Consider the following 222,509-nt stretch of genomic DNA (forward strand, 5'->3'; position numbering starts at 1 on the left):
GCGCTCTTCACCGCCGACGGCGGCGTGCAGGGGAACGTGGAGAAGGGCGTCTCCGTCCGTCTATCCAGTTCACATCGCGATCTGCTCGTCGACGTTCAGCGCCTCCTGCTCAATTTCGGCATTGCGAGTAAGCTGTACGACGACCGCCGCGAGGCCGGTACGACGGAGCTACCGGACGGTAACGGTGGTACGAAGGAGTACGAGACTCGCGCCCAGCACGACCTCGTCGTCGCGAAGGACAACCTCGGTCGGTTCGTGGAGGAGGTCGGGTTCCTCCTCGATTCGAAGAACGAGGCGCTATGCCAGCGCCTCGACGCCTATGAGCGTGGTCCGTACGCCGAACGGTTCGAAATTACCGTTGAATCCGTCGAACACGACGGCCACGAGACCGTCTACGACCTGACCGAGCCCGACACGCACTCGTTCGTCGCGAACGGTTTCGTCGTCCACAACTGCGGCGAACAACCCTTGGAGGAGTACGAGGCGTGCAACCTCGGGCACATCAACCTCTCGACGATCGCCGCGACTGACGCCCCCGACTGGCGCGTCTGGTCGGCCGAGCACGCCGATGAGTACGACTCGCACGCGGCCGCCGTCGAGGCGTTCCTGGAGGAGGCCATCGACGTCGAGGAGTTCGACCGGCGGATCGAACTCGGCACGCGCTTCCTCGAGAACGTCGTCACGATGAGCGACTTCCCCGTGCCGGAGATCGAGCGGAAGGTCCGCGAGATGCGCAAGATCGGGCTCGGGATCATGGGCCTCGCGCAGCTCTACATCCAGCTCGGCATCCGCTACGGGAGCGACGAGGGCAACGAGGTCGCCCGCCAGCTCATGACCCACATCAACCACGGGTCGAAGTGGACCTCCCACGAACTGGCGCTCGAACGCGGGTCGTTCGAGGACTGGGACGACTCGAAGTACGCGACCCCCACGGAGTACCGCGAGTGGTTCGAGCACCACACCGGTCTCGACGCCGACGAGTGGGCGGACGGCTTCCCCATCCGCAATCACAACACGACGACCATCGCCCCGACGGGGACGACCTCGATGGTGGGCAACACCACGGGCGGCTGCGAGCCGATCTACAACGTCGCCTACTACAAGAACGTCTCAGACGACGTGCAGGGCGACGAGATGCTCGTCGAGTTCGACGACTACTTCCTGCGCGTGCTCGAGGCGAACGACATCGACGTCGAGGAGGTAAAGCGGGAGGCCCAGGAGCAGATGGCGAACAACGAGTTCGAGGGCGTCTCCAGCCTCTCGACGGTGCCGGACGCCATCTCGGAGCTGTTCGTCGTCACCGCCGACCTGACTGGCAAGGACCACGCCGCCGTGCAGTGCGCCTGTCAGGCGGGGGTCGACTCGGCTATCTCGAAGACCTGTAACTTCCCCAACTCCGCGACGAAGGAGGACATGGACGAGGTCTACCGGTACATCTACGACCACGGCGGGAAGGGCGTCACCGTCTACCGCGACGGGACGCGCTCGAAGCAGGTGCTCACGACCCGCGCCGACAACGCGGAGTTCGCCGACGAGGAGGAGGCCGCGGCGGTCATCGTCGAGCAGATCCGGGAGATCTTCGGCGGTCTCGAGGGCTTCCTCGACAGCGAGGAGGTCCGCGCGGCCCTCGGCGACGACCTCGAGACGCTGGTCGAGGGCGCAGACCTCGGCGTCGGCGGGGCCTACGCGAAGGAGCGCCCGCGGCCGGACGTCCTCTACGGCGTCACCCAGCGCATCAACACCGGGTACGGGAAGATGTACGTCAACATCAACGAGGACGAGGAGGGCGAGCCGTTCGAGCTGTTCGCCACCATCGGCAACTCCGGCGGCTTCACCGGCTCGTTCACGGAGGCGCTGGCGAAGGTGATCAGCTACTCGCTGCGCTCCGGCGTCGATCCCTACGAGATCGCCGACGACCTCCGGGGCATCCGCAGCCCGAAGGTCGCCTGGGACAAGGGCGAGCAGATCAACTCCATCCCGGACGCCATCGGCACGGCGATGCGGCGCTACCTCGACGGCGACATCGACAAACCGTACCCGCGCCAGCAGAGCCTCACCGAACTCGGTGACGCGGAGGCCGGCTCCGCCGGCGGTGAGGTGACCGACGCGACTGACGCGATCGACGCGGCGGCGACGGACGCCGACCCCAACCGCGACGTGTCGCAGTCGAACGGCGCGTCGGACGCCGACGCCACCCAGTCGCTCATCGACGCGGGCGAGAGCCCCGAGTGCCCCGACTGCGGGTCCATGACGCTCTACTTCAGCGAGGGGTGCAAGACCTGCGAGTCCTGCGGCTGGTCGGAGTGCTCCTGAGGTAGGCGACGCCCCGATCGACTCGACCGACTTCTTCACTCTTCTCTTCTCTTCTCTTCACTCCTCGCTCGCGCTCTTCTCTCGCACCGTTCGTCCCTTCCCGCCTCACTCGCTCGGATCGCTCGTCGGGAGGTCGAGCACCGCGAAGTAGTAGATAGCCGCTCCGAGCAGGAGCAGGCTCCCCGCCGAGAACGCGGTGGCGACCTTCTCCGGGGGTCTCATGCCCGCGACGGCGACGAGGTCCTCGCCGACGAACAGGACCGCCGCCGCAAGGACGCAGCCGATGCCGCGGTTGCGCGCCGCCGACCGCTCGTCGCGGTTGCGCGCGAAGAAGAGTGCCGCGGCCGCGACGGCCGCGAGGACGGCGAGCGAGAGGGGATCGACCATGCCCGTCGCTGTCGGCGCGGGCGGGCATCAACGTACCGCCGGCGTCAGGGGGTGACCGTCCGGCTCACCCAGCCGGTCGCCCCGCTCGGGAAGGCGGGCCGGCGCTTCTTCGGCTGGCGCGTCCCGTCGGCGTCGTAGGCGCGGACGACGACCTCGTGCTCCTCGCCCGGCGGGTCGTACTCGTAGGCCCACTGCCGCCAGACGTCCTCGCCCGGGAGCGGCTCGGAGAGGCGGGCGTCGTTCCACGAGCTTCCGCCGTCGGTCGACACCTCGACGCGACCGATCCCGCGCGTCCCGGCGTAGGCGTGGCCCGCGACCTGGACGCGCCCGTCGTCGAGGCGGTTGACGACGTGGAGCTTCGCGACGGTGGAGACGGGTCCGGTGCCGTGCCACCCGCGCTTCTCCCAGTAGCCGTCGACCTCCCGCTCCAGCACCTCGATCTCCGTGAGCCACTTGACGTTGATCTCCCCCCAGTGGCCGGGGATGAGCGCGCGGACGGGGTGGCCGTGCGCCCGGGGGAGCCGGCGGCCGTTCATGCCGTAGGCGAGGTACCCCCGCTTCAGTGCCTCGGCGGGGAACTCCTCGTAGTAGTCGTCGGCCGCCCGGAGCATCACGCAGCACTGCTCGAGTTCGAGGCCCGCCCGGTCGAGCACGTCGGCGATCGGGACGACCTCCCAGAGGGCGTTGTCCATCTTCTTCCCGTTGAGCCCCTCGCCGACGCATCGCAGGGTGACGAACCTCGGCTCCGAGGGCATCGACGTGAGGTCGTCGTAGGAGAGTTCGATCTCCTCCTCGACCGCGCCGGTGACGCGCAGCGACCACTCCTCGGCGCTCACCTGCGGGTCGACGCTGTTGATGTCCACCTCGTAGAACGCCTCGCTGACGAGCGGTTCGAGACCGGCCACGTCGAGGGACTGCGTCCGGGCTTCCGAGAGGAGCCGTTCGGTCGTCGTGCGCCCCTCCCGCGTCCCCTCCAGTTCGCCCCCACCGCTCTCCCCGCCCCGGCCGCCGACGAGGTACGAGAGCACCCCGAAACCGACCGCGCCCGCGAGCGCGCCGAGCGCGGTTCGCCGGCCGCCGTCGACGCTCCCCGCACCGGTACCGCTTCCGCTCCCGCCGACGCGCGCGACGACCTCGGGGAGGGCGACGACGGCGGCGGTCGGAACGGCCGCGCCGAGCGCGAGCACGGGGTCGCGCGTCAGCGCCGTCGCGACGGCCCAGACGGCCGCGCCCGCGACGGCCGGCCCGACGACGGGCGCGGCGACCTGGCGACCGATGGCGCTCGCGAGCCACGCGACGAGGGCGAACAGCGCGATCGTGATCGCGACGGCCGCGAGCAGGTTGAGCTGTTGTCCGAGGCTCCCGAGGACGAGGATCGCGTACGTCACGACGGCTCCGGGCATCGCCCGCGAGAGCGCGGACTCGACGGGGGCGACGACGAAGCCCGGCGCGAACCCCGCGACCAGGTACGATCCCGCGACGCCCGCGACGCCCGCGGCCAGGGCGAGCGCGACGCCCGCGCTCGCCGCTCGCAACCGAGAGCCGACTGTTGCCATGGTTGACAGTAGGCGCGCACCTCACATACCCGTTGTCCGGTTGTGCGCGGGGGCGTAGTGGAACGGACCGGGAGGCGAGGCGAGCGGAGAGCGTCCGCGTCGAGCGCCCCCTCGCGCCGCGAGGGGAAGGCCCATGTCGGTGGCGCGTCACGCTTCGACCATGAGCGAGGTGCGGGGCGGTCGGCCGTGTCCGATCTGCGAGGCCCCGATGTACCGCAGACACTGCAAGTACGTCTGCCCGCAGCACGGCGTGATCTTCGACTGCGCCGACCCGTTCAACTAATCGGCGGGCGACGGTTCGTCGAGCGCCCACCGGAGCGTCGGCCCGGCCAGTAGCGCCCCCGCGACGGCGACGCCCGCGACGACCAGCGGCCACCCGGCGTGGAACCCGCTCGCGGTGAGCGCCTCCATCGACCGACCCGCGAGGACGCTGGCGACGACCCACGGGACCTCGCCGACGGCGGTCCCGATCACGAACGCGCGGGCGTCCACCCGAGCGACTCCCGCCGCGGCGGATACCACGTCCGTCGGGATGGGCGCGAGGCGCGCCGCGAGGACGCCGCGCGTCCCGCCGGTCGTCTCGAAGAGGTCGGCGCTCGACGCGCCGATCCGCGCGAACGGCCCGCTCGACGGGCGGTACCGACGGGCGAGGACGTACGGCGGGAGCGTCGTGAGGACGGCCCCGACGAGCGCGACCGGGATACCGGCGACGCCGTAGACGAACCCCACCAGCGCTGAGACGAGACTGATCGGCCACGCGACGAGCGGCCGACAGAGGTAGAGGAGACAGAGCGCGAGCGCGAACGCCGCCGGTCGAGCGGCGAGTCGCTGGAGCACCTCGAGCACGCGCGTCGGCGGGACCAGGATCGAGGCGGCGGTCACGCCACAGACCAGGAGGAGCGCCCCGGCCAGCCGGCGACGCGAGTCGCGGTCCATGTCCCCCGCTTTCCGCGGGTCGGCAAACCCTTTCCGGTCGCAAAGGATTATTCGCCCGGACCCTGTACCCTCCGGCGTGACCGACGAGACGGTCGAACTCGGGGTGCAGTTGCTCGAACGCCTCGAACACGAGGAGCTGTCGCTCGCGGCGGCCGTGGACCGCCTCGAGACCATCACCACCGATCCGACGACGACGCGGACGATCCTCGACGAGGCGGAGAAGCGGGGCGTCATCCGACGCGAGGAGGGGATCATCCGACCGACGGGCGGTCGGTTCCTGCGCTTTCAGAGCGAGGTGATCTCGAAGGAGGGCGAGTTCACCTGCAAGCGCTGCGGCGCGGGCGTGACGACGGGCTACTTCATGCGCCTCGAAGCGGGCGAGCACGGTCCGTTCGGGTCGTCGTGCATTCGGAAGGTGACGGGGCGGGAGTGACCGCGCCGCGTCCAGTGCGCGGCGTCCGTCGGGCGGACGCCCGACGCCGTCCGCGAGCCGAGCGCCGCGTCCGAAACCACCCGTTGGCGGCGCGATCCGGCGGCGACATATGAGAAGAGTCAAGTGCCGCACGCCGAAACGAGTGACTGAGCCCGGGTGGCTTAGCTGGACATAGCGCCGCACTCATAGGGTTTCACCTTCGCGGCATTCGCCGCACCCATCGAGGCACGCCTCGCCTCGGACCTGGGACATGCGGAGATCGTGGGTTCGGAGCCCACCCCGGGCACTCCTTGTTTGGACGACGAATCCGTAGCGTCGCCTCCCCCTCCGCCGTGAGCCGGACCGCTCGGGGGACGCTCCCGCCGAACGAACCGCCGGGCAACACATTCGGGGGATCACTGAAGGTCGCTCCTGGCGCATACGTCGCATGACCGGTGACAGTCCTCTCGGGGCGACTCGGGAACTCGACGTCGACGGAACGACCTACCGGATCGCCGACCTCACCGCGCTCGAGGACGCGGGGATCTGCGAACTCGATCGACTTCCCGTGAGCATCCGGATCCTCCTCGAGTCCGTGCTCCGGAACGTCGACGGCGACGAGATCACCGAGGCGGACGTTCGGAACGTCGCGTCGTGGGAGCCGGACGTGCCCGACGTGGAGCTTCCGTTCACCCCCTCGCGCGTCGTCCTGCAGGACCTGACGGGCGTTCCGGCCGTCGTCGACCTCGCCGCGCTCCGGTCCGCCGCCGCGCGCGCCGGCGAGGACCCGACCGTCGTCGAGCCGGAGATCCCCGCGGACCTCGTCGTCGACCACAGCGTTCAGGTGGACTACTACGGCTCCGAGGACGCCTACGAGCGGAACGTCGAACTCGAATACGAGCGCAACGCGGAGCGCTACCGGGCGCTGAAGTGGGCGCAGAACGCCTTCGACGACTTCCGGGTGGTGCCGCCGGGGACGGGCATCGTCCACCAGGTGAACCTGGAGCACCTCGGTCGGGTCGTCCACGACCGCGTGATCGACGGCGAGCGGTGGCTCCTGCCCGACACGCTCGTGGGGACGGACAGCCACACGCCCATGATCGGCGGCATCGGCGTCGTCGGGTGGGGCGTCGGCGGCATCGAGGCCGAGGCCGCGATGCTCGGCCAGCCCGTCACGATGACGCTCCCCGAGGTCGTCGGCGTCCGCCTCACCGGCGAACTCCCGGAGGGTGCCACGGCGACGGACCTGGTCCTCCACGTCACGGAGTCCCTGCGCGAAGTCGGCGTCGTGGATCGATTCGTCGAGTTCTTCGGCCCCGGCGTCGGGACCCTCACGGTCCCCGACCGGGCGACCCTCTCGAACATGGCACCCGAGCAGGGATCGACGATCAGCGTCTTCCCCGTCGACGAGGCGACGCTCGACTACCTCGAACTGACGGGACGGGACCCCGCGCACGTCGACCTCGTCCGCGAGTACCTCGACGCGCAGGGTCTCTTCGGCGAGCAGGAACCGGAGTACACCGAGGTCGTGGAGGTCGATCTCTCGACCGTCACGCCCAGCCTCGCCGGTCCCAGACGCCCGCAGGACCGCGTCGAGGTGAGCGACATGCGGCGGCACTTCCGCGAACTCCTCGCCGACGAGTTCGACGGACGCGCCGACGACGTCGACGAGGACGCACTCGCCCGCTGGATCGGCGAGGGGGGACGGGACTCCGGGGTCTCGACCGACGGCGGGTCGACCGCCGGGCAGGCGACCCAGCCTGCCGGGGGCCCGGACCTCGGCGAGTTCACGAAGCGCGTCCCGGTGACGATGCCGGACGGGTCGGAGACGGAGCTGGGGCACGGCTCCGTGGTGGTGAGCGCCATCACGAGCTGTACGAACACCTCGAACCCGTCGGTGATGATCGCCGCGGGCTTGCTCGCCAGGAACGCCGTCGAGCGCGGACTCGACGTGCCGGCGCACGTCAAGACGAGCCTCGCCCCGGGCAGCCGGGTCGTCACCGAGTACCTGGAGGCGTCCGGCCTGTCGACCTACCTCGACGACCTGGGGTACGACGTCGTCGGCTACGGCTGTACGACCTGCATCGGGAACGCCGGTCCGCTGCCCGAACCCGTCGAGGCGGCCATCGACGAACACGACCTCTGGACGACGAGCGTCCTCTCGGGCAACCGGAACTTCGAGGCGCGCATCCACCCGAAGATCCGGGCGAACTACCTCGGGAGCCCGCCGCTCGTCGTCGCGTACGGCCTCGCGGGGCGCATGGACGTCGACCTGGCGTCGGAGCCGCTGGGGACCGACGAGGAGGGAGAGCCGGTCTACCTCGCGGACCTCTGGCCGGACGCCGACGAGATCCGGGCGACGATGCGCGACAGCGTCGATCCGTCGATGTTCTCGGAGAGGTACGCCTCGGTGTTCGAGGGCGACGAGCGCTGGACCGCCCTCGACGCCCCGACCGGTGACGTCTACGACTGGGACGAGGCGTCCACCTACATCCGCGAGCCGCCGTTCTTCGAGGACTTCCCGCTCTCTGAGCCGGGGGTCGCGGACGTCGACGGCGCGCGCTGTCTCGCGCTCCTCGGTGACACCGTGACGACGGACCACATCAGTCCCGCCGGGCCGTTCGGCGCGGACCTCCCCGCCGGGCGGTGGCTCGAGGCGCACGGCGTCGAGCCCCACGAGTTCAACACCTACGGTGCCCGCCGCGGGAACCACGAGGTGATGATGCGCGGGACGTTCGCGAACGTCCGCATCGAGAACGAGATGCTCGACGGCGTCGAGGGCGGTTACACGATCCACCACCCGACCGGCGAGGAGACGACCGTCTTCGAGGCGTCGGAGCGCTACCGCGAGGAGGACGTCCCGCTCGTGGTGCTCGCCGGCGAGGAGTTCGGCACCGGATCGAGCCGCGACTGGGCCGCGAAGGGGACCGCCCTGCTCGGCGTGCGGGCGACGATCGCCGAGAGCTACGAGCGGATCTACCGCGACAACCTGGTCGGGATGGGCGTCCTGCCGCTCCAGTTCGACGGAGGCTCCCGGAAGTCGCTCGGCCTGACCGGATCCGAGGTGTACCACGTCCGGGGGCTGGACGACGGCCTGGCGGTGAACGACGAACTCACGGTCGTCGCGGAGCGCGAGGACGGCTCGACGGTCGAGTTCCCCGTGACCGCGCAGGTGGGGACCCCGGCCGCGGTACGCTACGTCGAACACGGCGGCATCCTCCACTACGTGCTCCGACGGCTGTTGACCGACGAGGAGTGAACGCCGATCGGGGGGCCGACCGGCGAGAGCGCCGATCGCCCGGTCGACGTGACCCCCGATCGGTTCGGCGACGCCGATCCCCCCACCCTGACGCCGCTTCCGACCTGTCCGTTATTTGCTCGTACGTATCTTAAAAAAGGTTAAGATATATTTATTGTATCAGTTGCCGATGTGTAAGTTGTCATGTCGGAACACGGCATCAAGCGGTACCTGGCAGAGAACCCGAAGAAGACCGGCGTCCTGTTCGCGATCCTGGTCCTGCTCTCGCAGGCGGGGAACGTATCGGCCATCGGATGCACTATCGGCGGGCCGTAACTACTCCAGCACGTCGTCGGCACTCAATTCGTCGCTCCACCTGAGTTCGCCGCGGGTGCGCACCGGGAACCGTTCGCTGTCGAAAACGCGGTCCAGTTCTTCGCGTCCGACCGTGAACTCGCCGATCTCCCCGACGTTCAGACATCCCCTGTCGTTGTCTTCGATCGTCGGGACGTACAACGCCCCCATGCCCGACCAGCCGGTGGTCGGGTAGCCGTACAGGCGAACCGAACATCGGTCCTCCGTGACGCTCTCTATCTCGGTAAACATCGGCGTTCCGCCCTTCCCCTCCGCCAGCACCACCTGTCCGTCGCCGACCACGGTGTACTGCCGTCCGGTGATCGTGTCGGTGCCGAGGATGTCGAGCGCGCCGGCAAGGGAGAACCCGGCGTTGAGCAGGCGGGCGAGGGTCCGCCCGACGCGCGTCGCGGGTTCGTTGCCGACGTTGACGAGCGTGACGACGCCGGCGATCGCGCCCGCCCGAACGAGGTGCATCCCCTGCGCGTAGGAGCGACAGGCGTTCAGGACGAACGCGCGCGTCCCGACGGCGTCGAGGGTCGCCGCGTCGAGCCAACCGTCGGCGCACTGCATCCCCCGCTCGTCGACGTGGCCGACGTAGTGGACGAAGTCGCGCTCCTCCGCGAGGACGTCGCGCAACTCGGCGCGGGTGAGGTCTTCGTACATCTCCACGTCGAAGGCGACGAACTCGCGAAGCCCGTAGAGGTCAGTCACGTCCGTCTCGGCGCGCATCTCCGGGGAGTTGCTGACGACCGCCACTCCGATCGGACCGCTCGGCTGCGCATCGAGGCGGCGCTTGCACGCCGCCAGCGTGGGCTTCGACGCGCCCACGGGGACGCCCTCGCCGATCCACGTCTGTTCGATGCTGTCGGTCGGATCGAGCCGGACGACGGGCCCTTCTTCGCCGGTCACCGGCCGCTCGCGGGCGTCCCCGGCGTTCCTGGATCCCACTCCCTGCCCCCCGGACCGACAGAATTCGTCGATAGTGGGGCTGCGAGGCCTGACGGCGACGGCCCGCGCGCTCGGACAGCGCACCTGCGCCAGGTCGGCGGCCGCGAAGGGGAGGTGCGCGACGTTCGCCGCCGCGGGAACCACGTCGACGGTCTGCTTCCAGGTCGGAACCGCCGGCTCGACGGCCGCGTAGGGGACCTCGAGGTACGCGGCGAGTCGCTCCGCGAGCGGCCGGTCGTAGAGGTCGGCGAGGTCGAGGTCGAGCCGCCCGGCCACCGCCTCCCGCTCGTGACACCGCACCGAGTAGAGCCCCTCCGTGCGCACGACGCAGTCGAGGGTGAACACCTGCGCGAGCGTCCGGTGGACCCGTCGCTCGAACTCGCGTTGACTCCCCCGGCCCGCCGGTTCGACGAGCGGGACCGTCGTCCCGGCGGTGACGAGGCGGGGAGTCGGTCCCGGCCGGACGGTCGCGTCCAGGTAGTGCGCGAGCGACGCCACGGGGAACACGTACCGCAACGCGGGAGGGACCTCGATGCGGACCTCGTCGCCCCGGCGTTCGAACCCCTCGGGGGCCGCGAACCGCTCGCCGAGTTCGACGAGCGGCGGGTGCCCGCGGAGGGTCGGCCACGCCCGCTCCGGCGAGGTCGTCTTCAGCGACGACCCGAGACAGGAGAGCGCACGCATCACGTCGCGCGGGTCGTCGGTAGTCGTGATCGTCGCCGCGGGGTACTCGTGGCGGGATCGCACGCCGAGGCGGACGTGGTCGGTGTCGGTCGCGACGATGCGCCGGCCGACGTCGTCGGTCGTCGTCTCGACGGCCCCCTCGACGGCGACGTAGACCTTCACCGCCAGGGAGGCGACCTCCACGACGTACGTTCCGGGGGGCACCCGCGCCGCGGCCCGGTTCGTCCCCTCGGCGACGGTCCGCCCGTCGGCGTTCCGGACGATGACGTTGACGTACTGCGGGATCCGGATCTCGGTGACGCCGAGTCGGACGGCGGCGTCGACCGGGAAGACGAACCCGTCGGTGTCCGTCGGCGTCGGCTCGACGGGGCCGTCCGTCCGAAGTACCGTGGTCACTCCCTGGATGTCGTCGGTGATCTCGACGCCGACGGGGTCGTCCGTTCCGCGTATCGTCAGAGTGCGTACGTTCACGATCCTACAGGAGCATCCACTCCGTGGTCCGATCGGTCGAGGTGAGCCGCCAGCGTTGCTCCGGCGGCCGTCCGTCGCGGTGGCGCAGGTCGACGCGGACGTCGAACGCGGACTGGAGCGCCCGCGTCTCGGCGGCGTCGTACTCGAGCGGGAGCTGACAGTGGCCCAGGCCGCTCGCCGCCCGTATCGACCGACCGAGCGCCGCGGCGAACGCCCGGGTTCGCTCGACGCCGTACGTGTCGAGCAAGATCCCGAGCGTGAGGACGCCGACGCGAAGGCGGCCGGGGACCCGCCCGACCGTCGAGAGGCCGTCCGCGATCTCCCGATCGAGCGCCGTTCGGAGCGCGAACAGTTCGTCGCCCGGCGCGTGCACGCCCTCCCCCGGCGTCTGGACGGCCGCGGGGGCCGCCGCTGCGCCCGATCGAACCGGCGTCGCGAAGTCGAGCACGGACACGTTCGGGGCGTCCCGGTCGAGGTTCCCCGGCAGATAGGTCCTCGCCTCGGCGAGTTCGCCGTCGACGAGCGCGAGGATGCGGTATCGGGGTAGCCGCGGCGAACCCAGCAGGTTGCGCGTCTGCCGGGCTCGAACCGCGTCCCCGACGCGACCCGCCACCAGCACGTGACACCCGCGTCGCTTGAGATCCCTCAGTTCGGCCGCGAACCGCGCCGCTCCGTCGTCCGCTCCCGCGTCACGACCCGTACGAGCGTCCATTCGTCTCATGTGTAACCACGAGAATAGATACGCCTTTCGACTATTCTCTGTCCGGTGTAATTCTCGATAGTTGCCTCTTCCCCTCTCGGTCGCCCGGGCGACCGACGGCCGTCTCAGCGCCCCTCGAACGTCGGCTCTCTCCCCTCGATGCGCGCGTCGAACCCCTCGATCCGATCCCGCGTCCCGTAGAGGTCGAGCGCCAGCGTCCGCTCGTACTCGAGGCCCGCGTCGAGGGGCACGTCGAGCGCCCGGTTGAGGGCGCGCTTCGCCCGTCGGAGTCCGAGCGGTGCCTTCCGGGTCAGGTCGTCCGCGAGCGCGCGGGCGCGGTCGTCGACGGCCTCGTCGGGGCAGACCTCGCTCACCAGTCCGAGACGGAGCGCCTCCTCCGGGTCCACGTACTCGGCCGTGAGGACCAGTTCCTTCGCCTTCGCCAGCCCCACGAGCCGCGGCAGCCGCTGGGTCGTCCCGCCGTGGGGGAACACGCCGAGTTCCACCTCGACGACGCCGTACGCCGCCTCGCGCCCGAGCACCCGGAGGTCGGCGGGGAGGGTTAGCTCGAACGCCCCGGCGACGGCCGCGCGCTTGACGCCGACCACGACCGGCTGGGGAAGCGCCTCGACGGCGTCCAGCAACTCGTGAAGGCGCTTCCCGATGACGGCGTGCTCCTCGCGGGTCGCGTCACGCATCATCTCGAGGTCCATCCCCGCGGAGAACACCGGTCCCTCGCCGAGGAGCGTCGCCGCCCACACGTCGTCGTCGTCGGCGACCCGACGGAACGCCTCGGTGAGGTCGTCGATCATCGCCTCGTCGATCGCGTTGCGCTTCTCCGGTCGATTCAGGACGACGTCGGCGCGCCGTCCGTCGCGTTCGACGCGCGCCAGGCCCGTGCCGACTTCTACCATGCGACTGCTCTCGGCGCGATCGACTTAGCCGTTCGCGCCAGGCCCGGGCGAGTCGTCACTCGAACGCGACGCGCTCGCGGCCGGGATCGACGACGACGCGCCCGCCGACGGGCACCGGTGCGTTCGGGTTCGTGTGGCCGAGGTCGAGATCGAAGACGACGGGCGCGTCGGGGTTGTACCGCTCCAGTTGTTCGCGTATCGCCCGACGCTGCTCCCGACGGTACCGAATTCGCGCCTCGGCCCCCGGGTCCTCGCGGTAGCTGCGAGCCTGCGCCCGGCCGACGAGCACGGCGTCGAATCGTTCGAGCAGGCCCCGCTCGCCCATGCACATGAGCGTCCACTTCACCTGCTCGGCGCTCGGTAGATCTTCCGCCGTTTCGAGGAAGAGTACGCACCCGTCGAGGCGCTCGGGGGCGGGCAGGTAGCGATCGGTCGCGAGGTGCCACCCGACGACGGGGAGGCAGCCGCCCCACAGCCGGCCGTCGACGCGCTCGCGCCCGCCGCGCCAGCGGAAGCCCTGCCCGCGCTCGTACGCCGGTTCGGCGTCGGCGTAGTCGCGTCGCGCCCAGTCGATCGTGTCGTCGGTCCACCGCTCGGCGGGGCGGAGTTCGCCGAAGGCGTCCCCGAAGAACGCTCGTCGGACGTGTCGCTCGGTGTACGCGGGGAGGTGTCCCGGCGCGGCGATCTGGTTCAGTAGCTGCGCGCCGTAGAACGAGACGATCCTCTCACGCCAGAGGTAGAGCGCGAGGTTCGTGTTGTCCGACATTCCGTAGAAGCGGGTCGGGTGCGCGCGTAGCACCTCGGGGTCGAGGTGCGGGAGGACGCGTAACTGGTCGTCGCCCCCGATGGTCGCGATCACGCCCGCGATCTCGGGATCGCGGAAGGCCGCGTGGAGGTCCGCGGCGCGCGCCTCGGGGTGGGCGGCGAGGAACTCGTCGCCCTGTCGCGCCGTCGGGTAGACGACGGGCTCGAGTTCGAACGTCTCACGGAGGCGTCGCAGCCCGAGTTCGAACACGTGGGGCGCGCGGGCGGCCCCGCCGCTGGACGGGCCGACGACGGCGACCCGATCTCCTGACGAGAGTGCGGGTGGGAGAGTGAACTGCACACTCCGCCCGTGACCGAGCCGTCAGTTACGCGTTTCGCTACCGCGTCACCCCCCGTCGTGCTCCTCGCGCCAGCGCGCGGCGACGGCGAGCGCGTCCGCCCGCGTCGGGACCGTCTCGCGCTCGTAGCCCGGGCCCTCGGGTGCCTGTTCGAGTCGGTCGAGCGTCACGGCCCAGCGGGTGTCGGCCGTCTCGCGCAGCGCGACGACGACGGTGCCGTCCTCGCGCGTCCACCGCGTCGTCCCGCGGTCGGTCGTCTCCGTCCAGTCCATGCGACCGAGAGCGGCGGCGGGGTTAAGTCGATCCCGGCCCGTGGCTGGATCGTGAGCGAGGACCCGACGGTCGTCCGGTCGCTCGCCGTCACGGTGGACGACCTGGTGGCCGCCTACGAGAGCAACCGCGCGGGCCGCCGGACGGTGCTCCGCGTCACGCCGCCGTACCACGCCCGGATGCGCGCCCGACTGCACGTCGAGCAGCGCGGCGACCCCGACGCGCTCCACCTCGATCCCGCCCGCCTCGTGGACGACGACGCGCCCGCCTACCCGACGCCCGAGGAGACCGAGGAACGCCTCCGCGAATCCGGGCGTGAGTACACCACCGAGGCGCACCACGACCTGCACGTCGAGGCGGTCGCGGCGTGGCGCGAGGCGGTCCGCGAGCACGTCGTCGACGAGGTGGAACTGGAGACGCCGGAGGGGCCCCACCGCGTGACCGTCAAACCGCTCGGCGTCGGGGGATCACAGCCGCCACGTTGATACGCCTCCCGCCGGTTGCTGTGGTATGCGCTCCATCCTCAGCTCCGGCGAACGCGAGGTCGCCCGCCGCCTCGCGGACGGGGACAGCTCCGAGGAGATCGCGGCCGACCGCGGGACGTCCGTCGAGGCGGTCGAGAAGGCGATCGACCGCATCGAAGAGAAGACCGAACGGGCGTTCGCCACGCTCGCGGAGAGCCCCGTCGCGGCCGACGTGGCGGCGACGCTCGACGAGGAGACGCGCGCGACGCTGCGCGACCGACTGGGAGACGTCCTGTAGCTGTTCCCCCTTCCCTCCCTCCTCCATTCTCCTCCCCACCTTCCTCTCCCCTTCTCTTCTCCACCTTCCTTTTCTCCTCCCTACCTTCCTCTTCTCCTCCCCACCTTCCTCTCCCCTTCTCCTCCCCACCCTCCTCTTCCCTTCCTCTCCGTCTCGGCGACGCTCGCCTCCTCGCCCTCCGCGGTGGTGCACGAACGGGGACGTGACGGGTCGAACGACGACCGGCGCGTCCGGCGATCGCCGTGAACGCCGACCGCGCACCTTCGGCCGAATCGACGATACAACGTTAGCGCGTTCGATGAAAGGTCTGCGGCGTTCTGCGACCGTCCCGTCGATATTCACGACCCGGATTACGTCGCCGGTGAAACGTCCGAATGGGGTCGAAAGTTCTCACGGATATATGATACTACACGTCCTCGACACTGTCGACGAACGCCCATGTCGACCAACACCCCGCTCTCGACGGATCGCCCTGCCGCCGATCAGTCGGGCCTGCCCTCCCTCGCCGCGCAGGTCCACACGGCCGTCCTCGGGTCGGTTCGCGCCCTCGCGTTCTGGCTCGCCGTCCTCCTCCCGCTGTGTTACGTCCCGCTGCTCGTGTTCGCGTTCGACGTCCCGTCGACGCGTACGGCGAGCGCGCTCCTCGTCGCGCTCAACGGCCTCGCGCTGATCGTCGGGCACGGACATCGCCGCGCCTAAGCCCTCCCCGGGCGACGGCCCGCACATGCCTCTGAGCACCGTTCCGCTCGGACGAACCGGTACGACGGTGAGCAGCATCGCCTTCGGGACGTGGCGGTTCGGCCGCGAGACCGACACCGGCGAGGTGGAGGTCGACCGCGACCGCGCCCACGAACTCCTCGACGCCTACGCCGCGGCGGGCGGGAACTTCGTCGACACCGCCGACATGTACGGCGACGGACTGAGCGAGGAGTGGATCGGCGACTGGCTCGCGGAGCGCGACCGCGAGGACTTCGTGATCGCCTCGAAGGTGTACTGGCCGACCCGCGAGGACGACCCCAACGGGCGGGGCATCGGGCGAAAACACCTCCGCCGGCAGATCGGCGTCGTCCTCGACCGCCTCGGCACCGACTACCTCGATCTCCTCTACTGCCACCGCTTCGACGACCAGACGCCCCCCGAGGAGTTCATGCGCACGCTCGACGGCTTCGTCGACGACGGGAGGGCGAACTACCTCGGTGCCTCGACCTTCGAGCCGAACGCCTGGGAGGTCGCCCGCGCGAACGAGATCGCCGACAGGCGAAACTACGAGCCGTTCACGATCGCACAGCCGCGCTACAACCTCGTCAACCGTGAGGTCGAGGGCAACTACGCGGACATGTGCGAGGCCTACGGGATGGGGATCTGCCCATGGTCGCCGCTCGCCGGCGGCTTCCTCACCGGGAAGTACGAGCGCGACCGCGACATGCCCGAGGGGACGCGCGGCGCGGAGAGCGATCGGTTCGCCGACCGCTACCTCTCCGAGGCGAACTTCGACGCCCTCGACGTGGTCCGCGCGGTCGCCGACGAAGTCGGCGCGAGCCCCGCGCAGGTGTCGATCGCCTGGCTCATGCACCACCCGCAGGTCACCGCGCCGATCGTCGGCGCGCGGACCGTCGAGCAACTGGAGGAGAACCTGGCCGCGGACGAGGTGTCGCTGTCCGACGAGCAGTTCCGGCGGCTGGCGGAGGCGAAGGAGTACTCGCCGATGGGCTGATACCGTCTGCCGTACGCCCGTCGAGCAGTTCGCCGCCCCGGGGTGGCGAGTCGCGTCACGACGGGACGGCGGACAGTGTGGGCCGGAACGACGCCCCTTTTTATCCGTCGGATGGTACTGCGAGTCGATGAGAGTCGGCATCGTCGCGCAGAAGGACAACGCCCGGGCCGCGGGGCTCGCGAGCGACATCCACGACGCGGTACCCGCCGAGGTCGTGCTCGATTCGGCGACGGCGGCCGCGACCGGGCTCGACGGGATCCCGGTCGACGAGATGGACGCGTGCGATCTCGTGGTGAGCATCGGCGGCGACGGTACCTTCCTCTTCGCGGCCCGCGGCGCGCGCGACACCCCGATCATGGGCGTGAACCTCGGCGAGGTGGGCTTTCTGAACGCCACTGCGCCCGAGGAGAGCGTCGAGACGGTCGCCGCCGTCGTCGACGCGTACGAGTCGGGGACGATGGACGTGCTGACGATGCCGCGCGTGCAGGCGACCGGCGAGGGCTGGACGCTCCCGCCGTCGCTCAACGAGGTGGTCGTGATGGGACGACAGCGCGGCCACGGCAACGGGATCGACGTCGAGACGCGCGTCGACGGCGCGCGCTACGCGGACGGGCGCGCCGACGGCGTCCTCGTCGCGACGCCCACGGGGAGCACCGCCTACAACCTCAGCGAGGGCGGCCCGCTCGTCCACTCGGCGACGGACGCGCTCGTCGTCACCGAGATGTGCGCCCGCGGGGGGATGCCGCCGCTCGTCGTGGACGCCGGGCGGACGGTGACCCTCCGGATCGAGGGCGGGAACGGAGCCGTCGTCGTCGGGGACGGCCGACTCACCCGCGAGATCGAACCGCCGGCCGAGGTGACGATTCGGCGCGCGGAGACGCCGCTTCGCATCGCCGGGCCGGACCTGGAATTCTTCGCCGCGCTCGGGAAACTCGACTGAGCGTCCGGGGACCGGGGTGCGCTGCCAACCCTTATGCCGACGCGTCCTCTCCGCTCAGGGGAGCACATGGGGATCTTCAGGGAACTCGGGCGGCAGGTCGAACAGTTCAAGGCGAGCGCGCGAACTGCGGCCGGAGGGAGCGCCGACTACCGGTGCGCGGCGTGCGACGCCCGCTTCGAGGGGCAGCGCGAACGGTGCCCGGAGTGCGGATCGACGGACGTCGAACCGACGAGCACGAGCGAGTAGCGTACGATCACGCGCCTAACGCGCGGATGGACGACGAACTGTACAACCGCCACTGGATGAGTGAGACGTGTTTCTCGGTGGTGAAACACTCATGTATGGTCGCGCCGTGCGAGCGTAGACATGGTACCGTGAGTTCAGAGAACCCGTCTCGATGTTCACTGTTTATACCATCGAACGCACCTCCTCACCACTATGATCCCGACGCCGTACCCCTATTCAACAAAGCAGAGGCAGTGATGGGGTTGACCCACTGGTGGTTAAACCGCAGAAGTACAGAGAAGAGCGACCTCTGATAACCGAGAATTCACTGAGCTGTTATCGTATTACCGTGGGTATTAACCGAATACGAATGGTCGGGTGACGTACACGGTTCGGCCTGTCGGACCGGGATTACCCCACGGTAATAGATCTCGTAACTAGGATGAACGTGAGACCTGAAATAACTCCGACAGCGACCGCTGTCGTCAAATTGAAGTCCAGTAGCAGCGCGAAGATGAACCACACGAGACCAGGACCGAGTCCCAGCAGTACGTACCTGAGAAAGTCCGGTGGGGTCCTCACGGTCGCAGTCATCACGTGTAAGCACGGTGGGAAGACACAAAAGATTTCTCTAACTAGTTGTGGAACGTAATATATGTATCAGCAGGATCCGGTGATCTTGCACACGTTCTGGGGGTTCGTTCTCTCCAGTCGACTACGATAATCCTTATGAGTCAATCTCGTCTATCGAATCGCTCCACGTTTTTCTGCCCAGGGATGAGACTCTTCGTTCGGGAGCAGTGAAGCATCATCTAAGCCCGTGGGTTGTATCACCAAGTTCGTGGGTCTCAGCGCTCCGCGTTCGCTAGTTCGGCGGGCCCGAAAGTTCCGCCTTGGTTCGCACATCGCGCAGCACTTTCCTGTTTTGTGATGACTTCGGTATCACTTCTCCCGGAAAGGTCTCTTCCGGTGTCGTTCGACGAACACCGACGGCGCTTTGCGTTCTTCGACGGGGATCCCCTCGGCAAGTTCCTGTTCGAGATCAGCCTCGGAAAGCGCGATAGGGTTCTCCTCGCTGAAGTCCTCTACCAGGTCCGTCGGTGACTCGTTGGATGAGTAGCGTCTCGATTGGCTCCTTTCGGAACGCATAACCGGTGCGCGTCCAATATTTAAGCGATGAGCAAGCAGCTGCCGGACGTCCAGGCGTCCAGCCCGGAGGTGACCGTCGGGCTGAACCGGGTGGGCGTCACCGGCGTGGAGAAGCTCGTTAAAATCGATCGCGAGGAGCGCCGTCCGATCGTGCTGATGGCGGAGTTCGAGGTGTACGTCGATCTCCCGGCGTGGCGCAAGGGGGCGGACATGAGCCGCAACATGGAGGTCATCGACGAGACGCTGGAGGCGGCCGTCAGCCAGACCGCCTACCGCGTCGAGGACGTCTGCGGCGACGCGGCCGAGCGCCTCCTGGCGAAACACGAGTACACCACGGAGGCGGAGGTACGCATGGAGGCGACGTACGTCGTCCACGACCGCACGCCCGCGTCGAACCGCCCCACGCAGTCGACGGCCGACATCATCGCCAGCGCGACCGCGACCGACGAGGGGACGCGGGAGGCCATCGGCGCGCGCGTCGTCGGCATGACGGTCTGTCCCTGCTCGCAGGGGATGTCCGCCGCCCGCGCCCGCGAGACGCTGCGCGAACTCGGCGTCGACGACGACACGGTCGAGACGTTCCTCGAACGCGTCCCCCAGCCGGGACACTCCCAGCGCGGCCACGCGACGCTCACCGTCGAGAGCGAGGGGTCGCCCGACGTGGACCTCCACGACGTGATCGACGTGGCGCGCGACTCGATGAGCGCCCGCATCTACAACCTCGCAAAGCGCCCCGACGAGGACCACATGACGTACGACTCCCACGCCGACGCGAAGTTCGTCGAGGACTGCGTCCGCGCCATGGCCGAGGGTGTCGTCGAGCGCTTCCCGGACCTCCCGGACGACGCCGTCGTGACGATGCGGCAGTCGAACGACGAGTCCATCCACCAGCACAACGCCCACGCCGAGCGCGTCGCCGAGATGGAGACGCTCCGGGCGGAACTGAACGGCGACCACGACCTTTTACGACGAGGAGACGCCTGACGGCGTCACCTCTGTAAAAGCTCGAGCAAAAGCACCGTCGGAGCGGCGCTCCGACGAGGTCTCGTTCATTCGCCCTGCTCATTCACGAGACCACTTCTCCCTCACTTCAGGCCGCTTCGCGACCTTCCGCTCCCTCGCTCACTGCGTTCGCTCGGTCGTCAGCCCGCTCCCTCGCTCACTGCGTTCGCTCGGTCGTCAGCCCGCTCCCTCGCTCACTGCGTTCGCTCGGTCGTCAGCCCGCTCCCTCGCTCACTGCGTTCGCTCGGTCGTCAGCCCGCTCCCTCGCTCACTGCGTTCGCTCGGTCGCGGTGGAAAATCGGAGTGAGACGGTGAAAAAGCAAGTCAGTCGTCGAAGTGTGAGCTTTTCCCCGTTATCGCCAGCGCACTCACCGCGAGCGACCGCAGGGAGCGAGCGGGCCAAGGAACCCCCCGAGCGCAGCGAGGGGGTGACGCTGTGCTTTTGCTCCAGCTTTTGCCAGGGAGTCGGCGGCGACCGCGGAGCGTGTCGCCGCCACACGACCGCAGCAAAAGGTGGTTGTTCTAGAAGGAAAGCGGGGTCGCCTCCTCCCACCGCGGGGCGAACTCCTCGCGCACGTCGCCGGCGAACTCCCTGTCCTTGAGATCGATCATCGCCAGCGAGTCGGCCTCGCGGAGGGGGTGTGCCACCTCGATGACGACCTCGTGATCGTCGATGATCGTGAAGCTCCCGCTCACGTCGTCGCTGGTGCGACAGTCGAAGCGGTCGTGCGGCGAGAGGACCGTCCGATAGCGGCGGCCGACGGAGGCGGGGAGGTCGTCGACCAGTCGCGGGCGCATCAGGAGGGAGATCTCGACGCCGCGGTCGAGCGCGCGTTCGAGTTCGGCCGCGACGCGCTCGCCGAGGTCGTCCACGTCGAACTGCTGGGAGAGCGTGGAGGCGACCATCTCGATGCGCGCGTCGGCGGCGGCGATGCGCTCGACGAGGAGGTCAGCCGTCTCGCCCGGCCCGACTGCGGCGGTCCAGAACCGCTCGTCGACCGGTTCGGTGGCGTCGAGTTCGCCGACGAGTTCGGAGACGATGGTCTCGTACTGCGATTCCTTCTCGGTGAGTTCGCGCTTCTTGTCCTCGAGCAGGCGGTTGAGTGCCGTCTCCGGTTCGACGGCCACGTACTTCTTCGGGCGCGAGGCGCTCTGAGAGCGCACGAGGTTGTACTGCTCGATGCTGTTCAGCACGTCGTAGATGCGTCCCATCGGGACGTCGCTGACCCCGGACAACTCCTTCGCGGTTGTCGGTCCGGTCGTCAGCAGGGCCCGGTACGCCCGCGCCTCGTACTCGGACAGCCCGAGGTCTCGGAGACTTGCCATTGCGTACTCGTCACACGCACGGAGTAAAAACGCATCGGGGGTTTACGAAACCTGGGAGACGCGACGGCCGAGTTCGTCGGGCGTCGCGGCGGGGGCGGAGCGCTCGCCGTCCGCGAGCACGCGCGCGGTGCCCGCCTCGCCGTCGGCGTTCGGGACGACCACCTTCTCGTGGTCGGCGACGCGCCACGCCGCCCGGTGGAGGTCGCTGCCGGGTTCGTCGGCCACCTCGATCACGAGCGGCGGGCGGACGAGCCGCGACGCGGCGGTCGCGTAGGCGGCCACTTCCACGCCCATGCGGTGGCGCGCGCCCGCGAACGCGGAGAGCGCCTCCCGCGCGACGGTTCGGTACCCCTCCTCGCCGGTCACGAGCGACAGGTCGACCAGCGCGTCGGCGAGTTCGACCGTCGTCTCCAGAGGACGGAGCGGCCGGGAGAGCAGCCCGGGACCGTCGGTCGGCCCGTCGAGGAAGGTGCCGTCGTCGAGTCGTCGCTCGATCGTCCGGTCGGCCACCGCGCGCGCGTCGTCGAGGTACGACTGGCCGAGCACCTGCGCGGCGGTCGCGAGCGCGCGGAGGAGTCGCGCCTCGTCGGACAGCAGCCCCGTCGCGCCGCCGTCGTAGTGCGCGACCTGGCCGCCGTCGAGGAGCGTCCCCCGGACGTGGTCGAGGGCGCGCTCGGCGTAGCGGCGGGCCGCCTCGTCGTCGGTGTAGGCGTGCAGGCGCAGGAGGGCGTCGATCGCGAGGGCGTTGCGGTCGGCGAAGACCGTCCCGTCGACGCGCGGCGGGTCGGCCGACTCGCGCGCCGCCGGTTCGAGCGTGTAGTAGTCGCCGCCCGCCTGACTTCCGGCGAAGGCGTCGCCCGTCCAGAGCGTCGTGGTGAGGTAGTCGCGCGTGCCGAGCGCGGGGTCGCGGTAGGCCCCCTCGCCGGTGTAGAGGTAGGCGTTCGCGAACGCGCGCAGGACGGCCGCGTTCTCGTCGAGCAGCTTCTCGCGGTGGGGGTCGCCCCAGTCGCGCTCGGTCGCGTAGCGGTAGAAGCCGCCGCCGTACGTGTCGTAGAGGTGGGTGTAGACGGCGTCGAGCGTCCGGGTGGCGCGGTCGCGGTCGCGCTTGAGCGCGAACTCGACGGCGTTCGGGAGGGGGAACTTCGCGTCGACGCCCCAGCCGCCGTACTCCTCGTCGAAGGCGTCGCGCACCTGTTCGAGCATGTGCCCCTCGACCTCGCCGTCGAGGCTCCCCCGCGGGGGGTCGGGATCCTGCAGCGCACGGGGGACGCGCCCCGCCGCCTCGCCGCGCTCGTCCCACGTCTCGCGGACGCGGTCCAACACCCGCCGGAGGCTCTCGGTGCTCATGTACGTCGCGCCGGTGATGACGTCGCCGTCCGGGGTGAGAAAGACCGTGGAGGGGAAGCCGCCCATCTGGTAGCGCTCGCGGATCCGCGGATGGCGGTCGACGTCCACCCGGACGGGGAGGAAGTCGTCGTGGACGTTGGCGGCGACGCTCGGGTTGGCGTACGCCTCCTCGTCCATCCGATCGCACCAGTGACACCACGGCGCGGTGAGAGAGAGCAACACGGGGCGGTCCGCGGCCCGGGCCTCCTCGAAGGGGGCCGGGCCCCACTCGCGCCACTCGACCAGCGTCTCGTCGTCCATGGTGGTGGGTGGGGCGACGGGTGAAAGCGTGTTACGACTCGTCGGGCGTGCGAAGCCGGAACACGTTTCCCGTCCGATCGTGTAGGTGAGGCATGCTCCGGGTCATCGGGCTGCTGTTGCTCATCCCCCTCCTCGACATCCTGGTGCTCGTCGCGCTCGCGACGCGGATCGGGGCGGTGGCGACCGTCGCGCTCGTCGTGCTGACGGCGCTCGTCGGCCTCCTGCTCGTCCGGGCGGAGGGTCGCCACACGCTCCGGAAGATCCAGGAGAAGCTCACCCGGGGGGAGGTCCCCGACGACGAGGTCGTGGACGGCGGGTTGCTCGTCGCGTCGGGTGCCTTCCTGCTCACGCCGGGGATCGTGACGGACCTCGTCGGCCTCCTGCTCGTGCTCCCGCCGACGCGCTATTCGATCCGCCTGGCGGTGAAGAAGTTCGTCGTCACCCCCTACGTGGACGCGAAGACTGGCGGGATCTACACGGGCGGGGTCTACACGGCCGGCTTCCCCCGGGACGATCCCGACGACTACGACACCTACGACAACGACACCTACGACATGGGCGACGACGAGTACAGCGTCGATCGCGGCTCCGGCAGCGACAACTGACGCACCTGACGCTATCGGTTCGACGCGCCCCGATGCCGAAGAGAAACCCTTAATTGTGCAACGGCAGTACGCAGAGATGCGTCCGATGGGTCGATAGCTCAGCCAGGTATGAGCGCTCGGCTGATAACCGGGAGGTCCGCGGTTCAAATCCGCGTCGACCCATCCACCGATCGGTCGGCCCTCGGCCGGCCGAAACCACACGGACGCGACCTCCCCAGCCACCTATTCCCGATCTCTCTCGACGAGCGTCTGCGCTACGGTGCGGTCCCCGGGCCGTCGCGCCGATCACCGTCGCACGTCGTCCGAATCCTCGTCGCTCTCGTCGATCTCGGCGTCGGATCAGTGTCGTGAACAATACTTTTCACCCGATTCGCCGATGGACATCCCATGGCGTCAGCCAGCGTGATCGTTCCCGCCTACCGGCCGGATTCCCGTCGACTCGCGGGGTACGTCCGCAAGTTGGACGCGAGGCTGGATCTCGCGGAGATCCGTATCGAACTCGACGTCCCGCGGCGCGGGACGCTCGACCGGCTCGCGGACCTCCCGGTGACGAGTAACGCCGTCGCCGAGCGCCGCGGGAAGGGCGCGGCGATCACCGCGGGCTTCGACGCGCTCGACGCGGAGGTGCTCGCGTTCGTCGACGCCGACGGGAGCACGCCCGTCGACGAGATCGCCGCGATCCTCGATCCGGTGACGACCGGGAGCGCCGACCTGGCGGTCGGCTCGCGCCGCCACCCCGACGCGGTCGTCGAGAGCCACCAGACCCACGCCCGCCGGCACCTCGGCGACGCGTTCGCCTGGCTGGCGCGGCGCGTGCTCGACGTGCCGCTGTACGACTACCAGTGCGGCGCGAAGGCCATCACGGCGGACGCGTGGGACGCCGTCCGGGAGCACGTCCGCGAACCGGGATTCGCCTGGGACATCGAACTCGTGACGCTGGTCGGCGCGCTCGGACGGCACGTCGAGGAGGTGCCGATCCGCTGGCGCGACCATCCGAAGTCGACGGTCGCGCCCGTAGGGACCTCGCTGTCGATGGCTCGCGGGCTGTTCGCGGCGCGCCGTCGCGCCCGCCGCCTCCGGGACGACCGGGTCGCGGACGCGCTCGCGGGCGACGCGACCACCCGCGCCGATCCGCACCGATGAGCGCGGGCCTCGGCGCGCGGATCGAGTCGCTGCTGTCCTGGGTCCGAGTCGGCCGGTTCCTCTCCGTCGGCGCGGTGGGTGCGGTGTGCGACAACGCCGTCCTCGCGCTGTTGTCCCTCGGGTTCGACGTGACGCCCGAGGTGGCGAAGCTCGTCGGCGCGGAGACGGCCATCCTCCTCATGTTCGTCCTCAACGAGCGCTGGACGTTCGCCGGCGCGGGTGACGCCACTACCACGGCGGTCCTGCGTCGCCTGCTCACGTCGAACCTGGTGCGGCTCGGCGGCGTCCTCGTCGCGGTCGCCGTCTTCTCGCTGGTGCTGCGGTCGGTCCCCATCCAGCTGCTCGTTTTCGGGGTCGACGTCTGGCTCATCGTCGCCAACGGGGTCGGTATCCTCGTCGGGATGGTCGTCAACTACGTGCTCGAGAGTACGCTCACCTGGCGCGTGACGGGCGCTGACGGGTGACCCCGTTCGGGAGCCCGACCGTCGCAGCCGGTCCCCCGCCCGCGGCCGTTCCCGTCGACCACCGACTCGATCCCCGTCACCGTCCGTTCGACCGAACGACCTCGACTTCGTGTCCGGACGTTGACTGGTGTGCGTCCGCGAGCCGACCGGCCAGTTCCTTCGTCGGGGCGCGTCCGCGAAATTCGCACGCTGTACATCGAACCTCCCACCGAACTCCTCCGCTCATGCGGCGGTCGTTATTCGCCCGGTCGCTTAAGTCCACCCAATTATTTTATATGATCCGGATACCTGTAATTCAACCGACGATCGATATCTCGACCGCGTACCTATTACCGGACTTATATTTGTTACGTTGGTTTTACTGTGGTGGGGCGAAGAACAGGGCGTATGCCCGACGGTACGGATTCGGGGACGGACGGCGGACCGCCGGACCGGGAGGTGTTGAGCCGGGGGCGGTACGACGTGGACGACGCCGAGTCCCTCCTGGGGACGGTCACCGCCGTGATCGGCGATGTACTCGGCGAGGACCCGATGCGCCTCGAACCGCCGCTCGCGAGCGTCGCCGAGTGGGACGCCCTGGAGACGTTGCTCACGACGCAGTCGGACGGAACGCCGGCGATCGACTACGTCGCCTTCTCGTACCGCGGACTCGAGATCTTCATCTACGGCGATGGGGAGGTCTTCATCTGCGCCGAGACGTGACACGGCACGGTTCGGGACACAGGTCAGCGACGAGCGCGTTTCGCCGACCGGAACGTTCTCGGAGTCGTATCACTCGGCGTACTACTTTCCTCCTCGGTGGCGTGCCGTCCGTATGGTCACGACAACCGAACTCGCGACGTTCGTCCGGGAAGTCGAGTACGAGGCGCTATCCGAGGACGCGATCGAGGAGTTGAAGAAACGCGTCCTCGACTCGGTCGGCATCGCCGTCGGCGCGATGGACGCGGAGCCGCCCGAGCGCGTCCGCGACACCGTCGAGGAACTGAACGCCGACGGCCCGTGTCGCTTCTGGGGGTCGGACCGGCGCGGATCGCCGCCGGACGCCGCCATGCTGAACACGACGCTGACCCGCTACCTCGACTTCATGGATTCCTTCCTCGCCCCCGGCGAGACGCCCCACCCCAGCGACAACATCGCGGGGATCGTCGCCTGCGGCGAGGCGCGAGGCGCGAGCGGACGCGACCTCGTCGAGGCCGTCGGGGTGGCCTACGAGGTGCAGGGCGAACTCGCCTGGAACGCCCCCGTCCGGGACAGGGGCTGGGACCACGTCACCCACACCGTCATCTCGGCCGCGTGCGGCGCGGGCGCGATCGCCGGCCTCGACGAGGAGCAACTGCGCAACGCGGTCGGCATCGCCGGGACGGCGCACAACGCCCTCCGGGTGACGCGGACCGGCGGGATCAACGAGTGGAAGGGCGTCGCCAGCGCCAACGCCGCCCGCAACGCCGTCTACTCGGTCTACCTCGCGAAGCACGGCATGGAGGGGCCGACCGACCTCTTCGAGGGGCAGAAGGGCTGGAAGCAGACCGTCTCGGGCGACTTCGAGGTGGACCTCGATCCGGCCTGTTCGCGCGTCTTCGACACGATGACGAAGCGCTACGTGGCCGAGACGTACGCCCAGTCGGCCGTCGAGGGCATCATCGAACTCGCGGTGGGACACGACATCGACCCCGAGACCGTCGACTCGATCCACCTCGACACGTTCGCGGGCGCGAAGCTCATCATCGGCGGCGGCGAGGGCTCGCGCTACGAGGTGGAGACGAAGGCCCAGGCCGACCACTCCCTGCCGTACATGCTCGCGGCGGCGCTCATCGACCGCGAGATGACGAACGAGGCCTACGAACCCGAACGTATCCAGAGCGACGACGTACAGACGCTCCTGCGCGCCGTCGAGGTCGAGGAGGATCCGGAACTCACCGAGCGCTTCGAGCACGGCGAGATGCCCGCCGTCATCGACGTCGAACTCGAGGACGGCACGACCTACCACGTCGAGAAGGCCGACTTCAACGGCCACCCGAACAACCCCATGTCGTGGGAGCAGATCGAGGAGAAGTTCGAGGCGACGACCCGCGGGCGCTACGACGAGGACCGCCGGCGCGAGATCGTGGAGACCGTGCGCTCGCTCGAAGAGCACGACGTCGCCGACCTGGTCGCGCTGATCGATTGAGCGTCGAACGAGCGCCGACCGAGCGTCCGCGGGTCATCGATCGGCGATACTTTCACGACCCGCCCACCTACCGCATGTCGTGACAAAGGATTAACCGGTTCCCCGGTGATGCGACGAACATGGCCGACCGAGCCTTCGACTTTCTGCGCGTGAACGATCGACCGGAGAAACCCCGCGAGCGGGGGATCACCGAGATCCGTGGGCCGTACTACGATCCCATGGGGCCGCGCGAACTCCGCGACATTCTCGAGACGATGGGGCGGTACGTGGACATATACAAGTTCTCGGGCGGTTCGTTCGCCCTGATGCCCGAGGAGGCCGTCCGGGAGCTGATCGACACCTGCCACGAGTTCGACGTGCAGGTCTCGACGGGGGGATTCATCGAGCACGTTCTGATCGCGGACCGCGACAAGGTGGAGGACTACGTCGAGGAGGCGGGCGAACTCGGCTTCGACATCGTCGAGGTGTCCTCGGGCTTCCTCGCCATCGACATCGACGACATGGTTGCGCTCACCGAGATGGTCCAGGACCACGGTCTGAAGGCGAAGCCCGAGATCAACGTCCAGTTCGGCGCGGGCGGGGCGTCGAGCGTCGAGGAACTGGAGAGCGAGGCCGCGATCGACCCCGCGAGCGCCATCGAGGAGGCCCACCGGCACCTGGAGGCCGGCGCGTACAAGATCATGGTCGAGTCCGAGGGCATCACCGAGCGCGTCCGGGAGTGGCGCACGGACGTTGCGTTCGCGATCGCGAACGAGGTCGGCGTCGAGAACTGCGTCTTCGAGGCCGCCGACCCGGAGGTGTTCGAGTGGTACATCAAGAACTTCGGCCCGAACGTGAACCTGTTCGTCGACAACTCCCAGATCGTCGAGTGTGAGTGCATGCGCTCGGGACTGTGGGGCAAGAAGTCCACGTGGGGGCGCATCGCCAGCTACTCGCGGGACTGACGGGCGATTCCGGGAGACAGACTACCACAGTAATTACGCCGCCCCCCGTAGTGAGGTCCATGGACCCCACGTCGCGAGCGACCTACGAGGCGCTCCCCGACGCGCTCGACGCGAACAGCCCGGTCGGCGTCACGGCGTTCCCGGACGGGAGCGTCGACAGGCGCTGTCGGGTGCGCGTCGGTGCCGACACCGCGATCGACGACCGCGCCACCTTCGGCGGGCGCATCGAGGCGGGCGCGTCGAAGGCGTTCCGCCTCGAACCGGGCGAGGGCGAACCCGGCGGCCAGGCGGTCAACATGGCCGTACAGGCCCACGCGCTCTCCGACGACGTGACGCTCTACGGCCACCTCGATCACCCGACGCTCTCTGACTTCCCGTTCGACGCGGTCTCCATGGGCGATCCCGCCCGCGTCTCCGTCTGCGAGTTCGAGGAGGGCGACGTCGTCCTCACCGAGGAGTCGCGCGACCTCACCGGCTGGACGCTCGACGACCTGCGCGACGTCGCGGACCTCGACGCCGCGTTCGGCGCGGACGTGGTCTGCTGTGGCAACTGGGTGTCGGTCCCGGGGATGGACGACGCGCTGCGCGCCGCCGCCGACCACCTCGTCGCCGACGTGTTCGTGCTCGACCCGGGGGACGTCACCGGGAGCAGCGAGGGCGCGCTCCTCGACCTGCTCGACGCGCTCGCGTCGCTCGCGTCGGGGTGGACGCGAACCGTCCTCTGCGCCAACCGAGCGGAGACGGACGCCCTCGCCGCGGCGGTCGGGGCGCGGGAGGTCGACCTCGGCGAGGGACTCGCCGCCGTGCGCGAGCGCGCCGACCTCGCGGGCGTCGTCTGCCACGACGTCGCGGCGGCGACGGCGGCGACGCCCGACGAGGTGGTCCACGTCGCCAACCTCGACACGGACGAGACCGTGCGAGAGACCGGCGGCGGCGACCGGTTCACCGCCGGGTTCGCCCACGGGCTGGCGGTCGGGTGGGACTGGCGGTCGGCGCTCGCGCTCGGCAACGCCTGCGCCTCCTACTACGTCGAGCGCGGCGAGACGATCCGGCGCGGCGAGGTCCGCCCCTACCTCAGGGAGTACCTCTGACGCCGAGGTCGGACCGACCCATCGACAACCCCTTTCGTCCCGCCGTCGATCGTCACGCATGATCACCGCGGAGGGGTCCCCGTGAGTTTCGAGCTACTCAGCCACCCGGCGGACGTCCGGTTCCGGGCGACCGGTCCGACCCTCGAGGCGGCGTTCGCCGAGGCGACCCGCGCGTTCGCCGCCATTTCGGAGGGGGGCGGCGACGACTCCCGGCGGTTCGAGGTGGAGGTCGAGGCGGAGGACCGCCAGGCGCTCCTGTTCGACTTCCTCGCGGAACTCGTCCTCCTGCAGGAACTGGAGGAGGTGGCGGTGTCGCGCGCCGAGCGCGTCGAGATCGAGGAGCGCGGGGACGGCTACGCGCTCAGGGCGACGGTCCTCGCGGGTCCCATCGGCGAACCGCTGTTCGACATCAAGAGCCCGACGTACAGCGAGATGCGCGTGGAGCACGTCGAGCGCGTTCCGACGCGCTCGACGGAACGAGCGAGCGACGCGTCGCGGGACGCCGATCCGGAAGCCGAGGGAGAGTGGGTCCTCGAAGCCACCCTCGACATCTGACCTGTCTCGCGGCGTTTTTTGCCTCTCGGCCGGCTACTAGTCGTATGGAACTCACCGAAGTCGCGGAAAACGTCTACGAGATCCCGCGATCCGGCGACATGCGCGTCCCGGCGCGCGTGTACGCCTCCGAGCCGCTGCTCGAGAAGATGCGCGAGGAGGGACAGACCCTGGAGCAGGTGCGCAACGTCGCCACCCTGCCCGGCATCCAGAAGTACTCGGTCGTCCTCCCGGACGGTCACCTCGGCTACGGCTTCCCCATCGGCGGGGTCGCCGCCGTCGACATGGACGGGGGGGCTATCTCCCCCGGCGGGATCGGCTTCGACATCAACTGCGGCGTCCGCGTCCTCCGAACGCCGCTCGACTACGGGGACGTGCGAGGCAGCGAGGAGGACCTCGTCGAGCGCCTCTACGACCTCGTCCCCTGCGGCCTCGGGAAGGGCGGGTACGTCCGGACCGACCGCGACGACGTCGAGGGCATCCTCGAACGCGGCATGGAGTGGATGCTCGAGGAGGGCCACGCGACCGAGGCCGACCTCGAGCACTGCGAGGAGGGGGGCCGCCTCCCGGGCGACCCCGACGCCGTCCCCGAGAACGCGAAGAAGCGCGGCGTGAAGCAGGTCGGCTCGCTCGGCTCCGGCAACCACTTCCTCGAGGTCCAGCGCGTCACCGACGTCTACGACGACGCCACCGCCGACGCCTACGGCCTCCGCGAGGACGGGGTCGTCGTGATGATCCACTCGGGGTCCCGCGGGCTCGGCCACCAGGTCTGCCAGGAGTACATCCGCCGGTTCGAGCGGGAGTACCCCGACCTCGTCGACTCCCTGCCGGACCGTCAGCTCGTCTACGCGCCCATCGGGGACGACGCGGCGGAGGACTACCGCCGGGCGATGTACGGCGCGGCCAACTTCGCGTGGGCCAACCGCCAGGCGATGACCCAGGCCGTCCGACGGACGTTCCGCGAGCTGTTCGGGGTCGACGAGGACGAGGTCGAACTCGTCTACGACGTCTGTCACAACATCGCCAAGGAGGAGACTCACGAGGTCGACGGCGAGCGGAAGGACCTGCTCGTCCACCGCAAGGGCGCGACGCGGGCCTTCCCCGCCGGACACCCGCAGGTCCCCGCCGCCTACCGCGACGCGGGCCAGCCCGTCCTCCTCCCGGGGAGCATGGGCACGCACTCCTACGTCCTCGCGGGCGGCGAGCGCTCGATGGAACTCTCCTTCGGCTCGACCGCCCACGGCGCGGGCCGCCTGAAGTCGCGCACCCAGGCGAAGAAGGACTACACGGCGGGCGACCTCAAACAGCGCCTCCGCGGCGAGGGCGTCTACGTCAAGGCCCGCTCCGGCGCGACCGTCGCCGAGGAGGCCCCCGGCGCGTACAAGGACGTGGACGAGGTCGTCCGCGTCAGCGACCGCCTCGGCATCGGGACGAAGGTCGCGCGGATGCGCCCCGTGGCGAACATCAAGGGGTGACGGCTCGCCTCCGTCGGACGGACGCCTACGACGTCGAGACGCCTCGCGCCGCCTCCTCGCGCAGGAACGACTCGTACAGCGCGCCGCCGTCGGGTACGCCGCGCAGGCTCACCGCGGGGTTCACGTCGACGACGTAGGGCGGCCCCCGCTCGACCCGGAGGACGTCCACCTCGCAGAGGGCGAGCCCCAGCGCGTCGCTCACCCGGCGGACGAGGTCGACCGTCCCAGGGGGCGGGTCGACGGGTCGCGGGTCCGCTTCGTCGTCGGCCGAGACGACGCACGTCGCCTCGCCGATCCGGTAGCACTTGTACGGCACCCCGTCAGAGACGAGCGCCTCGACGAACCGTTCGCCCGCGAAGTCGATCGGCCCGCCGTCGATCACGCGGTGGTCGTGGTCGGCGTCGACGAACTCGTACCGCCGCTTCGCGATCACGGGGAGATCGAGCGAGATCGCCCCTGCGGGCCCCCACTCGAACCGGGGGACGCGGACCCCGAGATCGCGGAGGAGCCGTCCGCGCGCGAGGCGGTCGCAGGCGAGTCGCGCCCCGTCGGCCGCGTTGACGGTTCGGACGCCCGCGAGGTCGGCGCGGCGCATGTCCGCGAGCGAGGCGGGCGTGCACCGCGCGACGTGGAGGCAGTCGAGGTCGTACCGCCAGAGGTCGGGGTGGGCCTCGAACGCGTCCAGGCGCACCACGTCGGCCCACGCCTCCATCGCGCGGAAGAGCCGCCGCTTTACGGGATTCGCGCGCGCGTCGAACCGGTAGGAGACGCCGACTCGCGGGCGGTTCATCCCGTACACTATCGTCGGCCGTCGACTTCAGCCTCCCGACCGTGGGCCTTTATCCGCCGAGCGCCTACTGTCACCTATGTCCGAACCCGAGACGCACGACCTGCCGCGGAGCGACGAGGAGTGGCGCGAGGTGCTGACCGACGAGGAGTACCGCGTGCTGCGAGAGCAGGGGACGGAGCCGAAGTTCACCGGCGAGTTCATCGGCAAGGGCGACGAGGGGACCTACGTCTGCGCCGGTTGCGGGGCCGAGCTGTTCGACTCGGAGACGAAGTTCGACCGCGAGGGCTCCGGCTGGCCCTCCTTCTACGACGCGGACGAGGACGCGATCGAACTCCGCCGCGACACGAGCCACGGGATGGTCCGCACGGAGGTCGTCTGCGCGAACTGCGGCGGCCACCTCGGGCACGTCTTCGACGACGGGCCCGACCCCACGGGTAAGCGCTTCTGCATCAACTCCGTCGCGCTGGACTTCGAGGGCGAAGGGGAGCGCGACAGTGCCGGGAACGGGGCCGGCGACGCGTGAACGGAGCGGGCACCTACACCCTCCTCGTCCGCCTGCCGACGGCCGCCCGCGTCGCGTTCGGCGCGGCGGGCGAGCGGGCGCTCTCGGCGGGCTGGTACGCCTACACGGGGAGCGCCCTCGGCCCCGGCGGGTTCTCGCGGGTCGACCGGCACCGCGAACTCGCCCGCGGCGAGCGCGACGGTCGCCACTGGCACGTCGATTACCTCCTCGGGCACCCCGCGGCGTCGATCGAGGCGGCCGTCACGACCGACGGCGAGGATCGGGAGTGCGCCGTCGCGCGGGCGCTCGCGGACGGCGATACCGCCGCACCCGTGCCCGGCCTCGGCGCGTCGGACTGCGACTGCGACACTCATCTCGTCTTCGCGCCGGAGCGCGCCCCGCTGGAGCGCTCGGTGCGCGCCGCCCACCGGTCGGCGCGAGCGTGAGATCACCGCGACTGCGAGCGGTGTCGGAGCGCGAGGACGACGCCGACCGTTGCGATCGCGAGGTAGATCGCCGGGCCGTTTGTTTTCGGAACGTAGAGCGCGACTGCCGCCGCCGCGAGTGCACCGAGCGCCGCGACGGCGCTCGCGACGTGCCTCGCCTCCGGTCCACTGACGTACCGGACCGCTACGGCGGCGGTACCTCCTAGCATGAATGTTCCCAGCGGAATCGTGTAGAGGACGAGCGAACCGACCCCGCCGAGCAACAGCAGGAGGCCGATCGCCGGGAGCAGGCGACGCCGGATCGTACGCGGGGAGACGCGCCTCGACGAGAGCAGGACGGTTAGCACCAACAGGACGGACGCGAGGACGACGGCGACGGTCCCCAGTTCGAAGACGACTATCAGAGCGAGAACAGCGACTGCGACGGGTATCCCCAACGCTTGCGGATACCGGATTTCGTCGCCGATGCTCATGGGCGATGGGCGGACTGAGTCACGATAAATGTGAGGACGGATTCCGGTCGTCTCGCCCCGGCAGCGTGGGCCTGGCGAGGGCGTTCTGCTCACGTCCCGCCGCTAGTCGTACGTGTACCCCTCGAACCCGCGGACGGCGACGCGAACGCCGACGGCCGCCGCGACGCACCCGAGGACGGCCGCGAGCGCCAGCCCCGCCGCGAGGATCGCGGTCGATCCGACGCCGAGGAGTTCCGAGAGGACGGCGCGCGCGACGGGGGCGCTCGCGACCAGCGCCGGGAGGCCGGCGAGCGAGAGGACGAGCGAGTAGGCGGCGAAGGCGAACAGGCTCGGGACGACCGCCTCGCGGCTCCGGCTCAGCCGGACCGTCCCGAGGCGGGGAAAGAGCGTCCCCGCGCCCGTCGCGATGCCCGTCGCCGCGAGCGGGAGGACGACGGCCGTGACCGCGACCGCGAGGAGGCCGACCGCCCCCAGCCCGCCCGCGACGCCCAGGCCGACCGCGAGCAGGGCCGTAAGCGGGACGCCGACGAGCGCGCCCGCCAGGCAGACGCCGGCGACGAACGTCCGCCCGGTCACGGGCGTCGTGAGCGTCACCGGCAGCACCGGTCCCTCGTCGCCGACCGGGTTGAGCGAGAAGGCCGCGCCGGTCGCCCACGCGCCGTAGAACGCGACGATCGCGGCGAGTTCCGGCGGCACCTCGCCGGACGTGAGCCCCTGCGAGAGGGGTGCCCAGAGGAAGAACAGCGGGTAGACGACGTACTGCAGTCGCAGGGGGTTGCGCCTGGCGCGGAGCCAGCTCTTTCGCGCGATGCGCGCCACGGGCCGCGGGATCCCCGCCACGTCGCCCATCCCGGAGGACCCCTCGCTCCGCGTCTCGGGCTGGACGGGGTCGTCGTACCACAGCGCTTCGGCGAGGCGACCGCAGGCCCAGCCGAGCGTCGGCACCGCGAGGGCGGTCGCGGCGACGGCACCCCCCGCCCGGAGCGCGCTCGCCCCGGCGACCGTCCCGTAGAAACCGAGGTCGGCGAACCAGCCCAGCGGCGTCGCGGCCACGACGTCGAGGATCGGCTCGAACGCCGACGCCGAGTCGCCGCTCGTGACGGTCGCGAAGTAGGCGAGAAACAGCGCCACGGCGACGGGCGTGCGATAGCGCGAGAGCGTCTCGGAGCGCGCGATCGCGAGGCGCACGAGGAGGCCGAGGGCGAACCCGACGAGCACGCCGAGGGCGACGAGCGCGACGACCGTCGCCAGCAGGAGCGCCGCGGCCAGGGGTGCGCTCGCCCCGACGCCGAAGGCGACGGCCATCCCGAACGCGGGCAGGCCGGGCAGCAGCAGCGCGACCAGGAACTCCACGAGAAGGGTCCCGGCGACGACCTCTCGGTGCGGGACGGCCGTCAGCAACCCGTCGAGGTTCGGCGGGTTCGCCGTCTGTTGCACGGCGCGGAGCGCGGTGATGAACGCGGCGAACCCGAACAGCCCTGTGACGACGAACCGGACGATCCGCATCGGGACCTCCGCCTCGCCCGCCGCGACCGCCCCGGCGAAGACGTACACCCCAGCGACCCCGCCGACGAACACGAGCCCCCCGAACAGCGCGGCGACGGCGAGCGCGAGGAGTTGCCCCCTCCGCCCCCGCATCGATCGCGTCCGTCGGACGATCTCGGTACGGACGAGCAGCCGAACGCGCCGAACGCGCGCGGCCCGGGGGTCGGAGCCACCCGTCTCGCCCGCCGCGCTCGCCGCGCTCATCGCGCCCGCTCCGCCCCGTCGGGGCGGACGAGGTCGGCGTCCTGGGTGACCTCCAGGAAGACGTCCTCCAGGGTTCGTCCCTCCCCTTCGCCATCGCCCTCACCGTCGCGAGCGTCGCCGTCGACGCTCTCCGCCGCCCGCCGCTTGAGCACCTCGGGCGGTCCCTCGGCGACGAGGTCGCCGTCGAACAGCACGCCCACCGTGTCGGCGAGTTCGTCGACGACCGGGAGGACGTGCGTCGAGAGAAACACCGTCGCGTCGCCCGCGGCGAGGTCGGCGATCGTGTCGCGGACGGTGCGCGCCGCGCGCGGATCCAGCCCCGCGGTCGGCTCGTCGAGGAAGATCACGGCGGGGCGGTGGAGGATCGCCTGGATGATGCCCGCCTTCTGCTTCATCCCCTTCGAGTACGTCGAGATGCGCTTGTCGGCGTCCTCGTCGAGGGAGAACCGCTCCAGGAGTTCCCCGATCCGCGCACTCGCCTCCTCGTTCGGGATGTCGCGCAGTCCGGCGACGTACTCGAGTTGCTCGCGCCCGGTGAGTTCGTCGTACAGCGGCGGGGCGTCGGGGAGGTAGCCGATCCGCCGGGTGACCGCCCGGCGGTCGGCGATCGGCTGACCGTCGATGCGGGCCTCCCCCGCCGTCGGGCGCAGGAGGGTGGTCAACATGCGGATCGTCGTCGTCTTCCCGGCTCCGTTCGGGCCGAGAAAGCCGTAGACGGTGCCGTGGGGGACGGCGAGGTCGAGGCCCTCGACGGCGATCTCGTCGCCGTACCGCTTCGAGAGCCCCGTCGCCTCGATCGCGAACGGGGACATGCGTCCGCGTGGTGATCCGCCGGCGGCAAATACCTGCCCATTCAGTGAGTGTGCGACTACTCACAGTCGGGGGCGACGGCTCGCGGGCGGGGCGGCCGGAACCGCCGACTTCCGCACGCGACCGCAATCGCAATGGGTCAGCGCCCCTCGATGCCGCCATGGACGACAGCGACGCCGACGCCGACGCCGACGACTTCCCCTTCACGACCGAGATTCCGGTCCGCTACCGTGACCTCGACACGCTGAACCACGTGAACAACTCCGTCTACAGCACGTACCTCGAACAGGGGCGCATCGAGTACCTCCAGGAGGTGGTCGGCATCGACGCCGGGCCCCAGATGGTGCTCGTGCACGTGGAGGCCGACTACCGCGCGCCGATCCACCTCGGGCAGACGGCCCGCGTCGACGTCCGCGTGAGCGACCTCGGGACGTCGAGCTTCACCTTCGACTACCGGGTGCGCACCGACGAGGGCGTCGCGCTCACGGGCGAGACGGTGCAGGTGAGCGTCGACCCCGAGACCGGGGAGCCGCGGCCGCTGCCCGACGACTGGCGGGCGGCGATTCAGGAGTTCGAGTCCCAGAACTGATCCAGTCCGAGGTCGAGCATGTCGGGGCTCACCCGGGCGAACTCGGCGCGCTCGGCCTCGCCCAGCAGGTCGTTCACCGACCGCGGCGCGTCGGGGAGGTAGCGGCGGTCGAGCAGGACGCGCACGCCCGTCTCGTCGTGACCGCGGAGGACGCGCCCGAACGCCTGGCGCGCCTTGCGGACGGCGGGCACCTGCACGGCGGTCTCGAACCCGTCTGCGAAGGTCCGGTCGTAGGCGTTGGTCACCGCCCGCATCCGGGGCGCGGCGGTGTTGGCGTAGGGGACGCCGACGGTCGCGGCGCAGTGGAGGCGGCGACCGCGGTAGTCGACGCCCTCGGTGACGGTGCCGCGTGCGCTCGTGACCAGCACGCGGTGGATGCCGTCGTCCTGGAAGAACCGCGAGAGCATGGCGTCGGTCTCGGAACTGTCAGACGACCGGTCCCGGAGGACGGGCTTCGAGACGCGCTCGCGGAGGTACTCGACCGCCCACTCCGCCTCGCGGTAGGAGGGCAGACAGAGCAGGACGTTGCCGTGACCGCGCGCGAGGCTGACGAGCGCGCTCGCGTACGCCCGACGGGTGGGCGTCATCTCGTCGTAGTCGGCGACCGGCGGGCCGCGCTCGCGGTAGGTGAAGGGCGGCAGGTCCACGACCCAGCTCGCCCGGTTCGACGCGGGGAAGGCGAGGTCGTAGCTCGCGGTCTCGACGCGCCGGGGGTCGCGCTCCTCGGATCCCTCGGCGAGCAGGTCGAGGCCGCTGACCCGACGGTAGACGTCGAAGGGTTCGAGCGTCGCGGACATGAGCACGCCCCCGGCGAGGTCGTCGAAGGTCCGGGCCAGGGGCTCCTGGGGGATGCAGTTGTAGAGCGAGAGCGAGGCGTTGTACGCGCTCGCCCAGTCGGGGAGGGTGGTGTCCTCGACTGCCTTCTCCGCGTACTCCAGTTCGATCTCCCGGAAGTACGTCGCGTGCCCGGCGGTCCCCCAGCGCCACAGGAGGGTGCCGACGGCGTCGCAGACGGGGGTCCGGTCCGTCTGCCCGTCGTTCTCGTGGACGGCGGCGGCGACGTGCCCGACGTCGCGCAGCCGTAACCAGACGTCGTCGGAAAACTCCCCGCTCGCGGCCTCGGTCAGCCGGTCCACCTCGACCGTCTCGGGGTCGCGCAGGGGGAGTTCGTGGTCGTCATCGGGGAGCGACCCCTCGCGGAACGCGCGCTGCCAGTCGCCGTACTCCTCGCTGAGGTAGTCGGAGACCTCGTCGTCGATGGCCGCCGCGAGCCACTCCAGGAACGACTGGGCGGTCCGGAGGTCCCGCTCGTCGACGCCGGAGAACTCCGACAGCGTCCGCCGGGCGTGTCGCCGGTGGGCCTCGGGGTCCGCGCCCGGCGCGCCGCCCGTCCCGGAGAGGTACTCGCGGACGAGCGCGACGTCGCGGTGGGCGGTGCGGATCGCGTGCAGCGAGAGCGTCTCCGAGAGGAGGTCGCGCACGCGCTCCTCGAGCATGTGCGCCTCGTCGACCACGAGGAGCGTCCCGTCGTCGAGGACGCCCGCCTTCTCGCGGGTCAGGCGGCGCGTCTTCGGGTCGAACGCGTGGTTGTAGTTGCCGATCAGCACGTCCGCGTCGCCCATCAGCGCCGCCATCGCCTCGTGGGGGCAGACGCCTCGATCGACGGCGGCGCGCACGGTCGCCTCCGCATCGAGGACGTTCCGCTCGCCCGCCGAGAAGTCGAAGCCGACCCACCCCTCGTCGGCGAAGAACCGCGCGTAGAACGGATCGAAGCGACCGGACTCGTCTGTGAGGGGGTCGGCCTCGTCGGCGTCGGCGAGCACGTCGCGGGTGTGCGGCGGCTCCGCCGGGTAGGGGGCGGTCGCGCCCGCCGTCTCCAGGCGCTCGCCGGGGAGGTCCTCGACCAGCCGACAGAGCGCCTCGGCGCGCAGCGGGTCGTACCAGGGGGTCTCCTCGTCGCGCTCGCCGCGGTGCTCGGGACAGCGCGCCTCGGAGTAGGAGAGCCGATCGCAGCCGTCGGCCCCGCAGACCTCGATGCGGCCGTCGAGCGCCCCCGGCGACACGTCGAGGGACGCCTCTGACTCCCGGCTCACGAGCCGCGCCGTCAGCTCGCGCATGTCCGAGGAGGCGTCGTGGACGCCGCGGTCGGCCGGGAGGGCGTCCGCGCGGGCGTAGGGGAGGAGATCGCGCTTGCCCACGAGGACGAGGCCGTCGAACGGCTCGTCGCGCTCGGCGTTGAGCGTGCGCACCTCGGTGACGAACTGCCTGAGTTGCTGCTTGACGGGCGTGACGGCGAACACGCGCTCGCCGACGCCGTCGCGCACCGCCTGGAGCCCCGCGACGAGCGCGATGAGCGTCTTGCCCGTGCCGCAGGCCCCCTCGAGCAGGAGGTACCCGCCGTCGCCCATCACCTCGCGCGCCCGCTCGACGCCGTCGACCTGCTGGGGGTAGGGGTCGAACGGGAACAGGTCGCGCCAGGCGGCGTCGAGGTCGGCGCGCGGGACCGTCCGCTGGTCGGCGTCGTACCGGGTCTCGGCGGAGTCGCTCACGCTGGTGGGTTTACCCCCTCGATCGCATATAAACCGTCGGACCGCGGCGGGCGCGCCGACCGCCCGTCGACCGCCCGTCGATCGTCCGTCGACGCTCGTCGCCGATCACTCGTGCGCGACGACGCGGGCGGGCGCGCCGTCGGTGTCCGCGAGCGGGAGCGGGAGCGCGTAGACGACGACGCGATCCGGGAGCGCGCCCAGGTTGGTCAGGTTCTCGATGATGAGGCAGTCGGCGCGGAACAGTTCGTGGTGGGCGATGAGGTCCGCCCCCATCGGGTCGACGCTCGGTGCGTCGATGCCGACGTCGTAGCCGAGCTCGGCGCAGCGTTCGGCCGCGCCGGCGGAGAGGTACGGGTAGTCGTAGTAGGCGTCGTCGCCCCAGTAGTCGCTCCAGTCGGTGCGAAACAGGAGGAGGTCGGCGTCCGTCTCGGGGACGTACCCCTCGCCGATCGACTCCTCGGGACCGACGGCGCAGTCGACGAGGCGCGCGTCGAAGCGGAAGCGATCGATCGGGTAGGTCGAGAGCGCCCGCCCGCCGGGTTCGACGTGACGCGGGGCGTCGATGTGCGTCCCCGTGTGGGTGCTCATCCCGAAGGCGGTCACGCTGTAGCCGTCGTCGTCGACCGTCGCGTTCGGCCAGGCCTCGACGATGGGATCGCCGGGGTACGTCGGCATGCCCGGTTCGACCGGGTGCGTCAGGTCGTACATCACGCGCGTCGCCCCGGCCGCCTCCCTGCGCTCGTGCTCGCCGGCGCTGGCCGGACGGACGGGCGGTGGCGTCTCGCTCGGGGCGCGTCCGCCGCCCGCCTCGACGCGCGTGCGGCGCAGGTAGCACTCGCATCCAGCCGGCAGCGACCCCGCACCGAACTATCTGCACTTTTCGTTGACATAATCGAACCTATACCCGGCGGGGAACATATATCTAGGCGGCCGTACTCCGGTCGCCTCCCCCGATTTCGATCGAACGCGACGGGTTCCTGTCGTCCGTCCGTCGCTCGCGGACGTTCGCGTGACGTTCGGCGCGTCAGGCGAGCGCGACGAGGGCGACGCCCGTCATCGCGAGGACGCTCGCGGCGAGGCGTTGCGGGAGCGCACCCTCGTCGAGGAACACGCCGCCGAGGACGACGGCGACGACGGCCTGGGCGTTGATGATGGGCGATGCGACGCTCGCGGGTACCGTCTGGAACGCGAGCGCGGTGACGTGGTTCACGACGGCGACGAGCAGCCCCATCGCGACGATTCCGGGGTACGCCCGTCGCGGGAGCGCGTCGAGTCGCCGTCGACCGAGCGACAGCGAGACGACGAGGATGCCGAGCAGGCCGATCCAGACGACCAGCGGGACGGGGAGCGCGAGTTCCTGCAGGAGGACCCGCTTCGTCACGTCGACGAGGCCGAACAGCGCCGCGCCGAACAGGGCTAGCTGTGCCGGGCGGTACGTGAGCGCGCGGCGAAACGGCGCGAGGAGCGCGCCGGCGCGGTAGTTCGCCAGGTAGACGCCCGCGGTGGCGACGAGGACGCCGACGACCTGGAGCGGACCGAGGTGCTGGCCGAGCGCGAGCACCTCGATGGGGAGGACGAACAGGGGGACGAGTTTGTTCAGCGGGGCGACGTAGGAGACCTCGCCGCGGTTGACGGCGAGCAGGGAGACCGCGCCGGCCGCGCCGGTGAGCAGCGCCGCCGCGACGAGCGCCCCGAGGTCGACGAACGCCGTCACCGCGCCGCCGAGCGTCCGCCCGTCCGGCCACGCGAGCACTCCGATCGGCAGGTACCAGGCCAGCGCCGACGCGTACGCGCCCGCCATGTACGGCATCGTCGGGTACGAGCCGAAGTAGCGCTTGTAGAGGACGAGGTACGCGCCGAACAGGAGGGCGGCGGCGACGGCGTAGAGGTGTCCGACGTTCACGTGGTGTGCTTCGCGAGGAGCGCCAAAGGCCGGTCGGTTCGGGTTCGATCGGGCTCGGTTCGAATCGGATCGGTCGGTCGGAGCAGTTCGAATCGGATCGATCCGGTCGGTTCGGATCGAGGGGTTCAGGAGCGCGCACTCCGTAGGCCCGAATATGGCCGACCCCGACCCCGACCGCGCCGCCGCCGCGACCGACGGGGAGTCCGGAGAGGGATCGAGCATGGTCTCGGACCGCGTGAAGCTCGGAGCCGCCATCGCCCTCCTCGGCGTCGTCACGCCGGGGCTCCTCGACTTCGCCCTCACGACCCTCGGCGCGCCCGGCCTCGGGCGGATCGTCTGGGCGCTGGGCTACGGAACGACCGTCGTCGTCCTGTTCGTCCTCTTCGTCCGCCCGCTCGACATCGGCGCGGCCGAGTAACGGAAGGTTGAAATTCGCCTCGAAACGAGTGGTACGTACGAATGCTCACGCTCCCACTGCAGGTCATCGACAACTTCCTGCTACAGTTCAACCTGGGGCAGGTGTTCCTCTTCCTGTTCGCCGTCGGACTGCTGGCGACCTTGCCCCTCAAGAGCAAGACCGTCGTCGGAGCGCACATCGTGCTGTTCGGCCTCCTGCTCGTGCTCACGCCGTTCAGCCTGATGGGCAGCGACTTCGTCTACCGCGCCATCGGCATCGCGTTCGTGTTCATCGGTCCGATGGTCATGGTCGTCGGTCGATAGCCCCGTGACGCCCCCCGCTCGCTGACCCGTGTCCCTCCTGCAGAACCCCCGCGAAGGTCGCCTCCGCGCCCCGTGGCGACTCCTCCTCCAGTCTGCGCTCCTCCTCGCGATCGCCGTCGTCGGGTTCGTCGCCGTCTCGCCGCTCGCCGGTCGGACGACGCCGCTCGCGCTCAACACGCTCGTGATGGCGTTCGCGGTCGGCGTCTCGGTCCCCGTCGCGGCGCGCCTGTTCGACCACCGACCGCTCGACGACCTCGGCCTGCACGTCGACCGCCAGTGGTGGCTCGACTGCGGCTTCGGTCTCGCGCTCGGCGCGGGCCTCCAGACGCTCGTCTTCGCCGCGCAGGTCGCCGCCGGCCTCGTCGTCGTCACCGACGTCGCGCGCCTCTCCCCGTCGCTGCTCTCCGGGCTGGCGTCGTCGCTCGCGATGTTCGTCGCCGTCGGCGTCTACGAGGAGGTGCTCTCGCGGGGCTACCAGCTGACGAACGCCGCGGAGGGACTGCGCGGCTACCTCGGCCACCGCGGGGCCGTCGCCGCCGCCGTCCTCCTCACGTCGGGGCTGTTCGGCGCGCTCCACGCCGCCAACCCCGGCGCGACGGCCGTGAGCGTCCTCGGCGTCTCGCTCGCGGGCGTCTGGCTCGCCCTCGGCTACGTCCTCACCGGCGAACTCGCGATCCCCGTCGGGGCGCACGTCTCCTGGAACTTCTTTCTCGGGGCGGTCTACGGCTTCCCGGTGAGCGGCAACCGCATCTCGCCGTCGCTCGTCCGCATCCAGGAGATCGGTCCCGACGCGCTAACCGGGGGACAGTTCGGTCCCGAGGCCGGCCTGGTCGGCATCGCGGCGATCCTCCTCGGGAGCGTCGCGGTCGTCGGCTACGTCGCGGCGCGCGACGGACGGCTCTCGATCGCCGCCTCGGTGACCGTCCCGGACATCCTCCCCGAGAGGTGAGCGCTATCCCTAGACCAGTTCCTCGTACTGCGCGCCCGTCTGCTTCAGCGTCGCAGTCGAGTAGAGCCGCTCGTGGTCGAAGGGGAGGTGGTCGGCGGCGAGTTCGTCGATCTTCTCGTCCACCGTCCCGGGGTCGCGCCCGTGGATCATCGTGAAGAGGTTGTACGGCCAGCCGTGCTCGGGGCGGCGCGGGCGGTGGTAGCAGAGCGTGACGTACGGCAGGCCGCCGACGCGCCCGCCGCGGGCGTCGAGTTCGTCGTCGGGCACGTCCCAGACGACCATGCAGTTGGCGTCGAAGCCGGTGACGACGTGGTTGACGACGCAGCCGACGCGCTTGATGCAGCCGGCCTCGAGCAGGCGGCGGACGGCCGCGACGACCTCGTCAGCGTCGGCGTCGATGGCGTCGGCGACGTCCGCGTACGGCGTGAGCGAGAGCGGGAAGCCCTCCTGGATCGCGAGCAACAGCCGCCGGTCGAGGTCGGTGAGGTCGGCGGTCGCCTCCTCGGAGATGCGCGTCGCGGTCACCGTCGTCCCCTCCGACGCTCGCGTCTCCCTGGCGAACCGGTCCTCGTTGACGACCGGGAACTCGAGGTCGATGTAGTAGTCGGTGAGCATGGGGAGGTTCAGCACCGCACAGCCGGTCCGCTCCTCGATCTCCGCGAGGATGCGGTCGCGCGTCGCCCGCGACCCGGCGGTGACGACGAACCACACGTTCCACTCGTGGTCCCGGCGGTAGTTGTGGTTCACCTGGCGGTAGCCGTTGATCACCTCGGCGATCTCCTCGAAGCGGTCCGCCGGCGCTCGCACGGCGGCGAGCGTCGAACTCCCGATGACCGGCGGGTTGAGGACCGCGCCGAACCGGCGGAAGATCCCGCGCTCGTGGAGGCGTTCGACGCGGGCGAGCGCCTCCGTCTCGCTCACGCCGAGCGCCTCGCCGACGGCGCGGAAGGGACGCCGTTCGACGGGGAACCCGCTCTGGAAGTCGTCGACGAGTCGCGCGTCGACGGCGTCGAGGTCGGCGCGCCAGTCGTCCTCCAGTGCGCTCATTGGTCGGGATACGGAGGCCGGGACTTACACGCTGTCGGTTTCCGGGAGGGAAGCACGACACGGTTTTCCGAATGGCGCGCGTGGAGCGGACCGTGACCGAGCCTCTCGCGGACGGATCGCCCGCCGAGATGACCGGACGGGTCGTCCTCCTGACGGGCGCGACGAGCGGTATCGGTCGCGCCGCGGCGCGTCGCCTCGGCGGCCTCGGGGCGACGGTCGTCCTGACCGGGCGGGATCGCGAGCGCGGGCGGGCGGCGCTCTCGGCGGTGCGCGAGGCGGGCGGCGACGGGGCGTTCGTCCGCGCGGACTTCGCCGACCTCGACGCCGTCAGGGCGCTCGCCGCCGAGGTGCGCGGGCGCTACGGTCGCCTCGACGTGCTCGCGCACAACGCCGCGCTCTCGCTGTCCTCGCGCCGGGCGGTCGACCTCGACGGACGCGAGGTCGAGACCGTCTTCCTCGTGAACCACCTCGCGCCGTTCCTCCTGACTCACGAGCTGGCGGACCTGCTGGTCGCCTCCGCGCCCGCTCGAGCGGTCGTCACCGCGAGCGCGGTCCACCGGCGGGGGGTCCTCGACCTCGACGACCTCGCGCTCGCCGAGTACGACCCGCTCTCCGCCTACGCCCGCTCGAAGCTGGCGAACGTGCTGTTCGCGGTCGAACTCGCCGACCGCCTCGCCGGGACGGGCGTCACGGCGAACGCCTACCACCCGGGGTTCGTCCCCGGGAGCGGACTCTACCGGGAGGCGGGCGGCGCGTTCGGGGTCGCCGTTCGGATCGCCGCACGCCTCCCGTTCGTCGGCAGGACCGTCGAGGAGGGGGCGGACGGCCTCGTCCACCTCGCCGCCTCGCCGGACGCGGCGGATACGACCGGCGAGTACTTCGACGGGCGCGATCCCGCGGAGCCCGACCCCCGCGTCCGGGACGCCGCGCTGCGCGAGCGGCTGTGGACGACGAGCGCCGCCCTCGTGGACGCCCCCGAGACGCCGGCGCTCTCCGTCGGTCGGTGAGGGGGATGGGATGGGAGGGGAGCGGACGGGGGTGAGTACGAATCGGACGGGGCGGACGACGGATCGGGGGGTAGATGGATATGCGTCGGGGACGTACCTCCCGGCGAGCATGTCATCCGCACGTGACGTCCCCGACTGGGTCGCGCTCGGTCCGAACGAGCGGGTGGTCTGGAACGATCACCCGAGTCTCTACCCCGCGGCGGCGTCGCTGGCCGCCGGGATCGTGCTCTTCCTGCTCGGTCCCCTCTCGCTCGCGCTCCTTCCCGAACCGTGGTCCCTGATCGGGGTCGTCCTGCTCCTCGCCGGTCTCGCCGTCGCCCTCGGCACGTACCTCCGCCACCGGAGCACGCAGTACGTCATCACGAGCAACGAGGTGTACGAGAAGCGCGGGTTCCTCTCGCGACAGGTCACCAGCCTCCGCATGGACCGCGTCCAGAACACGACCTACGAGCAGTCGCTCCTCCAGCGCCTGCTCTCCTACGGCGACGTCCACGTCGACACCGCCGGCTCCGGCGGGACGGAGATCGTCTTCCGCGACGTCACCGATCCGCAGGAGGTGAGTCGGCTGATCTCGCGACAGCTCGACGCCCAGGCCTCGGGGTCGCGGGCCGCCGATCGGGACCGGAGTCAGAGTCGCGGCCGAGGCCGGGGGCGAGGCCGCGGCCGGAACCGAGATCGGGATCGGAGCCAGGAGCAGGGCGGCGGTGGCGGTGGCAGTGACAGCCCCTGACGTCGCGGCGTCGTCTCCGCCGTCGTCTCCGCCGTCGTCTCCGCCCGCGGATCGCTAACGGGCTCGCGGCGACTCGAACGGGACGTTTTTCCCCGGCGCGGTCCGATCCCCTCGCATGGCGAAAGCGACGCGATCCTTCGGCGACTGGCCGCTGAAGCGGCTCATGACGGAGGTCGTCGGCAGCGGGCACAAGTCCGCGGACGACATGACCCGCGACCAGGCCCGGGAGGCGTTCCGGCGCATCCTCGCGCTCGAACCCGACCCGACCACCCTCGGGGCGTTCTGGCTGGCGAACCGCTGGAAGCGCAACACGCCCGAGGAGCTGGCGGCGTACGTCGACGTGATGGCAGAGGAGTCAGTCGAGTTCGCCGAACCGGACTGCGATCCGGTGGACTGCGGCGCGAACTACGACGGCAAGCACACCTCCGCGCTGCTCGGCGTCGGGGCGGGCCTCGTCGCGGCCGCCGCCGGCACCCCGGTCGTCGCCCACTCGGGCGACCGCGTCCCGACGCAGAAGGCGACGGCGTACAGGCACGTCCTCGACGAACTCGGCGTCGAGACGGATCTCTCCCCGGCGGAATCCGCCGACATGACCGACGAGGTGGGGTTCGGCTTCTACTACCAGCCGAACTTCAACCCCGGCGTCGCCGGCCTGGAGGACCGCCGCGACCAGATGGGCGTGCGCACGTTCGTCAACACCATCGAGACGCTGGCGAACCCCGCGCGCGCCGACGTCCACCTCGGGAGCTTCTACCACCTGCCCTACGCCAAGCGGATCATCGACACGTTCGAGGCGAGCGAGCGCTACGACCCCTCGCGGGTCGTCATGTTCCAGGGGATGGAGGGCTACGACGACATCCGGCCCGGCTCGACCAAGGTCGCCGTGTGGGACGGCGGGGAGTTGAGCGACTTCGACATCCGGACCGAAGAGTACGGCATGGACTTCGCGGGCGAGGACCTGGCCGTGGACGACGTGGCCGCGGACTCCGCGCGCATCACCGAGGCGGTGCTCGCCGGCGAGCGGACGGACCGCTTCGCGGACGCGATCGCCGTCAACGCCGCCGTGCGGATCTTCGCCCGGCGGGACGCGGAGACGCTGGATGAGGGACTGGCGGCGGCGCGCGGGGCCATCGAGGACGGGAGCGCCGAGGAGCGACTCGAAGCGCTGCGCGCGTTCTGAGTCCCGTCCCGCTCAGTCGTCGGTCGCGCCGGACGCCCGCGCCGCGCCGACGCCCGCCCGATACTCGTCGTGCCACGTGAAGAGGCTCGCCAGCGCCGGGCCGGTGACGTTGTGCCAGACGGAGAACAGCGCGGGGACGAGCGCCGCCTCGGCCCCGAAGAACGTCGCCGCGAGCGCCGCGGCGAGCCCGCTGTTCTGTAGCCCCACCTCGAAGGCGCAGGTTCGGACGCGCTCGGTCGGCATCCGCGCGACCCGACCGGCGGCGTAGCCCCCGCCGAGGCCGATCGCGTTGTGCGCGACCACCGCGAGGACGACGAGGCCGCCCGCCGCGAGGATCGTCTCGACGTTCGCGCCCACCAGCCCGGCGACGATGGCGACGATGACGGCCACGCTCACCGCCGGGAACACGTCGAGGCCGACCTCGGCCGCGCGGGGTGCGAACCGATCGAGGAGCCAGCGGATCGCGAACCCGAGCAGCACGGGCACGAGCACGATCTGGACGATGCTCAGGAACATGTCGAGGAACGTCACCTGCAACCGCTCGCCGAGCAGGAGGACGACCCAGGCGGGCATGACCAGCGGCGCGGCGAGCGTCGTGACGGTGGTGATGGCGACCGAGAGCGCCACGTCGCCGTCGCCGAGGTAGGCCATCACGTTCGACGCGGTGCCGCCCGGCGCGGCTCCCACGAGGATCAGCCCGACGCCCACCGCCGGCGGGAGGTCGAGAGCCAGGTAGAGGCCGTAGGCGGCGGCCGGCATGATCAGCCACTGGGCGAGCGCGCCGACCGCCACGTCCCGCGGGCGCTCGACGAGTCGCCGGAAGTCCGCGGGCTGGAGCGTCAGCCCCATCCCGAGCATGATGACGCCGAGCAGCGGCGCGATGTACCGAAGCACCGGCGTGAACGGCGACGGTTCGAGGACGGCGACGCCGGAGAACAGGAGCACCCAGAGGACGAAGTACGTGCTCGCGAACCGACTGATCCGACGGAGGAGTCCGGTGAGCGACATGGGATCGTCCGTCACTCTCGACCGCACGTATTTGAGCGTGTCTCCATCGGCGGAGCCGCCGAGAGGGGGACCGCCGTACGCGACCGCCATCGTCTCCCGCCCGTCGTCCAGTAGGGTTTTGCCCCCGGGGGCACTCTCGGGCGTATGCACGAGAAGGAGAACGACGACAACCCCGAGGCAGTTCTCGAGACGAACCGCGGCGACGTCCGCCTGGAGCTGTTCGAGGAGCGCGCGCCGCGAACCGTCGAGAACTTCGTCGGCCTCGCCACCGGGTCGCGGGAGTGGGAGGACCCGGAGACGGGCGAGACGCGGACCGACCCGCTCTATCAGGACGTGCCGTTCCACCGCGTCATCGAGGGCTTCATGATCCAGGGCGGCGACCCGACCGGGACCGGCCGCGGCGGCCCGGGCTACCAGTTCGACGACGAGTTCCACGACGAACTGACCCACGACGCGCCGGGGAAACTCTCCATGGCCAACGCCGGGCCGAACACCAACGGGTCGCAGTTCTTCATCACGCTCGACGCCACGCCGCACCTCGACGGCAAGCACTCGGTGTTCGGGCAGGTGATCGACGGCATGGACGTGGTCCGCGAGATCGGCTCGCTCCCGACCGACGCGCAGGACCGCCCGCAGGAGGAGGCCGTCATCGAGTCCGTCAAGGTCTTCCGGTAGGCGACGATCCGCTCGGGGCGTATCCAGCCCCGCCCCGAGCCTTCCGACGCGCCCGACGCGCCCCCACACCTCTAGCGGACGCTATTGAGAAGACTTATATTCTATAGATCTAGCTTCTCAATTAGGAGGCGCGTTCCGTCGCGTCCCGCTCACCATGTCCCGGAACGACTTCGCCGACGGTGATGCGCCGAGCATCGTCGAGGAGTTGCGCGCCCGTCGCGGCGAGCGCACGATGCTCCACCGCGTCGAGCACCGCGACGACGCCCCCGACGAGTGTACGCTCTACCCGGCCGACGCGACCCCCGAGGAGATCGTCACCACGTGGATGACCGCGGGCGAGGGGTCGTTCGTCTCGCTGGCGGACGCGCGCTGACTGCCTTCACCGCGCTCGCGCGGACACCGACAACCCCAATGTCCGGCGCGCGCAACGTCGGACAATGGCCGAGGACGGACCCGTCGACCCGAGCGAGATCGGGGAGCGAGACGCCCCGCCCGTCGAGGAGAAGCCCTACAAGATCGTCTTCGAGGCCAACAAGTGCATCGCCGCGGGGCGGTGCGCCGAGGTCTCCGCCAACTGGGAGATGGACCTGCTGAGCGGCATCGCCAAACCGCTGACCTACTTCTTCGGCGAGGACGAACTCGAGCACAACGTCCGCGCGGCCGAGGTCTGCCCGGCGAAGAAGGACCGCGGCGTCATCCACGTCGTCGATCGCCGGACGAACGAGGAGATCGCGCCGGACCCGAACGGCGACGGGACGCTCAGCGTCGACTGGTGAGCGAGTCGGACGGTTCGGCGTGCAGGAGTCGGATGCGGCCGGCCCCGATCCCGAGCAGGAGGCCGACGAAGTGTGCGACGATCGCGACGTTCGGGCTCGCGCCAGCAACGACGATCACGCCCGAGAGGGAGAGAAAGCCCATCGTCTCGATCTTCGGATCGATGTCTAGTCCAACGATCATTCGGTAGGTCACCGGGTTGGCGACCATCGCGTACCCGAAGAGGGCCAGCATCCCGCCGCTCGCCCCGAGAACCGGAACCCCCGTCCCGAGGAACGCTCGCACGGTGATCTCGGAGAGGCCGGACAGGACGCCGGTGGCGTAGAAGAAGGCGTGGAACCGTTTCGGCGTCGTTATCCGCTCAACGCCGACGCCGAGGATGAGTACGCCGACGGTGTTCCCGAGGAGGTGCCAGAGGGACGCATGGGTATAGACGCTCGTGACCAGCGTCCACGGAGCCCGTGACAACGGAAACGCGAGCGCGGTCGGAACCGACGTGCCGAGGCGAACGAGATACAGGAGCGCGAAGAGCGCGATCACCTCGACGGTCGGGCTACGGTACCCTCCCGATCGATCGAATATGGTCGCGTTACCGAACGTCGTGTGAATCTTCATCCGTTCAATCGGGTCGTGTGTGGGCAGAAGCCGATAGGGACGCCACCGCAACGGAGGACCGTCTCTCAGGTCCCGCCCTTGGTGTTGGGGCTCTCGCCGTACTTCAGCAGGTAGAACGTGAAGACGAGCGTCGAGAGCATCATCATGATCGTGGCGACCCCGACGAAGTGCGGCTGGAGAGGCACGCCCATCTCGTGGGGATCGATCGGTTCCGCGGCCGCGGCGGTGGCCGACTTCCGTGGGACGTTGCTGCCGACGGCGATGGCTCCCTTCATTCCCTGGCTGGCGTGAGGGTCACACTGGTAGGTGACGATGGGCCCGCCCGTCGCCTTCCACTCGAAGGTGCCCGACGACTGGATGTCGCTACTAAAACTCGCGCCCTGTTTGGCGTGGACGTTGTGCGCTCCACCTTGTCCGGTCCACTCCCAGACGACGGTCGCGCCCTCGTCGACGTGGATGGCGACCGGATCGAACGCGTATCCGTCCCCTGCACCAACTTTGATGGTCACTTTCTTTTTGCCGCGGGCGTCGACGGTGCTCCCTTCGGACCAGCCGTTCGCGCCGTCGAGCCACCCGCCGTAGTCGATCGGCCCGCTCCCGCCGCCACCACTGCCACCGCCGCCACCGCCGCCGGCGGAGGCGTTCCCACCGGAGGCGTTGCCCCCTGTAGCATTGCCCCCGGTGGCGTTTCCGCCGCCGGTCGTGTTGTTCCCGCCCGCCTGGGCGGCGGCTGACCCGGCGGCAGCCGTGACGACACCGGCGGTCCCGCCGGCCGTCATGAGAAATTCCCGTCTATTCATGCACGACTGAACGTCGGAATACTACGTACATAAATCCTACTGTGTCCGTGACATTGTCATGAATGCTCCGTTCGTAGTACCGGCGGTCTGAATCTTCGGGAGGGTGGCTCCCAGGGGGCGGCAGGTGGAGAAGTAAAGCGGGTCCCTCGGGGGGGAAGTCGATGGCTGTTATTCGTAGTCGCCGCCGTACTTCATGAAGAAGTACCCGAGTCCGAGGGTCGACATCAGCGCGATCATCGTCGCCACGCCGACCGTCCTCGCCTGGCCTGAGACTGCGGGCTTGACGGGGCCGGCGGGTGCCTTTCGCGGGACGTTATCACCGATTGCGAGGGCGCCCTTCATTCCCTGACCGGCGTGTGGATCGCATTGGTAAGGAACGACTGGCCCACCAGTCGCTTTCCACTTGAAGGTACCAGACGATTGAATGTCACTTTTGAAGGCGCCGCTCTCGGGCGCGTGGACGTTGTGTGCCCCGCCCTGCCCCGTCCACTCCCAGACGATCGTTGCGCCCTTATCCACGTGGACGGCAACGGGGTCGAATGCGTATCCATCTCCGGCACCCACCTTGATCGTCACCTTCTTTTTCCCGCGAGCGTCTACTGTTCCTCCTTCGGACCAGCCGTTGGCACCGTCCAACCAGCCGCCGTAGTCGATCGGCCCGCCCCCACCGCCACTGCTGCCACCGCTCGAACCATTACCGCCGCCGCTGGAGTTTCCTTCCTGTGCGCTCGCGGCACCGGTCGTACTGACCGCTGTCGCCGCTCCACCCGCGCCGAGCAGGAACTCGCGTCGTCGCATGTCATACTCTCTGACTGTCGGTTACATAATCTTCTCGGTGACGGTCTGGATTCCGTCTACTATCGCTCCGTGCGATAGTGGAGCGTTTCGGACATTCGACCCACGTAAGTATCGTCCTTCCGGGGTGTTGATGGTGAGCGGGCGGGACCGCAACGCGCTTTTAGCAGGAACGTCGATGTGTCGGTGGGCGGGAGTGGCTGAGTTTGGCCAAAGGCGGCGGACTTAAGATCCGTTCCCGTAGGGGTTCGGGGGTTCAAATCCTCCCTCCCGCATCCGCGCCGCGAGAACGGTCACGAGCGGCGCGGATGGATCGATGTAGGTTTGAACCCTGCCGGTCGCAGCGCCCGAACGGAGTGAGGGCGACCGTCCGGTTTCGGTTCAAATCCTCCCTCCCGCACTGCGTGTCGCGAGCGACGGCGAGCGACCGTGGTAGGTAAGGGAGATTTGCATCAGGGAGCACGCAGTCCGAGCGAAGCGAGGAACCGTGCGACCGCGGTTCAAATCCTCCCTCCCGCACTGCGTGTCGCGAGCGACGGCGAGCGACCGCAGCAGTCGAGATGGATTTGCATCAGGGAGCGAGCGCGAGCGAGCGACCGCGGTTCAAATCCTCCCTCCCGCATTCGCGCCGCGAGAACGGTCACGAGCGGCGCGGATGGATCGACCCGTGACGTGATAAGGGTGCGAGGGAAGACGCCTCGAAAGCCCCGCCGCGACCGAGCAGTCGGTAACCGCTTGTTCGAACGCTAACCTGTCGCAATGGGTAGCGTTCAGATACGTCAGTAGTCGTTCCAGTATCCAGGTTGCAGCTTCAGCAACGGCCGGTCGAATCACTGAGGTGGGTGGGATTGAAACTGACGGGCCGCTGGCGTCGAGGGGCTAGTGAGGTCTCTGGTTTCGCCGCTTCCTGCTCGCTCCGTTCGCGGGAATCCCAGACCGGATATCGGATCACCGCTCCGGCGTCACCGGACACGAGTCGCCGCGCCGACGCGGTGCCCTTTTCCCGTCGCTTCGCCTATCCGGGATAATGACCGAGGAGCTACCGGAGCGGGCGCGGCGGGCGTTCGACGCCCACGACGCCTACGCCGCGGCGGACGGGGAGTACGTGCTCGAGACGATCGCCTTCGACGGGCGCGTCACCGTCGAGGACGCCGGGGCGGGCGATCGAGGGCTGCGGTACGCGCTCACGGTGCGCGCGCCGACGCTCGACGCCGCCGCGGAGGAGGCCGTCGGGCCGAACCTGCTGGAAGGGTGGTTCGAGACCTACGAGGTCCGCCTGGAGGACGCCCCCGGGGCGGTGCGGGCGGACGTCGAACTGGAGGCGTTGGCCGTCGAGGCGGTGGGGGAGGAGGCGGCGGCGACGTTCGTCTTCGAGTTCGAGGACGCCGAGCGCGCGCCCGACGTGGCGAAGGCACTCGCCGAGTACGCCGAAGGGACCTACGCGGAGGGGATCGTCCCGGGCTACACCTACCGCCCGCCGGTCTCGGAGTTACTCTCGCGGGCGCGGCAGTCGGGCGGGGACGGCGGGGGCGGCGGGGACGGCGACGCCGGACGCGGGCCGATGCCGCTCTGACGACCGTTCCCGTTCGGTTCCCCTCTGGCCCTCAGGCGGCCGCAGTCGGCGCGTCGCCGACGATGAGGTGGCGCACGTCCGCGAGCGAGTCGAAGTCGGCGATGACGACGACGCGGTCGCCGAGTTCGAGCGAGTCGTCGGCGTCGGGGAGGCCCACCGACTCGCCCTCCTTGCCGAACCCGAGCAGGCGCGCGTTCGCGGGGAGTTCGAGTTCTGAGAGGCTGTACCCGCGCATCGGGGCGTCCTCGCTGACGGTGAGTTCGAGGAGCTGGACGTTCTGGGCCACGTCGGCGATGGCGCGGACGCTCCCGCCCATGAGGGCGTTCTTGGCCGCGATGGCCCCGAGGCGTTCGGGGTAGATCACCTCGTCCACGTCCGAGGCGTACTTGCCGAGGACGTACTCGCGGTAGTCGCCGTCCACGCGCAGCACGGTTCGACAGCCGTGCGCCTTCGCGATCATGCAGGCGATCAGGTTGACCGTCACGTCGCCCGAGAGCGCGCCGAGGGCGTCCACGTCCTCCAGGCCGACCGACAGCAGGTCGTCCTCGTTCGACCCGTCGCCCTCGACGACGTCGAACCCCTCCGACCGGACGCGCTCTCTGGCCGCGGGATCCACCTCGATGACCGTCACGTCGTGGCCCTCCTCCTCTACGACGCGGGCGGTCCGGCGACCGACTCGCCCGGCACCTACGATAACAAACCGCATGGGTGCGTGTATGTGAAGCCGCTACAATAACCTTACCCATCCCGGTGGGTCCTGCCGGCCGGCGGCGAACGGTGACGACCGGCGACAGGTTCAGGGACCGCGCGGGGGTACGGATCGGCATGGTCGCAGACGTGGGCGAGAACGAGGCGGACGGCGGGGGCGACGAGGGCGACGAGTGCGAGGAAGGCGATAGAAACGAGGGGGACGGACGAAACGGGGGAAACGACGGGGACGCCGTCCGGGTGTGGCTGGTCGAGCGGACCTACTCCGACGACGAGCAGAACCTTATCATCCTCACCTACGCGACGCCGGACGGGTCGCGCGAGTTCCGCAAGGAGCGCGCGCTGACGAGTTTCACCGGCGACCACCGCGAGACGCGCGCCGCCCTCGAGGTGGCGCTCGACGACACCGCGCGGATCGACGACCCGGAGACGCGCGAGCGCTACGCCGCGGAGGCGGGACGGACGGCGGACCGGTACGCCCCGACCGACGCCGTTTGACCGACGCCGCCCGAACGGCGCACCGTGGAGGATAAGCCGACGGGGCATGTGTGATGGTCATGGACCAGCAGGCGGCCGTCGAGGCGTTGGAGCGCCTCGGCCTCTCCACGTACGAGGCGAAGGTGTTCATCGCGCTCGTCTCGCTCGGCGTCGGTTCGGCGAGCGACGTCGCTCGCGTCGTGGACGTCCCGCGCTCGCAGGTGTACGGCGCTGCCGACCGCCTCGAAGGGCGCGGCCTGGTCGCGAGCCGTCAGTCCTCGCCGATCCAGTACCGCGCGGTCGACCTCGAGGAGGCGCGCGCCCAGCTGCGCGGTCGATTCGAGCGCGACCTCGACACGGCGTTCGACCACCTCGACCGCGTCCGCGAGGAGGTCGAACCGACCGAGGAACGCGACGGCGTCTGGACGGTCGAGGGGTTCGACACCGTCTCGACGCGCATCGAGCGACTCGTCGCGGAGGCGCGGTCGTCCGTGCTCCTCGCGACCGGCGATCCCTCGTTCGTGGACGAGCGACTCGTCGGGGCGTTCGCCGAGGCGGCCGACCGGGGCGTCGCCGTCTCCGCCGTCAGCGCCTCGCGGGACGTGCTCGATCGGTTCGACGAGTCGGTCACCACCGCCCACGTGCCCGACCTGCGGGAGTGGGAGGGACAGGGCGGTCGCCTGCTCATCGTCGACGGGCGGGCGATCCTGCTCAGCGTCGGCGGGACGGGCGGGACGAGCGCGCCCGAGGAGATGGCGATCTGGAGCGCCGACACGGCGTTCGCCGCCGTCCTGATACAGATCATCCAGGGGCGACTCGGCGCGTTCGTCGAGTGACGATCGCTCGATCGGGTCCGCGGTGCGCCACTCGGGGAGGTCGGGACGCTCGTCGAACCGCGTGGCGGAACGCCCGCGCTCGCCGATGGCCCGGTGCATGCACGCCGTGTAGCGGGTGGTCAGGAAAGTCGTTGCGGGGGCTCGCGTCGCGGAGCGACACCACAAAGGGGTTGCCCTCCCTAGACGAGGTATGGTCTCTGTCATCGACGTGGTCGGCCTGCTGCTCGTCCTGGGGGTGAACACGGCAGTCGCCGCCCTCGCGACGCGCTTCTTCCGCGTCCGACTCGACACGCAGTGGGGTCCCGTCGTCTTCACGCTCCTCATCACCCCGGTCGTCCTGGTCCTCCTGACGCTCTTTCTCAGCGGGATCCTCGGCTTCGGGTTCGACCTCGGCTCGGCCAACGCCGTCCTCGGCGTCGCCGTCGTCCTCCCGCTCGCGCTGGGGACCGCCTTCGACTACTTCTGGATGCCGGCCCCCGACGAGGTCGAACTCCCGGCCAAGTACGCCCGGGAGAACAGCCCGCGACGGTGACGGCCGCGCGTCGCGCGCACTCCCGCCTCCGACGACCGGCGACCCGTCCCGCTCTTCGTCGGCCCTCGCTACCGAACACCGTGGTGGACGAATGCACAGTGACGGCCGATTCGAACGACACAAGTTCGGCCGTGGCCTGGTTCTAGACGGTAGATATTCGATGATTCGAACGCATTTCCTCGAGATCGTGGAGGTGACGCTCCTGTCGTTTCTCCTCTCCGGCGTGCTGTGGAACGTCGCCGTCGGCTTCGGAGCGATCACGCCCCCCGACGCCGCCGTCGCCGTCGCGCTGACGACGGTGCTCGGGGCCGCGGCGTTCACCGCCGACAACGCCCGCACGCCGCGGACGATCGGTCCCCGCTAGTCCGCGCTAGTTCTCCCGGACGCCATCTCCCGCCGAGTCGAGGAGCCGCTCGACGGCCGCCTCGACGCTCTCTACGACCGCCTCGGGCGACCGCTCGCCGTCGACGCGGACGAACCGCTCCGGCTCGTACCCGATGAGCCGCTCGTAGTTCTCCCGCACCGCGGCGAGGTAGCCCGCTCGTTCGAACTTGTCGTTCGTCCCCGCCCGCTCCGCGCCGACCTGCGGGTCCACGTCGAGGTAGATCGTCGCGTCGGGTGGCCGGGTGAACGGCACGTGGATCCCGCGGACGTACTCGACGGGCCGATCGACGACGCCCGAGAGCGCCGCGCCCTGGTAAGCGTAGCGCGAGTCGGAGTAGCGGTCCGAGACGACGAGCTTCCCCGCGTCGAGCGCCGGCCGGACGACGCGAGAGAGGTGATCGGCGTGGTCGGCCGTGAAGAGGAACAGGTCGGCGAGGGGGTCCGCGTCGTCGTCGGCCAGCGAGCGGCGGACGGCCTCCCCGTACCACGAGGTCGTCGGCTCGCGGGTGAACACCGCGTCCGGGTAGGTGTCGTGTAAGGCCTCCCACGCGGTCGTCTTGCCGGAGCCGTCGATCCCCTCCAGCGTGATGAGCATACCCCGAGTTCCCGTCGAGGGGTCTTGAGTTACCGGACTCGACGCCGGCGTCGCGCACGTAGCTTTACGTTCTCGCGGGACGACACGTAGGGTATGGACGTTCTCGTCATCGGCGGAACCGGCTTCATCGGGACGGCGCTCTGTCGCGAACTCGCGGAACGCGGCCACGACGTCACCACGCTCTCGCGCTCGCCCGACGATCCCGACCTCCCCGCGGGGGTCGAGACGTACGCCGGCGACGTCACCGACTACGACTCGATCGAGGGGGCCTTCGAGGGGCGGGACGCGGTCGTCTACCTCGTCGCGCTCTCGCCGCTGTTCCGGCCCGACGGGGGGAACGACAGGCACTTCGAGGTCCACCTCGGCGGCGCGGAGAACGTGGTCGAGGCGATGCGGGCGCACGACGTCCCCCGGCTCGTACACGTGAGCGCGCTCGACGCCGATCCGGAGGCGGAGACGGCGTACCTGCGGGCGAAGGGGCGGGCGGAGGAGGTCGTCCGCGGCTCGGGGCTCGACTACGTGATCTTCCGCCCCTCGGTCGTCTTCGGCGACGGCGGCGAGTTCGTCCCGTTCACGAAGAAGCTCGCGCCGCGCCCGGCCGCGCCGCTGCCCGGCGGGGGCAAGACGCGCTTCCAGCCGATCTGGGTGGGCGACATCGTCCCGATGCTGGCGGACGCCGTCGAGAACGACGAGCGCGCCGGGGAGACCTACGAGGTGGGCGGTCCGGAGGTGCTCACGCTGCGGGAGGTGGCCGAACTCGCCCACCGCGCCGACGGCCACTCGTTCACCGCGATCCCGATCCCGATGGCGCTCGCGGACGTCGGCCTCTCCGTGCTCGGGGCCGTCGGCGGGCCGATGGGTCCCGACCAGGCGCGCTCGCTGCGCGTGGACAACACCGTCGCGGACAACGACGTGACCGCCTTCGGCGTGCGGGAGGCCGACCTCACCACCCTCGCGGAGTACCTGGACGTTACGGGGCGCGACGCCGCGTAACCGGCCGGATCGTTCACGAGGCCGATTCATTCTCCGGAGCAAGACTTATAATTCCTGTGTGGTTCTCTTCGATGATATGAAACTGGCGATGGTGGGCTTCGGGCAGGCCGGGGGGAAGATCCTCGACAAATTCCTGGAGTACGATCGACGAACCGGCTCGGACGTGGTCCGGGCGGCGCTGGCGGTCAACACGGCGAAGGCTGACCTGATGGGGCTAGAGTACGTCCCCGAGGAGAACCGCGTGCTCATCGGGCAGTCCCGGGTGAAGGGCCACGGCGTCGGGGCCGACAACGAACTCGGTTCGGCCGTCGCCGAGGAAGACATCGACGAACTCGTCGCCGCGATGGACGACGTTCCCGCCCACGAGGTGGACGCCTTCCTGATCGTCGCGGGTCTCGGCGGCGGGAGCGGCTCCGGCGGCGGGCCCGTCCTCGCGCGCCACCTCAAGCGCATCTACACCGAACCCGTGTACGCCCTCGGCGTCCTCCCGAGCGAGGACGAGGGGGGCATCTACACGCTCAACGCGGCGCGCTCGTTCCAGACGTACGTCCGGGAGTGCGACCACCTGCTCGTCTTCGACAACGACGCCTGGCGGCGCTCCGGTGAGTCGGTCCAGACGGGGTACGACGGCATCAACGAGGAGATCGTCAGGCGCTTCGGCCTGCTGTTCGGCGCGGGCGAGGTCGAGCGCGGTGGCGAGGTGGCGGAGTCCGTAGTGGATTCGAGCGAGATCATCAACACGCTCGCTGGCGGCGGCGTCTCCACCGTCGGCTACGCCTCGGAGACGATCGAGCGCCGAGACGCCGGCCTGCTCTCGCGACTGCGCGGGAACGGCGTGGACGACGACCTCGACGCCGCGACGACGACGAACCGCGTCACCAGCCTCGTTCGAAAGGCGGCGCTCGGCCGGCTCACGCTCCCCTGCGAGATCGAGGGCGCAGAGCGCGCCCTGCTCGTCCTGAGCGGCCCCGCGCGCTATCTCGACCGGAAGGGCATCGAGCGCGGCCGGAAGTGGCTCGAGGAGCAGACCGGGAGCATGGAGGTCCGCGGCGGGGACTACCCCATCCGTGACGCCGACTTCGTCGCCGCGGTGGTCCTGCTCGCGGGCGTGACGACGATCCCGCGGGTCAAGGAACTCCAGCGCGTCGCCATCGAAGCCCAGGAGAACATCGAGGAGATCCGCGCGCGGAGCGACGCCAACCTCCGGGACCTCGTCGCCGACGAGGCGGACGAACTCGAACCGCTCTTCTGACTCCGGCGCGACGCTCCTCCCGAATGCGCGTCGTCGTCCCGTACCGAGTCAGCGATCCGAAGACCCGCCTCGCGCCCGTCCTCGACGCCGAGGAGCGCGTCGCCTTCAGCCGCGCCATGCTCGACGACGTGCTCGCGGCCGTCCGCGGAACCGACCACGCCCCCGAGGTCCTCGCCACCGAGCCCCTCGACGCCGAACTCCCCGACCCCGTCGCCGTCGACGCCCGCCCGCTCACCGACGCCGTGAACGCCGTCCTCGCCGCCGCGAAGGAACCCGTGGCCGTCGTAGCGGCCGACCTCGCGCTGGCGACGCCCGCCGCCCTCGAACGCCTGTTCGACGCCGACGGGGAGGTGGTCCTCGCCCCCGGTCGCGGCGGGGGGACCAACGCCCTCCTCGCCCGGCACCCCGAGTTCCGCGTCGACTACCACGGCGCGTCCTACCGCGACCACCGCTCCGCCTGCGAGGCCGTCGGCGCACGGGCCGCGACGGTCGACTCCTACCGGCTCGGCACGGACGTGGACGAACCCGCGGACCTCGTGGAGGTGCTCCTGCACGGCGAGGGGGCCGCGAGCGAGTGGCTCCGCGACCGCGGGTTCACGCTCGCCGTGAACGGTGGGCGCGTCGGCGTGCGCCGCGAGGGCGAGTGACAGGCTTTTTGCCGTCTGCGGCCGAGGTCCGGCCGTGATCCCCGACGCGGACGAGTACGGCATCGACCTCACCGTCGACGACGACGCAGTGGAGCGCCTGCGCTCCGCGACGTCCGACGACGTCGACCCCGCCCCCGAACTCTCGTTCGCGCGGAACGTCTTCCTCCCGCTCACCACCGCCTGCCGGTACACCTGCACCTACTGCACCTACTACGATCCGCCGGGGCGTGCCTCGCTCATGAGCCCCGAGGAGGTCCGGGAGGTCTGCCGGACGGGCGCGGACGCGGGCTGTACGGAGGCCCTCTTCACGTTCGGCGACGACCCCGACGACCGGTACGAAGAGATACACGACCAGCTGGCGGCGTGGGGTCACGAGTCGATCCACTCCTACCTCCGCGAGGCGTGCGAGATCGCCCTGGAGGAGGGGCTCCTCCCGCACTCGAACCCCGGCGACCAGACGCGCGAGGAGATGGAACTCGTCGCGGACGTGAACGCGAGCATGGGCGTCATGCTCGAGACCACCGCCGAGGTGCGTGCCCACGCCGGCCCGCGGGGGAAGTCCCCCGGCCAGCGGCTCAACACCATCCGCGTCGCGGGCGAACTCGGGGTGCCGTTCACCACGGGTATCCTGGTCGGCATCGGCGAGACGTGGCGCGACCGCGCCGAGTCGCTGCTCGCGATCCGCGCGATGCACGAGCGCTACGGCCACGTACAGGAGATCATCGTCCAGCCCGTCGTCCGGAACGAGCGCTGGCGCGGCGACACGCCCGCCCTCGACGCGCTCCGCCGCGTCGTCGCGATGGCCCGCGTCGCGCTTCCCGAGGAGGTCAGCGTGCAGGTTCCGCCGAACCTCGCGCCCGTCCGCGACCTGCTCGACTGCGGGATCGACGACCTCGGCGGGGTGTCGCCGGTCACCGACGACTACGTCAACCCCGAGTACGCCTGGCCCGCCCTCCGGGAACTCGAGTCGATCGCCGAGGCGGGGGGCGTCCCCCTCCGGGAGCGCCTCCCCGTCTACGGGCGGTTCGTCCCGGAGTGGCTCTCGCCGCGGATCGAGGCGGCGATCGCGGACGACGACGAGGCGGGCGCGCGGTACCGGGCGGTGCTCGACGGCCGGGCGGTGGCGGGCGACTAGGTCAGTCGTCCGCGGGCGCGGGCCGACCCGCCGTGAGCGGCGTCCCGTCGGCCTTCGGGCCGAGCATCGGGCCGAGCGGTCCCCCGTCGGGATCGACGACCCGCCGCTCGCGGTAGTCGGTCGAGCGCTCGACGGGAATCCGGCCGATGGCCGTGATCATCTCCACGTAGTCGCGCACGGAGCGGAACTCGCCGTACTCGCCGCCCGCGCGCTTCGTGATCTCCTCCGAGAGGATCGTCCCCATGAAGTCGTTCGCGCCGCAGGAGAGGAGTTTCAGCCCGAACGCGTCGCCGTACTTCACCCACGATGACTGGACGTTCTCGACGTTGTCGAGGTAGAGCCGCGAGACCGCGATCATCAGTTCGTCCTCCTCGCGGGTCGCGCCGTCCGTCACCATCCCCTTCTCCGCGAGCGGCGTGTTCCGGTGGACGAACGAGAGCGGGACGAACTCGGTGATCGCGCCGGTGCGCTCCTGCAGGTCGCGAACCCGATCGAGGTGCACGACGCGGTGCATCTCGTTCTCGACGTGGCCGTACATGATCGTCGCGGTCACGTCCAGACCCACCGAGGCGGCGGCCTCCATCGCCGCCTCCCACTCCGCGGAGTCGATCTTCTGGGGGCAGATGACGTCGCGAACCTCGTCGACGAGGATCTCCGCGGCCGTCCCCGGAACGGACGCCAGGCCGACGTCCATCAGCTCGCGGTAGACCGACTCGTAGGACCAGTCGGTGCCCCGGCGCGCGTGGGCGGCCTCCTCCGGCGTCATCGAGTGGACGTGGACGCCGTCGACGTTCATCGCCTCGATCTGCTCGACGTAGGTCCCGGGATCGACCCGGTAGGCGCTCGCCGGCTTGTAGTTCGGGCCGCCGTTCGCCGCGAGGATCTCCAGGTGCTCGTCGTTCAGCGCGAGCGCCGGGTGGAGCCCCGAGACGGACGTCACCTCGTAGACGCCGCGGGCGACGGCGTCCCGCACGATGCGGCGGGACTCCCCGGGCGTCTTGGAGAAGCCCCTGGTCTCGTTACCCCGTTCGAACTCGCCCGCCGGGTCCTTGAAGTTGCAGAACAGACAGCCCGTGTTGCAGGCGGTGGTGACGTTGTTGTTGAGGTTGACGACGAACGTCACCTCCTCGCCGACGACCTCGGCGCGGCGGCGGTCCGCGGCCTCGAGCACCCGCTCCTTCCGCGCGGGGTCGATCCCCTCGAACTCGGTGCCGGTCGTGAGCAGTTCGACCCCGTCGGCGACGGTCAGCCGCTCGCCCGAGCGCGCCTTCGCCAGCGCGTTCTCGAACGACTGGTCCGTCTCCGGCAGGTGCTCGAAGTCGAAGCGACCGCGCGGGACGTTCGTCGGGAGGCGGTTCATTGGCGGTAGGTGCGCGCCGATCGCTATAATGGCTGTGGGTGACGACCTCGTGGTATCGACGGTGCTGGAACGAGGGAGTACCACATCCCGTGAGGAACCATTATGTTCTCGTGACGCCTCCCGGCCGGTCGACCATGGCTGCCGAGAGCCTCCCCGACGAGACGGCGGTGGCGGCGTTCAGAGACGGGTTCCGGGGGCTGGTGCTTCGCCCGGACGACCCGGGGTACGACGAGGCGCGGGCCGTCTGGAACGGGATGATCGACCGGCGTCCGGCGCTCGTCGCGCAGTGCGCGGGCGTGGCCGACGTGATCGACGCGGTGACCTTCGCGCGCGAGCAGGACCTGCTCGTCGCGATCAAGGGCGCGGGGCACAACATCGCCGGCAACGCCGTCTGCGACGACGGCCTGGTGATCGACCTCTCGGGGATGCGGTCGGTCAGAGTGGACCCGGAGGCGCGGACGGCGCGCGTCGAACCGGGGACCACGCTCGGGATGCTCGACCGGGAGACCCAGGCGTTCGGCCTGGCGGTGCCGACGGGCATCAACTCCACCACGGGGGTCGCCGGGCTCACGCTGGGCGGCGGCTTCGGCTGGCTCTCGCGGAGGGACGGACTGACGGTCGACAACCTGCGCTCGGTCGACGTGGTGACGGCCGACGGGGAACTGCGCCGTGCGAGCGAGCGCGAGAACCCCGACCTCTTCTGGGGCATCCGCGGCGGCGGGGGCAACTTCGGCGTCGTCACCTCATTCGAGTTCGACCTCCATCCGGTCGGGCCGGCGGTGCTCGCGGGCCTGGTCGTCCATCCCCTCGCTGACGCCCCCGAACTCCTCCGGGCCTACCGCGAGTTCGTCGCGGACTCGCCCAGGGAACTCACGGTCTGGTTCGTACTGCGACACGCGCCGCCCCTCCCGTTCCTTCCCGAGGAGGTCCACGGGAGCAAGATACTGGTCTTCGCGGCGTGCTACGCCGGCGACCCGGACGAGGGCGAACGACTCGTCCGGCCGCTCCGCGACCTCGGCGACCCCATCGCCGACGTCGTCGCCCCTCAGCCGTTCGTCGAGTGGCAGCGGGCGTTCGATCCGCTGCTCACGGAGGGCGCGCGCAACTACTGGAAGTCGCACAACTTCACCGACCTCACCGACGGGATGCTCGACGTCTTCGTCGAGTACGCGGAGACGATGCCCGCCGTCGAGTCGGAGGTGTTCGTCGGCCAACTGGGCGGTGCCGTGAACGACGTCCCCGCCGACGCGACGGCGTACCCCCACCGCGACGCGGCGTTCGCGACGAACGTCCACACGCGCTGGACCGATCCGGCGATGGACGACGAGTGCATCGCCTGGGCGCGCGACCTCCACGGCGCGCTGGCCCCCCACGCGACCGGCGGGGCGTACGTGAACTTCATCAGCGAGCGCACGGGCGAGGAGCACGTCGCCTACGGGGCGAACTACGACCGGCTGGTCGAGATCAAGAACGAGTACGACCCGGACAACCTGTTCCGGACGAACCAGAACGTCGAGCCGACGCTATAAACTACTCCACTCTACTTGTTCATGGCTTCTTCTCGCGGGTTGAAGGTCCACTTGAATGGTTCGCGGAACGACGTTTCGCACTATCGCCGTTTGCCTCATTGTGGGGGCTTTCACGTATACTCACGTTCTGGCCGCCGGTAGCAGACTGGTACTTGTCCTTCATGTTCAATGTCCCTCGATCCAGGCGTACGTTCACAGCCGTGTCTCTACCTAACAACGTTTACGTCGAACGGAGATACTTCAGACCGATGTTCTTCGCTACGTTGTTGTCCAAGTGAACTTCGAAACTGTAATTTTGGCGACAGTAATGTTTCTATACTTGACGATTCTCATGAAGCGTCGTTCCGCGCTTGGAACATCGTTGGGGTGTAGACAGAATTCACCTGTTCAACCGAGATATTGGCCACTTTGTATTTGACGTACTTGAACAGAAAACCGATTGCCATACATGGTCTGTGACGCTGTTAATGGCCCACAGAAACTCGGAGATACTTCCGTGGAGATGGTTAGCGTCGGTGCCAACCACGCCGAGTTTGACGGGGATTGTGCGATGTACCTCTATGATGGTTAATATCTCAATTATAGATATAGTGATAACGATTACATGGGGGTGTTGGCTGGCGGACGCTCGGCAGTTGATACGCCCCAGGTTGGCTTCTGTTCATGGCGAAAGCCGTCAGTCGTTGGCCGCGAGGTAAATCAATTCCATCTCTCGGAGGCGTGTGCGGCCGGTCGGATCGTCCTCGTTGAGAAGTTCGTCAACCACATTCGCAATCAGTTCCTCGGGGTCTTCGTCTCCGGTCCCGTAGACCAACTTACGCACCGAGTACGAGGTGTTGCTGATCTTCACGGTGTCGCCTACGTACTCGGCGACTCGATGATGGATCGCCTGGTTGCATTTCTCCTCGAACCTGCTTGCCTCCGAACTGTAGTACTTGCTACCGTATGTGTCGTTGATCTCCTGCAAGTAGGAACGCTTACCGAGAATGAGTAGGATGCGCTCCAACGGACATATAGTTGTGCCGTCGACATCCTCGGCGATGACCCTCTCAAGTAATTCGTCAATGTTTCGTTCGTAGTGCGTAAGCCAGTATGTCCCGTGCATATAATTCCGGAGGCTAGCACGGACGAGGAACTCGATCTTTTGCTCTCCCTCATTATCGAGGTCGATGCTATCCCGCTGAGCGAGGAACTCGTACAATCCGCGACGCTGGTACTCGAAACCACCAGAGCCTTTAGACCCCTTCACGGCTGTCTTCAGCTCCTCGTCGATGGATTTCGGCGCATCCATCGTTACAAGTTCTCTGACCGGGACACCGTCGTCGGACTGGGTGACGTTTAGGTCGAGATTAGCGAGTTGGTCGTCCGGGATACCGACAACCTGCGAGAGGCCTTGTGTCAGTTCCTGGATCTTCCCAGTAATCAGCTCTTCGCGGTAGCGCATCATGCCGGCGAAGTCGTCGCTGTCCATCCGAGTTGTTCGTGATCCGTCTCGGATGTACGCCTGCCCTTCGTAGATGAACGCCGACCCGTCGTTCTTGCGGAGGGTCTTCTCTATGACGAGGGGAACCTGTTCGCCTTGTCGGATGACGATGACCCCACCACGGTCCCCATCTCTCTCCAATTCGAAGACCTCAAAGTTTGGAGAGGGAGACACCTTATCGGCAAACACGTCCCGGAGGTGTGCGTCGTCTACGTTGAGGATTTGGTCGCCGCCCATCGGCTCCCGATGCTGCATCCCGGTGAACTGACCGTCGTCATCGAAACCAACGAAGAGGTACCGGAATCGGGCCGGAGTGCGGACGTTCGCAAGTGCCGAGAAGTGCTTCATCAGCGTCGCCTGCCGTTTCTTGTCGTGGTAAGGTGGGTCAGCCGAGATGTAGAGATCTTGTTTGAAGTCTAGAATCATTCCTTCATCAGGGATTTCCTCTTCGATGAAGCTGATAACTGACTCATCTGACCGCCCCGAAGCCTCAAGTCTTGCATAGAGAACCTCGTGCCACGCCGATTCGCCTTCTTCCTCGGTCATTAATGTCGAGATGCAGTTGAGACTACAAAAACCATCTTGTATGGAATGTTCGTGGAGGCAATCTATGTATTCGGGGGATCATGGACTGATGCCAAGTCCTCCCCCTAACCGTCTTGCCTGTAACATTGAGCGAGTCCGGAATTGGTGAAACGACGACCACAGGTATACGTCCGGGTTGAACTCTGACGTTGGCGAAAAAGCGAACCGGTATCCTACGATGAGTATGTCCGGATGGTGTATACCGAGAAACGAATCACGGAGTAAGAGATGGAGTGGAGATTTGGACTCGTCTACACCGACAATTCAAACCGCGAAACTGAACAGATGATCCGCCGATGGATGCCGATATGCTCGATCCCTATGTGGATGAGACCGGGATTCTCACGTGCTATCACTGTCGATACGAAATCGGTGGCGGTCACGCCAGCGACTGCCCCAAGCCATGTCGTGATCTGAATCCCCCGGATGAGTAGTCACGTTCGCAGTACCTACCATCGTCATTGTGGCGGAGGGCCCCATCTACGCCATTTGCCGGCGGGTGATGCGCTAGTGATGACGCTGACTACAGTCAGCGTAAAGGCGCTCGTTTTCCTCGTCCTCCCAACTTTTTGCTTGTTTCGTAAAACTGATGATTATTGGTCCCGCTTTTTCTGCTTCTCCAACTCATTGAGCTGTTGCCGCACCCGTAGTAGCTCCTCGTCGCTCAACCGTTCGACAGGGTTTCTCTTCCTACCTTCGTCCTGTTCAAGTGATTTCTCCACGAACTGCTTAACGAACTCACCGCGTTGGAGTGCGTAGCTGCTAATAAGGCCTACTAAGTCGAAGAGCGCAAACAACATATAGACGAAGAGCGCGATGAGGCATATCATCGCGAACGGGTGGTAAACCACCTGTAGCGTCAGCGTGAATAACAAGACGGCTATGGGGAGGACGAGGTTGTACTGGAAGATCGTGAGGACATTCTCGAACTCGCCAATGTCCTGCCAAGCGTAGAGGAAGAGCCGGTCGGTGAACGACGTAATGATCGTGAGCCCGGTGAGGACGATTGCGAATAGCGTCGCCGAGACCGTGGCGAATGACGAGAGGATACCGATGGCCTCTGACTCGGCAACACTGCCGTCCATCACGATGAAGACCGCAAAGAATGCGACTACACCGGCTAGCGTGTCCCAACTCAGGACAAGCCGCTGTGGCCCCAGTTTGATGAGGCGCTTGATGAGGCTTGGTTCGTACAGGTCGCCTTCTTGTTCATTCATCATATCAATCTTCCAACTTGTCTAACGCATCGCGAACCTCGGCCAGCAAGGTCCGCCTGTTGAACTCATCATCGTCGGCCATATCGACTTCGGATTCTATTGGCTTCTCGTCCGTCGTTACCCGCTTCTCCTCTCCCAGCTCGTCCTCGCCCTCGATAGTCGCCGATCCGTATCCTTCCTCCGCAAGATTCAGGCCGCCGTCGAGGAGGGCGTCGCCCTCAAGGTTAATACCCTCGTCCTCGTCACCATCACTCTCGCCATCAAATAGGAGCCGGTCGATACCGCTGTCGGCGAGGAACTCATGCATCGGCCTCGAACTGTTTGTACTATCAGGGTTCGGGGGGGTGAGGCTGGAAAATCGGACACGGGTGATCTTTTTTAGTTTAGCGATCTCCTCGCGTACCTCCTCTTTGTCCACCAACGGCGAGGCGGAGATTTCCTCTTCCCTGTTGTAGTAGGAGTTGAATGCGGCCCGCAGTATGCGGAACGGTGCCTTCCTCCCAATATCTCGCCGGAATTGGAAGGCCATCACGGAGCTTCTGAGATCAATGACGAAGAACGAGACGACCGTGTCGTCACGCCTGACTTGTCGGAACCCCCTGATATCTTCGTCGGGCTCCCGACCGGTTTCCTCTGTCTGCTTGCCGAGACGTGCAGCGATGTAGTCCTCGCCCTCCTGCACATCGCCAAAGTACCATGTGCCCTTGTTGGTCTTCTCCGCCATGTCTGTACCCTGCAGGAGCGCATTGACGTTGGTCGAAAAGTCGATTACCTCGCGGAGAGCTGCCCTCCGGCGCTCAATGGCATCCCGCTGATCGACGTAATGCGAGAGTTTTCGCTCGAAGCTCAACCGAGCGAACCGGATTGTACTCATATAACGAGACATGGTATAACTATCTATATGATATTTTTGCTTATTGATGGGGTTTTGAATAGGTACTAAATGCTCACTTCACATCGAGACTGGAGTCAATACCGGTCACTGTAAATACCGGTGTGGTCCGCCTTCCCCTTGACTGCAGACATGGCGACGTCTCGTAAGATGCGATGTGTACCGTCTACCGACACAAAATAGGGCAAACGTCACCTTATTTACTGTGACTCTGTCCGTGGAGCGAAAGTTGGAGTGCAACCTCCCTGCCGCTCTTACATTCTCGTGAGTTTCGTCCCAAAGTCCGGACGCACTAGAACGTTGAACCGACGGTCTGACCCCCGAACGCCCCTCTGTCCGATTCCAGTCTCTCGGTCTCGCCGCCGGTCGTCGGTGTTCGATGCACGTTTTCGATGATACCGAACCGACCGGCGATAGAGATATACACGAAAATGCTCAAAATCTGCGGTCGGGGCGGGTCGGCATGGAAACCGCTTTGTACCGCCCGTCGGGACCCCCACCTGATGACGAGCGTCAAGGAGTTCCGGGTGGAGGAGGCGGCGACCCCGGAGCGGCTCGGCCGCGGCGCGTTCCGGTTCACCGACGACTACTCCGTGTTCGACTGGGGGAAGATGCCCGACGAGATCCCGGGCAAGGGCGCGGCGCTCTGCGCGATGGGCGCGGCCAACTTCGAACTGCTGGAGGAAGACGGGCTCCCCACGCACTACCGGGGCGTGGTGGTCGAGGGTGAGGTCGTCCCGCTCGAGGAGGCCGCGCGACCGCCCCGCGAGATGGCGATCGACCTCACGCAGGTCCCGGCCCTCCCTCACGAGGGCCGGGACTACGACTACGACGCCTTCCACGCCGCGGCGGGCGGGAACTACCTGATCCCGCTGGAGATCGTCTTCCGCAACACGGTCCCCGTCGGCTCTAGCCTCCGCTCGCGGGGCGACCCGGCGGACTTCGGCCTCGACCGCGAGGCGTGGCCCGACGAGCCGGTGGCCCTCCCCGAGCCGGTCGTGGAGTTCTCGACGAAGTACGAGGAGTCGGACCGCTACCTCTCCCGGGAGGAGGCCGACCGCATCGCCGGGCGGGCGAGCGTCGCCGACCTCGAATCGATCGCGCGGGAGGTGAACGCGCTCGTGACCGAGCGCGCCGCGGCGGCGGGGCTGACCCACGAGGACGGCAAGATCGAGTGTCTCTACTTCGACGGCGAGGTGCGCGTCGCCGACGTGGTCGGTACGTTCGACGAGAACCGCTTCTCCTACGACGGCCAGCAGGTCTCGAAGGAGGTCGTCCGCCAGTATCACAAACGGGAGCAACCCGAGTGGGTCGAGGCGGTGGCCCGCGCGAAGGAGGAGGCGGAGGCCCGGGACGTCGCCGACTGGCGGACGCTCTGTGCGCGCGACCCCGAACCGCTCCCCGAGGGCGTCCTCCGTGCGGCGAGCGACCTCTACCGCGCCGGCGCGAACGCCTACCTCGGGCGCGACCTGTTCGACGCGCCGCCGCTTTCCGAGGCGGTCGAGGCGGCGCGGGAGCTGTAGCGGTTCTCACCCCGTCGCGACTCAGTCGTCGTCCGATCCGGCCTCGACGCCGGCGGTCGCCCCCTCGCCCTCCCGGTCGCGCTTGTTCGCGTCCACCGGCGTCTCGGGGTTGGCCGCCTGCGCCTCCTCGGGGAGGCCGAGCTGGTAGTCCCCGTCGGCCTCCTCGCGGAGGTGGGTGCGACCGTGGTAGACGGCGAGCGCCCCGTCGAGGTGGAGCTTCACGGCCTCGACCAGCGCCTCGGCTTCGAGGGGCTGTCCGCGGGCTTCGAGTTCCTCGACGGTCGCGCCGTCGGGGACGTCGAAGGCGCGCTGGGCGACGACCGGTCCCTGGTCGAGGTCGGTCGTGACGTAGTGGGCGGTGACGCCCGCGATGCGGACGCCCTCCTCGCGGGCCTGCCGGTACGCCTCCGCGCCGGGGAAGGCGGGCAGGAGCGAGGGATGGACGTTGATGATGCGCCCCTCGTAGCGGAAGACGACGTTCGGTCCCAGGATGCGCATGTAGCGCGCGAGCACCACGAGGTCCACGTCGTGCTCGTCGAGCACGTCGATGAGCCACTCCTCGTCGGGCACGCCCGCCCCGTCGCCGACGTCGTAGAAGGGAATGTCCGCCGCCTCGGCGACCGGCGCGAGGTCGTCGTGGTTGCCGACGACGACGCTCAGTTCGGCGTCGATCTCTCCGGCGTCGCGGGCCGCGATCAGCGCCTCCAGACAGTGGGACTCCTTCGTGACGAGCACGGCGATGCGGCGCGTCTCGCGGTCGCTCGGGAAACGCACGCGGATCTCCTGTCCCAGCTCCTCCCCGAGGTCGTGCAGCGCCTCGCGGAGCGTCTCGGGTTTGACGACCATGTCGCTCGTGTCGACGTGGAGGGTCATCCGGAAGACCCCGTCCTGGACCGCCTGGTCCAGGTCCTCGACGTTGACGCCGCGCTCGAACAGCAGCGTCGTCACCCGCGCGATGATGCCCTTCTTGTCGCTCCCGATGACCGTGACCTCCGTGAGGTCGCTCGTCATCGGGGTACCTCCGTCGCTCGGCCGGCGGACTCGCTCATGTTCCCCCGAACGCTCCCGGACGATGAAAAACGCGACGTTCCGCGCAAACTCGGCGGCGGGCACGGATGGACACGTTCGTGCACACCAGTGCGACAACACAAGCGTTTTGATGCACGACCGCGGTCATTCGACCGATGACCGCCTACACGGCGACCGTCACGGTCAGGCTGAAGCGGGGCGTCCTCGACCCGGAGGCCGAGACGACGAAGCGCGCGCTCTCCCGCCTCGGGTTCGAACTGGAGGGGCTCCGGTCGACCGATCGCTACGAGGTCGACCTCGACGCCGAGAGCGCGGACGCGGCCGCCGCCCGCGCCGAGGAGATGGCCGAGCGCCTGCTCGCGAACCCGACCATCCACGACTACGAGGTCAGCGTCGAGGAGCGATGACGACGGTCTCGATCCTCCAGTTCGGCGGGTCGAACTGCGACCGCGACGCCGAGCGCGCGCTCGAGTACCTCGGGATCGACGCCGAGCGCGTCTGGTACGAGGACGGCCTGCCCGAGGACGCCGACGGGATCCTCCTGCCCGGCGGTTTCTCCTACGGCGACTACCTCCGAGCCGGGGCGATGGCCGCCCGCGCGCCGGTGATGGAGGCGGTGCGCGCCCGCGTCGAGGCGGGCGTCCCCGTCCTCGGGGTCTGCAACGGCGCGCAGATCGGCTGCGAGGCGGGGTTGACCCCCGGCGCGTTCACCACCAACGCCAGCGCGCGCTTCCAGTGCGAGCGCGTCCGCCTCCGCGTCGAGAACGCCGACACGCCCTGGACCCGCGCCTACGACGAGGGCGAGGTGCTCTCGATCCCCATCGCCCACGGCGAGGGTCGCTTCGAGATCGACGAGGCGGCGTACGACCGTCTCGTCGAGGAGGACCGCGTCCTGTTTCGCTACTGCGACGCCGACGGCGAGGTCACCGACGCGGCGAACCCCAACGGCTCCAGGGGCAACGTCGCGGGCGTCCTCGGCGAGCGCGACACCGTCGCCGTGCTGATGCCCCACCCCGAGCGCGCCACGCTCCCCGACCTCGGCGGGACCGACGGCCAGGGGATCCTGCGCGGGTTCGAGAACGGCGCGTAGGTCCGTCGGGCCTCTCCGATCCCACCCCGTACCCTCAATCCCTCACGCCCCGTATCCCCACCCTGCACGCCCCTCCCCGTATCACGCTGCGCCGCCCGCACCCTCCGCGTCGCAGTCACCGCCGGAGCCGCGAGGGGTCCGCCGTCGCGGCGACGACGGCCAGCAGGACGCTGACGACGCTCGCGAGGCCGACCGCGATGGGCAAGAACGACCCCGCGACGACTATTCTGGCGGTAACGCCGTCGACGTTCGTTCCATCCATCAATAATTCTATCGTGGTGACGTAAATCGGGCCGCGTGGCGGACTACGCGCCCGCTCGATCGCCGCAGTCGTCGGTCACCGTTCGCTCGAAGCGCTGACGGGCGGCCGGCCGCCGGCGAACTCGACCGGATCGACCGTCCGTCGGGCAGGTGTCTGCGGTAGTGCGGTGCGCCGGGGCGATCGGAGACGTCGTCTCTGATACCCGGACCGTCGTCGTCCGCGGCGTCGGCAGTCTCGGCGTCCTCGTCGCCGGATCGGTCACCCCCCCTCGCGGACGCACGGCGCGATCGCCTCGCGTTCGGCGACCGCCTCCGACGCGTCGCGGAGCCGATACCGATCAGTAAGAACAATCCTGCGGTGATGATTCGCGAGGTCACGTTATCAGTGTCTGTTCTATCCCTCGGACAACACTATCGTAGTGCGGTGAGCGGCTCGTGTCGGGACTATACACCCGCCCGATCGCGCGCTGGCTGCCGCTCGGGACGGTTCAGCGGCAGGTCGACCTCGATTCGGTCGTACCAGACGGTCGGGCGCTTCGACCGGCCCACTTGCTCGAAGTCGAGCAGACCGAGCGCTTCGAGTTCTTCGAGGTTGCGATGGACCTGTCGGACGTCGCGGTCGACCAGCCGGGCCGTCTCGCGGATGCTGTCCGGTCGTTCGGCGACGAGCACCCGTAGCAATTCGAGCGTCTTCGGCCGAGTGACGCGGTGGACGTCTTCGGCGTCGCGATAGACGCACTCGAAGTGCGGGTCGGGTGTCTCGCCGCGGTCGACGGCCTCGAGTGCGTCGAGTAGCCCCTCCTCGTCACCCTCGCGGTAGCGGATGTACATCACGCGGTCACCGTCGGAGCGGTCGGTGTCGGTGGCATCTGTGTCGGAGTTAGTCCCATGGTTCGTCATAGTCGTCGGTCACCTCTCGCTTGAAGCGCCGATAGAGCGGTCGGACGCCGGTGAACTCGACCGGATCGACCGTCCCATCGGGCTGGTGTTTGTGGTGGTGCGGTGCGCCGGGATGATCGGGAAAGTTATCGTACCGGATAACCGTGCCGTCGTCGTTTGCGACCTCGGCAGCCTCGGCGTCCCTGTAACCGTACTGCATCCCGTATTTCACCCCGTCAGGGTACCGCGTAGACGCAGGGACGGACCACACGCGAACGTCGGCGAACGTCTCGCCGAAGTCTTCACGGCGCTTGATCAACAACGTCGCCGCGCCGTCCTCCGCCATCGTCTGTCGCTATGGGCCATACCGTGTTAACTGTTGTTGTCGATAACAACACCGGCGGCGTTCACCCCTCCTCGCGGACGCACGGCGCGATCGCCTCGCGTTCGGCGATCGCCTCCGACGCGTCGAGGCCGTTGCGCTCGGCCAGCGTGATCGCCTCCTCGCACTGGGCGAGCGCCTCTGGCGCGTCGCCGAGTTCGGCGAGTGCGTCGGCGAGGTGGAGGTGGGTATCGACGACGTCCGGAACCGCGCCGATGGCGGTGAACGCGGCGAGGGCCGCCTCGTGGCGCTCGCGGGCGACCTCGTGCTCGCCGCGGGCGGCAGCGAGCAGTCCCAGTTCGACGAGCGTCCGGGCCTCGCCGTACCGGTGGCCGCCGTCGCGACACCGCGCGAGGCTCGCCCGGAGGCGCTCGCGGGCGGTCTCGAACGCGCCGCGCTCGCGGGCGAGCCGACCCAGCAGGCGGAGGGCCTCCGCCTCGCCGCGGACCTCGCCGCTCTCGCGGTAGCGCGCGAGGCCGCGCTCGGCGTACTCGGTCGCGGCTTCGTCGTCCCCCCGGCGGTGGGCGACCCGGCCGAGGTTGACGAGGCTCTGGGCCTCGCCGATGCCGTCGCCGATGTCGCGGCGGTGTTCCAGACTCCGCCGGTAGCGCGACTCGGCGGACGAGAGGTCGCCGCGCCGCCGGTCCACGTCGCCGAGTTTGTTCAGGCAGTGGGCGATCCCCTGCGTGTCGCCGACGTCGCGGTAGGCGTCTAGCCCGCGCTCGTGGTACTCGACGCTCGCGTCGAACTCGCCGCGGAGCTGGGCGACGTGGCCCAGGTTGTGCAGGCAGTTGGCCTCCCCGAGTCGGTCGCCGATGTCGCGGTACGTGTCGAGCGCCTGCGTGAGGGAGCGTTCCGAGGCGTCGAGGTCGCCGCGCGTCCGCCAGAGGTTCCCCAGGTTGTTCAGCGTGTCCGCCTCCGTCCGTCGGTCGCCGGCGGCGCGGTAGTGATCGAGGCAGGACCGGTAGTGGTCGACGGCGGACGCGAGGTCGCCCAGCGAGTCGAGGATGGTGGCGAGGTTGAACTGCGCGTCCGCCTCCGCGCGGCGGTCGTCCATTGCGCGGTAGCGCTCCAGGCAGTCCCGGAGGTACGCCTCGGCCACGTCGAGGTCGCCGCGCGACCACGCGACGATGCCGAGGTTGTTTGTCACGTCGGCCTCGCCCTGCTCGTCGCCCGCCGCGCGGTAGGCGGCCAGGCTCCGCTCGTAGAACGACTCGGCGTCGTCGAACTCGCTGCGCCGGAGCGCGACGGTCCCGCGAAACTTCAGGCTGCGGGCGTGGAGGATCGCCGCCTCGGCGTCGTCCGCGCCGTCGGCGAGCGAGGCGAGGTACTCGAACTCGCGCTCGGCGGCGTCGAGGCGGCCGGCGCGCAGCGACATCTCCCCCCGCCACTGCGTGCAGCGCACCGCCAGTTCGGGCGAGCACGCCGCCGGGAGGTCGATGCGCGAGTAGGCGCTCGACCCGTACAGCGGCGCGAGTCCCGGCCGCGAGAGGCCGAGTGCGAACACCCGCTCGACGGTCGCGTCCGCCCACTCGCCCGGATCGGCGGAGATCCCCCTGATCGCGGGTGCCGCGCCGTGGAACTCCCACTCGATGCGCGCCCGGCGCGTCTCGTCGTCGGCGAGCGACAGCAGGGCGGTCACGACGCGACCGAACCGGCGTTCCGCGGCGTGCTCTCCCTCCTGCTCGGTCAGGTGGCGGAGGAACAGCGCCGACCACGATTCGTGGACCGAGCGGTACGGCGCGTCTCCCCCGTCGTCGACGCGCCCGAAGATGACCCGTCCGTCCAGCAGGTCGAGCGCGTCGGCGACGGCGTCGTGATCGTCGTCCGCCGCGAGCGCGTGGACGAGGTCGGGAGAGACGCCCACGTCCGCGGCGTTGAGGAGGTTGACGAGCGTGCCGACGTCGAGCGCGCGGTCGCCCGCATCGCGGAGGCGGTCGTACGTCCGGCCGACGTCCTCGGTGAGCGTCGTCGGCGTCGCGCTCCCGTAGGAGGCGAGCGGGTCGACCGACAGCGCGAGGCGGTGGAGCACGACGAGCAGGTCGGCGGGGTCCCCGTCGTCGCCCCCGTCGAGGCCGTCGAGCAGGTCGTCTACCGCGAGGTCGACGCGCCGCCCCGTCGTCGCCTCGAAGTGCCGGACGAACCGCTCGCACTCGGTGGCGGTGAGACCGGGGATGCGGACGCGCTCGACCGCCTCGCTCCGGTAGTCGGCGACGCGCGCGTCCGGCGGGAGGGCGGAGGGGTCCTCCCACTCCCGCTCGCGCGCGTCCACGAGGAGCGACACCGAGGGGTCGTCGCGGTACTCGGCCAGCGCGCCGAAGACGGCGACCGCCTCCTCGCGGAGGGCGTCCTCGACGACCACGAGCGCGTGGCCGTCGGTCCCGTCCAGGTACGTGCGGAGCGCGCCGACCGAGGCGAACGCCTCACCGGTGCCGCGCTTGCGGTAGAGGACCGGGCCGTGACCCGCCTCGAACCAGCGGTGCGCGACCGTCTTGCAGACGGTGCTCTTGCCCGAGCCCGGCGGGCCGACGAGCGCGCGGTCGCCGCCCGCCCGCAGGTCGTCGAGCAGGTCGTCCGCGAGGGAGCGCCGCTCGCCGTCGCGGACGTACGTCCGGTTCACCGCGTACCCCGCCGCCACCTCCGCGAGGTCGAGGCCGGTGCGCCAGCTCGTCGTCGGCGGGGCGGGCGAGCGGGCGGCGAAGTACTCGTCGGTGAGTTCGACGAACCCCTCGCGTTCGAGGACGCGGCGGTCCTCGCGCTCGTCGCCGCGCGTCGCGTCGCCGGGGGAGGCGGCGAGGCGACGCGTACCGGGGGCGAGCGAGCTGGCGGCGTCCGTGACGTCGGTCGCCGCCCCGCGGACGCGCTCGACGTAGCCCGTCGCCCAGTCGAGGGCGGCGTCGGCGTCGGTGCGGTAGACGCCGCTTCGCGCGCCGCCGTCGTAGGTGACGCAGACGGCCGCGCGGGTCCAGTCCCGTCGCTCCGCGACGAGGAGGGTACAGGGCGGCGTCCGCTCGCCGCGGGCGACGCTCGCGCCGCCGTCGGCCAGTTCGCGGAGCGTGTCGGGGAACCGGCGACACAGCGTCTCGTGGAGGTCGGGACCCACGACGAGGTCGAGCGCGATCGAGCCGTCCGCCACGCGCTCCTGGAACAGCCCCAGCAGGCGCGGGTCCGCCACGACCGGGACGACGGCGGTCAGGCGACTCGCCGACGAGACGCACTCGCGGAGCATCGGCGGCAGTTCGTACGGCGTGAGGTCGTCGGTCGGCGCGCGCTCGACGCCGACGAGCACGTCGGGTCGAACGCCGCAGTCGTCGGGCAGCGACCGGAGCAGGTCGACCGAGTCGACGATCGCGCCGATCGTCTCGACGACGTCGCGGTACTCCTCGACGGCGAGCCGCCCCGCGAGCGAGGCGGTGTACCCGCCGTCGGTCCGCTCGACCAGCCCCTCGAGTTCGAGTTCGCGCAGCGCCCGGTCCACCGTCGAACGCGAACAGTCGAGCCCCTCGACGAGGGCTCGCTTCCGGCGCGGACCCCCACTGAGGCGCTCGAGGAACGCCCTTCGACGCCGAAGCAGTCGAACGAACTCGTCGTCCGCGTCGCGCTCGTCCATCCGTCTAGGCTGTTCCGAGGAACCGACTTAACTGTGCGTCCCTCTCACGAGTCGTGGTATCGAGTGGCGTGCGCAGCGTCACCGCACGAGCGGCGCGCCGTAGCTCCGCTCGCGGTCGAGGACGGCCTCCCAGGTCGTCCGGCACTCGCAGGACACCTGCTCGAAGACGGACGGGTCCTGCCGGAGGTCGAAGTCCTTGACGGCGGTCTGAACGCGGTCGTCGCACTCCCCGCAGTTGTGCGGGCCGCGGTCGCTCCCGTGGCCGACGGGGTCGGAGACGACGATCCCGTCCACGTCCGCGGTCTCCCGGAGGACCTCCGCGACCGACCAGAGCCACGGCGGGCGGTACCCGCCGGCGTGATACAGCTCCTCGACCATGGTGTAGCGCTGGACGTTCGTCGGGTTCATGGAGACGGTGTGACAGCCGTCGACCGCGGCGCAGCGCCGGATCGAGCGCGTCATGTCCTCGATGGCCTCGCGTTCCGTGAGGAAGGGCGGTTTCATCAGGAGGTACGCCTTCACGCCCGCGCTCGCGGCCTCGGGATGATCCTCGGACGCGGACTCGAAACCGGCGTCGGACTCGCTCGCGGCCACCGCCTCGGCGCAGGCCGCCTCGAAGTCGGCGAAGTCGAAGTACTTGTTCACGCAGTCGTGGCGGACGCGGTCGGTGGCGGTCTCGAGGCCGATGGCGACGTCGGTGTCCAGGCCGCGTTCGGTGAAGTCGCGCAGCCTCTCGCGGTCGACGAAGTCGGGCAGGGACTCGAGGACGATCCGCTCGCGGTCGGCGAACGTCTCGGCGACGGCGGCTCGCGTCTCGGCGGGCACCTCGCGCTCGTCGAGGAACGACCCGGAGGTGTAGATCTTGACGAGTTCCGACGGCTCGTCGGCGTTCTCCCGTTCGTGGTCCAGGCAGGCCTCGACCTGCGCCATCAGGTCCTCGTGGGCGACGGTGCCGCCCTCGACGGACTCCGCGACGTAGCCGCACATCGTACAGCCCCCGGCGCGCGCCCAGCGGCAGCCGCCCGTGTTGAGGATGATCGTGAGCGACCGGTAGACCCCGCTCGGCGTGTTGTCCTCGTCGAGCCAGACGCGGGTCGGCTCGCGCGGGTCGTACGTGCGCCGGTTGCGCGACCGGATCTCGCGCATCACCGCGTTGTGCGCGTCCATCCCGCGACCCCGCTCGTAGACCTCGGGGTTCGGTGTACTCATCACCCCTCGCTATCCGACGCGCCCGTAAAACCTCCGCGGTCGGCGGGGAGCGGGGCGATCCGCGTCAGCGCGCTCCACGCGACCGCTCCGATCGCCGCCCCGACGGCGTTGGCGAGCGCGTCCGCGGTGTCGAACGCGCGCAGCGGGAGGAACGCCTGCACCACCTCGATCCCCGCGCCGTAGGCGACGGCGAGCGCGCCGGCGAGCGCGAGCGAGCGGGGGGTCCGCGCCACGAGCGCGTAGGCGACCAGGAGGGCCATCGCCGCGTAGGTGAGCGCGTGGAGCCACTTGTCGAACCCGACGAGACCGAGGGGACCGCCGGGCGGAAGCCCGCCCGCGGGCGGATCGACCGTGCTCGCGGCGAGGACGTACCCCGCCCAGAGGACGACGAGCGCGTACCGGGCGCGCGCGGACGCGAGCGGAAGTCGGGGGGACATGGATGGAGGTACGCCCGTCGTCCGATAAGTAGGTCGGAACGCACCGTCGAGGGGCGGAACGCCGTTCGCCACGTCCCCGACGGCCAGTCACGGACGTTCGGTGTGGCGTCCACGTGTCGCGATTTCGGCGGCGGAGCGGTCCGCCGGCGAGTCGATTCCCCCGGTGACTCGGAACGCAATCGATGGGGGTTACTGTCCTTCGACCGTCCTCTCTCGTCCCCCGCCGACGCCGATCCGACCCGGCTCCGGCTACCTCGTTCCGCCTCGCCGACGTTCGAGCGTCCGAGAGCGCGCGCGCCGGAACATGTTCGAATGCGTGCGCGTTTCCGCGAGGGGTAACTGATTCTGGTTTCGCCGAGGTGTGAAGTTCTAACACCGTCGGGGGCCTACTGTAACTGTCAGATATTACCATGACTGAACTCGGCGGCTTCCAAGACCACGTAGCGCGCGTCGACCTCTCGTCGGGCGACGTGAACTACGAGAGCATAGACGAGGAGGACGCGAAGAACTTCATCGGGGCGCGCGGCCTCGGCGTGAAGTACGTCTTCGACCAGGGGCCGGACGTGGACCCGCTCGGGCCGGAGAACCTGCTCGCGTTCACGAACGGTCCCCTCACGGGGACGCAGGTGGTGATGAGCGGGCGCATCGCCGTCTGCACGAAATCACCGCTCACCGGCACCGTGACGGACTCCCACCACGGGGGTTGGTCCGGTGCGCGCCTGAAGTGGGCCGGCTTCGACGGCCTGCTGTTCGAGGGGCAGGCCGAAGAGCCCGTCTACGCCGTCGTCGAGGACGGCGAGGTCGAACTCCGCGACGCGTCTCATCTGTGGGGCAAGGGCGTCCACGAGACCCGCGATCAGATCGAGGAGGAGGTCGAGGGGTCCTACGGCAAGAACCTCTCGATCATGGCCATCGGTCCGGGCGGCGAGAACCTGGTGCGATACGCCTGCATCGTAAACGAGGACGACCGCGCCTCGGGACGCGGCGGCACGGGCTGCGTGATGGGCTCGAAGAACCTGAAGGCGGTCGTGGTGAAGTCCACGACGAAGATGCCGAAGCCGGCGGACCCGGAGACCTTCCGTACGGGCCACCAGCAGGCCATGCAGGTCATCCAGGAGTCGGAGGTCACCGCGCCCAACGAGGGCGGCCTCTCGCTCTACGGCACCAACGTCCTCATGAACGTCACCGAGGAGATGGACGGCCTCCCGGTGAAGAACGCGAAGTACACCTCGACGCACAGCTACGAGGAGGCCGAGGGCGTCGAGATCGACGCCGAACACGTCTCCGGGGAGAACGTCCGCGAGAACATCCTCGTGGACGAGCCGACCTGTCACTCCTGTCCGGTCGCCTGCAAGAAGGAAGTCGAGGTCTCCACCAGCCACAAGGGCGAGGACATGAACGTCCGGATGGAGTCCTACGAGTACGAGTCGGCGTACGCGCTCGGCCCGAACTCCGGGCACGACGACCGCGACCGGATCGCGGTCATGATCGACCAGTGTAACGACCTCGGGATGGACACCATCGAGGCGGGGAACATCCTCGCCATGGCGATGGAGATGACCGAGGAGGGCAAGCTCGACGAACTCGGCGAGGGGATCGACTGGGGCGACGTCGAGGCGATGATCGACCTCATCGACGCTATCGGCCACCGCGACGGCGACCTCGCGGACCACCTCGCGGGCGGCGCGAACCACCTCTCCGAGGAGTTCGGCGCGCGGGAGAACTCCCTCGACGTGAAGGGCCAGACCATCCCGGCGTACGACCCGCGCTGCATGAAGGGCATGGGGATCGGGTACGCCACCTCGAACCGCGGGGCGTGTCACCTGCGCGGGTACACGCCGGCGGCGGAGATCCTCGGCATCCCCGAGAAGGTCGATCCCTACGAGTGGCGCGGCAAGGGCGAACTCTGCGCCACCTTCCAGGACATGCACGCGATCAGCGACTCGTTCGACATCTGCAAGTTCAACGCCTTCGCGGAGGGCGTCGAGGAGTACGTCCTGCAGTACAACGGCATGACCGGCCTCGACGTGAGCGAGGAGGAACTCATGCAGGCCGGCGAGCGCGTCTACAACCTCGAACGGTACTACAACAACCTCAACGGCTTCGACGCCGACGACGACTCCCTGCCCGCGCGCTTCCTGGAGGGTGAAGGAGGCATCCCCGGTCAGGGCGCGAGCGAGGGGCAGTACTGCGAACTCGAGGAGATGAAAGAGGAGTACTACGACCACCGCGGCTGGGTCGACGGCGTGGTCAGCGAGGAGAAACTCGAGGAACTCGGCATCGACTTCGGCCCCGGAACCGGCGTCAGCCTGAACGACAGCAGCCCCGCCCCGGCGGACGACTGAGTCGGTTCACAATTCGGTATTCTATTTCGAACTCGGTATACGGCACGTCGCCGTCGTCGGCGTCGATCACTGGCTGGTTCACTCTCCCGCCGAGGTTGCCTCTGGGGGAATGCTCTTTCAGACTAGCGACATCGGCGTTTCAGTCCCAGACCGTGGGAACGCCTGCGTCCCGGATGCCCCCGTCGGTCGTGATCACCGCGTCGGTCCCCTGCTCCCGGTGGCTCGCCACGACGAGAGCGTCGTGGATGCTGAACTCCTCGATCACTTCGACGTATTCGACGAGTTCTCCCTCGCCACCGGGAGCCAACGATACGGGACCGTTCGCCAGCAGCGCCCGTCGCGCCGCTTCGGGCGTGCCGATCAACTGGACGCCACGGACGTCCTTGTCCCTGGAGATCGAGTAGAGGGCCTCGGCAAGCGCCGTACTCGGAGCCTGGATGACGGTCTCACCGGCTTCAGCCTCGGCGAACACCCGATCGGCGGGCTGTGGGAGGCAGTCTACGAGGTACACCAGGAGCGCGACCGCGTCGGCGGTGTACGTAACCACGTCAGGCTTCCTCGTAGTTGCGGTCACGGCGCTCACGGAGGCGGTGGCTCAACTCCTCTGCGACCTCTTCGCGCTTCTCCCGGGACGTATCGTCCGGCACGAGCAGGCCGCGAGCGCCGGTGCGCGTGCGCTTCTTCACGACGATCCCCTCGTCGGTGTCGATCCAGACGACCTCGTCGCCGGGGGTGAGGTCGTACTTCTCGCGAAGCTCCTTCGGGATGGTCGCCTGTCCCTTCTCGGTGACGCGCGTGCTCTTGCTCATACGTGGTAATACGCCCGGTAATACCAAAGCGTTGTGGAGGTTATCGACCTCGTCGCTGCTCTTCGCGCGTTCACTGTCCCGTTGAACCGTTGAGTAGCAGTGAACCGTCGAGTAGCGACCCGCCGCCGCGGGGAAAGCCCCTTGCCCGATCGACCGTCCGTCTCCGTATGAACGTTCGGCTGCTCGAAGCTACGGAGAACCCCGAGGAGGTCATCTGTCGCGCCGCCAGGAACGACTACATGAGCGCGTTCAACGCCGACATGTCCTTCGAGGAGACGATGGCGACGGTCGACGGCGACGACGTCGAGGCGAAGAAGCGGACGCTCATCGGGCACCTGCTCGACCACGGCCACTTCGGGCCGTTCGAGCACCCGTACGCGACGTTCGCCGTCGAGGGCATCAGCCGGTCGTGTATGGCGCAACTGACCCGCCACCGCCACGTCAGCTTCGACGTCCAGTCGATGCGATACGTCACCCTCGACGACGTCGACCCCGCCGACGTCGAGGCGGGCGAACTCGCGGTCGTCCCACCGTCCGCGAGTGACCCCGACTGGATCGGCCGTAACCAGAGGGGCGGGGCGGTCGACGAGGAAACGGTCGCACGGCGCGCGGCGGTGTTCGGCCGGTCGATTCGACGATCGGTCGAGGCGTATCGGGAACTCCTCGACCTCGGGATGCCCCCCGAGGACGCCCGGTTCGTCCTCCCGATCGGAACGGAGGTCAACGTCGTGATGACGATGAACGCGCGGATGCTGATGCACGTCGCGGACATGCGGGCGGCGGCCGACAGCCAGTGGGAGATCCGAGCGTTGACCGAGCGGGTGCTCGATCTCGCCGCCGAGTGGTGCCCCGTCACGTTCGACCACTACGACGAGCACGTGATGGGGCGGAAGAACAGGCTGGCCCCGTAGCGGTTCCCGGTCGGTCCTCGGCTTTCGATCTCTCCTCGTATATATAGTACTACCCTCTTCCCAGAATCTTGGACGCTGCTCACCGGTTCAAGGTCCCCGACGGGGTACGACGGAGTGTACGAGACACTCGACGAAGCTCGGGACGGCCTGGCCGCGCGAGCGGTGAGCGCTCGTCGCCGACGAACGGACAGACGACTCACAGGAACACCACACATGGCACGAACTCACACGCGACGGAACTGGTTGAAGACGATCGGCGCTGCGGGCGTCGCCGCGGGCACCCTCGGACTCGCTGGCTGTACGTCCGATCAGGGATCGGGCGGCGACGGTGGCGGCGATGGCGGCGGCAACGGTGACGGCGGCGGTAACGGTACCGACGGCGGCAACGGCAACGGCGGCGGTGGCGGCGGGACGAAGACCGTCGAGATGACGGACGACCTGAAGTTCGACCCCGGAGAGATCGAAGTCCCGGCCGGCACGACGGTCACCTGGAAGAACACCGGATCGATCGGTCACACGGTCACCGCGTACGAGGAGAAGATCCCGGAGGGCGCGGCGTACTTCGCGAGCGGCGGCTTCGACTCCGAACAGGCCGCGAAGGACGGCTACCCGGACAAGGGTAACGTCACTCAGGGCGGCACCTACGAGCACACGTTCGAGACGAAGGGCACCTACGAGTACTACTGCATCCCCCACGAGATGAACGGGATGGTCGGCACTGTGAAGGTGGTCTGACATGACTGCCGAATCCGGGACGCCGGCGAGCGACCCCGCCGACTCGGAGGGGTCGGCGGGATCGGAGTCGACGGACCCGCTCGGCGATCACGAGGCGCAGCTCGACGCGGTCCTCGCCGAGGTCGAGGAGCGCCCCGCCGACGGCGAGTCGGTCTCGCTCGCGCTCCCCCGTCTCGGGCTGAACCGTCGCGACTTCGTGAAAGCGGGGGTGGCGGCCGGTGCGATGGGTGCGCTGGCGGGGTGTTCCGGAGCCCTGAACGGCGGCGGGTCGACCGACACGTCCGGCGACGTTCCGGAGCACTTCGTCCCGCCGGGCGAACACGACGAGTACTACGGCTTCTGGTCGGGCGGGCACGCCGGCGACATCCGCGTCTACGGGCTCCCGTCGATGCGCGAGCTGACGCGCATCCCGGTGTTCACCCGAGAGCCGGCCAAGGGCTACGGGTTCGACGACGAGACGAGCGCGCTGCTCGACGAGGCCGGCGGCTACACGTGGGGGGACTCCCACCACCCGAACCTCTCGGAGACCGACGGGAAGTACGACGGGAAGTACCTGTTCGTCAACGACAAGGCCAACGGCCGCGTCGCGCGGGTGAACCTGAAGTACTTCGAGACGGACGCGATCACGAACGTTCCGAACGTCCAGTCGGTCCACGGCTGTTGCATCCAGAGTCCGGACACGGGCTACGTCTTCGCGAACAGCGAGTTCCGCACGCCCATTCCGAACGACGGTCGCGCGATCGACGACCCGTCGAAGTACGTCTCGGTGCTCAGCGCCCTCGATCCGGAGAGCATGGAGGTCCGCTGGCAGGTCCAGGTCGACGGCAACCTCGACATCATCGACACCGACAAGGACGGCCGCTGGGCGATCGCGTCGGCCTACAACGACGAGGAGGGCGTCGAGATCGAGGAGATGACGCGCGACGACCGCGACTACGTCAAGGCCTTCGACGTGCCGGCGATCCAGAAGGCCGTCGACGCCGGGAACGTAGAGGAGGTGAACGGGGTACCGATCGTCGACGGCCGTCGGAACAGTCCGCTGAACGAGGGTGACGATCCGCTCGTTCGGTACGTCCCGACGCCGAAGTCGCCCCACTGCGTCGAGGTGGAGCCGAACGGCAAGTACGCGATGGTCGCCGGGAAGCTCTCGCCGACGGTGTCGATCATCGACATAGAGAAGCTCGCCTCGGAGCCGGATCCGGCGAAGACCATCGTCGGCCAGCCGAAGGTCGGCCTCGGGCCGTTGCACACGACCTTCGACGACCGCGGGCAGGCGTACACGTCGCTGTTCATCGACTCGCAGGTCGTCAAGTGGGACATCGAGACGGCGGTCAACTCGCCGAAGAACTCCGAGGACGCCATCCTCGGCAAGATCGACGTCCACTACAACCCGGGGCACATCCAGGCGGTGCAGGCGATGTCGACCGAGCCGACCGGCGACTGGCTGGTCGTGCTGAACAAGCTCTCGAAGGACCGGTTCCTCCCGGTCGGGCCGATCTACCCCGACAACGACCAGCTCGTCTACATCGGGAACGACGAGGACGACGAGACCGGCGGGATGGAACTCGTCGCGGACCACCCGGTCTATCCCGAACCGCACGACGCGATATTCGCGACGAAGGACAAGATCACGCCGGCGAAGACGTGGGACAGGGCCGACTACGAGGGCGAGAAGGAGTACGTCACCGAGAAGAACTCCCGCGTCGAGCGCGTCGACGACACCACCGTCGAGGTGTACGCCTCGGTGAAGCGCAGCGAGTACGGCCTGCGCGACTTCACGGTCAAGCAGGGCGACGAGGTCACGGTCACGGTGACGAACATCGAGGGGAGCCAGGACATCGTCCACGGGTTCGCCATCCCGGAGTACGACGTGAACCTCGCGCTCGCGCCGCAAGATACCCGCCAGGTCACGTTCACGGCCGACAAGCCCGGCGTGTATTGGGTCTACTGCACGTACTTCTGCAGCGCGCTCCACCTGGAGATGCGCTCGCGGCTGCTCGTCGAGCCGAGGTAAGCGCATGCGCTACCGCCCGCCGAGCCTCGACGAGTTCGCCCAACTGCGCCGGGGGCTGCCGGTGCTGGCGGCGCTGCTGCTGCTGGCCGCGCCGCTCCTGCCGATGTGGGTGATCAACGTCCACGCGGTCCAGTATCCGACCGAGGTGCTCCGGCTGGAGCTGTACGCCTATCCGCACATCTCTGGCGACTACGTCGAGATGGCGAGGCTCAACAAGTACATCGGGTTCTACTACCCCGATCCGGTGTACTGGCGGCCCAACTACGAGGTCCACCCCCGCGCCGTCGACGTCCCGGAGTGGTCGTTCGGGCCGCTCGGGTTCGTCGCGGTGGCCGGCGCGGGCGCGTTCGTCGCGCTCGCACCGACGGTTCGGAAGCTCGAGCGCGGACTCACGTGGCAGTTGGTCGGGTCGATCACCGTGTTCACGGTGATGCTCGTGGACATCCAGTATCGGCTCTACCAGACCGGTCACGCCCTCGATCCGGACGCGCCCGTGATGGGGGTCGAGCCGTTCAAGCCGCCGCTCTGGGGTCGGTACGAGGTCGCCAACATCACCAGCTACTCGCGGCTCGGTGCCGGGGCGTACCTGACGATGCTCGCCATCGGGCTGCTCGTCGTGGCGTTCCACTACCGCGACAGCGACGCGACCGTCGCGTCGCTTCCGGGACGCGTCCGCAGTCGCGTCGCGGACATCGGAGCCCGCGTGACCGAACGATCGGCCGACGAAGCGGAGCCGTCGGTCCCGCCGACGGAGCGGGGATGACGCGGCGATGAACCGAACGACGGAGCGGTGGTTCGCGGTTGTCGCCGTCGCCGTGCTCGTCGCGTCCGGCGCGGCGGTCGCCGCGGGACCGACGCAGGCTCGATCGGGCGCGAACGTCGCGTTCGATCCTCCGGTTCCCGACGAGTACTCGTTCGACGAGCCCGCCGCCCCCGGGCGCGCCACCGTCGACGGTCGGTCGTTCGACTCGGTGCAGGAAGCCGTCGATTCGGCCGAGCCGGGCGATACGGTCCGGTTGCGGGGTCGGTTCGACGAGGACGTCGTCGTGAACGCGTCCAACCTCACGCTCGTCAGCGAACCGGGACAGCTCGCTCTCATCGACGGCACCGCCACCGGTGACGTGCTCACGCTCAACGGCGAGAACGTCACGGTTCGGCGCGTGTGGGTGCGTAACTCCGGATTCGACCCCGCCGGAAACGACGCGGGCATCTGGGTCAACGGTACGGGCGCGAGGATCGTCGACAGCCGCGTGACGGCGATCACGTTCGGGATCTGGATCGACGGCGTCGACGGCGTCGTGATCGAGAACAACACTATCGTCGGTCGCGAATCGGTCCGACCGCTGTCGTACCGCGGGAACGGCATCCAGGTGTGGAAGACGGAGGACTCGCTGATCGCCGACAACCGCATCACCGACGTTCGAGACGGCGTCTACTTCTCGTGGGCGTCGAACGTCACCGCCCGGAACAACGCGATGTGGGACCTGCGCTACGGCGTCCACTACATGTACTCCGACGACTGTCGCCTCGCGAACAACACCGCGTTCGACAACGACGTCGGCTACGCACTGATGCTCTCGGAGAACATTCGGGTCGCGAACAACACCGCGGTCAACAACACGGGGACGAGCGGCCACGGCATCCTCCTCAAGCGGATCGACCACTCCGTCGTCGAAGGCAACGAGGTCGTCGCCAACGGTAACGGACTGTACGTGTTCAACTCGGTGAACAACACGATCGCCGGGAACCTCGTCCTCGAAAACCGGGTTGGCATCTATCTCACCGCCGGCAGCGTCGACGAGCGCGTCTACGGGAACAGCTTCATCAACAACGGAAGAGCGGTGCGGGCTCTCGTCGGCGAACTGGCGACGTGGAACGCGAGCGACCGCGGCAACTACTGGTCGGACGCCCGCCGATCGGACGTGGATCACGACGGCGTCAACGAGATCCGCCACCGGCCGGCCGGCCTCGTCGACTATCTCGTCTATCAGCATCCACAGGCGACCGTCTTCGCGTCGAGTCCGGCGTTCGACGCCCTTCGGCGGGCGGAGAGCGCCTTCCCCGTCATCGACGCGCCGGGGGTCGTCGACTACCACCCGCTCGCCGACCCCCCACACGACGACTGGAGGCGATACTATGCACGCAATCGACGTTAGCGAGGTAACGAAGACGTACGGCGAGGTGACGGCGCTCGACGGCCTGTCGCTCACCGTCGATCGAGGGGCGACGTTCGGGCTCCTGGGCACTAACGGCGCGGGGAAGTCCACGCTGTTCAAACTGCTCGTCGGCCACACGACGCCGGACGCCGGATCGCTCGCCATCGGCGGCACCGACGTTACGACCGCGGGCGCGTCGATCAGACGCGACGTCGGCTACCTCCCCGAACACGCCGGGTTCCCGCCGACGCTCACCGGACGCGAAGTGCTCGCGTTCACCGCCCGGATGCGCGACCTCGCGGCCGCGGACGACCGCATCGCGAGCGTCCTCTCGGTGGTCGGACTCGAGGACGCCGCCGATCGACGCGTCGGGGGCTACTCCAACGGGATGACGCGGCGGCTCGGGCTCGCGACCGCGCTGCTCTCGCGGCCGAGGACCCTGCTCCTCGACGAACCGACGGCGGGACTCGATCCGCGCGGCGTGTCGGCGTTCCATCGCACCGTCCGGTACCTCGCCGACCGCGAGGACCTCACGGTCGTGCTCTCCTCGCACGTCCTGTCCGAGGTCGAGTCGCTCTGCGAGTCGGTCGCCGTCCTCCACGACGGCCGCCTGCTGACCGAGGGATCCGTCGCGGCGTTGAAACGGCGGGGGGACGCCGGGGTCGAGGTCCGCGTTCGCCTCCGGTCCCCCGACGACGTCGACGAGGCGCTCGCCGTGATCTCGGCGCACGACGTCGACGGCACGTCGACGACGGGGACCGCCCTGGAGATCGAGTGCGACCCGTCGACGGCGATCGACCTCGTCTCCGCGCTCGACGACGCGGTCGGGCTGGACGGGTACGAGGTTCGAGAGCCCGGTCTCGGGCGCGCGTTCGAACGTGCGCTCGCGACCGCCACGGGGGCGCGCGAATGACTCGCGAGGGATCCACCGAAGCCGACGGCGGCGTCGAGACGACGCACGGATCGGCGCTGGACCGGGAGGGATCGACCGGCGCGGGTACCGCGGCGCGGATCGCCACCGTGGCCCGACTGGAGTATCGACTCTCGCTCCGCAACCGGTGGGCGTTCGCGCTCACGGCGCTGTTCGGTCTCCTCGCGGGATTGCTCGCGGGGTTCGGCGGGTCGGGTCCGGGCCCCGTTCGCGTCGACGCCGTGATCGTGAGCCTCGCCTCCCTGGCGACGTACCTCGTCCCGCTCGCCGCGCTCGTCTACGGGTTCGACGCCGTCGTCGGTGCCGAGGAGAGCGGTTGGCTCGACATCGTGTTCGCGTTCCCCGTCCCCCGGTCGTGGGTCGTCGCCGGTACCGCGCTCGGGCGCGCGGCGACGCTCGCGGGCGCGACGGCCGTCGGCTTCGGCGTCGGCGGGGTCGTCCTGTTCGTTCGGGCCGGCACCGTCACGTGGTCGCTGTACGCGACCGTGTTGCTCGGCACCGTCGCGCTGGGCCTCGCGTTCCTCGCGATGAGCGTGCTCGTGTCGTCGGTCGCCGTCGAAAAGACCCACGCGCTGGGCGTCGCGCTCCTCGTCTGGGTCTGGTTCGTCTTCGGTCACGACCTCGTCGCGCTCGGCCTGGTGGCCTGGATCGAACTGCCCCCCGGCGTCCTCTCGGCGTTCGTCCTCGCGAACCCGGTCGACGTCTTCCGCGTGCTCGTCCTCTCGGGGATCGACTCGACCGGCGGCGGTATGGCGGCCGTCGTCGCGAACACGGACCTCTCGACCCCGGTGCTCGCGCTCGCCGCGCTCGCCTGGATCGTCGCGCCCGTGGCGGTCGCGGCGCGCGCGGTTCGACGGCGGAGCCTCTGACGATGCCCGAACACTCCCCGCCGACGATCGACGAACGCTCCGCGACCGCACCGGTCGGCCGTCGGGCCGTCCTCGGAGCGCTCGGTGCCGTCGGCGCGACGGCGATCGCCGGTTGTACCGGCGCGGGCGAGAGGCCGGCCGCGGACGTCCCCGAACCGGTCGATCTCTCGGGCGGTAAGACCGACGACGTGGGCGGCATGGTGATCGGCGAGCACTTCGGTCCGAACGGTCAGATCTTCTATCGGGATCACGCCCCGGCGGGACGCGACGGTCCCGCGTGGTTCATGTCGCTGACGGCGGGGCTGTTCCCGTACTACTTCGAGCGCGAGCGCCGCGGCTGGGAGGCGGTCGCAGTCTACGTCACCGATTACTCGGCGATCGACTACTCGCTCGTGAGCCGCGACGGGAGGACGTACCTCCCGAGTCTCACCGCGGCGGACACCTTCTCGCCCGCGCGCCGGGTGACGTACGTCGCGGGGAGCGCCGTGCTGGGCGGGATGGGGAAGGCGCTCGTTCCGTTCTCCGACCCGGCCGACGCCGACTCGTTCGCCGAGGAGCACGGCGGACGGACGGTCGCGTTCGAAGACGTCACGCAGGCGTGGCTCACCGACTACGTGCGGGGGTGATCGCCGACGGATCCTGGGGCCGTCCCCCCGGTCCGTCTGTCCCGCTCACGCGGAGGGTTCTTGCGCGTCGCGTCCCTACCGGGCGACATGTCCGCGCCCGCCACCGATCGGCCCGCCAAGTCCCCCGAGGAGGTCCGCGACCTGTACGACGAGCAGGCCCCGCGCTTCGAGCGCTACGGCTGGATCGAGGAGCGCCTCGTCGGGCGCTACCGCGAGCGGCTGTTCTCCCGGGCGACGGGGCGCACCCTCGACGTGGCCTGCGGGACGGGACCGAACTTCCGCTACTTCCCCGAGGGGGTCGCCCTCACGGCGGTGGACCTCAGCGAGGGGATGCTCGCGGCGGCCGATCGCCGGGCGGCCGAACTGGGTCTGGACGCGGACCTCCGGGTGGCCGACGCCGAGGCCCTCCCCTTCGAGGACGACAGCTTCGACGCCGTCGCCTCCGCGCTCTCGACGTGCACGTTCCCCGACCCCGTCGCGGTCCTCCGCGAGATGGACCGGGTCTGCGCGCCCGACGGCGAGATCCTCCTGTTCGAGCACGGGCGCAGCGACGTCGCCCCCGTCGCCCGCCTGCAGGACTGGCTCGCCCCGCGGCACTTCCGCCGGATGGCCTGCCGGTGGAACCAGGAGCCGACCGACCTCGTCGCCGAGGCGGGCCTCTCCGTGGAGCGGGTCCGCCGGAACGTCCTCGGGGTCTTCACGAGCATGGTCGTCGCGCCGAGCGACGACTGAACCGGGCGTCGCGGTCGGCGCGACCGGTCGCACCGGGGGCGGCCCCTCCGCGTCTCCGCGGTCAGTCCTCCTTCCCGACGACGACCGCCTCGCGGATCTCGAGGGCCGTCTCGAACTCCTCGCGCCGGCCGAGTTCGCTCCCGACGCGGCGGAGGTGCTCGGTGTGCGCGCGCTCGACGGCGTTCGCCTCGCGGCGCTCGAGTCGCAGGCGTGCGCTCACCTCCTCCCAGTGGCCCGCCTCGACGAAGAAGACGCAGGACTCCTCGTTCTCGTGGGCGAGTTCGTAGCGGCGGCGGTACTCCCCCAGACGGGGACCGAGGTCGTCCTGGACGTGTTCGACGAGGTCCGGCAGCAACTGCGGGCCGACGCTCGCCTTCGCGGCGGCCAGCAGGAGCGCGTTGCCGTCGATGGGGTTCACGCTACCCCCCGGCGCGCATCGCCTTGCGATCGAAGTCCTCGATCAACTCCTCCAGGACGGCCTCCTCGCCCTCGAAGGCGACGGTCACCTCGGTGAGGCGGATCGATCCGGCGACGTCCACCTTCTCGGCTGAGAGGTCGGCCCGCCAGCCCTCACCCTTGACGGTACCGTCGTCGACGCGCTCGCCGCCGAGGTTCTCGAGGTACTGGACGGCGAGGCGCGTCGAGATGCCGCGGTAGGACTTCTCTCGGCGCATTCATCCCCCCGCGACCGGCGGGAACACCGACATCGAGTCCCCGTCCTCGAGCGTCGTCTCCGTGCCGTCCATGTGCAGCACCTCGCGGCCGTTCTTGAGGACGCTCAACTGGGAACGGATGTCCCCCTCGTCGTCCAGCAGGAGCCCCTCGAGGCCGTCGAACTCCGATTCGAGCGCGGCGAGCACCTCCCCGACCGTCGCGCCCGCGTCGTACTCCCGCTCGATGGTCTTCGAGCCGACCGCCTCGCGGAAGTTCGCGAAGAACCGCAACTCCAGTTCCATGGTCCTATCAGTCGTCCGGGCGTGATAAAGCCACGCGGGTTGGGCTAGCCCATCGCGACGCTCAGCACCATCGCGGCGACGAACAGGGCGACGACGCCGGCGACGAGCGGTCCCCACGGGGTCTGCGTCTCCCGCCGTTCGGTCCATCCGATCCAGGTGACGCCCGCGATGCCGGCGACGGCGACGAGCACGACCGCGACGCTGTACAGCAGGTCGAGCAACGACGACATGTGGCGTGCTACTGACCGAACCGTACTAAGTGTGTGCGTTGCTGTCACCCGGCCGACGTGACAAGGTATATCGCGGTCGGTCGCAAGGTGTGACACACGGATGCGAATGGAACTCCGGGTGTGCAAGCACTGCTACGAGGGGGAGCACGGTAACCCGCAGAAGACGGCGGTGACGCGGGACATGGTCCGCTGTGCGGAGCGGGTCCGGGAGTACAAGGACCTCATCGACCTCGACGCGCTGTACGTCACGAAGGTCCGCGACGGCGACCCGGGCGGCGCGGAGGCGCTGCCGGTCATCGTCGCGAGCATCGAGAACGATCAGATCTCGCTCTCGGACACGCAACTCGTGATGGAGGACGACGACGGGAACATGCTCGTCTACCCCGATCCGAAGGACGTCCTCGAGGTGCTCACGCGAAACGTCGATCAGATCAGCGCCCACACGCGACAGGACGTCACCGTCGAACTCTCGTCGGAGGGGGCGGAGCTGTTGACGTGAGCGAGGAGACGGAACGGGGAGAGGCCGCCTAACGGCGGTCCGTCTCAGTCGTCGTGCGGGCCGCCGTCGGTCGTCGTCGCGCGGCCGCGCTCGCGCACCTGTCGCTCGTAACGCGAGCGCAGCACGTTCCCGTACACCGACAGCACCAGCCCGAGGAACAGCACGAGGATGCCGACGTTGATGCCGACGGTGAGCAGGACGTTGGCAGGTCCGCCGCCGATCGTGAGCGTCTCCGGCACGGGATAGCCGGAGTCGTAGATGCTCCCGACGAGGACGCTCACGATGCCGACGACGACGGCCAGCCCGGCGACGTTGACCGCCCAGTTCCAGGAGGGACGCACCGAGAGGAGTTCGATGCCGGTCCCGTCGCGGCCCTCGTCGTCGGGGTGGGGGACGTCGCGCTTCGGGACGAACGCCTTCAACTCGACCGGGTAGAACGCCGGGTGGAACCCGTGCTCGAAGATGTGGAACATCACGCCCATCAGCATGATGACGCCGAGCAGGCCGTGGAACGCGACGAACGCCATCGCGGCCGTCTTCGTCTGGAAGAACCCCATCAGCGTCGGCTTGCTCCAGATGAGCAGCCCGGAGATCATCAGCAGCGTCAGTTCGACGCTGAAGATGAAGATCACGCCCTTGCCGACGTACGACAGGAGCGGCACCTCGTCGGCGGTGTAGCCCGCGAACTGCCGGGCGTGCGGGTGGCGCTCGTCCGCCCGCCCGAGGAGGAACTTCACGTCCTGGACGAACGCCTGCGTGTCGTTCTTCAGGTCCGGGAGGACCTCGCGGAAGTTACGTCGTCGTCCCGGCCCGACGATCATGAACGTCATCCAGAAGACGGTGAGGACGATGAGCCCGAACCCGGCGAGTCGGTGGAGCGCGAGGACGCCGGTGTTGCCGCCCATCAGGGCGAGCAGCCACCAGAGTTCGTCGTTGAACATGACCGCGTACCCCGTGAAGAACAGGAGGAACACGTCGAGCGCCAGCAGCGAGTGGAACACCGTCGTCGTCCGGGTGAACTTTCCGTGGTCCAGGTTCGTCATCGCGGGTCACCTCCGCTCCCGTTTCCGCCCGTGCCATCGCTTCCGGCCCCGATTCCGTCCGGGTGATCCCCGGTCCCGACGCCGCCGTCGGTCGCCACGGCTCCCGCGTCGCGGCTCCCCCGGGTCGAGCGCATCCGCGCCGCGAGCCGGTGGAAGATCCCCCAGTGGACGAACACCATGAACAGGACGAAGATCCCCATCAGGACGTCCACCGCGTGGGTGAGCTTGATGAGCGCGACGAGCCACGGGACGGTGTTGCCCTGCTCCCAGTTCGCGCCGACGCCGCCTCCCTCCACCGTCGGCCGGACGCGAAACAGTTGCTCGTAGAAGAGGTCGACGCTCCCGGTGACGTACCAGACGGCCGCGAGGGCGACCGCGAGGCCGACGAACGCGCTGACGAGCAGCGCCAGGGTTTCGCGTCCGCGGCTCATCGGTCGAACACCTTCGCCTCTTGCTTCCCGAAGACGATCTCCATCGCCTGCTGGTTGAACGCGGGGGCGGATCCCCGGCGGTCGAGTTCGCCGGCGATGTCGCTCGCGCTCCCGACGAGGATGGCGTCCGTCGCGCACTCCTCGGCGCAGGCCGGCCCCTTGCCGATCGACTGGCGCTCCTCGCACATCGTGCACTTGTCCATCGTGCCGCCGGTGCCGAAGATGCGGGCGGCCCCGTCGTCGGCCTCGGGGAACTGCGGCGCGCCGAACGGACACGCCGAGAGGCAGTACTGACAGCCGACGCAGAGGTCGTCGCTGACCTGCACGAAGCCGTCGCCGTTCTTCTGCAGGGCGTCGGTCGGACAGACCGACACGCAGGGGGCGTTGTCGCAGTGGTAACACTGCATCGGGATGCTGGTCTCGCCCGGGAACGACCGCTCGTTGAGCGCCTTCCCGCTCGAGGCGTTCATCCCCTGGGACTCCTGACCCTCGAACATCGTGGCGATGGAGATGCGCTGTTCCTGCGGGGGCAACTCCCACGTCCGCTTGCACGCGACCACGCAGCCGCCGCAGTCGATGCAGGCCTCCACGTCGGGGAAGATGCGCGCCCCCTCGCCCGTGCTCATCACGCCCTGGCTCATCCGGTCGCCCTCGATTGGATCGTTGGCAGACATGTTAGTGATAGATCATTGTATCGTCTTGTGGTCGCGGACGTCGTACTCCTTCTGGATGCCGATGCGGTCGCGGTCCTGCGGGAGCGTGAGGTCGACGTCCATGTTCAGTTCCTTCAGCAGCGCCGGCGTGGCCTTCCGCACCTTGACGAGCGCGGCCTTCGTCTCCTGCATCTGCGTCTCCGCGTCGTAGCCGCGGGAGGTGATGATGTTCACGCTGTCGCCGATGGCGTAGGGGACCGTCCCCTCGGGGTAGCGGTCCTCCAGGCTCTTGCCGTGGTAGACGCCGCCCCAGTGGAAGGGGAGGAACACCTCGTCCTGGCGCGGTCGGTGCGTGACCCGCGCCTTCACGAGGACCGACCCGCGGTCGGTGGTCGAGACGACGACGAACTCGCCGCCGTCGACGCCAAGTTCCTCCGCGCGCTTGGGGTGGATCTCGGCGTACATGTGCGGCTGGAGGTCGGCGAGGAAGACGTTCGAGCGCGACTCGGAGCCGCCGCCCTGGTGTTCGACCTGCCGACCCGTCGTCATGACGAGGTCCATCCCCTGCTTCTGTGCGGCGGTCGTCGCCCGCTTCTGGATCGCGGCGTTGTTCTGGTTCAGCCGGTAGAAGTTCGTCTGCAACCCGTTCGCGGGCCACTTCTCGACGAGGTCCGGTCGCGGGCTCTCGATCGGTTCGCGGTGGATCGGCACCGTGTCGAGGAAGTTCCACGCGACGCCGCGGGCGCGTCCCCTGCCGGTCGGCGGGTCCGGCTGTTTGAAGTCGTACTGTTCGTACTTCGAGGGGTCGATGTCCGACGCCGCGCCCTTCGGTCGGAGCTGTCCCGCGTCGCCGAGTTCCTTGAGCCGCTTCGCGGCGTCGTAGATCGACTTGTCCGGCCTGAGCGCGTACTCGTAGGGGATCGACAGCGCGTCCGGGTTCGTGATGTCCTGCGGCCAGGTCGTCGTCCAGCCGGGGTACTCGGGGACGCCGCGGACCGTCCCGCTGAAGTCGGTGTCCCAGTCCGGTTCGTAGGGCGCGCGGAGCATGTCCAGGGCCGCCTCGCCCCCCTGCTCGACGGTGTGCTTGAACGGGTACGTCCGCTGGTCGGGGACGTTCCCCGACTGGACCATCTGCCGCCACTCGTCGGGCGTCGGGGCCTTCGTCCCCCAGCGCGCGCGGAAGTCCTGTCCGCCCTCGCGCGGGTCGAGGTCGTCGCGCCAGATGATCGGCGTCCCGGGGTGGCCCTCGCCCCAGCACGGCCACGGGAGACACCAGTAGTCGCCGCTGACCGGCAGGCCGGGCTTCGCCGCCCGGGTCGTCTCGGTGCTGAACGCGTAGTCGTACTCGTAGTGCTGCTGGAGGCGCTCGGGCGACTGCTGGTAGCCGATAGTCCGCACCCCGAGGTTGATCTCGCGGAGGCAGTCCTCGTAGGTGGTCTTGCCGTTGAACAGCCCGGGACCGGACCCCCAGTCGAAGTGCTCGGGGAAGCCGAGTGTCGCGGCGAACTCCTGGATGATTTGCATGTCCGGCTTGGCGCTGTGCGACGGCGGCCTGACCGGGTTGCGCCACTGGACGGCGCGGTGGGAGTTGGTGAGCGTCCCGTGGTGCTCGTACTGGCTCGAACAGGGAAGCAGGACGACGCCGTCGTCCCGGTTCGCCATGACCGACGCGAGCGACGGGAACATGTCGACGATGACCAGCAGGTCGAGGTTCTCCATCGCCTTCTTCTGCTTGTCCATCTCGCTGATGGAGTTGGCCGAGTGGCCGTGGAACACGGCGGCCTTCACCCGGTTGGGCTGGTACAGCGGCGTCTCGTTCAGCCGCTCCTCCCTGGGGAGCGCCCCCTCGAACCAGCGCGCGACGGTCAGCCCCTTCTGGAGCATCATCGACCGACTGCTGAACTCCCGGCCGCCGTTCTCGAACGTCGCGGACGCCTCGCCGTCCTGGTCCCGCCACTTCCCCTTCGGCATCAGGTCGTAGCGGTCGAACAGCTCGCCGAAGCTGGTGCTCCCGCTGGTCCACGGACTCTCGTTCCAGACGTCAGCCCAGTACATCCAGGAGCCGGGGGAGGTCACGGAGTAATATCCCGGCAGGATGTGGCTGTTGGGACCGAGGTCCGTCGCGCCCTGCACGTTCGAATGGCCGCGCATGACCTGCATCCCGCCGCCCGCGCGGGCGATCCCGCCGGTCGCCAGCCCGGTGAGCGCGTACGAGCGGATGTTCTGCGTCCCGTTGTTGTGCTGGGTGCCGCCCATCGCCCACTCGATCTGGACGTTCGGCTTGTTCTCGATCATCAGGTCGCCGATCGTCCGGATGTCCGCCTCGTCGATCCAGGTGATGTCGGCGACCGTCTCAAGGTCGTACTTCTCGAGTTCGGCCTCGACGTCCGGCCAGCCGACGACCCGCTCGGTCAGCATCGTCCGATCGAGTTCGCCCCGGTCGCGCAGGTAGCGCAGCAGTCCCATCATCAGCGCGACGTCGGTCCCCGGCCGGATGCGGAAGAAGTGATCGGCGTGCGCCGAGGTCTTCGTGTAGCGGGCGTCGACGGAGACGACGGTCCCGCCGCGGCGCTGGCCCTCGAGGATGTGCTGCATCGCGATCGGGTGGGCCTCGGCGGGGTTCTGCCCGATGATGAGGTTCAGCCCGAAGTGCCGGTAGTCGTTTATCGGGTTGGTCATCGCCCCGTAGCCCCACGTGTTCGCCAGCCCGGAGACGGTCGTCGAGTGGCAGATGCGCGCCTGGTGGTCGACGTTCGTCGTCCCCCAGAACGCGGCGAGCTTGCGGAACGCGTAGGCCTCCTCGTTGCAGTGGTGGGCGCTCCCGAGCCACATCACGCTGTCCGGGCCGTACTCCTCGCGGATGCGCCCGAACTCGTCGCCGATCTGCTTCCACGCCTCGTCCCAGGAGATCTTCTTCCACTCCCCACCTTCGAGGCGCAACGGGTGCTTCAGGCGCTTCTCGGAGTGTTCGCTCCCGTAGATCGACGCGCCCTTGGAGCAGAGCGACCCGTTGTTGATCGGGTTCTCGAACCACGGCTCCTGTCCGACGAACGCGTTCCCCTTGCGCTCGGCCTTGAACCCGCAGCCGACGGCGCAGAAGTTACAGATCGTCTTGACGAGTTCCGAGTCGTCGTCGCTCGCGTCCACGCCGTCCTCTCCGTCCTGTGCCAGCGCCCGTCCTGCCGCGCCCCCGCCCAGGGCGAGCGCCCCCGTCAGCGCGCTCGCCTTCAGGAACGACCGACGGTCGAGGTCGAGCGAAACCGGCTCCGCACTCATATGTCAACCCCCACGTCCATGCTAGTGTCTATCATCGCTCCACTCGTCGCGTTTCCATAAGCGTTGTTCACGATAGACTACCAGTAGGAGCAAACTCACGACGTGATAATACTATAACTATTATCGTCGGGTCGCAACTCCTTTGCCCGTCGAACTCGCTTCCAGGAACGGATGAACGTCGGAGCCTTCGTCTGTTCCTGTGGGGGCACGTGCGACATCGACCTCGAGGGGGTCCGCGAGGGGGTCCAGGGGGTCGACGTGGTCGCGAGTTCACGGCTGCTGTGTCAGGACGGCCGCTCGGCGATGCGGACGGTCATCGACGAGTACGACCTCGACCAGCTCGTCGTCACCACGCCGGAGTCGAGCTGTCAGGAGCGCGTCCGCGCGGTCGCCGAGGAGGCCGGCCTCCACCCGGCGGCGACCGCCTTCGTCGACCACCGGGAGGGTGCCGGGTGGGTGCACGACCGGGCCGCCGCGACGGAGAAGACCGCCCGGCTCCTCAACGCCCGCTGGGCCGGTCTCGCGGAGGAGGCGGCGACGCGCTCGGTCTCGCGCGAGGCGGGCGACCGGGTCGCCGTCGTCGGGGACGCCGAGACCGCCGCCGCGCTCGCGTCGGACGCCGACGTGACGCTCGTCGCCGACGGCGGGGAGTTCGCGGACGCCGACGTCGACCTCGACGACGTGACCGTCGAGCGCGGTCGGGTCGTCGCCGTCGATGGCGAGTTCGGCGCGTTCGAGGTGCGCCTGCGCGCCCGGGTGACCGAGGAGTGCGTCTCCTGCATGAAGTGCGTCCGCGAGGGTCCGGACGGGGCGGTGACCGCCCGCCCCGTCGACATCGCTCCCGACGCCCCGCGCGGCGAGTGGGCGACCCGCTGTCCGACCGACGCCATCGACCTCGACGGCGTCGAGCGGGCGCTCGAGTTCGACCAGGTCGTCTACCCCGGCGGGCCGGCGATGTCGGTCGCCGGCCGCCTCGGCTACTACGACGGTCCCGTGGACGCCGGGACGGTCGCCGCCGTCGAGTCGCTGCTCGGCGGCGTCGAGAAGCCGGACTACCTCGACCTCGAGATGGACGTCTGCGCCGCCGGCGCGTCGAGCCAGGAGGGGTGTACCGCCTGCACGGACGCCTGTCCCCACGACGCCGTCGGCCGCCCGACGCCCGACTCGGTCTCGTTCGATCCGGTGGCCTGCGAGGGCTGCGGCGCGTGCACGAGCGCCTGTCCGACCGGCGCGACGCGGCTCCGCGAGCCGTCGAACCGCCGGCTCGCCCGCGAGGTCGAGGCGCTGCTCGACCCCGGCGAGGACGGCGGCGGCTGGCTGTCGTCGCTCTCCCGCGGTCGCGGAGCGGGCATCGAGACGCCGGTGATCGCGTTCGTCTGCTCGGAACGGGCCGCGCGCACCCTCCGGGAGTACGGCCGCCGCGCCGCCCGCGAGGGCCTGCGCTACCCGCCGCTGCTCCCCGTGTCGGTCCCCTGCGCCGACGCCGTCGGGGAGGCCCACGTCCTCCACGCGCTGGCGGCCGGGGCGGACGGCGTCGCGCTCGTCGGCTGTGGCGAGTCGTGTCTCCACTCGGGTCCCGACCCGAAGGCGGCGCTCGTCGAGCGCCTCGATCGGGCGACGCGGGACCTGGGGCTGGGCGAGCGCGTCACCTTCCTCGCGCCCGACCCCGACGACTTCGCGGGGTTCGCTGACGCCGCGACCGCGTTCGTCGAGGGGCTGGACGCCTCGCCCGTCCCCGCGGGCGAGCACGAGGCGACAGGCGGTTCCGATCGAATCGCGGACCGACCCGCGTTCGACACGCACGACTGGGCGCTCGAGAGCGTCCGCGCGGTCCTCGATCACGTCGAGCCGGAGCGGACGGTGATCCGCGGGCTCGCGTCGTTCGGCCGCATGACGGTGAGCGACGACTGCACGTTCACGCCCACCTGCTCCAACCTCTGTCCGACCGACGCCATTCGGCGCACGGAGACGGACCTGGAGTTCGACCACGAGCGGTGCGTGAACTGCGGGCTCTGCGAGGAGGGCTGCATCGAGGACGCCATCTCGATGGAACCGGGGCTCGACCTCGACCTGCTCCCCGAGCGCCGCGACGGCGACCCGTGGGTGACGGTCGCGGAGGGCGAACTGCTCGAGTGCCGTCGCTGCGGCAAGCCGTTCGCGAGCGCCGCGAGCGCGGCGAAGATAGAGGAACGGGTCGGCGACCTCGTGACCGGCGTCGCGCCCGACGCCGAGGGGAGCATCTTCGAGTACTGCGGCGACTGCCGCGCCGCGCTCGTGTTCGACTGGTAATCATGAACGACGACGCAATCTACGACGCGCGCATCGAACTGATCGACTTCCTCGTCGAGGTGTTCTGGGACGTCCCGACCGAGACGTTCCTGGAGACGCTGCTCGCGGGGGAGATCAGGACGCCAGAGGGCTCCGTGAACGAGGGACTCGACCGCGGGTTCGAGCACCTCCGGACGTTCGTCGCGGCGAACGAGGGAGCGGACCTCGACGCCGTCCGCGACCGCGTCCGCACGGAGTACACCAGGGTGTTCGTCGGGCCCCGCCCGCCGGTGCTCCCCCACGAGTCGTACTACCGCGAGGACTCGGACTTCCTCGGCACGGGGCTGGCGGCGGTGGAGTCGAGCTACGCCGCCGCCGAGTGGTCGCCGCCCGAGGACTACCCGGAGGAGAACGACTTCGTCGCGGTCGAACTCGCCTTCCTCAGGGCGCTCGTGGACCGTCAGCGCCGCGGCGACGGGGACGCCTTCGGCTACGAGCGCGTGTTCCTGGAGGAGCACCTCGACCGGTGGGTCGAGGCGTTCGCCGACGACCTCCGGGAGGAGACCGAGTGCGACCTCTTTCTCGCCGCGGGGGAGATCCTGGAGGGGCTCGTCGAGTTCGAGCGCGAGATCGTCTCACAACAGGTCCGATAACTCCGCTGCGGTTCGCCACTTCCGTCGTCCGTCCCTACTCGTTCCCGCCGGCCTCGCCCTCTGCGGCGTCGTCCTCGCCCGCGTCGTCACCCTCTCCCTCGGGATCGACGCAGCCGCAGTTCACCTCGTAGGGACCGACGCCGTGGTCCCAGATCGCGTGTCCGTCGTAGGTGTTGACCCCCAGGGTCGGCCGCCACCCGCTGTCCTCGTGTGTCATGGGGTGGCAGTCGACCGGCGCGCGCTTATAATTTATCCCGTCGGGGCGGTCGCGGCTCAGCCCTCGCCCTCGTCGAGGAAGACGGCCGCGAACAGGTCGACGTAGAGGCCGAGCAGTACCGACGGGTCGAGTCCCGCGTCGGCGGCGCGGTCCGCCAGGAACGCGTCGAGTTCGGGAGACGGCTCGTACGCGACGGTCCCATCCGCGGCGTCGAACTCGACCTCCGTCGCGCCGGAGACGAGGTACTCGATCTCGAGGAGCGCCTGCTCGACTTTCACCTCGAACGCCTCGTCGGGGGGCAGGTGTCGCCGGTCGCCCCACTCCGCGGCGGCCGCGAGGAACCGCTCGCTCGCGTCGAAGGTGAGCGTCACCGCGCTCCTCCCGATCGGCGTCCCCGCATCGGTTCGATGGGTCCCCCGGTCGGTTCGGCGCGCTGGCTCGACGGCCGACGCGGACGAACGCGACCCATCACCGCGGCGGGAACTCCTCGGGTCCCGGCCCCGCCTCGCTCGCCTCGCCGTACAGGGAGACGAACAGGAAGACGACGACGAGCAACACGACCAGTCCGACGACGCCCGAGACGACCGGCTGGCCCACGTACTCGCCGCCGAGTCCGGCGACGCGATCCATGCGGTTCCAGACGTTCAGCGCAGTCAGCCCGAGCCACGCGACGGCCAGGATGACGGCGAACGGGACGATCCGCAGTCCGTTGTCAGTGAGTGCCGTTCTGATGCTCATTGCTATCGCTCGTCGGGGGGGACGGGTGCCGGCGTAAAAATCATTCCGCCAGTTCCCACCCGGCCTTCTCGGCGGCCGTCGCGAGCGGGACGAACTCCCATCCGGCGGTCGCCGCGACGCCCTCCTCCGCGGGCAGGCCGACGAGGACCATCCGCTCGGCGTAGAACATCGAGGACGGATCGACGGCGGCGAGTCGCTCGGCCGCGTCGGTCCCCGTGCCGTTGAAGAAGTCCGCGTCGACGCCGTGGGTTCGCTGGAACGTGTTGATGACGTGCGCGGGGACGTCGCCGACGATGCCGACGTAGTCGCTCCACGTCTCCGCGTCGGCGACCGCCAGGCGCGGGTCGGCGAGCCGTCGGAGCGCCTCGTACGTGAACGCGAGCGTCATCCCGACGGGATCCTCGCTCCCGCCGTGGCCCGCCCACCCCGACCGCCCGTCGGCGACCGACCGCTCGTCATCGGCCGACCGCTCGTCGCCCGTCGCCCCCTCGCGCTCGGCGGCCCGTTCGGCCGTCGCGCCGCCCGCCCCCCCGCGCTCGACGGGGATGCCGACGGGCCGGTCGTCGTTCGATCGGGGGACGCGGGGGATCGGCCCGCCGCTCCCGGCTTCGGCTCCGGCGTCGGCGCGTTCGTCGACGCCGTTCTCGTCACCGCCGCGCTCCCGTCCCTCCCCGTCGTCCCCGGTCGCCTCCGCGGACGGCGCGGCGTCCGGTTCGTCCGCCGGGTCGCCCTCGCCGCGCCAGAACCAGTCGCCGCGGTTGCGCTCGCCGTCCGAATCGTCGCGGTCGTCCCCCGCGAGGTCGTCGAGGTCGATCCTGTCGGTCATGGCTCACCCCGCCGGTCGTCCCCGTCGTCCCCGTCGTCGCCGGCATCGTCGAGCGGCGTCGCGTCGTCCGCCGTCTCGAGGAGGTCGAGGCGGGCGAGCGTCGCCCGCGTCGGCAGGCCGTTCTCGCCCCAGCCGCGCGCCGCGTAGTAGGCGTCGAGGAGGCGCTCGAACGCAGCCGGGTCGATGGCCCGCGCCTCGTCGCCGTCGAGCGGTTCCCGGAGCGGTTCGGGCAGCCGGTCGTCCGTCCGGTCGAACCCCTCCCTGGCGTTGAACAGTCGCGTGAGGTTCCAGACGCGCTCCCCGAGGCGGGCGAGTTCCTCCCTCGTGTAGTCGAGGCCCACGGCGGCCAGCCACTCCGCGCCGAGGTCGTCGAACGTCTCGGCGACGAAGTCGTCGCCGACGAGGCACCAGCGGACCGAGCGGGCGTCCTGCGCGCTCACGACGGCCCGAACGCGCTCCGCGTCGGTCCACGTCCCCGCCGCGAACGCCTCCGCCTCGATCGGGCGGGCGCGTCGGTGGCAGGCCCCGCGGTCGCTCGTCGCGTAGGCGAGGGCCATCGCCGGGGCGACCCGGGGATCGTAGGCGGGCAGTTCCATCGACTTGACGGTGGGGACGAACTCCTCGCCGCCGTAGGTCGCCGCGGCGGCGGCCACCCCGTCCGCGAGCGCGTCGCCGAGCGGCGTCGATCGGGTCGCGATCTCGCGGACGAGTCCCCGGGCCGCCTCCGGGTCGCCGAACGCGAGGTCGCGGTCGATCAGCCCCCGCTCGGCGGCGCGGATCGCCCACGCGACCGCGCTCCCGGCGCTGATCACGTCCACCCCGAGGCGGTCGCACGTCGCCCCGAGCGCCGCCACCGCGTCGGCCTCGTCGATGCCGAGGCCCGCCCCGAGGCTCATCGTCGTCGCCCCGCGAGGGACGCTCTCGCCGTCGTCGGTCTCGACGCGGAACCCGCCCGGGACGGCCCGGTCGGGGTGCTCGCGGCCGACGGCGCGCTCGCGGATCGGCTCGACGCCGATCCCCTCCGCCCCCTCGAAGCGCCCGGACTGCCAGCCGCGGGTGGCGAGCGCCCCCACCTCGTTGGCGAAGTCGAGGCTCTCGACCGTCTCGCCCGCCGCCTGCCACCGCCCGACGTCGCTCTCCTCGTAGGCGCGCTCGTAGCGTTCGCGGAGGTCGGCGTGTCCCTCGGGCGGGTCGCCGCGCGCGACGATCGCCTTCAGGCGCTTCGCGCCCATCACCGCGCCCGCGCCGCCGCGGCCCGCGTGGTGGTCGCCGCCGTCGGTCGCGACGGTGGCGTACGCGACGCGCGATTCGCCCGCCGGGCCGACGCAGGCGACCGCGCCGTCGTACGCCGCGTCGGTCGCCTCGGCGTCCGCGCCCGCGAGATCCGCCGCCGGGCGGAGACGCGCGTCGCCGTCCTCGACGACGAGCGCCGTCCACTCGTCCGCCCGCCCGGTGACGAGGAGCGCGAGGCAGTCGGGCAGCGCCCCGGCGAGCGCGTCGGGGAACGCCCCGCCGCCGTAGGAGTCGAGGAAGGTGCCCGTGAGCGGCGACTTCGTGACGGCGGCGTAGCGCGACTCCCCGGGGAGGTACCCCGACAGCGGTCCGAGCGCGAACGCGAGCAGGTTGTCCGGCCCGAGCGGGTCGGTCCCCGGCGCGAGTTCCTCGTACAGGTAGCGCGCGCCGAGGCCCTTCCCGCCCAGGAAGCGGCGTCGCCACTCCCCGGGGACGCGCTCGCGCTCGACGGTCCCGCGGGTGAGGTCGACGCGGAGGATCGAATCGCGGTGGCGACCGGTCATTCGAGTCGGGATAGGACCGTCGCGGGGAAAAGTGTGACCGCGGCCGGCATCAGTCCTTGAACACGTCGCTCAACCGGATGCCGTCCTCGACGATGCGGTAGTTGCGCTCCTGGTCGAGTCGGGCCGCGAGTTCCTCGTGCTCGTAGAGCTGGGCTATCAGGTCGGCCTGGAGGTTGCGCCACGCGATGGCGTAGACGGGCGACTGCCCCCACGCCCGGAGTTCGGGGATGAACTCGTCGTACCGCCGCGCGCGCTCCTCCAGGTGCTCGACAACGTCCATCGCGAACCCCGCCGCCTCCGCGTCGTCGTCGGCCTCCCGGATCGCGCGGTTGACGCGGTCCTCGAGCCCCTCGACCGCCCGCCGCATGTCGGCGGCCGCGGTGCCGTCGTCGTCGGGGAGCACGTCGATGATCGGCTGTGGAACGCCGAGCGAGATCTCGTCCATGCCTGGACGTGCCGCGCGAACGGTAAAAAGGCTCTCCGGTCGGGGCGACCTACCGTCCCGCCGCGACCGCCCACCCGAGCAGCCCCAGCACCACCACCGCGAGGACGGCGAGTAGCCCCGTCGCCGGGAGGACGCCGAGCACCAGCAGTCCGAAGGCGAGGAAGACGGCGGCCGCGGCCGCCTCGACGGCTCGGGTGGGGAGCCAGCGCTCGACGCGCTCGCCGACGAGCGCGTCGATCCCCGTCCGGAGGGCGAGGGCGGCGATCACGCCGACGAACACCGACAGCGGCGCGTCCGGGAACGTCGCCGCGAGGTCGATCGTCAGCAGTTGCGTCTTGTCGCCGAACTCCGCGACCAGGACGAAGGCGAAGCTGGCGAGGACGCCGCCGTAGGTCCCCAGCCGGCGGAGCAGGCCGTCGGGGAGGAGCCGTCCGGTCAGCCCCACGTCCAGCCCGCCGCCGGTCAGGGCGGGACCGCTCGCTTCCCCACCACTCGTCCGCCGGTACGCGCTCCGCGCGGTCCAGAGGCCGAAGGCGACGAACAGCCCGCCCGTCAGCGGCGCGATCAGGCCCCCCGGGAGGACCCGGACGAGCCACGCGCCGAGGGCGACCTCGAGCGCGCTCCAGAGCGCGAACGCGCCCATCGCGCCCAGGAAGACCTTCTTCGCGTCGTAGCGCGAGGCGAGCGTGACGACGACGAGCTGGCCCTTGTCCCCGACGGTCGCGAGCAGGTTGACGAGGAAGGCGGCGACGAGCGGGCCGTACCCGGCGTACTGGGAGACGACGGCGTCGACGCCGGGCTGTGCCACCGTCACGTCGCGCCACCGACCGTGGCGGTCGCTCGGTTCATCCCTGTCGGTCGTAGGATTAGACGCGGGTAAAGTCTGTTCGTGGCGGCATCGAATTCCGCCACCGCCACCACCACCGTCAGCGGTCGCGCTCCTCGACGTGGCGCACCTCGACGGCGACGCCGCGGGTGCTCCGTTCCATCTCGTCGCCGCTCATGGCCGCCCGCCCGACGGCGAACGCCCGCGGGCCGGAGACGACCACCTCGTCGCCCACGCGGATCGACCCGCTCGCGTCGAGCACGCCCGGCGCGAGGACGCTCCCCTGCGGGACGAACCCGTCGATCTCGACGCGCTTCGTGGGCGCGTCGCTCTCCGCCCAGCGCCGCCCGCCGGCCAGCGTGAGCGCCAGCGTGCCGTACTGCGGGACGAGCGTCGCCAGTTGCTCGCCCTCCCGGTTCACCCGGAGGGAGGGCCACCGCCCGCCGGTTCGTATGTGATCGAACAGCGCGTCGCCCGCGGCAGTCTCCGCGCCCGTCCCCGCCCCCGCGCCGTCCTCGCCGAACTGGTAGTCCGCGATCGCGCGCACCGTGTTGTGCTCGCGGGTGCGCTTCTGGTAGGCCGACTCGCCGTCGAGCGCCGCTCTGAGGTTCGCCAGCGACTCGTCGGTCGTGGGGTGGTCCTCGACGGTGAACTCGAACTCGACGCCCGCGCGCTCTGCGGCCCGCTCGACGATGTCGACGTAGCCGCCGGGCGGCACGTGGGCGACGCGGTAGGGGTAGTCGGTGCGTTCGAGGTAGCGCGCGAGCACCGACGCGACGAACTCGATCTCCGTCTCGGTCCAGCGCCCGGTCACCACGGAGTCGTAGTGCTGGGCGGGGTAGGTGAGTTCGAGTTCCTGCGGGACGACGCCGATGGGCGAGGTCATCGACACCTTGTGCGCGCGGTAGCCGATCGCCTCGTGGAACTGCCCGTGGCTCTGTGACTCGCCGTAGGGCTTCCTCGCCGAGCAGGGCACGAGCACGAGCGGCTTCTCGAAGCGGTTGCGGTAGCGCGTCGTCACGCGCTCGGCGAACCGCTGGATCTCGACGCGCCGGAGCGAGTCGTCGCTGGCGGCGAGCAGTTCCGCGCGCCGGACGACCGGCGTGCGCTCCTCGACGTAGCCGTACTGCCCGTCGAGGCGGCGGAACGTCGCGGTGAGCCACGCCCCGTGGCGGGCCTGCCCCTCGACGTAGTCCCGGAGGCGGCCGGCGCGGATCCGCTCGCGCACCGTCGCCAGCGCCGCCCGGAGCGCGTTCACGTTGTGCTCGGCGCAGTCCTCGCGGGTGAACGACTCGCGGGGCGTCCGACACGCGGGGCAGGCGCAGGGTAACTCCTCCAGGTCTTCGAGGAACGCCTCGCCGTCGGTCGTCTGGTAGAACCCCTCCAGCCCGCGGACGTAGGCGCGGTGCGAGTCGACGAGGTCCGCGCCCGCGTAGCAGAGCGTGGCGACGTTCGCCGGCGTGGCGACCCCCGAGAGCAGGAGCGCGGTGTCCGGCGGGATCGCCCCGCGCACGTCGACCATCGCCTCGACGAACGCCCGGGCGTGGCCGCGCAGTCCGGGGGCCTCCGAGAGGACGTAGGCGTCCGCGCCGCGGTCGCCCGCCGTCCCCCGGGAGATCACGGCGGCGCTCGGGAAGTCCACGTCCGGGTAGTCGACGGCGAAGGCCTCCTGCACCTCCGGGGCGGTCCCCGCGGGGAAGGCGCGGTGGGGGAGGACGGTGAGGACGGCCTCGTCGCCCTCGGGTCGCTCGCGGTCCTCGGGCCAGAGGCTCCCGGCGTCCTCGACGTAGCCGTCCGCGAGCGCGGGCGTCGGCACCGACTCGGCGAGGCGCAGTTCGCCCAGCCGAGCGGGGCCGTCGCGCTCGTGGACCTCGAAGTAGTCGGTCATTGCCGCCACTCCGGCGTCGGCGTTGAACTATGTTTTCTTGTTCGCCCGCGGCCCGCCGGCGCGCGGGCTACCGTTCGCTCTCCCGGGCGGCCAGCGATCGCACCGCCACCCCCTCGGGCAGCCGCGCCAGCGCGCTCTCGGGCCACTCCCAGTGGGCGACGGTGAACGACGCGCCGGGGTTCGCCTCGGCGAGCGCGCGCACTCCGTCGGCGGCCCGCTCGTAGGCCGCCCGCGTCGGGGTCTCCGGCACCTCGGCGGTGAACGGGTAGGTGTCCGAGAGGTGGCGCGGAAACGGGCCGAAGGGCGGGACGAGCCGCCAGGTGGCGTCGAAGCTGTCGTCGTCGCCCCCCTCCGTGAGCAGTACCTCCCCCTCGAGGTCGAGCCGCGCGAGGCGCTCGTGGTGGCGCAGGACCTCGGGACGGCGGGCCGACTCGGCGGAGACGTGGAAGAACGCGTCCTTCACGGCCGGATCGGTGCGTTCGAGCTGCTCTGCGTGCGCCAACAACTCGCGGTAGCCGTCGAGCATCGCCGGGTGGCCGCGGGCGCGTGCGTCGACCAGTTCGAGGAGGTTCCCCCGGCGGATCGCCCCCTTCACGCGGCGCAGCTCCTCGAACGTGACGTGGAGGTTGTGCCGGGCGAGCAGTCGCTCGCGCGCGTCGTCGTCGCACGAGGCGACCTCCTCGGGGGAGTGCGCCACGCAGACCGGACACGAGCAGGGGAAGTACTCGAGTTCGTCCAGGTGTTCGGTGCCGCGGACGGTGAGATAGCGGTCGTCGCGGGCGTAGAGCGCGTAGGCGGCGGAGTCGAACAGGTCGCAGCCCATCGCCACGGCGAGCGCGAACATCATGGGGTGGCCCGCGCCGAAGAGGTGGACCGGCGCGTCGAGCCCGAGTCCGCGCTTGGCGGCGGCGACGACGCGCACCACGTCGTCGTAGCGGTAGCTGTTCAGGAGGGGGACGACCGCCCCGACGGGGAACACGTCGAGGCCGGTCCCGTAGGCGTCCCGCGCGGCCGCCTCGCGGAGGTCGAGGTGCGTCGATCCCTGCACCGGCGCGGTGACGAGCATGTCGCCCACGTCGATCGTCCCCGCGAGTTCGAGGCGCTCCTGCGTGATCGCGAGTTCCGCCTCGGCGCGCTCGCGGGAGACGTCGGGCGGCGTCGGGATGTCGACCGGCGTGCCGACGTCGCTCCCGACGTCGCGCTGGAAGCGGAGGATCTCCTCGGTCGTGGTGTCGATCTCGCCGTACTCCGCGAGCTGGAACGAGCCGGAGTCGGTCATGATCGCCCCCGAGAAGTCATAGAGGTCGTGGAGGCCGCGGGAGAGCGCCTCCTCGCGGAGGTCGTCGCTCCCGGCGAGGATGTAGCCGTTCGTGATGAGGATCTCCGCGCCGAAGTCCGCCTCCAGTTCGGCCGGCTCGATCGTCCGGATGTGCGGGTTGATGACGGGGAGGAGCGCGGGCGTCTCGACGGTGACGCCGGCGCGCGGGACGCGCAGCTCGCCGATGCGTCCCCCGGCGTCGAAGGCCCGAAGCTCGAAGCAGTCGCGCATTGGGCGAGGTTCCGCGAGCGCGTCACTAAGGGTTGCGTTCCGCCGCCAGCGCCGGGCCGACCAGCGGCGTCGCCTCGGTCCGGTACCGCTCGTAGAGCGACTCGCCCCACGCGTAGGCGTCGGGGTCGTCGGTGTCGACGAAGACGCGCAGCGCGCCGGTGTCCGGGTCGTACCCGCCGATCCCGACGCGGTCGTCGAACAGCGCCAGCCCGCAGGGCACCTCCTCGTGGACGCTGAGCGCGAGGTTCCCGCTCTCGACGGCCGCCGCGCCGCGCTCGGGGTTCGACTCCAGGATCTCCTCGACGACCGAACTCGGATAGACGACGTCCGTCTCCATCCCGTCGACGATTCGCTCGTAGATCCCCTCGACGTGCATCGGCGCGACGGTGGTCGTGTCGAACCCCCGCAGGCTATCCGTCCCCTCGACGAGCGTCATGAACCGTCGGACGGGGCGATAGGGCGCGCCCGCCCCGGCGGTCGTCACCGTCGCGTCCGCGAAGCGCTCGACGTCGAGGTCGAGCGCGATGGGATCGACGAGGGCCAGCAGCGGCGACAGCCGTCGGATCGCCCGTCCCGCCCGGTCGAGCGACGCGACGCGCTCGGCGACGATTCGCCCCGCTCCGGTGAGCCGGTACCGGCCGTCGCTCCGCTCGACGAGCCCCTCGTCGTCGAGCGCGCGCATCGCCCGGTGGACGGTCGGCTTCGACACGTCGAGCGCCGCCTGCAGGTCCCGCCGGTCGTGCGGGCGCTCGCGCAGCGCCGCGAGGAACGGGCCGCGCCTGACGACGCCGACGAGCCAGTCCGTCTCCGCCATGACACTCACGTTACCGACGGCGTACTTAACGGTATCTCACGGATCGATACCGGTTCGACCGGCGATCACCGTCTCGGGGCGTGAAACCGGATTACTCGGTGGGTATAATCCGATACCGACCGGTCAGCTACTCGGTGATACCCGTATGGCAATGACCGAACCGACGGAGTCCATCGACGGCGCGGAACCGACCTCGACCACCGACAGCGGCCTCGACAGCACCGTCCTCGCGGCGCTCTCGTACGTCCTCGGGTTCGTCACGGGGCTCGTCGTCTACCTCGTGGAGCGCGACGACGAGTACGTGCGCTTCCACGCGGCACAGAGCATGACCGTCTTCGGCCTGCTCTTTCTCGCGAGCGTCGCGCTGACGGTGATCCAGACGGTCGCCCTCGGCGTCCTGTTCGTCGACGTCTCGACGTTCGTCGTCGGGAGCATCGTCTCGCTCGTGCTGAGCCTGGTCGGCATCGCGCTGTGGCTCGGCGGGATCGCGCTGTGGCTCTACCTCATCGTCCGCGCCTACCAGGGGAAGACCCCGCGCATCCCCGTGGCGGCGGGGCTCGCGGACCGGCTCGTCTGAGCGGCGCTCCCCGCTCTCTCCGCTCCCGTTACTCGGCTCTCCACTCCGCTCCCCGCGTGACCCTTCCTCCCTCCGTCGTTCGCCGCTCTTCGCGTTACTCCTCCGCCCCGAACAGTTCGTAGTAGAGCACCGCGAGCACGGCCCGCCCGTCCCGCACGTCGCCGTCGCGGACGGCCTCGCGGAGCGCCCCGTACGCCACCGTGGTCGGCCGGATCGACTCGTCGAAGTCGAGGTCCTGCCCGGCGGCGGGCTCGCAGCCGCGGGCGACGAAGTAGTTGTGGACCGAGTCGGCGACGCCGTTGGCGGGCTCGACGGTCACGAGCGGCGCGACGCGCTCCGCCTCGTACCCCGTCTCCTCGCGGAGTTCGCGCCGGGCGGCGGCCGCGAGGTCACCGTCCCCCGGTTCGACGGTCCCGACGGGGAGCCCGCGGTTGACTCGCTTGACCGCCTGTCGCCACTCGTCGATGACGACCACGTCCCCCGCCCGGGTGAACGGGAGGACGACGACCGCCTCGGGTTCGCTCAGGTAGTCGAAGTCCGTCTCCGTGCCGTCGGGGAGCCGCACCTCCTCGTGTCGGACGTCGAAGCCCGGGCACGCGTAGGCGACGTGCCCGTCGAGCGTCTCCCAGGCCAGCTCCCGCGACTCGTCGTCGGTCATTGCCGGAGTTCGGGAGGGCGGTCACAAAAGCCCCTCGTCCGTCGATCCCTCGTCCGTCAATCGACGGCGAAGTACCGATCCGCGTGCCGCGCGCAGCCGGGGTTGAACGCCGCCCCGCACGCCGGACAGACGTGGTCGCACGCGAGGTACGCCGCGACGGTCAGCGTCGTCCGGCACGCGCCGCACAGCACCGCGGGTTCGTCGAACCGCTCGGGGGGCCAGCGCGCCGCCTCGTGGTCGGCCAGCGCCTCGTGACAGGCGTGACAGGGGTAGTAGACGCCGCAGCAGGGGAACGCGACGGCGATCACGTCGCGCTCGCTCGCGTAGTGCGCGCAACGGGTCTCCCCGTCCGTCGAGACGCCGCGGAGCGGGACGTCGAACCGCGGGTCGCGCGCCTCGGTGCCCTCCATGCGCGCCGATAGTTCGGCATCGCGTAAAAGATCTCGTCCGATCGTGCTCTCGTCCGGTCGTCGCCCCGCCCGCCGACTGGCGACCGTCCTCCGTCGCGCCCTCAGGCCAGCCCGTAGAGTTCCCGGTAGGTCGGGTCGGGGACCCGGTCGGCGGAGCACCGCGGGGTCGGCGTTCCGGGGGTCGACGCGGGGGCGACCCAGTCGTACACCCGCTCGATCGCCTCGGGCGACGCCCGGACGCCCTCGTGGTCGGTCCGGAGCGCGAGGTTCTCCCGGGCACCGGCGAGCGCCGGGCTCTCCCGGCAGCCCCAGAACAGGTCGTCGTCGGTCCCGCGGATCGTGTAGTAGGCCACGTCGCCCGGCGTCTCGTCGGCGTTGAGCGCCGACAGCGGGTGGTCGGCGTGTCGCTCGTAGTCGTCGCGGAGGACGCGACAGACCGAGAGCGGTCCCGCGGTCGTTCCGAGCCGACAGCAGAGCGTCCCGAGGCGCAACCCGTGGTTGGCCCCCGCGAGCCCGACGAACGTCTCGACCCGCTCGTGACCGTCGTAGGACCGCAGCCACCAGCGCGCGCCGGTCACGCCCAGGCTGTGGGCGACGAGGGCGACCTCGTCCCGCCCCGTGTACGCAAGGACGCGCGAGACGAACGCCTGTAACTGCTCGACCATCGCCCGGTGTCCCGTCGTCGCCTCGGAGAAGGTGATCGCCCACAGTTCGTCCCCGCGGTAGCCGTTGTCGAGGAAGTACTCTGCGTGCGGGTTCCAGTCGCAGGCGTCCCGCCCGTTCCCGTGGACGAACACGACGGGCGGGCGCGACGCGCCGGGGGCCGTCCCGAAGTGCTCGTGACCGCCCCACCCGCCGTAGCGCCCGCCGGCGTCCCAGGGGAGTCGGTCGTCGTCCGTTCGGCCGTAGTCGCAGCCGACTCGACAGCCGTCGCCGCCGAGCGGCCCGAACGACCGACCCGGCGTCTCCGGCGGAAACGAACCCCCTGCCGTCGCCGCTCCCCCTCCGGAGTGATCGAACGCCGATACCCGCGGCTGCCCGATGTCGCTGTCGTGTGCCTCGTGTGCCATATCCGCGACTGACGCTTCCCGGCGACCGGTGTTATATGTTCTGTAACGCTCCCGAAAATTCGATGAACGTCCGTTTATTACTTCGGTCAGTGGTAAATTAGTGATATAATCAACGACCGTCGCCGAGACGTGACTCCCTCGATGCGCGAGCGGGGGTCCGTCGTCGAACGGTTCTCCGCGGTCGGGGACTCGGGCGCGGAGTCTCTCGCTCCCCCTCGTACTCACCCGTCGGTGATGAACGGGTTGAGCAACGGCATCCGGCTCACGACGGTCGAGACGCGGATCACGTACGACAGGAGCAGCGATATGGGGACGAACCCGACCGTCATCACCAGGCTGAATACGACCACGGCGTTCCGCTCGCCGATCGTCAGCCCGCCTCCCGACGTGTAGACGAGCATGCCGAGCGCGGTGACCACCAGCGAGGGGATCCCGACGTAGAGGAGGAGACGGGACAGCGTCGCGAGTTCCTGCTGCATGTACAGCGTCTGAATGTACTGTCGGGCGATGTTGAAGTGACGCAGCAGTCTCTCCAGCGTCTCGAGCGTCTCGATCGACTCCCGCGGCAGCGCGTCGGCGTACCGGAGGCGGAGGCGTCGCGCACCGTGGATCTGCCTCGCCGAACGGTAGAACAGCATCTGGACGAGCACGTCGAAGTCGCCGAACTCGGCGCGGGAGAGGGCTTCGTCCAGAACCGCCGTCAACTCGACGATCGACGTCGCGTATCGCTCGACGTCCCGCCGCGTCCGTTCGGTCCCCGCCTCGCTCGCGCCGGAGCGAACCTCCGCGGCCCGGTCCGAGATCGCCCCGATGACTCCCCGCAGGAACTCGATCGGGTCGACAGACCCGACCTCGATTCCTATCGTCTCCTCGACACGCCGTCGGAACGCCTCGATCCCCTCGTTTCGCTCGCGCAGGGAGTGGGGCTTACCGAACTCGCGGGACAGGACGAGCTGGTTGATCGTGATGACGATACTGATCAGCGTGAAGTTCCCGGCGATGACGACGCTCAACAGCAGGGTGACGGTGGACGCGTTCGTGAAATCGAGGACGCCGATCCAGCCGAGGGAAAGAAACGAGAGCAGCACGCCGACCAGGATCAGCCCCGCGACGGTCCACCGGTTCGCATCGAAGAGGAGCCAGCGTTCGAGTTGCGACTCCGCGGGGAGCCTGAACTGGTACTCGTCCTCGGGGAGGTCCTGCGGCGGCAACTCGGTCTGTTGCTCCTGCATGCGGCCACCTCGACGGCACGCCGGTTTAACCGATGGGCTGGCGAACTACCGGCGACGCCGGGACCGCGCCGCGATCGCGCCGCCCCGTCGGTATCGCGGGTACCGCGGGCGGTTCGGAGTTCGAGGTGTTACTCGCGTTCGCCCCGGATCGAGACCCGCGAGAGGTCGGCGTCGAGGTCCTCGACGTGGTCGTTGAACGCCTCGACGAACGCCGGGAACTCGTCCGCGTGCCGCCGGAGATCGGGCACCGACGGCGGGCCGTACTGCGAGAGCAGGTACGTCCCGCTCCCCCCGCCGACGCGCAGGTAGGACGCCCGGTCCTTCTCGCGCTTCAGTTCCCAGCGCGCCCCCGAGACCGTCGCGGAGAACGTGTCGTAGTCGGTGCCATCGTACCGGTGTAGCTCGGCGGCCATGGCGTTCGCGACCGCGCGGACGCGCTCGACGATCCGGTTCCGATCGGCCACGATCGAATCGGTCGACGCGACCTCGGGGGCGTCGGTCGAGACGCCGTCGAGCGCGCCCTCCAGCGACGCCACGTACCGGTTGAACGCCTCGACGAACGCGCCGTAGTCCTCCATCGCCGCCGCGAGCGCGTCCGGATCGGGCGAGCGCCTGGTCGAGACGACGTACGTCTCCCGCCCCGACGCCTCGAACCGGAGGTACTCGACGTCGCCCGCCTCGTACTTCAGCGTCCACGTCCCGGCGCTCGTCTCGAACGACGCTCGGCCGTAGTCGCCGCCCTGCAACAGCGCGAGTTCGCGCGCGATCCGCCCCGCGTGATCGGTCACCCGCGCGACGAGTTCGTCTCGCCGTCTCGCGATCTCCTCGGTCTCCGCGACCTCCGCGTCCGTTCCCTTCGTCATCTCTCCCGGTAGGGTGACGAGCGGCATAACCCCTCTGACGCCGCCGTCGGTGGGACGGACGAGGCCGGCGCGGACGCCCCGACGGCCGTCCTCCCTCCGCGCCCCGCCACCGTCGTCGGCGCACCCTCCGCCGTTCGTGACCGTTGGGCAACAAATTATACAGTGGGGCACCGAATCTCCCTTCCCGTCCGGAGTTCCTCCCGAGGAAACGGACGGGGACCGATCATGAGCACGACAGAAGCCGTCCTGGACCGACATCTCGAGGCGTTCGGCGCGCAGGACATGGAGGCGATCCTGGCGGACTACGACGACGACGCCGTCGTCATCACGCACGCCGGGATCTACCGGGGCATCGACGAGATCGAGGAGATGTTCGACGGGCTGTTCGAGGAGTTCTCGGCCCCCGACGTCAGCTTCTCCCTCGACGAGCGGATCGTCGAGGACGAGTACGCGTTCATCGTCTGGCACGCAGAGACGCCCGAGAACGACTACGAGTTCGCGACCGACACCTTCGTCGTCGACGACGGTGAGATCGAACTCCAGACGTTCACCGGGAAGATCACGCCCAGGGAGTGAGGATCGCGCCCGGGGTGCGGTTCCCCGGGTCGCACGCTCCGACGCTGGAGACGCTCGTCGTCTCGACCGATCCCCTCAGTCGAGCGCGTATCGCAACTGGAGGAGGTCGTCGTCCCGCCGCTCGACGCCGAGGAGGGAGAGCGACGCCGCGGGGGCGCTCTCCGACGGGTCAGGTCCGCGGACGAACGACCGGGGGGACGTCCCGCCGACGAGGTACGGGTGGACGAGGACGCTCACCTCGTCGACGAGTCCGGCGCGCAGGAGCACGCCGTTCAGCGTCCCGCCGCTGTCGGTCAGGACCGTCTCCACGTCGTACCGATCGGCCAGTTCGGCCAGCGCCTCGCGGAGGTCGACGTGGTCGTCGCCCGCTTCGACGTAGTCCACCCCCACGAGGCCGAGGTACTCCACGTACTCGTCGGGCGTCGCCGACGAGATCAGGGCGACCATCTCCCCCCAGTACGGTTGTTCGTCGAGGAGTTCCCAGTTGCGGACCCGTCCCTCGCTGTCGGGAACCGCGAGCAGCGGCGCGTCCGCGTCCGGCGCGCCATTCCGCGGTTTCTGCGCCTCCCTCGCCACCGTCTCCCCGGGTTCCTCGTCCATCGAGTCCGACTCCGCGAACAGCGTCTCGCTCCCGACGAGGTGGGCGTCGACGTCCCACGCCGACGCGACCTCGTAGAAGACGCCGATCTCCGGCGGGAAGCCGTCGATTCGCCCGTCGACGCTCACGGCGTTGTGAATGATGACTCGTGGTAGCATGTTGTTTCGTCCCCGGGATCCCTCATCACCGATCGCTGATAAACTCCCGGCAGTCAGTCGCCGGCGTTCGCCTCCCCGCCCATCCCGCCTGCCCCGCCGGCCGTCTCGTGGCGCACCGACTCGCGCTCCACGCCCTCGAATCCGAGCACGAAGTCGGGGCCGAACGCCGACGCCGGCGTCTGAAAGCCGGGGGAGACGTCGCCGTCGAGCGCGTGCCGGGCCGACTCGACGGCGGTCCGCGCGGTCAGGTCGTAGGTGTCGGGCGTCCGCAGGCGGGCGGCGACGCGCTCCCCCTCGTCGTCCTCGACCTCGCCCCACACCCGCGCCACGCTCCGCGAGCGCTCCGCCGCGGTCGGGCCGGACACCGTCGCGTCGACCAGGCGCTTCAGGGTGCACTGGACGGGTTTCATGCCGAGCATGGGGGCGAGCATCCCGGTCCACCGGATCCCGCCGACGGCGAACGGGGGAACCGTGGCGTACACCTCGACGTTCGGGATCCCGGTCGCGTAGTAGGCCGTCGAAACGTCGCCCCAGGGGACGGTGACGGCCGGCTTCGGTCCCTCCCCGAAGTCGATCCGTCGGGTCTTCCACGCGGCCGGGACGGTTCGGACCTCGCCGCCCTCGCGCACCGCGCCGGGTCTCGACAGTCCCTCGACGATCGACTTCAGGGTGCCCGGGGAGTACGTCTCGAGGCCGTCGATCGCCAGCGCGAGGCGGGTCGCCGACGGCAACTCGGCTTCGAGGAACGCCGCCAGACAGTCCGTCGGTACCACGTCGAACCCCACCGCGGGGAGCAGGGTCACGCCCGCCCGCTCGGCCTCCCTGTCCCGCTCGGCGACGGCCTCGAGCACGTCGATCTCGCCGGCGATGTCGAGGTAGTCCGTCCCGGTCTCCAGACACGCCTCGACCAGCGGCGTCGCGGTCGCGGAGAACGGGCCGGCGCAGTTCAACACCGCGGCGGCGTCCCCGACCTGCGCCTCGACGACGTTCGGGTGTTCCAGGCTGAACACGCGATGGTCGAGTCCGAGCGTCGTCGCCTGCCGTTCGAGCGACTCCGCGCGCCGCCCGGCGAGCACCGGTGACAACCCCCGGTCGACGGCGGCCTCCGCGATCAGCGATCCGGTGTACCCGTACGACCCGTAGATGAGCAACTCCTCGTCCATGCGTTCGCGTTGTCCCGTGACGGACAAAACTCCCGGGGCTGCGGAGTTCGAGTGCGGGAGAAGTGGGCCGGCGCAGATTTTGAACTCGCCGAGACGTTCCGGGCGTGCGGCGCTTCGCGCCGTTCCGGGCTGCGACTCGTCTGCTCAAATCCGTTTGGCGTCTCTTCTCCCCGCATCACAGACGCCTCGCTGTCGCTCGGCGTTGCGAGATGCGGGAGAAGTGGGCCGGCACAGATTTTGAACGACGAACGACGGGCCTCCCGAACGTATCTGTCGTCTGATGCGGACGGTGGGGCTACACCCAGAACGCCCGAATGCGCTCGTCCAGGGTCTCTAACACCTCGGACAGCACGTCGCGCCAGTCGCGCGGATGCTCCGCATCCCGTCCCGGCGTCTCCGCGTCCGGCGGCGGGTGGAAGTGTTCCCTCGCGTCGTGTTCGTTCGGGTGGCGGTCCCAGCGACACTCCCAGCTCGACCCGTCTCTGCACTGTTCCGAATAGTGCACGTTGAAATCGTCGGTGTCGTACCACCTGATCCGCAGGTACGCCCGCTCGACGCGCGATGGGAAATACCCCACGTCGTACTCGGCGACGACCGAGTCGGGCGCGTACTCCGGCCGCAGCGTAACGTCCGTGAATCGACGAGTTCCGGCGAGGCGCTGGCCGATTCGCTCCAGGACGTCGTAGTCTATCGCCCCGACTGCCCCATCCGCGTCGTCGGAGTCGAACGGTTCACCGCTAGGCATCTACTCGCCCGACGTCGCCGCTCGCGAGGTCCCCGCTACGACGTGCCGCGTCCAGCAGGTCCGCGCGCCGCTCCATCGTCTGCCACTCGCTCAGCGCTTCCCACGCCTCCTCGAGCGGACGCTCGCGGCTCGCCGCCACGAGCGATACCTCGTCAGGGTGATCGGCGTCGAATCGCGCTCGGTACTCCTCAAGTCCATCTACCGTACTCTTGAGCTTCTCGACGATCTCTGACTCCGAATATCGCGACCGGATTCGCTCGATCTGCCGCCATCGCAGGTACGACTCGTTTCGATCGTACCTGACGGGTCGCCCCGCGTGCTCCCGTACGATCCCCATCTCCGCGAACCACACGAGGTAATCGCGCGCGGTTTCGGTGTCGCACCCTGCCCGGTTCGCTATCTCGGATACCTTCGTCGGCTCGCGCAACTGCAGTATCACGTCGAGCATACGCTCCCGGGTGGAACCCCCCTTCAGAACCTCATCGGGTGCGTCCCACTCGTCGAAGTCGGGGGGTTCGTCGCCGGTATCGCGGACGTTCGGGGTGTCGGTCGGATCCATCGTCGGTCGCCTCTCTACGTGTGTATTCAGGGCTGTCGGTGATATGTCTATCGTACGCTGGAATAATTCAGTGGCGGTGGGCCTAGGGAGTTGGCGTGAATCGGGTCGGGAAAGCGACGGACGGCAGGGACCGGCGCAGATTTGCACTCGTCGAGACGATCCGGGTCGCTCACTTCGTTTGCTCCAGGATGCGACTCGTCTGCTCGAATCTGCTTTGCGTCTCTTCTCCACGCATCACGGATGCCTCGCTGGCGCTCGGCATTGCGAGATGCGGGAGAAGTGGGCCGGCGCAGATTTGAACCACGGTCGCTCACTCCGTTCGCTCCCTGATTCAAATCTGCTTGGTACACATTTCACACCCACTACGGACGACTCGCTATCGCTCGTCGTTGCGAAGTGGGGTGAAAATGGGCCGGCGCAGATTTGAACTGCGGTTACGGCCACCCGAAGGCCGAAGGATACCAAGCTACCCCACCGGCCCGCAGGTGAACCGAGGGCCAGGGCAGTGTTAATCCTTCCGTCTTCGCACCGATACCGCGACGCTGTGGCACGCTACTTGACGACGGTCCCTCGACCGCGCCGGTCCGCCCCGCGGACTCAGTACCGCCCGTACCCCTCGGTGTCGAGGTAGTTGTGCGCCACGGTGATGGCGTGGTCGGCGTGCAGGCGCTTCGGGCCGAGTCGCACCCGCGCCGCCGCGGTCTCGGCGAGTAGGGCGGCCTCCCCCTCGGCGAAGTCGCGGTGGTCGGAGAGGACGAAGACGGGATCCTCGGGGGGGTCGACGTCCACGACGGGGTCGCCCTCCTCGTGGAGTTCGACGACGGTCCCCTCGCGCGCGGCGTCGTCGAGCGTCGCCTCGAACCCCTTCCGCGAGAGGTAGACCCCGGGGGAGGTCTCGGCCTCCACGTGCCCGATCGCCTCGTCCCGCCGTTCGAGGGCCTTCCTGACGAGCGCCGCCGTCGACCGCTCGTCGGGGTTCAGGCGGCGGAGTTCGCTCCCCTCGAAGCGCAGCGTGAACTCGTCGCGGAGGACGAGTCGACAGCGCGCGTCCTCGCGGATCGCGTGCGAGAGGAAGAACGTCGCGTTCACGCACCGACAGAGCACGTCGAGCCGTCCCGCCCCGCCCGCGAGGTCGTCGAGCGAGAAGTCGGGGCCGGTAGGCGCGTCGTGACCGACGACGATGAACTGGCGCATACGCCCCCGCGGTCGCCCGCCGGCATACGTCCGTCGCTCCGCGGCGTTCCGATCCGCGCCGGGAGGACCCGCGCCGGACTCCCTCGAAACAATCGATACCGTACCAGTCCGAATACCGAACGGTACGTTTATCCTTCATTCGGGACAGCGTCGAGCAATGACCGACGCCCGGGCCGCGGCCGACCTCCTGCGGGAGCGACCGGACCTCGAACCGGCGGTCCGCGCCGCGCTCGCCGTCGACGCCGACCGCGAGCGCGAGCCGTGGACGTTCGAGGACGTCGCCGTCGACTCGGGGGCGTTCGGCGAACTCGTCGCGCGCGGCGTCGTCGAGCGCCACGGTGGAGGGTATCGGATCGCCGCCCCCGACGCGGTCCGCGCGGCCCTCGACGGCGACGCGGTCGAGTCGACGGCCGCCCTCGGTGTATCGGCGTCGCCGGTCGCGTCCCACCCGTTCGCCGACGTGGACGCGACCGAGATCCTCGCCCTCGCGGGGACGCTCGCGTTCCTCGCGCTCTTCCGTCTCGTCTCGCTCCCGTCGGTGTTCCGCGAGCGGATCGTCCTCTCGGGGAACGACCCGTACTACTACCGCTACTGGACCGAGCGGTTGCTCGCGCAGGCGGGCGGCGCGCTCGACCCCTCGGTCCTCTCTGCGCTCCCGCCCGCCGTCGCGAGGGGCGAGCCGCTGCTCGTCGCCGCGCTCTGGCTGGCGAGCGCGCTCGCCGGCGGCGCGTCGGGGGTCGTCCTCGCCGTCTACCCCGTCGTCGCGGCCGTCCTGACCGGGCTGTTCACGTACCTGCTGGCCCGCCGCGCGAGCGACGACCGCCGCGTCGCGCTCGCGGCGGTCGCCCTGTTGGCGGTCGTCCCGGCCCACGCGCTCCGGACCGGACTCGGCTTCGCGGACCACCACGCGTTCGACTACGTGTGGCTCGCGCTCACCGCGTGGGCGCTCGTCGCGCTGCTCGATCGGGACTCCCGGGGATCCGCGGTCGACCGGTCGACCGTCGTCGCCGCCGTCGCGCTCGGCGTCGGCGTCGCCGGGCAGACCCTCGCGTGGGACAACGGCCCCGCCCTGCTCGTCCCGCTCGGCCTCGCGGTCGCTCTCGCGGCCCCGGTCGCCGTCCGCGAGGGCCGCTCGCCCGTCGCGCTGGGCGCGCCCGTCGTCGCCGGACTCGCGCTCGCGGCCGCCCTCTCGCACTTCGCGCACGTCGGACTCGGCTGGCACACGGACACGGTCGCGTACGCGCCGTCGCTCCTCCTCGCGGGCGTCGTCGTCGCGCTCGCCGTCGGGGAGGCGTTCGCGCGCCTCGCGCCGTCGGTTTCGACCCTTCCCCTCCCGATCGCGCCGGCCGTCCTCGGGGTCGAGGTCGTCGGGGTCGCCGCCGGCGTCCTCGCCGTCCGGTCGCGCTTCCCCGAGTTCTGGTCGGACCTTGGACGCGGCCTCGACACGCTGTTCGCGGAGCGGGCCATCGCGGAGGTGCAGTCGCTGTTCGCCTCGGGGTCGGCCGGCTGGCTCCTGCTGTTCGGGTTCGCGCTCGTGCTCGCGCTCCCCTACCTCGCGTGGGGGCTGTGGCGCGGGTGGCGCGGGGCGCTCGGGTGGCTCGTCGTCGGGACGTACGGCGGGTACTTCCTCGCGCTCGCCGCCGTCCAGACGCGCTTTGCGGGCGAACTCTCCCCGTTCGTCGCCGTCTTCGCCGGACTCGGGTTCGTCCACCTCGCCGAGCGCGTCGACCTCGCGGCGCGACCGGTCCCCCTCCGCGACCCGCCGGAGCGGACCGACGACGGCCGGCCGTCGCTGCGCCTCCCCGATCGGCGGCGACTCGGCGCGCTCGCGCTCCTCTTCCTGCTCGTCGGCGGCCTCGGGATGATCCAGGTGCCCGTGAAGACCTCGCTCGTCACCGTCCCCGAGGGGCAGTACCGGACCGCGACGGCCATCGACGCCCACGCCGAGGAGCGAGGGCTGTCGTATCCCGAGAGCTACGTCCTCTCGGAGTGGGGGCGAAACCGCGTCTACAACTACTTCGTCGGCGGCGAGGCGGCCTCCTACGGCTACGCGCGGGCGAACTACGACGCCTTCGTCGAGTCGACGACCCCCGACCCGTGGTACGAGCGGTTCCGCGGGCGCGTGGGCTACGTCGTGGTCGGTGCCGACGACGCGCGCTTCTCGAACGCGATCGGCGCGCGCCTGCACGACCGCTACGGGAGTCGGGGGGACGGCGTCGCCGGCCTCGCCCACTACCGGGCGATCTACGCCAGCCCCGACGGGGAGTACGTCGCGTTTGCCGTGGTGCCCGGCGCGACCGTCGTCGGCCCGGCGTCGGGCGAGTCGGTGGCGGTCGAGACGGGCGTCGAGATCGACGGCGCGTCCTTCGCCTACGAGCGGCGCGCTACGGTCGAGGACGGGACGGTCCGCGTGACGGTGGCCTACCCGGGGACCTACTCGGTCGGCGGCGAGACGGTGTACGTCTCGGAGGCGGCGATCGAGGAGGGGCGGACCGTGCGCGTCGGCGGGTGAGCGCCGTCTCCCTGAACGTGACAAAAACTAACATTATCGATAGAGGTGGGGACGTATGCCCGACTCACCGGAGCGAGGCGACGATCGAGAGGCGGACGCGGCGTCTGCGAGGGGGTGTCCGAAGTGCGGTCGCACCGAGGCGAGGGTGGAGGAGATCACGACGACGAGCCCCGGCCTCTCCGCCCTCGCCGACGTGGAGAGCCACGTCTTCACCGTGGTCACGTGCGGCAGGTGCGGGTACTGCGAGTTCTACCGGCGATCGGCCGACGTGGTCCGCCTGTTCTACGGGGAGGGGCATCCCGACCCGGACCGGGAGACGGCGAGCAGGCGGTCCGACGGTTCCGTACACTACTGTAGCATGTGCGGCACCGACGTGGAGGCGGACGTCGGGGCGTGTCCCGGGTGCGGGCGGACGTTCGTCTGACCGTCGTTCACGCCCGATACGGATTCGTCGGGGTCGTCAGTCGACGGACGCCGTCGACGCTGTCGAAGCCGGTGTCGAACGAGTAGACGTACGGGAGGTCGCAGTCGCGAGCGACCGCAACGAGGAGCGCGTCGACCAGCGAGAGTTGGGCCTGCTCGCGATAGACCGAAACCCCTCGCTGCCACACCTGGCTCGTCGTTCGATTGAGATGGACACCGGTGCTCTCCTCGAGCATCGACAGCGCTCGTACTGCGTCGTCGTGTGGTACCTGCCGCGTGAGCGCGTTCATCACCTCCGCGAGGACGAAATCGATCACGACGAGCGTCGGGAGGTCGCCGCGGTCGGCGGCACGCACGACGGCGAGACCCTCCTCGTGGAACTGATCGCGACGGCGGAACGCCCCGTACACGACGTTCGTGTCGACGAGCGCGCGCTGTGTCACCTACCGATTCCCCGCTTCGTCGGCGTTCGGTTCTTCGTCGCGCGGCGACGCGTCGAGTTCGCCGGCGGGTTCGACGCCCACCGCGTCGTGGTCGGTAGCGTCGTTACGTCCCTCGAATCCGTCGAAGTCCTCGAAGACGCCCGACCGTCTGCGGATGACCTCGACGCTCAGTTCGCCCCCCTTCCAGCGCCAGCGAAGGCTGTCCCCGTCCTCGATGTCAGCGCGCTCGCGAACGTGCGCGGGGATCGAGGCCTGGTTTCCCGAGACGGCCCCCTCCCCGAGGAGTTCGTCGTTCTCGGCCTCGGCGTCGCTACTCATGGCCGTACGTAGGCACCTCCTGACTGATAAACCACACTACCGCCCACACTAATCGACCGTGCGTCCGCAGAACGGTGGTGGAGGCGACGCTACCAGGTCAGCCCCTCGTAGGTGATCCCGTCGCGGCGCTCGACGATGCGGCGGCCGTCGATCACGATCGGGTCGGCCATCGCGTCGAACTCCTCGTCGAGGGCGGCGAACTCGTCCCAGTCGGTGACGACGAGCGCGCCGTGGGCCCCTTCCAGGGCCTCGGCGGCCGAGCCGACGTACTCGACGTCCGGATACAGGTCGCGCATGTGCGCCGCGGCGGCCGTCGGGTCGTAGGCGACGACCTCAGCGCCGCGCTCCGCGAGCCCCTCGATGACGAGCTTGGCGCGCGAGCCGCGGATGTCGTCGGTGCCGGGCTTGAACGCGAGGCCGAGGACGGCGACGCGCTTCCCGGCGACGTCGGCGTGACCGTCGAGGAGTTCGAGCATGCGCCGGGGCTGGCGGTCGTTGACGCCGACCACCGCGTCGAGTAGCTCCGGCTCGTAGCCCGCGGATCGCGCGGCCGCCCGGAGCGCGTCGGTGTCCTTCGGGAAGCACGAGCCGCCCCAGCCGACGCCCGAGCGGAGGAAGGCCGCGCCGATGCGGTCGTCGAGCCCGATGGCCTCCGCGACCTCGTAGGAGTCCACGCCGAACTCCTTGCAGATGTTCCCGAGTTCGTTGATGACGCTGACCTTGGAGGCGAGAAAGACGTTGTTCGCGTACTTGATCATCTCCGCCTCGCGGCGGCCCGTCCGGACGATCGGGATCTCGCGGTCGCCCACGAGCGGCGCGTAGAGTTCCTCGAGCAGCGAGAGCGACCGCTCGTCGCCGGCGGTGCCGAAGACGATCTTGTCCGGGTCGAGGAAGTCCTCGACGGCGGTCCCCTCGCGCTGGAACTCGGGGTTCACCGCGACGTCGATATCCTCCCCGACGGTCCTCCCGCTGGTCTCCTCGAGCAGGGGGGCGAGGCGCTCGTCGGTCGTTCCGGGGACGACCGTGCTCTTGATCACGACGAGGTGGAAGCCGTCCTTCTCGGCGAGCGCCTCGCCGATGTCGCGGACGCCTGCTTCCATGATCGAGAGGTCGATGCTCCCGTCCTCGCGGGAGGGTGTGGGGAGCGCGACCATCGTGAGGTCGGTGTCGCGGAGGGCGGCGTGCTCGGTCGTCGCGCGGAGGCGGTCGCCGGCGTGTTCGGAGAGCAGTTCCGGGAGTCCGGGCTCGTGGATCGGCGGCTCGCCGGCGTTCAACCGCTCGACGACCCCCTCGTCGATGTCGATGGCGACCACGTCGTGTCCGAGGTCGGCGAAGCAGGCGGCGACGGACGAACCGACGTAGCCGCTGCCGACGACTGAGACGTTCATCACCCGTCCCGTCCACGCGCGAGCACTTCAGCGGTTCGGCTACTCGTCCGGGAGGCTCACCGCCCGCGAACTATCACGGCCCCTCTGGTCCCCAATCGTGACAATGGCTAGTTATTTCTGCCTCTTTGGTAACGGTTCCGCATGGTCGACGCAACCATCCACGTCATCGACCGGGGCGGCCTCGAGTGCGACCTCAACTACCTCGTCCAGGGGAACACGCTCGGGAGCCACGACGAGCCGAATCCCGACACCGACTACGTCGAGATCCCGGTGTACAACCTGGTCATCGAGCACCCGGAGGCGACGATCCTGTGGGACACCGGCTCGCACCACGACGCGGCGAACGGCCACTGGCCGGAGGGGCTGGTGCAGGCGTTCTACCCCCACGACGCCCACGAGCACCGCCTCGACGACGATCTGGAGGCCGCGGGCTTCGGCCTCTCGGACGTCGACGCCGTCTTTCAGACGCACCTGCACCTCGATCACGCGGGCGGGCTGGAGTTCTTCGACGGTACTGATATACCGGTGTACGTACACGAGGAGGAAGTGAAGTTCGCCTACTACAGCGCGAAGACGCCGAAGGGCAGCGCGGCGTACGTCCTCGGCGACTTCGACCACGACCTCAACTGGCAGATCCTCCACGGGGAGCGCGAGGAGCACTTCGAGGACGTGGAGTTCGTCCGCCTCCCGGGGCACACGCCCGGACTCACGGGGACGGTCGTCCACCTCGACGGCGAGACGGTGATCTTCGCCGGCGACGAACTCTACCAGCGCGAGAACTACGAGGACGAGATCCCGCTCGGGGCGGGGCTCCTCTGGAGCAACACGGACTGGTTCGAGAGCCTCCAGCGGATCAAGGACCTCGAACGCCGCCACGACGCCGAGGTGGTCTACGGCCACGACCCCGAGCAGTTCGAGCGCATCGCGTCGGGGTGGTCCTGATGGGGACGGGCTACGAGCGGTCGGTCTCCGCGCCCGAGCACGCGCAGGCCCCGGAGACGGTCTGGCACCTCCAGATGCCACAGATCCGCTTCGGCCGGGACGCGGTCGAGGAACTCGCCTACCAGCTACGCGACCTGGGCGTCGCGGGGGACGCCCGCGGCCTGCTCGTCACCGACGAGACGCTCGTCGACCTCGGGCACGCCGGGCGCGTGCGCGACGAACTCGAAGACGACGGCCTCTCGGTCGACGTCTTCGACGGGTCGAAGCGCGAGCCCTCGGTGCAGGACATCGAGGAGTGTATCGACTTCGTCCGCGAGGCGGTCGGCGAGGCGGGCTACGACTTCTACGTCGGCCTCGGCGGCGGGAGCGTCATGGACACGGCGAAGACGACGCGGGCGGTCGTCGCGAACGGCGGTGAGATCCTCGACTACGTCGCCGAGCCGACGGGCGAGGGCGAGTCGCTGACCGAGTCGGGGCCGCCGCTCGTTCTCGTGCCGACGACTGCGGGGACGGGCGCGGAGATCTCGCCGGTCGCCATCCTCTCGGTCGAGGAGCAGGAGATCAAGGAGGGGATCTCGAGCAACCACGTCCGCGCGGACGCGGCCGTGCTGGACCCGACGCTCACGACGACGCTCCCGCCCGACCTGACCGCCCGGACGGCGATGGACGCGCTCGGCCACGCGATCGAGGGCTACACCACCCACGAGTACGACCAGCTCCTCCGCGCGAGCGACCCCGCGACCCGCCCGGTGTACGCGGGCCGGACGCCCGTCACGGAGCTGTTCTCGGAGAAGGCCATCTCGCTGCTCTCGGGGAGCGTCCGCACCGCCGTCAACAACGGCGACGACCTCGACGCGCGGGCGGACATGCTCCAGGGGGCGCTGTTCGGCGCGATCGCCGGGCTGACGGCGGGCGCGACGCTCTGTCACGCCATCGCCTACCCGGTCGGCAACCGCTATCACACCTACCACGGCGAGACCATCGCGGTACTCACCCCGGCGAGCACGCTCGGTTACAACGCCGCGAGCGACCCGCCCCGGTTCGCCCGCATCGCGGAGATGCTCGGCGCGGACACGTCGGGCATGCACACCCGCGACGCCGCGATGCAGGGCAAGGAGGAGTACGTCAGGCTCCAGCGCGACCTGAACGTCCTCCCCTCCGGGCTGCACGAACTGGCCGGCATCGAGGAGTCGGACCTCGACTGGCTCGCGACCCAGACCGTCGAGACGCAGGCGCGCCTGCTGCGCTGCAACCCGCGGCCCGTCACCGCGGAGGACGTGCGCGGGATCCTGGAGGACGCGCTCCACAACTGGTGAGGGGGCGCTGACGTCCGAGCTACCTCCCGGACGTCCCCACACCCTCCCCGAGTTCCAGCCCCATCGGCTCGATTCCGGCGCTGGTGCGCCCGCTCATCCGCCCGAGGTAGAGCGCGGAGTTGATCAGTCCAACGTGGCTGAACGCCTGGGGGTAGTTGCCGACCTGCACCCCTTCGCCCTCGTCGATCTCCTCGGCCAGCAGGCCGAGGGGGTTCGCGTAGTCGAGCACGTTCAGGAACACCTCCCGCGCCTCCTCGACGCGGCCGGAGAGCGCGAGCGCGTCGACCAGCCAGAACGAGCACAGCACGAACGTCCCCTCCTCCCCCGGCAGGCCGTCGTCGCCGTCGTACCGCCGGACCAGCCCCTCCTCGGTCATCAACTCCGCCCGGATCGCGTCGATGGTGCGCTGGACGCGCTCGTCGTCGAACGGGAGGAACCCGACGAGGGGGACGAGGAGCGCCGTCGCGTCGAGCGCGTCGTCGTCGAACGCCCGGACGAACGCCCCGCGCTCCTCGCTGTAGCCCTTCTCGAGGACGGCCTCCCTGATCTCGTCCCGAACTGCGCGCCAGCGGTCGAACGGGGCGTCGAACCCGCGCTCCTCGGCGATGGCGACGCCGCGGTCGAGCGCGACCCAGCACATCAGCTTCGAGAACACGAAGTGACGGGTGCCGCCCCTGACCTCCCAGATACCGGCGTCCGGCTCCCGCCAGATCTCGGGGACGTAGTCGATTATCCCCCGGACGGCGTCCCAGTCGTCGCGTTCGAGCGAGCCGTCGTCGCTGACGGTCTCGTAGATCGCGAGCACGAGTTCGCCGTAGATGTCGAGCTGTCGCTGGTGGATCGCGCCGTTCCCGACGCGGACGGGCGAGGAGTCCCGGTAGCCCGAGAGGTGCTCGAGTTCCCGCTCTGCGAGATCGGGGTCGCCGTGGAGGCCGTACAGCGGCTGTATCCGCTCGGGGTCCTCGGCGCGACAGCGGTCGAGGAACCACTCGAAGTAGGACCTCGCCTCCGCCCCGTGGTGGAGGTTCGAGAGCGCCTGGATCGTGAACGCCGCGTCGCGGAGCCAGTTGTACCGGTAGTCCCAGTTGCGGACCCCGCCGACGTCCTCGGGGAGCGACGTGGTCGGGGCGGCGGCGATGGCACCGGTCTCTCGGTGGGTCAGCAGTTTGAGCACCAACCCGGAGCGGACGACCAGGTCGTGCCACGGGCCGCCGAAGACGCACTCCGACTCGTCGCAGGTGTGCGCCCACCCGCGCCAGAAGGAGACGGTGTCGTCGAGGAGTCGCCTCGCCCGCCCGTCCGCGACCGGTTCGGCGTCGCCGTACCGGAGGACGAACCACTCGGCGTCGCCCGCGGTCAGCGCGACGGTGGCGGTCGCCCCGTCGTCGCTCACGTCGAACGGGCGGTCTGTCATCAGGAGGGCGGTCTCGTCGCCGCCCGCCGCGAGGAGTCCGCCGTCCCGGGCCTCGACGATCGTCTCCGCGCGGGCGTAGTCGAATCGGGGTTCGAACGCGATCTCGACCTCGGCCCGTCCGCGCTCGCAGGTCACCCGGCGGTATATCGCCGGGGAGCGGGTCCCCCCTCCCTCGTCATCGACGATCGGCATGAAGTCCGTCACCGCGAGGTCGCCCATCGCGGTCCGGAACTCGGTTCGGAGGACGTTCGTTCGGTCGAGGTACCGCTGGGCGGACGCGTAGGCGGCGGCCGGCCGGATGCGGAAGTGCCCGCCCCCATCGGCGTCGAGGAGGTGCGCGAAGACGCTCGGCGATTCGAGGTGCGGGAGCGGGCACCAGTCGATCGACCCGTCGACGCTCACGAGCGCACACGTCTCGAGGTTCCCGACGAGCCCGTAGTCTTCGAGTGGTGGATACTCGCTCATGTCACACGCCCCGAACCACGCGCCCCGCGATTATCAACGCGGAGGGGTCGTGCGGACCGCGCGGCAGAGCGATCCGGCGTCCGGTTCGACGTGTCGACCCACCTGTCGGCTCACCTGAGGTAAGTACATCCGATCTCGACCCCTCCTAGCGGGCGATCATGACGGACGCTCCGGGGCGACTCCAGGTCTGGTGCGACGGCGAGGAGTGGTGTCCGATCACGTCGACGGCCGCGCTCATCGGGAAGAAGTGGCACCCGGTGATCGTCCACCGACTGCTCACGCACGGCCCGAGCGGGTTCAACGAACTCAGGGCGGCGGTCGACGGCATCTCGAGCAAGGTCCTCTCCGACAGCCTCGACGACCTGGAGCGGAAGCACTTGGTGGACCGCGAGGTCGTCAGCGATCGACCGTTCCGCGTCCGGTACTCGCTGACCGACCACGGCGAGTCGCTCCGACCGGTCATCGCGTCGATGCACGACTGGGGGACGGAGCACCTCGAACCCGCAGAGGACCGGGAGTCGTCGATCGCGTAGCGCGTCAGGCCGACCCCTCTGCGCCCTCCCGGTCCCGCAGGTCTGCCCGCCTGACCTTCCCCGTCGTCGTCGTCGGCAGTTCGTCGATGAATTCGACCTCGCGGGGGTACTCGTACTGGGCGAGGCGGTCGCGGACGAAGGTCTGTAACTCCTCTCGGAGCCCGTCCCCCGCCTCGTAGCCCGGAGCGAGGACGACGAACGCCTTCGGCACCTCCCCGCGCTCCTGGTGGGGGACGCCGATGACGGCGGCGTCGGCGACGGCGTCGTGGCCCGACAGCGACTCCTCGATCTCCTCCGGTCCGATCCGGTAGCCCGCGCTGATGATGACGTCGTCGGTGCGGCCCCTGAACGTGAAGTAGCCGTCGGCGTCCACCGTCCCGAGGTCCTCGGTGAGGAGCCAGCCGTCTCTGACCTTCGCCGCGGTCTTCTCCGGCCGGTTGAGGTACTCCTTGAAGCAGACGGGGTCGCCCTCGTAGCGGACCGCGATCTCGCCCAGCGCGTCCGGTTCGTCGATCGGTTCGGCGGTCTCCGGGTCGACGATCCGCACGTCGTGACCGGGGCCGCGCAGGCCCATCTTCCCCTCGCGGAACTCGGCGAGGGCGGTGCAATCGCCGACGATGAGATTGGCTTCGGTCTGGCCGTACCCCTCGTGGACGGCCACGCCGCCGGAGCCGCGATCCGACGCCGCGTCCGACCCTCCGCCGCCGAACGTCTCCGCGGCCCAGTCGACGATGCTCTGGCCGAGCGACTCGCCGCCCGAGGGGATGACGCGGACGGTGTCCACGTCGTAGCGCTCGCCCGGGTCCTCGACCTGCATCATCATCCGCAGGGCGGTCGGCGGCGCGAAGTAGTTCGTCACGCCGTACTTCTCGATCAGCGAGAAGGCCGTCTCGGGGTCGAACGGCCCGCCGGCGTACGCGAGGACGGGCTTCCCGTAGTAGAGGCCGGGGAAGAGCACGTCGAACAGCGAGGCGACCCACGCCCACTCGGCGGGCGTCCAGTAGACGTCGTCCTCCTCGATGGCGAGGTTGCAGAAGGTCGTGAGAAAGAGCGGGAGGTGGCCCAGCAGCATCCGGTGGGCGTGGACGACGCCCTTCGGCGCGCCCGTCGTGCCGGACGTGTAGATGACGATGGCGTCGTCCTCGGCGTCCGTGTCGGCCGTCTCGAACGCGCGGTCGTGGCCCTCCAGCGCGTCCCACAGTCGTTCTTCGTCCCCCTCGGGTTCGCAGTCCACGGTCAGCACCGTCGAGAGCGCGTCGAGGTCGTCGCGGACCGCCCGGAGCGTGTCGACGTTGGCGGCGTCCACGACGCACGCGACCGCCTCGCTGTCCTCCAGGCGGTAGGAGAGCGCGTCCGGACCGAACAGCGTGCTGAGCGGGACGGAGACCGCCCCCAGCTTCCAGGCGGCGACGTGCGCGAAGACGGTCTCGGGCTTCTGCGGGCAGTTGACGCCCACGCGGTCGCCCGCCGTCACGCCCCGCGCGGCGAGGTAGTTCGCCAGCCGATTCGAGATATCGCGCAGCTCGCGGAAGGTGTACCGCCGCTCGCGCCCCTCGTCGTCCTCGGCGTAGAGGGCGACCCGGTCGGGGTCGTCCGCCCAGCGGTCACAGACGTAGGCGGCCATGTTGAACCGCTCCGGGACCTCCCACTCGAACGCCGAGAGGAGGTGGTCGTAGTCGTCCCAGTCGCGTTCGTGAAACCAGTACGTATCGAGTCGTGGTGCGTCGGTCATGGTCGTGTCACTTGATGGCGATGGGGTTCACGGGCGAGCCGGTGCCGCCGACGATCTTGAGCGGCGCGCCGACGTAGAGGAAGTCGTACTTCCCGTCGTCGTCGCAGTCGGCCGCGAGTTCGTCGAGGCGGTTGATCTCGTTGAACGCGACCCCCTGATCGCGGAGGAGCGCGCCGTGCAGCGGGAGGATCGTCTCCGTCTCGTCGGAGACGGTCTGTTCGTTGGCGACGGTGTCGGTTCCGAACGCGGGGATCTCCATCCCGTGGAACCACTCGACGAGGTCCCGCGAGTAGGTGATGCCCGGTTCGGCGAACTCGTCGCCGTAGAAGGCGTCCGCCCCCTCTTCATAGAACAGCTCGATCCACCCCGTTCGGATGATCGGCACGTCGCGCTTCTCGATCTCGACGCCCTGCTCGTCGGCGCAGTCGAGCAGTTCGTCGAGGGTGATGCGCTCGCCGCGGTCGAGGCGGTCGCGCCCGCGGTGGCGCGCCACGTCGAGCAGGACGCCGCGCCCGACGACGCCGTGTTCGGCCATCGGCTCGATCGAGCAGTACTCCATCCCGCCCTTGGTGGTGCCGGCGTCGAAGCCGTTGTAGAGCCGATCGTCGTACCAGACGTGTCCGAGCGCGTCGAACTGCGTCGTCCCCTGGAGGAACATGTAGACGACGTCGTCGGCGTACTCGAGGCCCGCCGCGCCCGGCACGTCGACCTTTCCGGCCTCGAAGTGTCCCTTGTCGAGTTCCATGTAGTGGTCCGCGCCGGAGCGCCCCGGCCAGACCGGATCGCCGCCGGGCCGACCGATGGGAAGCCCCAGCGTGAACGTCTTCCCGTGTTCGACCGCCCGGACGCCCCGCAGCACCTCCTCCTCGGTGAGGTAGTTCAGTGCGCCGACCTCGTCGTCGTCGCCCCATCGCCCCCAGTTCGAGGGGGCGTCGGCTAGCAGTTCCGCGATGTCCCGCTCGTCAGTGCTCATCGATAACTCGCCTCGTTTCCGATGTGCCCCTCTCGATGATAAGTGTAGTTTACGTCGTCGTGACACTCACGGCGACTGAATCCGCGCGGGTGACGAACCTATTTGTCCGGGGGCGGTGACGGACTGGACATGCAAGCAGTCGTGCTCGCGGCCGGTGAGGGGACCCGCCTGCGTCCGCTCACCGAGGACAGGCCGAAGGCGATGGTCGAGGTCGACGGGAAGCCGATCCTCACCCACTGCCTCGAGCAACTGGTCACGCTCGGGGCCGACGACCTCTTCATCGTCGTCGGCTACCTGAAGGAGGTGATCATCAAGCACTACGGGGACAGCTTCGAGGGGATCCCCATCACCTACTGCCACCAGCGGGAGGCGAAGGGGTTGGCTCACGCGCTGCTGACCGTCGAGGAACACATCGACGACGACTTCATGCTCATCCTGGGGGACAACGTCTTCGAGGCGAACCTCGCGGACGTGGTGCGCCGCCAGGCGGAGGACCGCGCGGACGCCGCCTTCCTCGTCGAGGAGGTGCCCTACGAGGAGGCCTCGCGGTACGGCGTCTGTAACACGAACGACTACGGCGAGATCGTCGCCGTCATGGAGAAACCCGAGGACCCGCCGACGAACCTCGTGATGACGGGCTTCTACACGTTCACGCCCGCCATCTTCCACGCGTGTCACCTCGTCCAGCCGTCGAACCGCGGCGAGTACGAACTCAGCGACGCGGTCAACCTCCTCATCCAGAGCGGGCGCACCATCGACGCCATCCGCATGAAGGGCTGGCGGATCGACGTGGGCTACCCCGAGGACCGCGACGAGGCCGAGCGACGGTTGCGCGAGCCGACGGAGGGGGCGACCGCCGAGGCCGACGGGGCGGGTTCCTCGGAGGAATAAGGGGCGGTCGGTCCGCGGACCGTCGCGCCGGCGTCGAGGCGTGAGCCGTCGTCTTCGATCCGCCGGGGCGGTCCGTCGATACCCCCACTAGCCGGTACACGTATCAGGGAGGACCCGCCAGGGGGACGTTCGTCCCCCCCGACCGGTCAGGAGGAGCGCTCGTCCCCGTCGTCGTCGGCTGCGCCGCGCGATATTGCGTCACCGCAACCGAATACCGCGGGTCGGTGATAGTCGTGCGTTCGGGCACATGGCCGGAGGATTCATCCCGAAACCGGTCCTCCCCACACTATCAGAGAGGGCAGAATGAACTCGTATCCAAATATTCTACTACTCGTTCTGGACAGCGTTCGGGCGAAGAACACGAGCGTCCACGGGCATCGTAACGACACGACGCCGTTCCTGCTCGACTTCGCCGGCGAGGCGACGGTCTACTCGCAGGCGCGAGCGCCGAGCATCCACAGCGTCGCCAGCCACGCGAGCGTCTTCACCGGTTCGCACGTCGAGGAACACGGCGTCACCGAGCACGAGTCCGGGCTGGACCCGGACGCGACGCTCTGGCACGAGTTGCGGACGGCGTTCGGCTACCGGACGGGGATCTTCTCGCCGAACCTGGTGGTGATGGAGACGTCGAACCTGAGCGAGCCGTTCGAGACGCGCGTCGGGCTGAAACGCTCGCTCGACCGCCGGCTGTACGAGACGGGCGTGAGCCCGAGCGACTTCGACGAGCACGTCTCCGCGGGGTCGTACCTGCGCGCGAGCCTGGCCGACGACCACCCGATCCAGTCTGTCCTCAACGGGGTCTACTACCGGTACGGCTCGCACGCCGACCGGGCGCACGACCCCGAGACCGAATCGGCGGAGGTCTACCTCGAGGAGTTCCTCGAGTGGGCCGAGGCGGAGTCCGGCCCGTGGGCGGCGTGCGTCAACCTCATGGACGCGCACTACCCCTACGTCCCCCGGGAGGAACACGACCGCTGGGGCGGGCCGAACCTCCGCCGCGTCCAGGAGGACATCACCGGGACGCAGTCGCGGCAGTTCCTCACCGGCCGTCCCTGGGGCGAACTCGCGGCGCTCGAGTGGCTCTACGACGGCTGCATCCACCAGATCGACGCCGCGCTTCGCGGGTTCGTCCGCGACCTCAAGGAGGCGGGGCTGTACGAGGACACGCTGCTCGTGATCACGAGCGATCACGGCGAGGGCTTCGGCGAACGGAGCCTCGTCACGCCGCGGGTCCGCCACGTCGATCACAGCTGGGGGATCGGCGAGGAACTGACGCACGTGCCGCTCGTCGTGAAGGCACCGAGCCAGCACCGGGGCCGTCGCGTCGACTCGCCGGTGAGCCTCACCGACTTCAGGGGGGTCGTCGAGGGGTACCTCGACGGCTACGCCGGCGGCAACCCGTTCGCCGACCTGGGGCGCGAGGAGGTCCTCGCCTCGACGTTCCGCGTCCCCGCGCCCGGCGACGTGCTCCCCGACGGCGTCGAGCGGACCGACTACGTCGGTCCCTGGCGGGCGGTGTACCAGCCCCAGGACGGCGTCGTCTACAAGTACGTCACGCACGGGACCGACGAGGCGACCGTGCACGTGCGCGACGCGCAGACCGCCTCCCTCGCCGAACGGGACCAGCCGGGCATCGTCGAGGAGGTCTTCGACAGGATGGAAGCGAGCGACGTCGCCACCGGGGCCCGGGACCTGAGCCGCGACGTCGAGGCGCAACTCGAAGACCTCGGCTACATGCGCTGACGCCCGCCACCCGCCGCCCGCTCGCCGGTGCGGTCTCTCGCCCCATCACCTCTCGCCGTTCCCGCTTCTTCCCGTCCCCGTCTCTCCCCGCCCCTCCCCTTCTCCTTCTCTCTCCTCCCTTTCCGCTTCTCCTTCTCTCTCCTACCCTCCCGCTTCTCCGTTTTCGCTCCCTCCTTTCACTTCCCGTTTCTCGCCCCGTCCTTCGCTTCTCCTGCGTCTTCCCCTTCGCGTCCGCGCGTCCGGTGAGCAAGCCCGCCGCGCGAACCGTCCGCCGCGCGAGCGGTGTTCTCCAAGGGCCCGGGATAGTTCTTATATAAATAATGTCTTCAAGCACAAAGTTTATTCGAACAGTGTAATACATTTCTTCTGATGGTAGGGGCGTGGCGGTACAGGCTGGGCAGCGTCGGGGTCGTCGCCGGGGTCACGGCGCTCGCCGTCGTCGTCGCGAACGCCCCCGCGGCCCAGGGGCTGGCGACGTCGCTCCCGCTCCTGTCGCGACTCCCCGCGACGACGATGCGCGAGGCGGCGCTCGCGCCGGCGATCCTCACGACGGTCGCCGTGGTCTCGCTCGCGTTCCTCCCCCTCTTTCGCCCGAAGCGCCGCCGGATCCTCGACGCCGTCACCCTGACCCACCGGCGACTGCTGGTGGCGGCCGCGGGTCTTGCGGCCGTGGGCTACTTCGACTACACCTATCGACTGCCCCGGACGACGCTCCTGCTGGTGACGGGGACGCTGTCCGTCGCGCTGCCCGCCTGGTTCGTCTCGGCGCGACCGCGGCCGAGCGGCGACGGCGACCGCGCCGTCGTCGTCGGGGACGACCCCGAGGGCGTGGCGGCGATCCTCGCGGCGACCGAACTCGAGGTCGTGGGCTACGTCTCCCCCCCGGCGCAGTTCCACGACGGCTCCCCCGTTCGGCCGTCGTTCGCGACCGACGGCGGGGTGGCGACCCCCCTCGACGCGGGGCGACGCGCGCTGGCCGACCTCCCCTGCCTCGGGGCGCTGTCTGACCTCGAGTCGGTGTTCGCCGACTACGACGTGGACACCGCGCTGCTCGCGTTCGCGCGGCCCGACCGGGAGCAGTTCTTCGGCACGCTCGACGCCTGCGACCGATTCGGCGTGAACGCGAAGGTCCACCGCGAGCACGCAGAGAGCGTGCTGGTAGCCGGTCGCGGCGGCGAGCTGGTCGACGTGGACCTGGAACCGTGGGACTGGCAGGACCGGATGCTGAAGCGGCTTTTCGATGTGGTGTTCACGACCGTCGGGCTGGTGGTGCTGTTGCCCGTGATCGCGGTGATCGTCGTTGCCGTGAAGCTCGACAGCGAGGGACCGGTGCTCTACTCCCAGGAGCGGACGGCGGAGTTCGGAGGGACGTTCACCGTCTACAAGTTCCGGAGCATGGTGCGGGACGCAGAGAGGGAGACGGGAGCCGTGTTGAGTGCGGAGGACGACGGCGGGGTCGACCCGCGGGTCACCCGCGTCGGGGCGTTCCTCCGGCGGACGCACCTGGACGAGATCCCGCAACTGTGGTCGATTTTAGTGGGGGACATGAGCGTGGTCGGGCCGCGGCCCGAACGGCCGGAGTTGGATACTGATCTTCAGGAGGATGTCGGTAACTGGAGGCGTCGGTGGTTTGTAAAGCCTGGACTCACCGGATTAGCACAGATTGAAAGCATGTCCTCATCGGAACCAGATCGGAAATTACAACTTGATATTAGATACATTCGTGCCCGATCATTTAATTCTGATATTAAAATAATACTCCGTCAAATCTGGACCGTTGGAAAAATCATCGTATCCGAATGACTCACACGAACCTATGGACACTTTCTCGGTCTGTCTGGGTAATGACCTTAGCATCTGGTTTGTTCGAGTTCTACCTAAAATATCAAAATGTGGTCTTGAACCATGAATAAAAGCCTTACCGAACAGTTTTCGGTTGCTTTTCTTGGTGGTATCTTCGGCCGTGCTCTCCGATACAGCTTCAGCCTTATTATTGCTCAAGGTTTAGGTCTTGATGCACTCGGTCTTTTCGCGTTTGGATTGGTCTTGCTTAAAGTTGGTAGCGTCATCGCCCGTGTTGGATTTGATACTGCAGCGCAAAAATTCGTTCCAATATATCAGAATCATGGAGATAACCCCAGAGTGACGGGGATTATCTTGGTTTCAATTTTCACTCCGCTTCTGGTCGGTGTCATCCTCAATTTACTTTTCTACGTCACTTACGAACAAGTGCAGGCAGTCATCGGATCAAACTTTACTGCCACCATACCATTGTTTATCGCTGGAATTCCATTATTTTCGGTAATGATGGTCTGTATGGCTGCCACACGTGGCTTCAAAGACACGAAATATGCGGTTATCATTCGAGATATCGGCCAAACTGGTAGCGGTTTCGTGTTTATTGTAATCGGTGCATCTGTGGTTTCAGACTTCACGATCACCATTATCGGCTATCTCGCCTCACTTTTCGTTGGCATTGGGCTCGGGATCTTCTCTTTATACCGGCTTGGTGGTTTTAACCGAGTAAGGCAGCCAATATTTGAGATTCGCGAAAACTTCCGGTTCTCACTTCCTGTTGCAATCGTCGCTGTTACTCAATATTTAATCTCTTGGACGGATGTCCTCGTTCTGGGATTATACTCTTCGCCAACTCAACTCGGCTGGTATCAAGCAGCATTTCAGACCACGGTTTTGCTCGCAGTTGTTCTGGAATCGGTAAATGCGATTTTTCCATCTGTTGTTGCAGAATATTCTCATACTGGTCAAATTAAGCGACTGAAACGTGTCTATGTTGCTGCTACGAAGTGGATCACCTATCTCACGGTTCTCGGTTGTTTGTTCTTGATTATTTATAGGACAGAGGTCCTCTCTATTTTCGGTGAACCGATTCAAGTCGCACAATCAGCACTCGTTATATTGAGTGTTAGCCAATCAATGGCCGCAGTCGTTGGTCCAGCGGGTTACCTACTCTCAATGACCGGTCACGAACGCGTTGAACTACTGAATACTGTTTCAGCTTGTCTTATAAATATCGCCTTGAATCTAGCTTTGGTCCCAGCCTCTGGAATTGTCGGGGCTGCTATCGCAACTGGGATTTCTTTGACACTATTGAACATACTTAGAGCCGTTGAGGTATGGTACTTTTTCAGAATTATCCCGTACTCGGTTAACTATTGGAAGGGGTTTATGGCGATCTCAGGTTCAACTGCATTGATGACCGTTATTAATGTGCTTGAACTTCCTCTTTCTACGCTTGAACTTCTTCCGCTGGTTAGTATTGGATCACTACTACTATTTTTCATACTTTACCGGTTCCTTGGAATGGACACAAGCGATGCCATTCTTTTCAAATCAATTTTATGAATACCGTGGCGGTGATAGAACACCGAAAAGTACTATAACGGTTACATAGTGGATAAGATGTGGTTTCAGTATGGGTACACTAAGTTGGACTATGCGCACGCTTGAACGTCTGAGGTCCCGGAATATAACCGCTCTTGAACAATCTGGTTACGAATTATACCAAGGCCTCTGTTCCCGTACGGGCGCGCTTTATCAATCCCATCACCCGAATGGAATGAATATCTATGAGGAAGACTGGAGTGTTCTTATTATCCTTGATGCCTGTCGGATTGATCTGATCGCTGAACTTGCAAGTCAGTACGACTTCCTCTCGAACCCAGGGACGTTTACTTCACTTGGAAGTTCATCTGAGGAGTGGATGTCGAAGAATTTTACGAGAGACTATGATGGTGAGATGGCCAACACGGTGTATATTTCGGGAAATCCGTTTACCGACCGTGTTCTAGATGATGACTCATTTTTAGTTTTAGATGAAGTTTGGCGATATAACTGGGATGAATCTCTCGGTACAATTCGACCTCGGCCAATTACAGACCGTGCCATCACCTTGGCTCGTGAAACAAATCCTGATCGAATGATCGTTCACTATATGCAACCCCATTTCCCTTCTATCGCACAGCCGGACTTCGGATCAAGGATGGACCCCAATGATTTTGACGGTATTTGGAAGTCTGCTTGGACCGATCTTCAAACAGGGGTAATCTCCGAAGAAGCATTGTGGGACGCATACCTCCAAAATCTCCACTGTGTCTTAGATGACGTTGCCCTCTTGCTCGCGAATCTCGATGCAGATTCTGTTGTAATTTCAGCGGACCATGGTAATGCGATAGGAGAATGGGGATTATACGGGCATCCTGCACATGTTCCACTTCCCTGTCTTGTAACGGTTCCATGGTACACAACTTCGAGTACCGATACAGGTGAGTATAAACCGACGACAACAGCCAGTTCAACTACTGGTGAAGTGTCTGACCAACTCCGCCGTCTCGGATATTTATAGGTATCCTCCCAATAATGTCTCCCAAGATCGCCAAGTATCTCTACCTCCTGTCAATTGGATTCTTGTTTTATCGAGGTCCTAAATTTGGTCTTGTAAAATACGCTGACATTGCTATTATCCTAGCTGCCGGAGCATACCTTATCTCTTATCGCCGGAAGATTCGTCTTCCAGCTACTATTCCATACCTCTTGACGACATTTTTTCTCTCCATGCTTATTTCTCTCCTCCATTCCCCTCTCCCATTATCGTCAAACAGTATATTTGATATATTCCGATATGTTCTTGTTTTCGTACTGTTTGGTATGACTTTTCACTACGTTTCTACTGCTAAAATCCGGTTCACGGTTCTTCGTAACACATTTTTATTAGCCGGCCTCCCAAGTATTTCACTTTCTATTGGAGCTTTTGCTCTTTTTCAAGTTGGGTATACCCCGGTCTGGGTAATATCGTTCCTTCATAGGCCGACCGAAGCTAGAACAATGCCCCTGTTCTATGATCCGAACCATTATGGGAGCGTCGTGACTATCGGCTATCTCTTTGCTTGTCATTACGCAATAGCACATCTTAGAAAGGAACCGCATTCTGTCTTATCCGTTTCTATAATTATTCTGCCAGCACTTTTTGCATTTGCTGCGTTCACCACTGGCTCACGGACGGCAATAGGAGTTGTATTTACTACTACCATACTTCTTACGGCTATATTCATCATTCAAGCAGTTCAAATTTCAGTACTTCGTCATGTACTTCCTTCTGCTGTTGTGTTCGGTGTTCTCCTTCTTATCGGATACCAGCTGTGGTTACCCGACGCAATTCAGTTCGTACTTTTATTACTTCGACTAGACTTCCGAAACGGTGGCGTTCTTACTTCTCTTAATATCCGGTATTCTTTGTGGAAAGGGGCCTTTCGAACGTGGATCGACCACCCGCTATTCGGCGTAGGACCTAATAACTATATCCACTATATCCCCTATCTTCCTGATGAGTGGCGTCCAGAGCGTGCAAATTACCCGCACAACATGTACTTAGGATTGCTTGCAGAATTGGGGGTTACTGGGTTTATTTTAGCAGGAACTATTATTGGGATTACTGCGAAACGAGTCTCTAAGGTCGCATTTCACTGGCCAACCTCACGGAACGTGATTACGTTTACACTCTTACTTGCGATGCTTGAATGGGGCTTCTTCCTCGACATCTTTACCTCACGACGTCTTTGGTTCATATTTGGGCTTGCGCATGCTATCGGATCGCAAGAAATAGACTCTGGTAACTAACGGAACATATATGTGTCGGTGTTTGTTATCTTCAACAGAACGATGGCTCCTCTCGTCTCGTATATTATCGCTACTTACAACCGAAAAAACGATCTTGTGGAGTGCATCAAGTCAGTACTGGAACAGGAATATCGCCCTCGCGAAATAATCATTATCAGCAATAGTACTGACGGAACTGAGGGGCTTTTCGAATTTGACGGAGAATTAAACAAAGATTGTATTAAATTCCACCAATTTAATGGTCGAATGGGGGTGGCAAAGGCTCGCAATGTAGGCTATGTGATTGCAGCTGGAGATATCTTCGTTACTTTAGACGACGATGCAATCTTGACAGACTCACAAGCTACCAACCAAATAGTAGATCTATTCGAATCATACGACAGGATAGGAGCACTTGCTTTTAGGAGTATAAATTACTACACAGGTAAAGTAGATACTGCGGAGTTCCCTTATCGAAATAATGATCGGCCTTTTGATGAGCCGTTTGAAGCCACATATTTTGTTGGTGTAGGGAATGCATTAAAGCGCTCCGCAGTTGATGAGGTTGGTCTTTACCCAGATACATTCGAATACGGATTCGAAGAACTTGACATCTCATTACGGTTGCTTGATGCCGGGTATCGAATACGATACGTTCCGTCGGTCACGGTTAAGCACAAACAGTCTCCACATGGACGCTTTCCTGGACGGAAAGTCGCTCAGAAACGCCTTGAGAACCGTATCCGTGTTGGAGTTCGACATCTCCCATGGAAGTACGTTGTGGTTTCATCTGTCCTTTGGACGGCATATGCATTCTATCTCTCTAAATTTGATCCCCGGCCTGTGATACGTGCCCTTTACGAGATTTATGCGTCATGGAATATATTGATGTCAGATAGGAATGTCATAAGGGAGGATACTATTCAAAAGCTCGTAGCAAACTCTGGCCGTCTCTACTACTGATGATTAACCAATTCGTTACTTATTTATCATACTTATGATATCGGAGCTGTTTACCGTTGTCCTCATCATCAGTCTAAGTCTCTGTGTGTATGCCTATATTGGCTATCCAGTAGTGCTCTTGGGTCTTATTTTCTTTAGCACAGCCCTGCCCGATATTGACGAGAATACGGACTTCTTACCGTCGGTAACAATGGTAGTAGCTGCTCATAACGAGGCTACCATAATTAAACAAAAATTAAGAAATATTGAACAAATCGATTACGAAGGTGAGTTTAATTGTCTTGTAGTTTCGGACTCAACGGACAATACTGATACTCTCGTGGAACGTTTTAAAGGGCCCAGAACCTCTCTTCTTTCACTTGGGGAGCGAAAGGGTAAGAGTTACGCACTGAACGTTGCTGCTTCAACGGCTAACGGTGATGTACTCGTCTTCTCTGATGCAAACACGATGTTTGATTCTGATGCTCTCTCTACCCTTATCAAACCGCTTTCAGATCAATCCATTGGCTGTGTCACCGGATCGCTTCGGTTGATTGACGCCCAAAGCCAGACAATAGAGAGTATCTATTGGCGATACGAACTCTGGCTTCGCCAACTTGAAACTGATCTTGGAACGACTGTTAGTATTAACGGAGGTATGTTGGCGATCCGGCGTAAAGACTTTGACCCCCTTCCTGAATGTGCGGTCACTGACGATATGGTAACTGCATTACGGGAAGCGTCTACTGATCGGCGGATTGTTTTTGTGCCGGGGGCAACGGCAACCGAGTATACTGCCGGTGGACTTTGGGAGGAATACTCTCGACGGAAAAGAATTGGAGTTGGAAACTACCAGACTCTTGTCTGGTTCGCCAACCTACTTAATCCAGCTCATAGCTTGACAGCTTTCGAATTCGTTTCGCATAAAGTACTTCGGTGGTGTATGCCTTTTCTCCTTGGATCTCTCACGTTGTCTAACGTGATCTTGGTCATTCTTTCGTCTTCCCCTGTATTTGATGCGCTTATGGTATTACAATCTGTATTTTATCTACTCGCTGCTATTGGTATGATTAGTTCCAATCTCCGGAGTAAACCAATATTCTCGATGCCATCCTACTTTGTAGTTATGAACATTGCGTTTACTGTCGGGATTTGGAAATTTCTGATGGGTGTAACCCACGATGTCTGGGAAGCAACACCGCGAGTAAACGACCAAGTAAAGGATCGCGACTAAAATATTTGGTATTCGAGGAACGTACGAGGTACCTTCTGACTTTATTATCTACTTGGTAAGTTTCTAATGGCTTCTAACTCGTGAAAACCGCGATATGTACATGTTTCCGGGGATATTACTCACGTCCATTCTCTCTTCTCTCTCCACCCGACCAGACCGATGATTTGTTTTGTTCCCTATAGCTCGCCGACGTAGCACCGCCATGAACAGGTACGCCCCCTCTACCACTTCTACTCCCCCGAAACCGTCATGTACCCTCCGCCAATCGCTCACAACGATCATGGTTTCGGAACGCGAGTACGACGTAATCGTCCTCGGTGTGGGTGGGATGGGGAGCGCCGCGGTCTACCACCTCGCGCGCCGCGGCGTCGACGTCCTCGGCATCGAGCGGTTCGACGTCCCGCACGCGATGGGGTCGTCCCACGGCATCACGCGCATCATCAGGCGGGCGTACTACGAGCACCCGTCGTACATCCCGCTGATCGAGCGGGCGTACGACCTGTGGGACGACCTGGCGGAGGAGACCGGCCGGCCGGTCATCCACCGGACGGGGTCGGTCGACGCGGCCCCGCCGGGGAACGTCGTCTTCGAGGGGTCGCTGCGCTCCTGTGCGGAGTACGACATCCCCCACGAGGTGCTGACGGGCGCGGAGCTGGCCGAGCGGTTCCCCGGCTACCGGCTGCCGGAGGACTACCGGGCGCTCTACCAGCCCGACGGGGGGTTCGTCGTCCCGGAGCAGGCCATCGTCGGGCACGTGGAGGCCGCGGGGGCCGCGGGGGGTGAGGTGCGCGCCCGCGAGCGGGTCACCGGGTGGGAGGAGACGGCCGACGGGGGCGTCCGCGTCGAGACCGACCGGGGGACCTACCGCGCCGACCGGCTGGTCCTCGCCGCGGGCGCGTGGAACTCCGCGTTCGCCGACGAGCTGTCGGGGCTCGCGGTCCCCGAGCGGCAGGTGCTCGCGTGGTTCCAGCCGGAGACGCCCGCGACGTTCCGCCCGGAGAACTTCCCCGTCTGGAACGTGAGCGTCCCGGAGGGGCGGTTCTACGGCCTACCGATCTACGACGTGCCGGGGTTCAAGCTCGGGAAGTACCACCACCGCGACGAGGAGGTCGACCCGGACGACTGGAACCGCGACCCCGAACCGGAGGACGAGCGCCTCCTGCGGGAGTTCACGGCGAAGTACTTCCCGGACGCCGCCGGGCCGACCATGCGCCTCGCCACCTGCATGTTCACCAACTCCCCGGACGAGCACTTCATCCTCGACACGCTCACCGACCACCCGCAGGTGGCCGTCGGCGCGGGCTTCTCCGGCCACGGCTTCAAGTTCGCGAGCGCGATCGGCGAGATCCTGGCCGACCTCGCGCTCGACGGGACGACCGACCACCCCATCGACATGTTCGCCCTCGATCGATTCGAGTGATCAGCGCCTCGACGCTTCGACGTTTCGACGACTCGATACCTCGACGCCTCGACGACTCGACACCTCGACGCCTCGACGCCTCGACGCCTCGACGACTCGCGCGAGGGGTTCACACCGTGTGATCGGCTGGCGTGGCGTGTCGGACCCGCCCGCGGCGGTCGTCCCTCACTGGTTCGACCGCCGGAGCGACGACGATCGAACGCCCGCGGGTCAATCGTCCTCCGACGCGTCTCCCCCGGGTACCTCGCCCGACGACCGCCCGCCGATGAGCATGTCGTCGCCGCGGACGGCGGCACCCTCCTGGACGAGGACCCGGCCGTGGGTGCTGGAGAACTCCCGGATCATGCCGTAGACGGCGACGAGGCCGACGGCCGCGACCGGGCCCCCGGTGATGATGGCGGCCTGCTGGAGCGCCTCGGTGCCGCCGATGACGACGAGGATGGAGGCGACGAGGCCCTGCAGGACCCCCCAGACGAGACGGTTGAGTTCGGAGGGGCTCTCCTTTCCGCCGGTGGTCAGCATCGCGATCCCGAGCGTCGAGGAGTCGGCCGAGGTCACGAAGAACGTGATCACGAGCAGGAAGAACAGCGCCGACAGGAGTTCGCCGGCGGGCAGCGCCTCGAAGAGCGGGTAACCCGACGCCGCGATGCCGTAGTTCGGGTCGTTGATGACGCCCAGGATGTCGGCCGCGCCGCTCGCCTGCAACCGCATCGACGTGCCGCCGACGATCATGAACCACGGCACCGTCGCCAGCGTCGTCGCGACGACGCCGACGAAGGTGATCTCCCGGATGGTCCGCCCCCTGGAGATCTTCGCGAGGAAGATGCCGGAGAACGGTGCCCAGGCGAACCACCACGCCCAGTAGAAGACGGTCCACGCGCCGACGAAGCCGGCGTCGCCCGATCCCGTGCCCGTGAACAGGCTCATCGCGACGAACTCCTGGAGGTAGGTGCCGACCGCCTGCGTCCCCAGGTTCAGGACGAAGAACGGCGTGCCGACGACGAACACGACGACGGCGAGCAGCACGAACACGATCACGTTGAGTTGCGAGAGCCGCTTGATGCCCCTGTCGACCCCCGAGACGACCGAGAGCGTGAAGATCACCGTCACGCCCGTGATCGTGAGGATCGTCCCCAGGTCGCCGAACGAGTAGCCGAGTTCGTACTCGACGCCGGCGAGCAACTGCTGGCCGATGAAACCGAGCGAGGTGGCGATGCCGCCCATCGTCCCGAACACCGCGACGACGTCGACGGCCTTCGCCGTCAGGCTGTCCTCTAAGTTGTCGACGCCGACGAACGGGGCCAGCAGGGTGGAGAACCGGAACGGCGCGCCCCTGTTGTACGCGAAGTAGCCGATCGGAACGCCGACGATGAGGTAGGCGCTCCACGCCGAGATCCCCCAGTGGAAGAACGTGTACTGGAGCGAGCCGAGCATCTTCGCCCGCGCCGAGGCGTCCGGCCCGGTCAGCGGCGTGCCGTTCCCGAAGTGGTAGATCGCCTCCGCCGGCCCCCAGAACACGATGCCCGCGGCGATCCCCGCCGAGAAGAACATCGCGAAGTACGTCAGGAAGCTGTGCGCCGGTTCGACGTCCTCGCCGCCGAGCTTGATCCGCCCCCACGGCCCGACGATGAGGAACGCGGTGAAGGCGACGAAGATCAGCATCGACCAGAGGTAGAACCACGACAGGTTGCTCCACAGCCACCCGTTGAGGTCGCCGATCAGCTTCCCCAGCAGGTTCACCTGCCGGCCGTCGACCGTGACCGTCGGACTCACCGCGTAGGCCACGATGAACGCGACGGCGACGGTCACCCCCGCGCCGAACACCAGCGGGTCGATCTCCTCTCTGAACTCCTCGATTCTGCCCCGAGTTCGTGATTGGCTCATGTGTGGACCTCCGCACGCCGCAGCGTGCCGTCGCTCCCTCTCCGGTCGGATCGACGCCGACGGGCGAGCGCTCGCGTCCCGCACCCCTCCGGCGTCCCCCTCCCACTGCCGTTCGCTACCAAGCGACAGAGCGTTCGTGTGACGATGCCCACACGGGGCGATAAGAATTGGTGACAGTCTGTGGCGGTGTTTTTATACCGTCGACCCCGCGGGCACGGCCGTTCGGTGCGGTCCGACCGTTCGGCGCGACGTGACGGTCGACGGGGTACGCGGATCGCCCCGGACGGGGGCGTCCGTCTCAGGCGTTGATGTGGACGACCTCGTAGCCGTGATCCCGGATCGACCGGATGATCGACCGGGCGTGGCCCGCGCCGCTCGTCTCGATCCGGAAGACGAGGTAGGCCTCGCCGACGTCGAGTTCGGGCGCGTCGCGCTCGTGGCGGATGGTCTGTATGTTCGCGTTGTGTTCCGCGATGACGCTCGACACCTCGGCCATCTTGCCGGGGCGGTCGTCGATGCGGACGCGGAGCCGGAGCAGTTGCTCGCGGTCGGTGAGCGCGTGGACGAGCACCGTCTGGAGCATCGTCATGTCGAGGTTGCCCCCGCAGAGCAGCGGCATGACGGTCTCGCCCTCGACGTCGAGGGCGAGACCGTCGCCCAGGAGCGCGGCGACCGACGCCGCGCCCGCCCCCTCGACGACCTGCTTCGCCCGCTCCAGGAGCAGGAGCACGGCGCGCGCGATCTCGCCGTCGGTGACGGTGACGACCTCGTCTACGTGCTCCTCGATGAGCGAGAGCGTGAGTTCGGAGACCCCGCCGGTCGCGATGCCGTCGGCGATCGTGTTCACCGAGTCGAGCGTGACCGGCCCGCCCTTCTCCAGGCTGTCGGCGACCGTCGCCGCGCCCTCGGCCTGGACGCCCACGATCCGCGTCTCGGGAGCGAGTTCCGCGAACGCCGTCGCGATCCCGGAGATGAGTCCACCGCCCCCGATCGGGACGATCACCGTGTCGACCCCCGGGAGGTCCTCGTACATCTCGATCCCGAGGGTCCCCTGCCCCGCGACGATGGCGGGGTCGTCGTAGGCGTGGACGAAGGTCGCCTCCGAGTCGGCCACGAGGTCCCGGGCGTGGGCCATCGCCTCCTGGAAGTCACGCCCGACGAGTTCGACCGCCGCGCCGTAGCCCCGCGTGGCGTCGACCTTCGCCTGCGGGGCCGCCCGGGGCATGACGACGGTCGATTCGACGCCGAGGCGGGTCGCCGCGAGCGCGACCCCCTGGGCGTGGTTGCCCGCGCTGGCCGCCACGAACCGCTCGATCCCGTCCTCGACGCACCGGCTGATCTTGTTGTACGCGCCGCGGGTCTTGAACGACCCCGTCCACTGGAGGTGCTCCATCTTGAGGTGGACCTCGCCGCCCGTCAGCCGATCGAGCGACGTGCTCCGCTCGACGGGGGTGCGCTTCACCACCGTCTCGTCGTCGAGTCGCTCCCGCGCCGCCTCGACGTCGGCGAACGTGACCGTCTCCCCTGAACTCCGGCTCATGACTCCGCCTTCGGACTCATCGAAGTAGCCTCTCTCGATCCGGGTCGAACAGCGGTTCGTCCCGCACGGTCGCGCCGTAGCGCTCGCCCTCGTACCGGATCTCGACCGAGCGACCGGGTTCGGCGTACGCCGCCGGCAGGTAGCCGTAGACGATCCCCGCGTCGATCGTGTAGCCGTAGTCGGCACGCGCGGCGTATCCGAGCACCTCCTCGCCGTCCGTGATCGGCCGCCCCGCGTCGACCACCGCGCCCGGCTCGTCGAGCGTCATCGGTGCGAGCTTCCGGTCGACGCCACGATCGCGCGCCGCGAGCAGGGCGTCCTTCCCGACGAAGTCGGTGTCGAGGTCGACCGCGAATCCCAGCCCGGCCTCGTAGGGGTCGTACGCCGGCGTGAGGTCGGACCCCCAGAGCCGGAAGCCCTTCTCCATGCTCATCGAGTTCAGCGCGGCGTCGCCCATCGCGAGGACGCCGTGGTCCTCGCCGGCCGCCCAGACGGTCTCCCAGAGCTTCGCGCCGTACTCCATCGGGGCGTACAGCTCCCAGCCGAGTTCGCCCACGTAGGAGACGCGCAGCATGGTGACCGGCACGCTCCCGACGTACGTCTCCCGCACCGAGAAGAACGGGAACGCGTCGTTCGAGAGGTCCGCCTCGGTGACCGGTTCGAGGGTCGCCCGGGCGTTCGGCCCCCAGACGCCGAGCCCGCAGTGGCCCGAGGTGCGGTCGACGACCGTCACCGAGCCGTCGTCGGGGGCGCGCTCGCGGATCCAGCGGCCCTGCTCGGTGCCCGACGCCCCGCCGCCGGTCAGCAGGAGGAACCGGTCCTCGGCCAGCCGGGAGACCGTCAGGTCGGCGAGGACGCCCCCGGCCTCGTTCAGCATGGTCGCGTACCGGACGCGCCCCGGCGACACGTCGACGTCGTTGGAGAGCAGCCCCTGGAGGTAGTCACGCGCCCCGTCGCCGGTCACCTCGATCACGGTGAACGGCGTGAGGTCGTACAGCCCGACGCGGTCGCGGACGGCCCGGTGCTCGACCCCGTGGGCCGGCGACCAGCCCCGACCCAGCCAGCCGGACCGATCGGGCACGTCGTACTCGTCGCGGAGCGCCTCGTTCGCCCCGTACCACTGCGCCGACTCCCAGCCGCCGCCGTCGTAGAACTCCGCGTCCAGCTCCCGCTGGTGGGGGTGGTAGGGGCTCCGCCGGAGGCCGCGCTGGCCCCGCGGCTGCTCTCGCGGGTGGACGAGCTGGTAGACCTCGCGGTACTGCTGGCCTCCGCGGTCGCGGACGTACGACCGCGCGCCGGCGTGGGGCTGGAACCGATCGACGTGCGCCCCGGTCACGTCCACGCGCTCGCCGTCGAGTCGCGGGACGCCCCGCTCCATCCACTCGGCGATCACGTTCCCCGCGCCGCCGGACTGGGTGACCCAGATCGCGAGCGCCCACCAGAGGCCGTCCACTCCTTCGGTCTCCCCCAGGATCGGCATCCCGTCGGGCGTGAACGAGAACATCCCGTTGATCCGCGAGGTGAACTCGCAGTCTCCGAGCGCGGGGACGAGTTCGCGCGCCGCGTCGTAGGCGGACCGGTCGTGATCGGGGTGGGTGTTCTCGTAGAAGTGCTCCGCGGTGAACTCGCGGATCGAGGGCATCTCGGGGGCCTCCTCGGGGGCGAGGATGTCCTCCGGGTCGACCAGCAGCGGCGCGTGGTTGTACGAGCCGACGCCGTAGCGCTCCCCGTGCTGGCGGAAGTACAGCGAGTAGTCCTGGTGGCGCAGGATCGGCTGTTCGATCTCGCGGGTCGCCCCGGCCAGCGCGTCGAGTTCGTCCGAGACGAGGTACTGGTGGGCGCAGGGGACGAGCGGGACGTCCACGCCGACCATCTCGCCGAACAGCGGCCCCCAGATGTTCGTGGCGACGAGCACCTCGTCGGCGGCGACGCGCCCCCGGTCGGTGACGACCGCGCGCACCGCGCCGTCCTCGATCTCGACGTCCGTGACCGTCGTGTGGCCGTAGAACTCAGCACCCCGCTCGCGGGCGCGCTCGGCCATCGTCTGGGAGACGTCGACCGCGTGGGCCTTCCCGTCCGTCGGGACGTAGTACCCCCCGTGGATCACCGACTCGTCGATCTGGGGGACGCGCTCGGCGACCGCCTCCGGCGGGAGCAGTTCGCCGCCCTCGATCCCGTAGGCCATCCCCCGCTCGCGCTTTCGCTTCAGGTACGCCCAGCGCTCCGGGGTGTGGGCCACCTCGATGCCGCCGCACGCGCGAAAGCCGTCGAGGTCGGCGTACAGCTTCCGGGTGTACGCGGCCATCCTCGTCATCAGCTCGTTCCCGGCCGTCTGGAACACCAGCCCGGGGGCGTGGGAGGTCGAGCCGCCGGTCTCGAACAGCGGTCCCTGATCGACGACGACCACGTCCTCGCGGCCGAGGGCGGTCAGGTGGTAGGCGGCGCTACACCCGACGCACCCCGCGCCGACGACGACCGTTCCCGCCCTCGACGGCAGCGTGTCCTCTGCTGTCATGTATCGTGATCCGGTCAACCCCGGCATAAGCCTCCGTGTGAGATAGCTAACCCATTGAAGCCCCGCCGTCGAACGGGTCGCGAGCCTCACGTTCCCCCGTCGGTTCGCGGGGATCGGTGGGCGACCCCTCTACGACCCGGTTTGCGGTGTCCAGCCGAGCGATCGCCGGCCGAGCGACCACCAGGGGGCTTTCTGGGTCGTGTTTGCGGTCCCCGTTCTCCTATCCGCACACGACCCCGGTGTTCGTCCCGCACTTATACGTCTGGGATACTGGCGGTCAACGCTTTTTAACGGATATGTCGATCAATAGCACATGACACGATGGAACGACGGCACCGACGAGGTCGGCACCGTCAGCGCCGACATCACCGAGGAGACGAACGCGCTCCCGGCGAGGTACTTCACGGACCCCGAGGTCCACGAGATGGAGAAGGAGGCGGTGTTCTCCCGGTACTGGATCTACGCGGGGCACGCGAACGCCGTCCCGGAGCCGGGTGACTTCTTCACCCGGACGGTCGGCGACCGGCAGGTCGTCGTCGTGCGCGACCGCGACGGCGAGGTGCGGGCGTACTACAACGTCTGCGCCCACCGCGGGTCGAAGATGGTCGACGACACCCCGATGACCGAGCCGGGTAACATGCGGCGGATCACGTGCCCGTACCACCTCTGGACGTACGACCTCGACGGGACACTCGCGAGCACGCCGAAGAGCTTCGAGGAGGCGAGCCTCAACCCCGACCTGGAGGACGACGAGGTCGCGACGCTCGACCCCGAGCGAAACGGGCTCATGGAGGTGCACACCGACGCGATCGGCCCGCTCGTGTTCGTCAACTTCGAGGACGACCCGACGCCGCTCGCGGAGCAGGCGGGGACGATGAAAGCGGAACTCGAGGCGCTGCCGCTCGAGGAGTACGAACTCGCCCGCCGGTACGTCTCGGAGGTGGAGTGCAACTGGAAGACCTTCGGCGGCAACTACTCCGAGTGCGACCACTGCCAGTCCAACCACCGGGACTGGATCGAGGGGATCCGGCTCGACGAGTCCGAACTCGAGGTCAACGACTACCACTGGGTCCTCCACTACACCCACGAGGAGGACGTGGACGACGAACTGCGCATCCACGAGGAGCACGAGGCCAAGTTCTACTACCTCTGGCCGAACTTCACCGTCAACATGTACGGGACCGCCGACGGCTACGGCACCTACCTCATCGAGCCCATCGACGAGGGGCGGTTCCAGCTCGTCGCGGACTACTACTTCCGGGACGCCGACCTGAGCGAGGAGGAGGCCGAGTTCGTCCGCACGAGCCGCCAGCTCCAGGAGGAGGACTTCGAGCTGGTCGAACGCCAGTACGAGGGGTTGCGGATGGGAGCGCTCGGGCAGGCACAGCTCGGCCCGAACGAACACACGCTCCACCGCTTCCACCGCCTCGCCCAGGAGGCGTACGAGGCGTACGAGGCGAGCGACGCGCCCGACGCGCCCGACGCGCCCGCCCGGTCATGAGCGAGGAGCCCCGAGCGCCGTTCGTCGTCGCCTGCCCCGACTGCGAGGTGCGAACGGCGACGGACGACCCCAACGAGACCGTCGCGTTCTACCGGCGACACCGCGCCGTGACCGGTCACGACCTCGCGTGGGAGCGCGCGGAGTTCGACGGCGCCGACGACCTCCGACCGGACGCGGACGGGACGGACGGTCCGGGCGGTGGTGAGGCCGTCCTCGCCGCGATCGTCGACGACCTGGAAGGTACCTACGGAAACGGCGTCCCCGTCGGGATCGTCGCCGCGGCGATGGGCGCGCGCGGCGTCCCGATGGGCGAGACGCTCGAGCGTATCCGGGCGCTGCGGATGCGCGGAGCGCTGTACGAACCGAGGGACGATCACCTCGCGTCTGTCTGATCGCCCCGGTCCTCCCGGAACGTCGCCTCGATGAGCTTCGCCGTCCCCCGGCGGAGGCGGCCGCCGACCGCCGTCGGCGAGATGTCGAGCGCCTCGGCGAGGTCCTCGAGCGACGTCTCGCGCGGCTCGCTGAAGTACCCCCGTTCGTAGGCGAGCAGCAGCGCGACCTCCTGGGCCTCCGTCAGCCCCGTGACGCCGCCGATGGTCCACTCGTCCTGCCGGTAGAGCTGCTTCAGCTCGAACGCGATGCCCTCCTCCTCGCAGTACTCCCACAGCAGCGTGAGCGACTCCCTGTCGGGGAGCTGGAGCCGCACCGACCAGCCGGTGCTGTCGCTCTCGGCTTCGAGCATGAGCCCGCCGACCTCGACGGTCTTCGGGGAGAGCAGTTTCGTCCCGTCGGGGTGTGACAGCCGGTAGATGCGCGTCGACGCCGACTCCGAGATCAGCACCGACTCGGCGACCGTGTGATCCGCCTCGAGCGCCGCGTCGAACGTCTCGAGCGCCTCGCTCTCGCCCTCGACCAGGAAGAAGAACATCCCCGTCTCGGGATCCGTCCCCGAGTGGGGGACGACCTGAACGGACACCTCCGGGACCGCCCTGATGGTGGGGGTCAGCGCGAGGTCGGGGTGGGCGATGTACACCTCCGCGATGACGTTCACGGCCGGTCGCCCCGCGGAACGCTCGCCGAGGGGTCGCCCCGGCCCGCGTACGGCCCCGTTCGCCGGTCGGTCGCCGCTCGTCGCGCGGGAGGAACGACGCGCCGGGTCGAGGATGGTGTGCGCATTCGTACCACGACAATGTCGAACGTCCGTCGTAAGGGTTGCGCCCCCGCGACCCCCCGGTCGCGCGGGCGACGAGAGCCGTCGCCGCCTCCGGGGGGGCCGCTCGCCACCCGCATCACGGCCCGCGGTCGCAGTACGAGACGACGTGCGACTCGTCGAGCGCCGTCTCCGCGGTCCCGTACCCGGCGAGCGACACCCGGTCTGGTTCCGGCTCGTAGGTGAGTTTCCCGCGGTCGACCAGCGCCGGGACGTGCGTCCGGTACAGGTCGAGGTAGCAGTCGAGCACGGCCGTCGCCGGGATCTCGGGGACCGGCCGCCGGTGGGTCCGCACCGCCACCTCGTCGGCGAGGTCCGCGAGCGTGAGCGTGACGTGCTCCTCGAGCAGCGAGCGCACGATCCCCGGAACGGGGCGCGCGGCCGTCCCCGTTCGAGCGTCGTCGCCGGCGTCCGTCCCGGACGGCGACACGGTCAGGCCCCCGATCGATCGGCGGTCGTGAGCGGGCCCCCGACGCGCGGGCGGATCGACGGCGGGGCCGAGGCCGGGGCCTGGCCGCACGGGACGTCGAGCGACCCGACCATACGCCCGACGGCGGTCTCGAAGCGAGGACGCCGAGTCGATCGGCGCGTAGCGATCACGCGGGTCATCGGTCTGTGGGGATCCGGCGCGGTGCGACATTATCGCCGGGGCTAGTCTGACTAGCCCGACGGGTAGCGGCGGTCCTCGTCGAACAGGGCGACCATCACGGCGTTGAGACCTTTCCGGAGGTGTTTGTGGAAGGTGGGTGCGGTGATGCCCATGGCGGCGGCGACCTCCTCGGCGGTGCTCTCTCTGGACCACTCGAAGTAGCCCGCACGGTAGGCCGCCTCCAGCGCGTCGCGCTGGCGCGCCGTCAACCGCTCGATCGGTTCCGGTTCGTCCCCCGGCGGCTCCCGTCGCGTCGATCGGTCGACCTCGCGCTTTCGTACGAGTTCCGTCTCGGGAAACGAGGTCCTGAGTTGCTCGACCAGCGCGCGGACGTCGGTCTCGGGGGAGACCTCGCAGACGAAGTCGGCGACGCCGCCCTCGACGACGATCGATCGGACGTTCGCGCCGTACTCCGCGAGCGTGAGCGTGACGAAGCTCTCCACGAGCTGGAACTGGAGGAGCGCCTCGTCGTCGCGCTCGCGGATCACGCGACACTCGCTGACGGTCGGCTCGTCCAGGGCGGCGTCGACGACGACCTGCGGGTCGACGCCGGAGATCGTCTCGTAGACGAGCAGCGTGCCGTCGGACGCCGGAACGAGGCTCTGGAGTTCGCCGCGGTACCCGTGCGTGGCCGAGAGGTCGATGAGGAACGACCGGCGGTCGGTGCTGCGAAACGTGAGTTCCACGACGGTGTCCGAGAGAAGCTGGCGCTCGTTCTCGATCGTGTGGTAGGCGTACCCGGTGACGGTACCGAGTTCGCGGAGGATACGCCGCTCGTACTCGTCGAACGCGTCCGAACGGTCGGTCGCGAGGCCGACGACGCCGTAGACGATCCTGCCGTAGGTGAGCGGAACCACGACGGCGCGGCGTTCCGCCGCGTCGACCGCGGCCGAGCGAGCTACCGGCGGATGGGGCGCGTCCGCCGTCACCACCTGTGGTTCCAGAGTGTCGACGGCACGACGAAGCGCGCCGTCGTCCGCGTCGCCGATGCCGACGGCGACGGTCCCCCCGTCGGCGACCGCGTCTCCCGACCGCGCGCGGAGGACGACCTCGTCGCGCTCGGAGTGATAGTCCGCGATCCAGACGTCCTCGTACAGATCCGCGCTCGCGAGCCGATCGCAGAGCGGCTGGTACACCTCCTCTCGCGTCGACGCCCCGAGGAGGACGTCGAGCGCGCCCCTGACGCAGTCGCCGACGCGCTCGACGTGTTCGAGTTGCGCGCACCGACGGCTGAGCTTTCGTTCGGTCGCTTCGAGGTCCACCTGCGCCGTGACGTCGTACGCCACGTCCATCACGCCCTCGACCGTCCCGTCGCGCCCGCGAATCGGGGCGACGACCTGTCGGTAGGTGCGGTCGTCGTCTCCGTCCGGCAGCGTCATCTCGCGTTCGACGACCTCGCCGGAGTCGCGGGCCGCCTCCTTCGGTTCGCGGAGCCGGCTCGCGACCTCGGCCGGGTAGATGTCGTCGTCGCGCTTGCCGAGCATCTCCGCCTCAGGGACGCCGTCGACGAGCGGTCGGTACACTCGAGAGTACCGCAGTTCCGCGTCGGTACGACTCGCACCGACGGCCCCGTTTCGCGCGACGTGGGCGAGGTGGTCGTCTAGTAACTGGCTCTCGGCTTCGTGATCCGTGTCCCCCGACATCGTCCCTGAACGCACGATTCGCCGGTGGACGTCCCCGACGACAGCGTCGTACGTGGCTACTCCGAGTGCCCTACATAGGCGTTGTGATTCGGCTTCAGATGTCCAGGCGAGCGCACCGACCCGGATCGACTCTCCGGTCGCCCGTCGGGGTCAGTCCTCCGGTGGCGCGTCGGGTTCGCTCGCCCGCTCGCCCGTCGGGGTGACTCTCCTCGGCTCTCACTCCTCCGACGGCCGTTCCGGGGCGTACGAGACGACGTGCGACTCGTCGAGGGCGGTCTGCTTCGGTCCGTGTCCGTCGAGCGCGACGGTGTCGGTCTCCTGATCGTAGGTGAGAACGCCGACGTCCACCAGCGCGGGGACGTGCTCGTCGTAGAGGGCGGTGTAGTGGTCGAGGACGACCTCCGGCGACAGCTCGGTGAGCGGGCGGTCGTGCTCGCGGACGGCCACTTCGTCGGCGAGATCGGCCAGCGCCAGGGTGAGGTGTTCGCGGAGGATCGTCATCACGAAGTAGCGCGTCGGGTAGATGTCGCCGAGGTCGTGGACACCGCCCTCGGCGTCCTTCGGCGACGTCATCGCTGCCCCGTGACGACGTCTCCGCGGTCGTCCGCCCGGGCGAGCATCAGGTACGGCCGCAACCGATCGGCCACCGGTTCGCGTTCGACGATCCGGTCGGTCGGGTCGTAGGTGACGACGCCCGCGTCGTCGAGTTTGGGGAGGTGCGTGTGGTGGAGGGTGAGGGCGAACCGCCCGGCGGTCGGCCCGTTTCGGTCGTCCGTCAGCGACTCGGCGAGGTCGTTCAGATCGACGCGACGCTCGTAGCGATCGAGGTACGTCAGAACGCGCCGTCGCCGTCGATCGCCGAGCAGTTCGAAGATCGCATCGACCGACAGCGCTCGCTCGACCGTCCGTGCCTCCGATCGACTCCCGGGCACCCCACTCATGCTTATCTGCCCATCGCCCCAGGATAGGAATAAATGGGGAAGCTAGTCTAACTAGCTCTCGGAAAACGACTCGTGCCGGTCACGCCGGGTCGTTCTCCTCGAACAGCGAGGTCATCAGGGTGTTCAGGCCCTTTCGGAGGTGTTTGTGGAAGGTGGGTGCGGTGATGCCCATGGCGGCGGCGACCTCCTCGGCGGTACTCTCTCTGGACCACTCGAAGTAGCCCGCGCGGTAGGCCGCCTCCAGCGCGTCGCGCTGGCGCGCCGTCAACCGCTCGACGAGCCGTCGGGACTCCGATTCCCGGACGGGTGTGGTGCGAGGACGTTCGCGCTTGCGTACGAGTTCCGTGTCCGGCGACGCCGTCGTGACGTGCTCGACGAACGAGCGAACGTCGGTCTGGGGGGAGACCTCGCAGACGACGTCCATGACGCCGTCCTCGATGACCATCGACCGGACGTTCGCGCCGTACTCGGCGACCGTGAGCGCGATGAACCCGGCGACCAGCTGGCACTGGACGAGCGCCGCCTCGTCGGTCGCGTCCTCGCGTATGACCCGACACTCCCGTACGTCCGGACTGTCGGCCATCGACTCGAGGACGACCCGCGGGTCGACGTCGCGCACCTCGACGTACGCGAGCAGCGTCCCGTCCGGCGCGGGGACGAGACTCTGTAGCTCGAACCGTCCGCCGTACTCAGCGCTGGCGGCGACGGCGTGCAGTCGGGTGTCCGTGCTGCGAAACTCCACCTCGACGACGGTGTCTGAGAGGAGCAGCTGTCGGTTCTCGATGGCGTGGTAGGCGTAGCCGACCACGGCACCGACCTCGGCCAGGACGACCCGCTCGTACTCCTCGAAGGCGGCCGGCCGGGCGGTGTACAACCCGAGCACGCCGTAGACGGTCCCGCCGTGAGCGAGCGGGACGACGCCGCCGCCCGCGAGGTCCCGGTCGAGATCGATCGGAAGCGGCGTCGACCCGAGGTGCTCCGCGGGATCGGTGACGACCTGTACGTCGTTCGTTCGGACGGCGCGCGCTATCGGGTCGTCCTCCGAACTCGCGAGATCGACGACGAACGACCCGAGTTCCGCCCCCTCCACGACGCCGGAGAGCGAACGAAGGATCACCTCGCCGCGCTCCGGGTGGTAATCGCCGATCCACGCGACGTCGTAGACGTCCGTCGCGACGAGTTCGTCGCAGACGGACTCGTACACCTCCTCGCGCGTCGACGCGCCGAGGAGGACGCCGATCACCGGTCTGACGCCGTCGAGGATGCGCTTCGTGCGCTCGAGTCGCTCGAATCGCTCCCGGAGCCGCGCCTCGCGCTCCTCGCTCCCGGTGGACTCCGTCGCCGTGACGACGACCCCCGTGACGCCCCCCTCGGTCCGAAGCGGGGCGACGCGCTGGTGGACGAACCGCGGCTCCCCCGACGCCCGCTCGAGGGGGAGTTCCCCCCGCCACGGTTCGCCCGCGAGCGCCGTCCGTCGGGCCTCCTCGGCCGACGCGACGGCCCCCTCCGGCACGACCTCCCGGTAGGGGTGACCGACGACCTCGCTCGCCTCGTACCCGGTGAGTCGCTCGAACGCCGGGTTCGCGTACTCGACGGTCCCATCCGAACCGCAGACGACGACCGCGTGCCCCACCTGTTCGACTACCGCTCTAAATTTCGCGTCTTCGGACATGACTCTCGCGTCCACACGTACACCGACCGCGCCGACGCCGCGCCGGTTGCTAGCAGTTGTGTGGCCCCTCACGAAAGTTGGTCCCGGTCGACCCTTAGTCGTGCCGGTTGTTTCGTCCAAAACCGAGATACGCCGCGGGACTGACTGGTCCGAGACGGGGACGACGGTCGGGCGGCCCCGGACGCTCTCGTCGCCGCGGGTCGCTCGCTCCTCGTCCGGCTACTCCCGCAGGAGGTCGCGGACGCTCGCCTCCACGGACTCCTGGGGTTCCCAGCCGAGCACGTGGCGGGCGGCCTCGGTGTCGACCTCGAACGAGTCGACGAGCGTCTCCCCGCTCCGGGGGTTCTCGACGAGTTCCACGTCGGGGTCGAGGCCGCGCTCCTCGCGGGCGATCTCCCGGACGAGTTCGGCCACGTCGACGACGCCGGGGTCCTCGTCGGTCGCGATCTCGAACTTCTCGACGCCCGTCTCGCCGTCGGCGTGCTGCTCGACCAGGCGCTCCGCGCTGCGGACGAACGCCCGCGCCACGTCCTTCACGTGGACGAAGTTGCGCGACTGCGTGCCGGGCTCGTAGACGGTCAGCGTCTCGCCGGCGAGCGCGCGGTTCACGAAGAAGTTGATGACCGTCCCCTTCGACACCGTCCGGCCGTCGATCTCGTGTTCGCCGTAGAGGTTCGCGACCATGAACTGGTGGGCCGGGAACGCGCCGTCGGCGTACCACTCGATGGCGGTCTCGTTGAGCACCTTCGTGCGGCCGTACCAGTTGAGCGGGTCCCGCGGGAGGTCGATCGTGATCGGGAACTCGTCGGGGTCGCCGATGACCGCCATGGAGAAGGGAAAGCCGAGCGCCGCGCCGGTCTTGCGGCAGAACCAGGCGACGTTCTCGGTTCCGAGGACGTTCACCTCGTAGGCGAGGTCGGCGTGCTCGTCGCAGTCGTCGACGCCGCTGAGCGCCGCGAGGTGCAGGACGACGTCCGCCCCAGAGAGCGCGTCCTCCAGTTCCTCGCGGTGACGGACGTCGACGTGCTCCACGGGTACGTCCCCGATCTGCCGAATCTCCCCGAGGTAGAAGTTGTCGAGGGCGGTCACCTCCCAGTCGGGGTGGTCCTGCGATAGTTCGTAGACGACGCGGCTGCCGATGTAGCCCGCCGCGCCGGTGACGGCGACGTGCGGTGAATCGCTCTGGGATGTCATCGTGGGTAGATAGTGACAGTCAGGGTTTGAATGCCTTTGCCAGATCGCGGACGCCCTCGCGGAGCGTCCACTCCGTCCCGTAGCCCGTCTCCGCGATGCGGTCGAAGTTCACGTGGTAGGACGGGCCGGGGTGTTCGTCCTCGAGGTACGTCACGTCCACCGGACCGACCTCCTCGGCGACGATCTCGGCGATCTCGCTGATCCGGTAGTTCCCCTCGTTCGAGCCGACGTTGTAGACGAGGTGCTCCCAGCGGTCGGGTTCGAGCGCGGCGTGGGCGTACGCCGCCGCCGCGTCCCGGACGTGGATGAAGGGCCGCCAGTTCGACCCGTCGCCGTAGACCGTGAGTGGCCGACCCGTGAGCGCCCGGAAGACGAACGTGTTCACCACGAGGTTGAACCGGACGCCGGGGGCGTCGCCGTAGTTGGTCGCCATCCGCAGGGCGACGCCGTCGAAACCGAACTCGTCGATGGCCTCGCGCAGCAGCCCCTCGCACTCGTGTTTCGTCTCCGCGTAGGGGTTGATCGGATCGGGTTCGACCGTCTCGTCGAGGTCCCTGCTCGTCGCGCGCCCGTAGAGGTTACACGACGAGGCGACGACGACGTTCCCGACGCCGAGCTTTCCCGCCGCGGTGAGGACGTTCTCCGTCCCCTCCAGGTTGGTCTCGAAGGTCTCCTCGCGGCGGTCGTGGGTGCTCGACGCGCCCGTGATGGCCGCGAGGTTGACGACGGCGTCGCAGCCGCGCATCGCGCTCTCGACGTTGCCGTACTCGCGCACGTCGCCGAGGCGGAAGTCGATGCCATCCGTGAGCGCGCCCTTCAGCGCGCGCGGGGATCCCGTGGAGGTGTCGTCCATCACCACGACCCGGTCGACCCGCTCGTCGCGGTCCAGCAGGGGGACGAGCACGCTACCGATGTAGCCGAGACCGCCCGTGACGAGGACGTCCATCCCTCACTCCTCCAGGACGTCGGGGAGGAAGCGGTCCTCGTGGGACGTGATCGTCTCGGAGTAGCGCGTGAGCGTCTCGAGGATGTCGCGGACGCCGCCCTCGAAGGTCTGGCGCTGCTCGCCGATGACGGACATGTACCGGTCGTTCTCCATCTCCATCTTGTGCGTCTCGTCCTCGTCGCGGGGGTTCTCGACGTGCGTGACCTCGACGTCGAGGTCGAACTCGTCGCCCACGGACGCGATGGTCTCGGCCATCCCGACGATGCTGATGGGGCGGGTGACCTGGTTGTAGACGACGTGTCCGTCCGGGCGCTCGGCGTGGTCGGTGAGCGCCAGCCGCGTGAGCCCCTCGACCGTGTCCTCGAGCGAGATGAACGGCTTTCGCTGCTCGCCCTTGCCGTACACCGTGAGCGGGTAGCCGGCGACGGCCTGCGCGCAGAAGCGGTGGGCGACGACGCCGAAGTAGTAGTCGAAGTCGAAGCGCGTCTTCAGGCGGTCGTCGGCGCGCGTCTCCTCGGTCTCCGTGCCGTAGACGATCGCCGTCCGCACGTCGGAGATGGGCAGGCCGAACTGCCTGTGGGCGAGCCGCAGGTTCGCCGCGTCGTGGCTCTTCGTGAGGTGGTACCACGACCCCGCCATCGCCGGGTAGGGGACCTCGTCGCGGTCGCCCTGGTTCTCCATGGTCGCCCCGCCCTCGGGGATGGGGAAGTTGGGCGCGCCGTAGACGCCGGTGGTCGTCGTCTCGATGAGGTGGGTGTCCGCGAAGCCGTTCTCGTGCAGGCCGAACGCGAGGTTTCGCGTGGCCTGCATGTTGTTGTGCTGCGTGAAGTTCGCCCGCTCGCCGTTGATCTGCGAGTACGGCGCGCTGGGCTGGGCGGCCGTGTGGACGACCGCTCGCGGCTCGTGTACCTGCAACAGTTGGTCGACGAACCCGCGGTCGGTCAGGTCGCCCTCGACGAACGAGAGGTTGTGAACGTCGTGGACCTCGCGCGCGGCGTCGAGGCGGTCTCGGATGGTCGCGATGGGCGTCGCGCTGGTCGAACCGACCGACTCGACCCACTCGCGTCGAGAGAAGTTGTCCACGATGACGACGCGCTCGTCGGTCCGGTCGGCGATGCGGAGAGCCGTCGGCCAGCCGACGTAGCCGTCGCCCCCCGTCACGATGATGCTCATTAGTTACTCACCAGCCGAGTAACTGAGTTGCGGGCACAAATATCTTCCTGCCCGGCGGCGAGGGGGAACGCGCTCCCCTCGCCTCGCCCCCCACCCCGCCCTGCCCCGCCTGCCCTCGGCGATCAACCGAATCTGGTCGCCCGCCTGCCGAACCCCCTCGCCAGCGTCCCCTCCTCGATTCTGAGGACCGTCGGCCGACCGTGCGGGCACGCGTACGGTCGATCGCACTCGCCGAGGCGGTCGAGCAGGTCCCTCGCCTCGTCCCGCGAGAGGGCGTCGCCCGCCTTCAACGACGGGTGACAGGCGAGGTCGGCAAGCAGCGCGTCGCGCGGATCGTCCGGACGCTCACCCGTCAGGAGCGTGTCGAGGGTGTCCTTCAGCGCGCGGGGATCCGCCACCCGACCCAGCGGCGCGGGGACGCCCGTCACCCGGTAGCTGCCGCCGCCGAACGCCTCGACGCGGAAGCCCGCGGCGGAGAACGTCTCGCGGTGGGCGTCGAGTAGGCTCGCCTCCCGGGGCGAGAGCGAGAGCGTCGCCGGTGGGTCGAGCGCGGCGGTCGGCACCTCGCCCTCGACCGCCGCGCGCAGTCGCTCGTAGTTCACCCGTTCGTGGGCGGCGTGCTGGTCGACCACGAGCAGGTCGTCGTCCGCCTCACAGAGCAGGTAGAGGCCGCGGAACTGTCCGATGACGGTCAGCTCGTCGAAGCGCGATTCTGCGGGGGCGAGCGCCGTCTCCGTGTCGAAGCTCACCGCCGCCGCTTGCGAGAGGTCGGCCGTCGAGAGCGCCTCGCGGACGGCCCGCTCGAGGGTCCGGGCGACGCGCTCGGGATCGCGGAACCGCACCTCGGCCTTCGCCGGGTGGACGTTCTGGTCCACCCCGCCGGGCGGCACCTCGACGTTCACCGCCGCGATGGGCGCGCGGCCCCCCGGTAGAAGGTTCCCGTAGCCGGCGAGGACGGCGTTGCGGAGGTCGCCGTCGCGGACCGGCCGGCCGTTGACCGCGAGGTAGACGTGCTCGGGGGAGGCGCGCGTCACGGAGGGATAACACGCCACGCCCTCGACGCGGACGGCGGGGGCGTCCGCGTCGACGCTCGCCCCGTCGACGCTCGCCTCGTCGCCCGCCTCCGCGACGGCGACGAGTTCAGTGCTCTGTCCCGCCACGGTGCGGTCGTAGACGGCGAGCAGCGCGTCGACGCGCTCTCCCGTCCCGGGCGCGGAGAGGACGGTCCGGCCGTCGTGCGTGAGCCGGAAGCGGACGGCCGGGTGGGCGAGCGCGTAGCGCGAGACGGCGTCGCTGATCCGGGCGAACTCGCGCTTGGGCGTCCCCAGGGACTCGCGACGCGCCGGCACGCGGTCGAAGAGGTCCCGCACCTCGACCGTGGTCCCGACGGCGTGGCCCGCCGCCTCGACGCCCGTCCCGCCCTCGCCGACGGTGACGCGCGTGCCGCTCGCTCCCTCACCCTCGGCCCGCGTCGTCACCGCGAGGTCGGCGACGGACGCGATGCTCGGCAGGGCCTCGCCGCGGAAGCCGAGCGTCCGCACGCGCTCGACGTCCTCGACGCCCGAAATCTTGCTCGTCGTGTGGCGCTCGACGGCGAGGACGGCGTCCTCGCGGGTCATCCCGTGCCCGTCGTCGGTGACGCGGATCAGGTCCAGTCCGGCGTTCTCGACTGCCACCTCGACGCTCCCCGCGCCCGCGTCGAGGCCGTTCTCGATCAGTTCGACGACGACGCTGGCCGGGCGGGTCACCACCTCGCCGGCGGCGATGCGCGCGACGGTCGCCTCGTCGAGTCGCTCAATCGTCGCCATCGAGCCTCCGTTGCAGGTCGTGCAGGTACGTCAGCGCTTCGAGCGGGGTCATGTCTGCGATGTCTAATCCGCCTACCTCGGCTTCGAGCGCGAATGTGCCTTGCGATCGTGGCGGTTCGGACCCCTCGTCGGTCGCGTCTCCGTTCGTCCCGTCGCCGTCCGCCGCGTCGCTCGCGCCCCCGGAGCCGTTGGCGCTCGCGCGCCCGTTGCGCGCCGCGGCCGCGTCGCGGGCGATCGACGGGTCACCCCCCTCGCGACCCTCCTCGCCGGCGAACGCCGCGAGCGTGACCGCCCCGTCCTCGCCACCGCCGTCTCCCGGCTCCTCGTCGCCCGGCAGTCCGTCCGCGAGGAGGGCGCGCGAGCGCTCGATGACCGTCGGTGGGACGCCCGCCAGCCGGGCGACCTCGACGCCGTAGGAGGCCTCCGCCGCCCCCTCGACGACCGAGTGGAGGAACGTCACCGCCTCGCCGTCGCGCTCGACGGTGAAGTGGAGGTTCGCCACGCCCTCGCGGTCGGCGGCGATCCGGGTCAGCTCGTGGTAGTGGGTGGCGAACAGCGTCGTCGCGCCGACCTCGTCGTGGACGAACTCCGTCACCGCCCACGCGATGGCGCGCCCGTCGGCCGTGCTCGTCCCCCGCCCGACCTCGTCGAGCAGGACGAGCGAGTCCTCGGTGGCGTGGTGGAGGATCTCCCGGAGTTCGGCCATCTCGCGCATGAACGTCGAGTGGCCGCCCGCGATGTCGTCGCTCGCGCCGACGCGGGTGAACACGGCGTCCGTCACGGGGAGGCGCGCCCGCCGGGCGGGGACGAAGCTCCCCACCTGCGCGAGCACGACGATCAGCGCCACCTGCCGCATGTAGGTGGACTTCCCGCTCATGTTCGGGCCGGTGACGACCGCGACCCGCCGGTCGCGCAGGTCGGCGTCGTTCGGGACGAACGCCTCCTCGGTCGTCTCGACGACGGGGTGGCGGCCCCCCTCCACGTGGATCCCCGCCGCGCCGAACTCGGGGCGGACGTAGTTCCGCCGGACGGCCACGTGCGCGAGCGCGGCGAGCACGTCGAGTTCCGCGAGCACGCCGGCGACGCGCTGGACGCGCTCGGCCTCCTCGGCCACCTCCGCGCGCACCTCGGCGAACAGGCGGTACTCGCGGGCGTCGGCGCGATCGGCCGCGCCCAGGATCTCGTCCTCGCGACGCTTCAGCTCCGGCGTGTAGAACCGCTCTGCGTTCTTCAGCGTCTGCCGGCGCGTGTAGTCGTCCGGCACGTGGTCGAGGTTGGGGTTCGTCACCTCGATGTAGTAGCCGTGGACCTCGTTGTAGCCGACCTTCAGCGAGTCGATGCCGGTGCGCTCGCGCTCTGCGGCCTCCAGGTCGGCGACCCACTCGCGGCCGTCGCGTTCCGTCGCCCGTAACTCGTCCAGGTCCTCGTCGAACCCCTCGCGGATGACGCCCCCCTCGGTGATCTCGACGGGCGGCTCGGGGTGGATCGCGCGGCCGATCAGCCCCCGCACGTCCTCGAGTTCGTCGAGCGCCTCCCGACGCTCGACCAGCGGATCGCTCTCGGCGTCGGCGAGGGCGGCCCTCACCTCCGGCACCGCGTCGAGGGTGTCCTTCAGCGCGCGGAGGTCCCGCGCGTTCGCCCGCCCGCGGGAGACGCGCGTGATGAGCCGCTCGACGTCGTAGACGTCCCTGAGCAACTCGCGGACCTCCTCGCGGACGAGCGACAGCCCCGCGAGTTCCTCGACGGCGTCGTGGCGCGCCTCGATCCGCTCGCGGTCGACGAGCGGCCGCCTGAGCCAGTGGGTGAGTTCCCGCCGCCCCAGCGCGCAGGCGGTCTCGTCGACGACGCCCAGCAGGGTGTGCTCGTCGCCCCCCTCGCGGTTCTCGAACACCTCGAGCGACCGCAGCGCGGTCGTGTCGAGGCGCATCCCCTCGCGCGGATCGTAGCGCGCGAGGCGCGTGACGTACTCCAGCCCGCCCGCCTCGACGCCCTGGGTGTACTCCGCGTAGGCGAGCAGCGCCCCCGCCGCGCGCACCTCCGCCGCGTCGTGGAGCGCCTCGCTCGCGCCGTACGCCTCGACGCGGTCGCGGGCGGCCTCGACCTCGAACGCCGACTCGCGGAAGGGCGTGCGCATTCCGTCCACCTCGAAGTCGTGCGCGAGGTCGGGCGCGGCGATGACCTCCGCGGGGGCGAAGCGGTCGAGTTCGTCCTGCACGACGGCGGGCGACGCGCTCGTCACGCGGAACTCGCCGGTCGAGACGTCGATGAACGCGACGCTCGCGCGGTCGTTCGCGCCCCCGTCCGCGGTCGTATCCGCGCCCGCCAGCGCGGCGACGTAGGTGTTCCCGCCCGCTGCGAGGAGTTCGTCCTCCAGCACCGTGCCGGGCGTGACGATGCGCGTCACCGCCCGCTCGACGACGCCCGACGCCTCCGCGGGGTCCTCGATCTGGTCCGCGATCGCCACCCGGTAGCCCGCGTCGAGCAGCGCCTCGACGTAGGGGGCGACGTTGTCGATCGGGACGCCCGCCATCGGATAGGTGCCCGTCGAGTCCTCGCGCTGGGTGAGCGTGATCTCGCAGACGCGGGCGGCCTCCTCCGCGGCGTCGCAGAACAGCTCGTAGAAATCACCGACCTGAAACAGAACGAGCGCGTCGGCGTACTCCTCGGTGAGCGCGAAGTACTGCGACATCATCGGCGTCAACTCGTCGCGGTTCGCCGCCATCTTCGCCGGCGGCCCGGTGACCGACTCCATGTCCGCACACGGGTGGCGGAGGTACAAGTGTCGTACGCCTCGGTCGTGTGCCGCAGCGTAAAACGTCACACCGTGGGGCTATTATAATATGTCTCCGAGCATGGTATGAATTAATTACTGTGGGTCCTTTCGACCCGATATGAGCCATCCTGCTGTGGCGTACTACGTACCGATAATCTCTGACGTGTGGAGTACGACGCGATACCAACATGCGATGGCGATCGCAACTCTCGAAAACGATACGACGTTAATAACAGAGCGTTCCCCGCCAGAATCGATTCGAACCGAGTTCGACCACGTTCATGTATTATCTTCACTAAAAACTTCAGGCGTACCGTACAGTCAGTTCCCTGATTCGAGGACCATCGAAGTCCTCTCTCGGCCGCTCCGAGCGGCCAAGGTCGCAAAGCGACGGCTTGGTCCTGATGGAGTGTACGTCACTACGTTTCACTATATCCCTGCGCTCTCAGGTTGGATGTCTGGCCTGAAATGGGTGGCTGACATCTACGACGATCCGACCCAGTACCTCTTGGCGAATCCTGAATCGATTACTCATCGGTTACGTCTGCCCGTCTTAAAATATCTCCTCAACAGAGCGGATATCGGCTATAACGTTTTGCATCCTACTTCCCCGAACACATTTGGAACAGAAATCGAGTACGGCATTAACGGTGCACCGGTCGAGGTCTTCGCCCCGAGAAAAAAAGCCTCGCGTCCCCCACTACAATGCGTTGTCGTCGGAAAGACCGAACCGGAGCAGGGGATAGACCTGCTCATGCGCGCGCTACGATTAGTAGAGGGTCCTGTTCACGTCGATATTTATGGGGAACCGATCGAAGCGAGTCGTAAATTAGCCGTGAAATACGATCTAAACGACGTGGTAACTTTCCACGGCTGGGAACCCCACGAAACTATCATCGAAGCGGTGAGCAGGGCTCATGTCGGTCTCTCTCTTCTTCCTAGACGAACCGATTGGACGTACTCGTATCCGATCAAGATCGGCGAGTATCTGGCCGCCGAGACGTTACCGGTTGCGACCGGCCTGCCAGCGACACGTCGACTGGCCGGCGATGCCGGCATCTACGTGGCTCCCGATCCAGAAGAGATCGCGGATCAGCTCGACGCTCTTGCATCGATCGATGACGAACAGTTCCTGTCTTACCGTCAGACGTGTAGACAGCAGGCAAAAAAGATCGATTGGGCGGATGAACGGGAGCGATTCGTAGCGGCTATTCTCGGCCGCAGTTCAACATCGATCGAGGAAATCTCTCGGCGCACGTACTCATGAATCTCCGAAACGCTATTGGGAAAGTTCTATCGGCGAACGTGCTCAGTTCGGTGCTCAGCTTTACAGGCCTCGCACTATTCGCCCGAGAACTTGGTCCGTCTGGACTTGCCCCGTTTTTCCTGTTCCAAGCGGCGGTTGGTCTCCTCGGTCTCCTGGCGAATTTCGGACTAACGAGTGCGGTAGAAAAGCGGATCTCGGAGAGACAGCACGCCGGGAGGACGCTATCTACTGCCATTCTTTTGAAAGCATTGCTACTGATTCCTATCACCGTAGGAGTCATTGCGATCCGACCGTCGATTAACGAATATATTGGTGCGAACGTCGCGCTCCTACTCGTCGGCGGCATCATTGTTCAACAATTTGGCACCCTCGGGTTAAAGGTCATTAATGGGGAACTACGGGTCGGTGACACGGCAGTAATCATTCTCGGCCAGAAAGTCGTCTGGGTCGGACTTGGATGGATACTCATCGAAGCCAACTACGGCGTTTACGGCATTATCTGGTCGTTCATCGTTAGCTGGTCGGTCGTGATTGCGTGGACCATCGTCCGATCGGACACTGATCCAAGCAAACCGACGGTTTCTATGGCCCGTTCGTTGTTATCATTCGGGGGTTACGCGGCGATCGGTTCCGTTGGTGGGTACGTCTACGGATGGCTTGACGTTGCGATCCTCGGGTTGTTCGTAGCACAGAAGGACATTGGTATTTATGAAGTCACGTGGCGAGTCGCTGGATTCGTCATGATCTTTCAAACTGCCGTTCGAACTGTCATCTTCCCTCAAATCAGTCAGTGGAACGCTACCGATAATACCCAGCAGATTGAGTCGTTGCTTGAGCGAGCACTAGTCCCGTCGTTACTTTTTGCTATCCCCGCGCTCGTGGGGGGGATCTTGGTCGGCGGTAACGCACTCTCCGTCATATTCGGTCCTCGGTTTAGCGCCGGCTACCTCGTCCTGATTATATTTTTAGTCGAGAAAATCTTCCGAGTTATTCACCTCACGCTCAGTCCTACCCTGTTTGCCATCGATGAACCTCGCTTCGGATATCGCGGTAGCGCTGTCGCTGTCGTTGCGAATATCATTCTCAACTTCACACTTATCCCTGAATTCGGTATCATAGGTGCCGCAATCGCGACGGCGACGTCGTCTCTTCTTGGTGCTGCGGTGAACATCTGGTACCTTACCCGATTTATATCTATTAGACTTCCAGTGAATGATATCCGGTGGATGATCGTCTCCTCGTCGGTGATGGCTCTCATTGTTGCTATCGCCGATGCAGTGATCAAAGTCAACGGTCCGATCCTCCTCGGATTAGTCGTATCGTTCGGCGTCGTCTCCTACGGAATTTGCATTCTCGTTTACACCCCGATCCGATCGGAGGTTCAGAGACTCGTTGGGGGCTGAATAGTGATATACACTCCAGAGATAAACTATTATTAGGGATCAAACCAATATGATTTTACTAACGGTAGTAGTATTATATGTTGGGCAATAAATACAAAATATTGGTTTCGGCTCTGGTCAACTGTGTAACTCTCGGTATCGTCGCGACGAATCTCACTGGCCAACTATTTCCGGGATTCCACCTGTCAATATTGGCGTGCGCCATCCTCCTCGTAACATACACACTCTACGTCGATGTGCCTGACTACACCGTTACGCTGTTTACTGTAGTTCTCTTGGCAGTCGTTTATCGTCTCTATATCTTTGGTTCGCTCTTGCGTAGGAGATTGTTGATACTGCAGAGCGGTCGCTGCGGAGTCGAAGAGGACAAGGGCACCGCGTCAGCGGTGCCCGACACGAATGATTCCGCTAGATGTGTTTGGGTCGGAATCGGTCGCAGCGGACCTGTTGGCGCAGGTTCGCTGGCGTGACGGTGTTACCTGTCCTCGCTGCCGTTCTGACCGAACGGTCAGAAACGGCAGCTACAGAGAGTTTCAGCGGTATCTCTGTAAGAATTGTGACCGCACGTTCAACGACAAGACGGGCACAATCTTTGCTCACTCGAAGATCGCGCTCCGCCGGTGGTTGTTCTCGATCTACGCGTTTCTCCGGTTTAACACCAGTCTCCGCCAACTACAGTGCGAAATCGAGGTAACACACAAGACGATGCACCGGCGCATCGAGCGCTTCGCCAGAGCGCTCGATGCGCCTTCCCTCGATCTCGTTGGTCCGGTTGAAATCGACGAAGTGTACGTCAACGCGGGGAAGAAAGGCCGCGAGCGCGACCAGGAGTCGCGCTCGCGTGGCCTGTCCACGCGCGGGCGAGGTTCGTACGATGGCGACAAGCCACCCGTGTTCATAATCGCTGATCGCGGGACCGGACAGCGGTACGTGATTCCAGCGAAAGCCGCCGACGAATCGACGATTCGACTCCTCCTTGCTGACCGCAAAGAGGAGTCGCTCACGGTCTATACCGACGGCTTTCGAGCGTACGAACCGCTCGAAGACGACGACGCATTCGACCGCGAATACGTCGTCCACGGCGACGGCGAATACGCCGATGAGGAAGTTCACGTCAACACCTGCGAGAGCCACGCGTCGCTGACGCGACGGTGGCTCTCGCCCCATCGAGGCGTCTCGAAAGACAAGTTGACGCAGTATCTCAGAGCGTTCCAACTACGTCGGGAACTGTTTCGGAAACCCGGTCGAGACGCTCTCAAACACGCTGTTCGAGCGACGCTGTGAAATCAACAATGTGCTACGGATGAGCGTCAGCATTAAATTGCCATTGGATGACGACGCGATTAGTAGAGAGGTCGACATTGTTGCCTACCGAGATGGCTACTTTCGGTCGAGTAACAATACTCCCGATGAGTTGCTAGACCGGATCTTTGGAAACCTCGCAATCATACTTCAATATAGGGACAAACTGACACCATTTAGTGAGCTATTGGAGGATTATATAGGGGTCAAGAGTCTAGGGATTGGAGAAACTAAGCGAAGAGAACGGATGAGAACCAATCGTGCGTTCAAGAAGCTAGTCCAAAATCACTTTACGGCTGTAGACTTTGATGAAAGTGAAATTGAGGTCTGCATGGCTCTTATTGCAAACATTGGTATTGAGCTTTGTAAGATTGATTTGACGCAGGAGGATCTACCAGAAATAGCGGGCTTTGACGGCGATAATATAGATTACAAAGGCAAAATAAGTGATTTTTTTGCAGCATACGCCACCCTAGTGGAAGATGGTTTTCGACCGGACTTTGACCAGGTTGCAGGCCATCTTTATCATATTATGACGGCTTCGGATGAGTATGATACGTTGACTGAGATGCTGAGGTACGTTGAGGAAACGTATGATATCTGATTTTGAAGCTAATTTCTTATCTCTTACTTTAGGGGAGGTGACTCGCGGAAATCCAGTTATAGATATGGAGTTCACAGAGAGTGATATTGAGGATTTTCGTAGTCGCTGTGAGTCTGATTCTAGCTCCAATTCTCAAGTTCGTAGATTCTTTGAACGCTCCGGGTACAGTGTTTGTCAGTCTTGTGAAGGAATTTCTACTCGATGTGATTGTGTAGATTCCGAGCACGCAGAAATCTATCTGCTTTCTCCAGAGGCGATCGTGGAAGACTGGTGTGACCATATCGGTAGATTAGAAATCTATGAAGATTCGTTTATTGAGGAGCAGAAGACAGGTTGGAAAGTCAAAACGATATCTCGAGAGTTTGGTGTTCTGGAATTTAATTTTGTGTCAGATAGCAGCCTTATCGTTGATTTTGACCCGAGCATCTCAAGCAAGGAATTTCTAGTCTCGTTAGTAGAGTCAGAGCAAGTAGGGAAACGAGATTGCCACTTCATGTGGTACGAGCTTCTAACACTCAATGATCACGAAACACTGCTATCGGAAATCCGAGATTCATTCACGATACTGTCGGAGAATATCTGTAGTCTTGACTCAGAGGCGACAACCAATAACGCAAACGCAATTCGAAACCATATCGAAAAATATCTTATTAGTGAAAATTTCGAGAGGGTTGATGCTCAACGCGAAGCAAGCGGTGTAGGCCAAGTGCTTGATTTTACTGACGTATACTCTGCTGTTCAGGCGGGGGAAGACATCGTAGTAATCTGTGGCTGTCAAAAAAGTTCGGATGACATCCACTTACATTATACCGATGGTGAAGAAATTCTGCCAGTATCTGATTGTCAACCAGCCGATGATTGTGCCACTCGGATGAAAGACCGGATTGCTAAAAGCGAAAATTTGAGAGAAAACACATATGAGATGAATGGGCGTACAAGAGCAGTTGCTTTGGCTACGGGCCTTGTAAGCATCGGTCCTCTAATTACTATCGCTACTGGAATTCTCAATCTCAGCCCTGAGAATTTTTCTGGAGAGCCCTATCATTTGGGTGCTATCGTTACCACACTGCTGATAATACTGTTCTTAGCGTTAGTCTTACCCTCGATTAGGATGGCTCTGTTCTCTTGGGACATTCGTAGTCCTCGAACAAGATTCAGGGTCTGGGGTGGTCACTAGCGGCACTCTGATTTACTTGGTTGAATCTGGCTTTGTCATTGATACGCTGCGTCAACACCATCCTCGCAAATCATACGGACCACCTACTAGATTACCATCAGGCATCTATTGGCAGAATATTCTCGCACTGAAAAGGACTTTCGCTGAGGAAGGGCTATTTCTGGACGTTTAATCGAAAGAAGCATATGTTAGATTATTTCATTATTAATGTGGCGATGAGAACGGGGTATTTGGGCGGCCTCGGCACTCATAGGGCTCCTCATCACCGGGTGCCTACCCCGGTTCGGCCCGAACGCCTCGTCATCGGCCGGTCGAGAGGAGACGCCGACGCGGTAAATCGGTTACCTCACAGCGTCAGACCGACTCCACCCACCAGCCGAGCAGGCGTTCGATCTCCTCGCGCTTCTCCGGCGTGTCCTTCCGGGTGTGTGAATCCAGCTCCCGGCCCTTCTCCTCGAGGACGTTCTCCTCGAGCACCTCGCTCGCCTCGCGGAAGGACTGCTCCGCGCCGTAGGCCTCGGCGGAGCCGGAGAACCGCCCCCGGTCGGTGAACAGGCGGACGGTGGTCAGGATCAGCGGGACGCCGCGGAGGCGCTCCTCGTGCTCGTGGAAGCTCACGGTCGCCTCCTGGACGGTCAGGTCCCCGTGCTTGTCGTCGATCGCCTCGATGCGCTCGGCGATGTCCTCGCGCGTGAGCGTCACCAGCAGGTCGACGTTGCGGAGCTGGACGGGGAGTCGTTCCTCGGGGGTCCAGGTGAGCGACCGGAGGGCGTCCGTCTCGGTGACGATGCCGGTCGCGTACCCCTCGTCGGTGACCACGACGAGCGAGGAGACCCCGTTCTCGAGCATGCGGCCGACGGCGTCGGCGAGCGACTCCCCCGGCGTGGCGGTCAGGACGGTCGGCGTCATCACGTCCCGCGCGGGCAGGTCGAGCAGGCGGGCTTCGAACCCCGAGCGCTCGCCGTAACCGCCGGTGGTTCGATAGCCCTCGCGGGAGCCCGCGCCGCCGTGGGCGTCGAACCCCTCCGCGCTCCCGCCCTGCTCGCGGTCCACCTGCCGGACGGTGAACTCGACCAGGTCGTAGACGCTGATCATCCCCTCGGGCGTCCGGTCCTCGATCACCGGCACACGGGTGAACCGGTGCTCGCGAAGGGTGTGGATCACCTCCCCGACGGTCGTCTCGGGCGTGACCGTGACGGGATCGCGCGTGTAGACGTCCGAGACGGAGAGCGCGTCCAGGTTCTCGCGGACCGCCCGGAGGAGGTCCTCGGCGACCACGACGCCGTCGAACCGCTCGCCCTCGAAGACGGGCAGCAGCTTCAGTCCGTTTTCGACCATGAGCCGCGCGACCTCGCGCACGTCCTCGGTCCGCCCGACGGTCGGCGGACTCGTCGCGAGGTTCATCGCGGTCTCGTCCGGCGGGTGGTGGGAGGCGAGCAGTCGCTTCCGCGTCACCAGCCCCTCGAACGCCCCGCCGTTGGTGACGACGACGGCGTCGACGTCCTCCCGCTCGAACGCCCCGCGGAGCTTCGATGCGGTCGTCTTCACGTCCCGTTCGACGAAATCGGTCGTGACCAGATCGGCGATGTCCATTGGCGTCGTCCCCCATCGATATCGAGGACTCAGCGCAATGAGGGTTGCCCCGGGAAGTGCAACCCCCACCGGTGCCGGCCGTCCCGGTCAGTGCGCTCGTCGGCGGAACGTCGATCCCCTGCGTCGGTGTCTCAAACGGTCGTTTCATCCTACGGAACAGTTACCGCCGTGCCAACGTCTCTCACGAACGATGTCAGACCGACTCCTCCCCCTCGCGACGGCCGTCCTGCTCGTTCTCGCTGGGTGTTCCGGTGCCGCACCCGGCGGCGACGGCGGCGGTGCGTCCGGAGGTAGCGCCGTCGGCCTCGCCGTCGGGGGCGCACAGGACGTCAACGACTTCCGGAACAACGTCCACGAGGGCTACCTCCCGCACCCGGGGAGCCTGACCGCCGAAGGGCTGTTCCACGACTACTACTTCGAGACCGGAGGACGCGAGTCGTGCGAGCGGCTGTTCTGTCCGTCTTACGCCCGTGCGGTGTCGCGCGACCCCCTCTCGAACGAGACGGAGCGGTACCTCGCCGTCGGATTGAACTCCGGCATCGAGTCGTTCGAGCGCCCGCCGCTGAACCTCGTCGTCGTCCTCGACACGTCGGGGTCCATGGACGCCGAGATGACCGAGTACTACTACGACAACGGGACGGCGAGCAGCGAGACGCGCTCGAAGCTCGCCGTCGCCCGCGAATCGGTGCTCTCGCTCACGGCGCACCTCGACGAGGACGACCGCTTCGGTCTCGTCACGTACAGCGACGACGCGCGCGTCGTCCACGAGCTACGGTCCGTCGGCGAGACGAACCTGGACGGGCTCCGCGACCGCGTCAGCGACGTTCGCGCCGGCGGCGGGACGAACCTCGAGGCCGGGATGCGCGCCGCGGAAGCGATGGTCGCGGACGTCGCGACCGACGGCGACCGCGAGACGCGCGTCGTCTACGTCACCGACGCGATGCCGAACCTCGGTGAAACGAGCGGCGAGGCGCTCCACAGTCGTCTGAAGGCGATGGCCGACGCGGGGGTCTACTCGACGTTCGTCGGCGTCGGCGTGGACTTCAACCCGCGGCTGGTCGAGCGCATCAACGCCGTCCCGGGCGCGAACCACTACGTCGTCGAGTCCGCCTCGGCGTTCCGCGAACGGATGGACGAGGGGTTCGACTACATGGTGACGCCGCTCGTGTTCGACCTCACGCTGACGGTCGAATCGGACGCCTACGACGTCGAGGCGGTCTACGGATCGCCCGACGCCGACCCCGCGACGGGCGAGATGTTGCACGTGCACACGCTGTTTCCCTCGCGCAAGACCGAGAACGGGACGGAGGGCGGGGTCGTCCTCGTGCGGGTGAACCGGACGGACCCCGAGGCCGATCCGGCGCTCGCGCTGACCGCGTCCTACGAGACGCGCGACGGCGAGCGCGAGACGGTCGAGCGGACGGTGTCCTTCGACGGTCTCGCCCCCGGAACGTACGACACGACCGGCGTCCGGAAGGCCGTCGCGCTCGGCCGCTACGTCGACCTGATGCACAACTGGCTGGCCTACGAGCGCGAGGCCGCGGCCGGCGACCCCGAGGAGCCCGCATCCGGCATCGAGCGCCGAGAGCGGCCGCTCGGCGAGTGGGAACAGCGATCGACGGCGCTCCGCGTCTCGCCGGTCTACGCGGAGCGCATCGCGGCGTTCCGCGACTACTTCGCCGCCGAGCGCGACGCCCTCGACGACCCGACGCTCGACCGCGAACTCGACGTGCTCTCGACGCTCCTCGCGGCGGCCGATCCGAGGAACGCTGAGGCGTCGTCGGGCGACGGGGCCGAGAGCGCCGGCGCGAACGCGACGGCCTGACCCGACGCCGGGTCGACGGCGCTCGCCCCGTTCACCTCACTTCGCCTCACCTCACTTCGCCTCACCTCACTTCGCCCATCTCTCCCCTCCTCGCCTACCCCTCGACTCGTTCGCGAACCCCGGCGACGAGCAGCGGGAGGTAGACCGTCGCGTCGCCGAGGACGGTGACGTTGCGGGCGTCCTTCTCGAGTTTGCCCCACGAGCGCGCCTCGTCGAGCGTCGCGCCCGAGAGCCCGCCCGTCGCGGCGGGGTCCATCGTGATCTGGACGGCGTAGTCGTACGCGCCGGGCGTGACGAGCATCGTCTGGAGGGTGAAGTTCTTCGGGACGCCCCCGCCGACGAGGAGACAGCCCGCGCGCTCGGCCTCGTAGGCGAGGTCGGTCAGGGGCGTCACGTCGCGGAGCGCGTCGAGCGAGAAGGCGGAGGTCTGGGAGTACATCCACGCCTGCAACCCCAGCACGGAGTCCTGCACCGCCGGACAGTAGATCGGCACGTCGGACTCGTAGGCGGCGGCCGCGACGCCCGCGTCCTCCTCGACCCCCTCGCGCTCGTTCACCTCGGCGTTCGCCCGCCCCAGCTCGCGGCAGAGCCGCTCGATGCTCACGGTCCCCTCCTCCGCGAGCGGGGGGAAGACCTCCTCGCGGAGGTGCGACTCGAACGACGCGAAGTGCTCCTGGGGGAGGTAGACGTTGTAGATGCGATCGACCTCCTCGTCGCGGAGTCGCTCGTCGAACTCGCGTTCGGTCATCCCGGGATCGCCCGCTCCCTCGTGCGGCCCGGCGCGACCGTGGTGGTGCTTGCCGCCGATCGCCTCGACGGCGTCGTGCGTGAGGTTCGCGCCGGTCGTCACCAGCGCGTCCACGTAGCCGTCGCGGAGCAGGTCGGAGACGACCCGCCGCATCCCGGTCGGGACCATCGCGCCCGCGAGCGAGAGGAAGACGGTGCAGTCCTCGTCGGCGAACATCTCGCTCGTCACGTCCACCGCCTCGTGGACCGTCGCCGCGCCGATGCCCGCCCTGCCGTACTGCTCGACGAGGTCGCCCACGGACATGCCCGCGGTGACCCGCGCGTGACCCAGCGGGTCGTGCCGGAACTCCTCGCGGTCGGAGTCGGAGTGATCGCTCATTGCCGCCACTCGGCGGGGCGACGATTTGAATACTGGGAAACGAGGCGACCTCGACCTACAACCCCGTCGGGTGCGGGAGGTAGGTCGTCTCCAGGCCCCACTCCGCACACAGCGCCCGCAACGCTCGCACGCCGAACGTCTCGGTCGCGTAGTGGCCCGCGAGGAGGACGGTCACCCCCGCCTCGCGCGCCTCGTGGTACACCTGCTGTTTCCCCTCGCCGGTCACGAACGCGTCCGCGCCCGCCTCGCGCGCCTCGTCGAGCCAGTCCGCGCCGCTCCCGGTGACGATCGCCACCGACTCCACCGCGTCGGGACCGAAGTCCAGTACTCGTGTTCCCGCACTCCCCTCGAGCGCGTCGAGCGAGTCGCGGATCGATTCGACCGTGCGCGGCCCCTCGAACCGCCCGCGCCGGCCGATCGTGACCGGCCCCAGCGCGCCGAACGGCTCTCGGTCCACGAGTCCGAGGTGGTCCGCGAGGCCCGCCGCGTTGCCGAGTTCGGGGTGACCGTCGAGCGGGAGGTGCGAGACGTAGAGCGCCACGTCCTCCTCGATCAGCGGCGCGAGGCGGCGGTACTCGCGGCCCGTCACGCGGTCGAGCCCGCCCCAGATCAGCCCGTGGTGGGTGACGAGCAGGTCCGCGTCGGCCGCGACGGCGTCCTCGGCGGTCGCCTCGGCGGCGTCCACCGCGAACGCGACGCGCTCTATCTCGGCCTCGTCGGGACCGACCTGCAACCCGTTCGCGCTGGCGTCCGCGTCGGCGTACTCGTCGGTCCGCAGGCGGTCGTCGAGGCGCTCGGCGAGCGTCGAGAGCTTCATGCCGGCGGATCGGTCGCCACGCCTAAGAAGCCCCCCGCCGTATCGAAGGACACCTGTCACCGAGAGGTGAGAGTCCCGAGGAGGTAGAGTACGCATGGGCAAGTTCAGCAAGGCGCTGCGCGTCTGGCGACGACTGCCGCGCAGCACGAAACGGCGCATCACGCGCAAGGCACGGCGGGTCGTCCGGCGGGTCAAACCGTAGACCGCGCGGCCCGCATCGACCCGCTTCCGTCGATTCGATTCCTCGCGGTCGGTCCGCGACGGACGACGAGCGGCGCGTCCGTCGAGTTAGGCGTCCGCCGCCGCGTGCGCGAACACGAACGCGCGGAGGAGCTTTCCGGCGAGCGTCGCGGCCTGCCCGTCGTCGCGGTCGTTCACCTCGACGACGTCGAAACCGACGCAGTCGGGAGCGAGCGACCTGACGATCCGGTGCATCTCGCGGGGCGTCAGCCCGAACGGTTCCATCGTGCCCGTCCCCGGCGCGTAGGCGGGGTCGGCGGCGTCGACGTCGACGCTTAGGTAGACCGGCCCCTCGACGTCCGGGGCCCACTCGCCAGCCTCCTCCGGGGGGACGACCGTCACGTCGTCCGCCGCGGCGCGCTCCCACTCGGCCTCGCTGCCGGTCCGCGCGCCGACGATCACGGCGCGCTCCGCGACGTCGAGCGCGTGGCGGACGACCGTCGAGTGGCTGAGCGGGTTGCCGTCGTACTCGCGGCGCAGGTCCAGGTGGGCGTCGAGGACGACGACCGTCGCGGGGGCGCAGGCGCGGACGCCCGCGATCGAGACGGTGTGCTCGCCGCCGAGCAGGAGGGGGAGCGCGCCGTCGTCGCGCACGTCGGCGAGCGTCCCCCCGAGGAAGTCGAGGTACTCGGCGGCGTCGTCCCAGGCGTGGAGGTCGCCCGCGTCGTGGACCCCCAGTTCGGTGAAGTGCGCCGCTGTCAGGTGGTCGAAGTCGTCGAACGTGCGGGAGAAGGTCCGCACGCGGTCGGGACCGAACCGGGTCCCGGGTTGAAACGACGTGGAGACGTCGAGGGGCGCACCGAGGAGGACGTAGTCGGCGTCGTCACGATCGGCGAGCGCCCCGGGGAACATCTATACGATCTTGCGCTGGCCTTCGTACTCCAGGTACTCGATCTCGTCGTTCGAGGACGGGTCGACGCCGTCGGGGACGCGCATCGTGATCGTCTCGTAGGTCTCGAGGTCCATCACCTGCATGTCGTTCCCGTCGACGTTGATCACCTGCCCCTGCTTGCGATCGATGATGGGCACCCACACCTTGGCGTCGACGGGCTGGGTGAAGTTGCGCTTCTTGCTGTCGAAGACGCCCTTGCCCTCGACGCGGGCCTTCGCGCTCCCGTGCTTGCCGGGCTTGGCCGTGCTGTAGGCGTTGATGACGCAGGGCGTGTCCTCGATCATGACGTAGCTGCCCTCCTGCAGGTCGCGAACCTCGGTCTGCTGTTTCGCCATGGATGCGGCTATCCGGGCTGGCAGTATAAACGGTGCGAATCCAGGTCTTTCTTCGTCGGGTACGCCCCGCTGAGACGCGCACCGCCGTTCCACCGGCCCCCGGACGAACGCCGCCGGCGCGGACGGAGTGAGCACCCGGCGAACCGTCTCGCTTCTCTCGCGGATACGCGCCGGTAGTCGTGTCCGCTCCGGTCGATCAGACCGACGACCGAGAGCCTCCGGAGTTCATGCGGTAGGGGACGGTTCGAACCACGTTCTCCGGAGAGGACGTCACCTCCGTGCTCACGACGTTCGGATACGTTCCGAAATCACACCGCGGAAGCCACGTCCGTCTCCGGTACGAGCACCCCGAAACCGGGGAAGTCCGGCACGTCGACGTCCCGTTGCACGACGAAATCAGGATCGGGACGCTCCACTCCATCGCCGAGCAGTGCGGTGCAAACGACTTTCGCGCCTGGTGCCGGTGGATCGACGAGAATCGATAAACGCGAATCGTAGAGGACGCTACGCGTGTCTCTCCAGAAAGTCGTCGAGCCTGGCGAGTCCCTCCTCCAGTTCGTCGGTCGGGAGGCCGAACCCGATCCGGAAGTAGTCGGGTTGGCCGAAGGCGTCCCCCGGCGCGAGCACGACTGACTCCTCGCGGACGACGCGCTCGCAGAACGACCGGCCCGTGGCGAACCCGTCGGGGACGGTGACGAAGCCGTTAACGCCAACCGGGTCGTGCCAGTCGAGGCCGTGGCGTTCGACGAACGCGCGGGTCAGTTCGCGGTGCTCGCGGGCGAGTTCGCGGTTCTCCGCGAGGAGTTCGTCCCTCGCGTCGAACGCCTGCCGGGCGACGTGCTGACCGATCGCGGACGGCGAGATGGTCGTGTAGTCCTTCCAGTTCCAGGCCGCGCTCACCACCTCGGGCGGCCCGCAGAGCCAGCCGAAGCGCAGCCCCGCCAGCCCGTAGGCCTTCGTGACGCTCGTCGTGCTGACGCCGCGCTCGCCCATGCTCGCGACCGGCGGGAGGGGGTCGTCGGCCAGCGGCCGGTACACCTCGTCGCAGAGGAGGTACGCGCCGGCGTCGGCCGCGAGGTCGTAGAGCGCCCGGATCGTCCCCGCAGAGAGGTAGCGGCCGGTCGGGTTGTTCGGGTTGTTGCACACGAGGAGTGTCGTCTCCGGACGGATCGCGTCCGCCACGGCGTCGAGGTCGAGGTCCCAGGCGGGCGGTTCGAGGTCGACCGTCGTCACCTCGCCCACCGCGTCGGGGAGCGAGCGCAGCGACTGGTAGGTCGGCGTGACGACGACGGCGTGCTCGCCCTCGTTCAGCAGCGAGAGGAAGGCGAGCAGGTTCGCCTCTTGCGCGCCGCAGGTGAACAGCACGTCGTCCGCCTCGCGGCCGTACTCGGCGGCCACGTCGGCGCGGAACGCGGGGTCGCCGTTCGTCGGGATCACGTAGCCCAGTTCGCCCGGATCGGTGTCGAACCGCGAGGCGGGGAGGCTCCGGACGCCGCTCTCCGCGAGCATGACGTCCGCCTCGTGTTCGACGCGCGCGAACCACCGCTCCAGCGCGAACGGCTCGATGTCCATGTTCGCGGGGTTCGGCGAGGGACCTAATGGCTGTACGTGGTTTAGACTCGGCCCTCGTCCCCGGACCGATCCGCTCCGACCGGCGCGCTCGTCTCCCCGGAACCGTCCGTTCGGTCGGTTCCGCCGGCGGAATCGGCGGCGGAACTGGCGGCCCCCGCGCTCGTCCCGTCGAGCCCGCTCGCCCCGCGCTGACGGAGGTTCTGCCGGGTGAACTGCGGTTGCGCGCGGATCCCCTTCGGCGTCCGGAACGATCGGTAGAGGAGGAAGGCGGTGAGGAGCGCGAGCGCGCCGCCGACCGCGGCACCCTCGTACGCCCCGAGGGAGTAGGTGAGCGCCGTCGAGAGGGTGAGCGCCGCGAGGAGGAGCCCGAGGACGACGCGCCTCGCCAGCCGATCGACGACCTGGTTCGAGTCCTCGATCCGGGCGCGGACGGCGACGTCGTTTCGCTCGAGTCGGTCGAGCGTCCGCTCCAGTTTCGGGGGCACGCGAACGATCGACTGGGTGGCCCGGTTGACCTCCTCGACCCGGTCCTCGAGGAACTGCTGGACCCCCGCTTCGAGGTAGCCCCGCTCGCGGAGGTAGCTCGTCGCCACCTCGATGAAGTCGAACCGCGGGTCGAGGGTGACGCACACCCCCTCGACCACCGTGGCGACGCGCAGCACGAGCGCGAGGTTCGGCGGGAGCCGAAGCGGAAACTCGTAGATGGTGTCCTCGACCTGGTTGACGATCTGCTGGACGCGGTACTGCTCGATCTGCTCGCCGCGCACGTCCGCGATAGCCAGTTCCATCACGCTCCCCATCGTGTCGCGGTCCGCCTCGGGCGAGAGCGTCCCCATCTCGATGAGCGCGTCGAGGATGGCGTCGATGTCCTGGTTGGCGATGCCGACGTAGAACTCGACGATCTTGTCCTGGATGTACGGCGGGACGCGCCCGCTCATCCCGAAGTCGTAGAAGACGAGCGTACCGTCGTCCTGCACCGCGAGGTTGCCGGGGTGGGGGTCGGCGTGGAAGACGCCGTCCTCGACGATCATCTGGAGATAGACCCGCTGGAGGTTCTCCGCGAGGCCCGTCCGGTCCACCCCGAGCGCGTCGAGGTCGTCGACCTCGGAGATCTTCGTCCCGCCGAGGTACTCCATCGTGAGCACGCGGTCGGTCGACCGCTTCTCGATCACCCTCGGGATGCGGATCGTCGGGTTGTCGGTGAAGTTCGCGCGGATCTCCTCGAGCATCCGCGCCTCGCGGGCGTAGTCCATCTCCTCGCGGATCACGACGCCGAACTCGTCGGCGAGCGTCTCCAGCGAGAACGACTGCGCCTCGCCGACGAACCGCATCAGGAGGGGGAGCGAGAACTTGATGACGCGGAGGTCGGCCTCGACGAGCGACTCGATGTTCGGCCGCCTGACCTTCACCGCGACGCGCTCGCCCTCGCAGCGCGCCACGTACACCTGCCCGAGGCTCGCGCCGCTGATCGCGTCGGTGTCGAAGTCCTCGAAGACCTCCTCCGGAGGGCCGAGTTCCTCCTCGATCACCCGCCGCGCCTCGGGCCACGGCGCGGGCGGGACCTCGTCCTGGAGGGTGGCGAACTCCTCTACGTACTCCGGCGGGAGGATGTCCGGCCGCGTGGAGAGCAACTGGCCGAGCTTGATGAACGTCGGGCCGAGCGTGAGCATGGACGCGAGCAGCGCTCGCGCGCGACGGCGGCGCGTCTCCGGCGAGACCTGTCGGGGGGAACCGAACACCAGGAAGCGCCGGCGGTCCCTGGCGTACGCGAGGAGGATGGGCAGGAACTGCCACGCGACGACGAAGAATCGCCGGTAGGCGCGGACCGTCACGTCACCCTACGCATCGGTTACCGGGATCCGCTCGTCCGGCGCGGTCGACGTCTTCGGCAGCGTGAGTTCGAGCACCCCGCGCCGCATGGTGGCCTCGGCACCCTTCCCGGTCGCGTCGGGCGGGAGGCGCAGTTCCGCGTCGAGAAAGAGCGAGCGGTTCTCGCGCAGGTAGCGGAACTCGTCGGGGAGGTCCTTCTCGCGCTGGACCTCGAGCCGTAGCTTCCCGTCGTCGACGCGCGCGTCGACGGTGTCGGCGGTCGCGCCGGGGAGGTCGACGACGACGAGGTAGGCGTCCTCGGACTCGAGCAGGTCCGCGAACACCGCGTCCGGGAGGTCCCGCAACGCGTCTCGCAGGGCAGACATGCCCGAAGATACTCACGCGAGAGCGAAAAACCCCCCGGTCACGGTCGACGGGAGGCGACCGGCGCACCTCCCGTGGACGCGACGATAGCCGACGCTTTTACCGCGGGGGACGAACGTGAGCGTATGACGGACGTAAGCGAGTCCGGGTTCAAGTCGGTGACCCGGGTGGCGGCGGCGCGCGAGCGACTGCTCGCCGCGGCGACGCCCCACGACCGCACCGATCGCGTTTCGCTCCTGGGATCGACCGGCCGGGCGCTGGCCGCGCCGGTCGACGCCGAACGGGACGTCCCCCACTACGCCCGCGCGGCGATGGACGGGTACGCCGTCCGCGCGTCGGACACCTTCGGCGCGAGCGACCGCTCGCCCGCCGTCCTCCACGAGGCGGGAGACGAGGTGGGCCCCGGCGAGGCCGCCCGCGTCCACACGGGCAGCGCCCTCCCGCCGGGCGCGGACGCGGTGGTGATGGTCGAGCGCACCGAGCGCGTCCCGGGAAGCGGGGCGGAAGGGGAGGGCGGCGACGCCACCGACCGAGACGGCGGCGAGGTCGAGGTGTTCGACGCCCTCGCGGAGGGCGAGAACGTCGGCCCCGTTGGCGAGGACGTGGCGACCGGGCAACGGCTCTACGAGGCGGGCCACCGGCTCCGACCCTCCGATCTCGGCCTGCTGAAGTCGACGGGCGTCCGCGAGGTCGAGGTGTACGACCGGCCCACCGTGGGGGTGATCCCGACGGGCGAGGAACTCGTCCAGCGCGATCCCGCCCCCGGGGAGGTGGTCGAGACGAACGGTCTCACCGTCTCGCGGTACGTCGAGGCGTGGGGCGGCCGGGCGACCTACCGCGAGGTCGTCACCGACGACCCCGAGGCGCTCCGGGCGGCCATCCAGCGCGACCTCACGAGGGACGTGATCGTGACCACCGGCGGTTCCTCCGTCGGCGCGCGCGATCTCATCCCCGACGTGGTGGACGACCTCGGGGAGGTGCTGGTCCACGGCGTCGCGCTGAAGCCCGGCCACCCCTGCGCGCTCGGGGTCGTTCACGACACGCCGATCGTCATGCTGCCGGGCTACCCCGTCGCCTGCATCGTCAACGCCGTGCAGTTCCTCCGCCCGCTCCTGAAGTACGTCGGACACCTCCCCGAGTCGCCCCTCCCGACCCGCGAGGCGCGTCTGACGCGCAAGATCCGGAGCGAGCCCGGCGTCCGGACCTTCGTCCGGGTGCGGACGGAGGAGACCGGGGACGGGCTGGAGGCGACCCCCACGCGCGCGAGCGGGTCGGGCGTCCTCTCGTCGGTCGCGCTGGCGGACGGCTGGGTGGTCGTCCCCGAGTCGCGCGAGGGGGTCCCCGAGGGGGAAACGGTATCCGTCGAGGACTGGGAGTACCAGCCATGAGAAAGGAGTTCCGCGACCTCGCACCGCCGGAGGAGGCACACGAGGCCATCGCGTCGCTCGATCTCGCGGCCGGCGCGGAGGAGGTCCCCCTCCGGGACGCACGCGGGCGCGTCCTCGCCGAGCGGGTGGACGCCGAACTGGACGTGCCGGGGTTCGACCGCGCCACCGTCGACGGCTACGCGGTCCGCGCGCGCGACACCTTCGGCGCGGACGAGGCCGACCCCGCAGTCCTCGACCTCGTCGGCGTCGTCCACGCCGGTACCGAGCCCGACGTGGTCGTCGGCGAGGGCGAGTGCGCCGAGATCTCGACCGGCGCGGTCCTGCCCGACGGTGCCGACGCGGTCGTGATGGTCGAGCGGACGAGCGAGCGCGACGGGGCGATCGAGATCCGCACCGGCGTCGCGCCGGGCGACCGCGTCATGTTCGCCGGGGCGGACGTGGCGGCGGGCGAGCGGGCGCTCGGCCCCGGGACGCGGCTCACCCCGCGCGAGATCGGCCTCCTGTCGGCGCTCGGCGTCGAGGAGGTGCCCGTCCGCGCGCGGCCCCGGGTGGGGATCGTCTCGACCGGCGACGAACTCGTGCGCCCGGGGGAACCGCTCTCCAGCGCCGCCGGCGAGATCTACGACGTCAACAGCTACACGATCGCCACCGGCGTCGAGGAGGCCGGCGGGGAGGCCGTCCTCTACCCGCACGCCGGCGACGACTACGACCAGATGGAGCGGTTGCTCGTGCGGGCCGCCGAGGAGTGCGACCTCGTACTCTCCTCCGGGTCGACGAGCGCGAGCGCCGTGGACGTCATCTACCGAGTGGTAGAGGAGCAGGGCGAACTCCTGCTCCACGGCGTCGCCGTCAAGCCGGGCAAGCCGATGCTCGTCGGCCGCCTCGAACGGTCGGCGTACGTCGGCCTCCCCGGCTACCCCGTCTCCGCGCTCACCATCTTCTCGACGTTCGTCGCGCCCGCGATCCGGCGCGCGGCGGGCGTCCCCGAACCGGCGGCGGCGACCGTCGAGGGGCGGATGGCGACCCGGGAGCGCTACGCCGAGGGACGGCTGCGGCTGATGCCCGTCGGGCTGGTCGAGAGCGGGCCGACCGTGTCGGCCCGAGACGGGGGCGGTGAAACCGCCGGGGACGACGGAGGCGACGGCGCGGGCGAGACGCTCGTCTACCCGGTCGACAAGGGGAGCGGCGCGACGACGAGCCTCGTGGAGGCCGACGGCATCGTCGAGATGCACCCCGACACGGGCTACCTCGACGCCGGCGAGCGCGTCGAGGTGCGCCTGTTCTCGCCGGACGTGCGCGTCCCCGCGCTCTTCGCCGTCGGCGAGGACGATCCCGCCCTCTCGCGCATGCTCGATCGGATCGACCGACCCCGGTTCATCGCGTTCGGGAGCCGCGAGGGGTTGCGCCGCCTGCGCAACGGCGTCCCCGACGTGGCGGTGACGACCGTCGGCGGTGCGCCCGGCTTCGAGACGGCCGAACTCGGGTCGTGGACCCGCGAGTGGGGGCTCGTCGTCCCGGCCGGGAACCCCGACGGCGTGACCGGTCTCGCCGACCTCGTCGACCAGGACCTGCGCTTTATCAACCGCACGTCGGCGTCCGGCCTGCGGACGAGTCTGACGGAGGCGCTGGCCGACCTCGCCGAGGAGCGCGGCGCGAGCCGACACGACGTCGTCGACGCTATCGACGGGTTCGAGGCGGGCGTCCGCGCCCACGAGAGCCCGGCGCGGAAGGTCCTCGCGGGGGACGCCGACGTCGGCCTCGGCCTGCGGGCGACGTCGGCGCGGCTCGACGTGGACTTCGTCCCGGTCGGGACGGAGACGGTCCGCGCGTTCTCGACCCCGGATCGCGCGGGGAAGCCGGCGGTGCGGGCGCTCGCCGCCGCCATCGACGACGGCGACGCGTTCGACGACCTCCCCGGTTACGACGGCTGAGCCGGCGAGCGCCCGCGCGCTTCAGTCGCTCGCGGGGGGCTCGTCGATCAGTTCGTCCAGTCGCGTCACCCGGCGGTCCCCGAGGACGCACAGTCCGCGGCGGTCGTGGCCGTGGCGCTCGACGTGGATCCCGTCGAGCCCCGCGTTCCACGCCGCGCCGACGTCCTGCGGGCCGTCGCCGACGAGGACGCCGCGCTGGCCGTCGGCGGCGTCGACGCCGAGTCCCGCCATCGCCGTCCTGACGGGCGCTGGATCCGGCTTCCAGCCGAGTTCGTCCGTGCAGCAGACGACGGCGTCGAACCAGTCTGCGATCCCGAGGTGGGAGAGCGCCGCGTCCGTGAGCCACTGCTGGGAGTGGGTGACGAGGCCGGTCGGTCGGGCGAGTTCGCCGACGAAGGCGGCGTCGTCGTAGAGGTAGGAGTGCTCGGCGCGAGCGATCGGATCCTCGACCTCGTGGAAGACCGTCCAGAAGCTCGTCGGGTCGAGACCGAGCGCCGCAAGGAACTCGCTGCGCGTGCCGCCGAGGCCGTACCAGATCGCCTCGGCCTCTGCCTCCGAGAAGCCGTAGCCGACCCGGTCGCCGACCTCGCGCATCACCTCGTGGAGGTAGCCGCGCTCGACGTCGATGAGCGTCCCGTCGAGGTCGAGCAGCCAGAAGTCGTACGAAGTGGCCGACATTGAGGGCCGTCACCTACGGTATCGAACGCTATGAGCCTTCCGGACGCACGTGGACGGAACTCCCGAGGTAGTTCCTGATCACCGCCTGTGGCGTGTCGGCGTTACCGAACGTTCCGCGGGGGAGTTCCTCGGCGATGGCCTCCTTCAACGCCGCGAGGTGCTCCGCGCCGGTCCGCAGTTCGCGGAACTCGATCGACTCGACCGGGACGCCGAGCGCCTCCTCGGCGAGTTCGCGGAGGTGCGCGGGGTCGTTCGCCTCGCCGCGCCAGAGGTTGTCCCGGAAGAAGAGCCAGCCCTCCTCTCCGGGTGGATCGGCGGCGCGCTCCATCGTCGTCTCGAACGTCCGCGGGGCGAGCGCGACGTTCTCGGCCCGCGGGTCGAGGCGGAACCGCACCCGGAAGACGTACGCGGCGTCAAGCACGGCTAGGCGAGGTCGTCGAACCGGGCCGCGAGGTCGACGTCCTTTCCGGTGATGCCGCCCTCCTCGTGGCTCGTGAGGCGGACCTCGACCTCCCGCCACCCGATGGTGATCTCGGGGTGGTGGAACGCCTCCTCGGCGAGGCCCGCGATGCCGGCGGCGAAGCCGACCCCCGCGAGGTAGGCGTCGAACTCGAACGTGCGGACGAGTTCGTCGCCCTCGCGTTCCCAGTCGTCCGGCGCGCGCTCCTGGATCTCCTCGTCGCTCAGCAGGTCTGCCATGGGCGGGGGTACGGCCGCGACCCCGATAAGCGTGGGTGGCGGGGGGAAGGGGGAGACAGGGGCGGGGGCGGGGGGCGAACAGGCGGCGCGCTCGGCCGGTCGGCGGACTCACCGGCCCGACGACGCCGCGGGCGGGCGCGCCGCGCTCCCGCTGACCGCCCGCGGCCGGGGTCAGGTCACGGGGACGCTGGTCCCGTTCTCGGATAAGAAGGTTCGCTCGATCAGTCCGCTCGCAGCCCCTCGAAGTAGACGGCGCGCCGCTCCGTCTCGGCGGGCGTCGTCACGAGCGAGACGCCCAGGGTGAGCAGGAGGCCGAGCCCCATGCCGACGATCGACCCGCTCCAGCCCGCGTAGCTCCCGGGCACCTGCGCGAGGAAGACGCTCGCCAGGTAGAACGCCTGGCTGCCGACGATACCGGCGGTGATGCCGGCGCGCGTGGTGCGCGTCCAGTAGAGCGCGACGACGACGGGCAACGCGAGCTGGGCGAACCCGCCGAAGGCCGTGTCGCCGATCTGCAGGAGCGTCGCGTTGGTGTGTAGGCTGAGGACGAACGCGCCGAGCGCGAAGGCCACGACGCCGAGGCGGGCGACCAGCGCCTCGCGGTCGGACGCGCCGACGAGCGGTCGGTAGAGGTCCCGCGTGAGGTACGACGACCCCGAGAGGAGCATCGAATCGGAGGAGGACATCATCGCGGCGAGCGCGCCCGCGATGACGACGGCCGCGAACCACGGGGCGGTGTACTCCCCGAGGAGGATCGGGAGGACGTTGCTCCCCTCGGGCACCTGCACGCCGAGGCCCCTCGCCCACGCGCCGAGCATGAACGCGGGGACGAACAGCAGGAGGACGAGGACGGGCCACAGGCTGAAGGTGCGCTGCAGCGTCTCCTTCGACCCCGCCGCGAAGAAGCGCTGGTTGATCTGGGGGAACATCGTGACGCCGAAGGCGATGCTCACCGCCGTCGAGACGACGTACTGCGGCGTGTACGCGCCCCCGCCGAGGGCGAGGAATTCGGGGGCAGCCTCGCCCATGCGGGCGGTGGCGACGCCCGGTCCGCCCACCTCGGCGAGCACCCAGAGGACGGCGAGCCACACGACCGAGAGCATGAACGCGCCCTGGAGCGTGTCGGTCCAGGCGACCCCGCGCATCCCCGAGATGGCGACGTAGAGGATCATGAACAGCGTGATGACCAGCGCGCCGGCCCAGTACGGCACCGCGCCGTCCGTGAGCGCTTCGAGGGCGATGCCCGCGCCGCGCTGCTGGAGCATCACGTAGGGGAACAGCCAGAAGAGGCTGATGCCGGCCACGAGGCCGCGGAGGGGCTTCGAGCCGAAGCGATCGCCGAGCATCTCCCCGAGCGTGACGTACCCCCGCGTGCGTCCGACGAGCCACTGCTTGTAGCCGACGACGTACCAGAGGACGGCGAACAGGAGGCCGTCCATCACGCCCATGACGAGGATCCACTCGGGGCCGATCGAGTAGGCGATGTTCGGCCCGGCGAAGAAGGTGAACGCCGAGAGGAGCGTCGCGAACGTCGTGAACAGCAGCACGACCGTCCCGAGCGTCCGGCTGGCGAGGTAGTAGTCCTCCGCGGTGTCCTCGGTGAGGCGGTACGCGACGACGCCGACGGCGAGCGCGATCCCGAGGTACGCCCCTACGATTGCGAGTTGCAGGTGGAGTCGCGCGATCACGCGCGATCACCCCCCGGTCGATCGGTCTCGACGCCGACGCCCCACGCTCGACGGGCGAACGTCCGGAAGACGACCGCCGCGAGCACCATCCAGCCGACGTGCCACCAGAGCCACACCGGCAGGCCGAACGCGACGGCGCTGTCGCGCCAGAGGAACCACGGCACGCCGAGGGCGACGAGCGTCGTCAGTACCACCGCCCAGAGTATCACCGCTCGCTGCTTGGTCATCGGTGGCACCGGTTGTCGACAGAGGGACGTAAATGTTGCTGTTCACCAACGATAGCAGAATTTGAAGAAGAATTATCTTCGAACCCCCCGATACAGCGGTACTTCGTTCAGTAGGTCCGCGCGCCGTTCGGTACTCGCCGTTCGGGTCGGAGGTGGACGACGCCGTCCGCGCGATCGACGCCGGTGACGGGGCGCTGACTCCCGAGGTCCGCGACGGCCACCGTCCCGAGGTTCACCACCGCGACGACCTGCCCGACAGGGTTGTTAACTTATTCGCCGAAGATTAGCAATGATTCAGCTTACATCGGCCATTTATAACAGCTAGGTTAATACTCGGGCGTCGACTACACACGGCTAATGAGCGATAAGGCGGATCGAGAGCGCACACCTGCGGATTCGAACCGGACGCCCGAGCGGTCCGACGGCCGCGTCGTTCGGCTTTCGGTGCCGGAGATGGACTGTCCGTCGTGCGCCGGGAAGGTGACGGGGAGCGTCGAGCGACTCGACGGGGTCCGCGACCTCGACCCGCGCCCGGCGACGGGCACGCTCGTCGTCGAGTACGACCCCGCGGTGACGGACGCGGCCGCCATCGGAGAGCGCGTCGAGAGCGCGGGCTATCGCGTCGAACCGGACGCCGAGGCGGCCACGGTCCGGTTCTCGGTGCCGGGGATGGACTGCCCGTCGTGCGCGGGAGCGGTCGAGAAGGCGCTCGAGCGCGTCGAGGGCGTCGAGGCCTCTGACCCCCGGCCCGCGACGGGGACCGTCGTCGTCACCTACGATCCCGAGCGCGTCTCGACCGACCGCCTCGCCGCCGCGATCGAGGGCGCGGGCTACGAGGTCGCGGGGAGAGAAGGCGACGACGACGCTGGCGACTCGGAGAGCGTCTGGCGTAGCCCGCGGGCGATCAAGACGTGGCTCAGCGGCGCGTTCGTCGCGTTCGGGTTGCTCTTCGAGTTCCTCCTGCCGGGAGCGGACGTCGCGGTCGCGACCGTCCTCGGGAGCACCCTCCACGTCGCGGACGTGCTGTTCCTGCTCGCGGTCGCCGCCGGCGGTCAGGAGATCGTCCGCAACGGCTACTACTCGGCGCGCACCCGGAGCCTCGACATCGACCTCCTGATGAGCGTCGCCATCCTCGGCGCGCTCGTCGCCAGCGTCGCCTTCGGGGAGGCGCTGTACTTCGAGGCCGCGACGCTCGCGTTCCTGTTCAGCGTCGCCGAACTCCTGGAGCGCTACTCGATGGACCGGGCGCGGAACTCGCTGCGCGAGCTGATGGACCTGTCGCCGGCGGAGGCGACCGTCCGGCGCGACACCGGCACGTCGGAGACGTCCCGAGCAGACGGCGAAGCCGCCGACGGCCAGGAGGTCACCGTTCCCGTCGAGGAAGTCGCCGTCGGCGAGACGGTGTTAGTGCGCCCCGGCGAGCAGATCCCCCTCGACGGGGAGGTGATCGAGGGGTCGAGCGCGGTGAACCAGTCGCCGATCACGGGTGAGTCGGTCCCGGTGGACAAGGCGGTCGGTGACGAGGTCTACGCCGGCACGATCAACCAGGAAGGGTACCTGGAGGTGCGGACCACCGCGGCGGCCGACGACACCACCCTCGCGCACATCGTCCGACTCGTCGAGGACGCGCAGGCCGACCGGACCGAGCGCGAGCAGTTCGTCGACCGCTTCGCGAACTGGTACACGCCGACCGTGGTGCTGTTCGCGGTCCTCGTCGCGGTCGTCCCGCCCCTCGCGCTCGGCGCGTCCTGGGTGACGTACCTCGTCTACGGCCTCACGCTCCTGGTGCTCGCCTGTCCGTGCGCGTTCGTCATCTCGACGCCGGTGTCGGTGGTCTCGGGGATCACCAGCGCGGCGAACAACGGCGTGCTCATCAAGGGAGGATCGTACCTGGAGGCGATGGGGGCGATCGACGTCGTCGCCTTCGACAAGACCGGCACCCTCACCACCGGCGACCTCGCCGTCACCGACGTCGTCCCCCTCAACGGCAACACAGCGGAGGACGTCCTCCGGTGCGCGCGCGGCCTGGAAGCGCGCAGCGAGCACCCCGTCGCCCAGGCCATCGTCGCGCGCGCCGAGGGCGTCGGATCGCGCGACGTGAGCGAGTTCGAGAGCCTGACGGGCCGGGGCGTCCGCGCCGACCTCGACGGGACCACCCACTACGCCGGCAAACCGGGGCTGTTCGAGGAGTTGGGTTTCGACCTCTCGCACGTCCACGCCACTACCGACGGCGGGGTCGTCACGCGCACCGCCACGCGCCTCTGCGAGCGGAACGACTGCCTCGATCTGCTCGAGGACACGGTTCCGGCGCTCCAGGCCGAGGGCAAGACCGTGGTCCTCGTCGGGACCGAGGACGAACTCGAGGGCGTCGTCGCGGTGGCGGACGAGGTGCGTCCGGAGGCGCGCCGGACCGTCGCACGCCTGAAGGAACTGGGCGTCTCGCGGACGGTGATGCTGACGGGCGACAACGAACGAACCGCCCGCGCGATCGCCGACCGCGTCGGCGTCGACGACGTCCGCGCCGGCCTCCTCCCCGACCAGAAGGTCGACGCAATCGAGGAGCTGACCGAGCAGTTCGACGGCGTGGCGATGGTGGGCGACGGCATCAACGACGCGCCGGCGCTCGCCACCGCCACCGTCGGCATCGCCATGGGCGCGGCCGGTACCGACACCGCCCTCGACACCGCCGACATTGCCCTCATGGGCGACGACCTCGCCAAGCTCCCCTACCTCTACCGCCTCTCGCACACCGCCACTCGGGTCATCCGGCAGAACGTCTGGCTCAGCCTCGGCGCGAAGGCCGCCCTCGCACTCGGCGTTCCGTTCGGCCTCGTCCCCATCTGGGCCGCCGTCCTCCTGGGCGACGCGGGGATGACCGTGGGCGTCACGGGCAACGCGATGCGCCTCTCGCGCATCGAACCGGAGCCCGTCGATCGGATCGCCGACGGAGCCACGAACTGACGACTGCCTACCGCCCGCTCGCGGTCAGCGCGTCCGTCCGAAAGGTTGGGGTCGTCCGGCGCTGCTCGAAAACGTCCTCGCGAAGTCGTCGCGACGATCTACTCACCGACGATCCACGGCCGACGCTACGGCGACGGTTGATGGGTCGAGCGCCGGAAAACCCCCGAAGGGGGAAACGGTGGGCGGTACACGACGCGAGCCCCATGACAGGTCGCGCGAAGCGAGGCGACGGGGTGATCCGTCGGTCTCGTGGCTTCGTCGTGCGCTGTCCGGTGAGGTGATACCAGACCTCACGTACCTCGACAGCGTCCCACGACGGTCCGATCACCCGCCCGGTAGTTTGGTATAGGCCATCTACCGGCGAATATGTGTGCGTTATTCGATACGTGTCGCGGGGCGGAGCGGGCATCGACGGTCTGCCGACGGTGGCGACGACCGCGGGTGGACGGTGTCGCATCCTTTATACGGGTATCAGCGACAATTTATATCTATACCATGCCTGCGCGCATGGGCAATCGAGCGGGCACCCCCCGCTCGGGCGCGGCCACCGGTCGCGCCGTCACGATCACATCCATCACACCATCACGCCATGCACGACACCGCGAAATACCTCATCCACACGAACATCACTGCGGACGGGGTGGTCGAGCGCAGTGACGTCGTCGGGGCCATCTTCGGCCAGACCGAGGGCCTCCTCGGCGACGACCTCGACCTCCGCGACCTGCAGGACGCCTCGAAGGTCGGCCGGATCGACGTCGAGGTCGACTCACGAAACGGACAGTCGTTCGGCACCGTCACCATCGCGAGCGGACTCGACCAGGTCGAGACGGCCATCCTCGCCGCCTCGCTGGAGACCATCGAACGCGTCGGTCCGTGCCGCGCCTCCCTCGAGGTCGAACGCATCGAGGACGTCCGCGCCGCGAAACGCCGGACCATCGTCGACCGCGCCAAGGAACTGCTCGGGGAGGCCTTCGACGGCTCGATGCTCACCAGCGAGGAACTCGTCGAGGAGGTCCGCCGATCGATCCGCGTCGAGGACATCACCGCCTACGAGGGACTGCCGGCCGGTCCCCGCGTGGGCGACAGCGACGCGATCATCGTCGTCGAGGGGCGCGCCGACGTCCTGACCCTGCTCCGCTACGGCATCAAGAACGCCGTCGCCGTCGAGGGGACGAACGTCCCCGAGGCGGTCGCCGCGCTGACCGAGAACCGCACCGTCACCGCCTTCCTCGACGGGGACCGCGGGGGCGACCTCATCCTGAAGGAACTCGCCCAGGTCGGCGACGTGGACTACGTCGCCATCGCGCCCGCCGGCCAGAGCGTCGAGGACCTGGACCGGAGCGAGGTGATGCGCGCGCTCCGCGAGAAGGTCCCCTACGACTCCGTCAAGGACGCCAGCACGCCGCGCGAGGCCATCGCCGCGACCGACGGGAGCGCCCGCCCCGCACCGCCGGAGGCGACGCCCGCCCCCGCGACCGACGAACCGGACGACGGCGGAATCGAGGCGGACCGCCCCGCGACGCCCGACTCCCCGCCCGACTCCTCGCGCGGAACCGACCGGGCTGTGGGCGGAACGGTCGCGACTGACGCGGAGGCCGACGAAGGACGGGAAGCGTCGTCGACGGAGTCGGAAGCGTCGACGGAGTCGGAGGCGTCGCCCGAGAAACGGGAACCGTCGGAGGAGCCGGACGAGCAGGATCGAGCGGAGGAACCGGAGACGCTCCGCGGTCACGTCGCGGCGGTCGTCGGGGGCGAGACGGGCGCGGTCCGCCTGCTCACCGCCGAGTTCGAGACGCTCGAGGAAGCGCCCGCGGCGGAGGCGTTCGACCGCGTGAAGGACGCGGAGACGGTCCCCGCCGCCGTCGTCCTCGACGACGAGTTGACCCAGCGCGTCCTCGACGTCTGCGCCCAGCGGGGCGTCGACCAGGTGGTCGCCCGCGGCGCGGCGCAGTTCGTGAAGCAACCGACCGCGGTTCGCGTGCGGACGGCCGACCAGTTCGAACCGCCGGAGTGACTAGCCGTACCCCTCCGCGTGGACGTGCCGCTCGGGGACGCCGACCGCCTCGGCGACGTCGACCAGTCCGTAGGCCATCGCGCTGACGCCGCAGGCGTAGACCTCCACGCTCCCCGGGTCGATGCGCGCGTCGACGCCGACGACCGGTTCGACGCCGAGGTACGCGTCGAGGTCGGTCGGGAGGTCCCCCGCGACCGCCCCGGCGTCGAGGTACTTCGTCAGCGCGTACTGGACGTAGTCGGTCTCGCCCTCCCAGTCGGTGAGGTAGCCCTCCCGGGAGAGCGTCGGGACGAAGTGGAAGTTCTCGCGCTCGTCGTCGAGCGCGGCGAACGCGTCGCGGTAGGGAAGGTCGTCCTCCCAGGCGGCCCCGAGAAAGAGCCACACGTCGCGCCGGTCGCCGCCGTGCTCGTCCCAGCCCTCCTCGAAGACGTAGTCGATCATGCTCTTGAACGGCGCGACGCCGGTCCCGGTGGCGAGAAAGACGAGGTCGCGCTCGGAGGGCGACTCGAGGAGGAACTCCCCGTTCGGGCCGCGGATCGCGAGGTTGTCGCCCGGCTCCAGGTCGTCGCAGAGCCAGGGCGTGAGCGTCCCGTCGGGGACCCGCCGGACGCACAGCTCCGTCTCGTCCGCGTTGGGCGAACTCGCGATGGAGTACGGCCGCGACACGTCCCGGTACCTGAGGGTGACGTACTGCCCGGGCCGGTAGTCGAAGGGGTCGTCCGTCCGGAAGCGGACCGAGACGAGCATCGGATACGGGCGCTCGTAGCGCTCCCGGAGGCGGTCGAGGCGACGCTCGAGGTCGCTTCCCTCCTCGGGGGCGAGCACCGCTCGAAGGCGCGCCCAGTCCGGCCGGTCGCGCGTCCACTCCCCCGACGCCAGCCACTCGTCGCAGTTGTGCACGTCGAGCAGGCGTTCGAGGGCGTCGAGGACCGCCTCGCGCCGGTCCCGGTCCATCGCCGTGACGTCGGTGACGGTGGCGGCCTCCGAGACGAGGGGAAGCTCCTCGACGGCCTCGTGCTGGTCGTTGTGCGGCCTGACGGCCATGCGTCACGGTTCACACGCCGGGGAGAAAGTCCTGCTGCCCGCCTCCCGTGCCGTCACGCTCCGTCGCGCCACCGTCGCGTCCGTCACTCGTCTCGCCGCTCCCCGTCCCCGATCGGCCGGACGAACTGGAGCCCGTCCCGGGGACCGTCGGCGTCGGGGGCGTCGTAGAAGTCGGGGAGTCGCCGCTCGGCGTCGAAGCCGGCCGACTCGTAGAACCGTCGCGCGCGCTCGTCGTCGACGCGGGCGGTGAGCGTGACCGCCGCCCCGGCCGCGCCCGCGCGCTCGCAGACCGCGTCGAGGAGGCGCGTCCCGATCCCCTCCCGACGGCGATCCGGCGCGACCGCCAGCTCGGCGAGGTACCACCGCTCGCCGGGGACGACGAGGGCGTACCCCGCGGGCTCGGATCCGGACACCTCCGCCACGAGGCAGACGGCGGCCCCCTCGACGCCCGCGTCGAGCAGTTCCGGTTGCGGTTCGGCGAGCGAGGCGCGCTGGACGGCGCGGAGTCGGGACCGATCGGCCGGCGTCGCCTCGCGGACGGTGGGTTCGGTCATGGTTCGAGCGTGTCAGAGGGCGACGGGCCCGACGGCGACCGCGAGGCCGCCCGAGACGAGCGCGCCGACGAGCGTCGCGAGGAAGTTGACGCCCTGGTTGTCGATGACGCCACCGTTGCGCTCGACGGTCGCCCCGAGGACGCTGTCGACGGTCATGCCGACGAAGCCGGCGGCGACGATCACGAGCGTCGGGAGGGGACCGAGACCGAAGAAGACGGCGGCGATCCCGGCGACGATGCACGCGCCCCCGAGGCCGGCGATCACGCCCTGCCAGGTGACGCCCCCGTCGGTGCCCGGTTGGACGCGTTCGAGGGTGGTGATGAGCCGCGGGTCGTCGTAGAGGCCGCCGATCTCGCTGGAGAGCGTGTCGCCCATCGCGGCGGCGACGGCCCCGGAGAAGGCGAAGAAGAAGACGTACTCGGGGAGGCCGATCATCGGGCTCATCGCCGCCCCGAGGACCGCCGCGAGCGCAACGGCGGAGTTCGCGAGGACGTTCCCGCTCCCGCGCGCGCCGTCGTCCCCCTCGGCGAGGCCGCGCTCGCGCTTCTCCTCGTAGCGGAACTTCGTCGAGAGGCCGCCGATGCCGAAGAAGGAGACGAGCACCGCGAGCCAGCCGTAGCTACCGAGGATGACCGTGAGAAAGGCGAGGAAGACGCCCGCGAGCATCCCCGTGATCGAGGCGGTCTTGAGCGCGTAGGAGACGTACCCCAGGACGACGGTGATCGCGAGCCCCGCGAGGACCTGCGTCGGGTCGAGCGCGAGCGAGAGGTCGGCGAACAGCCACAGCACCAGCCCGACGGTGAGCATCACCAGCGGATCGTCGCGCTCGAAGAGCATCGACCGCAGCAGCGCCGCGAGGAGCGCGCCCGTCGCGGCCAGGAACAGCGCCGTCGGCGGGTCGAACCCCGTCGAGACGTCGAGCGCCGCGGCGGCGAGTTGCCCGAGGACGCCCGCCCCGAACGCGCCGACGGCGAACGCGCCGACGGCGACGAAGGCGTCCGCCGTCGCCTCGCGCGCGCCCGCCTCGGCGAGCACGCCGACGACCAGCAGGAGGACGGTCGCGACGTACACCGCGACGGGCATGCCGAAGCGGAGCGAGAGCAGCGCGAGGCCGGCACCGGCGAGCGAGAACCCGGCGAGACCGTAGAGGCGGCCCTCCTCGTAGTCGCCCGGCCGGGCGAACAGCTCGAACAGACGACCGCCCTGGTCGACGGCCGTGAGGGCGAACAGCGCGACGAGCACGAAGGGGAGCGTCGACGCGACCATCGCGACCCGGGCGTCGACGCGTCCAACGAGCGCGGGCGCGACGAGCGAGAGCGTCCCGACGACCGCGAACGCCCCCGCGCGCCGGACGGTAGGAACCACGCCCTCCGATTCCCCCGACTCGCACTTAATCCTCTCGGGAAGGGGTGACTGTCATCGCCCGGCGAAGGGGCCGTCCCGTGAGGCTTAGGTCGGTCGACCGTAAACGGGAGCGCGTGGGACTCTACGACCGGTACCTCGCCGCCCGCGCGCGGCGGAGCGACGCCGACTCGCCGCGCACCATCGCGCTCGTCATCACCGAGCGCGACCTGCTCGAGCCGGGGGCCTACGGGACGCTCGAGTCGTTCCTCGGGTGGGCGTTCGACTACGGCGCGGAGCGCGTGATGGTGTACGTCTCGGTGCTCGACGAGGCCGTCGTGACGACGCTCCGGGGGTCGCTCGAGCGCATCGACGCGCCCCGGGCGCTGGCGGTGCGCGGTCCCGGCGACGACGAGCGCGCCGACGCCCCCATCCAGGTGAGCATCGGGCTCGGCGGGAAGGCGGAGTTCGCGAACGCCGTGCGCGACGTCTCGCGGGCGGTCGAGCGCGGCGACCTCGCGAGCGGCGAGATCGCGGAGGAGCACATCGAGGCCGCCCTCGTCTTCCCGACCGCGCCCGACCTGGTCATCAAGACGGGCGCGGAGCGCCTCTCGGACTTCATGATCTGGCAGTCGGTCTACTCCGAACTCTACTTCACCGACGTCAACTGGCGGGACTTCCGGAAGCGGGACTTCCTCCGCGCGGTGCGCGACTACCAGGACCGACAGCGGCGGTTCGGACGCTGAGCGCCAGCGAAGCGTCCGAACGTCGTCGCGAGCGAGGTGGTGGCCGACGCCGAAGGACCTCCGACGCTCGGCGCGTCGAGGTCGAGGTAATGTCGCCACACACGAAAGAGCAGAAAGTACACAACCTCCCAGTGTGACAGGGTACCCATGAACGCCCACGTCGACGTACCCCTCGGCCGCATCGCCCCGCAGCTACTCGCACTGCTGACGTTTCCGCTCGTCTTCTACTTCGTGGTGACCTCGAGCCTCGATCAGTACGCCTCCCTTCCGCTGGCCCTGTTCGCCTCGTGGCTCGTGTACTACGCCGTCTCGAACCGCGAGGAACTCCTCGCGAGGGTGAGCGATCGCGGACGGGGGTGAGGGTCGCGACCGATGAGCGACGACGACCCGACGAAGGTCGCGATCGCGTGTCAGGGCGGCGGGAGCCACACCGCGTTCACGGCGGGCGTGCTCCGGCGACTCCTCCGCGAGCGGCCCTCGGACGTGGAGATCGTCGGGCTGAGCGGGACGTCCGGCGGCGCGATCTGCGCGCTCGCGGCGTGGTACGGCCTGCTGACGGACGGAGAGGGGCGGGCCGTCGACCTGCTCGAGTCGATCTGGGACGACCTCGCCGCCGACGGCCTCGCGGAGCGGTCGGCGAACGCGCTGCTCGTCTGGACCTCGCGCGCGCTCGAGAGCGGGCTCCCGATCCCGCAGTTCAGCCCCTACCACGTCCCGACCGCGGCGCTCGGACGGGATCGGCTCCGCGACGTGCTCGAGGCGCACGTCCGCTTCGATCGGCTCCCGGCGCTCGTCGACTCGGCGTCCCCGACGCTCCTGATCGGGACGGTCGACGTCAACAACGGCGAGTTCAAGACGGTCGTCAACGAGGGGATCACGGCCGACGCGGTGCTCGCCTCCGCCGCGGTGCCGACCCTGTTCGAGGCGGTGCGACTCGAGCGGACGGCCCCGCACCTCGATCCGGACGTGTACGACGGCGACCTCCACTGGGACGGCCTCTTCTCGCAGAACCCGCCGATCAGGGAGTTCCTCGACGTCCCCGACGTCGCCGAGGAGAAGCCCGACGAGATCTGGATCGTCCGGATCAACCCCAAGGAGCGGCGGGGCGAGCCGACCTCGCTCGAGGAGATCGCCGACCGCAGGAACGAACTCGCCGGGAACCTCTCGCTCGAACAGGAGGTGGGCTTCATCGAGCAGGTCAACGAGTGGCTCCGGGCCGACCCGCCGAAGCTCCGCGGCGAGTACAAGCCGATCGAGATCCGGTGGATCGAACTCGACGAACGCCTCTCGACGGCGTCGAAACTCGACCGGAGTCCGGCGTTCCTCCGCGACCTGATGGCGGAGGGGGACGCGCGGGCGGAGCGGTTCCTGGATCGGCGGTAGGGCGAGAGGCCGGCTCAGTCCGCGGTCAGTTCGATCTCGACCTCCTCGACGCGCTCGTCGGAGAGGTCGATGTCGGCGTTCTCGCTGCGCAGGCGGCCGAGCAGTCGCTGGCGTTCGTCCGCGCCGACGGCCTTGAGCAGGGCGACGGCGCGCTCCGCGCGCGTGCGCTGCCAGGACTCGCGGCGCGACTGGTAGGTGCGGACCGCCCGGAGGAAGTCGACGCGCGAGAACTCCGGCCAGTAGGGCGCACAGAAGAAGACGGCGGCCTCGTTGCCGTTCGCGTGCCAGGGGAGGAAGTTGCTGGTGCGCTCGTCGCCGCCGGTGCGGATGATGAGGTCGACGGCGCGGGCGGGCCGTTCGGAGAGTCGCTCCTCGATCGTCGAGACGTCGACCGCGTCGCTCGACAGGTCACCGCGCTCGACGGCAGCGGCGATGTCGCGGGCCGCGCCGAGCAGTTCGGCGCGGCCACCGTAGCCGAGCGCGACGTTGAGGTACTGGCTGTCGTAGCCCTCGGTCTGCGCCTCGGCGTAGTCGACGGCGGTGCGGACGCGCTCCGGCAGGCGGTGGAGCTGTCCGATCGCGCGGACGCGCACCCGCTCCTCGTGGACCCTCGGCTCGTCGGCGAACTGGTAGAGCTTCTCCTCGATGAGGTCGAACAGCTCGGCGCGTTCGGCGGGCGGGCGGTCGAAGTTCTCCGTCGAGAAGGTGTAGAGGGTCAGTTCCTCGATGCCGAGGTCGGCACACCAGTCGAGCATCGCCTCGGCCGTCTTGGCCCCGGCGCGGTGACCCGCGGCGCTTCCCTGTCCGCGCCGGTCGGCGTACCGGCGGTTGCCGTCCTGGATGACGGCGACGTGTGTCGGCACGCCGGAGAGTTCGCGTTCGAGAAGTCGCTCGTAGAGACCTCGCACCGCTCGCCGCAGCCGCCGAACCATAGGCGTGTGATTTTCTGCGGGAGGTATGAGTCTTTTGACAGAGGTCGGTCGGGGGCGGGCCGTAGCCTTTTACTACGATGACGACGAGAGGGATAGTGTAATGGCGACCGGTACGGTTGACTTCTTCAACGATACGGGCGGTTACGGCTTCATCACGACAGACGAGTCCGACGAGGACGTGTTCTTCCACATGGAGGACGTCGGCGGACCGGACCTCGAGGAGGGCCAGGAGGTGGAGTTCGAGATCGTGCAGGCCGACAAGGGCCCGCGAGCGAAGAACCTGAAGCGACTGTAGACGAAACGGCGGTAGACCGTTTTTGTGCTCCCGTCGGCGTCGGTCACGACGGCTCCGGCCGGGAGTCGACCCGAGGACGTCCCCGAGCGGATGCGACCGTGAGGCGTAAGCCGCTCGCCGGCGAGCGTCCCGCATGGACGCGATCGACGACGACCTGTACGCGCGCACCAAGGCGCTCCTGGAACCGGGCGACATCGAACTCAACGGTCTCATCCTCCACACCGACCTCACGGGCGACGACGAGTCGCGACTGCACGAGACGACCCTCGAGGTGGGGGACGTCATCGCCGACCACGCGGGGAAGGGCGACTGGTACGTCTACTCCGGCAACGACGACTCGCGCTTCGGGTTGAACCAGCACCAGGGGCTCACCATCGCGGAGGACGAGTTCGTCTGGGAGTGCCAGCAGCTCCTCCGTGACGGGACCTTCGACGTGGTGTTCTACTACGAGGCGGACGCGGACCAGTCCGCCATCGTCGCGGCCGTCGAGAACCTCGGGTATCGCGTCAGCAGCGTCGAGGGCGACTAGCCGCGACGCCGGATACCCGGACGCCGGGATCGCTACGTTCCGACGAGTGCACAGTTACGGGGGAGTACGATCCGACGAGAGTCGCCGCGCCGGGGACGCGGCTCGACGAGTTCGCGGCGCTCCGCACCGTCGGCGACGCCTAGGCGCAGTCGGGACAGCGCCCGTTCCACTCAGACCGGTTCGCCGGCCCGACGACGCCCTCGATACGCAGGTTCCTCCAGCCCTCGGCCCGCGCCTCGTGCTCGTCGACGAACTCCGCGCCGCGCCCGCAGTTGTCGCAGATGACGAAGACACTCACGGTACGTGGTATCTCGCCCCGACGTATATAGCCGTCACGTTCGGCGCGTCGGCGCGGGGGACCGTCGCACGGCCCGTAGTCCGTAGAATCGAAAGCTGAGATCGGGTGACGCCGTCGTATCGGAGGGGGAACGGGATTAAGCCGCGCGCGCCTCCGTCTAGGTGCAGTCGGGGACCGGCTGCGAACACCGAGGTGAGAGATATTGACAACCACGTTCGACAGCGAGAGAATCGCCACGCTCGCGCTCCTCGTGCTCGGGGCGCTCATCCTCCTGCCCGCGCTGTTCGCGGGCGTCGGGATGATGGGCGGCGGAACGCCGATGATGGGGTGGGGGTACGGCCGCGCGTCCGGCTGGATGTTCACCGTGGGGTGGATCGTCCAGCTCCTCGTTCCCCTGGCGCTCGTCGGGTTCGCGTACCTGCTGTACCGCGCGGCGACGGGCGGGCCCGACCGCGGCGCGGGCGGACGCGACCGCGTCGTTGAGGAACTGCGGTCCGCCTACGCCCGCGGCGACCTCACGGACGACGAGTTCGACCGACGACGGGAGCGGCTCTCCCGGGAGGAGTGATCGACGCGGACCGCGGGGTTCGAACCGCGCGCGGCCGATCGCGTCCCGCTTCGTTCCTGGCGACTCGGCTTCACGTAAGGATGAGCGTCACCGACGACCGTGACGGCCCGAGAACATCGCGAGCGCCGCGCTGACCGCGACCGCCGCGACCGCCGAACTCATCTTCGTCGCGCGCCTACAAGGAACGTACACGATGTCGTCCGCCCCGTACCTCGCGTGGACCGCCTTCGGCGTGCTCGGGACGCTCGTCGTGACCGCGGCGGCGTGGGAGTTGCTCCGCCAGGCCGCGCCCGCCGTCGCCGCCCGGTCCGGCTACGTGGAGCGCTTCGCGGTCTTCGGGCAGGCGCTCGACGGCGTCTCGACGCTCGTCGGCGTCGACGCCCTCTCGTTCGTGGAACTGGTCCCGATCTCGCGGGCGATCCTGGAGGTCGCGGCGGGGCTACCGACTGCGCCGCTGTTCGGCACCGGCTGGCTGTTCGTGCTGGTGAAACTCGGCGTCGCGCTCGCCGTGGTGGTCGCCGTCGCCGACCTCCGCGGCTCCGACGACGACTACCGCCGGGCCGTGCTGATCGCGGCGGGCCTCGTCGGACTCCTCCCCGGCCTGAGCAACCTCCTGCTGTACGCGACGGCGTAGCTCGACGCACGGCCCCGCGGCGTCGAGACGCCGCGGGCGTCCGAACGGGGCGCTTATACGCCGGTAGCCCGGACGATCGGACATGACTACGGCCGAGCGGTTGGATCGCGTCGACCGGGCGATCGTCAACGCCTATCAGGGCGGGTTCCCGGTCGTCGAACGACCCTTCGAACCGGCGGCGGCGGCCCTCCGCGACCGCGGTATCGAACTCTCGGCGGACGACCTCCTCGCGCGGATCCGACGCCTCGACGAGGGAGGCGTCCTGACGCGGTTCGGCGCGCTCGTCGACGCCGAGGCCATCGGCGGGACGGCGACGCTCGTGGCGATGCACGCGCCCGAGGAGCGGTTCGACGAGGTGGCCGACCTGGTGAACGCCCACCGCGAGGTGGCGCACAACTACGAGCGCGAACACCCCCACCTCAACATGTGGTTCGTCGTGAGCGTGGCGGGCGGGGACGGCGAAACCGCGAGCGACCGGGTCGAGGCGGTCCTCGCGGACATCGAGGCCGAGACGGGGCAGCCGACGTACGACATGCCGAAGCTGCGGGAGTTCCGCGTCGAGGCGAAGTTCCTCCTCGACGGTCCCATTCCGGAGGGCGACGTGGACCTCTCGCACCTCGGGCCGGCGGTGGAGCCGTCGGGGCGGACGACCCTCACGCCCGCCGAGCGCGACCTCGTCCTCGAGATCCAGGGCGGCCTCCCGCTCACCGCGACGCCGTACGCCGACGTCGCGGACGCGATCGGCCGTGACCCCGAGTGGGTCGTCCGGACGATAAAGCGGTTCGACGCAGAGGGGAAGATCAGGCGCGTCGGCGTCGTCCCCAACCACTACGCGCTCGGCTACACCGAGAACGGGATGACGGTCTGGAACGTCCCCGACGGGGTCGTCGAGACCGTCGGCCCGGCGGTCGCGTCGCTCGACTTCGTCACGCACTGCTACCAGCGACCGCGCCACGAACCCGTCTGGCCGTACAACTTCTTCGCGATGACCCACGGCCGCTCGGAGGAGGAGAGCCGGGAACGGATCGAGCGGGTGCACGAGGTCATGAGCGAGCACTGGGACGTGGGCGAGGACGACTGGGACACGCTGTTCTCGACGCGCATCCTCAAGAAGACGGGCATCCGGATGGCAGAACGGGCGGAGGCCAACACCCGACCGTGATCCCGCTGCTGCACGACTTCACCGGTCGGCGCGTGCTCGTCTTCGGTGGGGGACGCGTGGGCGCGCGGCGCGCGCGCACCTTCGCACGCGAGGCGGAGGTCGTCGTCGTCAGCCCCGCCTTCGTCGGTGACGGAGACGGGGAGAGGGAGGGGGACGAACCGGGCGACGAGAGGGGGTACGGCGACGCGACCCTGGTTCGGGCCGCACCCGCCCCCGACGACGTGCCCGCGTGGTTCGACCGCGTCGCGCCCGCGCTGGTCGTGGCGGCGACCGACGATCCCTCCCTCAACGACGCGATCGCGGCCGAGGCTCGCGCGCGCGGCGTGCTCGTCAACCGGGCGGATCGCGCCGGGGGACGGGATCTCGGCGGCGTGGCGATTCCCGCGACGGTCCGCGACGACCCCGTCGTGGTCGCGGTCTCGACGGGTGGGCGGAGCCCCGCGCTGAGTCGGGTCCTCCGCGAGCGGATCGAGCGCGAGATCGACGGCGCGGGCGACCTCGCGCGCGTCACGGGTGACCTGCGCGAGCGGCTTCGGGACGACCACCCGCCCGACGAGCGGCGGGCGGCGGTACGGGCGGTCGTGCGATCGGACCGCGTTTGGAAGACTTTAGGTGGAGGAGCGGATAAGACGGAGACGATAGTGGACGAAATCGTCTCCGCTGAACTCGGTGAGTCGACATGACGATCGGACGTGGCGTGATAACCGGCGTGAGCGTCTCCCACCAGCGTGCGGACCTCGACGCGATCGAGGCGGCGAGCGCGACGGGACAGAGCGCCGTCGTCCGCTCGCTGCTCGCCACGCCGGGCGTGACGGAGGCGTTCGCCCTCCAGACGTGTAACCGCGCCGAGGCCTACGTCGTCGCCGACGCCCCGGAGACCGGACGAGCCGCGCTGAGCGAGGTCGTGACGGACGTCTCCGCCGACGCGGTTCGCTCCCTCACCCACGAGGAGAGCCTGCGCCACCTCATGCGCGTCGCCTGCGGGCTCGAATCGCTCGTCGTCGGCGAGGATCAGATCCTCGGCCAGCTGCGCGACGCCTACCTCGACGCCCGCGAGGCCGGAGCGGTCGGGCCCATGCTGGAGGACGCGCTGATGAAGGCCGTGCACGTGGGCGAGCGGGCGCGGAGCGAGACGGCGATCAACGAGGGGGCCGTCTCCCTGGGGAGCGCGGCGGTCCGCGTCGCCCGCGGGGAACTCGACCTCGGCGACGCGACGGCGCTCGTCGTGGGGGCGGGCGAGATGGGGACGCTCGCCGCCCGCGCGCTCGCGGAGGAGGCGGGCCGCCTGCTCGTCGCCAACCGCACGGTCGACCGCGCGGAGTACGTCGCCCGCGCGCTCGGCGGCGAGACGGCCGCCCTCGACCTCGCGGCGCTCCCCGTCGCCGTCGACGAGGCCGACGTCGTCGTGACGGCGACGGGGGCCGACAGCCACGTCCTCGACGCGGACGCGCTCTCGAACGCGGGCGAGACGCTGGTCATCGACCTCGCGCAACCCCGAGACGTGGACCCGCTCGCCGACGGCCTCTCGCACGTCACCGTCTACGACCTCGACGCCCTCCAGTCGGTGACCGACCGGACGGCGTCCCGGCGCGAGGACGCCGCGCGCGAGGTCGAGGCGATGATCGACCGCGAGTTCGAACGCCTCCTCTCGCAGTACAAGCGCAAGCGCGCCGACGAGGTCATCGCCGCCATGTACGAGGGGGCGGAGGCGATCAAGGGCCGCGAGGTCGGGCGGGCGCTCTCCCGCCTGGAGGCGACCGACGACGCGTTCACCGACGAGCAGCGCGAGGTCGTCGAGTCGCTCGCGGACGCGCTCGTCGGCCAGATCCTCGCCTCGCCGACCAAGAGCCTCCGCGACGCCGCCGAGAAGGACGACTGGAGCACGATCAACACGGCCCTCCAGCTGTTCGACCCGCACAACGAGCGGCCGGTCGGCGCGCCCGACGACGGGACCTCCGGGACGGTCCCCGACGCCGTCTCGATCGACGACCTCCCCGAACCCCTCCGCGAGGAGATGCCGACGGCCGTCCTCGAACAGCTGAGCGACGACTGACGGCGGGCTGACCGTGGACTGACGCTGGACTGACCGTGAACTGACGCTGGACGACGGACGGCTGGCACCGACGCGCGCTGGACTGCGGACGGGGAGACGGAGGAGAGGACAGCGAGGGCGTCGACGGTTACTGGGCGTTCACTCGAGTTCGTACACCATGATCCAGCCGTCGCTCCGGATCCTGACGAGGTAGTCGCGGTATCGGAACTCCACGTTACCGAACCCGGCGCGGGACGCGCCGGCCACCTCCGGCCCGAAGAAGGCGTCCTCGATCGCCACCACGTCCACGCACTCGTACAGGGACGGGGATCGCACCTCGACCGGAGGGACGTCCTCGGCCGCCGCGACGGCGTAGACGATCTCGACGGTGAGTTCCGTATCGCCGTCCGGGTCGTAGGGGCGCTGATGGACGAGTGTTCGGGCGGTGGGAGACCCGTCGGTCGCTCCGCCGCCGTCGGTCCGACCGTCACTCGTTCCCGGCATCGAACTCCCTCCGTGCGTGGCTCTCCTGACCGGCGTCGAGACTCGCGCCGACCCCTTCGAGGGCGGCCAGCACCTGCGAGGCGTGCTCCCCCCGACCGATCGTCTCGGCCTCTCGGTCGAACGTGACGATCCCGTCCTCGACCAGTTTCGGGACGTGCGCGTGGTAGAGCGAGATGTACACCCGGTCGCGCGCCTCCCCCGTGACCGCCTCCTCGGCTATCTCGTCCTCCCAGGCGGCGATCTTGGTCGCGAGGTCGGTGAGCGTCCATCGCGATCGTTCCTTCAGCGTGTAGAGGAGATACCGCCGCCGCGAGTGAGCGAGCGCCCGAAACACGTAGTCCAACTGTAAGACGCCGAGCGGAACGGCCCCCTCGTCGGTACCCTCGACGGACCGTCCCGTCTGTGCTCCTTCCCCCTCTTCATCGGGGTTTCGATCCTCCATATCGCCCGATTGGGGGGGGGGGAGTGAAATCAGTTCGCACGAGATGGATCGAACGGTGTATGTACGGATCGGAGTACCGACGGGGACACCGACCGTTCTCGATGCCCGAAACGGGCACCGTGTCGGTTCGGAGCGGACGGCCGTCCGGACGCCGACCCGTGAGCGTTTTACGTCACTCGCGGGACGGACAGGTATGCCCGGACCGGTCTTCCTGGAGGGCGAGGCGGTCACCCTCCGGCCGATAGAGGAGGAGGACGTCGAGTTCCTCCAGCGATGCATGAACGACCCGCGCGTCTGGCGTTACGCGCTCGACGTGAACCCCACGAACCGCGTGCAGACGGAGGCGTTCTTCGAGGACGTGCTCTCCGGCGACGACGGCGTCCACTGCCTCGCCTGCGACGGCGACGAACCGCTGGGCGTCGTCTCGCTGACCGGCTCTCGCTACGGCCCGGACGAGACGGCCCGGGCGCGCGCCGCGGAACTCGCCTACTGGTTCGCGCCCGAACGCCACGGTCGGGGGTACGGCTCCGACGCCGCCGCGACGATGGTCCGGTACGCCTTCGAGGACCGGAACCTCCGGCGCGTGAGCGCGCGCCTCGGGAGCTTCAACGACGCCTCGGCGGGCCTGCTGGAGTCGCTCGGCTTCGAGCACGAGGGCACCCTGCGGGAGGCGGCGTGGTTCCGCGGCGAGTACCACGACGTGCGCTGGTACGGCCTCCTGCGCGAGGAGTGGCGGGCGCGGGAGGAGGGACCGCGACCCGACGACGGTACGTGACGAGCGTCCGTCGCGGGCTCCCGCCGTTTCCGGTACCGCTCTCCGCGCTACTGCCGTCGAATCGTCGTCGTTACGCTCGAATAGCAGCGGTCGTCGTCCCCTGACGACCGATGTCGAACCCCAAGACTTACCGGCTCGCCGGCCACCTGGGTCAGGGTATGACCGACGTGATATTGGCCGAACAAGAAATCGAACCCGGACGGACGGAGGACGCCGTGGCCCTGTTCGAAGAGATCGGCCGAGTGAGAGACGCCGATGACGTGATGTCGGCCCTGGAGAGAGAGGGCGTCCACACGGAGTCCGCGTTTCTCCGGCGAACTGACGAGGCCGACTACGTACTGTACTACATCGAAGCCGAGGACGGTGAGCAGGTGTACGACGTCTATCGGGACATCGTGACGGACCCCGAGGGAGAAGCGGAGGGGCTCGCGGAATTCGTCCGCGAGTTCAACGACGTAATGGCGGGCGAACCGTCCGTGGTCGAGGCCGACCTCCTCTATCACCTCGTGACTCCCGACCGTCCCTGAGTTCGGGAGGCGACGGACGAATCCGCCACGGAGGGGGCGCTGGCCCCGTCGTGACGGTAGGACGTAGCGCACTCGTGCGGGCAAAAGCTACGTTCAGCCCTGGAGAGCCGAAACCCCGTACTCGACAACGACGCGCTCGACGATGCCGCGCGAGCGCCGAGCCGGTATCGTCAGTTCCGTGAGATCGTCCTGGTGTTCACCCTCATAGACGTAGAGCCGCCGTGTGAACCGCTGTAACCGTAAATTAGCGTCTGTTCAACACGGCAGAAGACACCAATTCAAGACGACCAGGCACCTAGCTCAGGTATGCCTTTATCTACCATGGACAAACGCGCCTTCCTGAGAGCGGTCGGTGCGCTCTTCGCGGGGGTCGCGTGGAGTTCGAGAGCTACCGGTCGGGCTCGAGCCGACGACATCGTCGAGTTCCGGCGTGGACCGACCGATCGGTGTACCCGCTTCGTCGAGTACGAGGAACGTGACGGAGAGGAGTTCGAACACTGTGACGGACCCGACAGGGAATTCACCGAAGAGATCGACGACGACGGCGACGAGGAGCAGACGGAGGTCGAGCGGAACGGGCCGGTCCGCCGGACGACCGAAGAGGAGGACGGCGAGGGGGAGGAACGGATCTACGACGAGAACGGAACCCTCCGGTTCCGGCGAAAGGAGGACGACGACGGCGACGAGCGGACGTGGCGGTTCGACGAGAACGGGACGCTTCGCGTGTCCGAGGAGAACGACGAGGACGGCGACGACAGCCGCCGTATCTACGACGCGAACGGCGCTCTCGTCGACTCACACCGGGACGACGACGACGACCTCTTCGACGACTGAAGGCGGAGTCCGAGTAGCGTCAACCGGTTCTGTCGAGTCCGGACGCGGCGACAGAGTTGCCTATCGCTGGGTCCCGTTCACCCGGCAGTCGTCGTCTCTTCGACTGGACCGTCTCCCTGTGCGCGACGGCGTACCGATACGTGTTCTTCGGGGAAACTGCTATATTCGGTCACGTCCGTATCGGTTCGTATGCCGGTCGGAGAGACCATCCTGCTCGGGTTCGCGACCGGTCTGTGTCTCCTGTTCGCGTGGGCGATCGACCGCCACGGTGCCGTCTCCCTGATCGCCGGCTACCGAGCGGGCGAGTTCTCCCCGGCACGGGAGCGGGAACTCGCGGTCGACGTGCGGAACGTGCTGCTGGCCGTCGCGGGACTTCTCGGACTCCTCGTCGTCGACGCGTGGACCGGTCGCCTCCCGTGGGCCGGCGAACTCGTGACGATCGGAACCCTCCTCCTCGCCGGGTGGATCGTCTGGAAATACAACGTGGGAAACGATGAGACGGAAACGATCTGACGCGGACGACGCTCCGATGTCGGCGGCCGACCCCCGGGGAAACGAGCCGTTCTACGTCGACCCGGACTGTTCGACCTGCGGGACGCGACTCGTCCTGCTCGACGTGCACCGGCAGAGCGACGTCCCGGTCGAGCCGGGGGAGATCTGGCACGACGAGTGGTGGTGTCCGGCGTGCGAGGACGGGATTCACATGGACTGGCCCGAGTCCGCGTTCGAGCGACTGACGGAGCTATCGGAGGCGGAGGCGAGACCGTTCGAGGAACTGTGAGTTGCTGAGGGTAATCCGGTCGATAAGGAACAAGTCGAGTTCGTTCTGAACTATCTAGGATGGTTTGTGGACGCCTCTATGCACCGTTGCTGTCGGTTCTCTGGCGGTGTGGCGTACGCTCAGGGACAATCAGGGCCTTCGACGTCGAGGACTACGACCGGGAGAACGAGTGGCTTCGTGCTGTCCACCGGGAAGGCACACCGCTCAAGAACAAGGAGAGGAGAGAGCGGCTGATCGCCCTAAGCCTGGATACCTGCCAAGTCTTGAACGACTACGTTGACCACACTCGGCACGACGTCACTGGCAAGGTAGAGCGAAATCCCTTGTTTGCCACTCAGTTTTCTTGGAGAAAGCAGGAGGTATTTGGCCACAGAATAAAGCGAAGTGGCTTCAGCGCCGCCTCACAGAATGTCCAGAAATTCTAGAATTTTCGTCATTTGTGGCAAGAATTAGGCATTGACAGGGCAATCGAGGTTGTCACCCTCTCGATTGGCAACGCTTGGGCATCTACTTGTGACAACCTTGCTTGGTCAGTAGCGGCAACATCTCGCCACAGAACTGAACGATATCGTAATTACTGGCCGTTGGAATTTGGGGGCACTGCCAACCAATCAGTTTCCGTTCTGTAGTAAAATGAATCGTGTGGGCGGCTTCCTGACGATTTCCATTTGTTGACAAGTGGTAACCGTCAATGGACTCGGGTAGGTTCGTCAAGTTGACTGCATAGTGCAACAGCGGCGGCAGTGATTTTAGGAAGAGTTAGAGACTAATGGTACACTATGACCGTTCGATCAAAAAGTACCACTGCGTATGAGTAGATATATCATCTCATGGGTGTTCAGATAAGAACAACGACATGGTGAATGGCGTCTTCACGAAGTGGCTATCCAGCAGTACACCAAAATTGGATAAGCTGCTTAAGGTCCCATTCGACTATCAACCAGAGGCTGAGGACGAATGTGTGATCTACTGTATCTGGATGGCACTACATTACTTTAAAAACAAACACCCAAATGTAGATCTCAGAAAGGCTACGGAATCACTATCGCCAGACGAAATCATGGAAGACATGACGATCGTAGAGGGAGGATGGAAGCCGAACCAAGACGAGCTCACGGTCGTTTCCGAGCGGACAAATACTCTGCAGTTCAGTCTCAATGCTTGGCAGGACGGCGCTCCTAAATCTCTATTCAGCATGGTGAAAGAGAACATACAAAACGAGCGACCAATCATTCCGTTCATCAATGGCTCCCGATTACGGGAGAAGACACGGGAAAATGACGGTGTTCATGCGGTCGTTGCATCTGGCTATAGCCTGCCTCAGGACGGAGACGAATTTGTAGCAATCCACGATCCATGGGGATATCCAGAAGACATCGTAGAGAGGCAGAAGTTAGAAGATGCTTGGGACCCGTGGTTCAATCAAGTACTCACAGTATCCCTCTCAAGAAGAGGCTCGAAAATCGTGGGTGGAAATAAATGAGTATCGAACAAGCCAACATCTCGGAAGATGATGCGCGCAAGAAGGCAGAGTACATACTCAGGTTCAAAATCGGACCACAATACAGTTTAGGCGATATAGAAGTAAATGGGTCTGACTTCGTGTTCCCTATCTTCATTAGTCCACCCAGAGTGATCTTTGACGAGCTTCGTCAGAACCCAGTTGACGTGGATTATCTTGATCCAACTAGGGTCGGTAAAATTCGGGTTAGCAAAAAGGGAGAGACGGAATATACCCACCCACAAACCGTTTACAGGAGAGTACGCGACTATGAGAAAGAGATCCAACAAGCGGTAGAGAAAGCGCTCATCAGCTCTGCGGCAAAGGACTTCACTCAACTTCCTTTCCCCGAAAACCGATACGCGCCTGTCGAGGATATCCTTGCAGAGGTGATCCTTCGCAACACTGTACCACTTGATGAGATTGAAGCTCTGGATTCGCCAGATGACAATGAACGTGGTAAATATGCAAAGTACGTTGAGGAGCTAGAGAGTATTGATTTACTCAAGACACGAGACGGAGTTGTGGGTGCTGGCAATTTCCTTAAAGAAGCGCGTAGGGATAATGATAAAAATCACGAGATTCTAAATACAGCTCTCGCACATTACTTCCGTGAAAACGTGAATGATCTTGAAAAGATACACGGTGTGTTAGGTCCTTATTTAGCAGTAGCTGGGTTCTATTACCGTTTGGCGATCGAGTCAGACACACTTCCAAAGGTTGATGAAAGTAGTCTACGAGATGCTTTCGAAAAACACTACCAAGGCAAAGGCCGTCAGACCGATCTGAAGCTATTCAAACTTTCTCGCTACCTGCTTCATTTAGAGCGCGCAGGTATCCTCAAACCGATTACGCAGTCCAACCGCCGGGTATGGTATGGGGTCGATAAGATCAAGGACGATTTGGAAGAACAAACACACTATGTCGGCGCAATAACTGCGGTATAGTGCGCTACAATAAGTGTTCACAGACTGCAACGATAAACGCAGGAACTCCCGCGGAGAGTGCGAACACCAACATAATCTCTTTCGAATAATTGAACTCTAGACCATCTTCGCGCAGATAAGACAAGACAGCCACAATAATAGTTGATAACGGCCCCCAGAAAGTATAAAAAATTGCCAAAGAGGTACAGCACATTCTACAACCACCCTAATTGTGACAACAAGGCGGGGATTTGAAGTAAGATCGCCAAAAAATATCCGATATACTGTGGCTCAATACGTGAGCGAAGGGAACTGGCTGATTCATCAGGTGGCCGGCTTCCTACTGGGATTTCGCTTGGGTGCGATGGTGGGGAATCACTGATTGTACTCTCGGTGGAACTAGCAGCCCGGTAGTAATCAAGACTTGCAGTTATTAAGAGCAGTAGCCCCCCAAGAATCGAAAGATCAAGATAGGCCATAGGATGTGGATAGACTAAGAATATATCAATTTACTCAATCCATGTCGATTAGGAACCTGAATACACTCGATTACAAATCCAATCGAAGATGTAATGTTGCTGTTGAGCCACTGGCGACCCGCCTTCTTGCTTAGTCAAGAACAGCAACGCCACTTCTCTCTAGCAGAATCACCGGTTCATGTTGAGTCGGTCCCGGACGAGCAAAGCAGTGAGCCTTGATAAGAACTATTACGCCACCTGGCCACGTATCTACAGAACCCCTTGACGGCACGGGGAGAAACACCAACGATGTGTGTATCAATGGCCAAGTTCCAGAGACTATTTAAATACTCACCGACGCCGTAAGGCGTATGCAGACCCACATCGTCCCGGTCGGGTTCGACTACGACCGGCTCATCGCGCCGCTCGTCCGGGATCGGCTCGACGTGGACCGCGTCATCCTGCTCGAGGGCGCGGTCGGCAGCGAGGCCAACGTCGAGTACTCCCGGAACCTCGCGCGGAAGCTGGAGAAGGACTTCTCGAACCTGATGGGTGCCGACACCGAGCGCTTCCTCATCGAGGACGTGTACGACTACGACGCCGCCTTCGAGCAGGCGTACGATCTCATCAACGCCGAACTCGACCGGGGGACCGAAGCCGAGTCGGGCGACGGCGCGAGCGAGGAGGGTGAGGGCGGCGAGGACGCCGAGGACGAGATCTGGGTGAACATCGCGTCGATGCCCCGCACCGTCTCGTTCGCGTTCGCGACCGCCGCCCACTCCATCGGCGTCGAGCGCGAGGCCGACCGCGACCGGATCCACACCTACTACACCGCCCCCGAGAAGTACCTCGAGACCGAACTCGCGGAGGAACTGCGCGCCTGCGTCGATCTCCTCGACGACCTCGACGCGGTCGAAGGCGGCCCGGAACTGGACGCGCTCGACGCGCGCGTCGCCGAGCGCCTGGGGAGCGCCCGCGACCTCCTCTCGGAGTTCGACGAGCGGGGGACCACCATCGGCGCGAAGCGCATCGGCGCGGGACACGTCGTCGAGTTGCCGGTCGCCTCGTTCTCGTCGGTGAAGCCGTTCGAGGAACTCATCCTGTTCACGCTGGGCGAGCACGGCGAGTTCGAGTCGGTGAGCGAACTCGCCGGGACGCTGGCGCGCGAACTGGGCGAGGAGTACACCGACAGCTTCCGCTCGAAGGTCATCTACAACGTCGATCGACTCGGCCCGGGCGGGAAGGGCTACGTCGAGCAGGACGAGCGGGGGAAGTCCTACCGGACCAGGCTGTCGCGGATCGGCGAACTCTGGGTGCGGGCGCACTCCGACCGGCGCGCGGAGGGGCGGTCCGGGGGGCGGTCCGACGAAGGACCCGGGGGTGGCGCGGGCGCGGACGCGGACCGGGAGTGACCGGGCTCAGCGTCCGCGCAGTCGGAGTTGCAGCTTCTCCACCCGCGTCGCGAGCGCGAGGAAGACCGGGAGGATCGTGAACAGCACCGCGCCGAGCGCGGCGACCTGGAGGGCGGTCACGCCGAGCCACGGGGCCGCGTCGGGGAGCGGCAGGAGCGTGTGGTGGGGGTCGCCGACGACCGGATAGAAGTAGTCGACGACGAGGTCGACCGTGTACCAGAGCGTGGCGACGGCGATCGCCCACACGGGGAACGCGGCGTAGCGGTGGACGACGAACGCCTGGACGACCATCGCGAGGTGACTCCAGAAGAGGAAGTTGTACATCGGGTCCCACGGCGCGTAGCCCCACTCGGGGAAGAAGGCGACGAGGACGTACGGCGTCCAGAGGCCGAGCTTGATGCAGCCGAAGAAGGCGAGCGCGTTCAGCGCCTCGTTGTTCCGCCCGAGCTTCCAGGCGGCGATCGAGAGGGCGATCAGCAGCGTCGCGAGTGGGCTGTCGGGGACGAACGGCCACATCTCGACCGGCGTCAGGGAGAACTGCGGCCCGTAGTACCAGAAGCCGAAGGCGGTCCCGACGAGGTTGATTCCCACGACGACCCACGCCAGCCGCAGGCCGAGGTCCTCCAGCAGCGCCGGGAGGGGCGCGACGTAGCGAGGGAGCGGTTCGCGCTCGGGGAGGTCGCCCTCGCGGGCGAACGCGCGCAGGCGCTCGGCGACTGCGTCCGCGCGCGAACCGAGCGCTCCGGAGATCGACATGGGAGGGAGTGCGGAGGCGGGGAGAAAAACGCTGCCGATCGGTCCGCCCGGCGCGAGCGGTCGAAGGACACGCGTTAAGTGCACTCCATTCGCAGGGTCGGGCATGAGCGACGCGACGAACCTGGAGGACTTGAAGCGCGGGACGGACCTCGTGAAGCGCGGGTTCGCGAAGATGCAGAAGGGGGGCGTCATCATGGACGTCGTCACCCGCGAGCAGGCGCGCATCGCGGAGGACGCGGGCGCGGTGGCCGTGATGAGTCTGGAGGCCGTCCCCGCCGACATCAGGAAGCGCGGCGGCGTCGCCCGGATGGCCGATCCCGCCGCGCTCGGCGAGATCATCGACGAGGTCTCGATCCCCGTGATGGGCAAGTGCCGCATCGGACACGTCACGGAGGCGCAGATCCTCGAAGCGACGGGCGCGGACATGCTCGACGAGTCCGAGGTCCTGACCCCCGCCGACAACGAGTACCACATCGAGAAGCGGGCGTTCACCGCGCCGTTCGTCTGCGGCGCGCGGAACCTCCCCGAGGCGCTCCGGCGGATCGACGAGGGCGCGGCCATGATCCGCACGAAGGGCGAGGCGGGCACCGGCGACGTCAACCAGGCGGTCACCCATCAGCGCGCGATCAAGAGCGCCATCCGGGAACTCGAGGGCAAGACCGCGGAGGAGCGCGAGAAGTGGGCGCGCGAGCACGAAGCGCCGGCCGACCTCGTCCACGAGACGGCGGAGATGGGCCGCCTGCCCGTGGTGAACTTCGCCGCCGGGGGGATCGCCACGCCCGCCGACGCCGCGCTCATGATGCACCACGGCTGCGACGGCATCTTCGTCGGGTCGGGCATCTTCGGCGCGGAGGACCCCGAGGCCATGGGCCGGGCCATCGTCGAGGCCGTCAACGAGTGGGACGACCCCGAGCGCCTCGCGGAGATCGCCGCGGGCATCGGCCGCGGCATGAAGGGCCAGTCGAACGTCGGCATGCGCGAGGAGGAGAAGCTACAGGGCCGCGGCGTCTGATCGCGGATCGCGGGTCGCGGGTCGCGGATCGGACTGGCGGGCGGCTCCTCCCCGACGCCGACGAGGAGCGGCGACGCGCCCCGACGCTCGACGCTAGGCTCTCGGCTCCCGGTGCTCACTCCGACCCGGCCGTCCGGACGGTCAACACCGGAGCCGGACAGGTCCGAACCGTCTTCTCGGTGACGCTCCCGAGCAGGTAGCGCTCGATGCCGCTCCGGCCCTGGGTGCCCATCACGACGAGGTCGACGTCGTTCTCGCCGACCGCGTCGAGGATCGCCCCGTGCGGCGGTCCGTACTCGACCGACGTGCGCACCTCGATGCCGTCGTCGCGGAGGGTCGTCGCGAGTTCCTCGACCGCCGTCTCCGCGGCCGCTTCGAGCGAGGCGACGAGGGCGTCAGAGCGGACGTCGAAGCCGAGCGTGGCCGTATCGACGGCCGAGAGCACGTGGACGGTCGCGTCGTACGCCGTGGCGATGGTGCGCGCCCAGTCGGCCGCGGCGGCGGCCCGCTCGCTCCCGTCGGTCGGGACGAGGAGCCGCTCGTACGGCTCGTACCGATCGTCGTCGGACGGCCGGACGGTGAGCACCGGGGCGTCGGAGAGCCGGACGACGCGCTCGGTGACGCTCCCGAGCAGGTAGCGCCTGACGCCGGTCCGTCCGTGGGTGCCGATCACCACGAGGTCGATCCCCCTGGCGGCCGCGTACTCGCGGATGGCGCGGTCCGGAACGCCGACCGTGACCTCGCCCGTCGCGGGGACGCCCGCGGCGTCCGCGCGCTCGACGGCGGCGGCGACGATCGCGTCGCCGCGCTCGCGCAACGGATCCTCCCCGAGGCCGAGATCGAGCGACCGCTCGTCCACGACGTTGAGGACGACGAGTTCCGCGTCGAAGCGGTCCGCGACGGCGAGCGCGTGCTCCGTGGCGACCGCCGCGCCGTCGCTACCGTCGGTCGGGAGGAGGATGCGTTCGAGCGTGGGCATGGTCTCTCGGACTTCGAGTTGGGCACGCGCGGTAATCAGTGTTCGTCGGCGGGTCCCGTTCGATCACGACGGGAGGACGGTTCGGACCCGGAGACCGTCCGAGAGGCGGCGTGGGGCACTGACGGCGGGTACTTACGCCGGCCCGCCGTAGTCGGCGCATGTACCGGCGGGTACTGATCGCCACCGACGGGAGCGAGGCCGCGGCGCGGGCCGCGACGCACGCCGTCGCCCTCGCTCGTCGCTGCGACGCGACGCTCCACGCGCTGTCCGTCGTCGAGACCAGGACCGCCTACGACAACGCCATCGTCGATCCCGAGGTCGTCCGCGAGAACCTCAGAGCGGAGTCGGAGGCCGCCGTCGCCGCCGTCTCCCGGCGAGCCGAGTCCGCGAACGTCCCGGTCGAGGCGACGGTCGAAGCCGGCGTCCCCCACGAGGTGATCGTCGACTACGTCGATCGGGAGGCGATCGACCTCGTGGTCCTCGGGGCGAAGGGGAAGTCCGCGTTCAAGACGGCGCTCCTCGGGAGCGTGACGGAGGCCGTGCTCCGGTCGGGGACCGCGCCCGTGCTCGTCGTCGACGGCGCGTGACGCGGCTCCGGAGCGCGGTCAGGCGTCGAAGGGGCGGGGGCAGCGCTCGGCCCGTCGAACCTCGTCGGGCTTGTCGAGTTCGGCGTACCGCCGCCCGAGCGCCTCGGGGGACGCGAAGACGGGGACCGAATCGATCAGCGCGCGGCCGTCGGCGGTGAGGCGGTAGAAGACGTAGGGAAGCCCCTCGCGGCGCTCGCCGGGCGGGAGTTCGCCGCGCTCGATCAGGCCGGCCTCCTCCAGCCGCGAGAGCTGTCGGTACAGCGTCGCCGGGTCGAGGGCGGAGGTCCAGCGCAGTTCCGCCTTGGAGGGCGCGCGGTGCGGGTGGGCGACGATGGCCTCGAGCAGCCGGAACCGCCGTTCCTCCATCGCGACCTCCAGCCGGGCGCGCCGTCGGTCGGTCTCGGCGCTCAGCGCGGAGAACGACTCGCGAGAGAGACCCCTCTGCGGGGCTTCGGTCGAAGACATGGACCGGCCTACGGAAGGGGGGTAGTTAATCGCTGCTACTCGGTTCCGCCCCGTCACGCCGGCACGCGGTACGTGTTCCGCGGCCGCACGGCTCGGGTCGGTCGTCGTGGGTCGGGCCGGGAGGTCCGGTCGCTACTGCTCTGCGGCCGGCGTCTCGGCCGCCTCGCCGTTCGCGCCGTCCCCGCCGGCCGACTCGCTCCCACTCTCGCCCTCGATGAGCGCTTCGAGCGGGTTGTCCTCGATGTCCAGCGGGAGGTCGACGCGACCCCGTCGGCGCGAGGACTCCCAGGCGGCGAAGGCGAGTTCCGTCCCGGCGAGGGCGTTCCGCCCCGAGATCTCGGGTTCACGGTCCTCGCGGAGCGCGCTCACGACTTCCTCGATGGCCCGCTCGTAGAAGGTCGTCTCCTTGAACCGCCGGGCGGAGACGCCGGGGATGCGCTCGGCGAGGAGGATCGCCCCGGCGCGGGCCTTCCCGTAGCTGGGCGCGTGGATGCTGTCGCCCGTGCTCACGGTCTTCCACTTGCCGCCGTCCTTGCGGTAGCGGAGCGCGGGGCCGCCGTCGACGCCCATCTCGATGACCCCGTCGGTCCCGACGAGGCGGTGGTAACAGCCGATCACGTCCTTGCCGTCGCCCGTGGCGGCGACGCCGTAGACGCCGTTCTCGTACTTCCACTGGACGAAGCCGTGGTTCTCGTTGTGCGCGCCGAACCAGACGTTCTCCTCGCGGAAGTCGATGCCCCCGAGCACCCACTCCGCCTCGGCGTCGTCGGTGTAGTACCGGCAGAGGTCGAACTGGTGGACGCCCGCGTCGAAGAGGTTGTCCTCGGCCCACTCGATGCGGACGAGGTCGCCGATCGTCCCGTCAGCGAGGAGGTCCTTCGCCTCGCGGAACGGCTCGCCGAAGCGGCGCTGGTTGTCGATGGTGAGCTGGACGCCCTCGTCGTCGCAGGCCTCGAGCATGCGCTTGCAGTCGCCCCAGGTGGTCGCCATGGGTTTCTCGCAGTGGATCGCCCGCGGGACGCCGCTCTCCGCGCAGCCGACGACGATCTCGGCGTGGATCGCGGGGGGGACGCAGACGCTCACGACGTCCGGTTCGGTCGCGCGGAGCATCTCCTCGTAGTCCTCGAAGACGTTGCCGGGGGGGATGTCGAAGTGGTCGGCGAACGCCTCTGCGTTCTCCCGGACGATGTCGGCGCAGGCGACGAGTTCGCAGTCGTCGAGGCGCTGGTAGCCCGGCGCGTGACGGTACGCCATCGCGTAGCCCGTCCGTCCCTTCTTCTCCGGGTTCGCCCCGGTTCCGATGATCGCGACGCGGTATCCCATTGTAACGCGATCCTAGATTCCCACGGACATGACTATGACGAGACTAACGCGAGTAGGCGACGACTATCGATCCGCAGCGCCGCGCTCGTAGGTTCGGGCCGTCTTTCGCGCGATCGTCTCCCAGTCGAACTGGCGCACTTTCTCGTAGTTGTACGCGCCCATGCCGTCGAGGTCGGCGTCGAGGGCGGCCGTCAGCGCGTCGCGGAGCCCGTTCCGCTCGTCTGGATCGTACGCGAAGCCGCCCTCCTCGTCGAGGAGGTCCGCGACGCACCCGCGGCGCGGCGCGACGACCGGGCGACCGAACGACATCGCGAGCAACGCCGTCCCCGAGGTGAGCACTTCCTCGAACGGAAAGACCGTCACGTCGGCGGCGTTCATGTACAGCTGGATGTCGTCGTCCGGCACGAACTCGAGGACGGGCAGCACCCGATCGTCGGTCGCCGCGAGGTCGAGGATCTGATCGCGGAGGGTGTCGTTCCACGGGCTTCCGACGACCAGCAGGCGCGCGTTCTCGTCCTCGAGGCAGCGGAACGTCCGGATCAGCTTGAGGACGTTCTTGTAGGGACGGATGAGCCCGAAGTAGAGGAAGACGCGCGCGTCCTCGTCCAGGTCGAGCGTCTCGCGGGCGGTCTGCCGATCGACCTCGTTCCGGTAGCTCCCGATGTAGTTGCCGTGGGGGACGATCTCGATGCGCCGGGCGACGCGCTCGGGGAGGTCGTACTCCTCGACGATGAGGTCGCGCGCGTTCGGACAGTGGACGATGACGCGATCGCAGAGGCGCGCGGTGACGTGACGGACCGCGTGCTCGACGCGCGGCGAGCGCCGCTCGTGGTCGGCCAGGTTGTGGACCGTCCAGACGACCTCGACGCCCAGCAGGCGGAGGACGAGCAACTCGACGAGCAACCGGAGACCGAGTATCGCGGTCACTACCGGCCGCTCGGTGACGAAGTACCGGTGGAGCCAGTGGACGTGAAACACGTCCGGTCGACCCTGTCGATACACCGCTTCGAGCAGCGGAAAGGGACGGTCGCACTGGCTCAGATGCACGTCGTAGCCGCAGTCGGCCAACCCGTCTCGAAGCTGTCGCTGGTAGGAGTTGCTGCTGCTGTAGTCCGGGTACATCAACACAGACCGCTCCGATGAACTCTCCCCCAACACACTCGTATAAGCCCTCGATTAGCGCCGATAATAAGTTTTTATCGCTGGGAATCTCATACCCCGCGTGTCGTTCTCGCGTCGAGTAGGGCGGTTTCGGGGCCGGAACGGCGACGACGCCGTCACTTCGGCGAACTCCCGCCCGTCGAGCGACGGATCGACCCACCCCTATAATTCATGATGGACCGGATCGAGTGACGAACCATGACACTCATCGAACGGAACGGATTCGTCGTCGTTGAGCGGAACGAGTACGTCGCCGCGCTCCTCAGCGGGACTCTCGCGGGGCTCGTCTTCGCCAGCGTCCTGCTGGCGCTCGCGCCGTCGCGGGTGCGGACGCTCGGCGCGCTGTTCGCCCCCGGCGCGTCGACGCTCGCCGGACTCCTCGGCTGGCTCGGCGTGGGGACCGCCCTCGGGGTCGGGTTCGCGCCCGTCGCCGCGCGGACGCTCGACGCGTACCTCGCGCGAACGATGCGGCTGACCGCGACGTCCGCCGCGCTCCGGCGCGTCCTCCGGCCGCTGATGGAACGCTCCGCGTTCGCCACCGTCGGGGCCGGTCTCGGCGCGCTCTACGGGCTCGCGATCGTCGGACTGTACCTGGCGCTCCCCCCGCTCGCGGCCGCCGTGATGGGGGGCTCCGTCCCGCTGATCGACGCGGGGCTCCTCGCCGCGCTCGTCTACGGCCCGATGCTCGGCGCGGGCTACGGCTACGTGCGCTCCGTCTACCGGTAGACGGTGGCCCCGTCGCCGACGCACGTCCGGTAGGCCTGCGACTCGATCCCTCGCTCCTCGAACGCGTCGATCATCGAGACGGCGACGGCGCGCTGGTCGCTCCGCCGGCACACGGCGATGACGGTCGGTCCCGCGCCGCTGATCGTGACCCCCGTCGCGCCCGCGGCGCGCGCCGCCGCGCAGACCTCGTCGTAGCCGTCGATGAGGTCCGCCCGGGCGGGCGTCACGACCGGGGCGTCCATCCCGCGACCCACGAGGGCGGGGTCGCTCCGGGCCATCCCCGCGACGAGCGTCGCCGCCCGGCCGACGGTCTCCACGAGGTCGGTCATCGAGACTCCGTCGGGGACGACCTTCCGGGCGTCGCGCGTCGAGACGACGATGTCCGGGAGGCACGCCACGAGCGAGAGGTCGGCGTCGATGCGCGTGACGCCCTCGTCTGTGACGACGGTGAACCCCCCGAGGATCGCCGGGGCGACGTTGTCCGCGTGGGCCGCGCCGGAGACGACCGCCTCGCCCTCGGCCGCGACGGGGACCAGTTCCTCGCGGGAGCGACCGCGGTCGTAGAGTTCGTTGAGGGCGACCGCGGCGGCGGCGGCCGAGGCCGCGGACGAACCGAGCCCCGACGCCGGGCGCACGCCCTTGTCGATCCGGATGCGGGCGGGCGCGGAGAGCGCCTCGGCGACGGCACCGACGGTGTTTCGCTTCGGGTCCTCGGGGATGTACCGGGACCCGACGCCCGTCACCTCGATCGTCGTCCGCTCGGCCTTCTCGACCCGGACGACGTCCGCCGGGCGGTCGAGCGCGACGCCGAAGACGTCGAACCCGCTACCGAGATTGGCGCTCGTCGCGGGGGCCCGGACGGTCAGCATGGCTTCCGCTTCCAACAGCGGAGAGAAAAACCTAGCGGAGTGCGAGACGGCGGGTTCGTTCGAACGCTAACCGCGTTACTGATCCCCGAGGCGTCCCCGACAGAGTTATCCCGGCGACGTCACGAACTATGTACAATGAGTACTACAGAGGAGGAACGGGATTCAAAGTCAGAGGTCGTCTCTGTGTCACGGCACGGCCAGGCGACGATCCCGAAGAAGTTCCGCGAGAAACTGGGCATCGAAGCGCCGGGGCGGGTCCGGTTCCGGGAGAACGACGAGGGCGAGGTCACGGTCGAGCGCGTTCCCTCGGCGAGTGACATGCGGGGGTACGCGAAGCATCGGGGGGACGCGACGACCGACGAACCCGCGACTGCGTTACTGCGCGAAAAGCGCGAGCGAGATCGAGAGACTCGCGAGGCGACGTTCGAATCCGGAGATAGCGACGAATGACGCCCCCGGGGCGAATCGTGTTCGACGCTGAACCGATCGTCGCACACGCGGACGGCGAACCGGGAAGCGGCACCGTCGAAGCATTTCTCTCCGCCGTCGAAGACGGCGAATCGACGGGGTTCGTGAACTACGTGAACATGACCGAGGTCAGGTACATCCTCGCCCGCAAGTACGATCGGAGGACCGCGGACGAGTACCTCGACTGGCTAGTCAGTTTCGGGATCGTCCCCGTCGGGATCGAGGAGATCTGGGAGACTGCGGCCGAGTTCGTCCTCGACGTCAACCCGGCACTCGGTGACTCGTTCGCCCTGGCGACGGCGACCGCGAAGGACGCGACGCTGCTCGCCGGCGGCGACGGCGATTACGACGGCGTCACCGACGTTCCGATCGAATGCTTTCGGGACGGACCGGCCTGATTCGGGAGCGTTCATGGTGCTCCGCTACGAGGACGAGCACGCATGACAGACAGACGCACGATAGATGACTCGTCGGTCGTCTACGCCTTCTCGCCCGACCTCGAGCCGACCGTCACCGTGGAGCCGGGGGCCGCGCTCACCGTCGAGACGCGCGACAGCCTCGAGGGGGCCATCCAGCGCGACGGGGACCTGATGGACTCGGTGCCCGAGGAGGTCAACGCCGCGACCGGGCCGATCGCCGTCGAGGGGGCAGAGCCGGGCGACGCCCTCCGGGTGGAGATAGAGGAGATGCGCCCGAACGAGGACCGCGGCCGCGCCGTCACGATCCCCGGCTTCGGACTCCTCCGGGACGACCCCGAGGTGGCCCACCCCCACACACGCGTCACGCCCGTCGAGGACGGCGCGCTCCGGTTCGGCGACCTCTCGGTGCCGCTCGACCCCTGTATCGGGACGATCGGCGTCGCCACCGCCGACGAGGAGTACACGACGCTCGTGCCCCACGACCACGGCGGGAACCTCGACACGACCGACCTCCGGGCGGGGGCGACGGTCTACTTCCCGGTCTTCCAGCCGGGCGGCCTGCTGGCGATGGGCGACTGCAAGGCCGCGATGGCCGACGGCGAGCACTGCGGCACCGGCGCGGAGATCGCCACCGAGATCGACGTCACCCTCGGCGTCGTCGCCGACGCCCCGCTCTCGCGCCCGCTGATCGAGACGGACGACGCCTGGAAGTTCCTCGCCAGCGCGGAGACGCTCCAGGCGGCCTGCGAACTGGCCGTCCGCGACGCGAGCGAGGCGCTCGCCCGGGCCCACGGCGTCGAGTTCACCGACGCCTACCTGCTCGCCAGCCTCGTCGCCGACCTCGAGATCAGCCAGGTGGTCGACCCGCTGAAGACCGTCCGCTGTGCCGTCCCGAAGGCGTCCCTCGCGGACCCGCTCGACTGAAGAGAAAGGCACATACGGCGGACCTCGAAACTCCCGGCATGATCGGCATCGTCGGCGGCGGCCTCGCCGGACTGGCGGCCGCCCACCGGTTGCGTCGAGCGGGCCGCGAGGTGCGCGTCTTCGAGGCGGCCCCCGAGGTCGGCGGCCTCGCCGCGACGTACCCGACCGCGGGCGACCCCGTCGAGCGCTTCTACCA

At 68.4% G+C, this 222,509-nt stretch carries 227 protein-coding genes, 4 tRNA genes and 2 pseudogenes (2 of these 233 running past the window's edge); 119 read left to right on the top strand and 114 right to left on the bottom strand.

What is annotated here, in order from left to right; genetic code table 11:
• A protein-coding gene (locus tag NKI68_RS05270; protein ID WP_254545661.1) for a ribonucleotide reductase barrel domain-containing protein crosses the window boundary here: on the top strand, positions 1–2,313 show its 3' portion. 1,962 nt of this gene lie to the left of the window's left edge; the window shows 2,313 of its 4,275 coding nt (coding positions 1,963–4,275); the start codon falls outside the window, past its left edge; the stop codon is at positions 2,311–2,313.
• A 105-nt stretch (positions 2,314–2,418) separates the two neighbouring features.
• Here the strand turns inward: NKI68_RS05270 and NKI68_RS05275 are convergent, their stop codons facing one another.
• Both NKI68_RS05275 and NKI68_RS05280 read right to left on the bottom strand, forming a co-directional pair.
• The gene (locus NKI68_RS05275; RefSeq protein ID WP_254545662.1) at positions 2,419–2,700 is read right to left on the bottom strand and encodes a hypothetical protein; all 282 of its coding nucleotides are present in this window, start codon (positions 2,698–2,700) and stop codon (positions 2,419–2,421) included.
• Between the two features lie 44 nt (positions 2,701–2,744).
• Positions 2,745–4,256 carry a molybdopterin-dependent oxidoreductase gene (locus NKI68_RS05280; protein ID WP_254545663.1) on the bottom strand — a complete coding sequence of 504 codons (1,512 nt, stop codon included), beginning with the start codon at positions 4,254–4,256 and terminating at the stop codon, positions 2,745–2,747.
• Between the two features lie 160 nt (positions 4,257–4,416).
• Between NKI68_RS05280 and NKI68_RS23530 the strand changes: the two genes are divergently transcribed.
• Positions 4,417–4,539: an HVO_2523 family zinc finger protein gene (locus tag NKI68_RS23530; RefSeq protein WP_256562674.1), complete on the top strand. Its 123-nt coding sequence runs from the start codon at positions 4,417–4,419 to the stop codon at positions 4,537–4,539.
• On the opposite strand, the gene NKI68_RS05285 is transcribed toward NKI68_RS23530, so the two are convergent.
• Positions 4,536–5,192, bottom strand: coding sequence for a TVP38/TMEM64 family protein (locus NKI68_RS05285; RefSeq protein WP_254545664.1), 657 nt, complete (start codon positions 5,190–5,192; stop codon positions 4,536–4,538). The two genes, NKI68_RS23530 and NKI68_RS05285, sit on opposite strands and share 4 nt — an antisense overlap.
• A gap of 76 nt (positions 5,193–5,268) precedes the next feature.
• Here NKI68_RS05285 and NKI68_RS05290 point away from each other — a divergent pair, with 76 nt between their 5' ends.
• The 4 genes from NKI68_RS05290 to NKI68_RS23535 all read left to right on the top strand — a co-directional run bounded on the left by NKI68_RS05290 (position 5,269) and on the right by NKI68_RS23535 (position 9,178).
• Positions 5,269–5,625, top strand: coding sequence for a DUF5830 family protein (locus NKI68_RS05290; RefSeq protein ID WP_254545665.1), 357 nt, complete (start codon positions 5,269–5,271; stop codon positions 5,623–5,625).
• Between the two features lie 150 nt (positions 5,626–5,775).
• Positions 5,776–5,911: transfer RNA gene (locus NKI68_RS05295), tRNA-Met, on the top strand.
• A 141-nt stretch (positions 5,912–6,052) separates the two neighbouring features.
• Positions 6,053–8,863, top strand: a complete 2,811-nt coding sequence (locus NKI68_RS05300; RefSeq protein ID WP_254545666.1) for an aconitate hydratase — start codon at positions 6,053–6,055, stop codon at positions 8,861–8,863.
• 183 nt (positions 8,864–9,046) lie between these two features.
• Positions 9,047–9,178 carry a DUF7503 family protein gene (locus NKI68_RS23535; protein WP_256562675.1) on the top strand — a complete coding sequence of 44 codons (132 nt, stop codon included), beginning with the start codon at positions 9,047–9,049 and terminating at the stop codon, positions 9,176–9,178.
• Here the strand turns inward: NKI68_RS23535 and NKI68_RS05305 are convergent, their stop codons facing one another.
• From NKI68_RS05305 to NKI68_RS05325, 5 genes are all read right to left on the bottom strand, one after another.
• Positions 9,179–11,302, bottom strand: coding sequence for a CHAT domain-containing protein (locus NKI68_RS05305; protein WP_254545667.1), 2,124 nt, complete (start codon positions 11,300–11,302; stop codon positions 9,179–9,181).
• A 4-nt stretch (positions 11,303–11,306) separates the two neighbouring features.
• On the bottom strand, positions 11,307–12,014 hold the full coding sequence (locus tag NKI68_RS05310; RefSeq protein WP_254545668.1) for a DUF7504 family protein: 708 nt from the start codon (positions 12,012–12,014) through the stop codon (positions 11,307–11,309).
• Between the two features lie 113 nt (positions 12,015–12,127).
• Positions 12,128–12,916 (bottom strand): enoyl-CoA hydratase/isomerase family protein, encoded by a 789-nt coding sequence (locus NKI68_RS05315; protein WP_254545669.1) that lies wholly within the window; start codon positions 12,914–12,916, stop codon positions 12,128–12,130.
• 55 nt (positions 12,917–12,971) lie between these two features.
• Entirely contained in the window at positions 12,972–14,021 is a 1,050-nt protein-coding gene (locus NKI68_RS05320; protein WP_254545670.1) for a S66 family peptidase, read from the bottom strand.
• A 45-nt stretch (positions 14,022–14,066) separates the two neighbouring features.
• On the bottom strand, positions 14,067–14,291 hold the full coding sequence (locus NKI68_RS05325; protein WP_254545671.1) for a DUF7543 family protein: 225 nt from the start codon (positions 14,289–14,291) through the stop codon (positions 14,067–14,069).
• A gap of 51 nt (positions 14,292–14,342) precedes the next feature.
• On the opposite strand from NKI68_RS05325, the gene NKI68_RS05330 reads away from it, so the two are divergent.
• The 6 genes from NKI68_RS05330 (at position 14,343) to NKI68_RS05355 (ending at position 17,951) form a co-directional block, all read left to right on the top strand.
• Positions 14,343–14,774, top strand: a complete 432-nt coding sequence (locus NKI68_RS05330; protein WP_254545672.1) for a DUF8009 family protein — start codon at positions 14,343–14,345, stop codon at positions 14,772–14,774.
• Positions 14,775–14,799: 25 nt separating this feature from the next.
• A complete protein-coding gene (locus NKI68_RS05335) occupies positions 14,800–15,051 on the top strand; it encodes a hypothetical protein (RefSeq protein WP_254545673.1) in 252 nt (83 codons plus the stop codon).
• Between the two features lie 438 nt (positions 15,052–15,489).
• A complete protein-coding gene (locus tag NKI68_RS05340; RefSeq protein WP_254545674.1) occupies positions 15,490–15,750 on the top strand; it encodes a DUF8028 family protein in 261 nt (86 codons plus the stop codon).
• A gap of 25 nt (positions 15,751–15,775) precedes the next feature.
• Positions 15,776–16,765, top strand: coding sequence for an aldo/keto reductase (locus NKI68_RS05345; RefSeq protein ID WP_254545675.1), 990 nt, complete (start codon positions 15,776–15,778; stop codon positions 16,763–16,765).
• A 127-nt stretch (positions 16,766–16,892) separates the two neighbouring features.
• Entirely contained in the window at positions 16,893–17,705 is an 813-nt protein-coding gene (locus NKI68_RS05350) for an NAD(+)/NADH kinase (protein ID WP_254545676.1), read from the top strand.
• 66 nt (positions 17,706–17,771) lie between these two features.
• On the top strand, positions 17,772–17,951 hold the full coding sequence (locus NKI68_RS05355) for an FmdB family zinc ribbon protein (RefSeq protein ID WP_254545677.1): 180 nt from the start codon (positions 17,772–17,774) through the stop codon (positions 17,949–17,951).
• 390 nt (positions 17,952–18,341) lie between these two features.
• On the opposite strand, the gene NKI68_RS05360 is transcribed toward NKI68_RS05355, so the two are convergent.
• A complete protein-coding gene (locus tag NKI68_RS05360; RefSeq protein ID WP_254545678.1) occupies positions 18,342–18,524 on the bottom strand; it encodes a hypothetical protein in 183 nt (60 codons plus the stop codon).
• A gap of 375 nt (positions 18,525–18,899) precedes the next feature.
• Between NKI68_RS05360 and NKI68_RS23540 the strand changes: the two genes are divergently transcribed.
• Both NKI68_RS23540 and mptA read left to right on the top strand, forming a co-directional pair.
• Positions 18,900–19,034 carry a hypothetical protein gene (locus NKI68_RS23540; protein ID WP_256562676.1) on the top strand — a complete coding sequence of 45 codons (135 nt, stop codon included), beginning with the start codon at positions 18,900–18,902 and terminating at the stop codon, positions 19,032–19,034.
• Positions 19,035–19,106: 72 nt separating this feature from the next.
• Complete coding sequence (mptA, locus tag NKI68_RS05365) at positions 19,107–20,063, top strand: GTP cyclohydrolase MptA (RefSeq protein WP_254545679.1); 957 nt, start codon at positions 19,107–19,109, stop codon at positions 20,061–20,063.
• A 540-nt stretch (positions 20,064–20,603) separates the two neighbouring features.
• Here mptA and NKI68_RS05370 read toward each other — a convergent pair.
• Positions 20,604–21,407, bottom strand: a complete 804-nt coding sequence (locus tag NKI68_RS05370; RefSeq protein ID WP_254545680.1) for a TrmB family transcriptional regulator — start codon at positions 21,405–21,407, stop codon at positions 20,604–20,606.
• Positions 21,408–21,449: 42 nt separating this feature from the next.
• Positions 21,450–23,054, bottom strand: a complete 1,605-nt coding sequence (locus NKI68_RS05375) for a DUF255 domain-containing protein (RefSeq protein WP_254545681.1) — start codon at positions 23,052–23,054, stop codon at positions 21,450–21,452.
• A 92-nt stretch (positions 23,055–23,146) separates the two neighbouring features.
• On the opposite strand from NKI68_RS05375, the gene NKI68_RS05380 reads away from it, so the two are divergent.
• The 10 genes from NKI68_RS05380 to NKI68_RS05425 all read left to right on the top strand — a co-directional run bounded on the left by NKI68_RS05380 (position 23,147) and on the right by NKI68_RS05425 (position 31,495).
• Positions 23,147–23,659: an FxsA family protein gene (locus NKI68_RS05380; protein ID WP_254545682.1), complete on the top strand. Its 513-nt coding sequence runs from the start codon at positions 23,147–23,149 to the stop codon at positions 23,657–23,659.
• Between the two features lie 87 nt (positions 23,660–23,746).
• Positions 23,747–23,821: transfer RNA gene (locus NKI68_RS05385), tRNA-Ile, on the top strand.
• Positions 23,822–24,046: 225 nt separating this feature from the next.
• On the top strand, positions 24,047–24,802 hold the full coding sequence (locus NKI68_RS05390; RefSeq protein WP_254545683.1) for a glycosyltransferase: 756 nt from the start codon (positions 24,047–24,049) through the stop codon (positions 24,800–24,802).
• Complete coding sequence (locus tag NKI68_RS05395) at positions 24,799–25,266, top strand: GtrA family protein (RefSeq protein WP_254545684.1); 468 nt, start codon at positions 24,799–24,801, stop codon at positions 25,264–25,266. Before NKI68_RS05390 ends, NKI68_RS05395 begins: the two co-directional genes overlap by 4 nt.
• Positions 25,267–25,653: 387 nt before the next feature.
• On the top strand, positions 25,654–25,968 hold the full coding sequence (locus NKI68_RS05400; RefSeq protein WP_254545685.1) for a HalOD1 output domain-containing protein: 315 nt from the start codon (positions 25,654–25,656) through the stop codon (positions 25,966–25,968).
• 112 nt (positions 25,969–26,080) lie between these two features.
• Positions 26,081–27,433 (top strand): MmgE/PrpD family protein, encoded by a 1,353-nt coding sequence (locus tag NKI68_RS05405; RefSeq protein WP_254545686.1) that lies wholly within the window; start codon positions 26,081–26,083, stop codon positions 27,431–27,433.
• A 119-nt stretch (positions 27,434–27,552) separates the two neighbouring features.
• Positions 27,553–28,377 (top strand): phosphosulfolactate synthase, encoded by an 825-nt coding sequence (locus NKI68_RS05410; protein WP_254545687.1) that lies wholly within the window; start codon positions 27,553–27,555, stop codon positions 28,375–28,377.
• A gap of 59 nt (positions 28,378–28,436) precedes the next feature.
• Positions 28,437–29,468: a PfkB family carbohydrate kinase gene (locus tag NKI68_RS05415; protein WP_254545688.1), complete on the top strand. Its 1,032-nt coding sequence runs from the start codon at positions 28,437–28,439 to the stop codon at positions 29,466–29,468.
• Positions 29,469–29,549: 81 nt separating this feature from the next.
• A complete protein-coding gene (locus NKI68_RS05420) occupies positions 29,550–30,023 on the top strand; it encodes an archease (RefSeq protein ID WP_254545689.1) in 474 nt (157 codons plus the stop codon).
• Between the two features lie 44 nt (positions 30,024–30,067).
• Positions 30,068–31,495 (top strand): RtcB family protein, encoded by a 1,428-nt coding sequence (locus NKI68_RS05425; protein ID WP_254545690.1) that lies wholly within the window; start codon positions 30,068–30,070, stop codon positions 31,493–31,495.
• Between the two features lie 25 nt (positions 31,496–31,520).
• Here the strand turns inward: NKI68_RS05425 and NKI68_RS05430 are convergent, their stop codons facing one another.
• A complete protein-coding gene (locus tag NKI68_RS05430; protein WP_254545691.1) occupies positions 31,521–32,285 on the bottom strand; it encodes an ATP-grasp domain-containing protein in 765 nt (254 codons plus the stop codon).
• Positions 32,286–32,361: 76 nt separating this feature from the next.
• Between NKI68_RS05430 and msrB the strand changes: the two genes are divergently transcribed.
• Together msrB and NKI68_RS05440 are read left to right on the top strand one after the other, a co-directional pair.
• Positions 32,362–32,808 carry a peptide-methionine (R)-S-oxide reductase MsrB gene (gene msrB / locus NKI68_RS05435; RefSeq protein ID WP_254545692.1) on the top strand — a complete coding sequence of 149 codons (447 nt, stop codon included), beginning with the start codon at positions 32,362–32,364 and terminating at the stop codon, positions 32,806–32,808.
• A complete protein-coding gene (locus tag NKI68_RS05440; protein ID WP_254545693.1) occupies positions 32,805–33,233 on the top strand; it encodes a GIY-YIG nuclease family protein in 429 nt (142 codons plus the stop codon). The genes msrB and NKI68_RS05440 overlap by 4 nt, the downstream gene beginning before the upstream one ends.
• 2 nt (positions 33,234–33,235) lie before the next feature.
• Here NKI68_RS05440 and NKI68_RS05445 read toward each other — a convergent pair whose 3' ends face one another.
• The 3 genes from NKI68_RS05445 to NKI68_RS05455 form a co-directional block, all read right to left on the bottom strand.
• A complete protein-coding gene (locus tag NKI68_RS05445) occupies positions 33,236–33,706 on the bottom strand; it encodes a hypothetical protein (protein WP_254545694.1) in 471 nt (156 codons plus the stop codon).
• A gap of 102 nt (positions 33,707–33,808) precedes the next feature.
• Positions 33,809–35,455, bottom strand: a complete 1,647-nt coding sequence (locus tag NKI68_RS05450) for a hypothetical protein (RefSeq protein WP_254545695.1) — start codon at positions 35,453–35,455, stop codon at positions 33,809–33,811.
• The gene (locus NKI68_RS05455) at positions 35,452–36,267 is read right to left on the bottom strand and encodes an ABC transporter ATP-binding protein (RefSeq protein ID WP_254545696.1); all 816 of its coding nucleotides are present in this window, start codon (positions 36,265–36,267) and stop codon (positions 35,452–35,454) included. Before NKI68_RS05455 ends, NKI68_RS05450 begins: the two co-directional genes overlap by 4 nt.
• A 158-nt stretch (positions 36,268–36,425) precedes the next feature.
• Here NKI68_RS05455 and NKI68_RS05460 point away from each other — a divergent pair, with 158 nt between their 5' ends.
• A complete protein-coding gene (locus tag NKI68_RS05460) occupies positions 36,426–36,854 on the top strand; it encodes an acyl-CoA thioesterase (RefSeq protein ID WP_254545697.1) in 429 nt (142 codons plus the stop codon).
• Here NKI68_RS05460 and NKI68_RS05465 read toward each other — a convergent pair.
• The 3 genes from NKI68_RS05465 to NKI68_RS05475 all read right to left on the bottom strand — a co-directional run bounded on the left by NKI68_RS05465 (position 36,830) and on the right by NKI68_RS05475 (position 41,306).
• A complete protein-coding gene (locus NKI68_RS05465) occupies positions 36,830–39,403 on the bottom strand; it encodes an ATP-dependent DNA helicase (protein WP_254545698.1) in 2,574 nt (857 codons plus the stop codon). The genes NKI68_RS05460 and NKI68_RS05465 overlap by 25 nt on opposite strands.
• 105 nt (positions 39,404–39,508) lie before the next feature.
• Entirely contained in the window at positions 39,509–40,111 is a 603-nt protein-coding gene (locus NKI68_RS05470; RefSeq protein ID WP_254545699.1) for a cyclase family protein, read from the bottom strand.
• Positions 40,112–40,427: 316 nt separating this feature from the next.
• On the bottom strand, positions 40,428–41,306 hold the full coding sequence (locus tag NKI68_RS05475) for an EamA family transporter (protein WP_254545700.1): 879 nt from the start codon (positions 41,304–41,306) through the stop codon (positions 40,428–40,430).
• A 154-nt stretch (positions 41,307–41,460) separates the two neighbouring features.
• On the opposite strand from NKI68_RS05475, the gene NKI68_RS05480 reads away from it, so the two are divergent.
• Genes NKI68_RS05480 through NKI68_RS05490 form a run of 3 tightly spaced genes read left to right on the top strand, consistent with a single transcriptional unit; the run spans position 41,461 to position 42,975 of the window.
• Positions 41,461–41,724, top strand: a complete 264-nt coding sequence (locus NKI68_RS05480; protein ID WP_254545701.1) for a DUF7996 family protein — start codon at positions 41,461–41,463, stop codon at positions 41,722–41,724.
• 41 nt (positions 41,725–41,765) lie between these two features.
• A complete protein-coding gene (locus tag NKI68_RS05485) occupies positions 41,766–42,026 on the top strand; it encodes a DUF8006 family protein (RefSeq protein ID WP_254545702.1) in 261 nt (86 codons plus the stop codon).
• 28 nt (positions 42,027–42,054) lie between these two features.
• On the top strand, positions 42,055–42,975 hold the full coding sequence (locus tag NKI68_RS05490) for a CPBP family intramembrane glutamic endopeptidase (RefSeq protein ID WP_254545703.1): 921 nt from the start codon (positions 42,055–42,057) through the stop codon (positions 42,973–42,975).
• Between the two features lie 9 nt (positions 42,976–42,984).
• Here the strand turns inward: NKI68_RS05490 and ahbB (NKI68_RS05495) are convergent, their stop codons facing one another.
• The gene (gene ahbB, locus NKI68_RS05495) at positions 42,985–44,022 is read right to left on the bottom strand and encodes a siroheme decarboxylase subunit beta (RefSeq protein ID WP_254545704.1); all 1,038 of its coding nucleotides are present in this window, start codon (positions 44,020–44,022) and stop codon (positions 42,985–42,987) included.
• Positions 44,023–44,150: 128 nt separating this feature from the next.
• Here ahbB (NKI68_RS05495) and NKI68_RS05500 point away from each other — a divergent pair, with 128 nt between their 5' ends.
• The 3 genes from NKI68_RS05500 to NKI68_RS05510 all read left to right on the top strand — a co-directional run bounded on the left by NKI68_RS05500 (position 44,151) and on the right by NKI68_RS05510 (position 46,939).
• A complete protein-coding gene (locus tag NKI68_RS05500; protein ID WP_438267810.1) occupies positions 44,151–45,029 on the top strand; it encodes an SDR family NAD(P)-dependent oxidoreductase in 879 nt (292 codons plus the stop codon).
• A gap of 109 nt (positions 45,030–45,138) precedes the next feature.
• Entirely contained in the window at positions 45,139–45,759 is a 621-nt protein-coding gene (locus tag NKI68_RS05505; RefSeq protein ID WP_254545706.1) for a PH domain-containing protein, read from the top strand.
• A gap of 115 nt (positions 45,760–45,874) precedes the next feature.
• Complete coding sequence (locus tag NKI68_RS05510) at positions 45,875–46,939, top strand: anthranilate phosphoribosyltransferase (protein ID WP_254545707.1); 1,065 nt, start codon at positions 45,875–45,877, stop codon at positions 46,937–46,939.
• A gap of 12 nt (positions 46,940–46,951) precedes the next feature.
• Here the strand turns inward: NKI68_RS05510 and NKI68_RS05515 are convergent, their stop codons facing one another.
• Complete coding sequence (locus NKI68_RS05515; protein ID WP_254545708.1) at positions 46,952–47,947, bottom strand: bile acid:sodium symporter family protein; 996 nt, start codon at positions 47,945–47,947, stop codon at positions 46,952–46,954.
• Positions 47,948–48,091: 144 nt separating this feature from the next.
• Here NKI68_RS05515 and NKI68_RS05520 point away from each other — a divergent pair, with 144 nt between their 5' ends.
• The 3 genes from NKI68_RS05520 (at position 48,092) to NKI68_RS05530 (ending at position 49,398) form a co-directional block, all read left to right on the top strand.
• Positions 48,092–48,622, top strand: a complete 531-nt coding sequence (locus NKI68_RS05520) for a peptidylprolyl isomerase (RefSeq protein ID WP_254545709.1) — start codon at positions 48,092–48,094, stop codon at positions 48,620–48,622.
• Positions 48,623–48,776: 154 nt separating this feature from the next.
• Positions 48,777–48,995, top strand: a complete 219-nt coding sequence (locus NKI68_RS05525) for a DUF7511 domain-containing protein (RefSeq protein ID WP_254545710.1) — start codon at positions 48,777–48,779, stop codon at positions 48,993–48,995.
• Positions 48,996–49,059: 64 nt separating this feature from the next.
• On the top strand, positions 49,060–49,398 hold the full coding sequence (locus NKI68_RS05530; protein ID WP_254545711.1) for a ferredoxin: 339 nt from the start codon (positions 49,060–49,062) through the stop codon (positions 49,396–49,398).
• On the opposite strand, the gene NKI68_RS05535 is transcribed toward NKI68_RS05530, so the two are convergent.
• From NKI68_RS05535 to NKI68_RS05545, 3 genes are all read right to left on the bottom strand, one after another.
• Complete coding sequence (locus tag NKI68_RS05535) at positions 49,382–50,011, bottom strand: rhomboid family intramembrane serine protease (RefSeq protein ID WP_254545712.1); 630 nt, start codon at positions 50,009–50,011, stop codon at positions 49,382–49,384. The two genes, NKI68_RS05530 and NKI68_RS05535, sit on opposite strands and share 17 nt — an antisense overlap.
• Before the next feature lie 65 nt (positions 50,012–50,076).
• Positions 50,077–50,811 (bottom strand): halocyanin domain-containing protein, encoded by a 735-nt coding sequence (locus NKI68_RS05540; RefSeq protein WP_254545713.1) that lies wholly within the window; start codon positions 50,809–50,811, stop codon positions 50,077–50,079.
• Positions 50,812–50,979: 168 nt separating this feature from the next.
• Positions 50,980–51,609, bottom strand: a complete 630-nt coding sequence (locus NKI68_RS05545) for a halocyanin domain-containing protein (protein ID WP_254545714.1) — start codon at positions 51,607–51,609, stop codon at positions 50,980–50,982.
• A 187-nt stretch (positions 51,610–51,796) separates the two neighbouring features.
• Here NKI68_RS05545 and NKI68_RS05550 point away from each other — a divergent pair.
• Positions 51,797–51,881: transfer RNA gene (locus NKI68_RS05550), tRNA-Leu, on the top strand.
• Between the two features lie 752 nt (positions 51,882–52,633).
• Positions 52,634–53,179: a DUF5813 family protein gene (locus NKI68_RS05555; RefSeq protein WP_254545715.1), complete on the top strand. Its 546-nt coding sequence runs from the start codon at positions 52,634–52,636 to the stop codon at positions 53,177–53,179.
• A gap of 31 nt (positions 53,180–53,210) precedes the next feature.
• Here NKI68_RS05555 and NKI68_RS05560 read toward each other — a convergent pair whose 3' ends face one another.
• On the bottom strand, positions 53,211–53,885 hold the full coding sequence (locus tag NKI68_RS05560; protein ID WP_254545716.1) for a potassium channel family protein: 675 nt from the start codon (positions 53,883–53,885) through the stop codon (positions 53,211–53,213).
• Positions 53,886–54,127: 242 nt separating this feature from the next.
• Here NKI68_RS05560 and NKI68_RS05565 point away from each other — a divergent pair, with 242 nt between their 5' ends.
• The 4 genes from NKI68_RS05565 (at position 54,128) to NKI68_RS05580 (ending at position 56,096) form a co-directional block, all read left to right on the top strand.
• Positions 54,128–54,385 (top strand): DUF7967 family protein, encoded by a 258-nt coding sequence (locus NKI68_RS05565; protein ID WP_254546486.1) that lies wholly within the window; start codon positions 54,128–54,130, stop codon positions 54,383–54,385.
• A 59-nt stretch (positions 54,386–54,444) separates the two neighbouring features.
• Complete coding sequence (locus NKI68_RS05570) at positions 54,445–55,200, top strand: TrmB family transcriptional regulator (RefSeq protein WP_254545717.1); 756 nt, start codon at positions 54,445–54,447, stop codon at positions 55,198–55,200.
• 190 nt (positions 55,201–55,390) lie between these two features.
• Positions 55,391–55,732, top strand: coding sequence for a DUF7991 family protein (locus NKI68_RS05575; RefSeq protein ID WP_254545718.1), 342 nt, complete (start codon positions 55,391–55,393; stop codon positions 55,730–55,732).
• A gap of 160 nt (positions 55,733–55,892) precedes the next feature.
• On the top strand, positions 55,893–56,096 hold the full coding sequence (locus tag NKI68_RS05580; RefSeq protein WP_254545719.1) for a hypothetical protein: 204 nt from the start codon (positions 55,893–55,895) through the stop codon (positions 56,094–56,096).
• A 6-nt stretch (positions 56,097–56,102) separates the two neighbouring features.
• Here the strand turns inward: NKI68_RS05580 and tmk are convergent, their stop codons facing one another.
• Positions 56,103–56,711, bottom strand: a complete 609-nt coding sequence (tmk, locus tag NKI68_RS05585; RefSeq protein ID WP_254545720.1) for a dTMP kinase — start codon at positions 56,709–56,711, stop codon at positions 56,103–56,105.
• A 93-nt stretch (positions 56,712–56,804) separates the two neighbouring features.
• Between tmk and NKI68_RS05590 the strand changes: the two genes are divergently transcribed.
• From NKI68_RS05590 to cofG, 4 genes are all read left to right on the top strand, one after another.
• A complete protein-coding gene (locus tag NKI68_RS05590) occupies positions 56,805–57,704 on the top strand; it encodes a complex I NDUFA9 subunit family protein (RefSeq protein WP_254545721.1) in 900 nt (299 codons plus the stop codon).
• A gap of 76 nt (positions 57,705–57,780) precedes the next feature.
• Complete coding sequence (locus tag NKI68_RS05595) at positions 57,781–58,956, top strand: tubulin/FtsZ family protein (RefSeq protein ID WP_254545722.1); 1,176 nt, start codon at positions 57,781–57,783, stop codon at positions 58,954–58,956.
• A gap of 23 nt (positions 58,957–58,979) precedes the next feature.
• Entirely contained in the window at positions 58,980–59,603 is a 624-nt protein-coding gene (cofC, locus tag NKI68_RS05600) for a 2-phospho-L-lactate guanylyltransferase (RefSeq protein WP_254545723.1), read from the top strand.
• A 34-nt stretch (positions 59,604–59,637) separates the two neighbouring features.
• Complete coding sequence (gene cofG, locus NKI68_RS05605) at positions 59,638–60,738, top strand: 7,8-didemethyl-8-hydroxy-5-deazariboflavin synthase subunit CofG (RefSeq protein ID WP_254545724.1); 1,101 nt, start codon at positions 59,638–59,640, stop codon at positions 60,736–60,738.
• A gap of 1 nt (position 60,739) precedes the next feature.
• Here the strand turns inward: cofG and cofH are convergent, their stop codons facing one another.
• Positions 60,740–62,098: a 7,8-didemethyl-8-hydroxy-5-deazariboflavin synthase subunit CofH gene (cofH, locus tag NKI68_RS05610; protein WP_254545725.1), complete on the bottom strand. Its 1,359-nt coding sequence runs from the start codon at positions 62,096–62,098 to the stop codon at positions 60,740–60,742.
• A gap of 134 nt (positions 62,099–62,232) precedes the next feature.
• Here cofH and NKI68_RS05615 point away from each other — a divergent pair, with 134 nt between their 5' ends.
• Entirely contained in the window at positions 62,233–63,627 is a 1,395-nt protein-coding gene (locus NKI68_RS05615) for an FAD-binding oxidoreductase (protein WP_254545726.1), read from the top strand.
• A 676-nt stretch (positions 63,628–64,303) separates the two neighbouring features.
• Here NKI68_RS05615 and NKI68_RS05620 read toward each other — a convergent pair.
• The 3 genes from NKI68_RS05620 to NKI68_RS05630 form a co-directional block, all read right to left on the bottom strand.
• On the bottom strand, positions 64,304–65,656 hold the full coding sequence (locus NKI68_RS05620) for an ATP-binding protein (protein WP_254545727.1): 1,353 nt from the start codon (positions 65,654–65,656) through the stop codon (positions 64,304–64,306).
• 632 nt (positions 65,657–66,288) lie between these two features.
• Positions 66,289–66,912: a hypothetical protein gene (locus NKI68_RS05625; protein ID WP_254545728.1), complete on the bottom strand. Its 624-nt coding sequence runs from the start codon at positions 66,910–66,912 to the stop codon at positions 66,289–66,291.
• A 4-nt stretch (positions 66,913–66,916) separates the two neighbouring features.
• A complete protein-coding gene (locus NKI68_RS05630) occupies positions 66,917–67,786 on the bottom strand; it encodes a DUF4747 family protein (protein ID WP_254545729.1) in 870 nt (289 codons plus the stop codon).
• Positions 67,787–68,307: 521 nt separating this feature from the next.
• Between NKI68_RS05630 and NKI68_RS05635 the strand changes: the two genes are divergently transcribed.
• On the top strand, positions 68,308–69,327 hold the full coding sequence (locus NKI68_RS05635) for a phosphoribosylaminoimidazolesuccinocarboxamide synthase (protein ID WP_254545730.1): 1,020 nt from the start codon (positions 68,308–68,310) through the stop codon (positions 69,325–69,327).
• A 21-nt stretch (positions 69,328–69,348) separates the two neighbouring features.
• Here the strand turns inward: NKI68_RS05635 and NKI68_RS05640 are convergent, their stop codons facing one another.
• Complete coding sequence (locus NKI68_RS05640; protein ID WP_254545731.1) at positions 69,349–70,338, bottom strand: formyltetrahydrofolate deformylase; 990 nt, start codon at positions 70,336–70,338, stop codon at positions 69,349–69,351.
• Between the two features lie 173 nt (positions 70,339–70,511).
• Between NKI68_RS05640 and purS the strand changes: the two genes are divergently transcribed.
• A complete protein-coding gene (purS, locus tag NKI68_RS05645; protein WP_254545732.1) occupies positions 70,512–70,763 on the top strand; it encodes a phosphoribosylformylglycinamidine synthase subunit PurS in 252 nt (83 codons plus the stop codon).
• The gene (gene purQ / locus NKI68_RS05650; protein WP_254545733.1) at positions 70,760–71,446 is read left to right on the top strand and encodes a phosphoribosylformylglycinamidine synthase I; all 687 of its coding nucleotides are present in this window, start codon (positions 70,760–70,762) and stop codon (positions 71,444–71,446) included. Before purS ends, purQ begins: the two co-directional genes overlap by 4 nt.
• A 115-nt stretch (positions 71,447–71,561) precedes the next feature.
• Here purQ and NKI68_RS05655 read toward each other — a convergent pair whose 3' ends face one another.
• From NKI68_RS05655 to NKI68_RS05680, 6 genes are all read right to left on the bottom strand, one after another.
• A complete protein-coding gene (locus NKI68_RS05655) occupies positions 71,562–71,708 on the bottom strand; it encodes a hypothetical protein (protein ID WP_254545734.1) in 147 nt (48 codons plus the stop codon).
• Positions 71,709–72,151: 443 nt separating this feature from the next.
• Positions 72,152–72,607: an HVO_A0114 family putative DNA-binding protein gene (locus tag NKI68_RS05660; protein WP_368410932.1), complete on the bottom strand. Its 456-nt coding sequence runs from the start codon at positions 72,605–72,607 to the stop codon at positions 72,152–72,154.
• On the bottom strand, positions 72,588–72,932 hold the full coding sequence (locus NKI68_RS05665; RefSeq protein WP_254545735.1) for a toxin-antitoxin system TumE family protein: 345 nt from the start codon (positions 72,930–72,932) through the stop codon (positions 72,588–72,590). Before NKI68_RS05665 ends, NKI68_RS05660 begins: the two co-directional genes overlap by 20 nt.
• Positions 72,933–72,993: 61 nt before the next feature.
• The gene (locus NKI68_RS05670; RefSeq protein WP_254545736.1) at positions 72,994–76,578 is read right to left on the bottom strand and encodes a tetratricopeptide repeat protein; all 3,585 of its coding nucleotides are present in this window, start codon (positions 76,576–76,578) and stop codon (positions 72,994–72,996) included.
• A 78-nt stretch (positions 76,579–76,656) separates the two neighbouring features.
• Entirely contained in the window at positions 76,657–77,787 is a 1,131-nt protein-coding gene (locus tag NKI68_RS05675) for an archaeosine biosynthesis radical SAM protein RaSEA (protein WP_254545737.1), read from the bottom strand.
• Positions 77,787–78,224, bottom strand: a complete 438-nt coding sequence (locus tag NKI68_RS05680) for a VanZ family protein (protein WP_254545738.1) — start codon at positions 78,222–78,224, stop codon at positions 77,787–77,789. The genes NKI68_RS05675 and NKI68_RS05680 overlap by 1 nt, the downstream gene beginning before the upstream one ends.
• A 410-nt stretch (positions 78,225–78,634) precedes the next feature.
• Between NKI68_RS05680 and NKI68_RS05685 the strand changes: the two genes are divergently transcribed.
• Positions 78,635–80,569, top strand: a complete 1,935-nt coding sequence (locus tag NKI68_RS05685; RefSeq protein ID WP_254545739.1) for an aldehyde ferredoxin oxidoreductase family protein — start codon at positions 78,635–78,637, stop codon at positions 80,567–80,569.
• A gap of 139 nt (positions 80,570–80,708) precedes the next feature.
• On the opposite strand, the gene NKI68_RS05690 is transcribed toward NKI68_RS05685, so the two are convergent.
• Together NKI68_RS05690 and NKI68_RS05695 are read right to left on the bottom strand one after the other, a co-directional pair.
• Positions 80,709–81,116 (bottom strand): hypothetical protein, encoded by a 408-nt coding sequence (locus NKI68_RS05690; protein ID WP_254545740.1) that lies wholly within the window; start codon positions 81,114–81,116, stop codon positions 80,709–80,711.
• A gap of 1 nt (position 81,117) precedes the next feature.
• Positions 81,118–81,378 carry an AbrB/MazE/SpoVT family DNA-binding domain-containing protein gene (locus NKI68_RS05695; protein WP_254545741.1) on the bottom strand — a complete coding sequence of 87 codons (261 nt, stop codon included), beginning with the start codon at positions 81,376–81,378 and terminating at the stop codon, positions 81,118–81,120.
• 167 nt (positions 81,379–81,545) lie between these two features.
• Here NKI68_RS05695 and thyX point away from each other — a divergent pair, with 167 nt between their 5' ends.
• From thyX to NKI68_RS05740, 9 genes are all read left to right on the top strand, one after another.
• Positions 81,546–82,289: an FAD-dependent thymidylate synthase gene (gene thyX / locus NKI68_RS05700; RefSeq protein ID WP_254545742.1), complete on the top strand. Its 744-nt coding sequence runs from the start codon at positions 81,546–81,548 to the stop codon at positions 82,287–82,289.
• A gap of 213 nt (positions 82,290–82,502) precedes the next feature.
• Positions 82,503–83,024, top strand: coding sequence for a plastocyanin/azurin family copper-binding protein (locus NKI68_RS05705; RefSeq protein WP_254545743.1), 522 nt, complete (start codon positions 82,503–82,505; stop codon positions 83,022–83,024).
• A gap of 1 nt (position 83,025) precedes the next feature.
• The gene (gene nosZ / locus NKI68_RS05710) at positions 83,026–85,038 is read left to right on the top strand and encodes a TAT-dependent nitrous-oxide reductase (protein WP_254545744.1); all 2,013 of its coding nucleotides are present in this window, start codon (positions 83,026–83,028) and stop codon (positions 85,036–85,038) included.
• Between the two features lie 4 nt (positions 85,039–85,042).
• Positions 85,043–85,801, top strand: coding sequence for a hypothetical protein (locus NKI68_RS05715; protein ID WP_254545745.1), 759 nt, complete (start codon positions 85,043–85,045; stop codon positions 85,799–85,801).
• Between the two features lie 7 nt (positions 85,802–85,808).
• Positions 85,809–87,194 carry a nitrous oxide reductase family maturation protein NosD gene (gene nosD, locus NKI68_RS05720; RefSeq protein WP_254545746.1) on the top strand — a complete coding sequence of 462 codons (1,386 nt, stop codon included), beginning with the start codon at positions 85,809–85,811 and terminating at the stop codon, positions 87,192–87,194.
• Positions 87,175–88,107 (top strand): ABC transporter ATP-binding protein, encoded by a 933-nt coding sequence (locus tag NKI68_RS05725; RefSeq protein WP_254545747.1) that lies wholly within the window; start codon positions 87,175–87,177, stop codon positions 88,105–88,107. Before nosD ends, NKI68_RS05725 begins: the two co-directional genes overlap by 20 nt.
• On the top strand, positions 88,104–88,994 hold the full coding sequence (locus NKI68_RS05730) for an ABC transporter permease (RefSeq protein WP_254545748.1): 891 nt from the start codon (positions 88,104–88,106) through the stop codon (positions 88,992–88,994). The genes NKI68_RS05725 and NKI68_RS05730 overlap by 4 nt, the downstream gene beginning before the upstream one ends.
• A gap of 2 nt (positions 88,995–88,996) precedes the next feature.
• Positions 88,997–89,620 carry a nitrous oxide reductase accessory protein NosL gene (locus NKI68_RS05735; protein ID WP_254545749.1) on the top strand — a complete coding sequence of 208 codons (624 nt, stop codon included), beginning with the start codon at positions 88,997–88,999 and terminating at the stop codon, positions 89,618–89,620.
• A gap of 87 nt (positions 89,621–89,707) precedes the next feature.
• On the top strand, positions 89,708–90,352 hold the full coding sequence (locus NKI68_RS05740) for a class I SAM-dependent methyltransferase (RefSeq protein WP_254545750.1): 645 nt from the start codon (positions 89,708–89,710) through the stop codon (positions 90,350–90,352).
• A gap of 61 nt (positions 90,353–90,413) precedes the next feature.
• On the opposite strand, the gene NKI68_RS05745 is transcribed toward NKI68_RS05740, so the two are convergent.
• From NKI68_RS05745 to NKI68_RS05760, 4 genes are read right to left on the bottom strand one after another with little or no spacing between them, the layout of a single operon-like run.
• On the bottom strand, positions 90,414–90,770 hold the full coding sequence (locus NKI68_RS05745; RefSeq protein ID WP_254545751.1) for a DUF8048 family protein: 357 nt from the start codon (positions 90,768–90,770) through the stop codon (positions 90,414–90,416).
• 1 nt (position 90,771) lies between these two features.
• Positions 90,772–91,026, bottom strand: coding sequence for a MoaD-like domain-containing protein (locus NKI68_RS05750; RefSeq protein WP_254545752.1), 255 nt, complete (start codon positions 91,024–91,026; stop codon positions 90,772–90,774).
• A complete protein-coding gene (locus tag NKI68_RS05755; protein WP_254545753.1) occupies positions 91,027–91,308 on the bottom strand; it encodes a ubiquitin-like small modifier protein 1 in 282 nt (93 codons plus the stop codon). It lies immediately after the preceding gene.
• A 44-nt stretch (positions 91,309–91,352) separates the two neighbouring features.
• Positions 91,353–91,538, bottom strand: a complete 186-nt coding sequence (locus NKI68_RS05760) for a hypothetical protein (RefSeq protein ID WP_254545754.1) — start codon at positions 91,536–91,538, stop codon at positions 91,353–91,355.
• 100 nt (positions 91,539–91,638) lie between these two features.
• On the opposite strand from NKI68_RS05760, the gene NKI68_RS05765 reads away from it, so the two are divergent.
• On the top strand, positions 91,639–92,037 hold the full coding sequence (locus tag NKI68_RS05765) for a hypothetical protein (RefSeq protein ID WP_254545755.1): 399 nt from the start codon (positions 91,639–91,641) through the stop codon (positions 92,035–92,037).
• A 44-nt stretch (positions 92,038–92,081) separates the two neighbouring features.
• On the opposite strand, the gene NKI68_RS05770 is transcribed toward NKI68_RS05765, so the two are convergent.
• The 4 genes from NKI68_RS05770 to NKI68_RS05785 are packed head-to-tail and all read right to left on the bottom strand — an operon-like array spanning position 92,082 to position 97,440.
• Positions 92,082–93,080 (bottom strand): cytochrome b/b6 domain-containing protein, encoded by a 999-nt coding sequence (locus NKI68_RS05770; protein ID WP_254545756.1) that lies wholly within the window; start codon positions 93,078–93,080, stop codon positions 92,082–92,084.
• A complete protein-coding gene (locus NKI68_RS05775; protein WP_254545757.1) occupies positions 93,077–93,511 on the bottom strand; it encodes a hypothetical protein in 435 nt (144 codons plus the stop codon). The genes NKI68_RS05770 and NKI68_RS05775 overlap by 4 nt, the downstream gene beginning before the upstream one ends.
• Positions 93,508–94,152, bottom strand: coding sequence for a 4Fe-4S dicluster domain-containing protein (locus NKI68_RS05780; protein ID WP_368410973.1), 645 nt, complete (start codon positions 94,150–94,152; stop codon positions 93,508–93,510). Before NKI68_RS05780 ends, NKI68_RS05775 begins: the two co-directional genes overlap by 4 nt.
• Positions 94,153–94,197: 45 nt before the next feature.
• Entirely contained in the window at positions 94,198–97,440 is a 3,243-nt protein-coding gene (locus NKI68_RS05785; protein WP_254545759.1) for a formate dehydrogenase subunit alpha, read from the bottom strand.
• A 171-nt stretch (positions 97,441–97,611) separates the two neighbouring features.
• Between NKI68_RS05785 and NKI68_RS05790 the strand changes: the two genes are divergently transcribed.
• Together NKI68_RS05790 and NKI68_RS05795 are read left to right on the top strand one after the other, a co-directional pair.
• A complete protein-coding gene (locus tag NKI68_RS05790; protein WP_254545760.1) occupies positions 97,612–99,729 on the top strand; it encodes a hydrogenase iron-sulfur subunit in 2,118 nt (705 codons plus the stop codon).
• 2 nt (positions 99,730–99,731) lie between these two features.
• Positions 99,732–100,361, top strand: a complete 630-nt coding sequence (locus NKI68_RS05795) for a TorD/DmsD family molecular chaperone (protein WP_254545761.1) — start codon at positions 99,732–99,734, stop codon at positions 100,359–100,361.
• 34 nt (positions 100,362–100,395) lie between these two features.
• On the opposite strand, the gene NKI68_RS05800 is transcribed toward NKI68_RS05795, so the two are convergent.
• The 10 genes from NKI68_RS05800 to NKI68_RS05845 form a co-directional block, all read right to left on the bottom strand.
• Positions 100,396–100,578 (bottom strand): hypothetical protein, encoded by a 183-nt coding sequence (locus tag NKI68_RS05800; protein WP_254545762.1) that lies wholly within the window; start codon positions 100,576–100,578, stop codon positions 100,396–100,398.
• A gap of 56 nt (positions 100,579–100,634) precedes the next feature.
• Positions 100,635–100,949 (bottom strand): hypothetical protein, encoded by a 315-nt coding sequence (locus NKI68_RS05805; RefSeq protein ID WP_254545763.1) that lies wholly within the window; start codon positions 100,947–100,949, stop codon positions 100,635–100,637.
• Between the two features lie 97 nt (positions 100,950–101,046).
• Positions 101,047–101,316, bottom strand: a complete 270-nt coding sequence (locus NKI68_RS05810; RefSeq protein ID WP_254545764.1) for a hypothetical protein — start codon at positions 101,314–101,316, stop codon at positions 101,047–101,049.
• A gap of 40 nt (positions 101,317–101,356) precedes the next feature.
• Positions 101,357–102,142, bottom strand: a complete 786-nt coding sequence (locus NKI68_RS05815; RefSeq protein ID WP_254545765.1) for a DUF7124 domain-containing protein — start codon at positions 102,140–102,142, stop codon at positions 101,357–101,359.
• Positions 102,139–103,938 carry an aldehyde ferredoxin oxidoreductase family protein gene (locus NKI68_RS05820; RefSeq protein WP_254545766.1) on the bottom strand — a complete coding sequence of 600 codons (1,800 nt, stop codon included), beginning with the start codon at positions 103,936–103,938 and terminating at the stop codon, positions 102,139–102,141. Before NKI68_RS05820 ends, NKI68_RS05815 begins: the two co-directional genes overlap by 4 nt.
• Before the next feature lie 49 nt (positions 103,939–103,987).
• Positions 103,988–104,383 (bottom strand): DUF7971 family protein, encoded by a 396-nt coding sequence (locus tag NKI68_RS05825; RefSeq protein WP_254545767.1) that lies wholly within the window; start codon positions 104,381–104,383, stop codon positions 103,988–103,990.
• 49 nt (positions 104,384–104,432) lie between these two features.
• Positions 104,433–105,197: a TMEM165/GDT1 family protein gene (locus NKI68_RS05830; protein ID WP_254545768.1), complete on the bottom strand. Its 765-nt coding sequence runs from the start codon at positions 105,195–105,197 to the stop codon at positions 104,433–104,435.
• Positions 105,198–105,309: 112 nt separating this feature from the next.
• Positions 105,310–107,097 (bottom strand): archaeosine synthase subunit alpha, encoded by a 1,788-nt coding sequence (gene arcS / locus NKI68_RS05835; protein ID WP_254545769.1) that lies wholly within the window; start codon positions 107,095–107,097, stop codon positions 105,310–105,312.
• A gap of 67 nt (positions 107,098–107,164) precedes the next feature.
• Entirely contained in the window at positions 107,165–108,646 is a 1,482-nt protein-coding gene (gene tgtA / locus NKI68_RS05840) for a tRNA guanosine(15) transglycosylase TgtA (RefSeq protein WP_254545770.1), read from the bottom strand.
• Positions 108,647–108,671: 25 nt separating this feature from the next.
• Entirely contained in the window at positions 108,672–109,460 is a 789-nt protein-coding gene (locus tag NKI68_RS05845) for a helix-turn-helix transcriptional regulator (RefSeq protein WP_254545771.1), read from the bottom strand.
• A gap of 151 nt (positions 109,461–109,611) precedes the next feature.
• On the opposite strand from NKI68_RS05845, the gene NKI68_RS05850 reads away from it, so the two are divergent.
• Positions 109,612–110,037, top strand: a complete 426-nt coding sequence (locus tag NKI68_RS05850; RefSeq protein WP_254545772.1) for a DUF4870 domain-containing protein — start codon at positions 109,612–109,614, stop codon at positions 110,035–110,037.
• Between the two features lie 94 nt (positions 110,038–110,131).
• On the opposite strand, the gene NKI68_RS05855 is transcribed toward NKI68_RS05850, so the two are convergent.
• The 5 genes from NKI68_RS05855 to NKI68_RS05875 form a co-directional block, all read right to left on the bottom strand.
• Positions 110,132–110,695: an NUDIX hydrolase gene (locus tag NKI68_RS05855; protein WP_254545773.1), complete on the bottom strand. Its 564-nt coding sequence runs from the start codon at positions 110,693–110,695 to the stop codon at positions 110,132–110,134.
• Positions 110,696–110,751: 56 nt separating this feature from the next.
• Positions 110,752–111,105, bottom strand: coding sequence for a CHY zinc finger protein (locus NKI68_RS05860; RefSeq protein WP_254545774.1), 354 nt, complete (start codon positions 111,103–111,105; stop codon positions 110,752–110,754).
• Positions 111,106–111,206: 101 nt separating this feature from the next.
• Entirely contained in the window at positions 111,207–112,175 is a 969-nt protein-coding gene (locus tag NKI68_RS05865; RefSeq protein ID WP_254545775.1) for an esterase/lipase family protein, read from the bottom strand.
• A 221-nt stretch (positions 112,176–112,396) separates the two neighbouring features.
• On the bottom strand, positions 112,397–113,407 hold the full coding sequence (locus NKI68_RS05870; protein ID WP_254545776.1) for a DUF7972 family membrane protein: 1,011 nt from the start codon (positions 113,405–113,407) through the stop codon (positions 112,397–112,399).
• A gap of 128 nt (positions 113,408–113,535) precedes the next feature.
• Entirely contained in the window at positions 113,536–114,270 is a 735-nt protein-coding gene (locus tag NKI68_RS05875) for a profilin-fold protein (RefSeq protein ID WP_254545777.1), read from the bottom strand.
• 225 nt (positions 114,271–114,495) lie between these two features.
• On the opposite strand from NKI68_RS05875, the gene NKI68_RS05880 reads away from it, so the two are divergent.
• A complete protein-coding gene (locus tag NKI68_RS05880; protein ID WP_254545778.1) occupies positions 114,496–114,846 on the top strand; it encodes a nuclear transport factor 2 family protein in 351 nt (116 codons plus the stop codon).
• 75 nt (positions 114,847–114,921) lie between these two features.
• On the opposite strand, the gene NKI68_RS05885 is transcribed toward NKI68_RS05880, so the two are convergent.
• From NKI68_RS05885 to trmY, 6 genes are all read right to left on the bottom strand, one after another.
• Positions 114,922–115,602 carry a RibD family protein gene (locus NKI68_RS05885; protein WP_254545779.1) on the bottom strand — a complete coding sequence of 227 codons (681 nt, stop codon included), beginning with the start codon at positions 115,600–115,602 and terminating at the stop codon, positions 114,922–114,924.
• 53 nt (positions 115,603–115,655) lie between these two features.
• Positions 115,656–116,765 (bottom strand): saccharopine dehydrogenase family protein, encoded by a 1,110-nt coding sequence (locus NKI68_RS05890; protein WP_254545780.1) that lies wholly within the window; start codon positions 116,763–116,765, stop codon positions 115,656–115,658.
• 295 nt (positions 116,766–117,060) lie between these two features.
• Positions 117,061–117,510 carry a toxin-antitoxin system TumE family protein gene (locus NKI68_RS05895; RefSeq protein ID WP_254545781.1) on the bottom strand — a complete coding sequence of 150 codons (450 nt, stop codon included), beginning with the start codon at positions 117,508–117,510 and terminating at the stop codon, positions 117,061–117,063.
• The gene (locus NKI68_RS05900; RefSeq protein ID WP_254545782.1) at positions 117,503–118,069 is read right to left on the bottom strand and encodes a DUF7342 family protein; all 567 of its coding nucleotides are present in this window, start codon (positions 118,067–118,069) and stop codon (positions 117,503–117,505) included. Before NKI68_RS05900 ends, NKI68_RS05895 begins: the two co-directional genes overlap by 8 nt.
• Before the next feature lie 408 nt (positions 118,070–118,477).
• Positions 118,478–118,550: transfer RNA gene (locus tag NKI68_RS05905), tRNA-Pro, on the bottom strand.
• Positions 118,551–118,666: 116 nt separating this feature from the next.
• On the bottom strand, positions 118,667–119,263 hold the full coding sequence (trmY, locus tag NKI68_RS05910; protein WP_254545783.1) for a tRNA (pseudouridine(54)-N(1))-methyltransferase TrmY: 597 nt from the start codon (positions 119,261–119,263) through the stop codon (positions 118,667–118,669).
• A 157-nt stretch (positions 119,264–119,420) separates the two neighbouring features.
• On the opposite strand from trmY, the gene NKI68_RS05915 reads away from it, so the two are divergent.
• Positions 119,421–121,775: an STT3 domain-containing protein gene (locus NKI68_RS05915; protein WP_254545784.1), complete on the top strand. Its 2,355-nt coding sequence runs from the start codon at positions 119,421–119,423 to the stop codon at positions 121,773–121,775.
• Between the two features lie 55 nt (positions 121,776–121,830).
• Positions 121,831–122,199 (top strand): zinc ribbon domain-containing protein, encoded by a 369-nt coding sequence (locus NKI68_RS05920; protein ID WP_254545785.1) that lies wholly within the window; start codon positions 121,831–121,833, stop codon positions 122,197–122,199.
• 7 nt (positions 122,200–122,206) lie between these two features.
• Here the strand turns inward: NKI68_RS05920 and NKI68_RS05925 are convergent, their stop codons facing one another.
• From NKI68_RS05925 to aglM, 3 genes are all read right to left on the bottom strand, one after another.
• Positions 122,207–122,641, bottom strand: a complete 435-nt coding sequence (locus NKI68_RS05925) for a type II toxin-antitoxin system VapC family toxin (protein WP_254545786.1) — start codon at positions 122,639–122,641, stop codon at positions 122,207–122,209.
• Positions 122,642–122,959: an AbrB/MazE/SpoVT family DNA-binding domain-containing protein gene (locus tag NKI68_RS05930; RefSeq protein WP_254545787.1), complete on the bottom strand. Its 318-nt coding sequence runs from the start codon at positions 122,957–122,959 to the stop codon at positions 122,642–122,644.
• An 89-nt stretch (positions 122,960–123,048) separates the two neighbouring features.
• Positions 123,049–124,347 carry a UDP-glucose 6-dehydrogenase AglM gene (gene aglM, locus NKI68_RS05935; protein WP_254545788.1) on the bottom strand — a complete coding sequence of 433 codons (1,299 nt, stop codon included), beginning with the start codon at positions 124,345–124,347 and terminating at the stop codon, positions 123,049–123,051.
• A 141-nt stretch (positions 124,348–124,488) separates the two neighbouring features.
• Between aglM and NKI68_RS05940 the strand changes: the two genes are divergently transcribed.
• Together NKI68_RS05940 and NKI68_RS05945 are read left to right on the top strand one after the other, a co-directional pair.
• On the top strand, positions 124,489–125,289 hold the full coding sequence (locus tag NKI68_RS05940) for an N-acyl homoserine lactonase family protein (protein ID WP_254545789.1): 801 nt from the start codon (positions 124,489–124,491) through the stop codon (positions 125,287–125,289).
• The gene (locus NKI68_RS05945) at positions 125,289–126,605 is read left to right on the top strand and encodes a hydroxyacid-oxoacid transhydrogenase (protein ID WP_254545790.1); all 1,317 of its coding nucleotides are present in this window, start codon (positions 125,289–125,291) and stop codon (positions 126,603–126,605) included. Before NKI68_RS05940 ends, NKI68_RS05945 begins: the two co-directional genes overlap by 1 nt.
• A gap of 19 nt (positions 126,606–126,624) precedes the next feature.
• On the opposite strand, the gene NKI68_RS05950 is transcribed toward NKI68_RS05945, so the two are convergent.
• Complete coding sequence (locus tag NKI68_RS05950; protein WP_254545791.1) at positions 126,625–128,484, bottom strand: glycoside hydrolase family 15 protein; 1,860 nt, start codon at positions 128,482–128,484, stop codon at positions 126,625–126,627.
• Positions 128,485–128,642: 158 nt separating this feature from the next.
• Here NKI68_RS05950 and NKI68_RS05955 point away from each other — a divergent pair, with 158 nt between their 5' ends.
• Positions 128,643–129,017 carry a winged helix-turn-helix transcriptional regulator gene (locus tag NKI68_RS05955; RefSeq protein WP_254545792.1) on the top strand — a complete coding sequence of 125 codons (375 nt, stop codon included), beginning with the start codon at positions 128,643–128,645 and terminating at the stop codon, positions 129,015–129,017.
• Positions 129,018–129,021: 4 nt separating this feature from the next.
• On the opposite strand, the gene NKI68_RS05960 is transcribed toward NKI68_RS05955, so the two are convergent.
• Complete coding sequence (locus NKI68_RS05960) at positions 129,022–130,749, bottom strand: acetate--CoA ligase (protein WP_254545793.1); 1,728 nt, start codon at positions 130,747–130,749, stop codon at positions 129,022–129,024.
• Between the two features lie 7 nt (positions 130,750–130,756).
• Entirely contained in the window at positions 130,757–131,722 is a 966-nt protein-coding gene (locus NKI68_RS05965; protein ID WP_254545794.1) for a cyclase family protein, read from the bottom strand.
• 129 nt (positions 131,723–131,851) lie between these two features.
• On the opposite strand from NKI68_RS05965, the gene aglF reads away from it, so the two are divergent.
• From aglF to solA, 9 genes are all read left to right on the top strand, one after another.
• Positions 131,852–132,613, top strand: a complete 762-nt coding sequence (aglF, locus tag NKI68_RS05970) for a UTP--glucose-1-phosphate uridylyltransferase AglF (protein WP_254545795.1) — start codon at positions 131,852–131,854, stop codon at positions 132,611–132,613.
• A gap of 303 nt (positions 132,614–132,916) precedes the next feature.
• Positions 132,917–134,356 (top strand): sulfatase-like hydrolase/transferase, encoded by a 1,440-nt coding sequence (locus NKI68_RS05975; protein ID WP_254545796.1) that lies wholly within the window; start codon positions 132,917–132,919, stop codon positions 134,354–134,356.
• A gap of 369 nt (positions 134,357–134,725) precedes the next feature.
• Positions 134,726–136,159, top strand: a complete 1,434-nt coding sequence (locus NKI68_RS05980; RefSeq protein ID WP_254545797.1) for a sugar transferase — start codon at positions 134,726–134,728, stop codon at positions 136,157–136,159.
• A 102-nt stretch (positions 136,160–136,261) separates the two neighbouring features.
• Positions 136,262–137,719, top strand: coding sequence for an oligosaccharide flippase family protein (locus NKI68_RS05985; RefSeq protein WP_254545798.1), 1,458 nt, complete (start codon positions 136,262–136,264; stop codon positions 137,717–137,719).
• Between the two features lie 70 nt (positions 137,720–137,789).
• Positions 137,790–138,719: an alkaline phosphatase family protein gene (locus NKI68_RS05990; RefSeq protein WP_254545799.1), complete on the top strand. Its 930-nt coding sequence runs from the start codon at positions 137,790–137,792 to the stop codon at positions 138,717–138,719.
• A gap of 14 nt (positions 138,720–138,733) precedes the next feature.
• A complete protein-coding gene (locus tag NKI68_RS05995; protein WP_254545800.1) occupies positions 138,734–139,990 on the top strand; it encodes an O-antigen ligase family protein in 1,257 nt (418 codons plus the stop codon).
• A 42-nt stretch (positions 139,991–140,032) separates the two neighbouring features.
• On the top strand, positions 140,033–140,932 hold the full coding sequence (locus NKI68_RS06000) for a glycosyltransferase family 2 protein (protein ID WP_254545801.1): 900 nt from the start codon (positions 140,033–140,035) through the stop codon (positions 140,930–140,932).
• A 34-nt stretch (positions 140,933–140,966) separates the two neighbouring features.
• Positions 140,967–142,145, top strand: a complete 1,179-nt coding sequence (locus NKI68_RS06005; protein WP_254545802.1) for a glycosyltransferase — start codon at positions 140,967–140,969, stop codon at positions 142,143–142,145.
• Between the two features lie 280 nt (positions 142,146–142,425).
• A complete protein-coding gene (gene solA, locus NKI68_RS06010; RefSeq protein WP_254545803.1) occupies positions 142,426–143,565 on the top strand; it encodes an N-methyl-L-tryptophan oxidase in 1,140 nt (379 codons plus the stop codon).
• 210 nt (positions 143,566–143,775) lie between these two features.
• Here the strand turns inward: solA and NKI68_RS06015 are convergent, their stop codons facing one another.
• The 3 genes from NKI68_RS06015 to NKI68_RS06025 form a co-directional block, all read right to left on the bottom strand.
• The gene (locus NKI68_RS06015; protein WP_254545804.1) at positions 143,776–145,449 is read right to left on the bottom strand and encodes a BCCT family transporter; all 1,674 of its coding nucleotides are present in this window, start codon (positions 145,447–145,449) and stop codon (positions 143,776–143,778) included.
• A 298-nt stretch (positions 145,450–145,747) separates the two neighbouring features.
• On the bottom strand, positions 145,748–146,989 hold the full coding sequence (ilvA, locus tag NKI68_RS06020) for a threonine ammonia-lyase (RefSeq protein WP_254545805.1): 1,242 nt from the start codon (positions 146,987–146,989) through the stop codon (positions 145,748–145,750).
• A 16-nt stretch (positions 146,990–147,005) separates the two neighbouring features.
• Positions 147,006–149,504: a GcvT family protein gene (locus NKI68_RS06025; protein ID WP_254545806.1), complete on the bottom strand. Its 2,499-nt coding sequence runs from the start codon at positions 149,502–149,504 to the stop codon at positions 147,006–147,008.
• 313 nt (positions 149,505–149,817) lie between these two features.
• Between NKI68_RS06025 and NKI68_RS06030 the strand changes: the two genes are divergently transcribed.
• Both NKI68_RS06030 and NKI68_RS06035 read left to right on the top strand, forming a co-directional pair.
• Entirely contained in the window at positions 149,818–151,005 is a 1,188-nt protein-coding gene (locus tag NKI68_RS06030) for an aromatic ring-hydroxylating oxygenase subunit alpha (protein ID WP_254545807.1), read from the top strand.
• Positions 151,002–151,397, top strand: coding sequence for a hypothetical protein (locus NKI68_RS06035; RefSeq protein ID WP_254545808.1), 396 nt, complete (start codon positions 151,002–151,004; stop codon positions 151,395–151,397). Before NKI68_RS06030 ends, NKI68_RS06035 begins: the two co-directional genes overlap by 4 nt.
• Here the strand turns inward: NKI68_RS06035 and NKI68_RS06040 are convergent.
• The 11 genes from NKI68_RS06040 to mutS form a co-directional block, all read right to left on the bottom strand.
• Positions 151,379–152,056: a helix-turn-helix domain-containing protein gene (locus NKI68_RS06040; protein ID WP_254545809.1), complete on the bottom strand. Its 678-nt coding sequence runs from the start codon at positions 152,054–152,056 to the stop codon at positions 151,379–151,381. The two genes, NKI68_RS06035 and NKI68_RS06040, sit on opposite strands and share 19 nt — an antisense overlap.
• A 238-nt stretch (positions 152,057–152,294) precedes the next feature.
• Positions 152,295–152,735, bottom strand: coding sequence for a DUF7344 domain-containing protein (locus tag NKI68_RS06045; protein WP_254545810.1), 441 nt, complete (start codon positions 152,733–152,735; stop codon positions 152,295–152,297).
• 140 nt (positions 152,736–152,875) lie between these two features.
• Positions 152,876–154,507, bottom strand: a complete 1,632-nt coding sequence (locus tag NKI68_RS06050; protein ID WP_254545811.1) for a bacterio-opsin activator domain-containing protein — start codon at positions 154,505–154,507, stop codon at positions 152,876–152,878.
• Positions 154,508–154,723: 216 nt separating this feature from the next.
• Positions 154,724–155,080, bottom strand: coding sequence for a DUF7344 domain-containing protein (locus NKI68_RS06055; RefSeq protein WP_254545812.1), 357 nt, complete (start codon positions 155,078–155,080; stop codon positions 154,724–154,726).
• Positions 155,077–155,448 carry a DUF7344 domain-containing protein gene (locus tag NKI68_RS06060; protein ID WP_254545813.1) on the bottom strand — a complete coding sequence of 124 codons (372 nt, stop codon included), beginning with the start codon at positions 155,446–155,448 and terminating at the stop codon, positions 155,077–155,079. The genes NKI68_RS06055 and NKI68_RS06060 overlap by 4 nt, the downstream gene beginning before the upstream one ends.
• A gap of 79 nt (positions 155,449–155,527) precedes the next feature.
• Positions 155,528–157,120 carry a bacterio-opsin activator domain-containing protein gene (locus NKI68_RS06065; protein WP_254545814.1) on the bottom strand — a complete coding sequence of 531 codons (1,593 nt, stop codon included), beginning with the start codon at positions 157,118–157,120 and terminating at the stop codon, positions 155,528–155,530.
• A gap of 219 nt (positions 157,121–157,339) precedes the next feature.
• Positions 157,340–158,314, bottom strand: coding sequence for an NAD-dependent epimerase/dehydratase family protein (locus tag NKI68_RS06070; protein ID WP_254545815.1), 975 nt, complete (start codon positions 158,312–158,314; stop codon positions 157,340–157,342).
• 19 nt (positions 158,315–158,333) lie between these two features.
• Entirely contained in the window at positions 158,334–159,260 is a 927-nt protein-coding gene (locus NKI68_RS06075) for an NAD-dependent epimerase/dehydratase family protein (protein ID WP_254545816.1), read from the bottom strand.
• Between the two features lie 3 nt (positions 159,261–159,263).
• Positions 159,264–160,433 carry an NAD-dependent epimerase/dehydratase family protein gene (locus NKI68_RS06080; RefSeq protein ID WP_254545817.1) on the bottom strand — a complete coding sequence of 390 codons (1,170 nt, stop codon included), beginning with the start codon at positions 160,431–160,433 and terminating at the stop codon, positions 159,264–159,266.
• 122 nt (positions 160,434–160,555) lie between these two features.
• Positions 160,556–162,241, bottom strand: coding sequence for a DNA mismatch repair endonuclease MutL (gene mutL, locus NKI68_RS06085; protein WP_254545818.1), 1,686 nt, complete (start codon positions 162,239–162,241; stop codon positions 160,556–160,558).
• Entirely contained in the window at positions 162,228–164,993 is a 2,766-nt protein-coding gene (gene mutS, locus NKI68_RS06090) for a DNA mismatch repair protein MutS (RefSeq protein WP_254545819.1), read from the bottom strand. The genes mutL and mutS overlap by 14 nt, the downstream gene beginning before the upstream one ends.
• A 475-nt stretch (positions 164,994–165,468) precedes the next feature.
• On the opposite strand from mutS, the gene NKI68_RS06095 reads away from it, so the two are divergent.
• The 5 genes from NKI68_RS06095 to NKI68_RS06115 all read left to right on the top strand — a co-directional run bounded on the left by NKI68_RS06095 (position 165,469) and on the right by NKI68_RS06115 (position 170,767).
• Complete coding sequence (locus tag NKI68_RS06095; RefSeq protein WP_254545820.1) at positions 165,469–166,281, top strand: glycosyltransferase; 813 nt, start codon at positions 165,469–165,471, stop codon at positions 166,279–166,281.
• Positions 166,278–167,684 (top strand): oligosaccharide flippase family protein, encoded by a 1,407-nt coding sequence (locus tag NKI68_RS06100; protein ID WP_254545821.1) that lies wholly within the window; start codon positions 166,278–166,280, stop codon positions 167,682–167,684. Before NKI68_RS06095 ends, NKI68_RS06100 begins: the two co-directional genes overlap by 4 nt.
• A gap of 399 nt (positions 167,685–168,083) precedes the next feature.
• Positions 168,084–168,968, top strand: coding sequence for an IS1595 family transposase (locus NKI68_RS06105; protein ID WP_254545389.1), 885 nt, complete (start codon positions 168,084–168,086; stop codon positions 168,966–168,968).
• A gap of 19 nt (positions 168,969–168,987) precedes the next feature.
• Positions 168,988–169,590, top strand: coding sequence for a hypothetical protein (locus NKI68_RS06110; protein ID WP_254545822.1), 603 nt, complete (start codon positions 168,988–168,990; stop codon positions 169,588–169,590).
• Positions 169,580–170,767 (top strand): hypothetical protein, encoded by a 1,188-nt coding sequence (locus tag NKI68_RS06115; protein ID WP_254545823.1) that lies wholly within the window; start codon positions 169,580–169,582, stop codon positions 170,765–170,767. Before NKI68_RS06110 ends, NKI68_RS06115 begins: the two co-directional genes overlap by 11 nt.
• Before the next feature lie 354 nt (positions 170,768–171,121).
• On the opposite strand, the gene NKI68_RS06120 is transcribed toward NKI68_RS06115, so the two are convergent.
• A complete protein-coding gene (locus tag NKI68_RS06120) occupies positions 171,122–172,360 on the bottom strand; it encodes a CBS domain-containing protein (protein WP_254545824.1) in 1,239 nt (412 codons plus the stop codon).
• Between the two features lie 190 nt (positions 172,361–172,550).
• Between NKI68_RS06120 and NKI68_RS06125 the strand changes: the two genes are divergently transcribed.
• Positions 172,551–174,185 (top strand): vWA domain-containing protein, encoded by a 1,635-nt coding sequence (locus tag NKI68_RS06125; RefSeq protein WP_254545825.1) that lies wholly within the window; start codon positions 172,551–172,553, stop codon positions 174,183–174,185.
• Positions 174,186–174,279: 94 nt separating this feature from the next.
• Here the strand turns inward: NKI68_RS06125 and NKI68_RS06130 are convergent, their stop codons facing one another.
• The 4 genes from NKI68_RS06130 to NKI68_RS06145 all read right to left on the bottom strand — a co-directional run bounded on the left by NKI68_RS06130 (position 174,280) and on the right by NKI68_RS06145 (position 177,595).
• A complete protein-coding gene (locus tag NKI68_RS06130) occupies positions 174,280–175,311 on the bottom strand; it encodes a deoxyhypusine synthase (protein WP_254545826.1) in 1,032 nt (343 codons plus the stop codon).
• Positions 175,312–175,366: 55 nt separating this feature from the next.
• Positions 175,367–176,128 (bottom strand): Nif3-like dinuclear metal center hexameric protein, encoded by a 762-nt coding sequence (locus NKI68_RS06135; RefSeq protein ID WP_254545827.1) that lies wholly within the window; start codon positions 176,126–176,128, stop codon positions 175,367–175,369.
• A gap of 288 nt (positions 176,129–176,416) precedes the next feature.
• Complete coding sequence (gene speB, locus NKI68_RS06140; RefSeq protein WP_254545828.1) at positions 176,417–177,220, bottom strand: agmatinase; 804 nt, start codon at positions 177,218–177,220, stop codon at positions 176,417–176,419.
• Positions 177,221–177,595 carry a translation initiation factor IF-5A gene (locus tag NKI68_RS06145; protein ID WP_254545829.1) on the bottom strand — a complete coding sequence of 125 codons (375 nt, stop codon included), beginning with the start codon at positions 177,593–177,595 and terminating at the stop codon, positions 177,221–177,223. It lies immediately after the preceding gene.
• A 272-nt stretch (positions 177,596–177,867) separates the two neighbouring features.
• On the opposite strand from NKI68_RS06145, the pseudogene NKI68_RS06150 reads away from it, so the two are divergent.
• A pseudogene (locus NKI68_RS06150) lies at positions 177,868–178,080 on the top strand (type II toxin-antitoxin system HicA family toxin); the annotation flags it as partial.
• Positions 178,081–178,099: 19 nt separating this feature from the next.
• On the opposite strand, the gene NKI68_RS06155 reads toward NKI68_RS06150, so the two are convergent.
• From NKI68_RS06155 to NKI68_RS06165, 3 genes are read right to left on the bottom strand one after another with little or no spacing between them, the layout of a single operon-like run.
• The gene (locus tag NKI68_RS06155; RefSeq protein ID WP_254545831.1) at positions 178,100–179,167 is read right to left on the bottom strand and encodes an aminotransferase class I/II-fold pyridoxal phosphate-dependent enzyme; all 1,068 of its coding nucleotides are present in this window, start codon (positions 179,165–179,167) and stop codon (positions 178,100–178,102) included.
• 41 nt (positions 179,168–179,208) lie between these two features.
• The gene (locus NKI68_RS06160; protein WP_254545832.1) at positions 179,209–180,999 is read right to left on the bottom strand and encodes an ABC1 kinase family protein; all 1,791 of its coding nucleotides are present in this window, start codon (positions 180,997–180,999) and stop codon (positions 179,209–179,211) included.
• Between the two features lie 6 nt (positions 181,000–181,005).
• Positions 181,006–181,362 carry an Hsp20/alpha crystallin family protein gene (locus tag NKI68_RS06165; RefSeq protein ID WP_254545833.1) on the bottom strand — a complete coding sequence of 119 codons (357 nt, stop codon included), beginning with the start codon at positions 181,360–181,362 and terminating at the stop codon, positions 181,006–181,008.
• 123 nt (positions 181,363–181,485) lie between these two features.
• Here NKI68_RS06165 and NKI68_RS06170 point away from each other — a divergent pair, with 123 nt between their 5' ends.
• Positions 181,486–182,748 carry a molybdopterin molybdotransferase MoeA gene (locus NKI68_RS06170; protein WP_254545834.1) on the top strand — a complete coding sequence of 421 codons (1,263 nt, stop codon included), beginning with the start codon at positions 181,486–181,488 and terminating at the stop codon, positions 182,746–182,748.
• Positions 182,745–184,679 carry a molybdopterin biosynthesis protein gene (locus tag NKI68_RS06175; protein ID WP_254545835.1) on the top strand — a complete coding sequence of 645 codons (1,935 nt, stop codon included), beginning with the start codon at positions 182,745–182,747 and terminating at the stop codon, positions 184,677–184,679. Before NKI68_RS06170 ends, NKI68_RS06175 begins: the two co-directional genes overlap by 4 nt.
• A 21-nt stretch (positions 184,680–184,700) precedes the next feature.
• Here NKI68_RS06175 and NKI68_RS06180 read toward each other — a convergent pair whose 3' ends face one another.
• The 6 genes from NKI68_RS06180 to NKI68_RS23545 form a co-directional block, all read right to left on the bottom strand.
• Positions 184,701–185,357 (bottom strand): HAD family hydrolase, encoded by a 657-nt coding sequence (locus NKI68_RS06180; RefSeq protein ID WP_254545836.1) that lies wholly within the window; start codon positions 185,355–185,357, stop codon positions 184,701–184,703.
• A gap of 28 nt (positions 185,358–185,385) precedes the next feature.
• On the bottom strand, positions 185,386–185,778 hold the full coding sequence (gene lwrS, locus NKI68_RS06185) for an LWR-salt protein (protein WP_254545837.1): 393 nt from the start codon (positions 185,776–185,778) through the stop codon (positions 185,386–185,388).
• A gap of 2 nt (positions 185,779–185,780) precedes the next feature.
• Entirely contained in the window at positions 185,781–186,056 is a 276-nt protein-coding gene (locus NKI68_RS06190; RefSeq protein ID WP_254545838.1) for a 4a-hydroxytetrahydrobiopterin dehydratase, read from the bottom strand.
• Positions 186,057–186,277: 221 nt separating this feature from the next.
• Entirely contained in the window at positions 186,278–187,741 is a 1,464-nt protein-coding gene (locus NKI68_RS06195) for a sodium:solute symporter family protein (protein ID WP_254546490.1), read from the bottom strand.
• Positions 187,741–187,971, bottom strand: a complete 231-nt coding sequence (locus NKI68_RS06200) for a DUF3311 domain-containing protein (protein ID WP_254545839.1) — start codon at positions 187,969–187,971, stop codon at positions 187,741–187,743. Before NKI68_RS06200 ends, NKI68_RS06195 begins: the two co-directional genes overlap by 1 nt.
• 107 nt (positions 187,972–188,078) lie before the next feature.
• Complete coding sequence (locus tag NKI68_RS23545; RefSeq protein ID WP_256562677.1) at positions 188,079–188,210, bottom strand: hypothetical protein; 132 nt, start codon at positions 188,208–188,210, stop codon at positions 188,079–188,081.
• A 118-nt stretch (positions 188,211–188,328) separates the two neighbouring features.
• On the opposite strand from NKI68_RS23545, the gene NKI68_RS06205 reads away from it, so the two are divergent.
• Both NKI68_RS06205 and dnaG read left to right on the top strand, forming a co-directional pair.
• Entirely contained in the window at positions 188,329–190,932 is a 2,604-nt protein-coding gene (locus NKI68_RS06205; RefSeq protein WP_256562678.1) for a heavy metal translocating P-type ATPase, read from the top strand.
• A gap of 589 nt (positions 190,933–191,521) precedes the next feature.
• A complete protein-coding gene (gene dnaG / locus NKI68_RS06210; RefSeq protein WP_254545840.1) occupies positions 191,522–192,946 on the top strand; it encodes a DNA primase DnaG in 1,425 nt (474 codons plus the stop codon).
• On the opposite strand, the gene NKI68_RS06215 is transcribed toward dnaG, so the two are convergent.
• The 3 genes from NKI68_RS06215 to NKI68_RS06225 form a co-directional block, all read right to left on the bottom strand.
• Positions 192,947–193,990: a ferredoxin--NADP reductase gene (locus tag NKI68_RS06215; protein ID WP_254545841.1), complete on the bottom strand. Its 1,044-nt coding sequence runs from the start codon at positions 193,988–193,990 to the stop codon at positions 192,947–192,949. It abuts the gene before it with no gap.
• 83 nt (positions 193,991–194,073) lie between these two features.
• Positions 194,074–194,544, bottom strand: coding sequence for a GNAT family N-acetyltransferase (locus tag NKI68_RS06220; protein ID WP_254545842.1), 471 nt, complete (start codon positions 194,542–194,544; stop codon positions 194,074–194,076).
• Between the two features lie 12 nt (positions 194,545–194,556).
• Positions 194,557–195,909, bottom strand: a complete 1,353-nt coding sequence (locus NKI68_RS06225) for a DUF92 domain-containing protein (protein ID WP_254545843.1) — start codon at positions 195,907–195,909, stop codon at positions 194,557–194,559.
• Between the two features lie 113 nt (positions 195,910–196,022).
• Between NKI68_RS06225 and NKI68_RS06230 the strand changes: the two genes are divergently transcribed.
• The 3 genes from NKI68_RS06230 to NKI68_RS06240 all read left to right on the top strand — a co-directional run bounded on the left by NKI68_RS06230 (position 196,023) and on the right by NKI68_RS06240 (position 198,014).
• Positions 196,023–196,631: an undecaprenyl diphosphate synthase family protein gene (locus tag NKI68_RS06230; RefSeq protein WP_254545844.1), complete on the top strand. Its 609-nt coding sequence runs from the start codon at positions 196,023–196,025 to the stop codon at positions 196,629–196,631.
• A 147-nt stretch (positions 196,632–196,778) separates the two neighbouring features.
• The gene (locus tag NKI68_RS06235; RefSeq protein WP_254545845.1) at positions 196,779–196,991 is read left to right on the top strand and encodes a hypothetical protein; all 213 of its coding nucleotides are present in this window, start codon (positions 196,779–196,781) and stop codon (positions 196,989–196,991) included.
• 12 nt (positions 196,992–197,003) lie between these two features.
• Positions 197,004–198,014, top strand: a complete 1,011-nt coding sequence (locus NKI68_RS06240) for a patatin-like phospholipase family protein (protein WP_254545846.1) — start codon at positions 197,004–197,006, stop codon at positions 198,012–198,014.
• Positions 198,015–198,028: 14 nt separating this feature from the next.
• Here NKI68_RS06240 and uppS read toward each other — a convergent pair whose 3' ends face one another.
• Positions 198,029–198,946 carry a polyprenyl diphosphate synthase gene (uppS, locus tag NKI68_RS06245; RefSeq protein ID WP_254545847.1) on the bottom strand — a complete coding sequence of 306 codons (918 nt, stop codon included), beginning with the start codon at positions 198,944–198,946 and terminating at the stop codon, positions 198,029–198,031.
• Positions 198,947–199,046: 100 nt separating this feature from the next.
• Between uppS and NKI68_RS06250 the strand changes: the two genes are divergently transcribed.
• A complete protein-coding gene (locus tag NKI68_RS06250) occupies positions 199,047–199,241 on the top strand; it encodes a cold-shock protein (protein WP_254545848.1) in 195 nt (64 codons plus the stop codon).
• 133 nt (positions 199,242–199,374) lie between these two features.
• On the top strand, positions 199,375–199,770 hold the full coding sequence (locus tag NKI68_RS06255; RefSeq protein WP_254545849.1) for a DUF5778 family protein: 396 nt from the start codon (positions 199,375–199,377) through the stop codon (positions 199,768–199,770).
• A gap of 139 nt (positions 199,771–199,909) precedes the next feature.
• Here NKI68_RS06255 and NKI68_RS06260 read toward each other — a convergent pair whose 3' ends face one another.
• Positions 199,910–200,068: a hypothetical protein gene (locus NKI68_RS06260; protein ID WP_254545850.1), complete on the bottom strand. Its 159-nt coding sequence runs from the start codon at positions 200,066–200,068 to the stop codon at positions 199,910–199,912.
• A gap of 202 nt (positions 200,069–200,270) precedes the next feature.
• On the opposite strand from NKI68_RS06260, the gene NKI68_RS06265 reads away from it, so the two are divergent.
• The 5 genes from NKI68_RS06265 to hemA all read left to right on the top strand — a co-directional run bounded on the left by NKI68_RS06265 (position 200,271) and on the right by hemA (position 204,485).
• Entirely contained in the window at positions 200,271–200,636 is a 366-nt protein-coding gene (locus NKI68_RS06265; protein WP_254545851.1) for an SHOCT domain-containing protein, read from the top strand.
• Between the two features lie 193 nt (positions 200,637–200,829).
• Entirely contained in the window at positions 200,830–201,270 is a 441-nt protein-coding gene (locus NKI68_RS06270; protein ID WP_254545852.1) for a DUF63 family protein, read from the top strand.
• 82 nt (positions 201,271–201,352) lie between these two features.
• A complete protein-coding gene (gene ahbB, locus NKI68_RS06275; protein ID WP_254545853.1) occupies positions 201,353–202,432 on the top strand; it encodes a siroheme decarboxylase subunit beta in 1,080 nt (359 codons plus the stop codon).
• Positions 202,429–203,115 (top strand): precorrin-2 dehydrogenase/sirohydrochlorin ferrochelatase family protein, encoded by a 687-nt coding sequence (locus tag NKI68_RS06280; RefSeq protein WP_254545854.1) that lies wholly within the window; start codon positions 202,429–202,431, stop codon positions 203,113–203,115. Before ahbB (NKI68_RS06275) ends, NKI68_RS06280 begins: the two co-directional genes overlap by 4 nt.
• Entirely contained in the window at positions 203,112–204,485 is a 1,374-nt protein-coding gene (gene hemA, locus NKI68_RS06285; RefSeq protein WP_254545855.1) for a glutamyl-tRNA reductase, read from the top strand. Before NKI68_RS06280 ends, hemA begins: the two co-directional genes overlap by 4 nt.
• Before the next feature lie 138 nt (positions 204,486–204,623).
• On the opposite strand, the gene NKI68_RS06290 is transcribed toward hemA, so the two are convergent.
• Positions 204,624–204,968, bottom strand: a complete 345-nt coding sequence (locus tag NKI68_RS06290) for a HalOD1 output domain-containing protein (protein ID WP_254545856.1) — start codon at positions 204,966–204,968, stop codon at positions 204,624–204,626.
• Positions 204,952–205,410, bottom strand: coding sequence for a DUF7344 domain-containing protein (locus NKI68_RS06295; protein WP_254545857.1), 459 nt, complete (start codon positions 205,408–205,410; stop codon positions 204,952–204,954). Before NKI68_RS06295 ends, NKI68_RS06290 begins: the two co-directional genes overlap by 17 nt.
• Before the next feature lie 193 nt (positions 205,411–205,603).
• Here NKI68_RS06295 and NKI68_RS06300 point away from each other — a divergent pair, with 193 nt between their 5' ends.
• The 10 genes and pseudogenes from NKI68_RS06300 (at position 205,604) to NKI68_RS06345 (ending at position 212,624) form a co-directional block, all read left to right on the top strand.
• Positions 205,604–206,185, top strand: a complete 582-nt coding sequence (locus NKI68_RS06300; protein ID WP_254545858.1) for a GNAT family N-acetyltransferase — start codon at positions 205,604–205,606, stop codon at positions 206,183–206,185.
• Positions 206,186–206,343: 158 nt separating this feature from the next.
• Positions 206,344–206,712 carry a DUF6176 family protein gene (locus NKI68_RS06305; RefSeq protein WP_254545859.1) on the top strand — a complete coding sequence of 123 codons (369 nt, stop codon included), beginning with the start codon at positions 206,344–206,346 and terminating at the stop codon, positions 206,710–206,712.
• 82 nt (positions 206,713–206,794) lie between these two features.
• A pseudogene (locus NKI68_RS06310) lies at positions 206,795–206,949 on the top strand (IS5/IS1182 family transposase); the annotation flags it as partial.
• An 84-nt stretch (positions 206,950–207,033) separates the two neighbouring features.
• Positions 207,034–207,546, top strand: coding sequence for a hypothetical protein (locus NKI68_RS06315; protein ID WP_254545860.1), 513 nt, complete (start codon positions 207,034–207,036; stop codon positions 207,544–207,546).
• Between the two features lie 189 nt (positions 207,547–207,735).
• The gene (locus NKI68_RS06320) at positions 207,736–208,059 is read left to right on the top strand and encodes a hypothetical protein (protein WP_254545861.1); all 324 of its coding nucleotides are present in this window, start codon (positions 207,736–207,738) and stop codon (positions 208,057–208,059) included.
• Between the two features lie 16 nt (positions 208,060–208,075).
• Complete coding sequence (locus NKI68_RS06325) at positions 208,076–208,327, top strand: hypothetical protein (protein ID WP_254545862.1); 252 nt, start codon at positions 208,076–208,078, stop codon at positions 208,325–208,327.
• Positions 208,328–208,386: 59 nt separating this feature from the next.
• Positions 208,387–208,752, top strand: coding sequence for a site-specific integrase (locus tag NKI68_RS06330; RefSeq protein WP_254545863.1), 366 nt, complete (start codon positions 208,387–208,389; stop codon positions 208,750–208,752).
• Positions 208,753–209,183: 431 nt separating this feature from the next.
• A complete protein-coding gene (locus tag NKI68_RS06335) occupies positions 209,184–209,810 on the top strand; it encodes a C39 family peptidase (protein WP_254545864.1) in 627 nt (208 codons plus the stop codon).
• On the top strand, positions 209,807–210,775 hold the full coding sequence (locus tag NKI68_RS06340; RefSeq protein ID WP_254545865.1) for a hypothetical protein: 969 nt from the start codon (positions 209,807–209,809) through the stop codon (positions 210,773–210,775). Before NKI68_RS06335 ends, NKI68_RS06340 begins: the two co-directional genes overlap by 4 nt.
• An 808-nt stretch (positions 210,776–211,583) precedes the next feature.
• Positions 211,584–212,624 (top strand): HFX_2341 family transcriptional regulator, encoded by a 1,041-nt coding sequence (locus NKI68_RS06345; protein ID WP_254545866.1) that lies wholly within the window; start codon positions 211,584–211,586, stop codon positions 212,622–212,624.
• A gap of 6 nt (positions 212,625–212,630) precedes the next feature.
• On the opposite strand, the gene NKI68_RS06350 is transcribed toward NKI68_RS06345, so the two are convergent.
• Positions 212,631–213,380 (bottom strand): DUF1405 domain-containing protein, encoded by a 750-nt coding sequence (locus NKI68_RS06350; protein ID WP_254545867.1) that lies wholly within the window; start codon positions 213,378–213,380, stop codon positions 212,631–212,633.
• A gap of 103 nt (positions 213,381–213,483) precedes the next feature.
• Between NKI68_RS06350 and pdxS the strand changes: the two genes are divergently transcribed.
• Positions 213,484–214,392, top strand: a complete 909-nt coding sequence (pdxS, locus tag NKI68_RS06355) for a pyridoxal 5'-phosphate synthase lyase subunit PdxS (RefSeq protein ID WP_254545868.1) — start codon at positions 213,484–213,486, stop codon at positions 214,390–214,392.
• A 115-nt stretch (positions 214,393–214,507) separates the two neighbouring features.
• Here pdxS and NKI68_RS06360 read toward each other — a convergent pair whose 3' ends face one another.
• Positions 214,508–215,371: a universal stress protein gene (locus NKI68_RS06360; RefSeq protein ID WP_254545869.1), complete on the bottom strand. Its 864-nt coding sequence runs from the start codon at positions 215,369–215,371 to the stop codon at positions 214,508–214,510.
• Between the two features lie 158 nt (positions 215,372–215,529).
• Here NKI68_RS06360 and NKI68_RS06365 point away from each other — a divergent pair, with 158 nt between their 5' ends.
• Positions 215,530–215,958, top strand: coding sequence for a universal stress protein (locus NKI68_RS06365; protein ID WP_254545870.1), 429 nt, complete (start codon positions 215,530–215,532; stop codon positions 215,956–215,958).
• 18 nt (positions 215,959–215,976) lie between these two features.
• On the opposite strand, the gene NKI68_RS06370 is transcribed toward NKI68_RS06365, so the two are convergent.
• From NKI68_RS06370 to NKI68_RS06380, 3 genes are all read right to left on the bottom strand, one after another.
• Entirely contained in the window at positions 215,977–216,423 is a 447-nt protein-coding gene (locus NKI68_RS06370; RefSeq protein WP_254545871.1) for a MarR family transcriptional regulator, read from the bottom strand.
• 132 nt (positions 216,424–216,555) lie between these two features.
• Positions 216,556–217,746: a Gfo/Idh/MocA family protein gene (locus NKI68_RS06375; protein ID WP_254545872.1), complete on the bottom strand. Its 1,191-nt coding sequence runs from the start codon at positions 217,744–217,746 to the stop codon at positions 216,556–216,558.
• A gap of 63 nt (positions 217,747–217,809) precedes the next feature.
• The gene (locus tag NKI68_RS06380; RefSeq protein WP_254545873.1) at positions 217,810–218,868 is read right to left on the bottom strand and encodes a glycosyltransferase; all 1,059 of its coding nucleotides are present in this window, start codon (positions 218,866–218,868) and stop codon (positions 217,810–217,812) included.
• 237 nt (positions 218,869–219,105) lie between these two features.
• Between NKI68_RS06380 and NKI68_RS06385 the strand changes: the two genes are divergently transcribed.
• Positions 219,106–219,633, top strand: a complete 528-nt coding sequence (locus NKI68_RS06385; protein WP_254545874.1) for a hypothetical protein — start codon at positions 219,106–219,108, stop codon at positions 219,631–219,633.
• On the opposite strand, the gene NKI68_RS06390 is transcribed toward NKI68_RS06385, so the two are convergent.
• The gene (locus NKI68_RS06390) at positions 219,624–220,502 is read right to left on the bottom strand and encodes a homoserine kinase (RefSeq protein ID WP_254545875.1); all 879 of its coding nucleotides are present in this window, start codon (positions 220,500–220,502) and stop codon (positions 219,624–219,626) included. The genes NKI68_RS06385 and NKI68_RS06390 overlap by 10 nt on opposite strands.
• A 135-nt stretch (positions 220,503–220,637) precedes the next feature.
• Between NKI68_RS06390 and NKI68_RS06395 the strand changes: the two genes are divergently transcribed.
• The 4 genes in view from NKI68_RS06395 to NKI68_RS06410 are tightly spaced (at most 42 nt apart) and all read left to right on the top strand, a layout consistent with a single transcriptional unit that may run on beyond the window.
• Complete coding sequence (locus tag NKI68_RS06395; protein ID WP_254545876.1) at positions 220,638–220,952, top strand: AbrB/MazE/SpoVT family DNA-binding domain-containing protein; 315 nt, start codon at positions 220,638–220,640, stop codon at positions 220,950–220,952.
• Positions 220,953–220,969: 17 nt separating this feature from the next.
• The gene (locus NKI68_RS06400) at positions 220,970–221,368 is read left to right on the top strand and encodes a type II toxin-antitoxin system VapC family toxin (RefSeq protein WP_254545877.1); all 399 of its coding nucleotides are present in this window, start codon (positions 220,970–220,972) and stop codon (positions 221,366–221,368) included.
• A gap of 42 nt (positions 221,369–221,410) precedes the next feature.
• On the top strand, positions 221,411–222,313 hold the full coding sequence (locus NKI68_RS06405; RefSeq protein ID WP_254545878.1) for an acetamidase/formamidase family protein: 903 nt from the start codon (positions 221,411–221,413) through the stop codon (positions 222,311–222,313).
• Between the two features lie 38 nt (positions 222,314–222,351).
• Positions 222,352–222,509, top strand: the beginning of a protein-coding gene (locus NKI68_RS06410) for an NAD(P)/FAD-dependent oxidoreductase (protein ID WP_254545879.1). The gene runs 1,186 nt beyond the window's last position; only the first 158 of its 1,344 coding nucleotides appear in the window; the start codon lies at positions 222,352–222,354; its stop codon lies beyond the right edge, outside the window.

The sequence above is a fragment of the Halomarina pelagica genome (assembly GCF_024228315.1).
GTDB classification, from domain to species: Archaea; Halobacteriota; Halobacteria; order Halobacteriales; family Haloarculaceae; genus Halomarina; species Halomarina pelagica.

Bases quoted from the DNA above. Each gene is read 5' to 3' on its own strand.
- NKI68_RS05915 (WP_254545784.1), top strand. From the start codon at position 119,421: ATGACCGACGCCCGGGCCGCGGCCGACCTCCTGCGGGAGCGACCGGAC.
- NKI68_RS05870 (WP_254545776.1), bottom strand. From the start codon at position 113,407: ATGCAGGAGCAACAGACCGAGTTGCCGCCGCAGGACCTCCCCGAGGAC.
- NKI68_RS06350 (WP_254545867.1), bottom strand. From the start codon at position 213,380: ATGTCGATCTCCGGAGCGCTCGGTTCGCGCGCGGACGCAGTCGCCGAG.
- NKI68_RS06080 (WP_254545817.1), bottom strand. From the start codon at position 160,433: ATGAGCATCATCGTGACGGGGGGCGACGGCTACGTCGGCTGGCCGACG.
- NKI68_RS06025 (WP_254545806.1), bottom strand. From the start codon at position 149,504: ATGACAGCAGAGGACACGCTGCCGTCGAGGGCGGGAACGGTCGTCGTC.
- NKI68_RS06200 (WP_254545839.1), bottom strand. From the start codon at position 187,971: ATGACCAAGCAGCGAGCGGTGATACTCTGGGCGGTGGTACTGACGACG.
- NKI68_RS05705 (WP_254545743.1), top strand. From the start codon at position 82,503: ATGGCACGAACTCACACGCGACGGAACTGGTTGAAGACGATCGGCGCT.
- NKI68_RS05850 (WP_254545772.1), top strand. From the start codon at position 109,612: ATGACCGAACCGACGGAGTCCATCGACGGCGCGGAACCGACCTCGACC.
- NKI68_RS05930 (WP_254545787.1), bottom strand. From the start codon at position 122,959: ATGAGTAGCGACGCCGAGGCCGAGAACGACGAACTCCTCGGGGAGGGG.
- NKI68_RS05680 (WP_254545738.1), bottom strand. From the start codon at position 78,224: ATGTCCCCCCGACTTCCGCTCGCGTCCGCGCGCGCCCGGTACGCGCTC.
- NKI68_RS06175 (WP_254545835.1), top strand. From the start codon at position 182,745: ATGAGAAAGGAGTTCCGCGACCTCGCACCGCCGGAGGAGGCACACGAG.
- NKI68_RS06005 (WP_254545802.1), top strand. From the start codon at position 140,967: ATGATATCGGAGCTGTTTACCGTTGTCCTCATCATCAGTCTAAGTCTC.
- NKI68_RS05800 (WP_254545762.1), bottom strand. From the start codon at position 100,578: ATGACACACGAGGACAGCGGGTGGCGGCCGACCCTGGGGGTCAACACC.
- NKI68_RS06380 (WP_254545873.1), bottom strand. From the start codon at position 218,868: ATGTACCCGGACTACAGCAGCAGCAACTCCTACCAGCGACAGCTTCGA.
- arcS (WP_254545769.1), bottom strand. From the start codon at position 107,097: ATGACCGACTACTTCGAGGTCCACGAGCGCGACGGCCCCGCTCGGCTG.
- NKI68_RS05580 (WP_254545719.1), top strand. From the start codon at position 55,893: ATGATTCGAACGCATTTCCTCGAGATCGTGGAGGTGACGCTCCTGTCG.
- NKI68_RS06190 (WP_254545838.1), bottom strand. From the start codon at position 186,056: ATGGCAGACCTGCTGAGCGACGAGGAGATCCAGGAGCGCGCGCCGGAC.
- NKI68_RS05865 (WP_254545775.1), bottom strand. From the start codon at position 112,175: ATGGCACACGAGGCACACGACAGCGACATCGGGCAGCCGCGGGTATCG.
- NKI68_RS05880 (WP_254545778.1), top strand. From the start codon at position 114,496: ATGAGCACGACAGAAGCCGTCCTGGACCGACATCTCGAGGCGTTCGGC.
- NKI68_RS05775 (WP_254545757.1), bottom strand. From the start codon at position 93,511: ATGAGCCGCGGACGCGAAACCCTGGCGCTGCTCGTCAGCGCGTTCGTC.
- thyX (WP_254545742.1), top strand. From the start codon at position 81,546: ATGAACGTTCGGCTGCTCGAAGCTACGGAGAACCCCGAGGAGGTCATC.
- NKI68_RS05780 (WP_368410973.1), bottom strand. From the start codon at position 94,152: ATGAGCCAGGGCGTGATGAGCACGGGCGAGGGGGCGCGCATCTTCCCC.
- NKI68_RS05400 (WP_254545685.1), top strand. From the start codon at position 25,654: ATGCCCGACGGTACGGATTCGGGGACGGACGGCGGACCGCCGGACCGG.
- NKI68_RS05380 (WP_254545682.1), top strand. From the start codon at position 23,147: ATGCTCCGGGTCATCGGGCTGCTGTTGCTCATCCCCCTCCTCGACATC.
- NKI68_RS05810 (WP_254545764.1), bottom strand. From the start codon at position 101,316: ATGAGCATCAGAACGGCACTCACTGACAACGGACTGCGGATCGTCCCG.
- NKI68_RS06315 (WP_254545860.1), top strand. From the start codon at position 207,034: ATGGACAAACGCGCCTTCCTGAGAGCGGTCGGTGCGCTCTTCGCGGGG.
- solA (WP_254545803.1), top strand. From the start codon at position 142,426: ATGGTTTCGGAACGCGAGTACGACGTAATCGTCCTCGGTGTGGGTGGG.
- NKI68_RS05510 (WP_254545707.1), top strand. From the start codon at position 45,875: ATGGCGAAAGCGACGCGATCCTTCGGCGACTGGCCGCTGAAGCGGCTC.
- NKI68_RS06050 (WP_254545811.1), bottom strand. From the start codon at position 154,507: ATGTCGGGGGACACGGATCACGAAGCCGAGAGCCAGTTACTAGACGAC.
- NKI68_RS05405 (WP_254545686.1), top strand. From the start codon at position 26,081: ATGGTCACGACAACCGAACTCGCGACGTTCGTCCGGGAAGTCGAGTAC.
- NKI68_RS05945 (WP_254545790.1), top strand. From the start codon at position 125,289: ATGGGGACGGGCTACGAGCGGTCGGTCTCCGCGCCCGAGCACGCGCAG.
- NKI68_RS05450 (WP_254545695.1), bottom strand. From the start codon at position 35,455: ATGAGCGCGGCGAGCGCGGCGGGCGAGACGGGTGGCTCCGACCCCCGG.
- NKI68_RS05815 (WP_254545765.1), bottom strand. From the start codon at position 102,142: ATGACCGACAGGATCGACCTCGACGACCTCGCGGGGGACGACCGCGAC.
- hemA (WP_254545855.1), top strand. From the start codon at position 203,112: ATGACGATCGGACGTGGCGTGATAACCGGCGTGAGCGTCTCCCACCAG.
- NKI68_RS06110 (WP_254545822.1), top strand. From the start codon at position 168,988: ATGAGCGTCAGCATTAAATTGCCATTGGATGACGACGCGATTAGTAGA.
- NKI68_RS06130 (WP_254545826.1), bottom strand. From the start codon at position 175,311: ATGAGCGATCACTCCGACTCCGACCGCGAGGAGTTCCGGCACGACCCG.
- NKI68_RS05790 (WP_254545760.1), top strand. From the start codon at position 97,612: ATGAACGTCGGAGCCTTCGTCTGTTCCTGTGGGGGCACGTGCGACATC.
- mutS (WP_254545819.1), bottom strand. From the start codon at position 164,993: ATGGAGTCGGTCACCGGGCCGCCGGCGAAGATGGCGGCGAACCGCGAC.
- NKI68_RS05620 (WP_254545727.1), bottom strand. From the start codon at position 65,656: ATGACCGAGGAAGAAGGCGAATCGGCGTGGCACGAGGTTCTCTATGCA.
- NKI68_RS06320 (WP_254545861.1), top strand. From the start codon at position 207,736: ATGCCGGTCGGAGAGACCATCCTGCTCGGGTTCGCGACCGGTCTGTGT.
- NKI68_RS05570 (WP_254545717.1), top strand. From the start codon at position 54,445: ATGGACCAGCAGGCGGCCGTCGAGGCGTTGGAGCGCCTCGGCCTCTCC.
- NKI68_RS05345 (WP_254545675.1), top strand. From the start codon at position 15,776: ATGCCTCTGAGCACCGTTCCGCTCGGACGAACCGGTACGACGGTGAGC.
- NKI68_RS05755 (WP_254545753.1), bottom strand. From the start codon at position 91,308: ATGGAACTGGAGTTGCGGTTCTTCGCGAACTTCCGCGAGGCGGTCGGC.
- NKI68_RS05725 (WP_254545747.1), top strand. From the start codon at position 87,175: ATGCACGCAATCGACGTTAGCGAGGTAACGAAGACGTACGGCGAGGTG.
- NKI68_RS06235 (WP_254545845.1), top strand. From the start codon at position 196,779: ATGAACGCCCACGTCGACGTACCCCTCGGCCGCATCGCCCCGCAGCTA.
- NKI68_RS06135 (WP_254545827.1), bottom strand. From the start codon at position 176,128: ATGAAGCTCTCGACGCTCGCCGAGCGCCTCGACGACCGCCTGCGGACC.
- NKI68_RS05635 (WP_254545730.1), top strand. From the start codon at position 68,308: ATGACGAGCGTCAAGGAGTTCCGGGTGGAGGAGGCGGCGACCCCGGAG.
- NKI68_RS05715 (WP_254545745.1), top strand. From the start codon at position 85,043: ATGCGCTACCGCCCGCCGAGCCTCGACGAGTTCGCCCAACTGCGCCGG.
- NKI68_RS06215 (WP_254545841.1), bottom strand. From the start codon at position 193,990: ATGGCCGTCAGGCCGCACAACGACCAGCACGAGGCCGTCGAGGAGCTT.
- aglM (WP_254545788.1), bottom strand. From the start codon at position 124,347: ATGAACGTCTCAGTCGTCGGCAGCGGCTACGTCGGTTCGTCCGTCGCC.
- purS (WP_254545732.1), top strand. From the start codon at position 70,512: ATGACCGCCTACACGGCGACCGTCACGGTCAGGCTGAAGCGGGGCGTC.
- NKI68_RS06395 (WP_254545876.1), top strand. From the start codon at position 220,638: ATGAGTACTACAGAGGAGGAACGGGATTCAAAGTCAGAGGTCGTCTCT.
- NKI68_RS06390 (WP_254545875.1), bottom strand. From the start codon at position 220,502: ATGCTGACCGTCCGGGCCCCCGCGACGAGCGCCAATCTCGGTAGCGGG.
- NKI68_RS05555 (WP_254545715.1), top strand. From the start codon at position 52,634: ATGACCGAGGAGCTACCGGAGCGGGCGCGGCGGGCGTTCGACGCCCAC.
- NKI68_RS05765 (WP_254545755.1), top strand. From the start codon at position 91,639: ATGCGAATGGAACTCCGGGTGTGCAAGCACTGCTACGAGGGGGAGCAC.
- ahbB (WP_254545853.1), top strand. From the start codon at position 201,353: ATGACTACGGCCGAGCGGTTGGATCGCGTCGACCGGGCGATCGTCAAC.
- NKI68_RS06360 (WP_254545869.1), bottom strand. From the start codon at position 215,371: ATGCCCACGCTCGAACGCATCCTCCTCCCGACCGACGGTAGCGACGGC.
- NKI68_RS05540 (WP_254545713.1), bottom strand. From the start codon at position 50,811: ATGAATAGACGGGAATTTCTCATGACGGCCGGCGGGACCGCCGGTGTC.
- NKI68_RS05350 (WP_254545676.1), top strand. From the start codon at position 16,893: ATGAGAGTCGGCATCGTCGCGCAGAAGGACAACGCCCGGGCCGCGGGG.
- NKI68_RS05975 (WP_254545796.1), top strand. From the start codon at position 132,917: ATGAACTCGTATCCAAATATTCTACTACTCGTTCTGGACAGCGTTCGG.
- NKI68_RS06055 (WP_254545812.1), bottom strand. From the start codon at position 155,080: ATGACGTCGCCGAAGGACGCCGAGGGCGGTGTCCACGACCTCGGCGAC.
- NKI68_RS05685 (WP_254545739.1), top strand. From the start codon at position 78,635: ATGACTGAACTCGGCGGCTTCCAAGACCACGTAGCGCGCGTCGACCTC.
- NKI68_RS06290 (WP_254545856.1), bottom strand. From the start codon at position 204,968: ATGCCGGGAACGAGTGACGGTCGGACCGACGGCGGCGGAGCGACCGAC.
- NKI68_RS05480 (WP_254545701.1), top strand. From the start codon at position 41,461: ATGGCCGACCCCGACCCCGACCGCGCCGCCGCCGCGACCGACGGGGAG.
- NKI68_RS05995 (WP_254545800.1), top strand. From the start codon at position 138,734: ATGTCTCCCAAGATCGCCAAGTATCTCTACCTCCTGTCAATTGGATTC.
- NKI68_RS05560 (WP_254545716.1), bottom strand. From the start codon at position 53,885: ATGCGGTTTGTTATCGTAGGTGCCGGGCGAGTCGGTCGCCGGACCGCC.
- NKI68_RS06170 (WP_254545834.1), top strand. From the start codon at position 181,486: ATGACGGACGTAAGCGAGTCCGGGTTCAAGTCGGTGACCCGGGTGGCG.
- NKI68_RS05325 (WP_254545671.1), bottom strand. From the start codon at position 14,291: ATGGACTGGACGGAGACGACCGACCGCGGGACGACGCGGTGGACGCGC.
- NKI68_RS06240 (WP_254545846.1), top strand. From the start codon at position 197,004: ATGAGCGACGACGACCCGACGAAGGTCGCGATCGCGTGTCAGGGCGGC.
- NKI68_RS06340 (WP_254545865.1), top strand. From the start codon at position 209,807: ATGAGTATCGAACAAGCCAACATCTCGGAAGATGATGCGCGCAAGAAG.
- NKI68_RS05390 (WP_254545683.1), top strand. From the start codon at position 24,047: ATGGCGTCAGCCAGCGTGATCGTTCCCGCCTACCGGCCGGATTCCCGT.
- NKI68_RS05425 (WP_254545690.1), top strand. From the start codon at position 30,068: ATGGAACTCACCGAAGTCGCGGAAAACGTCTACGAGATCCCGCGATCC.
- NKI68_RS06270 (WP_254545852.1), top strand. From the start codon at position 200,830: ATGTCGTCCGCCCCGTACCTCGCGTGGACCGCCTTCGGCGTGCTCGGG.
- NKI68_RS06180 (WP_254545836.1), bottom strand. From the start codon at position 185,357: ATGTCGGCCACTTCGTACGACTTCTGGCTGCTCGACCTCGACGGGACG.
- tmk (WP_254545720.1), bottom strand. From the start codon at position 56,711: ATGCTCATCACGCTGGAGGGGATCGACGGCTCCGGCAAGACGACCGCG.
- NKI68_RS06165 (WP_254545833.1), bottom strand. From the start codon at position 181,362: ATGTCTGCCCTGCGAGACGCGTTGCGGGACCTCCCGGACGCGGTGTTC.
- NKI68_RS05900 (WP_254545782.1), bottom strand. From the start codon at position 118,069: ATGGATCCGACCGACACCCCGAACGTCCGCGATACCGGCGACGAACCC.
- NKI68_RS05660 (WP_368410932.1), bottom strand. From the start codon at position 72,607: ATGACGAACCATGGGACTAACTCCGACACAGATGCCACCGACACCGAC.
- NKI68_RS06300 (WP_254545858.1), top strand. From the start codon at position 205,604: ATGCCCGGACCGGTCTTCCTGGAGGGCGAGGCGGTCACCCTCCGGCCG.
- NKI68_RS05530 (WP_254545711.1), top strand. From the start codon at position 49,060: ATGGCCGAGGACGGACCCGTCGACCCGAGCGAGATCGGGGAGCGAGAC.
- NKI68_RS05430 (WP_254545691.1), bottom strand. From the start codon at position 32,285: ATGAACCGCCCGCGAGTCGGCGTCTCCTACCGGTTCGACGCGCGCGCG.
- NKI68_RS06075 (WP_254545816.1), bottom strand. From the start codon at position 159,260: ATGGACGTCCTCGTCACGGGCGGTCTCGGCTACATCGGTAGCGTGCTC.
- NKI68_RS06405 (WP_254545878.1), top strand. From the start codon at position 221,411: ATGACAGACAGACGCACGATAGATGACTCGTCGGTCGTCTACGCCTTC.
- NKI68_RS05885 (WP_254545779.1), bottom strand. From the start codon at position 115,602: ATGCTACCACGAGTCATCATTCACAACGCCGTGAGCGTCGACGGGCGA.
- NKI68_RS05670 (WP_254545736.1), bottom strand. From the start codon at position 76,578: ATGGACGAGCGCGACGCGGACGACGAGTTCGTTCGACTGCTTCGGCGT.
- NKI68_RS05415 (WP_254545688.1), top strand. From the start codon at position 28,437: ATGGACCCCACGTCGCGAGCGACCTACGAGGCGCTCCCCGACGCGCTC.
- mptA (WP_254545679.1), top strand. From the start codon at position 19,107: ATGAGCAAGCAGCTGCCGGACGTCCAGGCGTCCAGCCCGGAGGTGACC.
- dnaG (WP_254545840.1), top strand. From the start codon at position 191,522: ATGCACGACACCGCGAAATACCTCATCCACACGAACATCACTGCGGAC.
- NKI68_RS05860 (WP_254545774.1), bottom strand. From the start codon at position 111,105: ATGGAGGGCACCGAGGCGCGCGACCCGCGGTTCGACGTCCCGCTCCGC.
- NKI68_RS05285 (WP_254545664.1), bottom strand. From the start codon at position 5,192: ATGGACCGCGACTCGCGTCGCCGGCTGGCCGGGGCGCTCCTCCTGGTC.
- cofC (WP_254545723.1), top strand. From the start codon at position 58,980: ATGCGCGTCGTCGTCCCGTACCGAGTCAGCGATCCGAAGACCCGCCTC.
- NKI68_RS05590 (WP_254545721.1), top strand. From the start codon at position 56,805: ATGGACGTTCTCGTCATCGGCGGAACCGGCTTCATCGGGACGGCGCTC.
- NKI68_RS05990 (WP_254545799.1), top strand. From the start codon at position 137,790: ATGGGTACACTAAGTTGGACTATGCGCACGCTTGAACGTCTGAGGTCC.
- NKI68_RS05500 (WP_438267810.1), top strand. From the start codon at position 44,151: ATGACCGGACGGGTCGTCCTCCTGACGGGCGCGACGAGCGGTATCGGT.
- NKI68_RS06065 (WP_254545814.1), bottom strand. From the start codon at position 157,120: ATGTCCGAAGACGCGAAATTTAGAGCGGTAGTCGAACAGGTGGGGCAC.
- NKI68_RS05535 (WP_254545712.1), bottom strand. From the start codon at position 50,011: ATGAAGATTCACACGACGTTCGGTAACGCGACCATATTCGATCGATCG.
- pdxS (WP_254545868.1), top strand. From the start codon at position 213,484: ATGAGCGACGCGACGAACCTGGAGGACTTGAAGCGCGGGACGGACCTC.
- NKI68_RS06000 (WP_254545801.1), top strand. From the start codon at position 140,033: ATGGCTCCTCTCGTCTCGTATATTATCGCTACTTACAACCGAAAAAAC.
- NKI68_RS06015 (WP_254545804.1), bottom strand. From the start codon at position 145,449: ATGAGCCAATCACGAACTCGGGGCAGAATCGAGGAGTTCAGAGAGGAG.
- NKI68_RS05675 (WP_254545737.1), bottom strand. From the start codon at position 77,787: ATGAGTACACCGAACCCCGAGGTCTACGAGCGGGGTCGCGGGATGGAC.
- NKI68_RS06255 (WP_254545849.1), top strand. From the start codon at position 199,375: ATGGACGCGATCGACGACGACCTGTACGCGCGCACCAAGGCGCTCCTG.
- NKI68_RS06295 (WP_254545857.1), bottom strand. From the start codon at position 205,410: ATGGAGGATCGAAACCCCGATGAAGAGGGGGAAGGAGCACAGACGGGA.
- NKI68_RS06125 (WP_254545825.1), top strand. From the start codon at position 172,551: ATGTCAGACCGACTCCTCCCCCTCGCGACGGCCGTCCTGCTCGTTCTC.
- NKI68_RS06385 (WP_254545874.1), top strand. From the start codon at position 219,106: ATGACACTCATCGAACGGAACGGATTCGTCGTCGTTGAGCGGAACGAG.
- NKI68_RS06155 (WP_254545831.1), bottom strand. From the start codon at position 179,167: ATGGACATCGAGCCGTTCGCGCTGGAGCGGTGGTTCGCGCGCGTCGAA.
- cofH (WP_254545725.1), bottom strand. From the start codon at position 62,098: ATGAACCGCCTCCCGACGAACGTCCCGCGCGGTCGCTTCGACTTCGAG.
- NKI68_RS05340 (WP_254545674.1), top strand. From the start codon at position 15,490: ATGTCGACCAACACCCCGCTCTCGACGGATCGCCCTGCCGCCGATCAG.
- NKI68_RS05525 (WP_254545710.1), top strand. From the start codon at position 48,777: ATGTCCCGGAACGACTTCGCCGACGGTGATGCGCCGAGCATCGTCGAG.
- NKI68_RS23530 (WP_256562674.1), top strand. From the start codon at position 4,417: ATGAGCGAGGTGCGGGGCGGTCGGCCGTGTCCGATCTGCGAGGCCCCG.
- mutL (WP_254545818.1), bottom strand. From the start codon at position 162,241: ATGGCGACGATTGAGCGACTCGACGAGGCGACCGTCGCGCGCATCGCC.
- NKI68_RS06095 (WP_254545820.1), top strand. From the start codon at position 165,469: ATGTCTGGCCTGAAATGGGTGGCTGACATCTACGACGATCCGACCCAG.
- NKI68_RS05575 (WP_254545718.1), top strand. From the start codon at position 55,391: ATGGTCTCTGTCATCGACGTGGTCGGCCTGCTGCTCGTCCTGGGGGTG.
- NKI68_RS06305 (WP_254545859.1), top strand. From the start codon at position 206,344: ATGACCGACGTGATATTGGCCGAACAAGAAATCGAACCCGGACGGACG.
- aglF (WP_254545795.1), top strand. From the start codon at position 131,852: ATGCAAGCAGTCGTGCTCGCGGCCGGTGAGGGGACCCGCCTGCGTCCG.
- NKI68_RS05895 (WP_254545781.1), bottom strand. From the start codon at position 117,510: ATGCCTAGCGGTGAACCGTTCGACTCCGACGACGCGGATGGGGCAGTC.
- NKI68_RS05960 (WP_254545793.1), bottom strand. From the start codon at position 130,749: ATGACCGACGCACCACGACTCGATACGTACTGGTTTCACGAACGCGAC.
- NKI68_RS05985 (WP_254545798.1), top strand. From the start codon at position 136,262: ATGAATAAAAGCCTTACCGAACAGTTTTCGGTTGCTTTTCTTGGTGGT.
- NKI68_RS05980 (WP_254545797.1), top strand. From the start codon at position 134,726: ATGGTAGGGGCGTGGCGGTACAGGCTGGGCAGCGTCGGGGTCGTCGCC.
- NKI68_RS05485 (WP_254545702.1), top strand. From the start codon at position 41,766: ATGCTCACGCTCCCACTGCAGGTCATCGACAACTTCCTGCTACAGTTC.
- NKI68_RS06365 (WP_254545870.1), top strand. From the start codon at position 215,530: ATGTACCGGCGGGTACTGATCGCCACCGACGGGAGCGAGGCCGCGGCG.
- NKI68_RS05655 (WP_254545734.1), bottom strand. From the start codon at position 71,708: ATGGATGGAACGAACGTCGACGGCGTTACCGCCAGAATAGTCGTCGCG.
- NKI68_RS05750 (WP_254545752.1), bottom strand. From the start codon at position 91,026: ATGCGCCGAGAGAAGTCCTACCGCGGCATCTCGACGCGCCTCGCCGTC.
- NKI68_RS05625 (WP_254545728.1), bottom strand. From the start codon at position 66,912: ATGAATGAACAAGAAGGCGACCTGTACGAACCAAGCCTCATCAAGCGC.
- NKI68_RS06205 (WP_256562678.1), top strand. From the start codon at position 188,329: ATGAGCGATAAGGCGGATCGAGAGCGCACACCTGCGGATTCGAACCGG.
- trmY (WP_254545783.1), bottom strand. From the start codon at position 119,263: ATGCGCCAGTTCATCGTCGTCGGTCACGACGCGCCTACCGGCCCCGAC.
- NKI68_RS05445 (WP_254545694.1), bottom strand. From the start codon at position 33,706: ATGAGCATCGGCGACGAAATCCGGTATCCGCAAGCGTTGGGGATACCC.
- NKI68_RS23535 (WP_256562675.1), top strand. From the start codon at position 9,047: ATGTCGGAACACGGCATCAAGCGGTACCTGGCAGAGAACCCGAAGAAG.
- NKI68_RS05760 (WP_254545754.1), bottom strand. From the start codon at position 91,538: ATGTCGTCGTTGCTCGACCTGCTGTACAGCGTCGCGGTCGTGCTCGTC.
- nosZ (WP_254545744.1), top strand. From the start codon at position 83,026: ATGACTGCCGAATCCGGGACGCCGGCGAGCGACCCCGCCGACTCGGAG.
- NKI68_RS06100 (WP_254545821.1), top strand. From the start codon at position 166,278: ATGAATCTCCGAAACGCTATTGGGAAAGTTCTATCGGCGAACGTGCTC.
- NKI68_RS05640 (WP_254545731.1), bottom strand. From the start codon at position 70,338: ATGACGAGCGACCTCACGGAGGTCACGGTCATCGGGAGCGACAAGAAG.
- NKI68_RS05940 (WP_254545789.1), top strand. From the start codon at position 124,489: ATGGTCGACGCAACCATCCACGTCATCGACCGGGGCGGCCTCGAGTGC.
- NKI68_RS05360 (WP_254545678.1), bottom strand. From the start codon at position 18,524: ATGACTGCGACCGTGAGGACCCCACCGGACTTTCTCAGGTACGTACTG.
- ahbB (WP_254545704.1), bottom strand. From the start codon at position 44,022: ATGAGCGCACTGGAGGACGACTGGCGCGCCGACCTCGACGCCGTCGAC.
- NKI68_RS05740 (WP_254545750.1), top strand. From the start codon at position 89,708: ATGTCCGCGCCCGCCACCGATCGGCCCGCCAAGTCCCCCGAGGAGGTC.
- NKI68_RS05410 (WP_254545687.1), top strand. From the start codon at position 27,553: ATGGCCGACCGAGCCTTCGACTTTCTGCGCGTGAACGATCGACCGGAG.
- NKI68_RS05370 (WP_254545680.1), bottom strand. From the start codon at position 21,407: ATGGCAAGTCTCCGAGACCTCGGGCTGTCCGAGTACGAGGCGCGGGCG.
- NKI68_RS05545 (WP_254545714.1), bottom strand. From the start codon at position 51,609: ATGCGACGACGCGAGTTCCTGCTCGGCGCGGGTGGAGCGGCGACAGCG.
- NKI68_RS06115 (WP_254545823.1), top strand. From the start codon at position 169,580: ATGATATCTGATTTTGAAGCTAATTTCTTATCTCTTACTTTAGGGGAG.
- NKI68_RS06375 (WP_254545872.1), bottom strand. From the start codon at position 217,746: ATGGGATACCGCGTCGCGATCATCGGAACCGGGGCGAACCCGGAGAAG.
- NKI68_RS05730 (WP_254545748.1), top strand. From the start codon at position 88,104: ATGACTCGCGAGGGATCCACCGAAGCCGACGGCGGCGTCGAGACGACG.
- NKI68_RS05770 (WP_254545756.1), bottom strand. From the start codon at position 93,080: ATGACGAACCTGGACCACGGAAAGTTCACCCGGACGACGACGGTGTTC.
- NKI68_RS05665 (WP_254545735.1), bottom strand. From the start codon at position 72,932: ATGGCGGAGGACGGCGCGGCGACGTTGTTGATCAAGCGCCGTGAAGAC.
- NKI68_RS06370 (WP_254545871.1), bottom strand. From the start codon at position 216,423: ATGTCTTCGACCGAAGCCCCGCAGAGGGGTCTCTCTCGCGAGTCGTTC.
- NKI68_RS05375 (WP_254545681.1), bottom strand. From the start codon at position 23,054: ATGGACGACGAGACGCTGGTCGAGTGGCGCGAGTGGGGCCCGGCCCCC.
- NKI68_RS06070 (WP_254545815.1), bottom strand. From the start codon at position 158,314: ATGACATCCCAGAGCGATTCACCGCACGTCGCCGTCACCGGCGCGGCG.
- NKI68_RS05310 (WP_254545668.1), bottom strand. From the start codon at position 12,014: ATGGACGCTCGTACGGGTCGTGACGCGGGAGCGGACGACGGAGCGGCG.
- NKI68_RS05825 (WP_254545767.1), bottom strand. From the start codon at position 104,383: ATGGACGAGATCTCGCTCGGCGTTCCACAGCCGATCATCGACGTGCTC.
- NKI68_RS05695 (WP_254545741.1), bottom strand. From the start codon at position 81,378: ATGAGCAAGAGCACGCGCGTCACCGAGAAGGGACAGGCGACCATCCCG.
- NKI68_RS06035 (WP_254545808.1), top strand. From the start codon at position 151,002: ATGAGCGAGGAGCCCCGAGCGCCGTTCGTCGTCGCCTGCCCCGACTGC.
- NKI68_RS05515 (WP_254545708.1), bottom strand. From the start codon at position 47,947: ATGTCGCTCACCGGACTCCTCCGTCGGATCAGTCGGTTCGCGAGCACG.
- NKI68_RS05395 (WP_254545684.1), top strand. From the start codon at position 24,799: ATGAGCGCGGGCCTCGGCGCGCGGATCGAGTCGCTGCTGTCCTGGGTC.
- NKI68_RS05795 (WP_254545761.1), top strand. From the start codon at position 99,732: ATGAACGACGACGCAATCTACGACGCGCGCATCGAACTGATCGACTTC.
- NKI68_RS05965 (WP_254545794.1), bottom strand. From the start codon at position 131,722: ATGAGCACTGACGAGCGGGACATCGCGGAACTGCTAGCCGACGCCCCC.
- NKI68_RS05875 (WP_254545777.1), bottom strand. From the start codon at position 114,270: ATGACGAAGGGAACGGACGCGGAGGTCGCGGAGACCGAGGAGATCGCG.
- NKI68_RS06250 (WP_254545848.1), top strand. From the start codon at position 199,047: ATGGCGACCGGTACGGTTGACTTCTTCAACGATACGGGCGGTTACGGC.
- NKI68_RS06030 (WP_254545807.1), top strand. From the start codon at position 149,818: ATGACACGATGGAACGACGGCACCGACGAGGTCGGCACCGTCAGCGCC.
- NKI68_RS06105 (WP_254545389.1), top strand. From the start codon at position 168,084: ATGATTCCGCTAGATGTGTTTGGGTCGGAATCGGTCGCAGCGGACCTG.
- NKI68_RS05335 (WP_254545673.1), top strand. From the start codon at position 14,800: ATGCGCTCCATCCTCAGCTCCGGCGAACGCGAGGTCGCCCGCCGCCTC.
- NKI68_RS05845 (WP_254545771.1), bottom strand. From the start codon at position 109,460: ATGGCGGAGACGGACTGGCTCGTCGGCGTCGTCAGGCGCGGCCCGTTC.
- NKI68_RS06325 (WP_254545862.1), top strand. From the start codon at position 208,076: ATGTCGGCGGCCGACCCCCGGGGAAACGAGCCGTTCTACGTCGACCCG.
- NKI68_RS06335 (WP_254545864.1), top strand. From the start codon at position 209,184: ATGGTGAATGGCGTCTTCACGAAGTGGCTATCCAGCAGTACACCAAAA.
- NKI68_RS05785 (WP_254545759.1), bottom strand. From the start codon at position 97,440: ATGAGTGCGGAGCCGGTTTCGCTCGACCTCGACCGTCGGTCGTTCCTG.
- NKI68_RS05280 (WP_254545663.1), bottom strand. From the start codon at position 4,256: ATGGCAACAGTCGGCTCTCGGTTGCGAGCGGCGAGCGCGGGCGTCGCG.
- NKI68_RS05455 (WP_254545696.1), bottom strand. From the start codon at position 36,267: ATGTCCCCGTTCGCGATCGAGGCGACGGGGCTCTCGAAGCGGTACGGC.
- NKI68_RS06060 (WP_254545813.1), bottom strand. From the start codon at position 155,448: ATGAGTGGGGTGCCCGGGAGTCGATCGGAGGCACGGACGGTCGAGCGA.
- NKI68_RS05630 (WP_254545729.1), bottom strand. From the start codon at position 67,786: ATGAGTACAATCCGGTTCGCTCGGTTGAGCTTCGAGCGAAAACTCTCG.
- tgtA (WP_254545770.1), bottom strand. From the start codon at position 108,646: ATGCGCGACTGCTTCGAGCTTCGGGCCTTCGACGCCGGGGGACGCATC.
- NKI68_RS05890 (WP_254545780.1), bottom strand. From the start codon at position 116,765: ATGGACGAGGAGTTGCTCATCTACGGGTCGTACGGGTACACCGGATCG.
- NKI68_RS06330 (WP_254545863.1), top strand. From the start codon at position 208,387: ATGGTTTGTGGACGCCTCTATGCACCGTTGCTGTCGGTTCTCTGGCGG.
- NKI68_RS05315 (WP_254545669.1), bottom strand. From the start codon at position 12,916: ATGGTAGAAGTCGGCACGGGCCTGGCGCGCGTCGAACGCGACGGACGG.
- NKI68_RS06120 (WP_254545824.1), bottom strand. From the start codon at position 172,360: ATGGACATCGCCGATCTGGTCACGACCGATTTCGTCGAACGGGACGTG.
- NKI68_RS06220 (WP_254545842.1), bottom strand. From the start codon at position 194,544: ATGACCGAACCCACCGTCCGCGAGGCGACGCCGGCCGATCGGTCCCGA.
- NKI68_RS05460 (WP_254545697.1), top strand. From the start codon at position 36,426: ATGGACGACAGCGACGCCGACGCCGACGCCGACGACTTCCCCTTCACG.
- NKI68_RS05615 (WP_254545726.1), top strand. From the start codon at position 62,233: ATGGCTGCCGAGAGCCTCCCCGACGAGACGGCGGTGGCGGCGTTCAGA.
- speB (WP_254545828.1), bottom strand. From the start codon at position 177,220: ATGTTCCCCGGGGCGCTCGCCGATCGTGACGACGCCGACTACGTCCTC.
- msrB (WP_254545692.1), top strand. From the start codon at position 32,362: ATGTCCGAACCCGAGACGCACGACCTGCCGCGGAGCGACGAGGAGTGG.
- NKI68_RS05820 (WP_254545766.1), bottom strand. From the start codon at position 103,938: ATGACCGGTCGCCACCGCGATTCGATCCTCCGCGTCGACCTCACCCGC.
- NKI68_RS05470 (WP_254545699.1), bottom strand. From the start codon at position 40,111: ATGTACGACCTGACGCACCCGGTCGAACCGGGCATGCCGACGTACCCC.
- NKI68_RS05275 (WP_254545662.1), bottom strand. From the start codon at position 2,700: ATGGTCGATCCCCTCTCGCTCGCCGTCCTCGCGGCCGTCGCGGCCGCG.
- NKI68_RS05520 (WP_254545709.1), top strand. From the start codon at position 48,092: ATGCACGAGAAGGAGAACGACGACAACCCCGAGGCAGTTCTCGAGACG.
- NKI68_RS05595 (WP_254545722.1), top strand. From the start codon at position 57,781: ATGAAACTGGCGATGGTGGGCTTCGGGCAGGCCGGGGGGAAGATCCTC.
- NKI68_RS05955 (WP_254545792.1), top strand. From the start codon at position 128,643: ATGACGGACGCTCCGGGGCGACTCCAGGTCTGGTGCGACGGCGAGGAG.
- purQ (WP_254545733.1), top strand. From the start codon at position 70,760: ATGACGACGGTCTCGATCCTCCAGTTCGGCGGGTCGAACTGCGACCGC.
- ilvA (WP_254545805.1), bottom strand. From the start codon at position 146,989: ATGAGCCGGAGTTCAGGGGAGACGGTCACGTTCGCCGACGTCGAGGCG.
- NKI68_RS05855 (WP_254545773.1), bottom strand. From the start codon at position 110,695: ATGACCGACGACGAGTCGCGGGAGCTGGCCTGGGAGACGCTCGACGGG.
- NKI68_RS05300 (WP_254545666.1), top strand. From the start codon at position 6,053: ATGACCGGTGACAGTCCTCTCGGGGCGACTCGGGAACTCGACGTCGAC.
- NKI68_RS05735 (WP_254545749.1), top strand. From the start codon at position 88,997: ATGCCCGAACACTCCCCGCCGACGATCGACGAACGCTCCGCGACCGCA.
- NKI68_RS06145 (WP_254545829.1), bottom strand. From the start codon at position 177,595: ATGGCGAAACAGCAGACCGAGGTTCGCGACCTGCAGGAGGGCAGCTAC.
- uppS (WP_254545847.1), bottom strand. From the start codon at position 198,946: ATGGTTCGGCGGCTGCGGCGAGCGGTGCGAGGTCTCTACGAGCGACTT.
- NKI68_RS05505 (WP_254545706.1), top strand. From the start codon at position 45,139: ATGTCATCCGCACGTGACGTCCCCGACTGGGTCGCGCTCGGTCCGAAC.
- NKI68_RS06345 (WP_254545866.1), top strand. From the start codon at position 211,584: ATGCAGACCCACATCGTCCCGGTCGGGTTCGACTACGACCGGCTCATC.
- NKI68_RS05920 (WP_254545785.1), top strand. From the start codon at position 121,831: ATGCCCGACTCACCGGAGCGAGGCGACGATCGAGAGGCGGACGCGGCG.
- NKI68_RS05355 (WP_254545677.1), top strand. From the start codon at position 17,772: ATGGGGATCTTCAGGGAACTCGGGCGGCAGGTCGAACAGTTCAAGGCG.
- nosD (WP_254545746.1), top strand. From the start codon at position 85,809: ATGAACCGAACGACGGAGCGGTGGTTCGCGGTTGTCGCCGTCGCCGTG.
- NKI68_RS05950 (WP_254545791.1), bottom strand. From the start codon at position 128,484: ATGAGCGAGTATCCACCACTCGAAGACTACGGGCTCGTCGGGAACCTC.